This window comes from Pseudomonas sp. AC255 (assembly GCF_979258175.1).
Window position 1 is genome coordinate 2,278,193 of record NZ_OZ409841.1, and the last position, 228,947, is coordinate 2,507,139.

At 59.8% G+C, this 228,947-nt stretch carries 193 protein-coding genes, 1 tRNA gene and 10 pseudogenes (2 of these 204 running past the window's edge); 115 read left to right on the top strand and 89 right to left on the bottom strand.

The window, feature by feature from the left end:
- The 3 genes from ACZZ0K_RS10430 to ACZZ0K_RS10440 form a co-directional block, all read right to left on the bottom strand.
- Positions 1 to 82, bottom strand: partial view of an SDR family NAD(P)-dependent oxidoreductase gene (locus ACZZ0K_RS10430; RefSeq protein WP_258706679.1) — the 5' portion only. Its footprint begins 680 nt before the window's first position; only the first 82 of its 762 coding nucleotides appear in the window; the start codon lies at positions 80 to 82; its stop codon lies off the left edge, out of view.
- 18 nt (positions 83 to 100) lie between these two features.
- Positions 101 to 1,765, bottom strand: a complete 1,665-nt coding sequence (locus ACZZ0K_RS10435) for an AMP-binding protein (RefSeq protein WP_258706678.1) — start codon at positions 1,763 to 1,765, stop codon at positions 101 to 103.
- 291 nt (positions 1,766 to 2,056) lie between these two features.
- The gene (locus ACZZ0K_RS10440; protein WP_258706677.1) at positions 2,057 to 3,073 is read right to left on the bottom strand and encodes an AraC family transcriptional regulator; all 1,017 of its coding nucleotides are present in this window, start codon (positions 3,071 to 3,073) and stop codon (positions 2,057 to 2,059) included.
- A 273-nt stretch (positions 3,074 to 3,346) separates the two neighbouring features.
- Here ACZZ0K_RS10440 and efeU point away from each other — a divergent pair, with 273 nt between their 5' ends.
- The 4 genes from efeU to efeO (ACZZ0K_RS10460) are packed head-to-tail and all read left to right on the top strand — an operon-like array spanning position 3,347 to position 7,546.
- Positions 3,347 to 4,186, top strand: coding sequence for an iron uptake transporter permease EfeU (gene efeU, locus ACZZ0K_RS10445; RefSeq protein WP_150742123.1), 840 nt, complete (start codon positions 3,347 to 3,349; stop codon positions 4,184 to 4,186).
- A gap of 8 nt (positions 4,187 to 4,194) precedes the next feature.
- Entirely contained in the window at positions 4,195 to 5,379 is a 1,185-nt protein-coding gene (gene efeO / locus ACZZ0K_RS10450; protein WP_258706676.1) for an iron uptake system protein EfeO, read from the top strand.
- 17 nt (positions 5,380 to 5,396) lie between these two features.
- Positions 5,397 to 6,695 (top strand): iron uptake transporter deferrochelatase/peroxidase subunit, encoded by a 1,299-nt coding sequence (gene efeB, locus ACZZ0K_RS10455; protein WP_463559096.1) that lies wholly within the window; start codon positions 5,397 to 5,399, stop codon positions 6,693 to 6,695.
- Positions 6,696 to 6,721: 26 nt separating this feature from the next.
- On the top strand, positions 6,722 to 7,546 hold the full coding sequence (gene efeO / locus ACZZ0K_RS10460) for an iron uptake system protein EfeO (RefSeq protein WP_150742120.1): 825 nt from the start codon (positions 6,722 to 6,724) through the stop codon (positions 7,544 to 7,546).
- Positions 7,547 to 7,666: 120 nt separating this feature from the next.
- On the opposite strand, the gene pssA is transcribed toward efeO (ACZZ0K_RS10460), so the two are convergent.
- Entirely contained in the window at positions 7,667 to 9,010 is a 1,344-nt protein-coding gene (pssA, locus tag ACZZ0K_RS10465; RefSeq protein ID WP_056785963.1) for a CDP-diacylglycerol--serine O-phosphatidyltransferase, read from the bottom strand.
- A 215-nt stretch (positions 9,011 to 9,225) separates the two neighbouring features.
- Between pssA and ACZZ0K_RS10470 the strand changes: the two genes are divergently transcribed.
- The 3 genes from ACZZ0K_RS10470 (at position 9,226) to ACZZ0K_RS10480 (ending at position 11,355) form a co-directional block, all read left to right on the top strand.
- A complete protein-coding gene (locus ACZZ0K_RS10470; RefSeq protein ID WP_236168838.1) occupies positions 9,226 to 9,789 on the top strand; it encodes a TetR/AcrR family transcriptional regulator in 564 nt (187 codons plus the stop codon).
- Between the two features lie 54 nt (positions 9,790 to 9,843).
- On the top strand, positions 9,844 to 10,323 hold the full coding sequence (locus ACZZ0K_RS10475) for a nuclear transport factor 2 family protein (protein WP_258706675.1): 480 nt from the start codon (positions 9,844 to 9,846) through the stop codon (positions 10,321 to 10,323).
- A 252-nt stretch (positions 10,324 to 10,575) separates the two neighbouring features.
- On the top strand, positions 10,576 to 11,355 hold the full coding sequence (locus ACZZ0K_RS10480) for a TSUP family transporter (RefSeq protein ID WP_016774706.1): 780 nt from the start codon (positions 10,576 to 10,578) through the stop codon (positions 11,353 to 11,355).
- Here the strand turns inward: ACZZ0K_RS10480 and nudC are convergent.
- The 4 genes from nudC to ACZZ0K_RS10500 all read right to left on the bottom strand — a co-directional run bounded on the left by nudC (position 11,323) and on the right by ACZZ0K_RS10500 (position 14,679).
- Positions 11,323 to 12,153, bottom strand: coding sequence for an NAD(+) diphosphatase (nudC, locus tag ACZZ0K_RS10485; protein ID WP_095180000.1), 831 nt, complete (start codon positions 12,151 to 12,153; stop codon positions 11,323 to 11,325). The two genes, ACZZ0K_RS10480 and nudC, sit on opposite strands and share 33 nt — an antisense overlap.
- A 7-nt stretch (positions 12,154 to 12,160) precedes the next feature.
- Entirely contained in the window at positions 12,161 to 12,973 is an 813-nt protein-coding gene (locus ACZZ0K_RS10490) for a crotonase/enoyl-CoA hydratase family protein (RefSeq protein WP_258706674.1), read from the bottom strand.
- 187 nt (positions 12,974 to 13,160) lie between these two features.
- A complete protein-coding gene (locus tag ACZZ0K_RS10495) occupies positions 13,161 to 14,306 on the bottom strand; it encodes a PQQ-dependent sugar dehydrogenase (RefSeq protein WP_016774703.1) in 1,146 nt (381 codons plus the stop codon).
- 52 nt (positions 14,307 to 14,358) lie between these two features.
- Positions 14,359 to 14,679 carry a hypothetical protein gene (locus tag ACZZ0K_RS10500; protein WP_150635343.1) on the bottom strand — a complete coding sequence of 107 codons (321 nt, stop codon included), beginning with the start codon at positions 14,677 to 14,679 and terminating at the stop codon, positions 14,359 to 14,361.
- A gap of 188 nt (positions 14,680 to 14,867) precedes the next feature.
- Here ACZZ0K_RS10500 and ku point away from each other — a divergent pair, with 188 nt between their 5' ends.
- A complete protein-coding gene (gene ku / locus ACZZ0K_RS10505; RefSeq protein WP_252887934.1) occupies positions 14,868 to 15,734 on the top strand; it encodes a non-homologous end joining protein Ku in 867 nt (288 codons plus the stop codon).
- Between the two features lie 131 nt (positions 15,735 to 15,865).
- Here ku and lpxO read toward each other — a convergent pair whose 3' ends face one another.
- Positions 15,866 to 16,765: a lipid A hydroxylase LpxO gene (lpxO, locus tag ACZZ0K_RS10510; protein WP_041480397.1), complete on the bottom strand. Its 900-nt coding sequence runs from the start codon at positions 16,763 to 16,765 to the stop codon at positions 15,866 to 15,868.
- 309 nt (positions 16,766 to 17,074) lie between these two features.
- Between lpxO and ACZZ0K_RS10515 the strand changes: the two are divergent.
- Positions 17,075 to 17,332: pseudogene (locus ACZZ0K_RS10515) on the top strand (short chain dehydrogenase); the annotation flags it as partial.
- A gap of 209 nt (positions 17,333 to 17,541) precedes the next feature.
- On the opposite strand, the gene ACZZ0K_RS10520 reads toward ACZZ0K_RS10515, so the two are convergent.
- The 4 genes from ACZZ0K_RS10520 to ACZZ0K_RS10535 form a co-directional block, all read right to left on the bottom strand.
- Positions 17,542 to 18,486 carry a class I SAM-dependent methyltransferase gene (locus ACZZ0K_RS10520; protein ID WP_258706673.1) on the bottom strand — a complete coding sequence of 315 codons (945 nt, stop codon included), beginning with the start codon at positions 18,484 to 18,486 and terminating at the stop codon, positions 17,542 to 17,544.
- Positions 18,487 to 18,500: 14 nt separating this feature from the next.
- Positions 18,501 to 19,868, bottom strand: coding sequence for an iron-containing redox enzyme family protein (locus tag ACZZ0K_RS10525; RefSeq protein WP_258706672.1), 1,368 nt, complete (start codon positions 19,866 to 19,868; stop codon positions 18,501 to 18,503).
- Between the two features lie 108 nt (positions 19,869 to 19,976).
- Positions 19,977 to 20,906, bottom strand: a complete 930-nt coding sequence (locus tag ACZZ0K_RS10530) for a ZIP family metal transporter (protein WP_151552580.1) — start codon at positions 20,904 to 20,906, stop codon at positions 19,977 to 19,979.
- A gap of 15 nt (positions 20,907 to 20,921) precedes the next feature.
- Positions 20,922 to 22,148 (bottom strand): zinc-dependent alcohol dehydrogenase, encoded by a 1,227-nt coding sequence (locus tag ACZZ0K_RS10535; RefSeq protein WP_122611305.1) that lies wholly within the window; start codon positions 22,146 to 22,148, stop codon positions 20,922 to 20,924.
- Between the two features lie 374 nt (positions 22,149 to 22,522).
- Here ACZZ0K_RS10535 and ACZZ0K_RS10540 point away from each other — a divergent pair, with 374 nt between their 5' ends.
- A complete protein-coding gene (locus ACZZ0K_RS10540) occupies positions 22,523 to 24,109 on the top strand; it encodes an ABC-F family ATPase (RefSeq protein WP_016774693.1) in 1,587 nt (528 codons plus the stop codon).
- Between the two features lie 319 nt (positions 24,110 to 24,428).
- On the top strand, positions 24,429 to 25,616 hold the full coding sequence (locus ACZZ0K_RS10545; protein WP_095179994.1) for an MFS transporter: 1,188 nt from the start codon (positions 24,429 to 24,431) through the stop codon (positions 25,614 to 25,616).
- 57 nt (positions 25,617 to 25,673) lie between these two features.
- Here ACZZ0K_RS10545 and ACZZ0K_RS10550 read toward each other — a convergent pair whose 3' ends face one another.
- Positions 25,674 to 26,711 carry an alpha/beta hydrolase family protein gene (locus tag ACZZ0K_RS10550; RefSeq protein ID WP_150635350.1) on the bottom strand — a complete coding sequence of 346 codons (1,038 nt, stop codon included), beginning with the start codon at positions 26,709 to 26,711 and terminating at the stop codon, positions 25,674 to 25,676.
- 167 nt (positions 26,712 to 26,878) lie between these two features.
- Positions 26,879 to 27,490: an FMN-dependent NADH-azoreductase gene (locus ACZZ0K_RS10555; protein ID WP_016774691.1), complete on the bottom strand. Its 612-nt coding sequence runs from the start codon at positions 27,488 to 27,490 to the stop codon at positions 26,879 to 26,881.
- A gap of 126 nt (positions 27,491 to 27,616) precedes the next feature.
- Between ACZZ0K_RS10555 and ACZZ0K_RS10560 the strand changes: the two genes are divergently transcribed.
- Both ACZZ0K_RS10560 and ACZZ0K_RS10565 read left to right on the top strand, forming a co-directional pair.
- Positions 27,617 to 28,525 carry a LysR substrate-binding domain-containing protein gene (locus ACZZ0K_RS10560; RefSeq protein WP_122507325.1) on the top strand — a complete coding sequence of 303 codons (909 nt, stop codon included), beginning with the start codon at positions 27,617 to 27,619 and terminating at the stop codon, positions 28,523 to 28,525.
- Positions 28,522 to 28,881 (top strand): MmcQ/YjbR family DNA-binding protein, encoded by a 360-nt coding sequence (locus ACZZ0K_RS10565; RefSeq protein ID WP_110645259.1) that lies wholly within the window; start codon positions 28,522 to 28,524, stop codon positions 28,879 to 28,881. Before ACZZ0K_RS10560 ends, ACZZ0K_RS10565 begins: the two co-directional genes overlap by 4 nt.
- Before the next feature lie 138 nt (positions 28,882 to 29,019).
- Here the strand turns inward: ACZZ0K_RS10565 and ACZZ0K_RS10570 are convergent, their stop codons facing one another.
- Entirely contained in the window at positions 29,020 to 29,448 is a 429-nt protein-coding gene (locus tag ACZZ0K_RS10570; protein WP_258706670.1) for a DUF1294 domain-containing protein, read from the bottom strand.
- Complete coding sequence (locus tag ACZZ0K_RS10575) at positions 29,445 to 30,275, bottom strand: undecaprenyl-diphosphate phosphatase (protein ID WP_016774688.1); 831 nt, start codon at positions 30,273 to 30,275, stop codon at positions 29,445 to 29,447. The genes ACZZ0K_RS10570 and ACZZ0K_RS10575 overlap by 4 nt, the downstream gene beginning before the upstream one ends.
- 304 nt (positions 30,276 to 30,579) lie before the next feature.
- On the opposite strand from ACZZ0K_RS10575, the gene ACZZ0K_RS10580 reads away from it, so the two are divergent.
- The 9 genes from ACZZ0K_RS10580 to ACZZ0K_RS10620 all read left to right on the top strand — a co-directional run bounded on the left by ACZZ0K_RS10580 (position 30,580) and on the right by ACZZ0K_RS10620 (position 39,335).
- Complete coding sequence (locus tag ACZZ0K_RS10580) at positions 30,580 to 32,214, top strand: methyl-accepting chemotaxis protein (protein ID WP_095179989.1); 1,635 nt, start codon at positions 30,580 to 30,582, stop codon at positions 32,212 to 32,214.
- Positions 32,215 to 32,938: 724 nt separating this feature from the next.
- Positions 32,939 to 33,502 carry a nicotinamide riboside transporter PnuC gene (gene pnuC / locus ACZZ0K_RS10585; RefSeq protein WP_076563007.1) on the top strand — a complete coding sequence of 188 codons (564 nt, stop codon included), beginning with the start codon at positions 32,939 to 32,941 and terminating at the stop codon, positions 33,500 to 33,502.
- Entirely contained in the window at positions 33,499 to 34,023 is a 525-nt protein-coding gene (locus tag ACZZ0K_RS10590; protein ID WP_256809784.1) for an AAA family ATPase, read from the top strand. The genes pnuC and ACZZ0K_RS10590 overlap by 4 nt, the downstream gene beginning before the upstream one ends.
- A 331-nt stretch (positions 34,024 to 34,354) precedes the next feature.
- Positions 34,355 to 34,804 carry a hypothetical protein gene (locus ACZZ0K_RS10595; RefSeq protein WP_256809783.1) on the top strand — a complete coding sequence of 150 codons (450 nt, stop codon included), beginning with the start codon at positions 34,355 to 34,357 and terminating at the stop codon, positions 34,802 to 34,804.
- Between the two features lies 1 nt (position 34,805).
- On the top strand, positions 34,806 to 35,378 hold the full coding sequence (locus tag ACZZ0K_RS10600; protein ID WP_041479691.1) for a hypothetical protein: 573 nt from the start codon (positions 34,806 to 34,808) through the stop codon (positions 35,376 to 35,378).
- Positions 35,379 to 35,451: 73 nt separating this feature from the next.
- On the top strand, positions 35,452 to 36,438 hold the full coding sequence (locus ACZZ0K_RS10605) for a hypothetical protein (protein WP_041479692.1): 987 nt from the start codon (positions 35,452 to 35,454) through the stop codon (positions 36,436 to 36,438).
- 64 nt (positions 36,439 to 36,502) lie between these two features.
- Positions 36,503 to 37,183 carry a C39 family peptidase gene (locus ACZZ0K_RS10610; protein ID WP_236168849.1) on the top strand — a complete coding sequence of 227 codons (681 nt, stop codon included), beginning with the start codon at positions 36,503 to 36,505 and terminating at the stop codon, positions 37,181 to 37,183.
- 43 nt (positions 37,184 to 37,226) lie between these two features.
- A complete protein-coding gene (locus ACZZ0K_RS10615; RefSeq protein WP_041479693.1) occupies positions 37,227 to 37,973 on the top strand; it encodes a hypothetical protein in 747 nt (248 codons plus the stop codon).
- A 45-nt stretch (positions 37,974 to 38,018) separates the two neighbouring features.
- A complete protein-coding gene (locus ACZZ0K_RS10620) occupies positions 38,019 to 39,335 on the top strand; it encodes a hypothetical protein (RefSeq protein ID WP_041479694.1) in 1,317 nt (438 codons plus the stop codon).
- Positions 39,336 to 39,420: 85 nt separating this feature from the next.
- On the opposite strand, the gene ACZZ0K_RS10625 is transcribed toward ACZZ0K_RS10620, so the two are convergent.
- Positions 39,421 to 40,746: a sigma-54 dependent transcriptional regulator gene (locus ACZZ0K_RS10625; RefSeq protein WP_076563015.1), complete on the bottom strand. Its 1,326-nt coding sequence runs from the start codon at positions 40,744 to 40,746 to the stop codon at positions 39,421 to 39,423.
- Between the two features lie 520 nt (positions 40,747 to 41,266).
- Between ACZZ0K_RS10625 and ACZZ0K_RS10630 the strand changes: the two genes are divergently transcribed.
- The 4 genes from ACZZ0K_RS10630 (at position 41,267) to nhaB (ending at position 45,809) form a co-directional block, all read left to right on the top strand.
- A complete protein-coding gene (locus ACZZ0K_RS10630) occupies positions 41,267 to 41,533 on the top strand; it encodes a hypothetical protein (protein WP_095179983.1) in 267 nt (88 codons plus the stop codon).
- 264 nt (positions 41,534 to 41,797) lie between these two features.
- Positions 41,798 to 43,087, top strand: coding sequence for an NHL repeat-containing protein (locus tag ACZZ0K_RS10635; RefSeq protein ID WP_258708182.1), 1,290 nt, complete (start codon positions 41,798 to 41,800; stop codon positions 43,085 to 43,087).
- 132 nt (positions 43,088 to 43,219) lie between these two features.
- Complete coding sequence (locus tag ACZZ0K_RS10640) at positions 43,220 to 44,146, top strand: hypothetical protein (RefSeq protein ID WP_258708181.1); 927 nt, start codon at positions 43,220 to 43,222, stop codon at positions 44,144 to 44,146.
- 160 nt (positions 44,147 to 44,306) lie between these two features.
- Positions 44,307 to 45,809: a sodium/proton antiporter NhaB gene (nhaB, locus tag ACZZ0K_RS10645; protein WP_150742102.1), complete on the top strand. Its 1,503-nt coding sequence runs from the start codon at positions 44,307 to 44,309 to the stop codon at positions 45,807 to 45,809.
- 160 nt (positions 45,810 to 45,969) lie between these two features.
- Here the strand turns inward: nhaB and ACZZ0K_RS10650 are convergent, their stop codons facing one another.
- The 3 genes from ACZZ0K_RS10650 to gnd are packed head-to-tail and all read right to left on the bottom strand — an operon-like array spanning position 45,970 to position 49,288.
- Complete coding sequence (locus ACZZ0K_RS10650) at positions 45,970 to 46,791, bottom strand: HAD family hydrolase (RefSeq protein ID WP_252886012.1); 822 nt, start codon at positions 46,789 to 46,791, stop codon at positions 45,970 to 45,972.
- Positions 46,788 to 48,311 carry a glucose-6-phosphate dehydrogenase gene (gene zwf, locus ACZZ0K_RS10655; RefSeq protein ID WP_252886011.1) on the bottom strand — a complete coding sequence of 508 codons (1,524 nt, stop codon included), beginning with the start codon at positions 48,309 to 48,311 and terminating at the stop codon, positions 46,788 to 46,790. Before zwf ends, ACZZ0K_RS10650 begins: the two co-directional genes overlap by 4 nt.
- Entirely contained in the window at positions 48,308 to 49,288 is a 981-nt protein-coding gene (gene gnd / locus ACZZ0K_RS10660) for a phosphogluconate dehydrogenase (NAD(+)-dependent, decarboxylating) (protein WP_095179978.1), read from the bottom strand. Before gnd ends, zwf begins: the two co-directional genes overlap by 4 nt.
- Positions 49,289 to 49,562: 274 nt before the next feature.
- Between gnd and ACZZ0K_RS10665 the strand changes: the two genes are divergently transcribed.
- The 3 genes from ACZZ0K_RS10665 (at position 49,563) to ACZZ0K_RS10675 (ending at position 52,086) form a co-directional block, all read left to right on the top strand.
- Complete coding sequence (locus tag ACZZ0K_RS10665) at positions 49,563 to 49,745, top strand: DUF6026 family protein (protein ID WP_016774671.1); 183 nt, start codon at positions 49,563 to 49,565, stop codon at positions 49,743 to 49,745.
- A 211-nt stretch (positions 49,746 to 49,956) separates the two neighbouring features.
- On the top strand, positions 49,957 to 51,699 hold the full coding sequence (locus ACZZ0K_RS10670; protein WP_258708180.1) for a phosphoethanolamine transferase CptA: 1,743 nt from the start codon (positions 49,957 to 49,959) through the stop codon (positions 51,697 to 51,699).
- Positions 51,700 to 51,876: 177 nt separating this feature from the next.
- Positions 51,877 to 52,086, top strand: coding sequence for a hypothetical protein (locus tag ACZZ0K_RS10675; protein WP_041479703.1), 210 nt, complete (start codon positions 51,877 to 51,879; stop codon positions 52,084 to 52,086).
- Positions 52,087 to 52,202: 116 nt separating this feature from the next.
- On the opposite strand, the gene ACZZ0K_RS10680 is transcribed toward ACZZ0K_RS10675, so the two are convergent.
- The 3 genes from ACZZ0K_RS10680 to zapE form a co-directional block, all read right to left on the bottom strand.
- Positions 52,203 to 52,700: a GNAT family N-acetyltransferase gene (locus tag ACZZ0K_RS10680; RefSeq protein WP_252886009.1), complete on the bottom strand. Its 498-nt coding sequence runs from the start codon at positions 52,698 to 52,700 to the stop codon at positions 52,203 to 52,205.
- 198 nt (positions 52,701 to 52,898) lie between these two features.
- A complete protein-coding gene (locus tag ACZZ0K_RS10685; protein ID WP_258708179.1) occupies positions 52,899 to 53,480 on the bottom strand; it encodes a DinB family protein in 582 nt (193 codons plus the stop codon).
- A gap of 17 nt (positions 53,481 to 53,497) precedes the next feature.
- A complete protein-coding gene (zapE, locus tag ACZZ0K_RS10690) occupies positions 53,498 to 54,616 on the bottom strand; it encodes a cell division protein ZapE (RefSeq protein WP_258708178.1) in 1,119 nt (372 codons plus the stop codon).
- A gap of 263 nt (positions 54,617 to 54,879) precedes the next feature.
- Between zapE and ACZZ0K_RS10695 the strand changes: the two genes are divergently transcribed.
- Both ACZZ0K_RS10695 and ACZZ0K_RS10700 read left to right on the top strand, forming a co-directional pair.
- Positions 54,880 to 56,346 carry a nucleobase:cation symporter-2 family protein gene (locus tag ACZZ0K_RS10695; protein ID WP_258708177.1) on the top strand — a complete coding sequence of 489 codons (1,467 nt, stop codon included), beginning with the start codon at positions 54,880 to 54,882 and terminating at the stop codon, positions 56,344 to 56,346.
- Positions 56,347 to 56,411: 65 nt separating this feature from the next.
- The gene (locus ACZZ0K_RS10700; RefSeq protein WP_024012900.1) at positions 56,412 to 56,885 is read left to right on the top strand and encodes an LEA/WHy family protein; all 474 of its coding nucleotides are present in this window, start codon (positions 56,412 to 56,414) and stop codon (positions 56,883 to 56,885) included.
- Positions 56,886 to 57,021: 136 nt separating this feature from the next.
- On the opposite strand, the gene ACZZ0K_RS10705 is transcribed toward ACZZ0K_RS10700, so the two are convergent.
- Entirely contained in the window at positions 57,022 to 57,945 is a 924-nt protein-coding gene (locus ACZZ0K_RS10705; protein ID WP_258708176.1) for a carbon-nitrogen hydrolase family protein, read from the bottom strand.
- A gap of 84 nt (positions 57,946 to 58,029) precedes the next feature.
- Here ACZZ0K_RS10705 and ACZZ0K_RS10710 point away from each other — a divergent pair, with 84 nt between their 5' ends.
- Complete coding sequence (locus ACZZ0K_RS10710) at positions 58,030 to 58,944, top strand: LysR family transcriptional regulator (protein ID WP_258708175.1); 915 nt, start codon at positions 58,030 to 58,032, stop codon at positions 58,942 to 58,944.
- A gap of 6 nt (positions 58,945 to 58,950) precedes the next feature.
- Here ACZZ0K_RS10710 and ACZZ0K_RS10715 read toward each other — a convergent pair whose 3' ends face one another.
- The gene (locus ACZZ0K_RS10715) at positions 58,951 to 59,205 is read right to left on the bottom strand and encodes a hypothetical protein (protein WP_003224595.1); all 255 of its coding nucleotides are present in this window, start codon (positions 59,203 to 59,205) and stop codon (positions 58,951 to 58,953) included.
- Positions 59,206 to 59,359: 154 nt separating this feature from the next.
- Here ACZZ0K_RS10715 and ACZZ0K_RS10720 point away from each other — a divergent pair, with 154 nt between their 5' ends.
- Positions 59,360 to 59,677 (top strand): ElaB/YgaM/YqjD family protein, encoded by a 318-nt coding sequence (locus ACZZ0K_RS10720; protein WP_016774661.1) that lies wholly within the window; start codon positions 59,360 to 59,362, stop codon positions 59,675 to 59,677.
- Between the two features lie 204 nt (positions 59,678 to 59,881).
- Here the strand turns inward: ACZZ0K_RS10720 and ACZZ0K_RS10725 are convergent.
- A pseudogene (locus ACZZ0K_RS10725) lies at positions 59,882 to 60,904 on the bottom strand (Ldh family oxidoreductase); the annotation flags it as partial.
- A gap of 395 nt (positions 60,905 to 61,299) precedes the next feature.
- Here ACZZ0K_RS10725 and ACZZ0K_RS10730 point away from each other — a divergent pair.
- Both ACZZ0K_RS10730 and ACZZ0K_RS10735 read left to right on the top strand, forming a co-directional pair.
- Positions 61,300 to 65,052, top strand: a complete 3,753-nt coding sequence (locus ACZZ0K_RS10730) for a dermonecrotic toxin domain-containing protein (protein ID WP_463559097.1) — start codon at positions 61,300 to 61,302, stop codon at positions 65,050 to 65,052.
- A gap of 23 nt (positions 65,053 to 65,075) precedes the next feature.
- Positions 65,076 to 65,984: a M35 family metalloendopeptidase gene (locus tag ACZZ0K_RS10735; RefSeq protein ID WP_463559098.1), complete on the top strand. Its 909-nt coding sequence runs from the start codon at positions 65,076 to 65,078 to the stop codon at positions 65,982 to 65,984.
- A 70-nt stretch (positions 65,985 to 66,054) separates the two neighbouring features.
- Here ACZZ0K_RS10735 and ACZZ0K_RS10740 read toward each other — a convergent pair whose 3' ends face one another.
- Complete coding sequence (locus tag ACZZ0K_RS10740) at positions 66,055 to 66,324, bottom strand: PepSY domain-containing protein (RefSeq protein ID WP_041480965.1); 270 nt, start codon at positions 66,322 to 66,324, stop codon at positions 66,055 to 66,057.
- Between the two features lie 153 nt (positions 66,325 to 66,477).
- Here ACZZ0K_RS10740 and ACZZ0K_RS10745 point away from each other — a divergent pair, with 153 nt between their 5' ends.
- Positions 66,478 to 67,479 (top strand): FecR family protein, encoded by a 1,002-nt coding sequence (locus ACZZ0K_RS10745; protein ID WP_463559099.1) that lies wholly within the window; start codon positions 66,478 to 66,480, stop codon positions 67,477 to 67,479.
- Positions 67,480 to 67,532: 53 nt separating this feature from the next.
- Here the strand turns inward: ACZZ0K_RS10745 and pvdQ are convergent, their stop codons facing one another.
- Complete coding sequence (gene pvdQ, locus ACZZ0K_RS10750; protein WP_258708172.1) at positions 67,533 to 69,872, bottom strand: bifunctional acylase PvdQ; 2,340 nt, start codon at positions 69,870 to 69,872, stop codon at positions 67,533 to 67,535.
- Between the two features lie 243 nt (positions 69,873 to 70,115).
- On the opposite strand from pvdQ, the gene ACZZ0K_RS10755 reads away from it, so the two are divergent.
- Positions 70,116 to 70,493 carry a hypothetical protein gene (locus ACZZ0K_RS10755; RefSeq protein WP_056785857.1) on the top strand — a complete coding sequence of 126 codons (378 nt, stop codon included), beginning with the start codon at positions 70,116 to 70,118 and terminating at the stop codon, positions 70,491 to 70,493.
- A gap of 9 nt (positions 70,494 to 70,502) precedes the next feature.
- Here ACZZ0K_RS10755 and ACZZ0K_RS10760 read toward each other — a convergent pair whose 3' ends face one another.
- Complete coding sequence (locus tag ACZZ0K_RS10760) at positions 70,503 to 70,691, bottom strand: hypothetical protein (protein ID WP_041480969.1); 189 nt, start codon at positions 70,689 to 70,691, stop codon at positions 70,503 to 70,505.
- Between the two features lie 355 nt (positions 70,692 to 71,046).
- Between ACZZ0K_RS10760 and ACZZ0K_RS10765 the strand changes: the two are divergent.
- From ACZZ0K_RS10765 to ACZZ0K_RS10785, 5 genes and pseudogenes are all read left to right on the top strand, one after another.
- Positions 71,047 to 72,293: pseudogene (locus tag ACZZ0K_RS10765) on the top strand (MFS transporter).
- Between the two features lie 9 nt (positions 72,294 to 72,302).
- A complete protein-coding gene (locus tag ACZZ0K_RS10770; protein ID WP_258708170.1) occupies positions 72,303 to 73,433 on the top strand; it encodes a LuxE/PaaK family acyltransferase in 1,131 nt (376 codons plus the stop codon).
- 1 nt (position 73,434) lies between these two features.
- Positions 73,435 to 75,837, top strand: a complete 2,403-nt coding sequence (locus tag ACZZ0K_RS10775; RefSeq protein WP_258708169.1) for an aldehyde dehydrogenase family protein — start codon at positions 73,435 to 73,437, stop codon at positions 75,835 to 75,837.
- Positions 75,838 to 75,880: 43 nt separating this feature from the next.
- Positions 75,881 to 77,191, top strand: a complete 1,311-nt coding sequence (locus ACZZ0K_RS10780; RefSeq protein ID WP_252885997.1) for a phenylacetate--CoA ligase family protein — start codon at positions 75,881 to 75,883, stop codon at positions 77,189 to 77,191.
- Positions 77,160 to 78,095 carry a GNAT family N-acetyltransferase gene (locus ACZZ0K_RS10785; protein WP_258708168.1) on the top strand — a complete coding sequence of 312 codons (936 nt, stop codon included), beginning with the start codon at positions 77,160 to 77,162 and terminating at the stop codon, positions 78,093 to 78,095. The genes ACZZ0K_RS10780 and ACZZ0K_RS10785 overlap by 32 nt, the downstream gene beginning before the upstream one ends.
- Before the next feature lie 45 nt (positions 78,096 to 78,140).
- Here the strand turns inward: ACZZ0K_RS10785 and ACZZ0K_RS10790 are convergent, their stop codons facing one another.
- Complete coding sequence (locus ACZZ0K_RS10790) at positions 78,141 to 78,668, bottom strand: hypothetical protein (RefSeq protein ID WP_024012886.1); 528 nt, start codon at positions 78,666 to 78,668, stop codon at positions 78,141 to 78,143.
- A gap of 353 nt (positions 78,669 to 79,021) precedes the next feature.
- Between ACZZ0K_RS10790 and ACZZ0K_RS10795 the strand changes: the two are divergent.
- The 19 genes and pseudogenes from ACZZ0K_RS10795 to ACZZ0K_RS10885 form a co-directional block, all read left to right on the top strand.
- Positions 79,022 to 80,152, top strand: a pseudogene (locus ACZZ0K_RS10795) (HAMP domain-containing protein); the annotation flags it as partial.
- Between the two features lie 333 nt (positions 80,153 to 80,485).
- Positions 80,486 to 81,013: pseudogene (locus ACZZ0K_RS10800) on the top strand (methyl-accepting chemotaxis protein); the annotation flags it as partial.
- Between the two features lie 240 nt (positions 81,014 to 81,253).
- A complete protein-coding gene (locus ACZZ0K_RS10805) occupies positions 81,254 to 81,700 on the top strand; it encodes a DUF411 domain-containing protein (RefSeq protein ID WP_041480975.1) in 447 nt (148 codons plus the stop codon).
- Positions 81,700 to 82,134, top strand: coding sequence for a YqaA family protein (locus tag ACZZ0K_RS10810; RefSeq protein ID WP_150742084.1), 435 nt, complete (start codon positions 81,700 to 81,702; stop codon positions 82,132 to 82,134). Before ACZZ0K_RS10805 ends, ACZZ0K_RS10810 begins: the two co-directional genes overlap by 1 nt.
- Positions 82,135 to 82,220: 86 nt before the next feature.
- On the top strand, positions 82,221 to 83,267 hold the full coding sequence (locus ACZZ0K_RS10815; protein ID WP_150742083.1) for an alpha/beta fold hydrolase: 1,047 nt from the start codon (positions 82,221 to 82,223) through the stop codon (positions 83,265 to 83,267).
- Positions 83,268 to 83,279: 12 nt separating this feature from the next.
- Positions 83,280 to 84,233 (top strand): D-2-hydroxyacid dehydrogenase family protein, encoded by a 954-nt coding sequence (locus ACZZ0K_RS10820; protein WP_252880073.1) that lies wholly within the window; start codon positions 83,280 to 83,282, stop codon positions 84,231 to 84,233.
- 590 nt (positions 84,234 to 84,823) lie between these two features.
- On the top strand, positions 84,824 to 86,410 hold the full coding sequence (gene glgA / locus ACZZ0K_RS10825; RefSeq protein WP_016774645.1) for a glycogen synthase GlgA: 1,587 nt from the start codon (positions 84,824 to 84,826) through the stop codon (positions 86,408 to 86,410).
- A gap of 17 nt (positions 86,411 to 86,427) precedes the next feature.
- Positions 86,428 to 88,230, top strand: coding sequence for a malto-oligosyltrehalose trehalohydrolase (gene treZ, locus ACZZ0K_RS10830; RefSeq protein ID WP_258708167.1), 1,803 nt, complete (start codon positions 86,428 to 86,430; stop codon positions 88,228 to 88,230).
- Positions 88,227 to 90,305 carry a 4-alpha-glucanotransferase gene (malQ, locus tag ACZZ0K_RS10835; RefSeq protein WP_095179954.1) on the top strand — a complete coding sequence of 693 codons (2,079 nt, stop codon included), beginning with the start codon at positions 88,227 to 88,229 and terminating at the stop codon, positions 90,303 to 90,305. Before treZ ends, malQ begins: the two co-directional genes overlap by 4 nt.
- The gene (locus tag ACZZ0K_RS10840) at positions 90,302 to 93,076 is read left to right on the top strand and encodes a malto-oligosyltrehalose synthase (protein ID WP_258708166.1); all 2,775 of its coding nucleotides are present in this window, start codon (positions 90,302 to 90,304) and stop codon (positions 93,074 to 93,076) included. The genes malQ and ACZZ0K_RS10840 overlap by 4 nt, the downstream gene beginning before the upstream one ends.
- A gap of 21 nt (positions 93,077 to 93,097) precedes the next feature.
- On the top strand, positions 93,098 to 93,436 hold the full coding sequence (locus tag ACZZ0K_RS10845; RefSeq protein ID WP_095179950.1) for a DUF2934 domain-containing protein: 339 nt from the start codon (positions 93,098 to 93,100) through the stop codon (positions 93,434 to 93,436).
- Positions 93,437 to 93,675: 239 nt separating this feature from the next.
- Complete coding sequence (gene glgX, locus ACZZ0K_RS10850) at positions 93,676 to 95,835, top strand: glycogen debranching protein GlgX (protein WP_258708165.1); 2,160 nt, start codon at positions 93,676 to 93,678, stop codon at positions 95,833 to 95,835.
- Between the two features lies 1 nt (position 95,836).
- Positions 95,837 to 96,835, top strand: a complete 999-nt coding sequence (locus ACZZ0K_RS10855; protein WP_258708164.1) for an acyl-CoA dehydrogenase family protein — start codon at positions 95,837 to 95,839, stop codon at positions 96,833 to 96,835.
- Complete coding sequence (locus tag ACZZ0K_RS10860) at positions 96,832 to 97,590, top strand: PIG-L deacetylase family protein (protein WP_258708163.1); 759 nt, start codon at positions 96,832 to 96,834, stop codon at positions 97,588 to 97,590. The genes ACZZ0K_RS10855 and ACZZ0K_RS10860 overlap by 4 nt, the downstream gene beginning before the upstream one ends.
- On the top strand, positions 97,587 to 98,186 hold the full coding sequence (locus tag ACZZ0K_RS10865) for a nodulation S family protein (protein ID WP_258708162.1): 600 nt from the start codon (positions 97,587 to 97,589) through the stop codon (positions 98,184 to 98,186). The genes ACZZ0K_RS10860 and ACZZ0K_RS10865 overlap by 4 nt, the downstream gene beginning before the upstream one ends.
- Complete coding sequence (locus tag ACZZ0K_RS10870; protein ID WP_095179947.1) at positions 98,183 to 98,842, top strand: glycosyltransferase family 2 protein; 660 nt, start codon at positions 98,183 to 98,185, stop codon at positions 98,840 to 98,842. Before ACZZ0K_RS10865 ends, ACZZ0K_RS10870 begins: the two co-directional genes overlap by 4 nt.
- Before the next feature lie 178 nt (positions 98,843 to 99,020).
- Complete coding sequence (locus ACZZ0K_RS10875; RefSeq protein WP_258708161.1) at positions 99,021 to 99,779, top strand: PIG-L deacetylase family protein; 759 nt, start codon at positions 99,021 to 99,023, stop codon at positions 99,777 to 99,779.
- A 214-nt stretch (positions 99,780 to 99,993) separates the two neighbouring features.
- Complete coding sequence (locus ACZZ0K_RS10880; protein WP_258708160.1) at positions 99,994 to 100,776, top strand: endonuclease/exonuclease/phosphatase family protein; 783 nt, start codon at positions 99,994 to 99,996, stop codon at positions 100,774 to 100,776.
- Positions 100,777 to 101,155: 379 nt separating this feature from the next.
- Positions 101,156 to 102,208, top strand: a complete 1,053-nt coding sequence (locus ACZZ0K_RS10885; RefSeq protein WP_258708159.1) for an autotransporter outer membrane beta-barrel domain-containing protein — start codon at positions 101,156 to 101,158, stop codon at positions 102,206 to 102,208.
- 129 nt (positions 102,209 to 102,337) lie between these two features.
- Here the strand turns inward: ACZZ0K_RS10885 and glgB are convergent, their stop codons facing one another.
- The 3 genes from glgB to ACZZ0K_RS10900 form a co-directional block, all read right to left on the bottom strand.
- Entirely contained in the window at positions 102,338 to 104,569 is a 2,232-nt protein-coding gene (gene glgB / locus ACZZ0K_RS10890; RefSeq protein ID WP_258708158.1) for a 1,4-alpha-glucan branching protein GlgB, read from the bottom strand.
- Positions 104,570 to 104,571: 2 nt separating this feature from the next.
- Complete coding sequence (gene treS, locus ACZZ0K_RS10895) at positions 104,572 to 107,913, bottom strand: maltose alpha-D-glucosyltransferase (RefSeq protein WP_258708157.1); 3,342 nt, start codon at positions 107,911 to 107,913, stop codon at positions 104,572 to 104,574.
- 145 nt (positions 107,914 to 108,058) lie between these two features.
- The gene (locus tag ACZZ0K_RS10900; protein ID WP_258708156.1) at positions 108,059 to 110,056 is read right to left on the bottom strand and encodes an alpha-1,4-glucan--maltose-1-phosphate maltosyltransferase; all 1,998 of its coding nucleotides are present in this window, start codon (positions 110,054 to 110,056) and stop codon (positions 108,059 to 108,061) included.
- Between the two features lie 217 nt (positions 110,057 to 110,273).
- Here ACZZ0K_RS10900 and ACZZ0K_RS10905 point away from each other — a divergent pair, with 217 nt between their 5' ends.
- Positions 110,274 to 110,432 carry a hypothetical protein gene (locus ACZZ0K_RS10905; RefSeq protein ID WP_258708155.1) on the top strand — a complete coding sequence of 53 codons (159 nt, stop codon included), beginning with the start codon at positions 110,274 to 110,276 and terminating at the stop codon, positions 110,430 to 110,432.
- A 148-nt stretch (positions 110,433 to 110,580) separates the two neighbouring features.
- On the opposite strand, the gene ACZZ0K_RS10910 is transcribed toward ACZZ0K_RS10905, so the two are convergent.
- Positions 110,581 to 111,093, bottom strand: a complete 513-nt coding sequence (locus ACZZ0K_RS10910; protein ID WP_056785798.1) for an MgtC/SapB family protein — start codon at positions 111,091 to 111,093, stop codon at positions 110,581 to 110,583.
- 121 nt (positions 111,094 to 111,214) lie between these two features.
- Here ACZZ0K_RS10910 and ACZZ0K_RS10915 point away from each other — a divergent pair, with 121 nt between their 5' ends.
- The 5 genes from ACZZ0K_RS10915 to ACZZ0K_RS10935 all read left to right on the top strand — a co-directional run bounded on the left by ACZZ0K_RS10915 (position 111,215) and on the right by ACZZ0K_RS10935 (position 116,114).
- The gene (locus ACZZ0K_RS10915; RefSeq protein ID WP_056785796.1) at positions 111,215 to 111,463 is read left to right on the top strand and encodes a DUF3203 family protein; all 249 of its coding nucleotides are present in this window, start codon (positions 111,215 to 111,217) and stop codon (positions 111,461 to 111,463) included.
- 195 nt (positions 111,464 to 111,658) lie between these two features.
- Positions 111,659 to 113,089, top strand: a complete 1,431-nt coding sequence (ccoG, locus tag ACZZ0K_RS10920; protein WP_258708154.1) for a cytochrome c oxidase accessory protein CcoG — start codon at positions 111,659 to 111,661, stop codon at positions 113,087 to 113,089.
- A gap of 369 nt (positions 113,090 to 113,458) precedes the next feature.
- Positions 113,459 to 114,868 (top strand): GntR family transcriptional regulator MpaR, encoded by a 1,410-nt coding sequence (gene mapR, locus ACZZ0K_RS10925; protein WP_041480995.1) that lies wholly within the window; start codon positions 113,459 to 113,461, stop codon positions 114,866 to 114,868.
- Positions 114,869 to 114,979: 111 nt separating this feature from the next.
- Positions 114,980 to 115,288, top strand: a complete 309-nt coding sequence (locus ACZZ0K_RS10930) for a transposase (RefSeq protein WP_014340347.1) — start codon at positions 114,980 to 114,982, stop codon at positions 115,286 to 115,288.
- Positions 115,278 to 116,114 carry an IS3 family transposase gene (locus ACZZ0K_RS10935; RefSeq protein WP_258707633.1) on the top strand — a complete coding sequence of 279 codons (837 nt, stop codon included), beginning with the start codon at positions 115,278 to 115,280 and terminating at the stop codon, positions 116,112 to 116,114. Before ACZZ0K_RS10930 ends, ACZZ0K_RS10935 begins: the two co-directional genes overlap by 11 nt.
- 152 nt (positions 116,115 to 116,266) lie before the next feature.
- Here ACZZ0K_RS10935 and ACZZ0K_RS10940 read toward each other — a convergent pair whose 3' ends face one another.
- The 10 genes from ACZZ0K_RS10940 to ACZZ0K_RS10985 form a co-directional block, all read right to left on the bottom strand.
- Positions 116,267 to 117,013: an SDR family oxidoreductase gene (locus ACZZ0K_RS10940; RefSeq protein ID WP_041480996.1), complete on the bottom strand. Its 747-nt coding sequence runs from the start codon at positions 117,011 to 117,013 to the stop codon at positions 116,267 to 116,269.
- A gap of 177 nt (positions 117,014 to 117,190) precedes the next feature.
- Positions 117,191 to 119,272: a putative bifunctional diguanylate cyclase/phosphodiesterase gene (locus ACZZ0K_RS10945; RefSeq protein ID WP_252880063.1), complete on the bottom strand. Its 2,082-nt coding sequence runs from the start codon at positions 119,270 to 119,272 to the stop codon at positions 117,191 to 117,193.
- Positions 119,273 to 119,573: 301 nt separating this feature from the next.
- Positions 119,574 to 121,043 (bottom strand): efflux transporter outer membrane subunit, encoded by a 1,470-nt coding sequence (locus tag ACZZ0K_RS10950; RefSeq protein WP_258708153.1) that lies wholly within the window; start codon positions 121,041 to 121,043, stop codon positions 119,574 to 119,576.
- Complete coding sequence (locus tag ACZZ0K_RS10955; protein ID WP_041480999.1) at positions 121,040 to 124,147, bottom strand: efflux RND transporter permease subunit; 3,108 nt, start codon at positions 124,145 to 124,147, stop codon at positions 121,040 to 121,042. The genes ACZZ0K_RS10950 and ACZZ0K_RS10955 overlap by 4 nt, the downstream gene beginning before the upstream one ends.
- A gap of 136 nt (positions 124,148 to 124,283) precedes the next feature.
- Positions 124,284 to 127,385 (bottom strand): MdtB/MuxB family multidrug efflux RND transporter permease subunit, encoded by a 3,102-nt coding sequence (locus ACZZ0K_RS10960; RefSeq protein ID WP_258708152.1) that lies wholly within the window; start codon positions 127,383 to 127,385, stop codon positions 124,284 to 124,286.
- Positions 127,382 to 128,686 (bottom strand): MdtA/MuxA family multidrug efflux RND transporter periplasmic adaptor subunit, encoded by a 1,305-nt coding sequence (locus tag ACZZ0K_RS10965; protein ID WP_041481001.1) that lies wholly within the window; start codon positions 128,684 to 128,686, stop codon positions 127,382 to 127,384. Before ACZZ0K_RS10965 ends, ACZZ0K_RS10960 begins: the two co-directional genes overlap by 4 nt.
- 174 nt (positions 128,687 to 128,860) lie before the next feature.
- A complete protein-coding gene (tpx, locus tag ACZZ0K_RS10970; RefSeq protein ID WP_076563099.1) occupies positions 128,861 to 129,361 on the bottom strand; it encodes a thiol peroxidase in 501 nt (166 codons plus the stop codon).
- A gap of 288 nt (positions 129,362 to 129,649) precedes the next feature.
- Positions 129,650 to 130,327, bottom strand: coding sequence for a DUF3313 domain-containing protein (locus ACZZ0K_RS10975; protein WP_071172345.1), 678 nt, complete (start codon positions 130,325 to 130,327; stop codon positions 129,650 to 129,652).
- A gap of 129 nt (positions 130,328 to 130,456) precedes the next feature.
- The gene (locus ACZZ0K_RS10980) at positions 130,457 to 131,434 is read right to left on the bottom strand and encodes a hypothetical protein (RefSeq protein WP_463559763.1); all 978 of its coding nucleotides are present in this window, start codon (positions 131,432 to 131,434) and stop codon (positions 130,457 to 130,459) included.
- A 425-nt stretch (positions 131,435 to 131,859) separates the two neighbouring features.
- Positions 131,860 to 132,351, bottom strand: a complete 492-nt coding sequence (locus tag ACZZ0K_RS10985) for a hypothetical protein (protein WP_095179923.1) — start codon at positions 132,349 to 132,351, stop codon at positions 131,860 to 131,862.
- Positions 132,352 to 132,548: 197 nt separating this feature from the next.
- Here ACZZ0K_RS10985 and ACZZ0K_RS10990 point away from each other — a divergent pair, with 197 nt between their 5' ends.
- Positions 132,549 to 133,241 (top strand): aspartate/glutamate racemase family protein, encoded by a 693-nt coding sequence (locus ACZZ0K_RS10990; protein ID WP_258708151.1) that lies wholly within the window; start codon positions 132,549 to 132,551, stop codon positions 133,239 to 133,241.
- Between the two features lies 1 nt (position 133,242).
- Here ACZZ0K_RS10990 and ACZZ0K_RS10995 read toward each other — a convergent pair whose 3' ends face one another.
- Positions 133,243 to 133,761, bottom strand: a complete 519-nt coding sequence (locus tag ACZZ0K_RS10995; protein ID WP_056785767.1) for a GNAT family N-acetyltransferase — start codon at positions 133,759 to 133,761, stop codon at positions 133,243 to 133,245.
- A 623-nt stretch (positions 133,762 to 134,384) separates the two neighbouring features.
- On the opposite strand from ACZZ0K_RS10995, the pseudogene ACZZ0K_RS11000 reads away from it, so the two are divergent.
- Together ACZZ0K_RS11000 and ACZZ0K_RS11005 are read left to right on the top strand one after the other, a co-directional pair.
- Positions 134,385 to 134,743 (top strand): annotated as a pseudogene (locus ACZZ0K_RS11000) (DUF6124 family protein).
- A 213-nt stretch (positions 134,744 to 134,956) separates the two neighbouring features.
- Positions 134,957 to 135,904, top strand: a complete 948-nt coding sequence (locus ACZZ0K_RS11005; RefSeq protein ID WP_076563115.1) for a cytochrome D1 domain-containing protein — start codon at positions 134,957 to 134,959, stop codon at positions 135,902 to 135,904.
- A gap of 203 nt (positions 135,905 to 136,107) precedes the next feature.
- On the opposite strand, the gene ACZZ0K_RS11010 is transcribed toward ACZZ0K_RS11005, so the two are convergent.
- From ACZZ0K_RS11010 to ACZZ0K_RS11055, 10 genes are all read right to left on the bottom strand, one after another.
- The gene (locus ACZZ0K_RS11010) at positions 136,108 to 137,088 is read right to left on the bottom strand and encodes a substrate-binding domain-containing protein (protein ID WP_252885975.1); all 981 of its coding nucleotides are present in this window, start codon (positions 137,086 to 137,088) and stop codon (positions 136,108 to 136,110) included.
- Between the two features lie 145 nt (positions 137,089 to 137,233).
- A complete protein-coding gene (locus tag ACZZ0K_RS11015; RefSeq protein WP_252885974.1) occupies positions 137,234 to 138,175 on the bottom strand; it encodes a peptidylprolyl isomerase in 942 nt (313 codons plus the stop codon).
- Positions 138,172 to 138,642, bottom strand: a complete 471-nt coding sequence (locus ACZZ0K_RS11020) for a YbjN domain-containing protein (protein WP_095179909.1) — start codon at positions 138,640 to 138,642, stop codon at positions 138,172 to 138,174. The genes ACZZ0K_RS11015 and ACZZ0K_RS11020 overlap by 4 nt, the downstream gene beginning before the upstream one ends.
- Positions 138,643 to 138,659: 17 nt before the next feature.
- The gene (locus tag ACZZ0K_RS11025; protein ID WP_130899367.1) at positions 138,660 to 139,289 is read right to left on the bottom strand and encodes a DNA repair protein; all 630 of its coding nucleotides are present in this window, start codon (positions 139,287 to 139,289) and stop codon (positions 138,660 to 138,662) included.
- 17 nt (positions 139,290 to 139,306) lie between these two features.
- Positions 139,307 to 141,004, bottom strand: coding sequence for a putative porin (locus ACZZ0K_RS11030; RefSeq protein ID WP_258708150.1), 1,698 nt, complete (start codon positions 141,002 to 141,004; stop codon positions 139,307 to 139,309).
- A gap of 39 nt (positions 141,005 to 141,043) precedes the next feature.
- Complete coding sequence (locus ACZZ0K_RS11035; protein ID WP_024012851.1) at positions 141,044 to 141,748, bottom strand: energy transducer TonB family protein; 705 nt, start codon at positions 141,746 to 141,748, stop codon at positions 141,044 to 141,046.
- Between the two features lie 3 nt (positions 141,749 to 141,751).
- A complete protein-coding gene (locus ACZZ0K_RS11040; RefSeq protein WP_003201710.1) occupies positions 141,752 to 142,177 on the bottom strand; it encodes an ExbD/TolR family protein in 426 nt (141 codons plus the stop codon).
- An 11-nt stretch (positions 142,178 to 142,188) separates the two neighbouring features.
- Positions 142,189 to 143,988 (bottom strand): DUF2341 domain-containing protein, encoded by a 1,800-nt coding sequence (locus ACZZ0K_RS11045; RefSeq protein ID WP_258708149.1) that lies wholly within the window; start codon positions 143,986 to 143,988, stop codon positions 142,189 to 142,191.
- 12 nt (positions 143,989 to 144,000) lie between these two features.
- Entirely contained in the window at positions 144,001 to 145,599 is a 1,599-nt protein-coding gene (locus ACZZ0K_RS11050) for a ShlB/FhaC/HecB family hemolysin secretion/activation protein (RefSeq protein ID WP_095179900.1), read from the bottom strand.
- A gap of 54 nt (positions 145,600 to 145,653) precedes the next feature.
- Complete coding sequence (locus tag ACZZ0K_RS11055) at positions 145,654 to 146,265, bottom strand: transposase (protein WP_080902524.1); 612 nt, start codon at positions 146,263 to 146,265, stop codon at positions 145,654 to 145,656.
- Positions 146,266 to 146,771: 506 nt separating this feature from the next.
- Between ACZZ0K_RS11055 and ACZZ0K_RS11060 the strand changes: the two genes are divergently transcribed.
- The 4 genes from ACZZ0K_RS11060 (at position 146,772) to ACZZ0K_RS11075 (ending at position 150,915) form a co-directional block, all read left to right on the top strand.
- A complete protein-coding gene (locus tag ACZZ0K_RS11060; RefSeq protein WP_252869473.1) occupies positions 146,772 to 148,397 on the top strand; it encodes an NADP-dependent glyceraldehyde-3-phosphate dehydrogenase in 1,626 nt (541 codons plus the stop codon).
- Between the two features lie 101 nt (positions 148,398 to 148,498).
- Positions 148,499 to 148,855: a DUF3302 domain-containing protein gene (locus ACZZ0K_RS11065; RefSeq protein WP_016774599.1), complete on the top strand. Its 357-nt coding sequence runs from the start codon at positions 148,499 to 148,501 to the stop codon at positions 148,853 to 148,855.
- A gap of 2 nt (positions 148,856 to 148,857) precedes the next feature.
- A complete protein-coding gene (locus ACZZ0K_RS11070; protein ID WP_258708148.1) occupies positions 148,858 to 149,817 on the top strand; it encodes an HlyD family secretion protein in 960 nt (319 codons plus the stop codon).
- Between the two features lie 57 nt (positions 149,818 to 149,874).
- Positions 149,875 to 150,915, top strand: a complete 1,041-nt coding sequence (locus ACZZ0K_RS11075; protein ID WP_095179892.1) for an FUSC family protein — start codon at positions 149,875 to 149,877, stop codon at positions 150,913 to 150,915.
- A gap of 3 nt (positions 150,916 to 150,918) precedes the next feature.
- Here ACZZ0K_RS11075 and ACZZ0K_RS11080 read toward each other — a convergent pair whose 3' ends face one another.
- On the bottom strand, positions 150,919 to 151,812 hold the full coding sequence (locus tag ACZZ0K_RS11080) for a DMT family transporter (RefSeq protein ID WP_095179890.1): 894 nt from the start codon (positions 151,810 to 151,812) through the stop codon (positions 150,919 to 150,921).
- 148 nt (positions 151,813 to 151,960) lie between these two features.
- Between ACZZ0K_RS11080 and ACZZ0K_RS11085 the strand changes: the two genes are divergently transcribed.
- Both ACZZ0K_RS11085 and ACZZ0K_RS11090 read left to right on the top strand, forming a co-directional pair.
- Positions 151,961 to 152,398, top strand: a complete 438-nt coding sequence (locus ACZZ0K_RS11085) for an Lrp/AsnC family transcriptional regulator (RefSeq protein WP_041481020.1) — start codon at positions 151,961 to 151,963, stop codon at positions 152,396 to 152,398.
- A 58-nt stretch (positions 152,399 to 152,456) separates the two neighbouring features.
- Entirely contained in the window at positions 152,457 to 152,786 is a 330-nt protein-coding gene (locus tag ACZZ0K_RS11090; RefSeq protein ID WP_258708147.1) for a YceK/YidQ family lipoprotein, read from the top strand.
- A 65-nt stretch (positions 152,787 to 152,851) separates the two neighbouring features.
- Here the strand turns inward: ACZZ0K_RS11090 and ACZZ0K_RS11095 are convergent, their stop codons facing one another.
- Positions 152,852 to 153,523 (bottom strand): Bax inhibitor-1/YccA family protein, encoded by a 672-nt coding sequence (locus tag ACZZ0K_RS11095; RefSeq protein ID WP_008006561.1) that lies wholly within the window; start codon positions 153,521 to 153,523, stop codon positions 152,852 to 152,854.
- Between the two features lie 123 nt (positions 153,524 to 153,646).
- On the opposite strand from ACZZ0K_RS11095, the gene ACZZ0K_RS11100 reads away from it, so the two are divergent.
- From ACZZ0K_RS11100 to ACZZ0K_RS11110, 3 genes are all read left to right on the top strand, one after another.
- Positions 153,647 to 153,734 (top strand) — tRNA-Ser (locus tag ACZZ0K_RS11100).
- A 314-nt stretch (positions 153,735 to 154,048) separates the two neighbouring features.
- Complete coding sequence (gene arcD, locus ACZZ0K_RS11105) at positions 154,049 to 155,542, top strand: arginine-ornithine antiporter (protein WP_258708125.1); 1,494 nt, start codon at positions 154,049 to 154,051, stop codon at positions 155,540 to 155,542.
- Between the two features lie 75 nt (positions 155,543 to 155,617).
- The gene (locus ACZZ0K_RS11110) at positions 155,618 to 156,166 is read left to right on the top strand and encodes an Hsp20/alpha crystallin family protein (protein WP_463559100.1); all 549 of its coding nucleotides are present in this window, start codon (positions 155,618 to 155,620) and stop codon (positions 156,164 to 156,166) included.
- A 67-nt stretch (positions 156,167 to 156,233) separates the two neighbouring features.
- Here the strand turns inward: ACZZ0K_RS11110 and ACZZ0K_RS11115 are convergent, their stop codons facing one another.
- A complete protein-coding gene (locus ACZZ0K_RS11115) occupies positions 156,234 to 157,121 on the bottom strand; it encodes a universal stress protein (RefSeq protein WP_252883750.1) in 888 nt (295 codons plus the stop codon).
- A 434-nt stretch (positions 157,122 to 157,555) separates the two neighbouring features.
- On the opposite strand from ACZZ0K_RS11115, the gene ACZZ0K_RS11120 reads away from it, so the two are divergent.
- A complete protein-coding gene (locus ACZZ0K_RS11120) occupies positions 157,556 to 157,768 on the top strand; it encodes a hypothetical protein (protein ID WP_252883749.1) in 213 nt (70 codons plus the stop codon).
- On the opposite strand, the pseudogene ACZZ0K_RS11125 reads toward ACZZ0K_RS11120, so the two are convergent.
- From ACZZ0K_RS11125 to ACZZ0K_RS11135, 3 genes and pseudogenes are all read right to left on the bottom strand, one after another.
- A pseudogene (locus tag ACZZ0K_RS11125) lies at positions 157,762 to 159,134 on the bottom strand (MBL fold metallo-hydrolase RNA specificity domain-containing protein). The gene ACZZ0K_RS11120 and the pseudogene ACZZ0K_RS11125 overlap by 7 nt on opposite strands.
- A gap of 89 nt (positions 159,135 to 159,223) precedes the next feature.
- Entirely contained in the window at positions 159,224 to 160,144 is a 921-nt protein-coding gene (locus ACZZ0K_RS11130; RefSeq protein ID WP_258708123.1) for a universal stress protein, read from the bottom strand.
- A gap of 73 nt (positions 160,145 to 160,217) precedes the next feature.
- The gene (locus ACZZ0K_RS11135; RefSeq protein WP_252880047.1) at positions 160,218 to 160,457 is read right to left on the bottom strand and encodes an Lpp/OprI family alanine-zipper lipoprotein; all 240 of its coding nucleotides are present in this window, start codon (positions 160,455 to 160,457) and stop codon (positions 160,218 to 160,220) included.
- Between the two features lie 225 nt (positions 160,458 to 160,682).
- Between ACZZ0K_RS11135 and ACZZ0K_RS11140 the strand changes: the two genes are divergently transcribed.
- Positions 160,683 to 161,330, top strand: coding sequence for a BON domain-containing protein (locus ACZZ0K_RS11140; RefSeq protein WP_463559101.1), 648 nt, complete (start codon positions 160,683 to 160,685; stop codon positions 161,328 to 161,330).
- Between the two features lie 112 nt (positions 161,331 to 161,442).
- Here ACZZ0K_RS11140 and ACZZ0K_RS11145 read toward each other — a convergent pair whose 3' ends face one another.
- On the bottom strand, positions 161,443 to 163,812 hold the full coding sequence (locus ACZZ0K_RS11145) for a phosphoketolase family protein (RefSeq protein WP_463559102.1): 2,370 nt from the start codon (positions 163,810 to 163,812) through the stop codon (positions 161,443 to 161,445).
- 241 nt (positions 163,813 to 164,053) lie between these two features.
- Here ACZZ0K_RS11145 and fnr point away from each other — a divergent pair, with 241 nt between their 5' ends.
- The 4 genes and pseudogenes from fnr to ACZZ0K_RS11165 all read left to right on the top strand — a co-directional run bounded on the left by fnr (position 164,054) and on the right by ACZZ0K_RS11165 (position 168,572).
- Positions 164,054 to 164,794 (top strand): fumarate/nitrate reduction transcriptional regulator Fnr, encoded by a 741-nt coding sequence (gene fnr, locus ACZZ0K_RS11150; RefSeq protein WP_258708121.1) that lies wholly within the window; start codon positions 164,054 to 164,056, stop codon positions 164,792 to 164,794.
- Between the two features lie 70 nt (positions 164,795 to 164,864).
- A pseudogene (locus ACZZ0K_RS11155) lies at positions 164,865 to 166,054 on the top strand (cation:proton antiporter).
- Between the two features lie 223 nt (positions 166,055 to 166,277).
- Positions 166,278 to 167,617: pseudogene (gene potE / locus ACZZ0K_RS11160) on the top strand (putrescine-ornithine antiporter).
- A 49-nt stretch (positions 167,618 to 167,666) separates the two neighbouring features.
- Positions 167,667 to 168,572: an amino acid ABC transporter substrate-binding protein gene (locus tag ACZZ0K_RS11165; RefSeq protein ID WP_258708118.1), complete on the top strand. Its 906-nt coding sequence runs from the start codon at positions 167,667 to 167,669 to the stop codon at positions 168,570 to 168,572.
- A 41-nt stretch (positions 168,573 to 168,613) separates the two neighbouring features.
- Here ACZZ0K_RS11165 and ACZZ0K_RS11170 read toward each other — a convergent pair whose 3' ends face one another.
- Entirely contained in the window at positions 168,614 to 169,525 is a 912-nt protein-coding gene (locus tag ACZZ0K_RS11170) for a universal stress protein (RefSeq protein WP_150635443.1), read from the bottom strand.
- Positions 169,526 to 169,749: 224 nt separating this feature from the next.
- On the opposite strand from ACZZ0K_RS11170, the gene ACZZ0K_RS11175 reads away from it, so the two are divergent.
- Complete coding sequence (locus ACZZ0K_RS11175; protein ID WP_041478749.1) at positions 169,750 to 170,313, top strand: GNAT family N-acetyltransferase; 564 nt, start codon at positions 169,750 to 169,752, stop codon at positions 170,311 to 170,313.
- A gap of 53 nt (positions 170,314 to 170,366) precedes the next feature.
- Here ACZZ0K_RS11175 and ACZZ0K_RS11180 read toward each other — a convergent pair whose 3' ends face one another.
- From ACZZ0K_RS11180 to ACZZ0K_RS11195, 4 genes are all read right to left on the bottom strand, one after another.
- Positions 170,367 to 171,290, bottom strand: a complete 924-nt coding sequence (locus tag ACZZ0K_RS11180) for a universal stress protein (protein WP_252883741.1) — start codon at positions 171,288 to 171,290, stop codon at positions 170,367 to 170,369.
- A 100-nt stretch (positions 171,291 to 171,390) separates the two neighbouring features.
- Positions 171,391 to 172,632, bottom strand: a complete 1,242-nt coding sequence (locus tag ACZZ0K_RS11185) for an MgtC/SapB family protein (protein WP_258708116.1) — start codon at positions 172,630 to 172,632, stop codon at positions 171,391 to 171,393.
- A gap of 46 nt (positions 172,633 to 172,678) precedes the next feature.
- Positions 172,679 to 172,903 carry a hypothetical protein gene (locus ACZZ0K_RS11190; RefSeq protein ID WP_252880043.1) on the bottom strand — a complete coding sequence of 75 codons (225 nt, stop codon included), beginning with the start codon at positions 172,901 to 172,903 and terminating at the stop codon, positions 172,679 to 172,681.
- Between the two features lie 35 nt (positions 172,904 to 172,938).
- Positions 172,939 to 174,012, bottom strand: a complete 1,074-nt coding sequence (locus ACZZ0K_RS11195; RefSeq protein WP_041478745.1) for an NAD(P)-dependent alcohol dehydrogenase — start codon at positions 174,010 to 174,012, stop codon at positions 172,939 to 172,941.
- Between the two features lie 255 nt (positions 174,013 to 174,267).
- On the opposite strand from ACZZ0K_RS11195, the gene ACZZ0K_RS11200 reads away from it, so the two are divergent.
- The 3 genes from ACZZ0K_RS11200 to ACZZ0K_RS11210 all read left to right on the top strand — a co-directional run bounded on the left by ACZZ0K_RS11200 (position 174,268) and on the right by ACZZ0K_RS11210 (position 177,151).
- On the top strand, positions 174,268 to 175,203 hold the full coding sequence (locus tag ACZZ0K_RS11200; protein ID WP_150742044.1) for a universal stress protein: 936 nt from the start codon (positions 174,268 to 174,270) through the stop codon (positions 175,201 to 175,203).
- A 125-nt stretch (positions 175,204 to 175,328) separates the two neighbouring features.
- Positions 175,329 to 176,768 (top strand): ATPase domain-containing protein, encoded by a 1,440-nt coding sequence (locus ACZZ0K_RS11205; protein WP_041478782.1) that lies wholly within the window; start codon positions 175,329 to 175,331, stop codon positions 176,766 to 176,768.
- Positions 176,769 to 176,791: 23 nt separating this feature from the next.
- Entirely contained in the window at positions 176,792 to 177,151 is a 360-nt protein-coding gene (locus ACZZ0K_RS11210; RefSeq protein WP_016774585.1) for a response regulator, read from the top strand.
- Here the strand turns inward: ACZZ0K_RS11210 and ACZZ0K_RS11215 are convergent.
- Complete coding sequence (locus ACZZ0K_RS11215; RefSeq protein WP_095179880.1) at positions 177,146 to 178,102, bottom strand: fimbrial protein; 957 nt, start codon at positions 178,100 to 178,102, stop codon at positions 177,146 to 177,148. The genes ACZZ0K_RS11210 and ACZZ0K_RS11215 overlap by 6 nt on opposite strands.
- A 324-nt stretch (positions 178,103 to 178,426) precedes the next feature.
- Here ACZZ0K_RS11215 and ACZZ0K_RS11220 point away from each other — a divergent pair, with 324 nt between their 5' ends.
- Entirely contained in the window at positions 178,427 to 178,966 is a 540-nt protein-coding gene (locus ACZZ0K_RS11220; protein WP_095179878.1) for a hypothetical protein, read from the top strand.
- Between the two features lie 74 nt (positions 178,967 to 179,040).
- On the opposite strand, the gene ACZZ0K_RS11225 is transcribed toward ACZZ0K_RS11220, so the two are convergent.
- From ACZZ0K_RS11225 to ACZZ0K_RS11255, 7 genes are all read right to left on the bottom strand, one after another.
- Positions 179,041 to 180,669: a methyl-accepting chemotaxis protein gene (locus tag ACZZ0K_RS11225; protein ID WP_258708115.1), complete on the bottom strand. Its 1,629-nt coding sequence runs from the start codon at positions 180,667 to 180,669 to the stop codon at positions 179,041 to 179,043.
- A 114-nt stretch (positions 180,670 to 180,783) separates the two neighbouring features.
- The gene (locus tag ACZZ0K_RS11230; protein ID WP_252885945.1) at positions 180,784 to 181,245 is read right to left on the bottom strand and encodes a hypothetical protein; all 462 of its coding nucleotides are present in this window, start codon (positions 181,243 to 181,245) and stop codon (positions 180,784 to 180,786) included.
- Positions 181,246 to 181,553: 308 nt separating this feature from the next.
- Positions 181,554 to 181,931, bottom strand: coding sequence for a type 1 fimbrial protein (locus tag ACZZ0K_RS11235; protein ID WP_016774580.1), 378 nt, complete (start codon positions 181,929 to 181,931; stop codon positions 181,554 to 181,556).
- Positions 181,932 to 182,033: 102 nt separating this feature from the next.
- Positions 182,034 to 182,321, bottom strand: coding sequence for an Hpt domain-containing protein (locus ACZZ0K_RS11240; RefSeq protein ID WP_463559103.1), 288 nt, complete (start codon positions 182,319 to 182,321; stop codon positions 182,034 to 182,036).
- A complete protein-coding gene (locus tag ACZZ0K_RS11245; RefSeq protein WP_463559104.1) occupies positions 182,318 to 185,620 on the bottom strand; it encodes a transporter substrate-binding domain-containing protein in 3,303 nt (1,100 codons plus the stop codon). Before ACZZ0K_RS11245 ends, ACZZ0K_RS11240 begins: the two co-directional genes overlap by 4 nt.
- A gap of 52 nt (positions 185,621 to 185,672) precedes the next feature.
- Positions 185,673 to 186,380, bottom strand: coding sequence for a response regulator transcription factor (locus ACZZ0K_RS11250; RefSeq protein WP_258708205.1), 708 nt, complete (start codon positions 186,378 to 186,380; stop codon positions 185,673 to 185,675).
- Positions 186,381 to 186,553: 173 nt separating this feature from the next.
- The gene (locus ACZZ0K_RS11255; protein ID WP_095179872.1) at positions 186,554 to 187,774 is read right to left on the bottom strand and encodes an EAL domain-containing response regulator; all 1,221 of its coding nucleotides are present in this window, start codon (positions 187,772 to 187,774) and stop codon (positions 186,554 to 186,556) included.
- Positions 187,775 to 188,094: 320 nt separating this feature from the next.
- Here ACZZ0K_RS11255 and ACZZ0K_RS11260 point away from each other — a divergent pair, with 320 nt between their 5' ends.
- The 3 genes and pseudogenes from ACZZ0K_RS11260 (at position 188,095) to ACZZ0K_RS11270 (ending at position 192,174) form a co-directional block, all read left to right on the top strand.
- Positions 188,095 to 188,700, top strand: a complete 606-nt coding sequence (locus ACZZ0K_RS11260; RefSeq protein ID WP_258708113.1) for a fimbrial protein — start codon at positions 188,095 to 188,097, stop codon at positions 188,698 to 188,700.
- 68 nt (positions 188,701 to 188,768) lie between these two features.
- The gene (locus tag ACZZ0K_RS11265; RefSeq protein ID WP_041478776.1) at positions 188,769 to 189,518 is read left to right on the top strand and encodes a fimbrial biogenesis chaperone; all 750 of its coding nucleotides are present in this window, start codon (positions 188,769 to 188,771) and stop codon (positions 189,516 to 189,518) included.
- 197 nt (positions 189,519 to 189,715) lie between these two features.
- Positions 189,716 to 192,174, top strand: a pseudogene (locus tag ACZZ0K_RS11270) (fimbria/pilus outer membrane usher protein).
- A 121-nt stretch (positions 192,175 to 192,295) separates the two neighbouring features.
- Here the strand turns inward: ACZZ0K_RS11270 and ACZZ0K_RS11275 are convergent.
- The 9 genes from ACZZ0K_RS11275 to ACZZ0K_RS11315 form a co-directional block, all read right to left on the bottom strand.
- A complete protein-coding gene (locus ACZZ0K_RS11275) occupies positions 192,296 to 193,201 on the bottom strand; it encodes a LysR family transcriptional regulator (protein ID WP_463559105.1) in 906 nt (301 codons plus the stop codon).
- A gap of 87 nt (positions 193,202 to 193,288) precedes the next feature.
- Entirely contained in the window at positions 193,289 to 193,825 is a 537-nt protein-coding gene (locus ACZZ0K_RS11280) for a 2,4'-dihydroxyacetophenone dioxygenase family protein (RefSeq protein WP_024012829.1), read from the bottom strand.
- Positions 193,826 to 193,955: 130 nt separating this feature from the next.
- Positions 193,956 to 195,080, bottom strand: a complete 1,125-nt coding sequence (locus ACZZ0K_RS11285; RefSeq protein WP_258708111.1) for a glycerol dehydrogenase — start codon at positions 195,078 to 195,080, stop codon at positions 193,956 to 193,958.
- 24 nt (positions 195,081 to 195,104) lie between these two features.
- Positions 195,105 to 195,875 (bottom strand): SDR family oxidoreductase, encoded by a 771-nt coding sequence (locus ACZZ0K_RS11290; RefSeq protein ID WP_258708110.1) that lies wholly within the window; start codon positions 195,873 to 195,875, stop codon positions 195,105 to 195,107.
- 33 nt (positions 195,876 to 195,908) lie between these two features.
- Positions 195,909 to 196,613, bottom strand: a complete 705-nt coding sequence (locus ACZZ0K_RS11295) for an ABC transporter ATP-binding protein (RefSeq protein ID WP_258708109.1) — start codon at positions 196,611 to 196,613, stop codon at positions 195,909 to 195,911.
- Positions 196,606 to 198,387 (bottom strand): branched-chain amino acid ABC transporter ATP-binding protein/permease, encoded by a 1,782-nt coding sequence (locus tag ACZZ0K_RS11300; protein WP_258708108.1) that lies wholly within the window; start codon positions 198,385 to 198,387, stop codon positions 196,606 to 196,608. Before ACZZ0K_RS11300 ends, ACZZ0K_RS11295 begins: the two co-directional genes overlap by 8 nt.
- A gap of 11 nt (positions 198,388 to 198,398) precedes the next feature.
- Positions 198,399 to 199,274, bottom strand: a complete 876-nt coding sequence (locus ACZZ0K_RS11305; protein WP_258708107.1) for a branched-chain amino acid ABC transporter permease — start codon at positions 199,272 to 199,274, stop codon at positions 198,399 to 198,401.
- A gap of 77 nt (positions 199,275 to 199,351) precedes the next feature.
- Positions 199,352 to 200,599: an ABC transporter substrate-binding protein gene (locus ACZZ0K_RS11310; protein ID WP_258708106.1), complete on the bottom strand. Its 1,248-nt coding sequence runs from the start codon at positions 200,597 to 200,599 to the stop codon at positions 199,352 to 199,354.
- A gap of 202 nt (positions 200,600 to 200,801) precedes the next feature.
- Entirely contained in the window at positions 200,802 to 201,707 is a 906-nt protein-coding gene (locus ACZZ0K_RS11315) for a LysR family transcriptional regulator (protein WP_252885941.1), read from the bottom strand.
- A gap of 118 nt (positions 201,708 to 201,825) precedes the next feature.
- On the opposite strand from ACZZ0K_RS11315, the gene ACZZ0K_RS11320 reads away from it, so the two are divergent.
- Complete coding sequence (locus ACZZ0K_RS11320) at positions 201,826 to 202,752, top strand: alpha/beta hydrolase (protein WP_258708105.1); 927 nt, start codon at positions 201,826 to 201,828, stop codon at positions 202,750 to 202,752.
- A gap of 94 nt (positions 202,753 to 202,846) precedes the next feature.
- Positions 202,847 to 203,056, top strand: a complete 210-nt coding sequence (locus tag ACZZ0K_RS11325) for a hypothetical protein (RefSeq protein ID WP_150635422.1) — start codon at positions 202,847 to 202,849, stop codon at positions 203,054 to 203,056.
- Between the two features lies 1 nt (position 203,057).
- Here the strand turns inward: ACZZ0K_RS11325 and ACZZ0K_RS11330 are convergent, their stop codons facing one another.
- Complete coding sequence (locus ACZZ0K_RS11330; protein WP_258708104.1) at positions 203,058 to 204,032, bottom strand: NAD-dependent epimerase; 975 nt, start codon at positions 204,030 to 204,032, stop codon at positions 203,058 to 203,060.
- Between the two features lie 683 nt (positions 204,033 to 204,715).
- On the opposite strand from ACZZ0K_RS11330, the gene rfaH reads away from it, so the two are divergent.
- Positions 204,716 to 205,234, top strand: coding sequence for a transcription/translation regulatory transformer protein RfaH (gene rfaH, locus ACZZ0K_RS11335; RefSeq protein ID WP_258708103.1), 519 nt, complete (start codon positions 204,716 to 204,718; stop codon positions 205,232 to 205,234).
- Positions 205,235 to 205,315: 81 nt separating this feature from the next.
- Here the strand turns inward: rfaH and ACZZ0K_RS11340 are convergent, their stop codons facing one another.
- Complete coding sequence (locus ACZZ0K_RS11340; RefSeq protein ID WP_463559106.1) at positions 205,316 to 205,996, bottom strand: hypothetical protein; 681 nt, start codon at positions 205,994 to 205,996, stop codon at positions 205,316 to 205,318.
- Here ACZZ0K_RS11340 and ACZZ0K_RS11345 point away from each other — a divergent pair.
- From ACZZ0K_RS11345 to ACZZ0K_RS11420, 16 genes are all read left to right on the top strand, one after another.
- A complete protein-coding gene (locus ACZZ0K_RS11345; protein ID WP_463559107.1) occupies positions 205,995 to 206,447 on the top strand; it encodes an outer membrane beta-barrel protein in 453 nt (150 codons plus the stop codon). The two genes, ACZZ0K_RS11340 and ACZZ0K_RS11345, sit on opposite strands and share 2 nt — an antisense overlap.
- Positions 206,448 to 206,459: 12 nt before the next feature.
- On the top strand, positions 206,460 to 206,993 hold the full coding sequence (locus ACZZ0K_RS11350) for a polysaccharide biosynthesis/export family protein (RefSeq protein ID WP_258708101.1): 534 nt from the start codon (positions 206,460 to 206,462) through the stop codon (positions 206,991 to 206,993).
- Between the two features lie 2 nt (positions 206,994 to 206,995).
- Entirely contained in the window at positions 206,996 to 209,305 is a 2,310-nt protein-coding gene (locus ACZZ0K_RS11355; protein ID WP_258708100.1) for a GumC family protein, read from the top strand.
- Positions 209,306 to 209,371: 66 nt separating this feature from the next.
- Positions 209,372 to 210,763, top strand: coding sequence for an undecaprenyl-phosphate glucose phosphotransferase (locus ACZZ0K_RS11360; protein ID WP_258708099.1), 1,392 nt, complete (start codon positions 209,372 to 209,374; stop codon positions 210,761 to 210,763).
- A 46-nt stretch (positions 210,764 to 210,809) separates the two neighbouring features.
- The gene (locus tag ACZZ0K_RS11365; RefSeq protein WP_258708098.1) at positions 210,810 to 212,168 is read left to right on the top strand and encodes a UDP-glucose dehydrogenase family protein; all 1,359 of its coding nucleotides are present in this window, start codon (positions 210,810 to 210,812) and stop codon (positions 212,166 to 212,168) included.
- Positions 212,165 to 212,872: a WecB/TagA/CpsF family glycosyltransferase gene (locus ACZZ0K_RS11370; protein ID WP_258708097.1), complete on the top strand. Its 708-nt coding sequence runs from the start codon at positions 212,165 to 212,167 to the stop codon at positions 212,870 to 212,872. Before ACZZ0K_RS11365 ends, ACZZ0K_RS11370 begins: the two co-directional genes overlap by 4 nt.
- 11 nt (positions 212,873 to 212,883) lie before the next feature.
- Positions 212,884 to 213,963, top strand: a complete 1,080-nt coding sequence (locus ACZZ0K_RS11375; protein WP_258708096.1) for a glycosyltransferase — start codon at positions 212,884 to 212,886, stop codon at positions 213,961 to 213,963.
- On the top strand, positions 213,960 to 215,066 hold the full coding sequence (locus tag ACZZ0K_RS11380; protein ID WP_258708095.1) for a glycosyltransferase: 1,107 nt from the start codon (positions 213,960 to 213,962) through the stop codon (positions 215,064 to 215,066). Before ACZZ0K_RS11375 ends, ACZZ0K_RS11380 begins: the two co-directional genes overlap by 4 nt.
- A 1-nt stretch (position 215,067) precedes the next feature.
- Positions 215,068 to 216,375, top strand: a complete 1,308-nt coding sequence (locus ACZZ0K_RS11385) for an O-antigen ligase family protein (protein WP_095179847.1) — start codon at positions 215,068 to 215,070, stop codon at positions 216,373 to 216,375.
- A complete protein-coding gene (locus ACZZ0K_RS11390) occupies positions 216,369 to 217,298 on the top strand; it encodes a glycosyltransferase family 2 protein (protein ID WP_258708094.1) in 930 nt (309 codons plus the stop codon). The genes ACZZ0K_RS11385 and ACZZ0K_RS11390 overlap by 7 nt, the downstream gene beginning before the upstream one ends.
- Positions 217,299 to 217,315: 17 nt before the next feature.
- Positions 217,316 to 218,734: an oligosaccharide flippase family protein gene (locus tag ACZZ0K_RS11395; protein ID WP_258708093.1), complete on the top strand. Its 1,419-nt coding sequence runs from the start codon at positions 217,316 to 217,318 to the stop codon at positions 218,732 to 218,734.
- A 31-nt stretch (positions 218,735 to 218,765) separates the two neighbouring features.
- Positions 218,766 to 219,821 (top strand): UDP-glucose 4-epimerase GalE, encoded by a 1,056-nt coding sequence (gene galE, locus ACZZ0K_RS11400; RefSeq protein ID WP_258708092.1) that lies wholly within the window; start codon positions 218,766 to 218,768, stop codon positions 219,819 to 219,821.
- Between the two features lie 30 nt (positions 219,822 to 219,851).
- Positions 219,852 to 221,330 carry a family 16 glycosylhydrolase gene (locus ACZZ0K_RS11405; protein WP_463559108.1) on the top strand — a complete coding sequence of 493 codons (1,479 nt, stop codon included), beginning with the start codon at positions 219,852 to 219,854 and terminating at the stop codon, positions 221,328 to 221,330.
- 407 nt (positions 221,331 to 221,737) lie between these two features.
- Complete coding sequence (locus tag ACZZ0K_RS11410; protein ID WP_258708090.1) at positions 221,738 to 222,922, top strand: MFS transporter; 1,185 nt, start codon at positions 221,738 to 221,740, stop codon at positions 222,920 to 222,922.
- 27 nt (positions 222,923 to 222,949) lie between these two features.
- Entirely contained in the window at positions 222,950 to 223,624 is a 675-nt protein-coding gene (locus tag ACZZ0K_RS11415; RefSeq protein WP_258708089.1) for a polysaccharide lyase family 7 protein, read from the top strand.
- Positions 223,625 to 223,956: 332 nt separating this feature from the next.
- Entirely contained in the window at positions 223,957 to 225,249 is a 1,293-nt protein-coding gene (locus ACZZ0K_RS11420; protein ID WP_095179835.1) for an MFS transporter, read from the top strand.
- 7 nt (positions 225,250 to 225,256) lie between these two features.
- Here the strand turns inward: ACZZ0K_RS11420 and ACZZ0K_RS11425 are convergent, their stop codons facing one another.
- Positions 225,257 to 225,385, bottom strand: a complete 129-nt coding sequence (locus ACZZ0K_RS11425) for a hypothetical protein (RefSeq protein ID WP_095179833.1) — start codon at positions 225,383 to 225,385, stop codon at positions 225,257 to 225,259.
- A 132-nt stretch (positions 225,386 to 225,517) separates the two neighbouring features.
- Complete coding sequence (locus ACZZ0K_RS11430; RefSeq protein WP_258708087.1) at positions 225,518 to 226,069, bottom strand: cytochrome b; 552 nt, start codon at positions 226,067 to 226,069, stop codon at positions 225,518 to 225,520.
- A 206-nt stretch (positions 226,070 to 226,275) separates the two neighbouring features.
- Between ACZZ0K_RS11430 and ACZZ0K_RS11435 the strand changes: the two genes are divergently transcribed.
- The 3 genes in view from ACZZ0K_RS11435 to ACZZ0K_RS11445 are tightly spaced (at most 16 nt apart) and all read left to right on the top strand, a layout consistent with a single transcriptional unit that may run on beyond the window.
- The gene (locus ACZZ0K_RS11435; RefSeq protein ID WP_258708086.1) at positions 226,276 to 226,953 is read left to right on the top strand and encodes a thermostable hemolysin; all 678 of its coding nucleotides are present in this window, start codon (positions 226,276 to 226,278) and stop codon (positions 226,951 to 226,953) included.
- The gene (locus ACZZ0K_RS11440) at positions 226,943 to 228,421 is read left to right on the top strand and encodes an AMP-binding protein (protein ID WP_258708085.1); all 1,479 of its coding nucleotides are present in this window, start codon (positions 226,943 to 226,945) and stop codon (positions 228,419 to 228,421) included. The genes ACZZ0K_RS11435 and ACZZ0K_RS11440 overlap by 11 nt, the downstream gene beginning before the upstream one ends.
- 16 nt (positions 228,422 to 228,437) lie before the next feature.
- Positions 228,438 to 228,947: the 5' portion of a TenA family transcriptional regulator gene (locus ACZZ0K_RS11445; protein WP_463559767.1), read on the top strand. The gene runs 147 nt beyond the window's last position; the window shows 510 of its 657 coding nt (coding positions 1-510); it begins with the start codon at positions 228,438 to 228,440; the stop codon falls past the right edge of the window.

Consider the following 228,947-nt stretch of genomic DNA (forward strand, 5'->3'; position numbering starts at 1 on the left):
CACTGACCAGCAATTCAGCGCTGGCGGCACCGAGGCCTGACGCGCCGCCGGTGACGATAAAAACCTTGTTCTCGATCTGCATGACGGTGTTCCCTTGGATTCAAGCTGAAACTCTGTGCGCCGCGGCCTCTTGAGCCTTGGCGATTTCCTGGTTGCGCAAGATAAAGCGCTGCAATTTGCCACTCGGGGTTTTGGGCAATTCGCTGACAAATTCGATTTCACGCGGGTACGAATGCGCGGCCAGACGCTTGCGTACGTGTTGGCGCAGTTCTTCGGCCAACTCCGGCGCGGCGCGGTACTGCGCGCTCAGCACGACAAAGGCTTTGACCAGTTCGGTGCGTTCCGGGTCGGGTTTGCCGACGACCGCCGCCTCGACCACGGCCGGGTGTTCGATCAGGGCACTTTCCACGTCGAACGGGCCGACGCGGTAGCCCGAAGTGGTGATCACATCATCACTGCGGCCGACGAAGCTGATGCTGCCGTCCGGGTTCCACTCCACGGTGTCGCCGCTCAGGTAGTAGTCGCCGACGAAGGCCTTGGTCGGCGCGCCTTCGTAGCCACCGAACCAGCACATCGGCGACTGCGGGCGGTCGATGGCAAGAATGCCCGGCTGACCGACGCCGAGTTCGTTGTATTGCTCATCGAGCACGACGATGCGATGCCCCGGCGAAGCGAAACCAGCGGCGCCGACATGCACCGGGTGCTCGAGGCCGTGGTGGTTGCACAGCACCATGCCCAGTTCGGTCTGGCCGTAATGATCGTGAATGACCACGTCGAGGTTGTCGGCGAACCAGCGGATCACTTCCGGGTTCAGCGGCTCACCGGCGCTGCTGACGATGCGCAGTTTGCCCTTGATCGATCTGGCGAACTCCTCGCCACCGGCAATCAGCAAACGATAGGCAGTGGGCGAGCCGGTGAGATTGGTAATGCCGTATTTGTTGATCACCCGACAGGTGCTTTCGAGGGTGAACGGGCCATCATAGAAGGTAATCGGGTGCCCCAGCGCCAACGGCCCGGTGACGCCGAAATAGATGCCATAGGCCCAGCCCGGATCGGCGACGTTCCAGAACGCGTCTTCGGGGCGCAGGTCCACCGCATCGCGGGTGTAGCTCTGGAAAGCGACGATGGCTTTGAGCGGCACTGACAGCGCTTTCGCCGGCCCCGTGGTGCCCGAGGTGAACATCAGCAGGAACGGGTCTTCGCCGGTCAGCAATACCGGTTCGCAAACATTGGAGTGGTTGGCCAGCTCAGCCCAGAAACTGAAATCACCACGTACGATGCCCTGACCTTTGGCGCCGGCCACGGTGACGATGGTCGGGCATGCGCTGACTTCATTGAGCTTGGGCCGATTGACCGCGTCGGTGACCACGATTTTAGCCCCCGAGCTGTTCAGGCGGTGCTCTAGCGCTTTCGGCCCGAATGCGGTGAATAGCGGCTGATACACCGCGCCGATGCGCCAGGTGGCGAGCACGGTGATGAGCAATTCGACGTTGCGTGGCAGCAGGCCAGCGACTTTATCGCCCTTCTGCACGCCCTGGGCGAGGAGGAAATTGGCGAAACGCGCGGCTTTGTCTTGCAGATCAGTGAAGGTGTAAGTCGCACTAGAGCCGTCGCGACCTTCCCAGAACAACGCAATACGCCCGGGCAAGGCATGGCGGTCGCAACATTCGACGCAGGCGTTGAGCGCGGCGAGCGTGCCGCTGAGCGATGCATCGACGGTGTGCTGATAATCGAACTGTTCGGTGGCAGACAAGTAATCACGCATTGCCAGAATCCCTCGGTGTTTTTATTAGGCTGGGAACCGTAAACAACACAGGGATAGTCGCGCCGCGCGGGCCTTGGGGCAATGGTCAAAGCTATCAACGTGGTTGACTGGTTTGGCCAAGAGGTTGGGGCCGCATGCCCTGTAGGAGCTGACGAGTGCAACGAGGCTGCGATCTTTTGATCTTGATTTTTACCATCAAGTACAAGATCAAAAGATCGCAGCCTTCGGCAGCTCCTACAGGGGAACGCATTTCAAAAATGTGGGAGCGAGCCTGCTCGCGAAGGCGTCGGGTCAGACCACCTCATTGAGGATCAGTGTGCGGTAATGCCCCGGGTTCGACCCCGACCACTTGCGAAACGCTTTGTAGAACGAACTGGCATCAGCAAAACCCAGCCGTGCAGCAATCTCGACGAAACTGATCGAGGGCTCTGCCAGCCAAGTGATTGCCAGCTCCTTGCGCACACTGTCCTTGAGGCCCTGATAGGTCTGCCCTTCCTCGGCCAGACGCCGGCGTAATGTCGACGCGGACATACAAAATTGCTGAGCCAGCGCCTCGGTTTCCGGCCATTGCTCGGCGGGCAGCTGTCGCAGATCCTGTTTGATCCGGCTGGCCAGGCTGTCGGGGTCGCGGTACTTGACCAGAATGTTGGCCGGCGCCTGGGCGAGAAAGCGCTTGAGTTCTTCGGCGCTGCGCTTGACCGGCAGATCGAGGCAATCGGCGGAAAAGATCATCCGCGTACGTGGGCGTTCGAAGCGCAGGTTTTCCGAAAACATCACCCGATAATCGTCGATGAAGTCCGGTTCCGCGCAGCGCAGTTCAATCGCCAGAATCGGAATCCGCCGCCCGGCCAGCCAGCACGCGACGCCGTGCACGATCATCCAGTAAGTGAAATAGGTGAAGGCGCGGCGCGGTTCGGCGTCGTCTTCGAGCAGGACGATTTCCGCCAGGCTCTGCTGATGCACCAGTTGCGCCGGCAGTTTTTCGAGCATCAACGACAGGAACGTCAGACCGGTATCCAGCGCCGCCGCCAGCGTCGGTTGCGCCATGGCGCTGCGACACAAAAACGCCAGGCTGCCGGATTTGAGCGGGCGCGGGTCCATGCCGAAGAACTCGTCATCACCGCGTCGTGCCAGCAGGCGCCAGAGTCTGGCGTATTGCGAGGCCGGCACCCTGCCCTCATCGGCCGCTAACAAAGCCGGATCAATGCCGACCTTGCTCAACGCCTCATTCGTCGCCGCACCCGGGGCACAACTTTGCAGCAGCGCTTCGCGCACCAGTTGAATGGCAATGGTGTCTTTTTCTGCCATGGAGCGAGGTGAACCTTGTTGTTTTTTGGGTGGTGGGCATCTTAACCCAGCTGCTGAAGTCACCGCAGGGCCAATGTGGGAGCGAGCCTGCTCGCGAACGCGGTGTGTCAGATAAACAAATGTCACAGGCATACCGCATTCGCGAGCAGGCTCGCTCCCACAGGAATCACAGTCGTTCAGCTAAGGTTCAGCTAAATGTCAATGAATGCCATTTGGGAATGAGTGTCATTATGTTACAACTTAGCCTCCTATCTAAATCGCTGTGGCTCGCCAATGCTCGTTCCCTTTTTGATCATGTTGCGCGAAGGCATCGAGGCCGCGCTCATCGTCGGCATCATTGCCAGTTACCTGCAACAGACCGGCCGCGGTCAATGGATGCCGGCGGTGTGGATCGGCGTTTTCCTCGCTGCTGCCCTTGCCCTGCTGGTCGGCGGTGGCCTGGAGCTGGTGAGCGCTGAATTCCCACAGAAGCAGCAGGAGTTGTTCGAGGGCGTGGTCGGTCTGGTCGCCGTGGGTATTCTCAGTTCGATGGTGTTCTGGATGCGCAAGGTCGCGCGGTCGATCAAGCACTCGCTGCAAGCCTCGCTGGATCAAGCGCTGACGCAATCCAGGCATCAGGTGATTGCATTGATCGCCATGGTTTTCTTCGCCGTCGCTCGCGAAGGCCTGGAAACCGTATTCTTCCTGCTCGCCGTGTTCCAGCAAAGCGAAGGCCCGGGCGCGCCGATCGGTGCCCTGCTCGGCCTGATCCTGGCGGTGATCGTCGGTTTCCTGATCTACAGCGGCAGCATGCGTCTCAATCTCTCGGCGTTCTTCAAGTGGACCGGATTGTTCATCCTCGTGGTCGCCGCCGGAATACTCGCCAACTCGGTGCAGGCGCTGCATGAAGCCGGGCTGTGGAATCACCTGCAAACGGTGTTGTTCGACTTCAGCGCGACGCTGCCGATGGACGGCCCGCTGGGCTCGGTGCTGGCCGGCATGTTCGGCTATCAGGATGCGCCGACCGTCAGCACCCTGGGTGCGTATCTGATTTATCTGCTGCTGGCGCTGGTGATGTTCTTCATGCCCGCGCCGCGCCAGGCGCCGTCAACCACTTCCGTTTCCAGCCAATAAGGCCCTTCATGTCTACTACCCAAACCCCTCCGGCCCTGCGTTGGGCGCTGGCCGGCTCGGTGCTGCTGATGGTCGCCGCCGGCGGCCTGTTCTGGTACGCCTCGAACATGGCCGCCGCCAAGCGTCAGCACAACCACGACGAAATCGTCGTCAACATCCATCCGCACAGTTGCGAGCCGAACACACTGACGGTGCCCGCCGGCCGCGCCAGTTTTCGCATCGTCAACCGCTCCGAGCGGGCGGTCGAGTGGGAAATTCTCGACGGCGTGCTGGTGGTCGAAGAGCGGGAAAACATCGCGCCGGGCCTGAGCCAGGTGATCAATGCCAACCTGCAACCGGGCGACTATGCGATCACCTGCGGCTTGCTCAGCAACCCGCGCGGCACCTTGCACGTGACGCCGACGGCAGCCTCGGATGCCGCGGCCAAGGCCAAGCCGTCGATGGTGGCCTTCGTCGGGCCGTTGTCGGAGTTTCGCGTGTATCTGGCCGTTCAGGGCAGCGCGTTGATCAAAGCGGTGACGGCGCTGAACCAGGCGATCGCCAGTGGTGATCTGGCGCAGGCGCAAGCGTTGTACCTGCCGGCACGTGCCGCTTATCAGCGTCTGGCGCCGGCGGCGCAGCGCCTGGCCGAGCTGGACAATCAGATCAATGCCCGCGCCGATTATTTTGAAAAGCGCGAGCAGGATCCCGCCTTTGTCGGTTTCCATCGCCTCGAATACGCGCTGTTCCAGCAGCGCAATCTCGACGATGTCACGCCGATTGCCCAGCGCTTGCTCGCAGATGTCACCACTCTCAAGCAACAGTTGCTCGCGCAGTCGCTGCCGCCGGAGCAACTGGTGAGTATCGTCGTGCGCAACCTCAACAGCCTCGCCGATGTGCGCGCCGGCAGCGGCGAAGAAGAACGCTACAGCCAGAGCGACCTCAACGGTTTCGCCGCCAACGCGCAGACTGCGCGCAAGGTCGTCGACCTGTTGCGCCCGATGCTGAGCAAATCCGCTGCTGAGCTGTTGCCGAAGATCGACCAGGCGCTGGACGATTTCGACAGCCAGCTCAACGCCTTCAAATCCGCCGATGGCTACGTCAGTTACGACGCCGTGACCGCCGCGCAACGCCAGCAGATCGCCGCCAAAGCCAAGGCTCTGGCCACGGCACTGGATGGCATCGACCCCGCCCTCGGCCTTTCCGGCCTGTAAGCAGAAGACCACGACAGATGAACGATTCAGAACCTCTCAACCTGCAACGGCGCCGCGTGCTGATAGGCATGGGCGCCGCCGGTGTCGCCATTGCCGGATCGGCGCTGAGCTGCCCGGCCATGGCCGCGCTTCCTGCGCAAGTCACCGAAGCGCCGAGAAGCGACAAGACCGAAGACCGCCACGACTTCCACGGTGTGCACCAGGCCGGCATCGTCACCCCGCGCCCGGCCTCCGGGATGCTGGTGGCGTTCGATGTGCTGGCCAGCGATCGCGAAGACCTCGAGCGGCTGTTCCGCACCCTCAACGAACGCATCGCGTTTTTAATGAAGGGCGGCCCGGTCGCGCAGGTCGACCCGAAACTGCCGCCGCTGGACTCCGGCATCCTCGGCCCGGTGGTCACCCCGGACAACCTGACCATCACCGTTTCCGTCGGCGACTCGCTGTTCGACGAACGCTTCGGTCTCGCGGCGGCAAAGCCCAGGCGTCTGCAACGCATGGTTGGCTTCCCCAACGATGCCTTGGACGCCGATTGCTGCCATGGCGACCTGAGCCTGCAGTTCTGCGCCAACACCGCCGACACCAACATTCACGCCCTGCGCGACATCGTCAAGAACCTGCCCGACCTGCTGCTGGTGCGCTGGAAACAGGAAGGCAGCGTACCGCCGCAAGCGCCGGCCAAACCCGGTGTGCCGGCGCAGTCGGCGCGCAACTTTCTCGGTTTTCGCGACGGTTCGGCCAACCCCGATTCCAACGACGCCAAGGCCATGGACCGCATTGTCTGGGTGCAACCGGGCAGCGACGAGCCGGCCTGGGCTGCCCACGGCAGTTACCAAGCGGTACGCATCATCCGCAACTTCGTCGAGCGCTGGGATCGCACGCCGTTGCAGGAGCAGGAAAGCATTCTCGGCCGGGTCAAGAGCAGCGGCGCGCCCATCGGTGGCCACACTGAAAGCGAAGTGCCGGATTACAGCAAGGATTCGGCCGGCAAGCTGACTAGGCTCGATGCGCACATCCGTCTGGCCAACCCGCGCACCGCCGCGACCCAGGCCAATCTGATCCTGCGCCGGCCGTTCAACTACTCCAACGGCGTCAACAAGAACGGCCAGCTCGACATGGGCCTGCTGTTCATCTGTTACCAGGCTGACCTGGAACAAGGCTTCATCACCGTGCAGACCCGCCTCAACGGTGAACCGCTCGAGGAATACCTCAAACCGGTCGGCGGTGGGTACTTCTTCACCCTGCCCGGCGCTACCGGCGATGACGACTTCATCGGTCGCTCGTTACTCGCTGCCACCTCCCAAAACAAAACCGCATGACACCCAACCGACACTGGAGCCGCCCCATGAAAAAAACGCCACTCGCGTTATTGCTGACCCTTGGTTTGCTCAACACCCCGCTGGCGGCGTTCGCCGCGACCGCGCCGCTGGATCTGGTGGGGCCGGTGTCGGACTACAAGATTTACGTCACCGAGAAACTCGATGAGCTGGCCAGCCACACCCAGCAGTTCACCGACGCGGTGAAGAAAGGCGATCTCGCCACCGCGCAGAAGCTCTACGCGCCGACGCGGGTGTATTACGAGTCGATCGAGCCGATCGCCGAGCTGTTCAGCGATCTCGATGCGTCCATCGATTCTCGCGTCGACGACCATGAAAAAGGCGTAAAGGCTGAAGACTTCACCGGATTCCACCGCATTGAATATTCGTTGTTCGCGGAAAAAACCACCAAGGGTCTGGATGCATTGGCCGACGGTTTGAACAAAGACGTGCAGGACCTGCAAACCCGTGTGGCCGGTCTGACCTTCCCGCCGGAGAAAGTCGTCGGCGGCGCTGCTGCGCTGTTGGAAGAAGTGGCGGCGACGAAGATTTCCGGCGAGGAAGACCGCTACAGCCACACCGACCTGTACGACTTCCAAGGCAATATCGACGGCGCCAAGAAAATCGTCGACCTGTTCCGCCCGCAGATCGAACAGCAGGACAAGGCGTTTGTTGCCAAGGTCGACAAGAACTTCGCCACGGTCGACAAGATCCTCGCCAAGTACAAAACGGCGGATGGCGGCTTTGAGACCTACGACAAAGTGAAGGACAACGACCGCAAAGCGCTGGTCGGGCCGGTGAATACGCTGGCGGAGGATCTTTCGATGATGCGCGGGAAGTTGGGTCTGAATTAAATCTTCAGCGCCTCATCGCGGGCAAGCCCGCTCCCACAGGTTTCTAGGTGTGCACAGGCTTTGTGAACGACATCGAACACTGTGGGAGCGGGCTTGCCCGCGATAGCGATTTCAGCAGCGCTAGAGAATCCGGTAGAGCAACCGCTCAATCCTCACCCGACTCACCCGTTTGAGAAACTTCGCCACCCCTGCCGGGTAATCCGGCAGCGTTTCAAGCGACTGGAAGTTATCGATCCGCGTGGTATGGCGGAAGATGTTTTCCAGCTCTTTCGCCCGTGGCTCCAGCCACTCGCCTTTCGGGTCTTCGATCAGCAGCGCGTTTTCCAGATCGAGACGGAATGCGCGCGGGTTGAGGTTGTTGCCGGTCAGCAAGGTGTAACGCTGATCGATCCACATGCCTTTAAGGTGATAGGTGTTGTCACCGTCGCGCCACAAGTGCAGGTTCAACTGGCCACTGTCGATGCTGTGCTGATGGCGTTTGGCGAAGCGGCGCAGGCTGATTTCGTATAGATACGGCAGCGCAGCGATCACCTTGAACGGCTCGCTCGGCGGAATGTAGAAATCGTTGGCGGTCTTGTCGCCGACCACGATATCGATCTTCACACCCCGGGCCAGCGCTCGGTTGATCTCACGAATCACACCCAGCGGCAGGTTGAAGTACGGCGTGCAGATGGTCAGCTGCTTTTGTGCGCTGGCGATCAGTTCGAGAATCGCCCGGTTCAGCGGGTTGTTCTTGCCGACGCCGAGCAGTGGCGTGACCGATAGCCCTTCTTTACTTGTGCTGCCGGCCCCGGTGTCATAGGTCGCGTACTTGAGACGGCTGCGCAGGTCGCCGATGTCGTTGCGCAGGCTGCGGGTAGTCGGCAGGTTGGGCAGGTCGAGGCGGTGCACGGCTTTCGATTCGATCAGGCCGTGCTTGACCAGATGATGCATCGAATCCGCCAGCTCGCGACTGTGCAGCACGTGGTAGCGGTCGAAGCGGTACTTGTCGAGTTTGTGCAGGTAGACGTTGTTCAGGCTCGCGCCGCTGTAGACCACCTTGTCGTCGATCACGAAGCCTTTGAGGTGCAGCACGCCGAACAGCTCGCGGGTCTGCACCGGCACGCCGTAGATCGGCACTTCGCTCTGATGCGTGCGGGTCATGTCCTGATACCAGGCGGCGTTGCCCGGCTGCTTGCCCGCGCCGATCAGACCGCGCTGGGCACGCAACCAGTCGACCACCACGGCGATTTCCAGCTCGGGACGCTTGAGCTTGGCTGCGTGCAGGGCATCGAGGATTTCCTGACCGGCTTCGTCCTGCTGCAGATACAGCGCAACGATGTAGATGCGCTGGGTCGCTGCGGCGATTTGCTCGAGCAGGCAGCGTCGGAATTCGGCAGCACTGGACAGAATGCTCACCGCCTCGGCGGTCAGCGCGAAGCTGCGCAGTTTGGGCAGCAGAGAACGTTTGAAAAGCAACGGCATAAGGCTCGCAAGGTTCGATTCCGAAGAGTTTGAGAGCTTACACCATCGTCTGCGCCGGGTCTTGTCAGTGTCCGTAGTGGCCCCTTCGCGAGCAGGCTCGCTCCCACCGTTGAAATGCATTCCCCTGTGGGAGCGAGCCTGCTCGCGAAAGCGTTTTCACACACGCTGAAGAAATTCGCTTGACCAAGGAGAACGGACGTTCTACTGTTCACCACATGAACGAATCAATCAGCAATGACACACGCGACATCATTCTGGATGTCACCGAAAAGTTGATCTACAAAAGTGGCATCGCTGCCACCAGCATGGATCTTCTGGTGAAGACCGCCGGCGTCTCCAGAAAAAGCATTTATCGTTACTTTGCCGACAAGGACGCACTGGTTGTCGCGGCCCTTCAGCGACGCGATGTTCGCTGGATGCACTGGTTCACAAGTGCCGTCGATCAGGCCGAAACCCCGGCCGATCGCCTGCTCAACCTGTTTACCGTGCTCAAAGGCTGGTTCGACTCGGAAGGTTTTCGCGGCTGCGCCTTCATCAACACCAGCGGCGAAACCGGCGATCCACAGGATCCAGTGCGACTGGTGGCCAAAGAACACAAACAGAAGCTGCTCGACTACGTGTGCGAGCTATGTACCGAATATGGCGCCGAGGATCCGCAACTGCTGGCCAGACAGTTGCTGATCCTGATTGAAGGCGCCATTACCGTAGCGCTTGTGATGGGTGATCACAGTGCCGCCGATAATGCGCAATGCATGGCGCGAAAGTTATTGGGCCTGTAACTCTTAGCAAGCCGGACTTGTTGTTCAAACATTAAATGAATCAGGAGATTGAACATGTCGACTGCAGCCCAGATACGTCCGCCATTGCCGCCGTTCAACCATGCGTCAGCCATCGAGAAGGTGCGTCTGGCCGAGGATGGCTGGAACACCCGCGATCCAGAAAAGGTTTCGCTCGCTTACACCCTCGACACCAAATGGCGCAATCGCGCCGAGTTCGCCAACAACCGCGAAGAGGCCAAGGCATTTCTGACGCGCAAGTGGGCGAAGGAGCTGGATTATCGCTTGATCAAAGAACTCTGGGCCTACTCCGATACGCGTATCGCGGTGCGTTATGCCTATGAATGGCACGACGATTCGGGCAACTGGTTCCGCTCGTACGGCAACGAGAACTGGGAGTTCGATGACAACGGCCTGATGTTCCAGCGCTATGCCTGCATCAATGACATGCCGATCAAGGAAAGCGAGCGCAAATTCCATTGGCCGCTGGGCCGCCGGCCGGATGATCATCCGGGGCTGAGCGAACTCGGTCTCTAAAGCCAACCCACCCCTGTGTAGGAGCTGCCGAAGGCTGCGATCTTTTGATCTTGATTTGATCGTTCCCACGCGCAGCAGCCGGGGCGCTCCGCGCCCCAGAAGATCGCAGCCTTCGGCAGCTCCTACACAGGAATGTATTCCAGACTGTAATTGACGACGGCATGCTCTGGCTCGCCGCAACAGTTCGATACAGGTAACATAACCGCCCTCCCCGCAGCCCACGTTCTGCTCCTTGCCGAATAAGCCGACTCCATGCCTTTCGAACTCAGCGTTGACCTCACCACCCTGGCCATTCTGGCTGCTGTTGCTTTCCTTGCCGGTTTCATCGATGCCATCGCTGGCGGTGGCGGTCTGTTGACCACGCCGGCGCTGCTGACGGCGGGCCTGCCGCCGCATCTGGTGCTGGGCACCAACAAGCTGAGCTCGACCTTCGGTTCGGCGACCGCCAGCTTCACCTTCTACAAACGCAAACTGTTTCATCCACGCCAGTGGACCCACGCGATTGTCGGCACCCTGGTCGGCGCGCTCACTGGCGCGGTGGTTGCGCATTACCTGCCGGCCGAGTGGCTGAACAAGATGCTGCCGGTGATCGTTTTCGCCTGTGGCCTGTATTTGCTGTTTGGCGGCACGCCGAAAGCGCCGCTGGACAGCGACGCGCCGATCAAAAAGAAATGGCAATCGACCCAGGGCTTCAGCCTCGGCTTCTACGATGGTGTGGCCGGCCCCGGCACGGGCGCGTTCTGGACCGTGAGCAGTCTGCTGCTGTACCCGATCGACCTGGTCAAGGCCAGCGGCGTGGCGCGGAGCATGAACTTTGTCAGCAACATCGCAGCGCTGTCGGTGTTCATCTTCTCCGGACAGGTCGACTGGATCATTGGCCTGTGCATGGGCCTGTCGGTGATGGTCGGGGCTTTCTTTGGCGCGCGCACCGCAATCAGCGGCGGCGCCAAATTCATTCGTCCAGTGTTCATCACCGTAGTGCTTGGCCTGACTGTGCGCCTAGCCTGGCAGCACTGGTTCAGCGTGGCCTAAGCGACGCGCGACGTAGACGTCGATCAGGTAACGGGCAATCGAACGCGACGCCGGCAACGGCGGCAAGTCATGCACGTTGAACCACTGGGCATCCTCGATCTCGTCTTCCTGACAGACAATTTCGCCACCGGCATATTCGGCATGGAAGCCGAGCATCATCGAATGCGGGAACGGCCAGCACTGGCTGCCGATGTACTGAATGTTCTTCACTTCGATCTGCACTTCTTCACGCACTTCGCGAATCAGGCAATCCTCGGCCGATTCCCCCGGCTCGGCGAAACCGGCCAGTGTGCTGTAAACCCCGGTGACGAAACGCGGCGAGCGCGCCAGGAGGATTTCGTCGCCACGGGTGATCAGCACGATCATGCTTGGTGAAATGCGCGGATAACTGCGCAGATCGCACGGCTGGCAATACATCGCTCGTTCGCGCGGGACTTGCGTCATCGGCTGGCCGCAGTTGCCGCAGAAGCGATGCTCTCGTGCCCAAGTGCCAATCTGAGCGGCATAACCGAGCACTTTGTACAGCGTGTGATCGCCTTCGAGCATGAACGCTCGCAGGCCCTTCCAGCCGCAACCGGGCACATCGCTGACGCTGTGCAATTCAAGCAGATAGACCGGTTCGCCGTCGAGATGACCAATCCCGTGCTCAGCGAGGACCGACAGGTCCTGGCGCTTGAGCCACTCGCGCGGGAACAGTGCGCCGTTGTCATCGAACAGGAAGCCTTCGGGGCTGCGCGCTACGGCCCAGCCGCCGGGTTGATCGGTGTCGAGTACTGCAGTGGTCCAGCGAGAGATCATGGTTAACTCAATCCAGAAATTCGGGTTTCTGTTTGCTCATGTGGGCGGCCATGGCCACGCGCAGATCGGTGGATTGCAACATGGCGGCGTTCCAGGTGGCAACGTATTCAAGACCATCGTCGATGCGATGGTCGCGCATGTAGCTGATCATTTCCTTGGTACCGGTCACGGCGATCGGCGACTTCGCAGCGATGTCACGGGCGATGCCGAACACGCCTTCGAGCAGCGTGTCCTTATCGCCGTAGACGCGATTGACCAGGCCCATGCTGCGTGCTTCCTCGGCGCCAAAGGTGCGACCGGTGTAAGCCAGTTCACGCAGCATGCCGTCTCCGATGATTCGCGGCAACCGTTGCAACGTGCCGACATCAGCGGCCATGCCGATGTCAACTTCCTTGATGGAAAATTGCGCGTCCTCGGCGGCATAACGCATGTCACAGGCGGCGATCAGATCGATTGCCCCGCCCAGGCAATAGCCCTGAATGGCAGCAAGCACCGGTTTGCGGCAATTGTCGACGGCGTTGAACGAGGCTTGCAGATTGAGAATCTTGCGCCGCAGCAGGCGCGCATTGCGGCCCACGTCCTTGCCCAGTTCATTGGCGACACCGGCGAGCATCATCAGGTCGATGCCCGATGAAAAATGCTTGCCGTTACCACTGAGGACCACCACGCGGACTTCGTCGGTATCGTCGATCCACTGGAAGATTTCGACAATCTCGCTCCAGAACGCCGCATTCATTGCGTTGATCTTTTCCGGGCGATTGATCTGCACATGGGCGATGTTGTCGGCCAGTTCGACGCTGAAGGCGGAGTATTGAGTCATGGCAGTGATCCTTTACCGGGCTGGGAAATAAGCCTCGAACTATAACAAGGCAAGGGGGCGGCGGTTCGGCCAAATGCGGGACTGACTGGCGCGGCTCATTTGGGGAGCAGCCGAAGGCTGCGATCTTTTGGGACGCAGAGCGTCCCGGGCTGCATTCCCACGCAGAGCGTGGGAACGATCGATTGGCTTATTTCAGCCCCAGCCTGTAAAGCGAGCCATTCTCTTCATCTGTCAGCACATACAGATAGCCATCCGGCCCTTGACGCACGTCACGGATACGCTGATTCAACTCACCCAGCAAACGCTCCTCATGGACCACCTTGTCGCCATCGAACTGCAGGCGAATCAGCTCCTGGGTCACCAGTGCGCCGATAAACGCGTTGTGCTGCCACGGCGTGAAGCGATCCGCGTCATAGAAGGCCATGCCGGTAACCCCGGGGGATTTTTCCCAGACATGATGCGGCGCCACGGTGCCTTCAGCAGTTTTGCCCTTCGCCTCAGGAATCGGTTGCATCGAGTAGTTGATGCCATGGGTCGCCAACGGCCAGCCGTAGTTCTTGCCACGTTCGATGATGTTCACTTCGTCGCCGCCACGTGGCCCGTGCTCGTTCTCCCACAGCGTGCCGGTCCACGGATTGAGCGCCGCGCCTTGCGGGTTACGCAGGCCATAGGACCAGATTTCAGGCCGGACACCGGATTGGCCGACGAAAGGGTTATCGTCCGGCACCTTGCCATCCGGGAAGATGCGTACGACTTTGCCTTGCAACTTGTCGAGGTCCTGCGCAGTCGGCCGATCGTTGTTTTCGCCCAGGGTGATGAACAGATACCCGTCGCGATCGAACACCAGCCGTGAACCGAAGTGGTTGCTCACCGACAGCTTCGGTTCCTGACGGAAGATCACGTTGAAGTCCTTCAACGTCTTCAGGTCATCGGAAAGCCGTCCGCGCCCTACCGCCGTACCAGCCTTGCCGCCCTCACCACCGCCTTCGGCATACGACAGATAGACCATGCGGTCCTGCTTGAAGTCTGGCGACAGCGCCACATCAAGCAAACCGCCCTGCCCTTTGGCCCAGACTTGCGGCACGCCACTGATCGGCTCCGACAGTTTGCCGTCCTTGCTCACAACGCGCAGATGACCCGGACGTTCGGTCACCAGCATGCCCTTCTGATCAGGCAAAAACGCCAGTGCCCAGGGATGTTCCAGGCCTTGGGCAATGGTGGTGACTTCAAGAATGCCCTGCTCGCTTTTCAGCTCTTTGGGCGCGGCGGCGAACGCCGGGGCACTGATCAGCGCGGCGGCGCAGCAGGTGGCTAGTAGGGTTTTACGCAACATGCACGATTCCTTTTGTTCGTGTGAAAGGCTGACAGAACATCAGTCCTGCCGTTCAACGGTTGCTGCCGGTGCCCCGTGGGGGCGGGTTGGGAATGAAGGTTGGCGGATTGCTCGGCACCGAGCGAATCGGTTGACCATTGCCGATGCCGCGATTTTCAACGGTCGGCTGACGTGGCACGGGAACGGTGTTCGGCCCGCGAAGCGGCGGAGCGCTGGGCTGGGTGCCCTGCATGCTGTTGGGATTGGCCCGGCGGATCGGGCTGTTGTAGGGATTGTTGCTGTTCCCGGTGGGGCTTTGTGCGAGCACGACATCGGCATGAACCAGGCCACCACTTAAGACGAGGACGGCGATGCCAATCAGAAACCGGTTCATGGGAATACCTCTCGATGTGCTTGGACTAGAGCCTTGGAGCCCACGCTACGCCGTGGGTTCGCATTTGTTAACCCTCGTGCCTTAAACAACATGTAACACGGCTTGACCGTACCGCTGGAAGCCGCGCAATCACTGGAAACTTTCTCGCCGCGCCACGGGTCACCTGATCATCACTCGGAGGACAAGTCATGGCTCGGGCAATCTGGAAAGGCGCAATCAGTTTTGGACTGGTACACATCCCCGTGGCGCTGGTTTCAGCGACGTCGTCCCAAGGCGTGGACTTCGATTGGCTCGACAGCCGCAGCATGGACCCGGTGGGCTACAAACGCATCAACAAGGTCACCGGCAAGGAAGTCACCAAAGAGAACATCGTCAAAGGCGTGGCCTACGAAAAGGGCCGCTACGTGGTGCTCAGCGAGGAAGAAATCCGCTCGGCGCACCCCGTCTCGACACAGACCATCGACATTTTCTCTTTCGTCGACGCCGAGCAGATTCCGCTGCAGAACATCGACACGCCCTATTACCTGGCGCCAGACAAGCGCGGCGGCAAGGTCTACGCGTTGCTGCGCGAAACCCTGAGCAAAACCAACAAGGTCGCCCTCGCCCGCGTTGTCCTGCATACCCGTCAATACCTGGCCGCGTTGATGCCGCTGGAGTCGGCGCTGGTTCTGGTGAAACTGCGCTGGCCGCAGGAAGTGCGCAGTCTTGATGAACTGGCGCTGGGCAGTGAAGTGACCAAACCGCAATTGGCCAAGGGTGAGCTGGACATGGCCAAACGTCTGGTTGAAGACATGACCTCGGAGTGGTCGCCTGAGGACTACAAGGACGAGTTCGAAAACAAGATCATGGCGCTGGTCGAGAAAAAAGCCCACGAAGGCAAGATCGAGGACGTCGAGACCACCACTGGCGAGGAAGAACGCAAGACTGCCGATGTTATCGACTTGACCGAGCTGCTCAAACGCAGCCTCGGCGGCAAGGCACCGGCCAAGCCCAAGGCCAAATCAACCAGTAAGGCGGCGCCGGCGAAGAAGACCCGGAAGGCGTCCGGGGAGTAAGCGTTGGGCCAGCTAGAGGTATGTTTGAAGTGAGGCCGCCTTCGCGAGCAGGCTCGCTCCCACAGGGAAACGCATTTCAAAATGTGGGAGCGAGCCTGCTCGCGAAGAGGCCGGTACTGACACCGCAAGTCTCAGATCAGAATAAAGATCGCCAACAACGCCGCAAAAATCGCCCACTTCTCCAGGTAATACCGCGTACGGTTGCGCTTCTTCAGCTCTTTGCCGCGCAAACGGATCTTGTAGATCTTGGTAAACAAGCGGTTGATACCACCGGTCTTGTCCCCCGCATCATTCGGCGCACCTGCCGCTGACATCACGGTGCGGCTGAACCAGCGATTAAACGCGGCGGCCCAGCGGTATTTCAGCGGCCGCTCAATGTCACAGAACAGAATGATCCGGTTCTGATCCGTGGTGTTTTCGGCGTAATGAATAAACGTCTCGTCGAACATCACCGCTTCGCCATCGCGCCAGTGATAGTTCTCACCGTCGACGTTGATGTAGCAGCCGGGATCATTCGGCGTATCCAGACCCAGGTGATAACGATAGGAACCGGCGTACGGATCGCGGTGGCGCACCAGCTTCGAGCCCGGTGGCAGCTCGGCAAACATCGCCGCCTTGATTGAGCCGATGCTCTGCACCAATTCAGTGGTGCGCGGGCACAGCTTCATCGCCGATGGATGGCTGTCGCCGTACCACTTGAGGTAGAAGCGCTTCCAGCCAGTCTTGAAGAAAGAGTTGAAGCCGACATCGTCATACTGATTCGAGCGCTTGATCTCGCCGGCACGCAACAGATTCTGGCCCTCCTCGCGAATCTCTTGCCAGTGCGCCTGCAACGGGCTCAGATCCGGGAAATCCGCCGGATTCAGGTACGGCTTGTTGGGGATTTTCGAAAACAGATAGAGGAAGCAGTTGATGGGCGCGAGAAACGTCGAGTGGTCACTCAATTGCCGCCCCAGCTTGTGGCGCACGCGTCCACGCAAGTGAACGTAAGCAATGGAGATGACATAAACAGCGGCAATGATGAGTTTCACGGAAAAGGGTCACACGTCAAAAGTGAACAAACTGCGCGCGTGGCGACCTGAGGCCCAGCGTCTTATGCAGCGGTCTTGATGCACAGGGCGCGTCCATGGCCCGCGCCGTTTCCGGGCGCTCGGTGAAAGGGTGGCATTTTAGCCACAGTTCGTAACCGATAGTGAACCCTCAACTGTGAAAAACTGTCTTGCGCGTTTGCGTGTAAAGCTCCAGCACACTTGAATCCATACAAACGCCCGTTGCTCATTTGGATGGAACCACGCTTGGCACGCGCTCCTCTATCGCTTACCAATAACGGAGGAACCCCCATGATCGCCCCAGAAACCGGTATGAAACCAGGTCAGCGCTATCGAATTGAAAGCGTCGAGCGCGCGCCGCAATTCTCTGGCTTTTTCTCGATGGAAAGTATTACCTGGGACCTGAGTTGCAGACCGCCGTCGGCTGGCTTGAAGGGCAAATATTCTTCTACGACCAGCTCGACCCGACCGGTGAGCCGGTTTATCCGGGCAGGATTGCCGGCACGATCGAAGGGCTGACGCTGGTAATGCCGGACGGCTTACGGCTGGAGATTGAAGAAGCGCCTTATCTGGCGGAACCTGCTGCGCCAGTGCGCGCTTCCCTCGCCGGGCGCATCGAGCGTATCTCGCGGCAGCCGATTCGCCCTTCGCCGCTGTTGGTAGCCGGGGCCGCGATGCTGGTAGGGGTTTGTCTGCTGACGATCTCGCGCATCAGAAATCGCTGAAGGCCACCGCGCGAGCAGTGGCCCAACTATCGGTCACTGCTCGCGGGTTACCGTCAGTGCGACCACGGCGATGCGCTCGGCGCGCTCGTATTCAGGCTTGAGCAGTTCCTCGCTGAACACATCCGGATCGAGTTCGCGATAAGTCCAGCCAAAACGCTCGCCCTTGAGCAGAGGCGCCACGGCCTCGCGGAACGGGTCCTGCCCGGCGACGATCGCCACGCCGGTGTACACCAGCAACGTGCCGCCGACTTCCAGACGAGGCAACGCTTCACGCACGATACGCACCGACAAGCCTTCGCCCAGCGCCCCGCCGCCGTGGCGATAGGCGCGCTGTTGCTGGTCGTTCATATACGGCGGGTTGGCGATGATCAAGTCGAACTGACCTTCGACACTGGCGAGCAGATCGCTGTGGTACACCGACACGTTGTTGGCCCCGGCCAGCTCAGCGTTGACGGCACTCATGCGCAACGCCTGCGGATTGATATCCACCGCCAGCACTTGGGCATCCGGCCGTGCCTTGGCGATGAGCACCGCCCCGGCGCCGCTGCCGCAGCCGATGTCCACTGCGCGCCTGATCGGCGAAAAGCGCTGCTGCAACTGCGCTTCGATGGCCTGAGCGAAACGGTAGGTATCCGGACCGAAGAACACCGCATCGCTCGCGGTTGTCGGGAAGGCGGAATGAGCGAACAACCGCTCATTGAGCGTCGACCAGCGCACTTGACTGCGCCACACCGCGCCATCGCGTTCGACTACGCCGGCCTGCTCAAGCGTGGCCAGTTCTTCTGCGCGAAACAGCTCTGAAGGAAACGGCATCGACCAGCCAAACACATCACGCAGATCTTTCGCCAACGGCGTGGCAAAGCGCTGCAGAAAACGTTCGTGGGTCAACGGCGTTGGGGTAATGAAGTGATAACCGCTGTCGAGCAGGCGCTTGCCCAACTCGAACAGCGCTCTGTCCGATGTTTCTTGTGCCGACATGAAGCCTCCTTGTTTCAACGCAAGCGGGCGCGCAGTTGCATGAAGCGACGCGTCGCGAAAAGTCCGGCCGGACGCCAGTGCCGCTGGGGTTGCAGCCATGGCATCAACAATGACATCTGTTCGGCGGCAGGCTTGTCGGCCAGTGCCGCTTCCAGGTTGAGCAGATCGGCGTCATCGTCAAAGGTTTCTTCGACGGCAGCTTCGCGGCGTACGTAAGGCCGAGGCCGGGAGGCCGGGCAATCCTGAGTGATCCAGTCGCGCAACAGCTGTTTCTCATAGCCATTGAACACCCCGAACATCGCCGCATCGCTGCCGTCGATCAAACGCCAGAAACGACTTTCTTCCACCGCCTCACCGCGTTTGATCCAGCTTTTGCGCTCCAGCGCCGAAAGAAACTCGCCCATCTGTCCCGGCGTGGCCAGCCACTGATTGATGGTGCGGTTTTCGATGCGGCAGTAGTCGGAATGCATGTGCCGGCCAAAGACAGCTTTACGCTCAAGCATGGCGATGACTTCGTGGTCCAGATCGAACTCTGTGATCACCGCGGTTGTGCCTTTGCCGACATCATTGAGGCGATAACCGACAGCCATGCGCCGGTAGAACTCATCGCGTTCATCGCCAAGTGGCAACAGCTCGAGCATTGATTGCACTGCCTTGCGCGCATGGCCGGTGCTGGCGTTGTCGATGGTCACGTGCAGGCGGAAATAGTGCGGATCGATCCCCAGCTCCGCTAGCTCATAAGCACTGATCAACAAGTGCAGCGGCAGTTGCTCGTAGCCGAGGTTGAAGCCGATGACTTCTGGCAGAAACTGCCCGCCGAAACGTCCCAGTGCCAGCTGCACCGCGCCTTGCAGAAAATACTCGTCGGCAAGACCGCTCAGATCAGAGCATTCATGCTCGGCGAGCAGCTTGCGATAGATCACCACATGATTCTGCCGTGGCACGCCCTCGCCCAACTCTTCCAGATAGGTATCGAGCAAATCGTCGAAACGCGGGTCCTGCCACTGCGGCAACAGCCCGGCCAGCCAGGCGCCATCGACCTCTTTGGTCGGTGCCACATGCAGAATGAAATACAACGCGTGGGATTTGTTGCGGAAATAGCGGCGCGGCGCGCCCTGCTGACGTTGCTCGAGGTAATCGGCGTACTCGGCCGCCACGCTGGCGCAGCGGGTTTCCGACCATTGCAGCAGCTCTTCGGCGCTGCCCGGCAAATCGTCGGACAGCGCAGCCGCCTTGCTCAGCTGCCGGCGCAGGAAGTCCAGTGCCGCACGATCAACCGTGGATTCTTCCGCCAGCAATCGGTCATAGAGCCGTCGCTCGGTATCCGCCGGCGTGGATGTTTTACCCGAAGACTTCCTGGTCGGGATTTCGATCAGCGACATGACTCATTCCCCTGCGTTATTGGCATTGCCTATAAACGAAAGAGTTATTGGCGCTGAAAAAATTCCTTTTTGTGCGAGAAGATACGCTCAGTGGTGCACGTCGGTTTTTTAACCCAAAGCGGTATCGAGAAACATCATCACGCCGAACCCAAGCATCAGCCCGAGCGTGGCAGGCGTCTCGTGGCCGTTGCGGTGAGTTTCCGGAATCACTTCATGCGACACCACAAAGATCATCGCGCCCGCCGCCAGGCCCATCGCCACCGGAAAACCCAACGCAAAACTATTGGTGATGCCCAAACCGATGATCGCGCCCAACGGTTCCATCAATCCTGAAGCGGCGGCAATCAACGCTGCACGCCCTGCGGAAATGCCGGTCACGCGCAATGCCAACGCGACCGCTAGTCCTTCTGGAATGTCCTGAATGGCAATGGCCGTCGTCAGCGGCAGGCCGATTTTCATGTCACCAGTGGCGAAGCTGACGCCGATCGCCATGCCTTCCGGAAGGTTGTGCAGGGTGATCGCCAGCACGAACAGCCAGACCCGATTGAAGCGCTTGGCTTCCGGGCCGCGCCGGCCGCTCTTTTCGTGTTCGTGGGGGACGAAGCGGTCGAGGCCGACCATCAACGCTACGCCCAAAGCCATGCCGGCAACTACGACGGCAGCGGCGAGCATGGGGCTGCTCACCGCTTCCTTCGCCGCCGCAATCCCCGGCAGGATCAGTGAAAAGGAACTGGCAGCCAACATCATCCCTGCCGCAAACCCGAGCATGGTGTCTTGAGTTCGCGAAGTAATCGCCCGCAACGCCAGGGCCAGCAACGCACCGATTGCCGTGGCGGCAAAACCCGACAGACCGCCTAGAGTGGCGAGGCGTAGCGTGTCGCGGCCGGTACTGACCAAACCGGTGTAGCCACTGATCAGCAACAACACGGTTACACCGACCAGGGTCAGCCAGAAAATGCGCCCTCCCCAGCCCGTGCGCGACAGGTTCACAAACCATGCTCGCACGGGAGCTGCGAACGAAGATGACGGTAGCGCCATGAAAAGTCCTCGGTTTCAGGTGGCCGGTACGAACGGCGTGGTTTCATCCAGCTGCGCCAGCGGAACATCGCTGCCACCCGGGGTCAGAATCACCTTGCGGCATTCTTCCTGCTTCTTATTGAAGATCTTGTAGCCCTCGGCCGCCTGCTCCAGAGACAGCCTGTGGGTGATGATCGCTTCGGGCTGCAACTTGCCGGTTTCGATGTAGCCAAGCAGCTCCGGCAGAAAACGCTGTACGTGAGTCTGGCCCATTTTGAAGGTCAGGCCCTTGTCGAAAGCATCGCCGAACATGAAGCCATGGATAAACCCGGCATACACCCCCGGAACGCTGACCACGCCGCCGCGCCGGACGGCGGCGATGCACTGGCGCAAGGCCTTGCCGCTGCTGCCTTCAAGTTTGAGTGTAGCCATGACCGTTTCGGTGGTGCTGCCCTTGGCTTCAAGACCGACGGCATCGACCACGGCATCGACGCCGCGATGGCCGGGAGTCTGGCTGGTAATGGTGTCGGCCGGGTCATCGTCCTTATCGAAGTTGATCGGAATCACCCCGTAGGTGCGCTGGGCATAATCGAGACGGTACTGGTGGTGATCGACCATGAAGATCAGCTCGGCACCGAGCATCCTGGCGCAGGCTGCGGTGAGCAAACCGACCGGCCCGGCGCCGTAGATCGCCAGACTCGAACCCTGTTTAACGCCGGCGTTGATCACCGCTTGCCAGGCAGTCGGCAGGATGTCAGAGAGAAACAGCACTTTCTCGTCCGACAGCGTGCCCGGTACCTTGAACGGGCCGGTATTGGCTTTCGGCACGCGCACCAGTTCCGCCTGGCCACCGGGAATTCCGCCATACATACGGCTGTAGCCGAACAGCGCTGCTGGCGGCGGAATCATTTTCTTGTTCAGCGCCGCGCCGGGGCCTTCGTTGGTGGTCTCGCAAGCGGCGTAAAGCTCTTGCTGGCAGAAGAAGCAATCGCCACAGGCGATCACGAACGGAATCACCACACGGTCGCCGCGCTGCACCGCCGTGACGGCTGGCCCGGTTTCTTCGACGATGCCCATGAACTCATGGCCAAAGATATCGCCGTGCTCGACGGTGGGTATTTTGCCTCGGTACAGGTGCAGGTCCGACCCGCAGATGGCGGTAGCGGTGACGCGCAGGATGATGTCGTCGGCGGCTTCAAGTTTCGGGTCCGGTACGGTTTCGACGCGCACGTCATGGGCGCCGTGATAGGTCATTGCTCGCATGGCTTGGTCCTCACTCGTTTGAACGAAAATGGCTGCTGCTCCACTTTCCGAAGTGAAAATGGCCGAGTGAGTTCATTCGGGTTTTCGAGATTTTGATCAGCGGATATCGGGGACTTCTCGGACGAGCCGATGCGTACGCCCGTTTGCCTGCCATATAACTGCCGTCTGAGTTATGCGACAATGCGCGCCAATGTCCAACAAGAACCCCGTACTCGTCGCTCAGCAGCTTGCCTTCAACGGCCCCAGTTGCGGACGGCTTATGCGCGTTGGCTCAACTCAAGCACAGACTGGGGGAGCTGGAAAAGCTCCAGATTGGTACTCAGGTTTGTACCAGGCACCACAGACCAGCTCTAACCCATTGATAGGTAAGGTAATTGATCTCCACAGCTAACATCACGATGCAGTTTGGCGCCAAGCCGCTGTTCGAAAACGTTTCGGTCAAATTCGGCGCAGGCAATCGCTACGGTCTGATCGGTGCCAACGGTTGCGGCAAGTCGACCTTCATGAAAATCCTCGGCGGCGATCTCGATCCGTCCGGCGGTCAGGTCATGCTCGAGCCGAACGTGCGTCTGGGTAAGCTGCGCCAGGATCAGTTCGCCTACGAAGAATTCACCGTGATCGACACCGTGATCATGGGTCACGAAGAGCTGTGGAAGGTCAAGGCCGAGCGCGATCGCATCTACTCGCTGGCTGAAATGTCCGAAGAAGACGGCATGGCCGTTGCCGAGCTGGAAACCGAATTCGCCGAGATGGACGGCTACACCGCCGAATCCCGCGCCGGCGAATTGTTGCTGGGTCTGGGTATCCCGCTGGAACAGCATTTCGGCCCGATGAGCGAAGTCTCGCCAGGCTGGAAACTGCGCGTGTTGCTGGCGCAGGCACTGTTCTCCGATCCGGAAGTGCTGTTGCTCGACGAACCGACCAACCACCTGGACATCAACACCATTCGCTGGCTGGAAAACATCCTCACCCAGCGCAACAGCCTGATGATCATCATCTCCCACGACCGTCACTTCCTGAACAGCGTGTGCACGCACATGGCTGACCTGGATTACGGCGAGCTGCGTCTGTTCCCGGGCAACTACGACGAATACATGACCGTGGCGACCCAGTCCCGCGAGCAACTGCTGTCGGACAACGCCAAGAAGAAAGCGCAGATCTCCGAGCTGCAATCGTTCGTCAGCCGCTTCTCGGCCAACGCCTCGAAAGCCAAGCAGGCCACCTCCCGTGCCAAGGCGATCGACAAGATCCAGCTGGCCGAGGTCAAGCCTTCCAGCCGCGTCAGCCCGTTCATTCGTTTCGAGCAGAACAAGAAGCTGCACCGTCAGGCGGTCATGGTCGAGAAAATGGCCAAGGGTTTCGATGGCAAGCCATTGTTCAAGGACTTCAGCTTCCAGGTTGAAGCCGGCGAGCGCGTTGCGATCATCGGCCCGAACGGTATCGGCAAGACCACCCTGCTGCGCACCCTGGTCAACGAACTGACCCCGGATGCCGGTAGCGTGAAATGGACTGACGCCGCTGAACTGGGCTACTACGCTCAGGACCACGCTCACGACTTCGAAGACGACGTCACCCTGTTCGACTGGATGGGTCAGTGGACCCAGGGCGAACAGATGATTCGTGGCACCTTGGGCCGGATGCTGTTCTCCAACGACGAGATCCTCAAGTCGGTCAAGGTCATCTCCGGTGGTGAGCAAGGTCGCATGCTGTTCGGCAAGCTGATCCTGCAAAAGCCCAACGTGCTGATCATGGACGAACCGACCAACCACTTGGACATGGAATCGATCGAAGCACTGAACCTGGCGCTGGAAAACTACCCGGGCACGTTGATCTTCGTCAGTCACGACCGTGAGTTCGTATCGTCCCTGGCCACGCGCATCATCGAGCTGAGCCCGAACGGCGTGACCGACTTCAGCGGCACTTATGACGACTACCTGCGTAGCCAGGGCGTCGTTTTTTAAGAGCAGCTTTTAGTTTCAAGCTGCAAGTTAAAAGCCCTGTCCGTGTGACGGGGCTTTTTGCATTCGGCGTTTGGGAATTGTGGGTGCGCAGATATTCGCGAGCAGGCTCGCTCCCACATTGATCGTTCCCATGCTCCGCGTGGGAATGCAGCCCGGGACGCTCCGCGTCCCAACAGCGGACGCAGAGCGTCCATGGCGGCGTTACCACGCAGAGCGTGGGAACGATCATTAAGGCGAAGTAGTTAGCCTGCTTTCTTTTATCCCAGCCCCGCGCCATGATGGCGGCAACTCTCCCACCGCCGCCCGCGAACGAGTGCTCATGTCTGCGCAGCCACTGCCACCGCAAAGCTCCCTGGCGATCACCCTGCAGATCGTCTCCATCGTTTTCTATACCTTCATTGCCTTTCTCTGTATCGGGTTGCCGATTGCGGTACTGCCCGGTTACGTCCATGAGCAACTGGGTTTCAGCGCGATCATTGCCGGTCTGGTGATCGGCTCGCAGTATCTGGCCACCCTGCTCAGCCGGCCAATGGCCGGGCGCATGTCGGACACCCTGGGCACCAAGCGGGCGATCATTTATGGCTTGTGGGGGATTGTTCTCAGCGGCGCGCTGACGTTGCTGTCGACCTTGCTGCAAAGTTTCCCGCTGACCAGCCTGTTGATTCTGATTGCCGGGCGCCTGCTGCTTGGCATTGCCCAAGGCCTGATCGGTGTCGGCACCATCAGTTGGTGCATGGGCCAGGTCGGTGTCGAGCACACGGCAAAATCCATCGGCTGGAACGGCATCGCTTCTTACGGCGCGATTGCCATTGGCGCGCCGTTGGGCGTGGTGATGGTCGCTGAATATGGCTTTGTCAGCCTTGGCATCGCGCTGTCGGCGTTGGCGGCAGGCGCGCTGTGGTTGATCCGCAACAAACCTTCGGTGCCGGTGATTCGTGGCGAGCGCCTGTCGTTCTGGGCGGTGTTCGGCAAGATTGCGCCGTACGGCACCAGCCTGACGCTGGCTTCTATCGGCTACGGCACACTGACGACTTTCATCACCCTTTATTACCTCAATCGAGGCTGGACCGGCGCGGCTTACTGCCTGACCGTGTTTGGCGTGTGTTTCATTCTGTCGCGGCTGTTGTTCATCTCGGCGATTGCCCGGTTTGGCGGGTTTGCCTCGGCCATCGTTTGCATGTCGGTTGAAACTGTCGGGCTGGTGCTGTTGTGGCTGGCGCCCTCCACTGCGTATGCGTTGATTGGCGCAGGGCTGGCGGGGTTTGGGCTGTCTCTGGTGTACCCGGCGCTGGGCGTTGAAGCGATCAAACAGGTGCCGAGTTCCAGTCGTGGTTCAGGGTTGGGGGCTTATGCAGTGTTCTTCGATCTGGCGCTGGCGATCGCGGGACCGTTGATGGGCGCGGTGGCGTTGAATCTGGGCTATTCGTGGATTTTCTTCAGCGCGGCGTTGTTGTCGGTGACCGGGTTGGGCCTGACCTTGTTGCTCAAGCGTCGCGCGACCTCCTGAAACCACCGATCCCCTTGTAGGAGCTGACGAGTGCAGGAATTGGTGGCGGCGATGAAGTTATTGATCCGCCGTCTGCATCCCCGCCCTGCTCGATTTACCCAGTGCCTGGGCAAAAAACCGTCCGGCCTCGGAGATCAGGTTGCGATGAATATCCTCGCGATCCACCCCGTCGGCATCGGTGCACAATGCCGGCATGGCGCGGATCTGCTCTTCAGTGCACGGCGCCATGAACACGAAGTGCCCTGCCCCGGCCAGCAATTTGAAGTCCGGCGCGGTGGGCAGTTTGCGCGCCAGGGCCGCAGCGTTTTTATCGAAGGCCACCAGTTTGTCGCCGTCGCCGCTGTAGAGCAGCACCGGTACGTGCACATCGGCAAGGGTGTGGCGGCCGAACTTCAGGCTCAGCGGCGCCATCAGCAATAACGCGTGAACCCGTGGATCGGCCACTGGCTGCAAATCGTCGCGATCGACAATCAGCTCGCCTTGGGTGTTGCAGGCGTCGTGATCGTCCGGGCGTTCCTGGCAATAGCGGCGCAGACGATCCAGATCCGGTTGCGCCCCGGAAAGAATCAGCGCGGTCTCGCCACCGGCCGAATAACCGATCACACCGACCTGGTCAGCATTGACGAACGGGGCCAGCATGTTGTCGGCGAGGGTGGCGGTGATCGCTTGGGAAATCTGGATTGGCCGGCCGTAGAGATTGCTCAACGTGCCAAGTCGGCTGTGGTCGCGCCAGTTGTCGCCGGGATGAATCACCGCAACCACGACAAACCCCTTGCGCGCCAGCGACGTCGCCAGATCATGCAAGGCCAGCGGCGTGCCGGTATTGCCGTGGGACAGCATCAACATGGGAAAGCGGCCGATCGCGACCTTGGTGTCTTCTCCAGCCTCGACCGAGTAACCCTCAAGCAAACTCATGTGCTCGCGGTCACTGGACGGGTAAAAAGCGATGGCGCGCATCGGTTGCAAATCGAGCGGGTCGAGAAAGGTCATCTCGTGATAACCGACGCTCCAGACAGGGTGCCGCCCCGGCGCGGCCTGCACTGAATTCAGGCTGCCCAGCAGGCAAATCAGCAACATTGCACAAAGATGCCTCATGAATGCCCCACCCTGTCGGACCACATCGTCGGATGTGCTGAAACTGCATAACCCGGGCCAGATTATGTTACAGACAGAAACAAAAAACTCCGTATTCGGCCCTTGCGGAACCAGAATACAGAGTTTTTTGGGGATTGCCTGAACAGTCGCTGTTCTTTACGCAAGCCTTACGCGGCGGCGAACAGTTGCTCGCTGATCTTTGCTTGTGCAGCGCTCATGGCGTTGTTGCGCACTTCTTCGCCATAGGCCAGACCTTCCGCGCGAACGATCTCGATATCGGTAATGCCAAGGAAGCCCAGTACCAGCTTCAGATACTCTTCATGAGCGATGCCGCTGGCCTGACCGGCATGGATGCCACCAGAGGTCGACACAATCACCACTTTCTTGCCGCCGCACAGGCCTTCAGGGCCGGCTTCGGTGTAGCGGAACGTCTGGCCGGCGACGGCGACGCGGTCGATCCACGCTTTCAGTTGGGTTGGAACGGTGAAGTTGTACATCGGCGCGGCAATCACCACGGCGTCGGCGGCGATGAATTCGGCCAGGGTCGAAGCGCTCAGCTCGGCTTCGTGCTGTTGCGCAGCGTCGCGCAGTTCGGCGGTGGTGCCGGCGGCAACCAGCGTGGTCGACGAGAAGTGGCTGATCGCATCGGCGGCCAGGTCGCGGTAGGTAACCACGGCGCTCGGCTCGGCGGCTTGCCAGGCGTCGACGACTTGACGGCTCAACTGACGGGAAGCCGAGTTGTCGCCGAGAATGCTCGAATCGATGTGCAACAGTTTCATGTGGGTTCTCCTGAAAGAATCGCCGGCGGCGACGGAATGGAGACAATCCTACGCAACAAACCAATAGCTGATTAGTCGCCGACAATGCGATAGTTCGTCCCATTGATAGAACGACTGGAAACGCGCATGCAGGACCTCAACGATCTCTACTATTTCGCCAAAGTGGTCGAAGCCGGCGGATTTGCCGCCGCCGGGCGCCTGCTCGGTATTCCCAAGTCACGGCTTTCGAGAAGAATTGCCGAGTTGGAAGAGCGCCTCGGTGCACGTCTGCTGCAACGCACCACCCGCCAACTGAATCTCACTGCCGTCGGTGAACGCTATTTGCGCCACTGTCAGGCGATGCTGCTGGAAGCAGAGATGGCTGACGAGGCCGTGGCGAGCATGTCCAGCGAGCCTCGCGGACGCTTGCGGGTGTCGTGCCCTACCGGTCTGGCCCATGAAATGCTGCCGACGGTGATCAGCGATTTTCTCGGCAAGTTTCCTCAGGTGCAGCTGGAGGTCGTCCTGCTCAACCGCCGGGTCGATCTGGTCACCGAAGGCATCGATGTCGCCTTGCGTGTGCGCGATCATGGTGATGAAGATCCTTTGCTGGTCACCCGCCGCTTGCGTCAGGCGCAAGCAGTGGTGATCGCCAGCCCGGCGTTCATGCAAGGCAAGACCATCAATCATCCGCAGGACCTGAAAACCCTGCCGGTACTCGGCGCGCTGGAAGCCGATCGCATGGTTCATGTGCGTCTGCTCGATCAACAAGGCAAGAGCGTCGATCTGAGTATGGAAGCGCGGCTGGGCATTGATGATTTCGTGGTGCGCAAGGCCTGCGTGCTCGCCGGTCAGGGCTTTACTGTGCTGCCGATGATGTTCTGCGAAACCGAATTGCGTAACGGCACGCTGGTGCAGGTGCTACCGCAATGGTCATTGCCTGGCGGCTGGCTGCAAGCGGTGTATCCGCACCGGCGCGGGGTAATGCCGGCGGTGCGCGCATGGATCGATCACCTGGTCGAATCGTTCAATGCCTGCGGGGATCGATTTCTATGAAACAGGGAAGAATGAGCGAAGCCGAAGTTGCCGAGTTTTGTCTGGCCCTGCCCGGCGCGCGGGAAGATTACAAATGGGGCGGCGTGCGGGTGTTCTCGATTGCCGGCAACAAGATGTTTGCCTTGCAGGGATTACGTGGGGATTCGCTGGCGTTCAAGGTCGACAAGGATCTGTTTCTCGGCCATTGCGACCGCCCGGGGATTCATCCGGCGCCGTATCTGGCGCGGGCGCAGTGGATCATCATGCACCCGCCCTACCCGCTGGGTGCCGAGGAATTACAGGGTTTGTTGCAGCGATCGCATCAACTGGTGGTGGGCAAGTTGCCCAAGAAGACTCAAATCGGTCTGCTTTTGTAAGCACGCAAATCCTGTGGGAGCGAGCCTGCTCGCGAAGGCGGTTTGTCAGGCGACTCATCAGCGAGGATGAGATTGCGTTCGCGCTCTGCGTCCCAAAAGATCGCAGCCTTCGGCAGCTCCTACAGGGGTAAGTGTTTTTTAGATCAAAGACAGCAGGTTTGAACCGAGGAAAATCTGGTCAATCCAGAACACTTGGTGCAGCAACACGATCACCCAGAACAGAATCTGAAACGACACCTTGCGCGTTTTGTGCCGGAACACCTGCTGCGCGATCAAAGCACCCGGCCAGCCACCCGCCAGTTCAACCGCATGCAGGATGTTTTCCGGCGTGCGCCAGGCGTCGGCGCGGGCTTTGCGTTTGTCGGCCCAGTACAGAAAGAACGCCAGCACACTGACAATCCCGTACGCCGACAGCGGCACCCGCGAGATGCCGCTGAGCCACATCGACAGCGAGCCGAACAGCGGCAGCGCGCAGACGATCAGCAACACCACAAGCTTCAATTTCAGATGCTGAACGCGGCCGCCTGTAGGTCGTCGCTCAGGGCGGCGCGTGCGCGGATCATTCATGCCTTCGCTGCCGACCAATCCACCCAGCCGAACTGCCAGGTCGCCAGAATGAACAGGCCGAACGCAATCCGGTACCAGGCAAACGCTGCGTAGCTGTGGCTGCCAATGAACTTGAGCAGGCCGCGTACAGCGATCATGGCGAAGATGAACGCCGTGACAAAACCAATGGCGAACACCGGGAAATCCGCCGGCACGAACAGGTCGCGGTATTTGTAACCTGAATACACCGCCGCACCGACCATGGTTGGCATGGCGAGGAAGAAAGAAAACTCGGTGGCCGTCTTGCGTGACAGGCCGAAAAGCAAGCCACCAATGATCGTCGAGCCGGAACGCGAGGTGCCTGGAATCATCGCCAGGCATTGCGCGAAGCCGATTTTCAACGCGTCGGTCCAGCGAATCTCGTCGACGGTTTCGGCATGCACTTCATGCTGGCGCTGTTCGGCCCACAACATGATGATTCCGCCGATGACCAGCGCCGCCGCCACGGTGATCGGGTTGAACAGATATTCGTGGATCAGATCGGCAAAAATTACGCCGAGCACTACGGCCGGCAGGAAGGCGATCAGCAGGTTGGCGGTGAAACGCCGGGCGCTCGGCTGGGTCGGCAGGCCGATCACCACGTCGAGGATCTTGCGCCGAAATTCCCAGACCACCGCGAGGATCGCGCCGAGCTGGATGATGATGTTGAACGCCATGGCCCGTTCGCCGCCGAAGTTCAGCAAGTCGGCGACGATGATCTGGTGTCCGGTACTTGAAATGGGCAAAAACTCCGTGAGCCCTTCTACAACGCCTAATATCAGTGCCTGCAAGGCAGTCCAAAGATCCATCAATCCCCCAAAGAGCGATGCGCGCGGCATGCCCCGATAGTATTTTTAGCGTTCACTGCGTTCAGCGTAGCGGGTTAAAGCTGTATCGATTCCGCGCGCACAGGATCTACACGAAACGGTAAAAACTCCGTGAAATTTCGAAACCGGATTCAGGTTTTCGCGTGCGGGGCCGAAATCTTAACAGACAAGCCTTAATAGCGCTCCCCGCGTTAGGCGGCTCAAGTTGCGCAATCGCGAGCCCACAGCTGTGGCTGGATGCTGGCGATCGTTTATTACAAGAACAAGAATCCGGAGTGACAGCGTTATGAACAGCTTGCGCAGTGTGTCGATCAGCCGACGCTTGTGGCTCATCTTGATCGTGGCGGTGGTCATGTTGCTGACCTTGGGCGTGCTGATGCTCAAGCAGATCCATGACGACCTCTACCACGCCAAGGCGCAGAAAACCCAGCACGTGGTGCAGACCGCCAGTGGCCTGCTCACCTATTACCAAGGTCTTGAGACCGCTGGCACCCTGACCAGGGATGCCGCGCAAAAGCAGGCACTGACCGCGATCCGTGGCCTGCGCTACGACCAGAGCGACTACTTCTGGATCAACGACCTCACGCCCGTGATGGTCATGCACCCGACCAACCCCAAACTTGAAGGCCAGAACCTCTCGGCGATCCGCGACCCGGACGGCTTTGCGGTGTTCAACGAAATGGTCGCCATCGCCAAGGCCAAAGGCGCGGGCATGGTCAATTATCGCTGGCCGAAGCCGGGAGCGACTGATCCCGTTGCCAAGACCTCTTATGTGAAGCTGTTTGAGCCGTGGGGCTGGGTGATCGGCTCCGGCGTGTATGTCGACGATGTGCAAGCCGAATTCCAGGGGCAGATGATCAAGGCGTCGGCCATCGGCCTGGCGATTGCGCTGATCATGGCGCTGCTGGTGATTCTGATCGCACGCAGCATCGTCCGTCCGTTGCAGGAAACCGTGAATGCGATGGCCAACATCGCCAGTGGCGAAAGCGACCTGACCCGCAGCCTCGATACCCATGGCAAGGATGAAGTCACCGAACTGGCCCATCACTTCAATGCCTTTACGGCCAAGCTGCGCCGGGTGATCGGTGATCTGCAGGTATCGGCCAGCGCTCTGGGGCAGTCTTCCAGCGAGCTGGGTAACGATGCCTCGCAGGCGCAGCAGCGCAGCCAGCAGCAGTCGCAGCAGATGGAACTGGTAGCCACGGCGATCAATGAAGTTACCTACGGCGTGCAGGACGTGGCGAAAAACGCCGAACACGCCGCCGCAGAAATGCGCGATGCCGAAGCGCAGGCGCAACAGGGGCAGATCAATATTGACGGCAGCCTGCAACAGATCGACAAGCTCTCGGGCACGATTGATCAAGCGGTGGAAGTGATCCGCACCCTGGCGGCGGAGAGTACGCAGATTGGCAGCGTGCTGGAGGTGATTCGTTCGATTGCCGAACAGACCAACCTGTTGGCCTTGAACGCGGCGATTGAAGCGGCGCGCGCGGGAGAACAGGGTCGCGGGTTTGCCGTGGTGGCCGATGAGGTGCGCTTGCTGGCCCAGCGTACGCAGAAATCGACGGCGGAGATTCAGTCGATGATCGAGCGTTTGCAGAATCATTCGGAGGCTGCGGTGAAGGTGATCGGCGACAGCAGCAAGGCCTCGCAACTGACCATTGAACAGGCGGGACTGGCCGGGGCGAGCCTTAATGCGATTGGCCAGGCGTTGCGTAATCTCAACGGTCTCAATGCGTCGATTGCCAGCGCTACGCTGCAACAGGCGCAGGTGGTTGAGGACATCAACCAGAACGTCACCCAGGCGGCCGGGCTTTCCCATAGCACCGCGTTGGCGGCTGAGCAATCCAGTGCAGCCAGCCTGCGGCTTGGGCAACTGAGCGAACAGCTCAACGGGCTGCTGCGCCAGTTCCGGGTCTGACCGGTCACCGAGGTGAGCCCACCCTCACCCCAGCCCTCTCCCCGAGGAGAGGGAGCAGATCACTGCGCTTTTCATGATCTGCGTTCGACGCGTTATTCCAGGTCGGCGTACCTCGACCAAACAACGCGATCAGTTCCCTCTCCCTCCGGGAGAGGGTTAGGGTGAAGGGCTTTTGATCGCAGATCACTGGGCTTTTCATGATCTGCGTTCGACGCGTTATTCCAGGTCGGCGTACCTCGACCAAACAACGCGATCAGTTCCTCTCCCTCCGGGAGAGGGTTAGGGTGAGGGGCTTTTGATCGCAGATCACTGGGCTTTTCATGATCTGCGTTCGACGCGATATTCCAGGTCGGCGTACCTCGACCAAACAACGCGGTCAGTTACCTCTCCCTCCGGGCGAGGGTTAGGGTGAGGGGCTTTTGATCGCAGATCACTGGGCTTTTCATGATCTGCGTTCGACGCGTTATTCCAGGTCGGCGTACCTCGACCAAACAACGCGGTCAGTTCCCTCTCCCTCCGGGAGAGGGTTAGGGTGAGGGGCTTTTGATCGCAGATCACTGGGCTTTTCATGATCTGCGTTCGACGCGTTATTCCAGGTCGGCGTACCTCGACCAAACAACGCGGTCAGTTCCCTCTCCCTCCGGGAGAGGGTTAGGGTGAGGGGCTTTTGACCTGACTAATGCAGTACAATCCGCCCCCTTCTCAACTCCCCCAAGGATCACTCATGTCCGGGCTTGAACTGTTTGCCGCTGCCCTCGGTGTCATCGCCGTGTGGCTGACGGTCAAGCAGAATCCGTGGTGCTGGCCGATCGGGCTGGTCATGGTGTTGCTCTACAGCTGGATCTTCTTTGAGGTGAAGCTGTATTCGGACATGTTGCTGCAAGTGATCTACGCCGCGCTGCAGATCTACGGCTGGTGGCAGTGGACCCGCGCCGGGACGATGCATGACGGTCGCCAGGTTACCCGCCTCGATGCACGCTCGATGGTGCTCGGCCTCGGCGTTGGGGCGATCGGCAGTGTGTTGCTGGGCGCGGCGATGGCGCACTGGACCGACGCCGCACAGCCGTGGCTCGATGCCGCGCTCACCGGTTTCAGTCTGGTCGCGCAACTGTGGATGGCGCAAAAACGTCTGCAATGCTGGGCGCTGTGGTTCGTCCTCGATGTGATCTTTGTCGGCCTGTTCATCTATAAAGGCCTGTACCTGACCGCCGCGCTCTACGCGCTGTTTACCTTGCTCGCCGTGCAAGGCTGGCGGGAATGGCGCGCCGATCCGGCGTTGCGCACATGAAAGTCGTTGTTCTCACCGGCCCGGAATCCACCGGCAAGAGCTGGCTGGCGGCAGGGTTGGAGCAGCGTTTCGGCGGCGTGCGCGTTGATGAATATGTTCGTCGGTTCATCGAAGACAACCCACGCGACACTTGCCTTGCGGATATCCCTGATATCGCCCGGGGCCAGTTGCAATGGGAAGATCAGGCGCGCGCGAAACAGCCCCCACTGCTGATTCTCGACACCCACCTGCTGAGCAATATCCTTTGGAGCCAGACTCTGTTTGGCGACTGCCCGGCCTGGCTGGAAACCGAGTTACTGGCGCGCCATTACGACCTGCACCTGCTGTTGTCCCCGCAACAGATCGACTGGACCGAAGACGGCCAGCGCTGCCAACCGGATCTTGCGGATCGAGTGACCTTCTTCAAGGCCACCCGCGCTTGGCTAATCCAGCATCAACAGCCGATACAAATCATCAAAGGCAATTGGGCCGAACGCCAGACACAAGCCTTTGCGGCGGTCGAGCGTTTGCTGTCCAGATGAGCCGCCCGGCAGCTTTTAACGCAAAACTGTCCGTTTTTGAAACACTCCCGACCGCGCAAAGGCCCCGCCCAAGCGTCATTCATCCTTGCGTCACGTGATCTGTTACGCCGATGAAACACCTCGGCGCAAACCCCTGTTCCAGAGCTTTCCGGCGCCCATTGCCCCTCAAGCGATCCGCCCTTTGTCTCAGCGCTGAAACAGTGCCCGCAACAGGGAATTTCCCAAAGCATGTAAGCCGTTGAAATAAAAAGATAATTCAAAACCGGCACAGCTTTCGCTCTCTCCTTCACAACGCTGAATAACCCAGCCCACTGAAGAAGGAATTGCAGCCGTGGGGAAATTCAATAAAGGCCTGACCTGCCTCCTGCTGATCGGATCAGCCGCCAGCGCTTTGATCAGCGTCAGCGCCCAGGCTGAAGGCAACGGCGTGATCGTCCTTAACCGCGACGTTCAACCCATCGCGATCGGGCGCAATGGCGGCAAAGACCCCTATCCGACCACGGTCAACGCCAACCCTTCGGTGCGGATCAACCAGACCCTCAGCAGTACCGAACTCACTGACGGTGATTTCGCCAGTGTCGCCAGCGGCTCATCGATTCGCGGCAACATGACCACGCCCAGTTCCAACCTGCCCGGCATGAACACCCTGACCAATCAGAACGGCCTGCCCGGCATGCGTACTGGCAGCGGCGGTGGTTCTGGCGCCTCGATCTCCAATACCGTCAACCGGGCAATGAGCACCGGGCTGGCGCCTCTGACTCGTATGGCCGGAGGCCAATGACATGAATCGCACCCTGCTGCTTCTCGCCCTGCTCGGCTGCACCAGCGCCATGGCCGATTCGGCTTCAGTCAACAAGGCAAACATTCAGGATTCCGGCGCTCAGTATCGCGGCAACTTCAATGTCAACCAGGCTGCCGGTGACCAGATGCAACAAGCCAACACCAAGGCGATTGCCATCGGCACCGAAGCCCATGCCACCACCAGCGTCAGGCAGACCATCGACACGCCCGCCAGCCGCGCCATCGACGCGAGCGCCAACATCGGCGGCAACTCTTTCAGCAATGGCAACGGCATCCTCGGTGTTAACCAGGGCGCCGGTGCCAACAATCAAATGGCCAACGTGACGCGCGTCAGCATCAGTGCCGGCCCGCAGAGCGTTGACGACAGCGCCCTTTCGCAACAGAACGTGGCGTTTTTACCGAGCTCAGGAGCAACTGGTACCTCAATCGGCAGTCGCCAGGTCACGACCAGTGATCAGGCCTTCACCGGCAGCCGCGGGGTAATCCAGGTGAACCAGAGTGCCGGGGTGGGGAACCGCATGGCTAACACCCTGAGCATCCGGGTCGCAGACTGACCCAAACAAAAAGCAGTGCAATTAGAAAAGTCCCAACACTTAACCAACTAATAAGCACGACGGAGAAACAACCATGAAACCTACAATGGCTCTCAAACCACTGGTTTTCGCACTCGCAGCAGTGATGGCAATGGCAGCACAGGCCGACGGTCGTGGTAACGGGCATGGCAATGGACACGGCAATGGTCACGGCCAGCCACAAGGTCCGAATCTTGAACAACTGCTGCAGATCACCGCAGGCGCCGGCGCCGCTGTACTTGACGCACAAAACAGCGACGGCAACGTGGTGAAAAACCAGGGCACCCTGAACAACGCCAATGCCAGCGACTCGCTCAACGGCTCCAACGGCAACATGGGTGCCAACGTGGCGGGCGGCGACGGCAACCAGCAGGACAACGCTGCTGCGCTGGCTACCGCTGACGAAAGCTTCATCTTCGGCAATGCTGTTGCCGCCTCGAGCGCGACTCAGGTGAACAACAACAACTACGTGAAAAACTCTTCCACCTTCAACAACGCCAACCTCACCAATACTGGCAACAACGGTTCCGGCAACATCGGCATCAACGTGACCGCCGGCAACTTCAACCAACAGAAAAACAATCTCGCCATCGCCGTTTCCGGTGGTCGTGTAGCGCAGGCTGCCGCCTCTGCCAACCAGTCCTCGACTGGCCTGGTCGTGGAAAACAAAGGCGTGCAGGCTTACAAAACCGACACCCTTACCGGTACTTATGCAGCCGCTGGCGTGTTCAAAGCCAAAGGCACTGCGACCATCGAAGACGACAACGACCATGGTGGTTGGGGTAACCGTGGCGGCGGCCATGGCGGCAACGATGATCAGAAAGCCAAGTTCGAAGCCGTGGGTACTTTTGGCCTCGCTGGCGTCACCACCCAACAAGTGTTGACCAAAGATGGCTGGAAAACTCCTGTCGTCAACAACGCCAACATGACCAACTCGATGAACAACTTCTCCGGCAACGGCGGAGCCAACGTCTCGGCGGGTGTGGGCAACCAACAAAGCAACTCGCTGTCCATCGCCGCAGGTTGCAAAGCCTGCATGTAATCGCGATCGAAACGAAAGCCCCGGCAACGGGGCTTTTCCTCGGTTCCACAAGGCGTATTCGATCATGCGGACTCCTGCCCTCCTCGCTCTGCTTTGTCTGTGCGGCCTGACTCAGGCGGCCCAGATGCCCGTCGCTGCCCTGCCGGGTGGCGTGCTGGTCTACAAGGATGTGCAAAGCATTCGTGAGCGCAAGTTTGCCGACATCGTCGAACAGAAAACCGACTTCAGCTGCGGCGCTGCTGCACTGGCGACGGTCCTGCGCCAGGCCTATTGGCTCGACGTCGATGAGGAGCACATCATCAAAGGCATGCTGGTCAACGCTGATCAGGACCTGGTGCGAACCCAAGGTTTCTCCATGCTCGACATGAAGCGCTACGTAGAAAGCATCGGCATGCGCGCCCGTGGCTACCGGATCCCGCCCGAGAAACTCGAAGCGGTGACCATTCCGGTGGTGGTTCTGATGGACATTCGTGGTTACAAGCATTTCGTCGTCCTGCAGCGCTCGGACAAGGATTGGGTCTACATCGGTGACCCGGTTCTCGGCCACAAGCGCTACAAACAAGACGACTTTGTCAAAGGTTGGAACGGCATTGTCTTTGCCATCGTCGGCCCCGGTTACGACAAGGCCAACGCCTTGCGCAGCCCTCCCGTGCCGCTGACGGCGAAGAACTCGCTGGATAGTTTCAACCCGGTCAAAGATGCGGAATTGATGGATTTCGGGTTCATTCAGAGCGACTTCTTTTAATCGCCGAGTTAGAGAATGGGACTGGATGTCCCGGGAGCAGCAGATGAAAAGCTCATACTGGCTGGCCGCCGCCTGCCTGGCAGCGAGTGCGTCAGGTTTAGCCCATGCCGGATTCAAACCCATCGAAATCAAGGACCAGGAGCTCGCCGAGCTGCGCGGTCGTTACGTCATGCCGGGGCGGATCATCAGCTTCGGCATTGTCATGAGCAGCACCTGGCGCAACGCCAGCGGCGACTTGATCGGGGCCGCGACCTCGATGCAGATCCAGGCCGCAACCGTCAAACCGGAATTCTACGTCTCGACCATCAAGGAGTCGGGCAACGGCAGCGCCCTCACCGCAGGCACCGGCAGCGTAATCGGTGGCGCCGGCCTCAACAGCAGCCAGGGTGTGACGCAAAGCGTACGCGCCGCCGGCGATGGCAACACCGCCAACAACAACGTCGCGATCAACGTCAGCGAAGCCAGTCAGGCGCCGGCACTGGTGCCATCGCAAGGCCAGGCCCTTATCGCCGGACAAACCATTACTGGCAGCAACGGCGCCGGCAGTGTCGCGGTTTCAGCCAATGGCGGTGGCGTGCAAATGGCCATTCAGGCCAGCGGCAATCAAGGCACGGCACTGCAACAGGTCGCCCAGGGCGGGCTGCTGCAGAACACCCGATTGCTGGGCAGCGCCAACGTGGTCAACAACCTTACGCAACTCAACGTCGTACTTAACAATAACGGCAGAAGCGCCGGTGCACTGGATTGCAACCTGACCCAACTCGGGGCCCTACGCAATATCGGATATTGAACTACGCTGAGTCTCGATCATTGGGCTTAAAGGGACGGCTTATTCATGTATCGATCAGTATCACTGCGTGCTGCAGTGTGTTTGAGTACCCTTCTCCCGGCGGCAATGCTGCAAGCAGCACCCGACGCCGATGTAGAAGCCCTGAAACGGGAACTTCTGGAACTGAGACAACGATACGAACAACAACAACAAGCGCTGGCGGTACTTGAACAACGGGTCCGCCAGGTAGAAGAAACACCCGCCGCCCCACCGCCAAAACGGCTGGCAAAATCGCCGTCCGACATGAAAGGCAATCGCGTCGCCGCCGGAGCCGCCACAGGCACCGGTGCGGCCGCTGCATCGGGAGGCGCCGCCGGGGGCAGCGGCGCTTCCTACGGTCAATCGCTGGCCGATGATTCACAACCGGCGCAAAGCGTTTCCAACCTGTATGACGAAGCCAGCGGTTTCTTTGGCGGCGGCAAGTTCAGCGTGGAAACCGGCCTGACCTATTCGCGCTATGACACCCGCCAGTTGATCCTGAACGGGTTCCTTGCGCTGGATTCGATCTTTTTGGGCAACATCAACCTCGACCGGATCAAGGCCGACACCTGGACCCTGGACCTCACCGGCCGCTACAACTTCGATAACCGCTGGCAGTTCGACCTGAACGTGCCGGTGATCTATCGCGAGTCGACGTATCAATCCGGCGGCGGCAACGAGGGCGCGGCTGGCGTAACAACAGAAGAAACCGTCACCAAGGATCCAACCATCGGCGACGTCAACTTCGGTATTGCCTACAAGTTTCTCGACGAATCGGTCAACACCCCGGACGCCGTCGTCACCTTGCGCGTCAAGGCGCCGACCGGCAAAGACCCGTTCGGCATCAAACTGCGCCAGACCGACGCCAACTCCAACCTGTTCGTCCCCGACACCCTGCCCACCGGCAACGGAGTCTGGTCGATTACGCCGGGTATCTCGCTGGTCAAGACGTTTGACCCGGCGGTGCTGTTCGGCAGCCTTTCCTACACCCACAACCTCGAGGAGTCGTTCGACGACATCAGCTCTACGGTCAATCAGAAAAACCCGGGCAAGGTTAAGATTGGCGACAGCTTCCAGATCGGCGCCGGTATCGCCTTCGCGCTTAACGAGAAGATGAGTATGTCGTTCTCGGTCTCCGACCTGGTGCAACGCAAAAGCAAGCTGAAACAGGACGGCGGCGATTGGGAATCGGTGGTGTCCAGTGATGCCAACGCCGGTTACTTCAACGTCGGCATGACCATCGCAGCCACCGACAACCTGACGATCGTGCCGAACTTGTCGATCGGTATGACCGATGATGCGCCGGACTTTTCGTTCAGCCTGAAATTCCCGTATTACTTCTAAAAGCAAAAGATCGCAGCCTTCGGCAGCTCCTACATTGTTCCGTGTAGGCGCTGCCGAAGGTTGCGATCCTTTGATGTTCAGCTGTTTAACGAATCTGATGCTTATGCAACAACCGATAAAAAGTAGGCCGCGAAACCCCTAAAACTTTTGCGGCCACACTCAAATTATCACTGTGTCGATTCAACACATCACACAACGCCTGCCGTTCCGCCCGGGTCTTGTAGTCTTCCAGCGTGCCCATCGGCGTGGCGATGGAATGCTGACTGATCAACCCTAAATCCCGCGCCTCGATCTGGCGGCCCTCCGCCAACACCAACCCACGCCTGACCCGGTTAGCCAGCTCGCGCACATTGCCCGGCCAGTCGTGCTTGCCCATGGCAATCAGCGCGTCTTCGCTGAAGCTTCTTGGTCGACGCCCGGTTTCATGGCTGTAGAAGTGCGAAAAGTGGTTGGCCAGCATCGACAGATCGCCATGACGTTCACGCAACGGCGCTGTGACCACTTGCAGGACGTTGAGCCGGTAATAAAGGTCTTCACGAAAGCGCTTCTTCTCGATTGCTGCTTCCAGGTCAACGTGGGTTGCGGCCAGCACGCGCACATCGACCGGTATCGGCTGACTGCCCCCTACCCGTTCAATATGCTTTTCCTGCAGAAAGCGCAGGAGATTGGCCTGCAATTCCAGCGGCAGGTCGCCGATTTCGTCGAGGAACAACGTGCCGCCATTGGCCGCTTCGATGCGTCCGACCTTGCGCTGGTGCGCGCCGGTGAACGCGCCTTTTTCGTGGCCGAACAATTCTGACTGAATCAAATGCTCGGGAATCGCCCCGCAGTTGATCGCTACAAAAGGTTTGTTGTGGCGCTGGGATTGTCGGTGCAGGGTGCGCGCGACGAGTTCCTTGCCGGTGCCGCTTTCGCCGCGAATCAGCACGGGCGATTCGGTGGGGGCCAGTTTGCTAAGGAGTTTGCGCAGTTCGCGGATCGGTTTGCTGTCGCCGAGCAGTTCGTGCTCCGGCTGATCGACATGAATCGTGCCCTGCCCGCGCAGGCGTGCCATGCCGAAGGCGCGGCCGAGGGTGACCTGTACGCGGGAAACGTCGAAGGGCAAGGTGTGGAAATCGAAAAACCATTCACAAACGAAATCGCCAACGTTCTGCAAGCGCAGGACTTCCTGATTGAGCACAGCGATCCATTCGGTGCCGCTGCGGCTGATCAGTTCTTTGACGGCTTCGGGTCGTTCCAGGTGAAACGGCTGCAAACGCAGCAGGCCGACATCGCAGGCCCGGGATGCGGCGTTTTCCAGATTACAACTGTCGACATCCCAGCCTACGGCGCGCAATCCGGGCAACAGGCGATAACAGTCGTCGCAGGGATCGACCACCAGTAAACGTCTCGATGCAGGCGCTTCGCTCATGACTGTTCCTTGGCGCCAAATTTGATAAATGATCGTAAAAACAGTCATTTGGCAGACCCGGTTGTAACACTAGCAAGATTTTGACGGGGGCTTGTACCGATTGCTTATAGGCCGGGTATTAAAAGAGTTATAAGAAAGTTGGTTGTTAGTTAGCTATCGACTATTTGCGGTGAATCCAAGAGCGGCCCCTCACCCTAGCCCTCTCCCGAGGGAGAGGGCTAGGGTGAGGTATACGCGAGGTCAGCCGATCTGAAAGACCGAGCCGAACTCCAGTTTGAAAAGCCCACAACTCGGCTCCCTCTCCTCGGGGAGAGGGCTGGGGTGAGGGGTGAATTCAGCGCGGTGTTCGGACATGTGCAGGTTTAACGAAACGAACTTACGTTATGTAAAGAATCTGAAATTTCTTTGTTTCACTTGTGACCCGCCCCCCGGTTGCGTGCATCAGTACAAGTAACCAGCCGCACGGTATGCCCAACCGACGGCACATCATTTGATTGGGCGCCAATAGAGAGAAGAACCCATGACTGCCCCGCTGCGTATCAACGAAGCTCTTTTGATTGCCAACCACGCGTTCAAGCCTTTTCAATGCGTGGCCTGGGCGCCACAAGACGGCAATGGCGAACTGAGCCTGACCGTCGTCGACCGCACCAACTCCCACATCGGTCGCAAACAGATCCCGAGCAGCGCCTACTCTGACCCGGCGCAACTCGAACAACTGCTGCAGCAGGCCCGCGCTGAGCTCAGCGAAGACGGCCACACACTGCAATCGTGGTCGATGCCACACTGATTACCGAACAAGGGCGGATGACGTTAAAGTCATCCGCCCTTGTTGTATGCGTAGTCGAACAATCAACGTAGTTGCAGTGCCGTTTCATCGAAAGTACTTGGCTCGCTTGCGAGTGGTTCAACAAGACACTGTTCTGGCACAGTGCGACCGTCCTTCTGTTAGTTCCCCCAGTTGTACTTCTCGCGGTTCAGGGATTGAATGTTTCGCTCGTGCAGTCAGCCTCCCAACCACTGGGTATCGGCTCAGGCACAAGGAGACGCGTGCATGTCCACCCTGAGCCCTTACGCGCTGCCTACTGCATGGACCGCCCCCGGTTCGCTCGACCCGACATTCGCCATTGGCGGTGTTGCGCAGGTGTACTTTGCCGGCAGTTTGTCCAGCCAGACCCAACATGTCACGCTCGATGCACAGGGTCGGATTCTGGTCGCCGCCAAGGTCGGTACATCCAAGGGAAGTCGTTTTGGCCTGGCGCGGCTGCTGGCCGATGGTTCGGCGGATTTGTCGTTCGGCTTTCAGGGCAGCGTGATCGGCAGTTTCGTCGAGGGTTTCGAAGCCAAGGCCGGCAAGGTTCAGGTGTTAGCCGACGGCAAGATTCTGCTGGCCGGCCTGCATTATGAAGACACCCAACGCACCCTGCCCGCCCTCGCCCTGTTCGATGCCAACGGCCAGCCAGACCGATTCTTCGGCGATGACGGTTTCCAGGTGGTGCGACTGCCCGGCGAGCTGTCCATGGGCACCCGCGACAACTGGTTGCCGCCGGGCGTGCCGGGCGTCGAAGCCTGTGACTTTGTGGTGCAGGAAGACGGCCGTATTCTACTGATCGCCAACCATCATTTCAGCCTTGCCGACCACGCCGGCATATTGATCCGCCTGCAACCCGATGGATTTCTCGACGAATCATTCAACGGACGCGGATTTGTAGTAGTCCGCCACCTGCTGCTCAATACCTGGCTGAGCACGCTGTTGTTGAAGGAGGATGGGCGCATCGTCGTCGCAGGTTCCATCGACTTTCCTCAGCAAGGCCTGTTGGCGGTGTATCGGCCCGATGGCAGCCTGGATGAGCGCTTCGCCGTCGATGGCTTCATGGCCTTCAAGGCCCACGGCAATAGCGCTCAGGTCAGCCAGATCATTGAGTCCGACGACAGGCTTTATTGCTTCGGCAGCAGCCGCGATCCAATCCGCTGTTTGACGATTGTTTTGCACGCCAACGGTCGACCGGACCTGCACTGTCATCAGGGCCAACCACAGGTGTTGGACATCGGCCCCAGCGGATGCCAATGGAACGCCGCCCAGCTAATGAGCGACGGCCGCATCGTCGCCGTGGGCGCGACCATTGGCGGGGTTCAAGCGGACTTCATGGTCGCGCGCTATCAACTCGATGGCAGCCTCGATCCGGCGTTCGGTGAGGGCCATGGCTGGTTGCGCACGCGACTGGGACGCAGCATGGATTCGGCCAGTTCGGTGACCGTGCAGCACGACGGCGGGATTCTGCTGGGCGGGTTTTCGCTGGATGGGAATTATCGGGCGGTGGTAGTGCGGTATCTCGATCGGTAATCGGAGGAGCCTTACCTTTGGTCGGAAATACCCATGGACCTGTAATTTCTGACAGTAGACGGCGAGTTTTACTAGGCATCAGATAGCCGGACGCGCAGATCGCTGCGCGCTATCCCGAAAAAGGAATTTGATATGAACGATTTGGTAACACCGTCCAAACATCGGACAAACATTCAACTTGCGCCGGAGAACATTGAGCTTGATGCACCCCGCATTCATTCAGTTACCAACGGCGACGGGGAATTCATTCCATCCGAGGGCACTACCACCAACGGTGATTTGTCTTTCATCGGTTCGGCGCAGCCGAATCAATTCGCGGAGATACTGGACGATGGGATTCCGGTGCACCCTCCCGTTAATGTAGATGTAAACGGGCATTTCAGCGCCCTGCTGGTTAACCAGAAACGAGGTCTTCATTTTTATAGTGTTGAAACGACCGATGGCCAGCAGTCCGCGATGTGGATCATCGATGTGGATGTGAAAGAAACGCTTTCAATCGAATCTGTGTACGCCCCTGATGGCAGGCTCATTGGTAACGGTGAAACCACATTTCATACTGAACTGAGTTTCACCGGCGTCGCCACGCCAGGCAAAGTCGTGGAGCTGGTAAATAACGGTATAGTTGTGAAACTCCTTAATGTCGCTTCAGACGGACATTGGAGCGCCAATCTCAAAGACCTCGACACAGGCACCCAGAACTTCATCGCACGGGAGCCAAACGGGCAGCAATCATCCCCTTGGCAGGTGCATATAAAGGAACCCGCGTCGATTAGCATCCAGTTCGTCGTGGGGAATGAAAACTTCCAATTGATCGGGAATCACAAGTCTACGACCGACAGAACGGTAACATTGGTCGGCACAGCGAACCCAGGTGAAACCGGCTGGATTGTCGATTATCACCGTGACCTCGTGCCGTTCGCCGCTAACGATAACGGTGTCTACTTCGCTACGATCGAGGGTCTGGAGGAAAACCTCATTCATACCTTCCGGCTGCGATCCGACCTAGGCCGACTCTCCTCGCCTTGGGCAATCAGGGTAATTTCTTCGAAACTGGGATAAACGCATGAGGGCCGGCCGGATAATGACCCGGTCGGCCTCCGTTTTTCCCGCTTTTCCCGGCGCGGTCACTCAACGATGAACAGCTATAAAACCCAGTTACACCTTGAACTTCCTCGAAACATCCGGCAACTTTCGCGCTTCTAAATAAAAGGAGCAGCCGATGTCCGGTTCAATCGCCCAGGCGTTCGCGCACAACTTCCTCGGGCAATCGCCACGCTGGTACAAGGCGACCATCGTCGGTTTTCTCATTCTCAACGCCGTGGTGCTGTTCACCGTCGGGCCGGTCGCCGCAGGCTGGTTGCTGGTGATCGAATTCATTTTCACCCTGGCCATGGCGCTCAAGTGTTATCCGTTGATGCCCGGCGGCTTGTTGTTGATTGAAGCGTTGCTGTTGAAGATGACCACGCCACAAGCGCTTTACGATGAGTTGCTGCACAACTTTCCGGTGATCCTGCTGCTGATGTTCATGGTCGCTGGCATCTACTTCATGAAAGATCTGCTGCTATTTCTCTTCTCGCGGCTGCTGCTGGGCGTGCGCTCGAAAGCAATTCTGGCGCTGATGTTCTGCTTCTTGTCGGCATTTCTTTCGGCATTTCTTGATGCGTTGACCGTGACGGCGGTGATCATCAGTGCGGCTGTCGGCTTCTACTCGGTGTATCACCGGGTCGCGTCGGGCAATGATCCGCGCAAGGACAGTGAATTCGCTGACGATGAGCATTTACCGTCGCGACACCATGAGGACTTGAATCAATTCCGCGCTTTCCTGCGCAGCCTGTTGATGCATGGCGCAGTGGGAACAGCGCTCGGCGGGGTTTGCACGTTGGTGGGTGAGCCACAGAACCTGTTGATCGGCCATGAAATGGGCTGGCATTTCGGCGAGTTCTTCCAGAAGGTAGCCCCGGTGTCGCTGCCGGTACTGGTGGCGGGTCTGGTTACTTGCGTGCTGCTGGAGAAGCTGCGCTGGTTCGGATACGGCACGCTGCTGCCGGACAACGTCCGCACTGTGTTGGCCAACTACGCTGCCGAGGACAACGCCAAACGCACGCCTCGTCAGACGGCGGCGCTGCTGGTGCAAGGGGCGGCGGCACTGATTCTGATTGGTTGCCTGGCGTTTCACCTGGCTGAAGTTGGCCTGATCGGGTTGATGGTAATAGTGTTGATCACCGCGTTTACCGGGATCACCGACGAGCATCGCCTGGGCAGCGCGTTCAAGGACGCCATGCCGTTTACTGCACTGCTGGTGGTGTTTTTTGCCGTGGTGGCGGTCATTCACGATCAGCATCTGTTCGTCCCACTGATCGAGTGGGTCTTGGCGCTGCCGATGGATCAACAGCCGGGCATGTTGTTCATCGCCAACGGCTTGCTCTCGGCGATCAGCGACAACGTATTCGTTGCGACCATTTACATTACCGAAGTGAAACAGGCTTTTCTCGCCGGGCACATGACTCGCGAGCACTTCGAGACATTGGCGATTGCGATCAATACCGGCACCAACCTGCCGAGCGTGGCGACCCCTAATGGTCAGGCAGCGTTTCTGTTCCTGCTGACCTCGGCGATTGCACCGCTGGTGCGTTTGTCGTACGGGCGCATGGTGTGGATGGCGGTGCCGTATACCGTGGTGATGGGACTGCTGGGCTGGTATGCGGTGAGCTATTGGCTCTAAGCAACACTGAATAAACCTGTGGGTTACCGGGGTTTGCACGCGCCGCGCAAACCTTTGGGAGCGAGCCTGCTCGCGAAAAGGTCGTGTCAGGCAACGAATCTGTTGAATGACACACCGCCTTCGCGAGCAGGCTCGCTCCCACATTGGTTTTGGTGTTGGGTCAGTGCGGGAGGATGTATTTCTCGATCGCCAGGACCACGCCGTCTTCAGTGTTTGGCGCTGTAACGACATCAGCCTGGTGCTTCACCGCCGCTTCCGCCTGGCCCATGGCAATCGACAAGCCAGCGCATTTGAACATCGCCGGGTCGTTGCCGCCGTCGCCGATGACAGCGGTTTGCTCCAGCGCCACACCGAGGTATTCGGCGATGGTCGTCAATGCCGTGCCTTTGTTGGCCTCAAGCGCCGTAACGTCGAGATACACCGGCTGCGAGCGCGACACTTGCGCCATGCCGTTGACCTTGGGCAACAACTGCGCCTCCAGCTCAATCAGCAACTCAGTGTTGTTGCTGGTAGCGACGATCTTGTCGATGCGCTCCAGATACGGTTCAAAACTCTCGACCACCACCGGCGGATAGCCGAGGCCACTCTGTTCACGTGGGACCATCGGCCCGTGCGGGTCCTTGAGCAGCCAGTCGCCACCGCTGAACACCCAGATTTCCACCTCCGGTTGATCGGCAAACAGTGCCAGTGCGATCAGCGCTGTGGTCGCCGGCAAATAATGCGCGGCCAGCAGCGTGCCGTCCGCTTTGACGATGGTGCCGCCATTGAACGCCGCCGTCGGCAGATCAACGCCTAGCGCCTCGATCTGCTGCAACATGGCTTTCGGCGGACGGCCGCTGGCGAGGCTGAACAGCACGCCGGCATCGCGCAGCGAGCGCACGGCTTCGATGGTGCGTTGGTTCAGCGTGTGATCCGGCAGCAACAGTGTGCCGTCCAGGTCGCTGAGCAGAAAACGTATGGGTTGTTTCGGCAAATCACTCATCCCAGGCCGTGCCAGACGCGACCATCGCGAGTCAGGAGATCTTCGGCTGCTTGCGGGCCATCTTCGCCGGCCGCGTAGGTCTCGACGCTGGCGTCCTGCTGCCAGGCATCAAGGAAAGGCTGCACGGCTCGCCAACCGTTCTCGATGTTGTCGGCACGCTGGAACAGCGTCTGATCACCGGTCAGGCAGTCGTAGATCAAGGTTTCGTAGCCGGTGGAAGGCTGCATCTCGAAGAAATCCTTATACGCAAAACCCAGTTCGATATTGGCCATGTTCAGCGCCGGCCCCGGCCGCTTGGCCAAGAGATCAAACCACATGCCTTCGTTTGGCTGGATCTGGATGCGCAGGTAAGTCGGTTGCAACTCGTCGACTTCGGTGTCGCGGAACTGCGCATAAGGCGCTGGTTTGAAGCAGATGACGATTTCGGTGTCGCGCACGCTCATTCGCTTGCCGGTGCGCAGATAGAACGGCACGCCGACCCAGCGCCAGTTGTCGATCATCACCTTGAGCGCCACGTAGGTTTCCGTGGTGCTGTCGGGCGACACGTTGGCTTCTTCGCGATAACCCTTCAATGGCTGGCCATCGCGCTCGCCGGCGCTGTACTGGCCGCGCACCGAGTTGGCCCGGGCCTCCTCTGTCGACCAGGGACGAATCGCCCCGACCACTTTGGCCTTCTCGCCACGCACCGCGTCAGCGCCGAAAGCAGCCGGCGGTTCCATGGCCACCATGGCCAACAGCTGGAACAGGTGATTGGGCACCATGTCACGCAATGCGCCGGTGTGTTCGTAAAAGCTGCCACGGGTTTCCACACCGACGGTTTCCGCCGCGGTGATCTGCACGTGGTCGATGTAATGATTGTTCCAGAACGCTTCGAACAGGCTGTTGGAGAACCGGCTGACCAGAATGTTCTGCACGGTTTCCTTGCCCAGGTAATGGTCGATGCGGTAGATCTGCTTCTCGCTCATGACCTTGAGCAGGCACGCGTTCAAGGCTTCGGCGGTGTGCAGATCGGAGCCGAACGGCTTCTCGATCACCACTCTTCTGAACGCTTCGGGGGTTTCTTCCAGCAAACCGGCGCTGCCGAGGCGGCGCACCACTTCACTGAAAAAACGTGGCGCGGTGGCCAGGTAGAACACCGCATTGCCGGTGCCGCTGTCGGCGATTTTCGCCGCCAGGGCTGAATAGGTGCTGTCGTCGAGGAAGTCGCCCTGGACGTAGCTGATGCCTTTGGCGAGCTTGGCCCACAAGACCGGATCAAGCATCTGATCGCCCTTGCCGACCTTCGCCGCCACTTCGGTACGGATGAAGTCTTCGAGCTTCTGCGCAAAGGCTTCATCGGTAATGGCGTTGTGATCAACGCCGACGATCCGCAGGTTTTCGTCGAGCAGACCGTCGCGACTGAGGTTGTACAGCGCCGGCATGAGCAGGCGCTTGACCAGGTCGCCGTGGGCACCGAACAGGAATAGCGTGGTCGGTGGTGCGGGTTCTGCCTTGGATTTTCTGCGGATCGTATGGGTCATTTTTTCGCGGTCTCCACGTGGCCGCCGAAGCCGAAGCGTTGTGCCGACAGGATCTTGTCACCGAAGGTGCCCTGCCCGCGCGAGCGGTAACGGGAGAACAGCGAGTTGGAAAGCACCGGTACTGGCACTGCTTGCTCCATGGCCGCTTCGATGGTCCATTGGCCTTCGCCGCTGTCAGCCACGGAACCGGAGAAACCGTCGAGCTTCGGATCGCTGGCCAGTGCGTCGGCAGTCAGGTCCAGCAGCCAGGACGAAACCACGCTGCCACGACGCCAGACTTCAGCGATATCGGCCACGTTCAGATCAAATCGCTGATCTTCCGGCAGGCGTTCGCTGGATTTGGTCTTGAGGATGTCGAAGCCCTCGGCGAACGCGGCCATCATGCCGTACTCGATGCCGTTGTGAATCATCTTCACGAAGTGCCCGGCGCCGGCGGGACCGGCGTGGATGTAACCGTGCTCGGCACGGTGGTCATCGGACTTGCGATCCTTGGTGCGCGGAATGTCGCCCATGCCCGGCGCCAGTGCGGCGAACAGCGGATCGAGACGCTGCACGGTTTCGGCATCGCCACCGATCATCATGCAATAACCGCGTTCCAGGCCCCAGACGCCGCCGGAGGTGCCGACGTCGATGTAGTGCAGGCCCTTGTCGTTCAGCGTTTTGGCCCGGCGAATGTCGTCCTTATAGTTGGTGTTGCCGCCGTCGATGATGGTATCGCCGGGTTCGAGCAGTTCGCTCAGGGTGTTGATGGTGTCTTCGGTCGGTGCGCCCGCCGGCAGCATGACCCAGACAGCACGCGGCTTGTCGAGGCCGGCAACCAGTGCTGGCAAGTCGGCGACGCCGGTGGAGCCCTCGGCGACCAGGTTATCGATGAAAGCGGTATTGCGGTCGTAAACAACGGTGGTGTGCCCGTTGAGCATCAGACGTCGCGCAATATTGCCGCCCATGCGGCCCAGTCCAATAATCCCGAGTTGCATGTGCTGATGCTCCTTACTACAAATAAATGTGTGTCATTGGTTATAGCCCAACGCGACTGATGGAGGTTAGTCCAGAGCGTTGCGATGAAGTTTCCGGGCATTGTGCCCGATCCAGAGTGATAACGCCCCGAATCCTGCCGAAGACACACCGACCATGAAAAATAAAAAGTTCCCTTCCAGGGCAAAAGAAATCAAAATTGGCGCCGATAGTAAGTCAAGCGCCTCAAAACGAGGAGTGACTTACAGTTGATGCACGCCATTTGCGAGGTGAGCAATGGGCACAGTACATACAGCAATGCCGCCACAAACCCTCTACGTTACGATCCGTCGCGATGAATTGCGCCAGTTGAAAGACGAGCGCGACCAGTTGAAGCACGAATTGGCGCAATTGCGCGCACTGACCCAGGGCTCGCAGCCGCAACCGCGTCCGGTTGTGCAGCGCGCACCCCACGCCTGATCCCCGCCTGCTTCGGGAACGGCCCTCGTCGTTCCCGACACGTTGCACCCCTGACCGCTTGATACACACCAACAGCGGCGCTTAACAAATCTTTCACAAGCCCTTGGGGATACTTCGCCCCATTCTGGCCGTGCCTGCGTGTACGGCCTCTGTTCGTCGGTGTCATGGAAGCGTTTCCGGCGTGGGTCTGATGATTGAGCTGGAGCGCTGAATGGCATTGTTCAAACGCAGCAAAACGACTGCGACCGGTTTCGACTGGGCCGGATTCATCTGGTTGTTCGTCTTCTTCTGGTACTTCTCGGGCATCACTCAACTGCTGATCCAGCTGACCGGCACGTCTGGTTTCACGGGATTCCGTCAGGCATTCGTGATGAGCGCGCTGTGGCTGGCGCCGATGCTGCTGTTCCCCAAACAGACGCGTCTGCTTGCGTCAATCATCGGTGTGGTGCTGTGGGCTTGCTCGATGGCCAGCCTGGGTTACTTCTTCATTTATCAGCAGGAATTCTCGCAGAGCGTCATCTTCATCATGTTCGAGTCGAACGTGTCGGAAGCGGGCGAGTACATGACGCAGTATTTCGCCTGGTGGATGATCCCGGCGTTCCTCGCCCATACCGCGTTCGCCTACTTTCTGTGGACGCGCCTGCGCCCGGTGTATATGCCCCGTGGTCGCGCACTGGTTGCAGCCACCGCAATCGTGATCGCCGTCGCCGGCTATCCGCTGATCAAACAAACCATGCGCATGGGCAATTTCGCCGAAGGCTTCGAGAAATTCGAAACCCGCATCGAGCCCGCCGTGCCGTGGCAGATGGCCGTGGCGTATCACCGCTATCTGGAAACGCTGGGGGACATGCAAGGCATGCTCGACAGTGCCAGCAAGATCCCGCCGCTGAAAAACCTCAAGGACGCCTCGGCCGGGCAACCGGCGACTTTGGTACTGGTGATCGGCGAATCGACCAACCGTCAGCGCATGAGCCTCTACGGTTATCCGCGCAGCACCACGCCGGAACTGGACAAACTCAAGGATCAACTGGCGATCTTCGACAACGTCATCACCCCGCGCCCGTACACCATAGAAGCGCTGCAGCAAGTGTTGACCTTCGCCGACGAGCAGAACCCCGACCTGTACCTGTCGACGCCATCGCTGGTCAGCGTGATGAAACAGGCCGGTTACAAGACTTTCTGGATCACCAACCAGCAGACCATGACCAAGCGCAACACCATGCTCACGACCTTCTCCGAACAGGCCGACGAGCAGGTGTACCTGAACAACAACCGCAACCAGAACTCGGCGCAGTACGATGGCGACGTCATCGAGCCGTTCAACAAGGCGCTGGCCGATGCGGCGCCGCGCAAGCTGATCGTCGTGCACCTGCTCGGCACGCACATGAGCTACCAGTACCGATATCCGCCGACGTTCGACAAGTTCAAGGATCGCCAGGGCGTTCCGGCTGGCGTGCGTGACGATCAGGTGCCGACCTACAACAGCTACGACAACGCCGTGCTGTACAACGACTTCGTGGTCTCAAGCCTGATCAAGGACTACGCCAAGACCGACCCGAATGGCTTCCTGCTGTACCTCTCCGACCACGGTGAAGATGTCTTCGACTCCGCCGGTCACGGCACGCTGGGGCGCAACGAAAACAAACCGACCGCGCCGATGTACACCATCCCGTTCATGGCCTGGGCCTCGCCGAAGTGGAAGGAAAACCACGACTGGAACTTCGCCGGCGACCTCAGCCGCCCGTACAGCAGCTCGCAACTCATTCACACCTGGGCGGATCTGGCCGGGTTGAGTTCCGATGAACTGGATCGCAGCAAGAGCCTGGTCAGCGACAGCTTTGTACCGCGCAAGCTGTTGATTGGCGACCCGTACCAGGCGCCGAGGCGAGCGTTGATTGACTTCAGTTTGATGAAGCCCAAACACCCTGATCCGGCGGAAGTCGCGCAGAAGTAAAACGACAAAGGGCCGAGAAGGCCCTTTTTTGTGCCTATCGACCGCGTTGTTTCTGTAATACGCCGCAATATTTGCGCTGAACCAGCGTTAACCCATTGTTAATGGCCGCGCCGCAGACTTTCTTTCGCGGTCTGCTTCACGGACGAACCGACTCCCACTTGTTCAGTAGGAGGCACCATGAAAACCACTACCTTCATTCTCACCACCCTGCTCGCCCTCGGCTCCACCAGCGCCTTCGCTGAAGGCGGTGCCGAACGCATGCGTTATTACTACGACAATTTCCCGGTCCAGCACGCGCAAAGCGAGCAGAAGGCCGACGCCAGTGCGAAAGAAATTCGCGTCCCTGCTGACCAGACGGCGCAGGTGACCGAGTCTTATCGCGACTGAGCATTACCGAGCAACCGATGGACCTTCCGTGGCTCCGCTCTGGCCCGGGAGATGACAGTTCAGGCGCCCTGATCGGGGCGCCTTTTTTTATGTTGGTGATTGGCGGTGAGGAGCCTTCAGGCCTGCAAATCCTTTATCCAGAACAGCATCCGCCCGTGATCTGGATTGAACATCCCCGGTGCAAAGCCGAATTTGCGATATGAAGCCTGCGCCACCGCATTGCCTTCCAGCACTTCCAGGGTGATCTTGCAGCAGCCACGCTGACGAGCGATTTCTTCAACTTTCTGCAGCATTTTCTGACTGAGCCCCAGGCCGCGAAATTTGCCGACCACGGCGACGTCGTGAACGTTGACCAGCGGTTTGCAGGCGAAAGTGGAGAACCCTTCAAAACAGTTGACCAGCCCGGCCGGTTCGCCGCCGACGAAGGCCAGCACACTGAAGGCATGCGGGCGGCGGGCGAGTTCTTCGGGCAGGCGTTGCAGCAGTTCGGGCGCGATCGGATGACCGCCGCCCATGGGATCTTCGGCGTAGTGGTTGAGCACGATGCCGATGGCTTCGGCGTGCACCGGGTTGCTGTAGCTGGCCTGAAGTACGAGTATTTCTGCGGAATCCATTTCCATCCCCGATAAGCAAAAAGCCCCGGCGCGCAAGGTGCTAGCTGAAAGGCCTGGGGGGACCTTAGCTTGGGTGCGCCGGAGAGGGCAACTTGAAAAGCTGAAGATCAAAGATCGCAGCCTCGTTGCACTCGTCAGCTCCTACGGTCCGATATGTGTAGGAGTTGACGAGTGCAACGAGGCTGCGATCTTTCGTGGTCAGTGGCCCCAGATGAGCTCTTCGGTCCAGCCCAGTTCTGCGAAGTCTTCGGCGCGCAATGCGCTTTCGCCGACACAGAAAAATTCATCCAGTTGCGGTGGCTTGACCGCCGTGCCGCTGAGCATGGCGTGCACCTGGCCACGATGATGGAGCTGGTGCTCGAACAGGTGCGAGAGCATGCGCAGGCGGCTGTCATGTTGCGGCATGTCACGGGCGATGGTGACGATTCTCGACAGGTCGGCATCGCGCAGTTGCTCGCAATAGGCGATCAGGCGGCGATCAACGCGGGCCTGTTCTGCACGCAGCGCCGCAGCCTCGGTAAACGGCTCGTCTGCATTGAAGAACACGTAGCAATCAGGGTGTGGCTCGTCCCCGCGCAATTCCCGCTCCAGCGCATCAACGTAGAACCAGTCGCAGGTGAGGATGTGATTGAGCGTGAGGCGGATGCTGGGGAAGAAGCTCACCTGTGGCGCCGCCAGTTCAGTGGTGTCGAGCTGGCTCCAGGCCTTTGCCAGGCGGTGATTGGCCCAGGCATTCTGATAGGCCATGGTCAGCAAATGATGGGACAGCGGTTGACTCATGTCGGCGCCCTCTTCTTTCAGGCTTCAGCGAAGCGCTGCAATTGCATCTCCTGCAAACGGCTGAGGGTGCGGCGGAACGGGAATTCCAGGTAGCCCTCGGTGTACAGCGCGTCCATCGGTACGCTTGCCTCGACGTACAGCGGCACCTTGCGGTCGTAGCATTCGTCGACCAGCGCGATAAAGCGGCGAACGCCATCGTCATGCACCGACAACTGCGGCAATTCCCGGTCGCCGGCGACCACTCGCTCAGCGCCGTCTTCGGTGCCGCGCGCGATACGTCCTTCGCGTTTTTGTGCGCTGAGGTTCGGTACTTCGCTCAACAGAATAGCCCGGTAGCGATCACACAGGGCAATGAAGTCCATGGCGGCGAAAGGTTGTTCGCACAGACCGCTGTAGCGGCACCACAGCACCGATTCGCTGGCTTGCACGACGTTGAGCGTGCGATGGCCCACGGCGACTGGCTCATCGCTGACAGTCTCATCTGCAGCCAGCGACTTGAACACGGCACCCAGTGCGCTCGGCGAATCGGCTTCATTGACAAAATAGCGCTGCTCAATCGCTCCGGGATGCAAGCGATGATCCTCGGCGCCATTCACCGCGACCACTGTCATGTGTGCCTTGATCGCCGCAATCGCCGGCGTGAAACGGTCGCGATTGAAGCCGTCCGCGTACAGATCATCAGGCGGCAGGTTGGACGTGCAGACCACCACTACGCCTTCCTCGAACATTACCTGAAACAGCCGGCCGAGAATGATCGCGTCGCCGATGTCATTGACGAACAGTTCATCGAAACACAGCACCCGCACTTCGCAGGCCAGCTCTTTGGCCAAAGCGCGCAACGGATCGGCGATGCCACTGAGTTGAAACGATCGCTGATGAACCCAGCCCATGAAGTGATGAAAGTGTTGACGCCGCGCCGGCACGCGCAGGCTCTGGTAGAACTGATCCATCAACCAGGTCTTGCCACGCCCGACCGGCCCCCACAGGTACACGCCGTCGACCGAGCGGGCGCCGGCGTGCAAGGCTTCATGGCATTTTTGCAAGGCCCAGACCGCGTGTTCCTGGGCTTCATCCTGAATGAAACCCTTGTGGTCGACCGCGTATTGCCAGGCACTGAGGGGAGAGTCGAAAGTCATGCGCGGGAGTATGCCACGGGCGATTGGCCATTGCTGATTAACGGGCGTGGACGATCATTGTGGGAGCGAGCCTGCTCGCGAAGGCGGCTCGTCAGTCACCGAGATGCAGACTGAGCCACCGCTTTCGCGAGCAGGCTCGCTCCCACATAGGCAGTAAAACCTGACCTTTCAGGCAGTTATTGCTCGTTGCCCTCGCCGCCCTCTTCCGGCATTCTGCGCACCCATTTTCTGACCCGGCCCCGCCTTGCGGCGCGCACATCACCATGACCGCCTCTGACAAAACCCCGCGCAACAACGACCTGATCTACGGCCTCAACGACCGTCCGCACCTGACCGCCACGGTGTTCGCCGCGTTGCAGCACGTGCTGGCGAGTTTCGTCGGCATCATCACCCCGACCCTGATCATGGGTGGCGCCCTCGGTCTGCACAGTGAAATCCCCTACCTGATCAGCATGGCGCTGTTCGTCTCCGGCCTTGGCACCTTTGTCCAGGCCAAGCGCTTCGGCCCGGTGGGTTCCGGTCTGCTGTGTCTGCAAGGCACCAGTTTTTCCTTTATCAGTGTGATTCTCAGCGCCGGTTTCATGGTCAAGGCGCGCGGCGGTGGCACTGACGAAATCCTCTCGACGATCTTCGGCGTGTGCTTCTTCGCTGCCTTCATCGAAGTGGTGCTCAGCCAGTTTATCGGCAAGCTGCGCATGCTGATCACCCCGGTAGTCACCGGCACGATCATCACGCTGATGGGCCTGTCGCTGATCAAAGTGGCGATGACCGACATCGCCGGCGGCTTCGGTGCGCCTGATCTCGGCGCGGCCAGCCATGTGTTTCTGGCGGCGCTGGTGATCGGCACCATCGTTGTGTTGAACCGAGTCGACGTGCCGTTTCTGCGCCTGGGCGCGATCGTCATCGGCCTGACGCTGGGCTACGTGGTGGCATGGCTGATGGGCACGGTGGATTTCGCTTCGATGCCCGAGGTGCCGCTGGTCAGCGTGCCGGTGCCGTTCAAGTACGGCTTCAACTTCGATTGGGTGGCGTTCGTGCCGGTGGCGGTGATTTTCCTCGTGTCGCCGCTGGAAGCGGCCGGTGACCTGACCGCCAACTCGATGATCTCCCGGCAACCGGTGAAAGGCCCGTTGTACATCCGCCGGATCAAATCCGGCCTGCTCGCCGATGGTCTCAACTCGGCCATGGCGGCAGTGTTCAACAGCATGCCGATGGTGACCTTTGCGCAGAACAACGGCGTGATCCAGTTGACTGGCGTGGCCAGCCGCTACGTGGCGTTTTTCATCGCCGGGCTGCTGGTGTTGCTCGGTTTGTTCCCGATGATCGGCGCGGTGCTGCAACTGATGCCGAAACCGGTGCTGGGCGGCGCTGAGCTGGTGATGTTCGGCACCGTCGCCGTGGCCGGGATCAAGATCCTCGCCGAGGCCGGCCTGCATCGACGCAACATGCTGATCGTGGCGATCTCGCTGGGCATGGGCCTGGGCATCGCGGCGGTGCCGGAAGTCCTGCGCGAACTGCCGCAAGCGCTGCGCAACATCTTCGAATCGCCAATCACTGTCGGTGCGTTGTGCGCTATCGTGCTGAACATCTTCCTGCCGGAAGAATTCATCGAGCTGGAAGAAGATGATTTCGACCCGGAAGCTTCGATTCTGCAGGTCATGGAAAACCCCGACGTCGCCGCCAAAGGTGAACCCGACCAAGCGGCGGCTGTCGCACAGTTGAACCGCTGACGTCACGCCTCAAAAAAAGGGCTGCACCGGCGACGGTTCAGCCCTTTTTTTGTCGAGAGATTTTTATGCGCCGCGTCCACGCCGTCATCCTGTCGCTTCTGCTGTTGTCGCTCAGCGCCTGCGCGCTGTTTCCCAACCGCGATCCGGTGAACATCAACGTGGTCGGCCTCGAACCGTTACCCAGCCAGGAACTGGAGGTACGCTTCGCGATCAAGCTGCGCGTACAGAACCCCAATGAAACGGCGATCGATTACAACGGCATCGCCCTGGATCTTGAGGTCAATGGTCATTCGCTGGCTTCGGGTGTGAGCGATCAGAGCGGCTCGATCCCGCGTTTCTCTGAAGCCATTGTCACGGTGCCGGTCAGCGTCTCGGCGTTCTCGGTGCTGCGCCAGACGTTGGGCCTGAGCCAGACGCAAAGCCTCGATAATCTGCCCTACGTGCTGCGCGGCAAACTGGCGGGCGGGTTGTTTGGCACGATGCGCTTTACCGACAGCGGCAAGTTGAGCCTGCCCAAGGCGAGTGCGGCGACCTGGTAAAAGTTTTCTGATCGCGCACCGATCCCTGTGGGAGCTGGCTTGCCAGCGATAGCGGTGCATCTGCCAAAAAGATGTCGACTGACATGGCCCCATCGCTGGCAAGCCAGCTCCCACAGGTTCAAAACAAGTATCAAGGTCAGGAGTTGAACCGCACCCCCGGCTTCGCACGCTCATCAACGGTCAACTCGAAGACATCCGGCCGCGCGTAGTGGCCGACCACATCGTAGTCATACCGCGCGCGGATCAGTTCATCAGTGTCGATCTGCGCCGTGAGCAAGCCCGCTTCCCCGCGCAACGGCCCCGCCAGCACATCGCCCATCGGACCGACGATCACGCTGCCACCGGCAATCAACGGGCGATCACCCGGCCAATTGGCAATCTCCACACCCAAATCATCCGGCGAGGCCTGCACCTGACAGGCGCTGACCACGAAACAGCGGCCTTCGTGGGCGATGTGGCGCATGCTGACCTGCCACATCTCGCGCTCGTCCACGGTCGGCGCGCACCAGACCTCAACGCCCTTGGCATACATCGCCGTGCGCAGCAGCGGCATCATGTTTTCCCAGCAGACCACGGCGCCAAGCTTGCCGACCTGGGTGTCGAACACCGGCAGCGTCGAGCCGTCACCCTTGCCCCAGATCAGTCGCTCGGTGCCGGTGGGCATGAGCTTGCGGTGTTTGCCGAGCAGCCCGGCCTGCGGATCGAAATACAGCACCGTGCAATACAACGTGCTGCCAGCGCGCTCGATCACGCCGATCACCAGATTGGCTCCGGTGCGCGCTGACAATCCGGCCAGCGCTTCGGTTTCGGCGCCCGGTACATCGATGGCGTTGGCAAAATAACGTGCGAACGCCTCACGCCCCTCGGGCAGTCGGTAGCCCAATTGTGTGCCGAAGCCCTCGCCCTTCGGGTAGCCGCCGAGCAAGGCTTCCGGCATCACCACCAACGCGGCGCCGGATTCGCGGATTGCGTCTTCCCAAGCAAGGATCTGTTCAAGGGTTTCGCCTTTGCCGCCGGGCAATGCGCCGATCTGCAACGCCGCCACTATGGATCTGGCCATCGTATTTACTCCATCAGTTTCAGGTGTTGCCGATTCTCCAGCGTCACGCGATCATGAATAAAGCCCTGCCGACTGCTGAATGATATGAGCCAAATGAATATCGCCGACATTGACCTCAACCTGCTGAAAGTCTTCGAAGCACTGCACGATGAATCCAGTGCCAGTCGCGCCGCCCTGCGCCTAGGCGTAACGCAATCGGCAGTCAGCGCGGCATTGCGCCGCTTGCGTGAGGTGTATGGCGATCAGTTGTTCGTGCGCACCGGGCGCGGACTGGCGCCGACCCTGCAAGCCAATCAGCTGAAACCGGTGATCAGCGATGCGCTCAACAAATGCCGGCAAAGTCTGGCCATGCTCGATCCGGCGGCCAATCAATACGAAGGACGTTCGGTGGCGATCGGTCTGTCAGATGATTTTGAAATTGCATACGGACGCCACTTGATCGAGGAAATCGCCCGCCGTGCGCCGAAGCTGCGGTTGATATTTCGCCAGACCCACAGCCAGATCGTTGCCCGCGCGCTGATGGAACGCAGCATCGACCTGGCGATCACTGCCGGCGGCTTTTCCGAGCGCCTGCTCAGTCGTCAGGTGTTGGGGGAAGGCGGCTATGCGTGTCTGGTCGACCCGGCCAGTCTCGCGCCAGGCCAACAGCAGATCGCGTTGCAAGAGTTCGTTGAACGCGAGCACATTCTGGTGTCGTCGGGCGGCTTTATCGGCATTACCGATGAGGGATTGGCGGCAGTGGGTTTGAGCCGGCGAGTCTGCGCGTCGACCACGCATTTCGCCGCGCTGCCCTTTCTGCTCAAGGGCAGTCAGGCGGTGGCGACCATCCCGGCCCATGCCGCCGCAAGCATCGCGACGCTGAGCGGGCTGGCGTTGCTGCCCTGCCCTCTGGCTTTACCGCGCTATCCGGTGGAACTGGGCTGGCGCACCAGCACGCAGATCGATCCGGTGCTGGTCAAGGTTCGCGAGGCGATTGCCGCCACGTTCAGCCAGGCGTGAAGCGGATTATTTGTTCGCCGCCATCAGGCGATTGACTTCACTGCGCACCATGTTGGCGAACTCCGGCGGCGACATGCCGTCCAGTTCGGCGCGGACCCACTCGGCCCATTTGCCCTTGCGCTTGGAGCGCTCCCCGAACAAGCGCGCGGCTTCGCCTTTGGCTTTGCCCAGATTGTTCTGCCAGAGTTCGAACAGACGGGATTTCTCATCTTCCAGCGCTGCGCGCTCTGCGAGGGATTTGTCGGCCAGATTGAAACTCATGGGGATTTATCCTGCTGCGTAAAATGGCGACATCTTACACGCTCGATGGAAATCTCCGGTGCAGGTTTTTCCCTTCTCCGCGAATGACATGCAACTTTTCGCCTGCCGCTACACTCCATTGGTCACTGTCCATTCACCTGCAAGGAGTCACCCAATGGCCCGTAAAACCGCCTCGCAAGCTGCCGAAGAGCAAATCAAGGATCAAGCTTTCAGCGAGCTTCAGGCTCTGATCGAAGAATCGGACAAACTGCTCAAGAGCAGCGCTTCACTGGTCGGCGAAGAAGCAGAAACGCTGCGTGCACAAATCGCCCAGAAACTGCAGCTGGCACTGGATTCGGTGTCCAGCGTGCGCGATCGCACCAAACCCGCCGTCGAAGCCACCGAAAACTACATCGGTGGTCACCCTTGGCAAACCGTGGCGATTTCCGCCGGTTTCGGCCTGGTGGTGGGCCTGCTGCTCGGCCGTCGCTGAGTCAGGCGCACAGAAAAAGGCGAACCTCAGGGTTCGCTTTTTTATGCCCACCGCTTTGCTTTTCGATTACTGAATTCAACTCGGTATCCCAAGTCGGCGTACCTCGCTCAAACCACGCGGTCAGTCCCCTCTCCCCGGGAGAGGGCTAGGGTGAGGGGCTTTTGACCTTGTCACTGCAATCGTCAGAACAACAAAAGACTCACTCCCCGCCAACTCCCGCAACTGCCCCAGCGTCTGCTCATCCAGTACGATCCCTTGCGCCATTGAACGACTGCGCTGCAAATGCCGTCGATCCCCCGGCAGGCGCTTGAGCCCGACTCCGTGCATCTGCCGCACCAGCTCTTCACTGCGCTGGGCAAAGCTCTGCCCCGCCGCTTTGCTCGGGTCGATCACAATCAACAGCTGACCTGTCCACGGCGTTTTCGCGCCGGGATGGTTGGACCAGTCAAACTCGAATGAGAAATTGCCGCCGGTCAATGCCGCCGCCAGCAACTCGACCATCATCGACAGCGCCGAGCCTTTGTGCCCGCCGAACGGCAACAAGGCGCCGCCTTCGAGAACCGCTTTGGGGTCCTGGGTCGGCTGGCCGAGGCTGTCGACACCCATGCCGGCCGGGAGTTTTTCACCTTTACGGGCTGCAATTTGCACATCGCCATGGGCGATGGCGCTGGTGGCAAGGTCGAACACAATCGGCGCGGCGTTGGCCCTTGGCGCGGCGAACGCAATCGGATTGGTACCGAACAATGGCCGATCAGCGCCATGGGGCACCACGCAGGTCATGCTGTTGACCACGCTCAGCGCCACCAGACCTTCGTCGGCGAAGGGCTCGACATCCGGCCACAAAGCGGCGAAATGATGCGAGTTGCGAATTGCCAGGACTGCGATGCCGGCATGACGCGCCTTCTCGATCAGCAGTGGTCGGGCCGCTGCCAACGCTGGCTGGGCAAAACCGTTGCCAGCGTCAACCCGGACAAACCCCGGCGCGACATCTTCAACCTGTGGCACGGCATGGCCATTGACCCAGCCGCTTTTCAGCGTCGAGACATAACCGGGGATGCGAAACACGCCATGACTGTGAGCGCCGTCGCGTTCGGCGTTGGCGCAGTTGACGGCGAGTACCCGTGCGACTTCGCTGGAGGTGCCGTGGCGCAGAAAAATCGTTTCAAGCAGTTGCGTCAGTGCTTCGAGGGACACTGTGGACGAGCCATGATCGTGTGGCGCAGACATCTGAAGCTCCAGAATGATTATTGGAGGGAACAACAGCGTACGGTCGATTTTGCCCACCGATTAACCCTGTCCGAGCTGCCAGCTGTCAACCCTTCGATTCATTGCCATCGGTTGGCGCGCCCTGATGCACATTTTGATCTCGGCACGTGCGGTAACTGTCTACCGCAAGTGCTCCACTCTGCGCATTTACTGTTGAGTTCCAGCCCAATGGCGCCCTGTTCAGAGTTGCAATGATGTCCACCCCGACTGCCCCGCTGTTGTTTCCAGTGATATTCGATTCACCCGGCCTGCACGCTGACCTCGGTCCGGCACACGGTCTCAACAGCAAAGACTTCGACTGGCTTGCACATGCGCAACTCGCTACGCAATCACTGCGCAACAAGCAAACCCCGCCAATGCTGGCCGAACGCATCCTGCTCAACGCCGACAAGCAACTGGCCGTGCCGCTGGCAGGCAGCTTCATACTCAGCGCAGGGCCGGATGACAACGGCGTGTTCCTCTATACGCCCTACGATGGCCTGAAAAAATTCGCAGACCGGCAAGCCCTGACTGATGCCCTGCAGAAACGCCTCGACAACGCCAGGGAAAACGATGATCTGCTGGCTTTCCTCTCGGTTTCATTGCGCAAGGAACTGGTGGAAAAACGGGGTATCACTCTGACTTGCGAAACCATCGAAGGTGATGTGTTCGAGGACCAGCAATTGGCAATCGGCGACTCTCTGGAGAGGTGCGCCCGTGACCTGCTGGACGAGCTTAAACGCCTGCCATCCCTTGCAACGCTGCTGGAAAAGATTCTCGACGAACTGCTCGAAGCGCATTTTGGCGCGGTGCAACAATCGCTTACCCGGGTCGGTTTCTATTCGGTGACTTCTTCGGATGGGAAACAGTGGGTCGACTCGCTGTCGCTGACTGAGGCGCTGTTGGTGCACTTTCACCGTCAGGGCTGGCCCCACGGTCAGCTCGTAGAGTTTACCCATCCCGCCCGTTCGGTACGCGAAGACGATCAGTCGGCCTGGACCAATGCGATCAAGTCGGCATCGGGAAAACTGACCATGCTCTTGTTTCGACAGCTTGAGGTGTTTTGGAACGGCGCCTCATTCGAAGGCTCGCCCAGACGTACTTTCTTCAGCCAGACGGTGCAGGATCAGGCGCGCGCGGATCTGATGATCAAGCGCGAAACGCAGATCCTCACCGCCAGCGAGTTCTACGCCCTGCACAGCCTGGTACGTGAGCCAACCGTTGCGGTACGGCGGCCAACGTTCGAAACCGTGTGCCTGAGCGAAGAAACAGCCTGTGTCGAGCTGGCCGGTTCGCTGATGATCAATCACGACAAGGCTTATCTCTATACGCCCAGCCAGGGCCTGCAGGTACTCGCGGACTACGCGGATCTCAAACAGACACTGACCGCGAAAATGCGGGCTGCCGGACACGAAGACGAACTCTACGGGCTGATGAATCTGCAAGAGCGCAATCGTTACCTTGGCTTCGCTAACGCGCAGGTATCCGGGGAAAACATTGGCGGTGAGATCATGACCACGCTGTTCGAGGCCATCATCACCAAGCAACGTCAGAACGTTGAATTCGTTCTGCAGCGTTTTCGTCAGAGCGAGCGCACCACTGACATCCATGCGCTCTTCGACAAGGCGCTGGATATCCGCTCAATGATTCATGAACGGCTGCTCAAGCTCGACGTCAATCAGCGCTGGAGTACCCGGCCGTTGTTTACCAGTACACCGCCATCGTCACTCGTGCAGGCAGACAAGGCTGCGCAGCAGGCGACACTTCTGGGACGGACGCTGGATAATCTGACCAGCCACTTCAAAGACCAGCCGACCGCGCACGGCGCAGAACAGCGCGTCTTTTTGGAAGGCATTCTGTGGAAACTGGCCCAGGCATTCGAAGACGGCCTGCGTGGTGAGGCGTACCTGCGCAGCCTCAGCGGGTCATGGCTGGAGGCGGAACGAAAGATCGTCGACACCGTGTTCGATTCCAGGCACCCGACACGCAGGGACCGCCAGTCACTCAATGGTTTTCGCCCCGATGCCTGGTCACTGACCCTCATCGGAACCGAGCCCAACGCTGCGCTGCCGCTCGCTCACTGTGTGCTGCTGACCGAGCGCGGCGGCATGGACGTGAAACATTCCGGGCGCGCCATCCTCTGGACACCGGCCCTGGGCCTGGAGCTGTTTGACGACATCGCCAATGCGCAAAAGCAATTGCAACAACGACTGGACGACAATAACCAGAGCCACACGCTGCTGGAAAATCTGCCAAAGGCGCAGCACAAACTGGACCAGCAATACACACTGGGCGAGTTTCAATTGATTAATGGCAGTGTCTCCCGAGACCGCATGCAATCTGCCATTGAACAGTTCCTGGCGGAATGTGAACTGCTGCGAGTTTGCATCAAGGAGCCAAAGACATTGGCGAGCTTCCTTGATGAAATGAAGAATGCTGTCATCGATACCAACCTGCGACGCGCGATCGATCTTGCACGAACCCTTTCGTGTCATCTGGATTACCCCGACTGGTTGCGCATGGCCTCGGCGACGGAGCAACGCACGCAACTCGCGCTGCTGGATGAACTGCGGCATGCGTTCATCGATGGCAAGGATTTCCTCGATGAGGTCCCGGCGCTGGCCACTCATATCGAGCAGACCCTCAAAACCCTGCTCGATGCCCGCTTTCCAGGCAACGGGCTCAAGCCACAGGACATCCGGATCACCCCCAATCTGATATTGGCCGGCCCTGCCTGCGACTTGCTGGAATTTGCCTTGCATCACTACAACGTCGTGCAGGGCAGCGGTTTCAAAGTCGCCTCGACAACGGCCACAGCCTTACCAAAAGAGTTTGCCCAGGCCGCGGTACGGCAATTACTGCAATCTCTTGATGTTGCTACCACCTACACCGCGAAAGTCACCGAAGCGCTGTCAGCCGACAGCCCGTCTGCTCGCACCAGCAAAGAACGGTTTTTGCGCCAGTTGCCTTGGCAATTGATGCAACACGCCCACTCGATGAAATTGCAGCAACAACTCTCGGATACCGGCTATGACTACATTTGCCAGGTCCTCGACATGCCGGACGCGATAGCGCGCGCTGCGGTCGAGGGCGCTCATGCCATCGCTTGTCCCCTATCGCTGATCAAGACCCCAGGCGCTGATTGCGTCGACACACTCGGTTTGTATGTCTTCGGTCCGGGCGCAGGGCAAACAGGCCCCCGGATCCTCTATGCGCCTTACTCCAGGTATGTGTTTCGCGAATTCGAAAACGAAGCGCAGTTGATCGAAGCACTGAATACCCCCGGGCACTTCCAGGATTTGATTATCCGGCGTCTGCCTGAAGCTCAGCAGGCGATATTCAAGAGTCTGTTGAAAACAACGATCGGCAAAGACAGTGAAGTCACTCTTCATGGCGCGCCCATCAATGGCAACGTGCTCGAGCGGTTTCACCAGGACACTTTGAGCCTTCTGCCGCAACTGTTGCGCAGCCAGCCACAGGTCAATGGCCAAGCGGATTGGGAAGCGGTGAAGTTTCTCTTCAGTCACGGCGTGCGCCTGGTGCCACATTTGCTACCGGGCAAACTCGCGTCCGGTTTTTTTCTGTGGCGAAGCTACCAGGACTTCAAGGCGTCCGCCGAAGGCCTTCAGGATCACCACTGGGCAAATGCCCTGAAAAGCTTCATCGCAGGGGCGATTACCCTCTTCAGCCTGGGACGTCTGTCATGGGAATGCGAGGCAGAAACGGCCGGTTCAGAATTCGCCGCAGAGGCGCAAGCACCTGCGGGTACAGCCACAACGGTGCAAGTCTCCTCTCGCTGGGCAAAGGTGTCGCCCGTCACGCCCGCTCGGATTGATTTGCAGCCCTTTGAAAGCAGTACGGCGCTGGAATCCCTCAAGCTTGATGCCAATAAGCTGGTCTATGGGGATTCGTCAACGACGCAAAAATACGCCGCCATTGCCGGCAAGGTGTATCCGGCAGTCCAGCTCGAAAAAACTGGTATTTGCGCAAAAAAGACGGCAGTCAGGGGCCGGCACTCGAAGAGAAAAATGCCCGTCTGGTTGTTGCAAGCGCCAGCCAGCCGGTTCATCGCTGCCGATCAAAACGTCGTGACCCTGCTCAACATGAAGTCGAGGAGAACCGCTCAATAGAAATGTATATCCAGGCCAGAGGCATGGCCCAGATCCACCGTCGCTATCCGGCCAGGGCGTTCGTGATACAGCAAGCCGTAAACCGTGCAAGAGAATACGCAGTCAACTGCCTGCATAACTACGTTACACAGCGCAGCCACCCAGCGGGCACACGGCTGGAGAGGGTTTTGAAGGAGTTCTTCGAGGTGCATGAGGTAACGCCCTTGCTGCTCACAAAACTCGAGAAAGTGATCATTCCTGTCTGCCAGGAATTGACGAACCCAAAAGATGACTTGCTCTACACCGAGCGCTTCTTCACTGGTCTGAATGGGCCTGGCAGCGCCAATACCGTTGCCTTCGTTTTCAAACAGGACAAACAAAAAATAATTCATCTCACCGAGGTTTTTTTCAATCCCAGAATGGACAAATACACCGCCCATCTGCCTCCTCGATTCAATGTTGATTCACACGCACGCGCGGTAACGATTATCCATGAACTCTCGCATCTGGTTTGCGACAGCGAAGATCTGGTGACGATCCAGGCCATGGGGCCTTATCTCGACCTTATCGACACGACGACGGCAGAGGGGCAAGCGGCCAAGGACTCGCTTGAACGTTATCGCAGGTTATTGTCGCGCTACGGCAATCTCTCGCACCTTTTTGCGGTGAAATCCGATAACCACGTCTGGACCGATCTGGACAAAATGCCGACGCATGCCGCGGATTACCTGAAAGTCCTCAGCCTTACCAAAACCACAAACCTTGCAGACGCGCGCCGAGCGTTTCGCAGTCCTGTTTCAGCAGATGCGCGGGTCGACGTGATGCTCGCCAACGCCGACTCGATCGCCCTGCTCATCAGCGAACTGGGCCGCCAGCTCGACCCGCTTCCCGCGCCCATGCCGCTACCGGCGCCGGTTGCAGATCAGGCGGGATCCTCGCAAGCGCTGGCGTGAAGACAAAAAAATGCGCCGGCGTAACGCCAGCGCATTGCTCATGCCAAGAATCAACGAGTGAGACGGTGCGTTAATCCTTCTGATCGCGCAGTACATTGCCCGAGGCGCCGTCGATGCGGAACTCGTAGACAATGCCGTCAGCCTTGCGCCCTTCGCCTTCCCAGTAGCCGTCATTGTCGGCGCCGATCTCGTAGACTTCGACATAGCCGGCTTTGGTCTTGGCGACCTCGATGGCTTTTTCGATGGTGATCCAGCCTGCGCCCGGCTTGTCCGCCAAGGCGGCACCGGCGCTGAGCAGACCGGCAGTGGCAATCAGGGCTGCGAATGTCTTTTTGATCATTTTTTCACTCCATTTATGGATAGTAGGCAGTTGCTTCCTGTTTTTTTGGGCGCCACAGGGAAAAATAAGTTCCACGTTGATGGGTAAATGCCATGACGGATGTTCTCGGCAGCCTGCCGGCGAGGTTAGAATGAGCGAAATCAGGACGAGTCAATGACCCAAGACACTCTCTCGGAAGCCGAATACGATGCGATCACCGATGCCGCCGCGCACTGGTGCATGCGTCTGCACGCCGCTGACTGCACGGACGAGGAGCGTCGCGCATTTGAGACCTGGCACGCTGCACATCCTTTGCATGCCTTCGAATACGAAGCCATGCAAGAGATCTGGGAAGTCGCCGGAGATCTGCCTCGAACCGAGCCCGAGGCACTCGCCGCGCAGCGCAAGCCTTCGCGTTCGTGGCGCAAGTTCGCGGTCATTGCTGGCGCCTGCGCCCTCGCCTTGCCACTCGCGGCCTACAGCGGCTGGAGTCTGGGCTGGGTGCCCAACAGTTATCAGCATTACGCCGCCACCGACAGTGTGCGTCAGATCACGCTGAGTGACCGCAGCCAGCTCGAACTCAACCTGCACACCGACCTGAGCTTCAGCAATTACAAACATGAACGTCGCGTCACCCTGAACAAGGGCGAGGCGTTTTTTCATGTCAGCCATGACGCGTCTCATCCGTTCGTGGTTCGCGCCGGCGACGGCAAGATCCGCGTGACCGGTACGCGGTTCAATGTGTGGATGTACGAAGATCAGGTACGAGTCAATCTGATCGAAGGTTCGGTGCTGGTCAGCAGCAATCGCGACTTGCCTGGCGACGGTCTGCGCCTCAGTCCCTCGATGCAGGCGCGCTACCGGCATGGCGATTACGCGCCGCAAATCAGTCAGACCTACCCTGGCGATACTTCGCTGGCGTGGCGCAGCGGCCGATTGGTGCTCGACAACCTTGCACTGCACGACGCCCTGCCGCTGATCAACCGTTACCTCGACAAGCCGTTGATGCTGGCCGACACCAATACCGGCGCGATCCGCGTGGGCGGCGTCTACAACATCAGAGAGATGAACCACCTCGCCAACAGCCTGCCGAAAGTGCTGCCGGTCTATTTGACGCGCAACAAGGAAGGCAACCCGGTAATCAATTCGATGCCGCAACGCCCGCCGAAAAGCTGAAGGCCGCGTCCCTTGCGGGAGGCGGCCTTCGTTTGTTTCGAGCTGTGACTGTTTTACTGCGCTGCCACCTTCCCTGCCTGATCCTGCTTGATCGTCTGCACCTGATATTGCGGATCCGCCTGGATCTGCTGTTCGGTGAACGGCAGAACACTCCACTGCTTCTTCGAAAATGCAGCAGTCTGATCCCGCGAGTATTTCGACATCGGATCACTGGATAACGAGAACGCCAGCAGCCCTTGGGCGTGCGGGCCTTTTTCATCGAAGCTCACAACTTGCAGATAGCTGGTGCCGCTGACCACTTCAAGTTTGCCGTCTTCGCGGGGCACGCTTTGCATCGCGTTGTAGATGCCCAGCGTCCCCGGCCCGCCATGAATCGGCGTTTGCTGCCCGCCGCTGCTGACCACCTGGACATCACCCCAGCGCGTGTCGGGTTTCAGGCCCATTTTTGCGACCCGCTCAACCGACGCGAGCATCGCTTCACGCAGTGCTTTGGCGACGGCAGGTTGTTCGACTGCCAGGCCGCGAGGAGTGTGTTGCGCATCTGCCGGATTGAATGCAACACGCCAGATATCCGCTGATTCAAGCAGCGCCTGCATGATGTTCTGAAAATGCACCAGACCGAGCCCGGAATCCAGATTTGCGCGGCCGTCCCAGGCTTTGAGGCTGGCGCACGCAGACTTGAGTGTCGCGGCATCGCTGCCCAGATCGGCGCCGCAGAACTTCCGCAGATCGGGCATGACCTGCGCGGCCAGATAGACCTGATCGTCCATGACCATGTGCTGCAGATCCTTGACTGCCAGCGGGCCTTTCTTGCTCAGTTCACCCAAACGATCAAGCGCGAATCGTGAGCGCAGGCCCAGCGGTTGTCCTTCCTGACTGATCAGCGGTGAATAGCCGGTGAGCGGTTGAGCCGGGTTGGCCAGCCATGCCGAATCATTGGAGTGCTGAACGAAATCCCTGCGCAGCAATTGCGGCAACTGGCTGGAAGCGAAGATGCCCTTCTGCGCCGCGTGCGGATCGACATCCCAGGCACAGCCGCTGTTGGAACCGTCCAGCACGATCATGCGCAGACCGAGGCGTGGGTCGCTGCACTTGGCAAGTTTTTCCGCGCTGACGTTCGGTACCACCGACAGGTTCATGTACAGCGTCTGGCCCTTGTCATCCACTGCCAGGGTGTTGACCCACGGAATGCCCTGGATCTTGTGCACCGCGTCTTGCAGATCCTTGAGATTGCTGGCCTGGTTCATCGCATACCACTGTTCGAGCACGCGGTCGTTGTCGAGGTTGGCATCGCGCAAGCTGTAGGCATATTGCCTGTCCCAGTCGAGCTTGCCCGGCCATTGCACGATCGGGCCGAACTGCGAGCTGTAGATGTCGCGCGCAACCGCTACGACCTGTCCGTCAGCCTGCTTGACCTGCACGGTAACCGTCTGTTTGTTCAGTGGCAGCGACTTGCCATCGAGCAAATATCGAGTCGGATCCTTTGGATCAAGTTGCAGGCGATACAAGGTGAAGTGTTTCGACGAATCGACGGTGTGGGTCCAGGCCAGATGCTGGTTGAAACCGATATTGATCATCGGCAATCCCGGCAAAGCGGCGCCCATCACATCAAGCTTGCCGGGGATGGTCAGGTGCATCTGATAAAAGCGCATCCCCCCGACCCATGGGAAATGCGGGTTGGCCAGCAACATGCCACGGCCATTGAACGAGCGCTCGCTGCCGACCGCCACGGCGTTGCTGCCGCGATCCAGAGCAAAACGTTGCTGACGCGCGTCGGCCAACTGGAACGCCTCGGTGTCGCGCTTCACCTGCGCGGTCGCTTGCGGCGGCGTCGCGCCAGCAAGGGCTTCGGCGAACTGCCCCACCCCGCCTTCAACCAGCAGGCGCCGCGTCAGTTTGACCAGATCCTCGGCGCTGATGTCACGTACCCACTCGCCCTGGCATTGCTGCGGCAACCCTTGCTGACGGCGTTCAGCCAGATAGCGGTTGTAACCGGCGGCATAGCCTTCAACCAGATCATGCACCTGCGCCGGTTGTGCCTGCCAAAAGGCTCCGACCGCTTCAGGAGTATTGAGCCAGGTGAAGAACACATCACTGACGCGGTTTTGCCGTTGTTCAACAGTCAACTGCTCCGGGCCGAAATATTGGGAGCGCTGACCATTGACCGTGACGATCTCGTTGGCCAGCAGGCACAGATTGTCCTGGGCGTAGGCGTAACCGATGCCGAAACCCAGACCGCGTTCGTTTTCGGCGCGAATGTGCGGCACGCCGAAACTGGTGCGGCGAATATCGGCGCTGGTTTGTGCAGCCGGGCTCAGTGCATGGGCCGACAGGCTCAGCCCGAACAAGGTGCTGGCGAGGGCCAGCCCGGTAAGTTGCCTGGAAATAATCACGCTCGCTCCTGATCGAAAGGTCGATTGCCCCTGCGTCCACGCGCAATGAGCCTGTCGAAGAAACGAAGCTGAGGGAAAAAATTTAGCGGGTAGCCCATTGGGGCAATGCCGTCATCACAAGGCTGAGACGAATTAGCGACGAAATTTCTACATCTTTTCTTTCATGATTTGTCGTGCTGAAACGTCTTGTTTAGAGAGCGCAACAAAACCTTTCCCGATCTGGCTCTGAAAAGGAGTAATCGCATGTACAACTCGCAACTACCATCGGACGGTAGCCAGACGCCACAGGGCGTTTCCATGGGTTCGCACACCGGCAATTTCAGCCAGCGCGGCGAGCGTCCGGGCAATGAGCGTATTCGCGTGCTACTGAAGAGCTTCGGCCTGCGCACCAGCCTGATTCGCCTGAAAGTCATCGACGCGCTGCTCGTGGCGGCACAGAGCAATCGTCGCCTTGGCGTACGTGGCGTACATAGCCAGTTGCTCGATCTGGACGTGCCGCTGTCGTTTCTCAGCGTGCGAGAAGTGCTTAAACGCTTGTGCGCCGAAGGCGTGATCACCTTCAACGCCGACAAGAGTTACAGCCTGCACCCGCAGGCTGCAGCGGTCCTCAACCACGAATGAGGCTCGCCTTCAGGGCTTGACCTTGCGGCGCATCACGCCGTTGATGATGACCACCACGACCGCCACGCCGATTGCCACGTACTGGAAAGTCTTCTCGGTGATCATGCCGGCATTCTGCAGCCAGGACAGGCCCAGCATGATCGCCAGTACCGACAGAGCGATCAGAATCGAATAAATCAAGCGTTGCTTCTGGGTCATTGCGGTTTCCTGAAACATTGAAATGTAGCCGGTTGCGCGCCGAGCGTTTCCCGGATGAGGGGGATGCGCCGGGGCAAACGGGTGCTCATGTTACCGCCCCTGAAGACTTTTGGCTGCAAGGTAACCCGACCTTAAGGCATGGCCCTCCCTGCTCTGGCGCAATCAATGCCCGCACTGACGCGGGCATCGTTGTTTGCGCCGCAATGGCAACCAGGTAAACAGCTTTCGCGCCTCGCCAATCCTTTAAACATGTCGTAAGTTTTTGAAATCTGCTGACGCAGCAAACGGCTAGGTCGGCTGTGCGTCTGCGCCTAGGCTCTGCGAACTTCCTATAACTCATAAAACAGGGATGTTCATGCAGAGAACACTTATCAATATCGGCCCCAGACAGGTTGCGGGTTTCTGTCTGGCGCTGACCGCTTTCGAACTGCTCACTTACATGGCCAGCGATGTGATCATGCCAGCGATGCTGGATGTCACCACCGAACTCGACGCGGACGTACGGCATGTTCCCCATGCCTTCAACCTGTATCTGTTGGGTGGCGTGTGCCTGCAATGGTTGCTCGGCCCGTTGTCCGATCAATACGGCCGACGACCACTGTTGTTGTCGGGCAGCGCGCTGTTCGGATTGTCGTGCGCGGCAGCTTTTTCACCGACAGTATTGGGGCGTTCAACCTGTTGCGGCTGTTGCAAGGAATGGGTCTGGGGTTTGTCGTCGCAGTCAGCTATCCGGCGCTACAGGAGGTGTTCTGTGAAGCGGACGCCGTCAGGCTGATGGCGTTGCTCGGCAATGTTGCGTTGTTATCGCCGCTGCTCGGGCCGCTACTGGGGATCCTGTTGCTGGAATGGCTGAGCTGGCGGGAAATCTTTCTGCTGCTGGGATTCACGGCAGCGCTGGTCTGGCTCGGTCTGTTGCTGTGGATGCCGGAAACCGTAGGCGTCGAGCGCCGCGATGGTCATCGAACACCCCGTGTGCCCTTCTCCTGGCGTTGCACTTCACGGCGCTATGGCGCGTTGTTAGGCAACCCGCGTTTTCTCTGCGCCAGTCTGGCGCTGGGCCTGATGAGTCTGCCCCTGATCACATGGATAGGCCTGGCACCGTTGCTGCTCGTGCGGGTGCTGGAACTGCCGCCGCTGGAATATGGCCTGTGGCAGATTCCGGTTTTCTCAGCGGTGATAGCCGGCAATCTGATTCTCGACCGCTTGCTGCAGACTCATTCGCTGACGCAATTGATTCAACTGGCGCTCTGGCCGTTCTGTCTGGGGCTGCTATCGCTGGCGACATGCGCGCTGCTCAGCGCAGGGCTTGGACCAGTGGTGGCGAGTCTGTCGCTGTACGCCGTCGGGCTGGGCATGAGCAACGCGGCGGTGTATCGCCTGGCACTGTTTGCCAGTGACGACAGCAAAGGCCTGGTGTCGGCGCTGACCGGCATGATCTCGATCGCCGTCATGGGCCTTGGCGGTTCGCTGATTGCGGCCATCGGTGGCGGCGACCGTCTTGAATACTTCGCCCTCTGGGCCGCATTCGGCGGGCTGATGTGCCTGCCCATGGTGTACCGGCTTCTGCAAACTACCACAGCTGATGTGGCCTCGCCTCAGTAAGGAACACTGATGACTCACCTACCCTATGCCGACGCGCTGTGCGCGTTGAAGCAACCCTATTGCGCGGATTCAGCCGCGACCGGTCTGTTTGATCGGGCGATGACTGAAATCAGCCGCTTTCACTGCGATCACACCCCGGGTTACGCCCATTGGCTCAACGCCCATGGGCTGGCACCGCAAGACCTCGACAGTCTTGATGACTGGTCACGTCTGCCGCCGATCTTTGCCAGTTTCTTCAAGCAACACTTGCTGCTCAGCAGCACTGGGGCGGACGCGCTGGAACTGACCTCGTCGGGCACCAGCGGACAGAAAAGCCGGATGCGTTACGACGAACGCAGCCTGGCGCGGGCGCAGTTCATGGTTGCGCAGATCTTTCTCCATTACGGTTGGGATACTCCGGATACGCCGTGCAATTACCTGCTGCTGAGCTACGAACCCGAGGGTCACATTACGCTAGGCACTTCGTTTACCGACCAGTTTCTCTGTCGGTTTGCCCCGGTCAATCGCGTGGTTTACGCCTTGCGCAACACCGGTAGCGGCCATCAGTTCGACGTATTCGGTGTCATCGCCGCATTGCAGTCATTCGCTGAAGAAGGTTTGCCGGTACGGATTTTCGGCTTCCCGGCGTTTCTCTGGCAGACCCTGCAACGCATGCAGGCTAGCGCTGTGCAGGATGTGCAATTGCCCGCCGGTTCGCTGGCCTTTTTTGGCGGCGGCTGGAAAAACCAGGCCGCGCAGGAAATTCCCAAACAGCAGCTCTACGCCCATATCCATCGGCAATTGGGCATCGAACCCGCCCGCTGCCGCGACGGTTACGGCGCTGTCGAGCATGCGGTGCCTTACATCGAATGCGCCCGTCACCGCTTTCATGTGCCGGTGTATTCGCGGGTGCTGATTCGCGATCCGGCAAATTTTTCCCTGCTGCCCTATGGCCAACAAGGCCTGCTCGGCTTCGTCTCACCTTACATCTCATCAAGCCCGGCCCACGCCGTGGTGATGAGCGACCTTGCCACGCTGCACCCGGGCGCAAGTTGCGGCTGTGGATTGACCAGCGACTGGTTCGAACTGCACGGCCGCGCCGGCACCACGGCCGGCAGAAGCTGCGCGATGGCCGCCGCCGAATTACTGGGAAGTCACTGAAATGTATTTGATAAATGGACAACTGCACGACATTTACAGCCTCGACCAAGCGCTGCAAGACCTGCAACACAAGTTGCCCCAGCGTTTGGCGACGTCGCTAGACAGCAGCACGGTCATCACGGCGATAACCGTTTTTGCCCAGCTGCTGCGTGACTCGCGCACGAACCTGCCCCTCGACGGCGAACAACGGCAGGCCTTGATCGATTTCTGCCAACCTGAAGCCTTGACGATCAAACGCCAGCGCGAACTCGGCGTCGCTGCCGACTCCCTGCGCCGTATCGATTATCGCCTGCCGCGCTTCGAAGCCTGGCGCCCGCTCGGGCTGGTCGTGCACATCACCCCGGCCAACGCGCCGCTGCTGGCCTTTTGCGCGGTGGTGGAAAGTCTGCTCGCCGGCAACGTCAACTGGTTGCGCCCCAGCCGCAGCGATCAAGGCCTGACGGCGCGACTGTTGCGCGCGTTGGTGAACTGCGATGCGAGCGGACAACTGGCCGGTCACGTGGCGGTGATTCCAGCGAGCACCGAGCAGATCGGCCAATTATGCAAATCTGCCAATGGCGTCGCGGCGTGGGGTGGCGAAGCGGCCTTGCAAGCCATTCGGCAACAGCTCGCGCCGGGTTGTCGCTGGATCGACTGGGGGCATCGCATCAGCTTCGTCTATCTCACTCCTGCATCGGCTACGCCAGAGGCGCTTGATGCCGTCGCCGACGAAGTTTGCCGACTGGATCAGCAGGCGTGCTCCAGCCCGCAATGGCTGTTGGTGGACAGCGACGACACGCAAGTCTTGCGCGATATCGGTGAACGCCTGGCGCAGGCCCTGCAACGACGCGCCGCACAGTGGCCGGCACTGGTGCCGACACGCCAGGAAGCTTCGCAAATTACCACGCACACGCAGATGGCCCGCCTCGGCCAGAGTTTTGCCGGTCACACCGGGCAAGTATGGAATGGCCCGGGCTGGCGGGTGATCTGGAGCCATGATCGGCAACTCGCACCTTCGCCGCTGTTTCGCAGCGTATTGCTGCACCCGGTGCCGCAGGCGCTGCTGCCCGCCACTCTGCTGCCGTGGCGCAACGTCCTGCAAAGCTGTGCGCTGGTATGCGCACAACCGCAAATTGTCGAGCTTACCCATGCGTTGATCGCTGCCGGAGTCACGCGGATCGCACCGATCGGCAACATTCACGACGGGTACGAGGGCGAACCCCATGATGGCGTCTATGCGCTGCAACGTTTGAGTCGACGGGTATCGGTGAGTCTGGCGGCCACGCAACTGCCGAATCAGGCCAGTCTCGATCCAGCGCCATCAGCGGCGACGCCGTGCGCTGCGATCATGGACAAAGAAGCCTTCGTTGCCCAGCCCATCAACGATCAGGCGCAGTTGTATTTCCGCTCCGGAGGCAGCAGCGGCACCCCTGCTCTGGCCGGCTACAGCTATCGCGACTTTGATCGGCAGATGCGCGCGACCGCTGATGGCCTGTTCGCCGCCGGTCTGGATCCAGCACAAGACCGAGTCATGAACCTGTTCTTCTGTGGCGGGCTGTACGGCGGCTTTCTCAGCTTCAGCAAAGCGCTGGAACTGCTTGAGGTGACGCACCTGCCCATGGCCGCGCCTACCGATGACGACTACCGGGAGATTGCCCAACTGATCATCGATCAACGGGTCAACGTGCTGGTCGGTATGCCCGGCACCCTGCATCGTCTGTTTCTCAATGAACAGGAGCGTCTGCGTGCTTATGCCGGAGTCGAAAAGGTCTTTCTCGGTGGCGAGCACCTGAGCGAGCAGAACCGTGAATTGCTGCGCAGTTGTGGCGTCTCGACCATTCGCTCGGCGATTTACGGCAGCGTCGACGCCGGTCCGCTTGGGCATGCCTGCGAGGATTCGGCGGATGGGGTTTTCCATCTGATGAGCGAAATCCAGCAGTTGGAGATTGTCGCGTTCGATGAGGATGTGCCGGTGATCGACGATCAGGTGGGCCGGCTGCTGGTGACCTCGCTCGCCCGCGAGGGTGGTCAGCGCGTGCAGCGTTATGAGATTGGCGACAGCGGACGCTGGCTCCCGGGCGTCTGCGCCTGCGGGCTGAAGTCGCCCCGCTTTGAACTGTTGCAACGCCACGGCAAGTTGTTGCGTATCGGCACTGACTTTATCTCCCTGAGCGAATTGGCGTCACGGCTGCAAGTGCCGTTTCAGTTGCATCTGGACCACAGCGCCGAGGGCGTCGAGCGCATGCAACTGCATTGCGAACTTACAGCCGCCACCGTTGAAACACGTCTCGCCGATTACCTGACCCTGACGACCATCATCGACAGCGGATTGCTGGTGCTGCAGATCGAGCAATGCTCGCCCGAACACTTCGTTCGAAACAAACACAGTGGCAAGACGCCGCTGGTCATTGACTCCCGCCGCTGACGCTTGCCGTGAGCTGGCTCATTCGAATCAAGAAGAACACACCGTGAAAACAACCGACTCGATTAGCGAATTAACGGGTTTCGCCCGTGAGCATTCGCCCTACTACAAGAACAGTCTCGCCAACATCCCCGAGGCGATAAGTTCACCGTGCGAACTGCCACTGCTTGATCCGGCAGACTTCTGGAAAGACAGCGCGGATCTCGCGCAATGGCCGGTCCTGACGGCCCCCATTGGGCACGCCTTGGTGTTCAAGACCGGTGGATCAACCGGCGGTGGCAGGCTGTCCGTGTATGCCCGCACGGAATGGCAGCGCACGGTGGAAGATTTCGGCCGCAGTCTGAGCGAGCAATTCAGCCCCGGGGACCGTGTCGCCAATCTGTTCTTCGCTGGCGACCTCTACGCCAGTTTTCTGTTTATTCATGACTCACTCGCCCATGTTCAAACAGCTGTCAGCGAGTTTCCGTTTACCGGCGAGGTTGATCCACCGAAGTTGGCCGATGCCATCAACCAGCATCGGATCAATGTACTGGCTGGCGTGCCCGCGCAATTACTGACCTTCGCCAGTTGGCTCAAACAACGCGGCCTTACGTTGCCCCTGGTTGATAGCGTGCTTTACGGCGGGGAGAGCCTGTTTGCCTCACAACGCCAGCTCCTTGAGCAAGTGCTGCCCAACGCGCGCATTGCCTCGATCGGCTACGCCAGCGTCGATGGCGGATTCATTGGCGCCAGTCATCCTGACTGCGTGGAAGGAGAACATCGCACACCCGACGGCCACGTCCTGTTGGAGATTATCGATCAGCACAGCGGCGCAACGATCGAGGCCTGCAATCAAACCGGTCTGCTCGTATTGACCAATCTGCATCGCCGCTTGATGCCGCTGATCCGCTATCCCGTCGGAGATCTTGCGTGCTGGCGCGAACCGCCGGGCACTGCACAACGCAAATTCGCCCTGAGGGGACGCAGCGGCAATAGCCAGCGGGTGCGGGTCGGCATTCTGTCGCTGATGACCGATGAAATCAGCAAAAGCGTACGGAGCATCACTGGCAGCGACGATTGGCAATTGCTGATCGAACAAGCCAACAGCGCAGATGTGTTGACGTTGAAATATGCAGTCATCGAACGATCGGCTCGCATCGACGAGAAACTTGAGGCCCGCTTGATCGAACTGTACCCGCCGATCGCGCAACTGCGGGCTGAGCGGTTATTGGAGCTGCGCATCCAGAGTTGCCGGCTCGAGGATTTGGCGCGCCATCCTCGCGCAGGGAAAAGCCTGCGGATCGTCGACTTGCGCTGCTATGGCCCGGACGAGAGGGAGGTGCGTGATGGAGTCGTTGATTCTGCGCAATTACCGTGACACCGACGCCAAGGCCGTCAGCCAGCTGTTTCGCGAGGTCTACGGTGATCATTACGTGCAAAGCGACGTTTACATGCCCTGCCTGATCAATCAGAACCACGCCGACAAACGCTGGCATTCACTGGTTGCAGTGGAGGGTGAGCGGGTTCTTGGCCATGCCACTTTGTATCGGCAGAGCGAAAGCTCGCACGATGCCGAACTGGCGTTGAGCGTCGTACATCCCGATACCCGTGGAAAGAACATTGCCACGCGGCTGGGCGGACAACTGCTGACTCATGCGCAGGCGTTGGGTTGTCGCAGCGTCTCGATCAAACAGGTCACCCATCACCCTTACACCCAACGCATGGCTATCAGCCTGGGTTTTCACAACACTGGATGGTTGCCGGACTATGTCCGCTCACCCTTTGGTTGTAAAAAACCCGAGTCGATCGTGTTGGGTGTACGTGCTATCGATGGCTATCAACGGCCATTGCCAGAACAGGCATGGCCAGCCAGTTGCCGCCCCTTGATGGAGCGTCTGAGCGCTGTGTTCGGCGTCGGAGCTGATGCAGGACGCTGGCGCGGAGCTTCGGTTCAGGTCCAGCAGCACGGCAGCCGCCATGAAATGTGGCTGGAAAAACTCAATCCGGAACTGCTCGACCAGTTGCGATCACTGCCCAGGCATTGGCTGATTTCGATTCGTCTACAGCTGTCACGACAGTTTGCCGTGGATCTGCACAGCCTGAATGACATCGGTTTTGCTTTCACCGGTCTGGCGCCTGCACAGGACAATCGAGGGGGATGGCTGGCGTTGTTTCATCGTGGCTACCGCGCCCGCCGGCTTGCGCTGCATTGCCCGCATATGCAGCAGTTGCATGACCAGGCACAACGTCACATCACTCGGCAAGCCGTGCCGGCGGCGTAAACAGCATGAGCCCGCACACGGATGAGCGGGCATCATCAGCAGACGTTACGCCTTTGCCTTCAGGCCTTTGTCGGACGGAACTGCCGCATTGCCTTCGCCGTAGGTCTTTAGATTCTGCAGGACGTAAATGGCTTTCTTGAATTCGGGAATCAGGCTCTTGCCGTAGTAATTGCCGTTGAGGCTGTTGGTCTGGATGGCATCGAGCTGAGTGGCGAAATATTCCAGCGCGTTGAACTTGGCCTCCGGGTCTTTCTGCACGCCGAACCGGTCGAATTTGTCGCCGGCATTGAGCAAAGTGATCGAGGTGATCTCGGAAATCAGGCCGCGCCCGCGCAGGAATTCGCTGAGGTTGCCCAACTGCTTGACGGAAACGTTGGCCGGGTCGAAGCCCTTGATCTGCTTGCGCAAACCCTGCTTATCCATCTCCGCCACATTCAGCGCATTCGGATCGTTGCCGACCAGCGTCAGCATCTGCTGCACTTTGACGCTCTGCGAAACCTGCTTTTTCGCGCCGGTATCACGGACCATTACGCCTGCCTTGCTTTCCCAGGCGCCGGTATAGCCGATCGTCATGCGAGGATTCCTTGTGCGATGAGCATGAAATGTCCTTGTTCCAACCAATTGAATGGGCGCGAGTATCGGCCGATGCGCCTGATCGCACCAAGTCTTTTGTGCGCTTTTTTACAAATCTCGTACATTCGTGACACAAGCCTGCATCCCGTAAACATTGGTTCAGAGCCGTCATCTTGATGTAACAAACGTGGCGATCCGGGGATTTGTACCCATCCCGATACCAACCGGTCATCGCCCAGCGTTGTTTCGGCGCGCGAGCACCTAAAGCTTCGGCCCGCAACGACGATACGCTGTGATACCCGCCCTGTTTTATTCCTGCCCTCCAACAAAAAAGCCGCTCAAGGATCAGTTCCATGCCCGCACTGCGCACTATTCAGGCTCGCTACACGCTGTTTCTGATTCTGTTCATCCTGCTGTTGTCCGTGCTGACCGTGGTCGGCATCAGCCAACTGGTGGCACCGACCCTGCGCGATACCGAAGAGAAGGTCGTGCTCAACCGCATCGCCGAAGTCGCCGTGCAGATTCAGGGCGAACTGAACAAGGTCCAGGCGCAGCAACGCAGCATCACCCAGACCATCCCACTGCTCGACAGCGCCGCCATCGACGTGGTGCTGCCAGGGCTGGTGGATCAGTATGGCGAACTGAAAGTCTTCGGCGGCGGCATCTGGCCGTTACCGGGCCAGCGTGAAGCCGGGCGCAACAAATTCAGCACCTTCTGGCACCGCGATGCCTCGGGCCAACTCAAGGTCAACACGTTCTGGAACAGCGATGCGGCGCCCAACTATTACGACCAGAGCTGGCACAAGGGCGGCATGGCCACTCCGCGCGGCCAGTGCGCGTGGGCCGCTGCCTATAAAGACGACGCCAGCGCCGAGCCGCGCACCAACTGCGCCATGGCGATCTACAAGAACGGCAGCGCCTGGGGCGTTTCGACCATCGACGTGACCCTGGGCTTCTTCAACGACCTGGTGGCGCGCAAGGAAAAAGACCTCAACGCCGAAATGCTCATCGTCGAGGCTGACGGTAAGATCATCAGCAACAGCTCGCGCATCAGCGGCCCGATCGTGCTGAAGAACATCAGCGAACTGGCAGCCAGCTCGACCTTCGTCAATCAGATCAAGACCGGCCTGCAGAATCGCGATACAGCACAACGCGTCGAGTTCGATAACAACGGTGAAGACGCCACCTTCTTCATGCGCCCTATCGAGGGCACACCGTGGTTCCTCGCCACCGCCCTGCCGACCAAGATGCTCACTGCCCAGCGCGACGACGTGCTCCATAGCCTCAGCCTGATCCAGATTCCGCTGGTGATCCTGCTGGTGCTGTTGCAGGTTTACGCGATTCGTAAACTGGTGCTACGCATGAAAGCGCTGAAGGCCAACATTGATTCGCTGTCCAGCGGTGACGCCGACCTGACCCGCCGCATCACCATTCGCGCCGAAGACGAACTGGGCGCCATCGGTCACTCGGTCAACACCTTCATCGCCTATCTGCAGAACATGATCGGCGAAGTCACCCAGGCCACCGGCGCCATGGCTTCCAGCCTCGACAACCTGCAGCGCACCTCGGCACATACCGGCCAGATTCTGCTGCGTCACGCTTCGGAAACCGATCAGACCGTCACCGCCATCAACGAAATGAGCTCGACTGCTGAAAGCGTCGCGCAAAACGCCGCTGAAACCGCTGCATTCACCCAGCGTGCCAATGAGAACGCAGACCGCTCGCGCGTTGTGGTCGGGGAAGCGACCAACAGCGTGGTCGCGCTGATCGACGAAGTGGCCAGCGCTACACACAAAGTTGAAAACATGCAGCAGGACGCCCAGCGCATCACCGAAATCCTCGGCGTCATCGGCGCGATTGCCGGGCAGACCAACCTGCTCGCCCTCAACGCGGCGATTGAGGCGGCACGTGCCGGTGAACAGGGTCGCGGCTTTGCGGTGGTGGCGGATGAAGTCCGCGCCCTCGCCGCCCGCACTCAGGCCAGTACCTCGGAAATCAACGAAATGTTGACCCGTCTGACTCAAGGCGTGAGTTCCTCGGTCAGCGCCATGGAAAACACCCAGGCCAGTTGCCAGTCCGCTGCTGACGCCACCGCCCGAGTCAACTCGGGGCTGGACGAAATGGCCGGTTCGGTCAGCCACATCAACAGCCTCAGCACGCAGATCGCCACCGCCGCCGAACAGCAAAGCGCAGTGACCGAAGAGATCAACCGCAGCATGGTGCAGATTCGCCACATGGTCGATGAACTGGTGCAGAGCGGCCAGGCCAGCGAGCTGAATACCCGCCAATTGCTCGAAGCCAATAGCCGCGTGAGCGCGATCATGGGGCGGTTCAAGGTCAGTTAAGCCAACCGCGACCACGGGGATTTTGGCCTTTACACCAATCCCCTGTGGGAGCGAGCCTGCTCGCGAAAGCGATTTTTCAGTCACTGTATCTGCGGCTGGTCAACCGCATTCGCGAGCAGGCTCACTCCTACACTGGTCCGGGTGTTTTGTAGCAACTGGAAACACTCAGTTGATGCCGGGATGGAAAAACCGGTCAAAATGCGTTCTTGCTGACCTTCACCGAGTCGAGAGCCCATTCCCATGCGAAGCCAACTGCGTCTGCTCGCCCTGAGCGCCCTGTTCATCTCCTCCCTGGCGCAAGCCGCCGAACTGATCCCGATCGAAGTGCACCGCGATGCCAATTGCGGCTGCTGCAAAAAGTGGATCAGCCATCTCGAAGCCAATGGCTTCAAAGTCGAAGATCACGTCGAAAGCGACATGAGCAGCTTTAAACAGCAGCACGGCGTACCACCGCGTCTGGCGTCCTGCCACACCGCGATCATCAATGGCAAATTCGTCGAAGGCCATGTGCCGGCCGATCAGGTGCTTGCGTTGAGCAAGCGCGACGATCTGCTGGGTGTGGCAGCGCCAGGCATGCCGATGGGCTCGCCGGGCATGGAAATGGACGGCATGAGCGATGCGTACCAAGTGATCGGTCTGAAGAAGGACGGCGCCGACGTGGTGGTGGCGGACTACCCGGCCCGTTGATGGGTGCGGCTTACTTCGGCCTGTTCTTTGCTGCGTTTGGTGCGGCGACGTTGTTGCCATTGCAATCCGAGGCGCTGCTGGTCGGCCTGATCGTCAGCGAGCGTTACTGGCTGTGGGGTTTGCTCGCGGTAGCGACGCTGGGCAACGTACTCGGCTCGCTGGTCAACTGGTGGCTGGGCCGTGGCATCGAGCGGTTTCAGGATCGACGCTGGTTTCCGGTCAGCCCTGGGCATATGGCCAAGGCACGCAAGCACTATGAGCGCTATGGGCATTGGTCGCTGCTGCTCAGTTGGCTGCCGGTGATCGGCGATCCGCTGACCTTGATTGCCGGCGTCATGCGCGAACCGCTCGGGCGCTTTCTGTTGATCGTCACACTGGCCAAAGGCGCGCGCTATGGCGTGCTGGCCTTGCTGACACTTGGCTGGCTAGGTTGAACCAACCCTCAGTGTGATTGCCTTTGTTTAACGTCGGCGTAATCCCGACCTTCCAGAGTCGGCCAATTTTCAAGGAGTTTGTGCTTATGTCCGTCACGCTTTCCCGCTGGCTGCCCGGCCTGGTCCTCAGCGCTGCCTTGCCGTTAATGGCGCACGCAGCCACTGAAACCGTTGCCGCCGAAGGGCCTGCCTATGGCCCGGAGCTGCAAGGTTTCCAATACCCCTACACGCTTAAACATTTCGCCTTCGAATCCCAAGGCCAGAAGCTGCAAATGGGCTACATGGACGTCGCCGCCAATGGCAAGGCCAACGGCCGCACCGTGGTGCTGATGCACGGCAAGAATTTCTGCGCAGCGACCTGGGACAGTTCGATCAAAGCCCTGAGCGACGCCGGCTACCGCGTGATTGCGCCGGATCAGATCGGTTTCTGTACATCCAGCAAACCTGAGCATTATCAGTACAGCTTCCAGCAACTGGCCACCAACACCCAGCAATTGCTCAAGGCTTTGGGCATTCAGAAAGCCACTGTGCTCGGCCACTCCACCGGCGGCATGCTCGCCACCCGTTATGCGCTGCTGTTCCCTGAGCAGGTCGATCAACTGGCAATGGTCAACCCGATCGGTCTGGAAGACTGGAAAGCCCTCGGCGTTCCGTATCGCACCGTCGATCAGTGGTATCAGCGTGAATTGAAGGTCACGGCCAAGGGCATTCGCGACTATGAGCGCACCACTTATTACGACGGCCGCTGGAAGCCGGAATTCGATCGCTGGGTCGACATGCTCGCCGGCCTGAGCAACGGTCCGGGCAAGACCCAGGTCGCGTGGAACTCGGCGCTGATCTACGACATGATCTTCACGCAGCCGGTGTACTACGAGTTCAAGGATCTGAAGATGCCGACCCTGTTGCTGATCGGCACCTCCGACACCACCGCCATCGGCAAGGACCTCGCGCCGCCAGAAGTGAAAGCGAAAATCGGTCATTACGAGGTGCTTGGCAAGCAGGTCGCCAAGCTGATTCCGCAGTCAACGCTGATTGAATTCCCGGGCATGGGTCATGCGCCGCAAATGGAAGAACCGGAGAAATTCCATCAGGCGCTGCTCGGCTGGCTGGGCAAGACTCCTTCCGCTCCTTGATGAGGCAAGCCGATGACGGTGCAGATTGCAGTGATCGATGACTGGCAAGACGTGGCCCGCGACGTGGTCGACTGGTCCGTGCTGGAGAGCATCGGTGAAGTGACCTTTGTGCATGATTACCCGGCCGACAACGCCACACTGGCCGAGCGCCTTGGCAAGTACGAGGTGATCTGCGTCATGCGCGAACGCACGCGCTTCGACGCCGACTTGCTCGGGCGCTTGCCCAATCTGAAGTTGCTGGCCACCGGCGGCATGCGCAATGCCGCGCTGGACATGTCGGCCGCAGCAGCGCTGGGCATCAAGGTCTGCGGCACCGATAGCTACAAACACGCCGCGCCGGAACTCACCTGGGCGCTGATCATGGCGGCCACCCGTGATCTGGTGAAGGAAGCCAATGCCCTGCGGGCCGGCCAGTGGCAGCAGGGCCTCGGCGGCGATCTGCACGGCAAGACGCTGGGTATTCTCGGTTTGGGCAGCATCGGCCAGCGGGTCGCGCAGTTCGGTCAGGTGTTCGGCATGCGGGTGATCGCCTGGAGCGAAAACCTCACCGCCGAACGCGCTGAACAGGCCGGCGTGACGTACGTCAGCAAGCAGCAACTGTTCGAGCAGGCCGACGTGCTGTCCGTGCATCTGGTGCTCAGTGAACGCAGTCGCGGTCTGGTCGATGCCCAGGCGCTGGACTGGATGAAACCGACCGCATTGCTGGTCAACACCGCACGCGGGCCGATCGTCGATGAAACCGCGTTGATCAAGGCGCTACAGAAACGGCGCATTGCCGGAGCAGCGCTGGACGTATTCGAGCAAGAGCCGTTGCCGGCCCTGCACCCGTTTCGCACGCTGGACAATGTCCTCGCCACGCCGCATGTGGGGTATGTCAGTCGGCAGAATTACGAGCAGTTCTTCCGGCAGATGATCGAGGATATTCAGGGTTGGGCAGCTGGGGAGCCGATGCGTCTGTTGAACTGAGTCCATCACTTTAAAGTTGAGTTGCTTCAACCGCCCTCTTCGCGAGCAGGCTCGCTCCCACAGGTTGTACGCGGTCCAATGTGGGAGCGAGCCTGCTCGCGAAGAGGTCATCTCAGATACCACTCTGCAATACGCTCGCACCACAACGGTGCAACTCGCCCATCCCCTAGCACAAAACCGTGACTGCCCAGTCACTGTTTTGGCCCACTCCGACCGAAAAACATGCCCTTCGTCGGAGCGTTTTCCCTCCTGAACCCTCGCTTACATCCCGACACAACCGATTGTCGAACAATTTACCCATTTGCCCCGACCCGCTCTAGGATCTGGCCTAGACTGATTTTTCAGTGGCCAAACCACTCGGTCATACCGACGAAAAAAAGTCGAAACTTTTGCTTCACGCCACAGGTCATCAGAACAACTGGGCGAAAGCGACTGGTGTAATCCTTGCAACGGCCTCACCACCCATTCTGCTTGCGCGTGTTGGGTCAGCATTTGCTCACCGATGCGTGGCGCCTTTGCGCCCGGCCACAGGACTTGGCCACGAAACAGCTTGTTCGAGACAAGAATCAGATCACACACGGGAGATACATATGATCAGTGCGGCATTGGATATTCAGGGAGAGCGTGCTCACCAGTCGCTTGGAGAATCGAGCACCATCAGTGTTCCCGGCAGCCGACAGATCAACGTACCCGGCACCAAGACGCTTGCTCCGGTAGCAAGCCAGAATCCCAACAAGAAAAAAGTGTTGTTCGTGACCTCTGAGATCGCCGATCTGGTCAAGACCGGCGGCCTCGGTGACGTGTCCGCCGCCCTGCCCCGGGCGATGGCCCACCTGCATGACGTGCGGGTGTTGATTCCCGGGTATCCGCAAGTGGTGCACAGCGAAAACCCGATTCACATCATCGGCGAGCTGGGTGGCCACGCCGCGCTGCCACCTTGCAAGATCGGGCGTATGGACATGCCCGATGGTCTGGTGATCTACGTACTGATCTGCCCTGAACTCTATGAGCGTGAGGGTGGCCCTTACGGCGCCAACAACGGTCGCGACTGGCCGGACAACCATATCCGCTTCGCCCGTCTCGGCCTGGCCGCTGCCGACATCGCCGCCAATCTTGCGCAAATCCACTGGCGCCCGGATCTGGTGCACGCCCATGACTGGCCGGCTGGCCTCGCGCCCGCTTACATGCACTGGCGCGGGCAGCGCACGCCAACGCTGTTCACCATTCACAACCTTGCCTACCAGGGCGTGACCAGCCTTGGTTCCTGCCCGGAGCTGGGGATTCCCACCCATGCCCTGCAACAGGAAGGCATGGAGTTCTACGGCAAGATGTCGTTCCTCAAGGCCGGCATGGCCTATTCGAGCCATATCACCACGGTCAGCGCGACGTATGCGCAGGAAATCACCACGCCTGATTTCGGTTGCGGCCTCGACGGTTTCCTTGCCGCCAAGACCCAGCAAGGCCTGCTCAGCGGCATCCCGAACGGCATCGACGAGAGCTGGGATTCGGCGACCGACCCGCACCTGTTCGCCCCGTTCGCCATCGGCGACTGGGAAGGCAAAGCGGTCAACGCCGCCCATGTCCGTGAGCTGTTCGGCTTGAATGACTCCACCGGTCCGCTGTTCGCCGTGGTATCGCGCCTGGTCTATCAGAAAGGCCTCGACCTCACCGAAGCGGTGTCCGAGTTCATCGTGCAGAACGGTGGTCAGATCGCGATCATCGGTCGCGGCGAGCCGGAAGAAGAGCAAGCCATGCGTGAACTGGCCCTGCGCTTTCCTGGCCAGATCGGCGTGCGGATCGGCTTCAACGAAACCGATGCCCGACGTATGTTCGCCGGCAGCGATTTCCTGTTGATGCCGTCGCGCTACGAGCCTTGCGGCCTGAGCCAGATGTACGCCCAGCGTTTCGGCTCGCTGCCGGTCGCGCGCAACACCGGCGGCCTGGCCGACACCATTGAAAACGGCGTCACCGGTTTCCTCTTCGATGAGTCCACCGTTGATAGCTACAAGGAAGCCCTGAGCCGCGCGTTCAAGGTTTTCGCCTTTCCGGAACTGCTCAACGCCATGCGCTGCCGTGCCATGGCTGCACCGTTCAACTGGAGCAAAGCGGTTGAACCGTACGCCGAACTTTACGAACAACTGGTCGCCAAGGCGTTGGGTAAAGCCAGCCACAAATAACCAGGGAGTTGCAGACAATGCCGTCAAGGACCCAAGAAACCTGGCCCCACGGCGCGATCATGCTGGATGCCGAGCACACGCAATTTGCGTTGTGGGCGCCTGACGCGTTCTACGTCAGTGTGGAACTGGAAGATGGAAAATCGTTGCCCATGCTGCCTCAGGGTGACGGTTGGTTTGTAATCAAGGCCAATTGCCCGGCGGGCAGTCGCTACCGTTACTGCATCGATGGCGAACTGGAGGTGCCGGACCCGGCCTCCAGGGCGCAGGATGGTGACCTCGACCGCCACAGCGTAGTGGTCGACCCCCATGCCTATCAATGGCGGCACACGACCTGGAATGGTCGGCCGTGGAGTGAAGCGGTAATTTATGAGTTGCACGTCGGTGCGCTCGGTGGATTTGCCGAAGTCGAACAGCATCTGGCGCGCTTGGTGGCGCTGGGCATTACCGCGATCGAACTGATGCCGCTGGCGCAATTTCCCGGTGATCGCAACTGGGGCTACGACGGGGTGCTGCCCTACGCGCCTCAAGCCTCCTACGGCACACCGGAACAACTCAAACACCTGATCGACAGCGCCCACGGCCATGGCCTGGCGGTGATTCTCGACGTCGTCTACAACCACTTCGGCCCCGACGGCAACTATCTGCATCGTTACGCCAGGGGCTTTTTCCGCGAGGACAAGCACACGCCTTGGGGCGCGGCGATCGATTTCCGCCGCCCGGAAGTGCGCGAGTTCTTCATTGAGAATGCACTGATGTGGCTGCTCGAATACCGTTTCGACGGCCTGCGTCTGGATGCGGTGCACGCGATTGAAGACCCGGATTTCCTCAGCGATCTGGCCCGGCGCATTCGCCAGCAGATCGACCCGACCCGGCACGTCTGGCTGACCGTCGAAAACGAGCTGAACCAGTCGAGCCTGCTGGAAAACGATTACGACGCGCAATGGAACGATGACGGTCATAACGCGTTGCACGTGCTGCTGACAGGCGAAACCGACGCCTATTACGCTGACTATGCCGCGCAGCCCACCGAGCAACTGGTGCGCTGCCTGAGTCAGGGCTTCGTATTCCAGGGCCACATCACTCGCCATGGCGAACCTCGCGGCGAGCCAAGCGAACATCTGCCCTCCACCGCTTTCGTGTTGTTCCTGCAGAACCATGACCAGATCGGCAACCGCGCGTTTGGCGAACGTCTGCATCAGCTTGCCGACCCGCGTGCGGTGCAGGCGGCTACGGTGTTGTTGCTGCTGTCGCCGATGATTCCGCTGATGTTCATGGGCGACGAGTTTGCCGCCGAGCAACCGTTCCTGTTTTTCACCAGCCACCACGGTGAACTGGCGGAACTGGTGCGTGAAGGTCGGCGCAACGAGTTCGCCGCATTCAGTGCCTTTACCGATCCGCACAAGCGCGAACAGATCCCTGATCCAAATGCCGAAAGCACTTTCCACGCTTCGCAGCCGCGACTGTCCGGGAGCGGCACGCCATTGCAACAGCAGACCCAAGAGCTCTACCGGCAACTGCTGAAATTGCGCCATCAGTACATCATTCCCCATCTCTCCGGGACCCAGGCTCTGGGCGCGCAAATGCTCGGCTATGGAGCGGTCAGTGCGCGCTGGCGGCTGGGCAACGGCAGTGAGCTGCGAATTGACCTGAACCTCAGTGACACGCCAGTGGTCAACCCTGCACAGACCGATACCGAGTGGCTGTTTCAACAGCCAGCGGCGATCGAACTGTCGGACCCGAACCAACTGCCGGCGTACACCGCGCTCGTCAGCCTCACGGCCGCACCCCTTTTGCACCCCCTGGATGGAGAGCGCCTATGAGCGATGCGCAACTGGAAATACTCGCCAGTCGAGCCGGCCTTGCCGTCGACTGGATCGACGCCAACGGGCGTCAGCAAAAAGTCGCTCCCGCTGTGTTGCGCAATGTCCTGATCGGACTCGGCCACCCCGCCAGCACCGCGCAAGAAATCGATGCCAGCCTGTTGCAACTGCAAGAAGTCCAGCAAGACCGCCATCTGCCGCCCCTGCTGACCTGCGACGTTGGTGTTGCCCTCGACCTGAGTCGCTACTTCACACCGGAGACGCCCTGCGAGATTCATCTTGAAGACGGCTCGCAGATGAACCTCAAGCTGGACAACGAAGCCATGTTGCCCGGCTTGATTCCTGTCGGTTACCAGCAAGTGCACATCGGCGATCAGTATTTCACTCTCGCTGTGGCGCCTGAGCGTTGTTTCAGCGTTGGCGATGCGGTCGATAGCCCGATCCCGCGCGCCTGGGGTCTGAGCGCCCAGCTGTATTCGCTGCGCCGTCCGGGTGACGGTGGTTTCGGCGACACCCAGGCGCTGGAGGAATTGGTTCGTGTAGCGGGTGAACGCGGCGCCGATGCGCTGGCGATCAGTCCGATGCACGCGATGTTCAGCTCAGACAATGGCCGCTACAGCCCTTATTCGCCGTCCAGCCGCTTGTTTCTCAATTCACTGTACGCAGCGCCGGGCAGCATTCTCGGCGAGCGCGCATTGCGTGACGCAATCGATGCCAGTGGCCTGGCCGCGCAGTTCGACCAGTTGGAAAATCTCAAGCTGATCGACTGGCCTGCCGCCGCCCAAGCCAAGCAGAAACTGCTGCAAGCCTTATATGATGGTTTCGTCGCTGGCGAGCATCCGCTGCACGCCGACTTCGCCAGTTTCCGTCATGCCGGTGGCGAAGCGCTGGAGAATCATTGTCGCTTCGAAGCCATTCAGGAAATGCGCGCGGCCCGTGGCGAAAGCCTCGACTGGCGCGAATGGCCGGAGCACTGGCACGACCCGCGCGGCGCGGCGCTGGGCGCTTTTGCCGAAGAATATGCCGAGCGCATCGGTTATTTCGCCTTCTGCCAATGGCTGATCCATCGCTGCCTCGAGCGCGTTCAATCTGCCGCGCGCAGCGCCGGCATGGGCATTGGCCTGATCGCCGACCTCGCCGTCGGTGCTGACGGTGCCGGCAGTCAGGCCTGGAGTTTCCAGGATGAATTGCTCGCTTCGCTGACCGTAGGCGCTCCGCCGGACATCCTGAATCGCAGCGGCCAGGGTTGGGGCATTTCCGCGTTCTCGCCGGAAGGGCTGATCCGCAACGGTTTCCGTGCCTTCATCGAGATGCTGCGCGCCAACTTCGCCCACGCCGGAGGCCTGCGCATCGACCATGTCATGGGCCTGCAACGCCTGTGGGTGATTCCCAACGGCGCCGCCCCGGCCGATGGCGCCTATCTGTATTACCCGTTCGACGACATGCTGCGTCTGCTGGCCCTCGAGTCGCATCGGCATCAAGCCATCGTACTCGGCGAAGACCTCGGCACCGTGCCGGAAGGCCTGCGGGAAAAACTTGCCGCGCGGTCAATCCTGGGCATGCGCGTGCTGTTGTTCGAACAGGACAATACCCGCTTCAAACCGATTCTCGACTGGCCGGATGATGCCCTGGCCACCACCAGCACCCATGACCTGCCGACACTCAATGGCTGGTGGCATGGCCGCGATATCGACTGGAACGCGCGCCTCGGTCTGGTCGATGCCAACGGCGAAATCGACTGGCGCCGGCATCGCGAGCGTGAACGTGAGGGCCTGCGCGATGCGCTGCGTCAGGATCCACAGAACTTCCGCGAAGAGTCCCACGAAGCCGATCAAGTGGTCGATGCCAGTGTGCGTTTCCTCGGGCACACCCGCGCGCCGCTGGTGCTGCTGCCGCTGGAAGATGCCCTGGGTATCGATGAACAGCCGAATCTGCCTGGCACCACCGATTCACATCCGAACTGGTCGCGACGTTTGCCCGGTCCCAGCGAAGCGTTGCTGGACGGCCCCGATGCCGCCCGCCGCCTGGAACTGCTGGCCTGCGCGCGCCTTCAAGCCTCTGAGCGTGACCAATGAATCAACAGCAAATCCAGCCACTGCGCGCCACGTTGCGCCTGCAATTTCATAAAGGTTTTACCCTCGAACAAGCGGTGCCACTGGTGCCGTACTTTGCCCGACTCGGCATCAGCCATATCTACGCCTCGCCACTGCTGGCGGCGCGCGCCGGTTCCATGCATGGCTACGACGTGGTCGACCCGACCCAGGTCAATCCGGAACTGGGCGGCGAGCCGGCATTGCGCCAACTGGTCAGCACCCTGCGTGAACACAACATGGGGCTGATTCTCGACATCGTTTCCAACCACATGGCCGTGGGCGGCAATGACAACCCGTGGTGGCTCGACCTGCTGGAATGGGGACGCCTGAGTCCGTATGGCGAATTCTTCGACATTCAGTGGCACTCGCCGGACCCGTTGATGGAAGGCCAATTGCTGCTGCCGTTTCTTGGCAGTGACTACGGCGTGGCGTTGCAGGAAGGCACACTCAAGCTCAAATTCAACGCGCAGACCGGGACTTTTTACGTCGAGCATTACGACCACCACTTCCCGATCTGCCCGAACAACTATGGCGAGCTGCTCAAGTCCGACGACACGCTGAAGTCCCTGGCAGATCGCTTCAGCACACTCAGCTATCAGACCGACGCACATTCGCTGGCGATGCCGCTCAAGCAAGAGTTGCGCGAGCTGGCGAGCGATCCGCGTGTTCTGGCGACTATCGAAGGCAACCTCGCACAGTACGATTCCACCACCGAGGAAGGCTTTCACAAGCTTCACGAACTGCTGGAACGGCAAAGCTATCGCCTGGCCAGTTGGCGCACGGCGGCGGACGACATCAACTGGCGGCGCTTCTTCGACATCAACGAGCTTGGCGGTCTGCGCGTGGAGCGCCCGGCAGTGTTCGAAGCAACCCACGGCAAGATCTTCCAATTGGTTGAAGAAGGTCTGGTCGACGGCCTGCGCATCGACCACATCGACGGCCTCGCCGACCCGCGTGGCTACTGCCGCAAGTTGCGTCGGCGTCTGGATCACTTGGCACCGGGACGTCATCTGCCGATCTATGTCGAGAAGATCCTCGGCGAGGGCGAAACCCTGCGCCGCGACTGGAGCGTCGACGGCACCACCGGTTACGAGTTCATGAATCAGCTGTCGCTGCTGCAACACGACCCGGACGGCGAACATGTCCTCGGTGAACTCTGGCAGCGCCGCACCGAGCGCCCGGCAGCGTTCATGGAAGAAGCGCAACTGGCCCGTCAGCAGATTCTTAACGGTTCGCTGGCCAGCGATTTCGAAAGTGTTGCCCAGGCGCTGCATCAAGTCGCGCGGGATGACTTGATGACCCGCGACCTGACCCTGGGCGCGATTCGCCGCGTGCTGCATGCGTTGATCGTGCACTTCCCGGTTTATCGCACTTACATCAGCGCCATGGGCCGTTCCGAGCAGGACGAAGCGATTTTCCTGCACGCCATGGACGGTGCCCGGCAGACCCTCAGCGAAGCTGACTGGCCAGTGCTCGACTCGGTCGCCAGTTGGCTTGGCGGCACGCCATGGCGCCGCAAGCCACGGGGGCGCTCGCGCAAGATTCTCAAACATGCCTGCGTGCGTTTCCAGCAGTTGACCTCGCCGGCAGCCGCCAAAGCCGTGGAAGACACCGCGCTGTATCGCTCGGCGGTGCTGCTGTCGCGCAATGATGTCGGTTACAACACCGAGCAGTTCAGCGCGCCGGTCAGCGAGTTCCACGAAGTCAATCAACAGCGCATGACGGAGTTTCCCGACAACCTTCTGGCGACTGCCACCCACGATCACAAGCGCGGTGAAGACACCCGCGCCCGGCTGGCCGTACTCAGCGAGCGCAGCCATTGGTACGCCGATCAGGTTGAACTGTGGCGCGCCCTCGCCCGCCCGGTGCGCATCGAAGATGACGTGCCGTCTGCCGGCGACGAACTGATCCTGTATCAGGCGTTGCTCGGCAGTTGGCCGCTGGACCTGCAGGACGATGACCAGGCCGGTTTCGCCGATTACGCCAAGCGCATCTGGCAGTGGCAACAGAAAGCCCTGCGCGAAGCCAAGCTGCAAAGCAGCTGGAGCGCGCCGAATGAAGCCTATGAAAACGCAGCACAGGCGTTCACGGAAAAACTGCTGACCGGCGAAGAAGGCGAATTGCTGCGTGCCGCGCTGAGCAAGACCGTCAACAGCATCGCCGCTGCCGGCGCGCTCAACGGGCTGGCGCAAACCTTGCTGCGCATGACTGTGCCGGGTGTGCCGGATCTGTACCAAGGCAACGAGTACTGGGACTTCAGTCTGGTAGACCCGGACAACCGCCGCCCGGTGGATTACGCCGCACGCGAGCAAGCGTTGCAGGCATCCGTGCCGGGTACCGAGCTGCTTAAGTACTGGCGTGACGGGCGCATCAAACAGGCGCTGATCAGTGAGGTGTTGAACCTGCGCAAGGAACACGGCGAGCTGTTCCGCCGTGGCGATTACCAGCCATTGGAAGTGCTGGGCAGTCAGGCGCACAACGTCTTGGCATTCGCGCGTGAACACGAAGGCGTGCGGGCCATTGTCGTAGTGCCGGTGCGTTGCGCGACGTTGCTGGAAAACAGTGCCATCCCGCAGGTCGATGCGCTGCGCTGGGGCGATACGCGGGTCGTTTTACCGTCTGCCGCTTCGGATGCAAACCTGAAGGGACTTTTTGCAAGCAGCGTAGTCACACAAAACAGGGAGCTGAATGTCAGCGAAGCGCTGGGGGATGTCCCGGTCAATCTCTTTATCCAACACTTAACACAAGCATGAGTTCAGTTCAGGAGCATTGCGATGAGCACCGACGATAAACGCATTCGCGAATTCGCCTATCAGATCTGGGAGTCGGAAGGGAAACCTGAAGGCCACGAAGAACGTCATTGGGAAATGGCGCGCAAGCTGGCCGAGGCCGAAGCGCTGGCACCCAAGAAGCCACCCAAGGCGGCTGGCAGCAAAGTGGCTGGCAAGACTACAGCGGCAACAGCGAAAAGCACCGACGGCAAGACACCGGCAGCCGCCAAAGCCAAACCAGCGGCGAAAGCCAAGCCTGCGGCCACGGCCAAAGTAGTCCCGCCGGGCGAAAAGGCTGCCGAGAAAAAGCCGCGAGCCGCGAAGAAGCCTCCGGCGAACTGACCCGATCCATTTTTGAACTGAATGACTGTGTGGCGAGCGTGCTCGCCACAAGGGGTTCTTGCGCCCCGAAGAAAGCCCTTCTTGGGGCAAAACACACCACCCTGTGGGAGCGAGCCTGCTCGCGAAAGCGCTAGGTCAGTTGGTGAAAACGTCGAATGTACCGACGCTTTCGCGAGCAGGCTCGCTCCCACAAGGAAATCTCATTGCCTGAACTGTCCCGTTTTTTTGCAGGAGCAATCATGAACCGTCCAAAGAAAGCCGAACCCGCTGCGCACGCCGAGCCGTCGAGAATCCGTGAAGGCCTGCCCTTCCCGCTCGGTGCGACCTGGGATGGTCTGGGGGTGAACTTTGCTCTGTTTTCCGCCAACGCCACCAAGGTTGAGCTGTGCATTTTCGACGATGCCGGCGAAGTCGAACTCGAACGCATCGAGCTGCCGGAATACACCGATGAGATCTACCACGGCTACCTGCCGGATGCGCATCCTGGCTTGATCTACGGCTACCGCGTTTATGGTCCTTATGACCCGGCCAATGGTCACCGTTTCAACCACAACAAACTGCTGATCGACCCTTACGCCAAACAATTAGTTGGTGAGCTGAAATGGTCGGAAGCGCTGTTCGGCTACACCATCGGCCACCCCGACGCCGACCTCAGTTTCGACGAGCGTGACAGTGCGCCGTTCGTGCCCAAGTGCAAGGTCATTGACCCGGCCCACACCTGGGGCAACGACCATCGTGTCAGCGTGCCGTGGGACAAGACCATCATTTACGAAACCCACGTGCGCGGCATCAGCATGCGTCATCCTTCGGTGCCGGAAAACCTGCGCGGCACCTTTGGCGGCTTGATGGTCGACGACGTGCTCGAGCACATTCGTAAACTCGGCGTGTCCTCCGTCGAACTGCTGCCGATTCACGCCTTCGTCAACGATCAGCATCTGCTGCAAAAAGGCATGACCAACTATTGGGGCTATAACAGCATCGCGTTCTTCGCCCCGGACCCGCGTTATCTGGCCAGCGGCAAGATTGCCGAATTCAAGGAAATGGTCGCGCACCTGCACGATGCCAATCTCGAAGTCATTCTCGACGTGGTCTACAACCACACCGCCGAAGGCAACGAGCAAGGCCCGACCCTGTCGATGCGCGGTATCGACAACGCCTCCTACTACCGCTTGATGCCCGACGACAAGCGCTACTACATCAACGACTCCGGCACCGGTAACACCCTGGACCTGAGTCACCCGTGCGTGCTGCAAATGGTCACTGACTCCCTGCGCTACTGGGCCAGTGAGATGCACGTCGACGGTTTCCGTTTCGACCTGGCAACCATTCTTGGCCGTTACCACGATGGTTTCGACGAGCGCCACAGCTTCCTCGTCGCCTGCCGTCAGGACCCGGTGCTGCGTCAGGTGAAGATGATCGCCGAACCCTGGGACTGCGGTCCCGGCGGTTATCAGGTCGGCAACTTTCCGCCGGGCTGGGTTGAGTGGAACGACAAGTTCCGCGACACCGTGCGTGCGTTCTGGAAAGGTGACGACGCCCAGCTCGCCGATTTCGCCAGCCGCATGACCGCTTCCGGGGAGATGTTCAACCAGCGTGGGCGCCGGCCGTATTCGTCGGTGAACTTCATCACCGCCCACGACGGTTTCACCCTCAACGATCTGGTGTCGTACAACGACAAGCACAACGAAGCCAACGACGAGAACAATCAGGACGGCAGCAACAACAACCTGTCGTGGAACCACGGCGTCGAAGGCCCGACCGACGATCCGGAAATCAACGCTCTGCGCCACCGGCAGATGCGCAATTTCTTCGCCACTCTGCTGCTGGCCCAAGGTACGCCGATGATCGTCGCCGGTGACGAGTTCGCGCGCACGCAGGACGGCAACAACAATGCCTATTGCCAGGACAGCGAGATTGGCTGGGTCAACTGGGACCTGAGCGAGGACGGCAATGCCCTGCTCAAGTTCGTCAAACGCCTGATCAAGCTGCGCCTGACTTATCCGATCCTGCGTCGTGGACGCTTCCTGGTCGGCGAGTACAACGAAGATATCGGCGTCAAGGACGTGACCTGGCTGGCACCGGACGCCACCGAAATGACCACCGAGCACTGGCACGATGCGCACAATCGCTGCCTCGGCATGCTGCTCGACGGTCGCGCGCAGGAAACCGGCATCCGTCGCAAAGGCGCCGACGCGACGCTGCTGCTGGTGGTCAACGCCCACCACGACATCGTCAACTTCACCCTGCCGGAAGTACCGGATGGTGGCTTCTGGACGTGCATGATCGATACCAATCAGCCGTCGATTCGCGGCCAGGAACGCTTCGAATTCGGTCACGAGTATTCGGTGACCGGGCGTTCGTTGCTGTTGTTCGAACTGCAACGCGACGAAGAAGATTGATATGGACTTTCAACATTATCTGGCTCGCCGTCCGCCAGATTACGCCGACACCAATGCCCTCGGCCGTTGCCTGCGAGCAATGGTCGAGGCCGGCCTCGACCGCTTGCCGTTGCCCGGCAGCGGTCACACGCTGGAGCGCTTCCAGCGTCTATCGGAGGTGGGCGGACACGATCTTGGGCTGTGCAAACTCTATGAAGGCCACACCGACGCTCTGGCGATCATCGAGCAATTGGGCGGTACGCCAACCCCGGGCAGCACGTGGGGCATGTGGGCCGCCGAACCGCCGCAGGCACGGGTGAAAGTCACGCCGTCCGGGCATATGGTGATGCTGAACGGGCGCAAGGCCTGGTGCTCTGGCGCTTCGGTGCTCAGCCACGCCTTGCTCACTGCGTGGGACGCTGATGATCAGCAGCAATTGGTTGCAGTCGCACTCGATCAACCTGGCGTGACCATCACCGATCAGGGCTGGCAAGCCGTGGGCATGGCGGCCACCGGCAGCGTCGAAGTGCTGTTTGAAAACGCCGAAGCGCAGGCCATTGGCAACCCCGGTGATTACCTGCAACGGCCGGGGTTCTGGCAGGGCGGGATCGGTATCGCGGCTTGCTGGTACGGCGCTTCACGGCGGATTGCCGAAGGGCTGCGTCAGCATTGCGCGCAACGCGATGAACCGCACGCCCTCGCCCATCTCGGTGCGACTGACACAGCACTGCAAGCAGCGGCCGACGTGTTGCGCTTCAGCGCGTTGCAAATCGATGCGCAGCCTGAGGCTGACGCTGAACTGCTGGCCCGTCGCGCCCGCGCGGTGGTCGAACAGTCTGCCGAACAGGTCATGCGTGAAGTCGGGCGGGCGCTGGGTGCCGGGCCGTTTTGTCAGGATCGGCATTTTGCGCGACTGAGTGCCGACTTGCCGGTGTTTCTGCGCCAGAGTCACGCCGAGCGCGACCTTGCTGCGCTGGGCCAGCGGATTGCCGGTCAATCCTGCGAGGTCTGGGCGTTATGAAGGACAACCCGATCGTCGGCCAGGGCACTTCACTGCAGCAATGGCAGGGTTCGCGGCGTCTGGCCGAACTGCCCGCCATCGACGTTCTTGACCTGGTACCGCTGGGTTCGCGGGCGGTGATCATCGCGCCGCATCCGGATGACGAAGTGCTCGGTTGCGGCGGCATCATGCAGTTGCTGGCGGCAGCCGGACGGCCGTTGCAATTGATCTCGGTTACCGATGGCAGCGCCAGTCACCCCGGCTCGCAACGCTGGACGGTCGAACGCTTGAGCGTGGTGCGACCGCAGGAATCCGCCGAAGCTCTGCGCCGCCTCGGCTTGCCGATGCACAGCCTGAAATGGCTGCGCGGCGGGTTTACCGACACCCAAGTGGCGGCTCAGGAAACCGGGTTGAGCGAATTCATCGCCGGTTATCTGCACGCCAGTGATGTGGTTTTCACTACCTGGCGCCAGGACGGTCACAGCGATCACGAGGCCGTCGGCCGCGCCAGTGTCGAAGCGGCGCGACGCGTTGGTGCGACCTGCCATGAACTTCCGGTCTGGACCTGGCACTGGGCAACCCCGGAAGACGTCTCGGTGCCATGGGAACGCGCGCGCAAGATTCTTCTGTCACCCACGCACATCGCGCGCAAACGCCACGCGGCCCACGCGTTCGCCAGCCAGTTGGAAGGCGACCGCGACGTCGGGCTCGGGCCGGTGCTTGCGCCCTATGTGCTTGATCGTTTGCTGCAACCTTTTGAAGTGGTGTTCCTGTGAGCGTCGATGACCGCTATTTCGACGGCCTGTTCGCTGGCAACGACGATCCATGGGCGTTCCGCCAGCGCTGGTACGAGCAGCGCAAACGCGCGATCACCCTCGCCGCCCTGCCGCGTCCGCGCTACAGGTCGGTGTTCGAACCGGGTTGCGCCAACGGCGAACTGAGTGCAGAACTGGCTCCGCGCTGCGATCGCCTGTTGTGCTGCGACACGGCGAGCGCGGCAGTGAAGCTGGCGCGTACTCGCTTGAGTGTGTTTGAGCATGCCGAAGTCCGTCAGGGCCGCCTTCCGGCTGACTGGCCGGAGGAAAAATTCGACCTGATTGTATTCAGCGAAATCGGCTACTACCTCGACGAAAAAGATCTGACAGAAATGATCCGCCGGATCAGTGAGTCATTGACGGCCGAAGGACAATTGCTGGCCTGCCACTGGCGCCCGCCGATCGAGGGCTGCCCGTTGAATGCACGTCAGGTCCACGATCAGATCCACGATCAATTGGCTTTGCCGCGTCTGGTGCTGCATCAGGAAGCGGATTTCATTCTCGAACTGTGGAGCCGCGAGCCACGCTCGGTGGCGGCACTGGAGGGCTTGCGTTGATCGGTATCGTGATTCCTGCACACAACGAAGAAGCGCTGCTCGATGAATGCCTGCGCGCCGCCCTGCGGGCCAGCCAGCATGGGCAACTGGCCGGCGAGCCGGTGGAAATCCTGGTGGTGCTCGACAGTTGCAGCGACGCCTCGGCGCAGATTGTCAGCGCTTATCCGGTGCTGAGCCTGCAGATCGACGCACGCAACGTCGGCGAAGCCCGAGCCGCCGGTGCGCGACTGCTGCTCGAGCGCGGTGCCCGCTGGATCGCCTGCACCGACGCCGACAGCCGCGTCGCCGATGACTGGCTGGCGGCGCAACTGGGACTGGAGGCGGACGCAGTGTGCGGCACGGTGACCGTCGAGCACTGGCACGAATCGATCGATGAAGCGGCGCAGATTCGCTATCACCGCCATTATCAGGCCCGCGATGGCCATCGACACATTCACGGCGCCAACCTCGGTGTCAGCGCCGAGGCTTATCGCCTGGCCGGCGGTTTCAAACCGCTGACCTGTGACGAGGACGTGCAACTGGTGCGTGCGCTGGAGCGCAGCGGTGCGAATATCGCCTGGAGTCATCGCCCGCAAGTGCACACCAGCGCCCGTCTCGACAGTCGGGCCAAGGGCGGATTCGGTGACTTTCTGCGCAATCTGGCACAGCTGGAATAAAAAAATACGGATCAGATTGATCTGTGACGCGACGAATCGGCTGTCTTGAGCAATACTCTGCTTCGCAGTAATCCAAGGGTTGGAGCACTGCACCGTTGCTATTCATTTGCCTTCACGGGCCGCGATCAGCGTTGGCTGTTCACGACTGAGGGCGAGATACCACAAGGACGTCGCACTCATGAAATCGTCATTGATCAACGAACACGGCCTGCCAGCACAGATCTGGAACAGCGCGCCGCAACTCGACAATATTCCCGTCATCAACACCCACAGCCTGGTTCCCGCCGGCGCCCGCGCCGTGGTCATCGCCCCGCATCCGGGCGATGAAGTGGTCACTTGCGGCGGTTTGCTGCAATTGCTCTCCAGCCTTGGCCATCCCCTGCAATTGCTCTCGATTACCGACGGCAGCGCCAGCCACCCCGGCTCGCGGCAATGGTCGGAACAACGCCTGAGTGTATTCCGCCCGCAGGAAAGCGTCGAAGCCCTGCGCCGCCTCGGCCTGCCCATGCACAGCCTGAAGTGGGTGCGCGGCGGCTTTACCGACAACGCACTGGGTGATCAGCAAAGCCAGCTCACCGAGTTCATCGGCCGCTACCTGCGACCGGGCGACGTAGTGTTCAGTACCTGGCGCAAGGATGGCCCGCCGGATCATGAAGTGGTCGGCCGCGCCAGTTTCGACGCGGCGCAAAAGGCCGGGGCGACCTATCACGATGTGCCGGTGTGGGCCTGGCACTGGCCGGAGCGCGAGCAGCGCATGATTCCCTGGGAACGCGCGCGCAAGCTGCGTCTCGACACCTGGACGGTAGCGCGCAAGAGCCACGCGACCCACGCTTACGCCAGCCAGCTCAAGGGCGAACCGGCCATCGGCATCGCCCCGCTGCTGCCCCCGGTGCTGCTGGAGCGGATGCGCTTGCCGTATGAAATCGTCTTTGTCTAAGCACCACAGATCCCTCTGACACCGTGAAATCCTGTGGGAGCTGGCTTGCCAGCGATAGCGGTGTATCAGGCAATAGAGATACTGCTGATTTGGCCCCATCGCTGGCAAGCCAGCTCCCACAGAGTCCTGTGTACGATCAAACATTTCTGTAAGGAACTGCCACCCCCTCAAACCAGTCGCATGAACAGGCATGGCCCAAATCAGAGGAGTGAACGTGTCCAGCGATTCCAAGCGTCAAGTGGTCGACGCGCCAGTCATTCATCGCCTGCGGGTACTCACGGTCAACACCCACAAGGGCTTCACCGCGCTGAATCGGCGGTTCGTTCTCCCGGAGCTGCGCGAAGCGATGCGCAGTACCTCGGCCGATCTGGTGTTTCTGCAGGAAGTGGTGGGTGAACACGAACGCCATTCGAGTCGCTACAACGACTGGCCGCAGACCTCGCAATACGAATTCCTCGCCGACAGTATGTGGAGCGATTTTGCCTATGGCCGCAACGCCGTTTACCCCGACGGCCACCACGGCAACGCGCTGCTGTCGAAATACCCGATCCGCGAATACCGCAACCTCGACGTGTCGATCACCGGGCCTGAACGGCGCGGGCTGTTGCACTGCATTCTTGATGTGCCCGGGCATGCCGAGGTGCACGCGATCTGTGTGCATTTGAGTCTGCTGGAGAGCCATCGGCAATTGCAGTTGCAGCTGCTTTGCCAGTTGCTTGAATCACTGCCCGACGATGCGCCGGTGATCATTGCCGGTGATTTCAATGACTGGCAGTTGCAGGGCAACGCCGCCCTCGCCCGTCGCGACTATTTGCACGAAGCTTTTGAACGTCATCATGGGCGCCCGGCGAAAACCTATCCGGCGCGGTTTCCCTTGCTGAGGCTTGACCGGATTTATCTGCGCAATGCCAGCAGCCACGATCCAAGGATTCTCGGCAACAAGCCGTGGACGCATTTGTCGGATCATCTTCCCTTGGCGGTTGAGGTGCACCTCTAGCTGCATTTTTGACAGCCATCTAATGACAGGTCGTTCCGGCAATTACCGCTCGGAAGGACCTTTCGTCGGCGGCAAAAAACCGTCAAATGCACCCTTCGCAAGCGTTTTTCCATGCAAACAAGCACTTAGTTATGTGCAGAAAAACAAACGCTTGCAGTTGCTGATTTAAGCGCGCCATTCATCGTGCATTTTCTTGACGCGCAGGCGTCGCTCTTCTTATCTCTACCTTACTACCCCCGGAATCACTACTGGGGCTGACCTTCCGGCACTCGCGAAATCGAGCAGCCGCGGTTCGCCCCGCTCTATTCGGTCGCCCCTCGTTCGGGGTAGGAGAGACGCCAAACTCGAGATGACGCATGCGCTTGCAAGGTAGACCTCCATGAAAACTTCACTGACCCCACATGAATTGAAAATCACCTTTTGCACAGTGTCAGGTTCGCTGTTGCTGTGCTCGTCCATGGAGGCGCATGCGGAATTTTCGGCGGATGAACGCGCGTGGTATCGCGCCGATGTCCCTGTGATGACCTTGCCAGTGACCGTGATAACGCCCGGACCGCTGCCATTGAGTCAGCAGAGTTCGCGCCTGATCACCGAAGATCTTGCCCCGTCTGCCTGGGACGAGCTGTACGGCAAAAGCGCTCGACAAGCACAGACCGACGCACTGTCTTCCGGCTATGCGATGGCCGGTGGCGAGTTCAAAGGTCCGGCCGTGGTCACGTTGAAAAGCGCTAACGGGACTACCCAGACCCTTGGTCTCATAGGTGGCGACAATCAGGTCCAGCTGAATGCCGATGGTTCGCTGACCCGACGTGCCCTCGCCGACCGCAACACTGACAGCCTCAACCTGCAAGGCCAGAGCCTTGGCGCCTATTACAGCCTGGTCGGCGCGCAGGGCTGGCACGTCGACCTGTCGGCCAGTGGCGGTCGGGTCAGCGGTTTCAGTCGGACCCCGCAAGGCAATCGGCAAGCCACCGAAGGCAACGCGATGACCTTTTCCGTTGAAGGCGGTTATCCGATCGGCTTGAGTGACAACTGGGTGGTCGAACCACAGGCGCAACTGATCAACCAGCGCATCAGCCTCGACGCGCCTTATGCAGGCTCGGGCAACGCCTCGTCGACCGACCTGACCGCGTGGAGTGGCCGTGTCGGTGCGCGATTGAAAGGCAGTTATGACTTGAACGGGTTGCCTGTTGAACCCTACGTGCGCACCAACCTTTGGCACACGGTGTACACCGGCAGCACGGTGACCCTCGATCAGGTCGACAAGATCAGCAGCAGCCGCAAGTCTTCAACAGTGGAATTGGGCTTGGGACTGGTGGCGCGGGTCACACCGGCAGTAAGCCTGTACATGAGCGCCGATTACAGCAGCGATGTGGATGACAATGACCTGAACGGCATTATCGGCAGCCTTGGAGTGCGGATGCGTTGGTGATCTGCTGATCAGTGAAAAACCCTGTGGGAGCTGGCTTGCCAGCGATGGCGGAGTGTCAGTCAACAAAGATGCTGAATGTGACGGCCTCATCGCGGGCAAGCCCGCTCCCACAGTTTTACTGTACCTGGATCAGCCCTGCGGCTTGAGAATCAACACCGCCAATGGTGGCAGGTTCAGTTCCAGCGACAACGACTGACCATGGCTTGGCACTTCTTCGGTCAACGCTCCGCCGCCATTGCCATAGTTGGAGCCGGCATAAATGTCGGCGTCACTGTTGAACAGCTCGGTCCAGCGCCCGGCAAACGGCACGCCGACCCGATACGCCTGGCGCGGTACCGGGGTGAAGTTGGCAACCACCAGCACTGGCGAGCCATCCTTGCTCCAGCGCAACCACGCGTAAACGCTGTTGATCGCATCATCGCCAATCAACCACTGGAAGCCTTGCGGTGCGTCGTCCTGGTCGTGCAGCGCCGGCTCTTCGCGATACAGCCGGTTGAGATCGCCAACCAGTTTCTGCACGCCTTTGTGCTCGGAGTACTGCAGCAGGTACCAGTCCAGTTGCTGATCGTGGTTCCACTCGCGCCATTGGCCAAACTCGCAGCCCATGAACAACAGCTTCTTGCCCGGATGCGTCCACATGAAGCTCAGATAGGCGCGCAAGTTGGCAAACTTCTGCCAGCGATCGCCAGGCATCTTGTCGATCAAAGAGTGCTTGCCGTGCACCACTTCGTCGTGGGAAATCGGCAGGATGAAGCGTTCCGACCAGGCGTAGACCAGACCAAAGCTCAACTCGTTGTGGTGATGGGCGCGGTACACCGGATCTTGCTGGATGTAGTGCAGCGAATCGTGCATCCAGCCCATGTTCCATTTGTAGGCAAACCCGAGACCGCCCTGCTGGGTGCTCTGGCTGACGCCCGGCCATGCGGTGGACTCTTCGGCAATCACCAGCGCACCCGGCGCTTCCAGCTCAACCACGTCGTTCAAATGCCGCAGGAAGTCGATGGCCTCCAGGTTCTCCCGACCGCCGTGGCGGTTCGGCACCCATTCGCCCGCCTTGCGCGAATAGTCGCGGTACAGCATCGAAGCCACCGCATCGACACGCAGGCCGTCGATATGGAAGTGTTTCAGCCAGTGCAGCGCCGAGGCCAGCATGTAACCGTGCACTTCGGTGCGACCAAGGTTGTAGATCAGCGTGTCCCAATCCTGATGGAAGCCTTCCAGCGGGTTGCCGTATTCGTAGAGCGCGGTGCCGTCGAACTGCGCCAGACCATGGGTATCGGTGGGGAAATGCGCCGGTACCCAGTCGAGAATCACCCCGATGTCGGCCTGGTGACAGGCGTTGACGAACTCGGCGAACTGATCCGGCGTGCCATAACGCGCACTCGGGGCGAATTGCGAAAGCAGCTGATAGCCCCAGGAACCGCCGAAGGGGTGCTCCATGATCGGCATCAGTTCGATGTGGGTGAATCCCAGCTCTTTGACATAAGGAATCAGGCGCTCGGCCAGTTCCGGCCAGGTGTACTGGCGCGCGACCTCGCCGAGATCATCCAGCTCGCACTGCCAGGAACCGGCGTGCAACTCGTAGATCGACAGAGGTTTGGAGCGCTGCTGGCGATCCTGACGGGAATTCATCCAGTCGTGATCCTGCCAGTCGATCTGCAGGGGCGAGGCAACTTTCGAAGCGGTGTCCGGCGGCAGGCTGGTGGCCAGTGCCATCGGGTCGGCCTTGAGCGGCAGAATGCCGTGGGCGCCGAGGATTTCGTACTTATACAACTCCCCCGCTTGCAGACGCGGGATGAACAGTTCCCAGACACCGGACGGATGACGCAGCCGCATCGGGTGGCGACGGCCGTCCCAGACGTTGAAATCGCCGACCACCGATACACGGCGGGCATTCGGTGCCCACACGGCAAAGCGCACACCGTCCACGCCATCAACGGTCTTCAGCTGCGCACCGAGGCAGGCGCTGAGGTCGCGGTGGTTACCCTCGGCGAACAGATACAAATCCATCTCGCCGAGCAACTGGCCGAAGCTGTACGGGTCTTCGGCAACCTGCTCGCCACCGGCCCAACGTGTGCGCAACAGGTACGGTCGCGCCTGATCGAAATGGCCGACAAACAGCCCCGGCGTCTCGGTCATCTCCAGCGGGCCAAGGTCTTCGCCGCTGTCCTTGTCCAGCACCGCAACACTCAGCGCACCGGGCAGATAGGCGCGGATGAACTGCCCGCCGGCGCCATCGCCGTGCGGGCCGAGAATGGAAAACGGATCCTGATGTTCGGCGCGCACCAAAGCATCGATGTCGCGCGCCGAGGGTAACAATGCTTCCTTTACCACACCCTGTTCCTTGTTCGAGAAACTCATGACTACTCTCCACCAAGATCGGAAAAGGGTTTAAGCCCTGTCAATAATCCATACAAGCCGTGCAATGGCACGGGCAGCCACGTTGGGCGGTTTTCCGCCTCGTAGGCCACTTCATAAGCGGCTTTTTCCAGGCCGAACAACGCCAGCGCGGCGTCGGCACCCTCGGGATCCTGCCAGGCATGCTCAAGACTAGCTGCTGCCTCGCGGTATGCCTGGACAAATGCCTCGCGTGCCTCACGCAGATAACGCTCGGCGACCCGTTTGCGCGCCGCTTCGGCTTCGACGCTGTTATCAACGTTATGCACATTGATGGTCATCGCCGCTGCGTAATCGAACGAACGCAGTACGCCGCTGACGTCCTTGTACGGGCTGTGTTTACCGCGACGCTCGCTCAATGGCCGCGCCGGTTCGCCCTCGAAGTCGATCAAGTAGGCGTCGCCCTTGATCACCAGCACCTGGCCCAAATGCAAGTCGCCATGCACCCGAATGCGCAAGCCGCCGGTGGCTTTCTTCGCCAGATCCTGCACATGGGCAAGAATGGTTTTCTTCTCGTCGAGCAGACGCTTGACCAGTTTCTGATCCGTCGCATTCAACTCGCCTTGATGCTGTTTGAGCAGTTTCAAGGCGTGTTCGACCTGGGCGGTGACATCCTTGCCCGTCGCGGCCATGTCCTTGCTCGACGACACTTGCGGCGCGAAGTCGGCATTGTCGGTTGGCGCAGCGAGCACCTGATGCATCTCGCCCAGACGCTGGCCGAGCATGCCGGCGAAGTCTCTCAGCTCGCCGAGGGCGTTGTAATGCTGCTCCTGCTCGGACATGGCGTCGGCCAGTTCATCGCGCAGCGCCCGTTCCAGGTTGTTCTGCGTCCATTCCCATGCGTCGCCCTGATTGCTCAGATAGCCTTGGGCGATCATCAGCAAGTTGTCTTCGCCTTGCGCGTCGCGGCGAATCACCGAACCGAGCAGTGGAGAGATATTGGCAAACCCGGCCTCGGTCAGGTAAGCGCTCATCTCCAGTTCCGGGTGTACGCCAGAAGCGACTTTGCGTATCAGCTTAAGCACCAGACTGTTGCCGATTACCACTGAACTGTTCGATTGCTCGGCCGACAGGTAGCGCACATCCGACTCGGCGCCGAGGCCGAGTTTTTCCAGATGATCTGTCTGCTCGAAGCGGATTTCGCCTTCGATCGACTCCAGTACGGTGTTGTTCTGCATGCCTTGCAGAACGGCGCGGACGAAGGTTTCCAGGGTGAACGCATCGGTGATCAGGCCAACCTGACGCACACGGCGTACACGCGACAGCGCCAATTGCTGAGGCAACGGCGGGCCGACATGGTCTTCGCCAATGAAGCCGAACGGCAGCTGATAACGGTTGGTCTGGCCGCTACTGGTGACTTCGATTTCGCTGAGCAGCACTGGGTGCTGGGCATCGCCGAAACGCACGCCGTAAGCCAGATTGACCTTCTCGATCGCCGCATCCTTGCCGGCAAACCAGCGACGATTCTGCAGCCAGCTCGGCAGGATGCTTTGCTCCAGCGTCGTACGTGACGGCGCTTCGAGCAGTTCTTCCATGCGCTTTTTCAGCACCAGCGTGGTGAAGTCCGGCAGGCTCTGCGCCGGCTCGACGTGCCAGCTCGGCATCTGGTTTTCTGCCGCCAGTGCAAACCAATAGAAACCGTACGGCGCCAGGGTCAGGAGGAAATTCAACTGACCGATCGGCGGGAACGCGTTACCACCGAGCATTTCCACCGGCACCATGCCGACATACGCCGACAGGTCCAGCTCGACCGCTTGCGCACTGCGCGAGACGTTGGCCACGCACAGAATGATTTCGTGCTTGCCGTCGGCATCGGTGTATTCGCGGGTGTAAGCCAGCACACGACGGTTGCTCGGCGAGAGCATTTTCAAGGTGCCACGGCCGAAGGCTTTCGATTGCTTGCGCACTGCCAGCAGACGGCGCGTCCAGTTCAACAACGAGTGCGGATCGCCGGACTGGGTTTCGACGTTGACCGACTGATAGCCATACTGCGGGTCCATGATCGGCGGCAGTACCAGACTGGCCGGATCGGCGCGGGAGAAACCGCCGTTGCGGTCGATCGACCACTGCATCGGTGTACGCACGCCATCGCGGTCGCCGAGGTAGATGTTGTCGCCCATGCCGATTTCGTCGCCGTAATACAACGTCGGCGTGCCGGGCATCGACAGCAGCAGGCTGTTGAGCAGTTCGATGCGGCGACGGTCGCGTTCCATCAACGGTGCGAGACGACGGCGAATACCGAGGTTGATCCGCGCGCGACGGTCAGCGGCGTAGTAGTTCCACAGGTAATCGCGCTCGCGGTCGGTGACCATTTCCAGGGTCAGTTCATCGTGGTTGCGCAGGAAAATTGCCCACTGGCAATTCGCCGGAATTTCCGGGGTCTGGCGGAGAATGTCGGTGATCGGGAAGCGATCTTCCTGCGCCAGCGCCATGTACATGCGCGGCATCAGCGGGAAGTGGAAGGCCATGTGACATTCGTCACCATTGACGCCAGCAGCGTCGGTGTCACCGAAATACAGCTGGGTGTCTTCCGGCCACTGATTGGCCTCGGCCAGCAGCATGCGATCGGGGTAGTTGGCGTCGATCTCGGCACGGATCTGCTTGAGGACGTCGTGGGTCTCGGGCAGGTTTTCGTTGTTGGTGCCGTCGCGCTCGATCAGGTACGGAATCGCGTCGAGGCGCAGGCCGTCGATGCCCATGTCGAGCCAGTAACGCATCACCGACAACACGGCTTTCATCACTTGCGGGTTGTCGAAGTTCAGATCCGGCTGGTGCGAGTAGAAGCGGTGCCAGAAGTATTGGCCAGCGACCGGATCCCAGGTCCAGTTGGACTTTTCGGTGTCGAGAAAGATGATTCGCGTGCCGTCGTATTTCTGATCGTCATCGGACCACACGTAGAAATCCCGCGCCGCTGAACCCGGCTTGGCTTTACGCGCACGCTGGAACCACGGGTGCTGGTCGGAGGTGTGGTTGATGACCAGCTCGGTGATCACCCGCAGCCCGCGCTTGTGCGCTTCGGCAATGAAGCGCTTGGCGTCGGCCATGGTCCCGTAGTCGCTGTGCACGCCACGGTATTCGGCGATGTCATAGCCGTCGTCGCGGCGTGGCGAGGGATAGAACGGCAGCAGCCAGATGGTGTTGACGCCGAGGTCGGCAATGTAATCGAGTTTGGTGATAAGCCCGGGAAAGTCACCGATCCCGTCATTGTTGGAGTCGAAAAACGATTTGACGTGAACCTGATAGATCACCGCATCCTTGTACCAGAGCGGGTCTTTGATGAAGGCGGCTGCCTTGGGTTTCTTCGCCATGTGGAACTCCTGTTGAATACTTTATGGGCGTCCCACGACGATCGTTCCCACGCTCTGCGTGGGAATGCCGCCATGGACGCTCTGCGTCCGCTTTGGGACGCGGAGCGTCCCGGATGCATTCCCACGCAGAGCGTGGGAACGATCATTACGTGGCGCTGATCCGCCAAATCCCGAACGGCTGATACGCCGGATCGATGCGCATGAACTGATATTTGCCGTGCCAGTCCCAGCGATGGCCGTTCATCAAATCTTCGCCATGGGTGGTGGCATCGTCCGGCAGGCCCATTTCCCACAGCGGCAGTTCGAAATTCGCTTCCTGCACGTTATGCGGATCGAGGCTGACTGCGACCAGAATGAAATTGCTGCCATCGGCGCTGCGCTTGCCGAAGAACAGAATATTGTCGTTCCAGGCGTTATAGATTTTCAGGCCCAGATGCGTGTGCAGCGCCGGGTTCTGCCGGCGGATGCGGTTGAGCTGGGCGATTTCGGCAATGATGTTGCCCGGCGCGGTGAAGTCGCGGACGCGGATTTCGTATTTCTCCGAATCCAGGTATTCCTCTTTTCCCGGCACCGGTGCCGATTCGCATAACTCGAAGCCGGAATACATACCCCACAGACCCGAGCCCATCGTTGCCAAGGCAGCGCGGATGAGGAAACCGGGACGCCCCGACTCATGCAAAAACGCCGGGTTGATGTCCGGGGTATTGACGAAGAAATTCGGCCGGTAGCATTCGCGCCACGGTGACTGATTCAGTTCCGTGAAATATTCCGCCAGCTCGGCCTTGGTATTGCGCCAGGTGAAATAGGTGTAGCTCTGCGAGTAACCGACCTTGCCCAGACGCGCCATCATCGCCGGCGTGGTGAAAGCCTCGGCGAGGAAGATCACTTCCGGATACAGGGTGCGAACGTCGGCGATCAACCATTGCCAGAACGGCAGAGGTTTGGTGTGCGGGTTGTCGACGCGGAAGATCTTCACACCTTCCTTGACCCAGCCGACGACGATGTCGCGCAACTCGACCCACAGACTCGGAATTGCATCCGGCGCATAGAAGTCGACGTTGACGATGTCCTGGTATTTCTTCGGCGGGTTTTCGGCGTATTTGATCGTGCCGTCCGGGCGCCAGTTGAACCAGCCCGGATGCTCTTTGAGCCATGGGTGGTCCTGGGAACACTGGATGGCGAAGTCGAGAGCGATTTCCAGGCCATGATCGGCGGCGGCAGCCACCAGGCGGCGGAAATCTTCACGGGTGCCGAGTTGCGAGTGAATCGCTTCGTGGCCACCCTCCTCGCTGCCGATCGCGTACGGGCTGCCGGGATCATCCGGGCCGGCAGTCAGGGAGTTGTTGCGGCCCTTGCGGTGGGCGCGGCCAATCGGGTGAATCGGCGTGAAGTACAACACGTCGAAGCCCATGTCCTGAATCATCGGCAGACGCGAGTGCACGTCGTTGAACGTGCCGTGACGCTGGGGATCGTCAGTGATCGAGCGCGGAAACAGCTCATACCAACTGGCGAACTCGGCGAGTTCGCGCTCGACGTCCATGGGGAATTCGGCGCTGATGCTGAGATAGGCGCGGTGATCAGCCTGGGCCATCAGCTCTGCACTGCGCGAGTGCAGAAACAGCGCAACCTGCTCGGTTTCGAGCAGGCCGGACAATTCATGGTGCAGCGCGGCAAGCTGCTCGCTGAGCTGACCTTCGCTGCGTTCTGCGGCCTGTTGCACCATAGTCCGGCCTTCCTGCAGCTCCAGGGAAACCGGCACAGCAGCGTTGTGCTTCTTTTCCAGTTCGTACTGGAAGCTGGCGAAATGGTCGATCCACGCTTCGATGCAATACAGATAGCGGCCCTGCTCTTCGGGGCGGAACTGGCCTTGCCAGGTGTTGTTGCCCTGATCGGACATGACCTCGGTCTGCCAGGTTTCCTGGCCTTCTTCGCGCCAGCGGATGCGTACGGCGAGCTTGTCATGGCCGTCGGCAAACACTTTGCTGGTCACCACCACTTCGCGTCCGGCAACCGACTTGACGGCAAACTGGCCGCCGTCGAGGGTCGGCATGGTGTTTTCGATGACGATTCGAGGCAGCAGCAACGCCTGCGACAATGGCATGTGCGGGTTGTAACTCAGCTCTGAAGGTCTTTCAGCAGTCATTGAGCATCTCTCCTTAACGCCCCAAGGACGCTCTTGTGCCGGAACAGTATTCGCGACAAAGCGCCGGCCCTGTCATGAACTCACTTAGGTTCCGAGCAACCGGCGCGGGGAAAAGTTCAGATGAAATTAACAAGACAAACCGGCGGATCGAATTTGCCGTGGCCGGGTCAACTCACTTAAGCACGTCCCACGCCATGTGCCATACGGAGGTCATCAGATGAACATCCCGATCCCGGCGGAAACGCCTGATCCGAACATCGACAAACCCACCCTGCCGAATACCGAGCCGCCACCGGTGCCCGAGCAAGAGCCACCCGGCACCACGCCACCGCCGAAAGAAGAGCCACCGAGTACGATGCCGCCAGTGATCGTCTGACCCTGCCCCCTGATCGTTCCCACGCTCCGCGTGGGGATGCCTCAACGGACGCTCCGCGTTCGGCTCCAGAAGGGACGCGGAGCGTCCGGGCTGCATTCCCACGCGGAGCGTGGGAACGATCAGGCAACGATCATCAGCCGGCGGGAAGTCAGAGGTGGTCATTCTTGTCGACATCCTTCTCGAACACTCTCACCACGTACGGCATCACGCTGAAGATCGCCAGTGCCAGAATGGTACTGAGCAATGCCGTCGCTTCCTTGCCCAGCCCCGCCGCCACGCCGATCGCCGCCGTCATCCATAAGCCCGCCGCCGTGGTCAGGCCTTTGACATGGGCCTCGTCGCCCTGCTGATTTTTCAGAATGGTGCCGGCGCCGAGAAAGCCGATCCCGGCAATCACACCCTGCAAGACCCGACTCATGGCATCGGATTCTGCGCCCGAGGTCTGCGGCACCAACACGAATAGCGCAGCGCCCAACGCCACCAGCATGTGCGTGCGCACGCCCGCTGCCTTGCCTTTATGCTCGCGCTCAAATCCGAGTATCCCGCCGAGAATCGCCGCCATCAGCAGGCGTACGGTGATCCGGGTCATTTGCGAGGCGTCGCCGATATCGGCAAATTCGGCTTGCATCGTGGCCCACACTTCATCCCACCAGTCTTCCATCGTGCTTCCCTTGTTATTGGCTTGATAAGCGATGGACAACAGCGACCATTAATCGGTTGCGCAGAACGAACTGCGCGCTGCGTTTCCTAACGTGCAGACCTCACTTGAAAGGACTGCCGCCATGACCGTTCGAATCGATGAATCCAACCCTGAGCAGAAAGTGTGTTTTTTCACCGTCGAGCATGGTGAGGAAATCCGTATCTGCGACACGTTGACAGTCGAGACCGATAGCGAAAAAGCCATGTCGTTCGTGGAAATCGAAGGCAAACGCGCCTACATCACCGAAGCAGAAGCCGATGTCTTGACCGTCGCCGGGGCCAAGGACGGGCGCAAACATCTGAAGGCCGATGACAGTGATTCGGTGGTTTGATTGATCTCGATCAACACCCGGCGCAGGCGCCTGCAATAGGCGTTTGCGCCTTGCCTGGCAGGTTGCTTCAAGTTGTCGCAGGCATTGCGTCAAATCTCATCTGATCCGCTTTTTATTGCCAAACCTGAGTCTGTTCTGCAAACAGATCGGCGCTCATAGTGCATCGGCCTGATGGAGGCTGATGAGCGAACGAGCATGAGCGAGCAAATCCCCGTCCGAACCGTAGAAGCAGCGCCGACGATTAGAAGCGTACCCGCGCGCCCACTGAAGGCGACTGCCGGATCCACCGACAAGCAAATCCACACCCGCAGTTTCACCGGCCTGTTCCGCAATCTGCGTTTAAGCGGTGCCGGGTTTCTGTTCCTGCTATTCTTCGGCACCGTGTGGCTGAACTGGGGCGGTCGGCAGGCGGTGCTGTGGGATCTGGCGGAGAGCAAATTCCACATCTTCGGCGCGACGTTCTGGCCGCAGGATTTCATTCTGCTCTCAGCATTGTTGATCATCGCTGCGTTCGGACTCTTCGCGATTACCGTGTTCGCCGGTCGCGTCTGGTGCGGTTACACCTGCCCGCAGAGTTCGTGGACGTGGATCTTCATGTGGTGCGAGAAGATCACCGAAGGCGAACGCAACCAGCGGATCAAACTGCAAGCGGCGCCGTGGAGCCTGAACAAACTGGCGCGGCGCGCCGCCAAGCACACGTTGTGGCTGGCGATCAGCGTGATGACCGGCCTGACCTTCGTCGGTTACTTCACCCCGATCCGGCCGCTGGCTGAAGATTTGCTGACCCTGCAGATCGGTGGCATCAGTCTGTTCTGGGTGCTGTTCTTCGCCGCCGCCACCTACATCAACGCCGGTTGGCTGCGTGAAGCCGTGTGCATGCACATGTGCCCGTATGCGCGGTTCCAGAGTGTGATGTTCGACAAGGACACGCTGACCATTGCGTATGATGCCGCCCGTGGCGAAAACCGTGGTCCACGCAAGCGTGATGTGCGCCCGGTCGAAGCCGGCCTGGGTGATTGCATCGACTGCCAGTTGTGCGTGCAGGTCTGCCCGACCGGCATCGACATCCGCGATGGCTTGCAAATGGAATGTATTGGCTGCGCAGCGTGCATCGACGCCTGCGATTCGATCATGGACAAAATGCATTACCCGCGCGGCCTGATCCGCTACAGTTCCGAGCGCGAATTGCAGGGCGGCAAAACCCATCTGCTGCGTCCGCGTTTGATTGGCTATACGGCGGTGTTGTTGGTGATGATCGGAGCGTTGGCGCTGGCACTGATCGAGCGGCCGATGGTGTCGCTGGACGTGACCAAGGATCGCGGGTTGTTCCGCGAGAACGCTCAGGGGCAGATCGAGAATATTTATTCGCTGAAAGTGATCAACAAGACTCAGCAGCGACAGGAATACCGGTTGAATCTGGTTGATGGCGACGGGTTTGAGTTGCAGGGCAAAACGGCATTGAGCCTGGCGCCGGGAGAGATTGTCGATGTGCCGGTGTCGGTGGCGATGACCACCGAGCGGCCGGCGAGCAGTTCGCAGACGTTGAGTTTCAGGATTGAAGACAGTGACGAGCCGCAGGTATACAGCGTGGCGAAGAGCCGGTTTGTGGCGCCGATAAATCGTTGAGAATTTGGCATTGCTGCCCTCACCCCAGCCCTCTCCCGGAGGGAGAGTGAGCCGACCGAGGTGTCTGTCGCTATGCATCGACCTGAAAGACCGAGTCGATTATGGATTCGGCAAAGCACTGTCAGGCCGGCATATTTCATCAGCATCCCCCAATCAGTCCCCTCTCCCGGAGGGAGAGGGAGCCAACCGAGGTGTCTGTCGCTATGCATCGACCTGAAAGACCGAGTCGATTATGGATTCGGCAAAGCACTGTCAGGTCGGCATATTTCATCAGCATCCCCCAATCAGTCCCCTCTCCCTCTGGGAGAGGGCTAGGGTGAGGGCTCCTTCCCTGACACCCCACAAAATCATGTCCACCAAGGCCCACCGATGAAACGCTACGAAAAATTCGCCGACGACATCGCTGAACTGATCCGCTCCGGCGTCCTCGGCCCCGGCCAGCGGGTGCCGTCGGTGCGCTACGCCAGCCAGACCTACGGCGTCAGCCCGTCCACGGTGTTCCAGGCCTATTACCTGCTCGAACGCCGCGGCCTGATCCGCGCCCGGCCGCGCTCCGGTTACTTCGTCAACGCCCATACGCCGAGCACATTCTCCGAGCCGGTGATCAGCAGCCAGGTCAATGAATCCACCGAGGTTGACGTCAGCGAACTGGTGTTCTCGGTACTCGATTCGATCAAAGATCCCAACACCGTGCCATTCGGCTCGGCCTTCCCCAGCCCGACGCTGTTCCCGCTGCAACGCCTGTCGCGCTCCCTGGCCAGCGCCGCGCGGGAGATGGACCCGCGCATGGTCGTCACCGATATGTCCCCGGGCAACCCGCAACTGCGCCGGCAGATTGCCCTGCGCTACATGGTCGGCGGGCTGATGTTGCCGATGGAAGAATTGCTCATCACCAACGGCGCGCTCGAAGCGCTGAACCTGTGCCTGCAAGCGGTGACCGAGCCCGGGGATCTGGTGGCCATCGAGGCCCCGGCGTTCTACGCCAGCCTGCAGGTGCTCGAGCGTCTGAAACTCAAAGCTGTGGAGATCCCCGTGCACCCGCGCGATGGCATCGACCTCGGTGTGCTCGCGCAGACTTTGGAACGCCATCCGATCAAGGCCTGCTGGTGCATGACCAGTTTCCAGAATCCGATGGGCGCGACTGTGCCCGAGGCGAAGAAACAGGAACTGGTCGAACTGCTGCGTCAGCATCAGGTGCCGTTGATCGAAGACGACGTCTACGCCGAGCTTTATTACGGGCAACAGGCGCCAAAACCGGCCAAGGCTTTTGATACCGAAGGATTGGTCATGCATTGCGGCTCGTTCGCCAAAAGTCTCGCGCCCGGTTATCGCATCGGCTGGGTGGCAGCCGGACGTTTCGCGCAGAAAATCGAACGGCTGAAGCTGATGACCTCGCTGTGCGCTTCGATGCCGGCGCAAGCGGCTATCGCCGATTATCTGCAACACGGCGGCTACGATCGGCATCTGCGCAAACTGCGTTATGCCCTGGAAGAACAACAGAGCGCGATGCTCGCGGCGATTGCTCGGTACTTTCCGGCGCAGACCCGGGTCAGCCAACCGGCGGGCGGCTACTTTCTATGGCTGGAATTGCCGGAGCAGATGGATTCGCTGAAGCTGTTTCAGATGGCACTGGCACAAGGCATCAGCATCGCGCCGGGGCCGATCTTCTCGCCGACCCAGCGCTTTAGGAACTGTATTCGCTTGAACTACGGCAGCCCGTGGACCGAGGAATCGGAAAAGGCCATGGAGACGTTGGGGCGGATTGTGCGGTCGTTCTGATGATTCTGTGCTGTTTGCACCGGCCTCATCGCTGGCAAGCTGAACTGGCCTAATGATTTTGGACACTTCAATCAGGCGCTATGATGGCGTCCAAATCTGAGGTGTTCGGATATGCGTAACTCTTATTCAACTGAATTCAAACTCAAGGCTGTCGGCATGGTATTGGACGAGGGGATATCGGTTCCCGAAGTCTGTGCCAGTCTAGACATCGGCCCTACCGCGTTGCGTCGCTGGGTCGCCCAGGTTCGCAAAGAGCGCCTGGGTACAACGCCGGTGGGGGCCAAAGCGATTACGGCTGACCACCGAGAGATTCAAGAACTCAAAGCCTTGCTCAGGCAAAAAGACCGGGATATTGAAATCCTAAAAAAGCCAGTGCTCTGCTGCTATTGGACGCCAAAGATCATTCTCATTGATCAATGAGCTGGCAGAGCTATACGGCGTTAACGACTGTTGCCGTGTGTTTGATGTTTGCCGCAGCAGCTTTTATGCCTGGCGTCAGCGCCAAGGCAAGGTGAGTCCTGAGCGGGAGAAACTCAAAGCCATGCTGGTTGAGCATCATAAGGAATCGAGAGCATCGGCCGGGGCACGCACCCTTTCCCGGGAACTACAGGCCAAAGGACATCGAGTCGGGCGGTACATGGCTCGTAGTTTGATGCGTGAAGCCGGAGTGACTAGCCGTCAGCGCCGGCGCCATAAATACAAATCATCAGGCGTAGAGGCTTTGGTCGCACCGCACGTGCTCAAGCGCCAGTTCGATGTCACATCAATCAATGAGGTGTGGTGCGCCGATGTCACGTATATCAAGGTCGGCACCCGGTGGATGTATTTCGCTGCGGTTTTGGATCTCTTCGCCCGCCGACTGGTGGGTTGGGCGTTTTCAATGATCTCGGATGCGGAACTGACCTGTGAGGCCTTACGAATGGCCGTTGAGTTGCGAGGCAGACCTAAAGACGTGCTGTTTCACTCCGATCAAGGCTGCCAGTACACCAGCCATAAATTCAGGAATGAGCTGCTAGCGCACGGGCTGAGGCAGAGCATGAGTCGCAAGGGAGAGTGTTGGGACAACGCACCGATGGAGCGTTTCTTTGGAAGTCTGAAATCGGAGTGGGTACCTGAAGCGGGGTACCGCTGCGAGTACGAAGCCCGGGTTGATTTGCAGCGCTACCTAATGCGCTACAACAACACCAGACTCCATAGCTACAACAACTACCGGTCACCGGTCGCCATGGAGAAAATGGCGGCCTGAAAAACCCTAACGGGTGTCCAATATTACTTGACCAGTTCAAGCCAGCTCCCACATGTATCTTCGACATATACAGAATCTGATGAGGCCGCAAAACCTGTGGGAGCTGGCTTGCCAGCGATGAGGGCCGCACTTTTAGCGAAAATCTTTCGGCCTTACCGCCCGCCCCCCAAATCAACAAACGTCCCGGTCGCATACGATGCCTTGTCCGACAGCAACCAGACAATCGCCTCCGCAACTTCATCCGGCCGCCCGCCCCGGGCCATGGGAATCGCCGATTCGAGCTTGCTGACCCGATCCGGGTCGCCGCTCAGCGCATGGAAGTCGGTATAGATGTAACCCGGACGCACGGCATTGACGCGAATGCCCTCACCCGCGACTTCTTTCGACAGACCGATAGTGAAGGTGTCGAGCGCACCCTTGGATGCGGCGTAATCAACGTACTCGTTCGGCGAACCGAGGCGTGCCGCGACCGAGGAGACGTTGACGATGCTGCCGCCCTGCCCGCCATGTTTGGGCGACATGCGCAGGATCGCGTGCTTGGCGCAGAGGATCGGCGCCAGCACATTGGTTTTCATGATTTTGAGGATGCGGAATTCGGACATCTCATCGACCCGCGATTTCTGTCCGACGGTGCCGGCGTTATTGACCAGCGCGGTGACACGGCCCAGTTCGGTGTCGACGCGATGAAACATCGCGATCACTTCGTCTTCGATGCTGACATCGGCGCGAACCGCGATGGCCTGCGCGCCCAAGGCGCGAACCTGCTCGAGCACGCTGTGTGCGGCCTGTTCATCCGACTGATAGTTGATGCAGATCCGGTAGCCCTGTTCGGCTGCCAGCAATGCCGTAGCCGCGCCGATTCCGCGCCCGCCCCCGGTGATGACAATGACTTTATCCATGCTGGCCTTCCCCCACGTGCACACGTAACAGTCGGGGGAAGAATAACTGCCATTCATGGCTTTTGCATGAGTTCTATGGTGTTTGCACAAGCGCCTTCGCGAGCAGGCTCGCTCCCACAAGGGAATGCGATCACCTGTGGGAGCGAGCCTGCTCGCGAAGAACGATGACTCGGTATCTCAGACCACCGCCAGCCGTTGCCCACGCACGATGTCCTGCATGAAGCGCTCCGCCGGCATCGGATGGCCGAGCAGATAGCCCTGCAGCGAATCACAGCCCAGTTTGGTCAGGAAATCCTGTTGCGCGCCGGTCTCGACACCTTCGGCGACAATCCGCAGATCCAGGGCCTGCCCCAGCGCAACAATCGCCGAGACGATTGCAGCATCATCGCTGTCGTGTTCCAGATCGCGGACAAAACCGCGGTCGATCTTCAGCTCATTGGCCGGCAGGCGCTTGAGGTACATCAGGCTGGAATAACCGGTGCCGAAATCGTCGATCGACAGGTCGACACCCATGTCCGACAGCTCTTGCAGCACGGTCATGCTCGCATCGGCGTCGCTCATCGCTGTGGTTTCGGTGATTTCCAGAGTCAGGCTGTTGGCCGGCAAGTGGTGGGTCGCCAGCGCCTTGGCCACGCTTTGCACCAGCCCGGCATGGCAGAACTGCAAGGCCGAGAGGTTCACGGCAATGCGCCAGTCGGTGTAACCGAGCACGTACCATTCGCGCATCTGCCGGCAGGCTTCGTTGAGCACCCATTCGCCCATCGGAATGATCAGCCCGGTTTTCTCCGCCAGATCAATGAACTTGTCCGGCATCAACATGCCGTGCAGCGGATGCTTCCAGCGCAGCAGCGCTTCGGCACCAACCGGGCGGCCATTGGCGGCGTCGAATTTGGGCTGGTAATGCAGGCAGAACTGCTTGTGCTCGATGGCCGCGCGCAGGTCCTGTAACAGTTGCAACTGTTTGCGCGCGTTGGTGTTCATCGACGCATCGAAGAAGCTGTAGCCATTCTTGCCGCCGCCCTTGGCGTGGTACATCGCGGCGTCGGCGTTCATCAGCAGTTCCTGGGCGTTGTCACCGTTGCCCGGGTAGAGGGCAATGCCGACGCTGGCGGAAATCTGCAGATCATGTTCAGCGACGCGGAACGTGCGACCGATGAGGCTGACCTGACGCGCAGCCAGGCTCAAGGCGTCATTGGGCTCGCTCAAACGCACCAGCAGAACGAACTCATCGCCGCCGATCCGCGCAAGAGTGTCCTGGCTGCGCAAGTCTTCACGCAGACGCGCGCCGACCTCGCGCAGCAATTGGTCGCCCATGTGATGGCCGAATGCGTCGTTGACCGGTTTGAAGCCGTCGAGGTCGATGAACATCAAGGCGAAGCAGCCACCCTGCTCTTGCACCTTTTTGATCGCCTGATTGATGCGGTCGTCGAGCAGCATGCGGTTGGGCAGACTGGTCAGCGGATCGTGCAGGGCCAGTTGGGTGAGTTCGCGGTTGGCCACCGTCAGCGAGTGCGCCAGATCAGCCGTGCGCGCTTCGAGGCGGGCGTCGAGAATCGAGGTCAACAGGGCAATCGACAACACCGCCAGCGTAGTGACCACGACCAGGCTATCGAGGCCGTTGCCTTTCAAGCCATTGAGCGTCGCGCCGCAGAAACTGCCGTCAGGAAATTGCGCAGCAGCCATGCCGGTGTAGTGCATGCCGACAATCGCCACCCCCATGATCACCGCCGCGCCGGCACGAATCAGCCGCACATAGGGCGATTGCTGACGCAGGCGAAAGGCAATCCACAATGCCGCTGCCGAGGCGCCGACGGCGATCAGCAGGGAGGCACTGAACAGGGTCGGGTCGTAATCGATGCCCGGTGTCATGCGCAGCGCGGCCATGCCGGTGTAGTGCATGGCGCTGATGCCCGAACCCATGATCAGCGCACCGAAAGCCAATTGCGCCAGTGGCAGTTTCGGTTGGCTGACCAGCCACAAGGCGAAACCGCAGGACAGCACCGCGATCAGCAGCGACAGCGCAGTGAGGGCGAAGTCGTAGCCCAGGTCGATCGGCAATTTGAAGGCGAGCATGCCGATGAAATGCATCGACCAGACGCCAACGCCCATCGCCAACGCCCCGCCCGCCGTCCAGAAATGCACGGCCCGGCCTTTTGCCGTGGCAATGCGCCCGGTGAGATCGAGCGCCGTGTAGGAAGCCAGAATGGCCACGCACAACGAAATGAAAACCAGGGTGAAGGAGTAGCTGCCGATGAGCATGGACGTTCTCGTGACAAGCCGAAACCGTACTGCTTCCATTCTCGGTCGGGCAAATGCGGCGATTGTACTGATTGCGCGGAAGAACGCACTGACAAAGTAACCAAATTGCCATCAAGCCGATGAAACGCTTGTTCGATCGTCCTACAAGGCTCTGTGGCGGGCTTTAAGCACACCTTGTGAAAGCGATCTCACGCCAGACACAAATCCCTGTGGGAGCGAGCCCGCTCGCGAAGGCGTCGGCACAGCCACCATCGTAGTTGCCTGACCCACCACTTTCGCGAGCAGGCTCGCTCCCACAGGTTCAGCGGTTGTCGCTGACGTCGAGTTGGCCGTCCCAGCCGCCGCCCAGCGCGGCGATCAGTTGCACGCTGGCGATCAGTCGGTTCTGCAGAATATTCAGCACACTGCGTTCGTTGCTCAGCGCCGTGGCTTGCACCACGACCACGTCGATATAGGCAATCAGCCCGGCCTTGTACTGGTTTTCCGTCAGGCGCAGAGAATCGCGGGCAGCATCCAGCGCTTCCTGGCGCACTGCCGCTTCGTCCTCATACACCTTGAGCTGGACCAGGTAGTTTTCCACTTCGCGGAAACCGTCGAGCACGGTCTGGCGGTAGCGCGCGACGGTTTCGTCATAGGCCGCCTCGCTGCGGTCAACCTCGGCCGAACGAATGCCGCCGTCGAACAGCGGCAGAGAAAGCTGCGGGCCGACCGACCAGAAACGGTTCGGCAGGCTGATCAGGTTTTTCGAGGTACTGCTGCTGTAGCCGCCGCTCAGGCTCAGGGTCAGGTCCGGGTAATACGCGGCTTTCGCCACGCCGACATTGGCGTTGGCGGCGATCACAGAGCGCTCTGCCGAAGCGATGTCAGGACGGCGTTCGAGCAATTGCGAAGGCAGGCTCAACGGCACTTGCGGCAGATTCGGGATGTTCTGGCTTTCGGCAATGCTGAAGTTGGCCGGGGCTTCGCCAGTGAGCACGGCAATGGCGTTTTCAAACTGTGCGCGCTGCCAGATCAGGTCGACCAGATCGGCCTGGGTGCTTTTCAACTGGGTTTGCGCCTGCGCCACCGCATCGCGCCCGGAAACCCCGGCGCGGTACTGGTTCTGCGTCATCTTCAGTGATCGCTCGTAAGCGGCAACCGTGGCTTCAAGCAAACGCTTCTGCTGATCGATGACGCGCAGTTGCAGGTAGTTCTGCACCAGCTCCGACTGCTGACTCAGACGCATCGCCGCCAGATCGGCAAAACTCGCCTGGGCGTTGGCCTCATCCGCCTCCAGCCCACGGCGCAGCTTGCCCCAGACATCGGCTTCCCAACTGACGCCCAGTTGCGCGGTGTAGGTATCACGAATACCGCTTGAGGAACTGCTCAGGCTCGAACTGCTGCTGCCGGTGCCCTGACTCGAGCGGTTCTTGCCCAGACTCAGGTCGACACTGGGGTAAAACGCCCCGCGTGCACTGCGCACCAAAGCCTGCGCCTGACGAAACTGCGCTTCGGACTGGGCGACGGTCTGGTTGGAGCTGTTGAGTTTTTCCACCAAGGCGTTGAGCTGCCGATCGCCGTACAACTCCCACCAGGCGCCCCGGGCCAGCGAGTCGCTGGGATTGGCCTGACGCCAGCCTTCGGCTTCCTTGAACTGAGCGATTTCGGCAGTTTGCGGGCGCTGGTAGTCCGGGCCGACTGCGCAAGCGCTGAGCAGCGCCACGCACAGCGACAGGCTCAACAGGCGCGAGCCGCGGACGGTGGCCAATTGGAGAAGCGAACGGTCAGTCATAGCGGAGTTTCCAGAGCGGCATCAGTGCGCACGCCACGCCATTTGTTGAAGCGATGGCGCAGCTTGTCGAGATAAAGGTAAACCACCGGGGTGGTGTAAAGGGTCAGGACCTGGCTGAACACCAGACCGCCAATGATGGTCAGGCCCAGCGGCTGGCGCATTTCCGCACCCTCGGCACGGCCGAGCAGCAATGGCAAGGCGCCGAGGATCGCCGCCAGCGTGGTCATCAGAATCGGTCGCAGGCGTTGCAGGCAGGCGCTGCGGATCGACTCCAGCGGCGACAGGCCCTCATGCCGCTCCAATTGCAGCGCAAGGTCGATCATCAGGATGGCGTTTTTCTTAACAACGCCGATCAGCAGGAATATCCCCAGCAGGGAAATCAGGCTGAACTCGCCGCCCAGCGCATAGATCGACAGCAACGCGCCAACCCCGGCCGAGGGCAAAGTCGAGAGAATGGTCAGCGGGTGAATGTAGCTTTCATACAGCACACCGAGCACCAGATACACCGCCAGCAACGCACCGAGGATCATGAACGGCTGGCTCTTCTGCGTCGCGGCGAAGGCGTCAGCGGTGCCGGCCATTTTCGCAATCACATCCTCCGGCAAACCGACCTTGGCGATCGCTCGTTCGATGGCGGCACTCCCCTGCTCCACGGTCACGCCTTCGGCCATATCAAATGAAATGCTTTCGGACGCAAACTGGCCTTCATGGCTGACGCGGTCGTTTTCCAGGCTGTTTTCGTAATGGGCGAACGTCGACAGCGGCACGCGCGCACCGTCAGCGGTAATCACCTCGACCTGCTTGAGCGTCACCGGATCCTGGGCGTATTTCGGATTGACCTCCATCACCACCTGATACTGATTGAGGCTGTCGTAGATCGTCGAAATCTGCCGCTGGCTGTAAGCGTTGTTGAGCACGGCGGTGACCATGTTCATGTCGACCCCCAGGCGCTTGGCCTGATCCCGGTCGACAATCAGTGTCACCTGCTGCGCCCCGGCACCTTCGCGGGCATCGATGGCGGTCAGCTCGGGCAAGGCGCGCAACGCGGTGACCACTTTCGGGAACCACTTGCGCAATTCGGCGAGGTCGCCGCTTTGCAGGATGTAGGTGTATTGCGAACTGGTCTGCTCGCGGCCGCCGCCAAATTGCAGGTCCTGGTCGGCCATCAGCATCAACTGCGCCCCGGGCACCTTGGGCATTTCCTTGCGCAGACGCTCGATGACTTTCTGTGCCGACAGCTGGCGCTCCTTGATCGGTTTCAGGCGCACGATCATGAAGGCGTTGTTGGTGCCGTTGTTACCACCAATGAAGCCGGCCACGCTTTCCACCGCTTCATCCTTGAGCACGGCGCGGCGGAAGGTTTCCATTTTCGGCTGCATGACGTTGAAGGACAGACCGTCGTCGCCACGCACGAAACCGATCAACTGGCCGGTGTCCTGCTGCGGCAGGAAGGTTTTCGGCACTACCACATACAGCGCAATGTTGACGCCAACGGTGAGCAGCAGACTGAATAAGGTCAGACGCCGATGACGCAATACCCAGTCGAGGCTGGTGGCGTATTTGCCGACCATCCAGTCGTTGGTCTTGTGGCTCCAGCGTTGCAGGCGGTTTTCCTGGCCCGGCGTGTGCGGCTTGAGCCAGCGCGCGCAGAGCATTGGTGTCAGCGTCAGGGACACCACCAGCGACACCACGATTGCCGCCGCCAGGGTGATGGAAAACTCGCGAAACAGGCTTTCGACCAGCCCGCCCATGAACAGGATCGACAGGAACACCGCCACCAGCGAGACGTTCATCGACAGCAGGGTAAAACCGACTTCCTTGGCGCCGAGGTACGCGGCCTGCATCGGCTTGACGCCTTCGTCGATATGCCGGGAAATGTTCTCCAACACCACGATGGCGTCGTCCACCACCAGTCCGGTGGCGAGAATCAGCGCCATCAGCGACAGGTTGTTCAGCGAGAACCCGTACAGGTACATCACCGCAAAGGTACCGACCAGCGACACCGGCACCGCCAGGGTCGGGATCAGCGAGGCGCGGAAGTTACCCAGAAACAGGTACACCACCAGCACCACCAGGGCGACGGCGATCAGCAAGGTCATCTCGGCTTCATGCAGCGTCGCCTTGATCACTGGCGAGCGATCCATGGCCAGATTGAGTTTGACGCTGGCCGGCAGCACCGCTTGCAGCGCGGGCAACTGCGCTTTGATCTCGTTGACCGTCTCGATGATGTTGGCGCCGGCCTGACGGTTGATCACCAGCAATACCGCCGCGTCGTCGTTGAAGAAACCGCTGTTGTAACGGTCTTCGACGCCATCGCTGACTTTCGCCACGTCCTTGAGACGCAAGGCGGCGCCGTCAGCGTAGTGAATGATCAGCGACTCATAATCCTTGGCTTTCTCCAACTGGTCGTTGGCCTGGATTTGCCACAAGCGCTCGCCGTCCTCGACCGAACCCTTGGGCCGGCGTACGTTAGCGTCGGCAATGGTCTTGCGCACATCGTCGAGGGCCACGCCGTACTGGTTCAGCGCCTGCGGTTCGAGCTCGATGCGCACCGCCGGCAGCGAACTGCCACCGATCTGTACTTCACCAACGCCCTGCACCTGCGACAGGCTTTGCGAGAGGATGGTCGAGGCCAGGTCGTAGAGCTGGCCTTTCTCCAGCACATCCGAAGTAAGCGACAGCACCATGATCGGCGCCTGCGACGGGTTGACCTTTTTATAGGTCGGCATGCTGCGCATCCCGCTCGGCAGCAGATTGCGCGAGGCGTTGATCGCCGCCTGCACTTCCCGCGCCGCGCCGTTGATGTCGCGGTCGAGGTCAAACTGCAGAATCACCCGCGTCGAACCCTGACTGGAACGGCTGCTCATGGTATTGACGCCGGCAATCGCACCGAACGACCGCTCCAGCGGCGTCGCCACCGTCGAAGCCATCACCTCGGGACTGGCGCCCGGCAGACTGGCCTGAACCACGATCACCGGGAAATCCATCTGCGGCAATGGCGATACCGGCAACAGACCGAAGCTGACCCCACCGAGCAACATGATTGCCAGGGATAGCAGCATGGTTGCCACGGGGCGTTTGATGAAAGGGCCGGAGAGGTTCATCGACTCTTGTTCTCCCCGCATACCTCTGTGGGAGCGAGCCTGCTCGCGAATGCGCCCTTACCTTCAACTTTGGCAGTGACTGACTTCCCGCTTTCGCGAGCAGGCTCGCTCCCACAGGGGAGATATATTCCGACAGTCATACCGCGACCTCTTCACCTTCGGCTTTGGCCTTGCCAAAGCGCCTTCCGAGGCGGTCGAAGTACAGGTAAATCACCGGCGTGGTGAACAGCGTCAACACCTGGCTCACCAACAAGCCGCCGACCATCACCAGACCCAACGGCTGTCGCAATTCAGCACCAGACCCAGTGGCCAGCATCAGCGGCACTGCGCCGAACAACGCCGCCAGCGTGGTCATCAGAATCGGCCGGAAGCGCAGCAGCGCCGCTTGATAGATCGCCTCTGCCGGGGCCATGCCCTGGGTGCGTTCGGCGTCGAGGGCGAAGTCGATCATCATGATCGCGTTCTTCTTGACGATACCGATCAACAGAATGATGCCGATGATCGCGATCATGCCCAGGTCGTTGCCGCTGAGCAGCAACGCCAGCAAGGCACCGACTGCGGCGGACGGCAAGGTCGAAAGAATGGTGATCGGGTGGATGTAGCTCTCGTAGAGCACGCCGAGGACGATGTACATGGTCACCACGGCCGCCAGAATCAGCAGCAAGGTGCTCGACAGCGAAGCCTGGAACGCCTGCGCCGCGCCCTGGAACTGAGTCTGCACGCCGACCGGCATGCCGATGTCCTGCTGCACCTGCTCGATGATGTCCACGGCGTGCCCCAACGCCACGCCCGGCGCGAGGTTGAACGACATCATCACCGCCGGGAACTGGCCGATGTGGGTGATCGCCAGTTGCGCCTGACGCTCTTCGACATGCGCCAGACTCGACAGGCGTACCTGCGCGCCGTCGGTGGTCTTGACGTGAATCTGATCCAGCGCCTGCGGGCCGATCTTCTCCCCGGCCTGGGCTTGCAGCACCACGCGGTACTGGCTGGCCTGGGTGTAAATGGTCGAAATCTGCCGCTGGCCGAAGGCGTCGTACAGCGCATCGGTGATATTCGCCACCGACACGCCAAGGCGCGATGCGGCGTCGCGGTCGATCACCAGATAGACCTGCAAGCCTTTGTCCTGCAGATCACTGGCCACGTCGGTCAACTCCGGACGCTGGGCCAGGGCTTCGACCAGACGGCCACTCCACTGGCTGAGCAATTCCGAGTCCGGCGAGGACATGCTGAACTGGTACTGGGTGCGGCTGACCCGATCCTCGATGGTCAGGTCCTGCACCGGCTGCATGAACAGCCGAATGCCGACCAGTTTGTCCAGTTGTGGTTGCAGGCGTGCAATCACTTCGCTGGCCGTCAGATCGCGCTCGCCATGAGGCTTGAGGTTGATCAGCAAGCGGCCGCTGTTGAGCGTGGCGTTGTCGCCGTCGACGCCAATGTAGGACGACAGGCTCTGCACCGCCGGATCTTCAAGAATGATCTTCGCCAGTTGCTGCTGCCGCTCGCCCATCGCCGCGAAGGAGATCGACTGCGGCGCTTCGGAAATGCCCTGAATCACCCCGGTGTCCTGCACCGGAAAGAAACCCTTCGGCACGATCACGTAAAGGAATACGGTCAACGCCAGCGTGCCGATGGCGACCAGCAAGGTCAGCGGCTGATGCTTGAGCACCCAGCGCAGCATCCGCCCGTATTCCTTGATCATCCAGTCGATGAACGCACCGCTGGCGCGGTAGAAACGGCCTTGCTCGTGTTCCTGCGGTTCACGCTTGAGCAGGCGGGCGCACATCATCGGCGTCAGGGTCAGCGACACCACCAGGGAAATCAGGATCGCCACCGCCAGGGTGATGGCGAATTCGCGGAACAGGCGCCCCACCACGTCGGCCATGAACAGCAGCGGAATCAGGACGGCGATCAGCGACAGGGTCAGGGAAATCAGGGTGAAGCCGATCTGTTTCGCGCCCTTGAGCGCGGCCTGCATCGGGTTGTCACCCTCTTCGATGAAGCGCGAAATGTTCTCGAGCATGACGATGGCGTCGTCGACGACGAAACCGGTGGCAATGGTCAGTGCCATCAACGTCAGGTTGTTCACCGAGAAACCGGCGAGGTACATCACGCCGAAGGTGCCGATCAGCGACAGCGGCACGGCGACCGAGGGAATGATCGTCGCACTGGCGCGGCGCAGAAACAGGAACGTGACCATGACCACCAGCGCGATAGCGATCAGCAGTTCGTGTTGCACGTCGGTGACCGAGGCACGGATGGTCTGGGTGCGATCCGTCAGCACCGTGACGTCGAGGCCGGCCGGCAGGTTGTCGGTGATGCTTGGCAGCAAGGCCTTGATGCGGTCGACCACTTCGATAACGTTGGCGCCGGGCTGTCGCTGGATGTTCAGCAACACCGCCTGATTCTGGTTGGCCCACGCGGCCAGACGCTCGTTCTCGGCGCCATCGACGATTTCCGCGACGTCCTTGAGCCGCAACGGTGCGCCGTTCTTGTAGGTCAGGATGAGGTTGGCGTAGTCCTCGGGCGAGGTCAGTTGGTCGTTGGCATCGAGCATCGACACCCGGGTCGGGCCGTCGAAGTTGCCTTTCGGCTGGTTGACGTTGGAGGCGCCGATCAGCGTGCGTACGTCCGACAGGTTGAGGCTGTTGGCCGCCAGCGCTTCGGGGTTGACCTTGATCCGCACGGCCTGACGCTGGCCACCAGCGATGCTGACCATACCGACGCCGCTGATCTGGGCGATTTTCTGCGCCATGCGCGTATCGACCAGATCATTGAGCTTGGGCAGCAGCATGGTTTTCGAGGTGATGGCCAAGGTCAGAACAGGCGTGTCCGCCGGGTTGACCTTGTTGTACACCGGCGGTGCCGGCAGGTCGGTCGGCAGCAGGTTGGTCGCGGCGTTGATCGCGGCTTGCACCTGCTGTTCGGCGACGTCCATGTTGATGTCGAGGCTGAAACGCAGGGTCAGCACCGAAGCGCCGCCGGAGCTGGTCGAGGCCATTTGTGTGAGGCCCGGCATCTGCCCGAACTGGCGTTCAAGCGGCGCGGTGACGGCGCTGGTCATCACGTCCGGACTGGCGCCGGGGTACAGGGTCATGACGCGGATGGTCGGATAATCGACCTGCGGCAAGGCCGAAACCGGCAGCAGGCGATAAGCGATCAGGCCGGCCAGAACAATGGCCAGCATGCTCAGGGTGGTGGCTACCGGACGGAGGATGAACAGCCGCGAAATGTTCATGCGCCCTTCTTGGCCTTATCGGCTGTGGTCGCATCGGGATTGGCGGCAGATTTGCCTTGCAGGTGTTCGGTCGGCGAGGTCGGCACTTCGCTGCTGTCATTGACCACTTCGACTTCGCTGCCCTCCTTCAGGCGATCGGTGCCTTCAAGCACAACGCGATCACCTGCGGCGAGGCCTTCGGTGACCACGGTGTTGTCACCGTCGCTGGCACCGATTTTCAGTTGGCGAATGGTGACTTTCTTGTCGCCGTCCAGCGCATAGACAAAGGTGCCATTGGTGCCGAACTGAATCGCTGCCGACGGTGCCAGCACTACACCTTTGAGCGTGTCGGCCAGCAAATGAACGTTGACGAACTGATTGGGAAACAGCGACTGGTCGCGGTTATCGTAACGGGCCTTGAACTTGAGGGTGCCGGTAGCGACGTCGATCTGGTTGTCGAGGCTTTGCAGCACACCGGTAGCCTGCAGCTTGGTGTCGCCCCGATCCCACGCTTCGGCAGGCAGTTTAGCTCCGCTGCGGTAACGGGCGAGCACGGTGTCGAGGCTGTTCTCCGGCAAGGTGAAGGCAACGCTGATCGGTTGCGTCTGGGTGATCACTGCGAGGAACGTCGTGTCATTAGCGGCGACGAGGTTGCCGACGTCGACCTGACGCAGACCGACGCGACCGGCAATCGGCGCGCGGATCTTGGTGAATTCGAGATTGAGCTTGGCGTCGTTGACCGCCGCCTGATTGGTCTTGACCGTGCCCAGGTACTGGCCAACCAGCGCTTCGGCGGTGTCGAGGGTCTGTTTGGCGATGCTGTCTTCTTTATACAGACCGCGGTAACGCTCGACGTCGACCTGGGCGTTTTTCAGTTGCGCCTGATTCTGCAGCAACGTGCCTTCGGCCTGGAGCAAAGCGTTCTGGTAAGGACGCGGATCGATCTCGGCCAGCAGGTCGCCCGCCTTGACCATCTGCCCTTCTTCGAAATGAATCTTTACCAGTTCGCCGCCCACGCGGCTGCGAACATTGATGGTGTTCAGCGCGGTGACCGTGCCCAGTGCCTTGTAATACAGCGGGAAGTCGCCCTTCACCGCCGGCGCCACACGCACCGGAATCGGCCCGGTACCGCCGCCGAAGCCAGGCCGCATCATTCCCGAGCGCCCGGTATGCCCAGCGGCCGCTTTGTCGCCTCCCGCCTTGTCAGCAGAGCCGGCGGGCCAGAATTTCCAGCACAGGACAGCGATGACCAACAGGACGAGCAGGCTGATCAGCCAGCGACGGGATTTGCGGGGGGACGATTGCATGGAGTTATTGACCATTGGGCGCGTGGGCTTCTATTACGGGAGGCTGAACGATAAGCACTGAGTGGATTGAAGCAAAGCAGCTTTACCGGCAATTTACCTTCCACTTACGTTTCAAGGTGTGAGGCAAAACCCTGATACACAAATGAAAACGGCCTGGACAGGGCCAGGCCGTTAACAATTGTAAAAGCCTTACTTGAGAACGGACAGTGCCGCTTCGTAGTTAGGCTCTTCGGCGATTTCCTTGACCAGTTCGCTGTGCAGAACGGTGTCGTTTTCATCCAGCACCACAACCGCGCGAGCGGTCAGGCCTTTCAGCGGGCCGTCAGCGATGGCCACGCCATAGTTTTCGATGAACTCGCTGCCGCGCAGAGTCGACAGGTTCTGTACGTTTTCCAGACCTTCAGCACCGCAAAAGCGTGCTTGGGCGAATGGCAGGTCAGCGGAGATGCACAGCACCACGGTGTTGCTGATGTCGTTGGCCTGGGCGTTGAACTTGCGCACGGAGGTGGCGCAGGTCGGGGTGTCGACGCTTGGGAAAATGTTCAGGACTTTGCGCTTGCCGGCGAAGTCTTGCAGGGTGACGTCGGACAGATTGCCGGCTACCAGGGAAAAGGCTGGCGCCTTGGAACCGGCTTGTGGCAACTGGCCGTTGACTTGAACCGGATTGCCTTTGAGGGTGACTTGAGCCATGACTTGAGTCCTTCTGTTTTTTGATTGGAAAGCATGCAAGAGGCGGAAGTTAACCACGAAATCGGCTGGCGACCTATGCCCTGTTTGAAATTGTTGGGTGCTGAACGGTGACATTGTATACAACCCACCGCAGCTTCCCTGTAGGGGTGAGCCTGCTAGCGAAAGGGTTGTGTCAGGCCGCATATTCGAAACTGATACACCGAAATGCGAGCAGGCTCACTCCCACACTGAATACGTGTCCAGTGTGGGAGCGAGCCTGCTCGCGAAAAGGCAACCAGCCTTACTGCATCATTTGGCTTCAGATTTGAGTTTCAGATACGACTGATGCAGATCGCTTGCCCAGCCATCGATCACCGCTTTCATGTCGTCGGCTTTCATCACCTGGGAAGAGTTTTCCAGCGGTTTGCCGGTACCTTTGCGCACCACCTGCGCGATGACATGATTGGTCGCGCCGTCCATGAATACCGCTTCGGTGGCCAGCGTGGTTTCCTGGTCGCGGATGCCAGAGGCCGTACTTACCGCTGCGGCGACCAGTGCGATCGGGATCACTTCATAGACTTGCAGGCCTTCGGTCTTGCTGCTGACTGCGGTAATCGCCGGACGCACCACAATTACGCCCGGCCCGGGACCTGCGGCCAACGGCAGCGATTTGCCGAGTTCGCGCTTGAGCGCCTGATCGTAATAGCTGGTGATGCCATTGAGAGTCTGCTGGGGGATTTTCTCGGTGGCTTGCGGCTTCGGGTAGAGCTGGCTTGGCTCTACGTAAACGCTGGTGAATTTATTGATGTCGAGTTTCGGGTCCATCCAGCGCATCACCTCGGCACCAGAGGGTGACTTGGCCTCCTTCAGCTGGCTGTAATCCTTGAGAAAGCCGGAATACTGGTCAGGCTCGACGGTTTTGCTGGAACAACCCACCACGCCAAGGGTGGCAATGCACAGCGTGCCCATCACGACGGCTAGCTTCATGCTGTAATTCCTTTGAGAAGGCCAAGACATTTTGCATAGGGGAGATACAGGTATAGCCAAAACCCCGGCAAATGCGATGGCCAATTGCAAAGTTCACATCCGACAGCGCGTGTGCCTCGCCAACCGGTATTACCAGGAGGATGTTTCGCCACTGCGCAAAGCCATTTCCCGCCGGCTATTGGCGCGCATCGCCTTGATCAGCGATACCGTTCCCACCAGCAGAATCGCCGCACCAAACAAGAAGTCGATGTTGTATAGCTGGAAATCTTCCACTGGCCCGATCAGCAATGTGCGCACCACTGCAATCCCCACCAGCGTCGCGAGGAAGTCGATCCCCGGTTCATCGCGGTAAAACACCAGCATCAGCGGCAGGCACAGCACCAGCAAGAGCAGCAACACCACGACCTTGAACGAGCCTTTGCGCTCGACGCTGAACGCGCACTCATGCGCCCCGTACGGCTTGTAGTCCTCATCGCGGATCATCGAGTTTTTCTCGTTGATGTAGTCGGCGCGGTTGTACTTCTGGATCGGCGTGAAGGTGTTGGACATCTCCATCAGCGTGGTGATGTTCTTGAAGCGCAAGTCGATGCGCTCGCTGCCCTTGAGGTAATACAGCACCGGTTTATAGCCGTAGCGATAGGTATCGAAGGGGAACGCGGCAGTCTGAGCGTGCACGCCGATTGCGCGAGGCTCAAGTTCGGCGAAGGCGCTTTTGTTGGTCGACGAGAGGTTGCGGCTCAGCGGCTGCACCTTGACCTGCTCGAGGAAGATCGGCGTCACGCCGAACGACCACTGCAGCGGTTCCAGACGCAGGCGCAGTTCGTTGCGGCCCAGGTCGTAGCGGTTGAAGGTTCGTTCGGAAACCACCAGCGAGCCGCCAACCATGAATTCGCCACGCAGGTTGTTGGTGACGCGCAAGGTCAGTTGATCCTTGCCCAGCAACGCCGCTTCACTGGTCGGTGGCGTGCCGCACCACGCGGTGCTTTCGCCGACACCGCCAAGCTGGCCGTCGCGGTTTTCCTTGAATACATAAAAGTAACTGGCCCACAGCGTCAGCAACAAAAGCGACGCCGTGAGACCGAGGATTTTTTGCCCGGACTCACTGATCAGACTCCCTTCTTCGGTTCCATCGTCCAGCCGAAAACCCGCTGGCGACGGCGACTCTACCAAAAGGCCATCAGTGACCCAAGGGAAAATGCCGGATTGGCACCGAACCTAAGGGTTTCCCCGGTCTACGCCTCACTCCTCCTGCGGATGTGGCGCTGGCCCAGCGTCATGCTCAGATTGCTTGAGGGCTCAGGTGATGGAGATGCTTTTTGATGCGCTGGGCGTGATGTTTTTGTGGCTGGCGGCGGGCTGCCCTCACCCTAGCCCTCTCCCAGAGGGAGAGGGGACTGACCGAAGTGTTTGTAGGACTCACGTCGACCTGAAATATCGCGTCGAGCTCAAGTTTTGAACATCACTCGGTCTGCCCCCTTTCCCCCTCGCCCCCTTGGGGGAGAGGGCTGGGGTGAGGGGGTAAGCTTTTGATCTTAACCGCGATCGCGAGGTATCAGGCTCTGCAATTGCTGAGCAAGGAAATCGGCGTCGAAGGCAAACGTATCCGGATCCTTCAAGCCATTGGTCTTGCGCCACTGCCACGCACCATCCGCCAGGCCAACCAGCGAAATGCTCCCATACCGGGCCGCCGTCAGCCCCATCACTGCCAGGGAAATCTGCCCGCCGCTGCCCATCACATCCGGCACAAACTCCACCGGTTTGCCGGCAATCACAATGCTCAATTTTTCCGTCTTGAACGTCGAGGTTTCCACCGGCACGCTCGGCCCGGATGCGACATACGCCTCGCGACTGACCTCCAGCAGATTGGGCGCCTTGACCGGTTCAAGCCATTGTTCGATCTGGTCGAACAGCGCGCCAATCCGAGCCGCCCAAGCAGCCGATTGCGTGGTGAACAGTTGCTTCTTGTGCGCTTCGCTTTCGGCATATTGGCGCAGCATCTCGCCCAGTTGCTGTACGTCGTTCATTGCGGTGTTCCTCGGAAAGGACCTGCGAAGGGTGATAGTGGCAGATCCCCGGCGCGGCGTACGTTTAGTTCTTGCAGATGCACAGTTGCGGGAAAGATCGGCGGTACAGTCAGTCGGTACTGGCGTCGAGTCTGGAACAGAAGGTAACTTCGGGCAGCCCTGAATGCTCGACACTGACATTTGCTTGAGGAAATCCAATGCGCACCATCGGCCTTATCGGCGGCATGAGCTGGGAGTCCAGCGCCGAATACTATCGCCTGATCAACCAACAGGTTCGCGAGCGCCTCGGCCCGTTGCGCTCGGCGCAGTTGCTGATGTACAGCGTCGATTTCGGTCCGGTCGAACAGGCCCAGCACGCCGGGCGCTGGGACGATGCAGCGGCGATTCTTGTGGATGCCGCACGCCGGCTTGAGGCTGGTGGCGCAGAATGCGTGGTGCTGTGTACCAACACCATGCACAAGGTCGCCGAGCAGATTCAGGCCGCGATCAGCATTCCGTTTTTGCACATTGCCGAACCCGCCGCGCAGGCTGCACTGGAAAGCGACGCGCGCACTGTCGGGTTGCTCGGCACCGCGTTCACCATGGAGCAGGACTTTCTCAAGCAGCGTCTGATCGCCCAAGGCCTGACCGTACTGGTGCCGGATGAAGCCGAGCGCAAAGAGGTGCACCGGATCATCTACGACGAACTCTGCGTGGGTGTGATCAGCGAACAATCGCGAGAAATCTATCAAGGCGTCATCCAGTCCCTGACCGCCCGTGGCGCCCAGGCAATCATCCTCGGCTGCACCGAAATCGGTCTGCTGATCAAACCCGAACACAGCGCCCTGCCCCTGCTCGACACCACCGAGTTGCATGCGCAGTCAGCAGTGGCGTTCGCACTGGGCGACTGACTCAGGCTTTCAGGCTATTGCGTAGACGGGCCATGCTCAGGGTGTCGACCCACTGCCCGTCGCGCACCGCATAATCACGCAATAGCCCTTCGGCCTCGAAACCGAACTTGCGATAAAGCCCGATCGCCGCCTCGTTATCGGCGTAGACCGTGAGTTCGACGCGGTGCAGATTCATCCAGTTATCGGCGACCTCCAGCGCCGCCGCCAACAACATCGAACCGACGCCCTTGCCCTGCCAAGCCGCCCCGACTGCCATGCCGAAGCTGCCGGCGTGGGCGCGGCGCATGCGGGAATAAGCTTCCAGGCCCAGATTGCCGATCACCACGCCTTGGTCCAGGGCAACCAGTTTCAGCGCACGTTCGTTATCAGCCTGAAGTCGCTGGCGCCAGACCTCGGTGGATTGAAACGGCATTTGCAGCACTTGCCGTGCAACGACGGGGTCGTTGTAAAGCGCAGTGATACCTTCGAGGTGGGATTCGTTGGAGCGTTCGAGATGGATCGTGGAGGTTGGGTCTGACATGGGATCGGTCCTTGATCAGCGTGTGGCTGGTCACTCTAAACCGCTGATCTGGAATCTGGCGAGATGAAATTGTGGGAGCGAGCCTGCTCGCGAAGGCGGTTGGCCAGTCACTGAAGCTTCGACTGGCAGATTGCATTCGCGAGCAGGCTCGCTCCCACATTCTAATCCGGCCCTGACATAAAACCCGTGAGCACTGGAGATTACTGTGGGAGCGAGCCTGCTCGCGAAGGCGGCCTTGCAGCCAACGCCTGTTTCACGGCAAAAACGTCTACCGTGCTGTCGCCAATTTTTTGCCTTTTTAAACGCCGCTGTTTAAAAGACACCTTCAGACACGGTCTCAAGGCTACAAATCCTTGCGCCATTGCCTACAGCCAAGCCAGAATCCGCCGGCTTGTGCGCTTTGGGGGCGGGTTCTATTGTGGTGCGGTCGCTGAATGTTCAGTGATCGGGTTTAGCAGCCCGGGTTATCTCTAGACGCACAAGGTGTTGCCATTATGGCGGCTTTGCGTGGGGCACTTCGGTGCGCCGGGTTCTAGAGTCCTGGTCTGCTAACCCGCGTACAGCCGCCACCTCCTTCGTTAGCAGCGAACGGTGGCAGCTTCACCACTCTAGAGGCTTCACCCATGATCAAACCAACACCCAACCCACCCGAATCCGACCCTACCTCACCTTACGAATCCCTCGACTCAAAAAACTTCACCAAGCCGCCGACCGTGCCCTCGACCACTACCTCTGCCCACCCGGCTCCACCCCACCGCCCTTCAGCCCCCGCTCCATGTACGCCGTCACCGCCGACACCAAAAACGAAGACCTGCTGGCCAACGCCTGCGAAACCCTCGCCTCGGCCAAAACCATCGCCCAGGAATTCGCCGGGCTGGTGAAACCATCGCAGCGCCGAACGCTAATGGGGATCGCTCAGTTGATCATGCTCGGGGAATTGGCGGTGAATCGGGTACTGGATAATCTGGAGTTGCCGCAGTGAGGCAGGAAAGCTGAGCTGTTGGCTGTCCATTCTGGACCCTTCGCGAGCAGGCTCGCTCCCACAGTTTGACCGCATTCCAAGCGTGGGAGCGGGTCGGTTGGCGACGACAACCACTCGTCGGATACCACTGCGCACCTGTCAACTTTGACAGGTGCGCAATTTCGCAAACGCGCGTTAACTCATTCCGTCACTTCACAGAACGGAGTCAGCGCCATGTCCAGTCCCAAAGATACCCTCGTTCAAGAACTCGATATTACCGGTAGCAGTCCTGTATCAGCTAACTCGGTTGAGCCCACGCCAATCGCCGAAATCAAGGTCGGATACGAACCGAGGTACATCACCATCAGCCCGGACGGTACCCGGGCTTATGTCGCCCATTTTGAAGAAGAATCAGTATGGGTGATTGACACCGCAACAAATAAGGTCAGCGCCAAAATCCCGTACATAGCCAGGCATATCGCCTTTAGGCCGGATGGTAAGCGCGCTTACATGGGCAGTACTGGAGACACGGTTTTGGTGATTGACACGGCGAGCAGTACCGTCGTGAAGAGAGTTCAAGTCGGACTTGCCGCGTCCGGGATCGCCGTCAATCCGGACGGTACCCGTGCATATGTTTGTAATGCCAGTGATAAAAGCATCTCTGTCATTGATACGTCGACGAATGAAGTCCTGACCACCTTCTCGGTCGACGGCCATCCGTATCATATTGCTTTCAGTCCGGACGGTACCCGCGCGTATTTCACTTGTCCCGACAGGCTGGCGGTTCGGTTGATTGACACTAAAACAAATCAAACCTCGACTGGGGTCGCGTTTGATCTTAGAGGCTTTTACGTCGCTGTCAGCCCGGACGGTACCCGCGTTTATGTCAGTCAGGACCAAAGCACCAAGGTCTGGGTGTTTGACCAGGATTTAAAGCAAGTGTTGGCGAAAATCGAAGTCCCACACGGTCCACAAAACCTCGTTTTCAGTCAGGACGGTAGCCTTCTGTACGCCTCCTGCAGAGATGGCATGATCGCGGTAATTGATACGGCAACGCTTCAAGTACGCAGGAACATCGATGTAGGCCGCTTCCCTACCGAAATGGCCTTTAGTAAGGATGGTAAACACGCTTATGTTTGCAAGTTCCAGGACAACGCAGTGTGGGTGATCGAGGTAGCTTAATCACATTCATCCGCAGCAAACAACGCCACCAAGACGCTCTGGATCCCTTCCCGAACCGCACGCTATGCGTGCGTTAGTGCAAGGGTTTCGCAGGCGTCGGCCGCAGGTTTGCGCTTTGGCGTCTGCGGTCGTTTAAGTCGAAGAATACGCGCCCGGATCGAGATCGCCTTCGCGAGCAGGCTTACTTCGACAGGAGGACCGCATCAGGGCTGGAACCATTCGTGGCGTTCATTGAAGGTTTGCTGGATGAGGTCGATGAGCGCCTGGATTTCGGGGGAGTTTTGCGAGTCGGTGTTGACGGCGAGCCACGCGTGTAGCTGCATCGGTTCGGCGAATAATCCGGGCAGTGCGATGAGGCCACGGTCGAAGCGGCTCATGTATGCCGGCAGCAAGCCAATGCAGGCGCCACAGCGGATCATCTCGAGCATCAATTCATAAGACTGCATCTGTACCACCCCGGCAAGGCGCTGTTCGACCAGTTCATTCCACAGGCGAAAGCTTTCGATCTGCCGGTCATGCTGCCACTGCACCAGCATGAAGTCCGCCAGATCTTCCGGCGTTTCCGGTCGCGCTGTCACCCGTGAATAGCGCTTGGCAATGTGCGGCAGATACGCAATCCGCGCGAGGTGTTGCGGTTCGCTGGTGGAAAAGGTCGGGCCGGGATTTGGGCATTCGCCAGGAGCAAGCCACAGGACAATGTCGGCGCTGACCGCACGCAATGCCAGTTCGCTATCCAGCGCGATAATTTCCAGGCGCAGGCTGGCGTTGCGCCGCAGCAGTGCGATGAGGTCGCGGCCGAGGATGTCGTGCAGGATCGATTCGGCGATGGCCAGACGAATCAGCGGTTGTTCGATGACCGGGAGTTTGCGTTCGTGGGCCAGGGTGATGAGTCGGGCCTGCAACTGTTGGCCTTCGCGGGTCAGGCTGAGGGCGCTGCCCTGGAAGCTGAACAGGCTGCGTTGCAGTTGCTGTTCGAGTTGCGCGAGTTGTTTGCGCAATAAAGTTGAGCGCACGTTGAGGCTGCGCGCGGCTTGCATGAAGCAGCCGCAGCGGGCACTGACCAGGAAGTATTGGGCGGCTTCGCTGTCGATGGTCGCGGCCTGGTTTAGCCAGGGCTCGGAGCGGGATTGCGGCGATTGATAATCAACGGTGCCCGGGCGTCCTGCGGGTTCGGTGAATGACATTGATGACTCCCTGTCGATCTAATGTGGTGTCGTTAGGCAAATCTTTGTAGGAGCTGCGGCACGCTGCGATCTTTTGATCTTTAAAAGCAAAATCAACAGATCGCAGCCTCGTTTCACTCGACAGCTCCTACAGAAACACCGTGTGTCAGTTACCTATCACTTTGTTCAGTTCGGCACCGTCAATGCTCAGCGTCGCGGTGTTGAGCATGCCGTCCAGGTAAGCCTGGGCGATCTGTTCCTGGCGTTGTGCGCGCAGGGCCTGGGTCAGTTGGTCGCGCAGTTCCTCCAGCGTCGCGGTGCGTGCCGGTTGTTGTTCGGTGAGCTTGATCACGTGGAAACCGGCGGCGCTTTGCACCGGATCAGACACGGCGCCCACCTTGAGCCGCGCCACAGCGCCACGTACTTCCGGCACCAGTTGCTGCAACGGTTGCAGGCCGGTATCACCGCCCCGCTCTGCCGTGACGCGATCCTGCGAATATTGCGTAGCGAGCGCCGCAAAATCAGCCAGTGCTGATTGCGCCTTCTTGCTCAATTCAGCGGCTTGTTTGCGCACGGTTTCCACATTCGCTGCGTCACTGACGCCAAGGAAAATCTGACTGACCCGGTACATCGGCGGCGTCTGCCAATTGGCCTTGCCGGCGTCGTACGCCTGCTGCAATTCAGCTGCGCTCGGATACTCCGCCGGCACCTGACTCACCGAGCGCAAATAATCCCGAAACACGATTTGCTCAGTCGCTGCGCGAGTCTGCCGGGCGACGTCCGGACGCTGCGCCCAACCCTGCGCATCGGCCTGTTCCAGCACCGCTTTCTCGGCCAGCCGCGCACGAATCCAGCGCTCCAGCGCCTCACGGTTACCGCGCAATTGCTCGCGGGTTTGCGCCGGGACGGTGGCCAGCAGCGCCTGCAATTCCTCTGGCGAAACCTGCTGATTGCCCAACCGCGCGACCGCTGGCCCGGCTGCAACCGCCGGCAACGGCGACGGCTGCTGGGCGGCGACCGGATCACTGCCCGGTCGCAGCACCAGCGCCACGGCCACCACCAACAACGCCAGCGCTCCGGCGCCGATCACCATGGCAGGCTTCTTCACAGCGCGACTTCCTCTGCTTCGGCGACAGCGGACTTGGCGGCTTGCACAGCAGCGGTCTGGCTGAAATCGCGCAGGTAAACGATGAATTCCTGCAACAGGCGATCCCACAACTCCAGATTGCCGCGCAGGTGCTCGTTGCTCACCCCTGCGGCCACGACCACGTCCATTTCCATCAGCAGAAACTCGCCCTGCAACGACAACCGTGCAAACCGCCGCGTCGCGTTCCACTGCTCGGCCACGCCCTGGGGCAAATCACCCTGCACGCGCAGCGCACAGCTGAAAGTGAAATCAACAAAGCTGCCCTGCTCCACCGCCGGGTTGCCGAAGCGCACGGCGTAGCCGATGCCCTGACTGGCGCTGAGCAACTGGACGATGCCGTTCTGTTCACTCTGGTTGACGCGATAACCTGCGGCTTGCAGAACGTCGGTCAGCGATTGCGGGGAAACGTGGGTGATCAATTGAGTCATGGCTTTCTTCCTTGTTATCAGTGAGCGATCGCGGCTTGCGGCGCGTCGAATTGGGTTTTGTACAGCTCGTCGCCGAAGCCCTGGGCCAGTTCATCGAACTTGACCCGGGCGCTGCCGGCGAAGGGCTGGCGGATCTTCATCACTTCGGCGACGTCGATGTTTTCGTAGGCCGTGAGGATCTGTTTGGCGACGCCGTACATTTGCTGATTCTTGGCTGAACATTGCTGCACTTGTGTGTCACGTTCCGCCAGTTGCGCTTGCAGCTTCGAGCGTTCGGCTTCCTTGCCGCGAGCGAGGACCAGCAACTCGTCGTAGGCTTTTTTGAACTTGCCGGTCTGCTCGGCACTGGCCGCGACTTGCGCCTGCGCCTGGCTGTGCAGGCTCTGCTGCTGCCCGGCCAGTTGCTCGGCGAGGCCTTTGGCTTTGGCCAGTTCGGCGGTCAGCTGCTTGATCTGCGCTTGCGCTGCCTTGGCTTCGTTCTGCGCCGCCAGTTGCGCAGCGCTGGCCTGGGCCTGTTGGCTTTGCAGGGCCTGCAATTGTTGGGTGGTGCTGCGCAGTTGCGTGCGCAAGCGTTCTTCCATGCCTTCGCCGTTCGCCCCGGTGGCAATCAACAAACCCAGGCCCAGCGCGAGAAAACGCGTGTTCATAAAGCTCTCCCGGCGCCTTAGAAGCGCGTGTTGATCTCAAGCTGCAAGACGTCGATGTCGAACGGCGCGCCGTACACCGCTTCGGTGCTCATCCAGCGACCCGTGGCGGAAACGTTCTTCGCCAGGCCATAGTTGCCGCCCATGAAATAGCCCTTGGCGTTGGTGCCGCCGAGGTGGAACGACGAGTCGTTGAAGCCGTCCGGCAAGGCGTCCGGCTGGATGTACTTGTAGCCGGCGAACAGGTTCCAGTCTCCCTTGCGTTTGAGGTCCAGTGCGTTGCCGAGGGTGAACTGCACCATCCATGCATTGGCGCCGCTTTCGATCTCGCCGTTGCTGTCGAGGTTGTTGACGATCTGCCCGGCGGAACGCTTGCGCATGTCGCCTTCGTCGTAGCTGAGGTTGTGGATGTAGTTGCCCTGGCTGCGCAGTTTGAAGTCCTGCGGCAGGTCGGCGTCCCACACGACGTTGAGATCGAGCAGGTTGAATTCGGACGCAAGCCCGACGAATTGCGGCTGCGGCGTAGCGCTCGGATTGAGCGGGTTCGGCGTGATGTCACGCAGCAGGAACACGCTGTTGCCCTTCTGCATGAACGCTGCGCGAGTGCCGTCGCTGTCGCAACCCGGTGCGCCGGCCCACGGTTCGCAGGGGCTGGAGCGCTGGCCCTGAATGTCGTCGAAACGGTAATAGGCCAGCGCGCCTTTGAGGCGGTTGTTGCTATTGATCGCCCACTTCGCGCCGAGCTGCGCGCCGTACAGCCACTTGTTGTCGCTCTCTTCCTTGTCGAAACCGTTGCTGCTGGAAGTGTCGTTGGTGTAGTCCACCGGGAACGCGCCGACCGTGCCGAACACGCCCCAATCGCGGTTGAGCTTGTGATCGAAAATCGCCGCCACACCGTCGAAATTCAGGTCATTGGAATAGAGCATGTCAGTGGACATGAACGGATTGGCGAAGCGCCCGCCGGTCAGGGTCAATTCGTCCATTGGCTTCCAGGTCAGATAGCCCTGATCGAGCCAGATGTCTTTCTTGGCGAAGCCGCCGCCGAGGTTCTGCGTGGTCGATACCGGGTTGTTGTCCGAACCGGTGCCGATGCGAATGCCGGCGGTCCATTCCTCCGAAATCACCGCTTTCATGCCCAGGCGAGCGCGCAGGCGAAAGAGGTTTTCCCGGTCTTCACGGGTGTTGAGCAACGGCGGCAGGCTGGTGCTGCTGTTGGGATTCACGTCGTACGGGCCATTGTTGTTGAGCTTGGCGAAGTCGACGATTTCGTTGCTGTTGTTGCCCGAGTAGTAACGCGATTCGTCTCGCAGGCGAATGTCACCGTCGAAGCTGATGCGCGAGGCCCAGTCCGGGAAGGTATTCGGTGCTGCCCAGTTTTCCTGTTTGGCGGTGGCCATGACCTCGGCTTTGACCTGATCGCGGATCTGGTCGCGCACCGCTGCCGGCACGTATTGCACGCGCACATCCCCCGGCGCGGCGACCGTCCCGGCCGCTACGGCAGTGGACGCGGCAGCCTGCTTGGCCTGCGCCGCTTCGTTCTGGGCCTGGGCGATCAGCGCGTCGGCCTTGTCCTGTTTGAGAATGCCCTGCTCGACCAGCAAGCGGATCAGATTGATCGTGGCGTTCTCCGAAGGCGCAGGCGCTGCCACGGCCTGACCGACCAGGGTCGCGACGACCATGCCGACCGCCAGGGACAATCGATTCACGTTGGAAATCATCTGCACACAACTCCTTTTGCCAAAGCTTGAATAAGTGAATTAACCCGGACGCCGCCCTTGCAGGGACAGGCGCACGGGCAAAGTGATAGAGGCCGGAGGCCGTTCGCTGAGCGCTGGCGCACCGCGTAAAGCGGCCAGCACCTGGGTATCGATTTGCGGGTTGCCGCTGGACTTGATCAGCTCGACACGGGTGATCTCGCCGACGCTGCTCAGCCAGACATCGGCCTGCAGCGAGAATGCGAGGTTGCGCAGCTCGGGGTTCTCGCGCAGCAAACGCTGGAAGGTGAACGCGAGAAACTGGCTGTACGTGCCCGTACCCAAACGCCCGCCGCCGGCTCCGGCCATGCCGCCGCCCTTGCCCGCGCCAATGTTGAAAGCGTCGCTGCCGGCCTGCGCGTCGCCGTCCATTTGCATCGGGTTGGCCAGGTCGTCCGCCGGCGATGGCGGTGCTTCTTCTTCAGGCTTGACCTCCTCCGGCTCCGGCGTTGGCTCAGGCTCGACGACTTTTTCTTCCACCGGCGTTTCCGGCTCTGGCGGTTTCTCCGGCGGCGGTGGTGGCGGTGGCGGCAACGGAATGATCGTCGGCACCTTCGGCGCTTCGCGACGCACGCCGGCCATGTCGTTGGCCCACTGCCAGAGGAACCACGCGGCGAGCGCGGCGACCAGCAATCCGGCGCCCCACTTCACATAACGCAACGGCGACTTTTTCACGGGCGGCGGTTCGATCGGGAGTTGTGCGGTCATGACTCAGCCCTGACTCGGTTTGCCGGTGACGAGACCGACCTGGGACAGTTCGAGCCGGCGCAGCAGGTCGAGCACTTCGATGACTTTCTGGTACTGCACCGTCGCATCGCCACGCACGATCACCGGGAAATCCGGACTCTGCGCTTTCTCGATGCGCAGGCGTTCTTCCAGCTCCGCCAACGTTACGGGATAGGCATCGAGAAACACCTGGCCGCCGTCGTTGACCGAGATCGCCTTGGTCTTGGCCTCCGACAGCGACACCGAAGCGCTAGCCTTGGGCAGGTTGATCTGGATCCCGGAGACCTGCGCGGTGGCGGTGAGGATGAACATCACCAGCACCACCATCAGCACATCGACCAGTGGGGTGATGTTGATGCTGTCGACTGCGGCATCGTCATCATCGTCGTGGGAGGCATTTACGGACGCCATGGCAGTGCTCCTCAGGCCGGGACGGAGTGGTTGGCGTGATGGCCCCGCTGGTGCGACGCCTCACTGAACTGGCTCTCGCCGTGCATCTCCGCCAGACGAGTGATGAACTCGTCGACGAACACGCGCATGTCGGCGCTGACTTCCTTGTTGCGAGTGATCAGGCGGTTGTAGCCAAACAGCGCCGGGATCGCGACGAACAGGCCCATCGCTGTGGCGAGCAGTGCTGCGGCCATGCCCGGCGCGATGGCGTTGATGTTGACGTCGCCGGCCATTGCCGTGCCGAGGAACACCACCATGATCCCCAGCACCGTGCCTAGCAGGCCGATATACGGACCGCCGGCGATGGCGTTGGACAGGGTCGAGAGTTTCGAACTCAGTTGCTGGTTCTCGCGGGTGCGCACACCGTCCATCGAGCAGCGAATGGCTTCGATGGTCGCGGCGGAAACCGACGAGGTATCGGCGCCCTGCTCGCGGCGGGTGCGGATCTCTTTGACCGCCACCAGATAGAGGCGCCACAGCGACGAATGCTGCAGACGCTGAGCCAGTTGCGCGTCGTCGGCGAACATCTCCAGACGCGTGCCGACCTTGGCGAATTGCACGCGAAAGTCTTCGTTCGCCGCAGTCACGCGGCTGAGGCTGCGGTTCTTGCGCAGCATGATGATCCACGACTGGAACATCATCAGCACCAGCACGGCGATGATCACCCAAGCGTCGATCGGCACCGCGTTGAGGAGGAAGCCGAGGCTGCCGAAACCGAAGCCGGATTGTTCTTCATCGACGCCGTAAGCCACCAGTTTCGACTCGGCGCCTTGCGAGGTGGCATCGGCCAGCAACAGCGCAGCAGGACGGGCGACCTTCGACAGGCGCAGTTCGTCGATGGCGCCAGTGAATGGCTGGAACGCGCCTTCCTGCAGATCAGCGCCGATGGCCATGACCGAGTTGAATGCCGGCATCGCCTGAGCCAACGCAGCACCCTCGCGACCGTTGATGTACAGGGTGACTTTCGAGCCCTCGGCGGTTAGTGCGAAGTGTTGCCATTGCCCCGGCGCCAGCGCTTGGGTGGCAGCGGCGCGCTGGCCGTCGATTTCCACGAACGGCAGGCCTTGGCTGACGCCGATCAGCAGGCTCTGCGAGCCTTCGCGCCGAGCCAGGATCAGTTGCTCGCCAGTGGCCTGATCCAGACGCAGCCAGGCACTGAAGGTGAACGCGCTGCCGGCGTTGTGTTGCAGTGACGGACTGGCCGGCAGCAGCAACGGTTGACCGCTGAACTGCAACGCACGGCCGACGACGCCATCGATCGCTGTGCCGGTCGCGCTTTGCGCGGTGTTGCCGTACGCCGTGGTGTCTTTCGCCGGGGTGCCGGTGGCGCCGTCGAAGTGATACAGCGCGGTGTAATTCGGATCGAAAGTGAGTTGCCCGTTGCCGGTAGCCGGGGCTTTCTGGTTGCCGTAATACATCCAGATGTCCTGACGCTGACCGCCCTCGACATTCGGCACATCGACCCAGATCAGCGCCATGCCCATCAGCGCATCGAAACTCTCGATCTGGTGGTTGAGCACGGTTTTGTCATCGGCAGCGACAAAGCGCAGATCGGAGCCGTCCTCTTTCACACCGTCGAAGGTGAAGTTGCCGGTGTGCAGGCGCACCAGCAGCGCGGTGCGGCCAAGGGCCTGATTGATCGCCGCGCCTTGCGGTGTGGTGTCGACGGCAATCTGTTTGCGGTAATGCCAGTCGTCCTGCCACCAGGCCTGAGCCGTGGCCGGGAGCACGAAGCCCAGGCAGATCAACAACGAAAGGAAAAGGCGTTGCATGGACGTGCTCCGTTAGAAAGTGGCTTGAAGGTTGAAGTGCAGGCGCGATTCCTGCTTTGAGGTGTTCGGCCCTTCGAGTAGCGGGTAGCCCCAGTCGAGGCTGCCGGACAGCCATTTACTGAGGCTGGCGCGGGTGCCGAGGCCGACGCTGGCCAGGGCGTAATTGGCGTCCTGATCCGGCAGTTCGTCGCGCAGGTACAGTTGCGCCCCCTCGGCGAAGGCATAGAAGCGCCAGTCCTGCATCCACGTGCCGGCGAATTTCGCCAGCGACGGTGTGCGCAATTCCTGGCTGAGCAGGTAGCCGTCATCGGCGGTGCGCTCGGCAGCGAGATAGCCGCGCACCGAAGTGGCACCGCCGGCGGAGAATTGTTCGTTGGAAACCAGCGGCCCCGAGGCGAGTTGGAATGCGGCTTTGCTTGCGCTCTGCCAGTCGCTGTCGAAGGTCCAGGTGTAGTTGGTGTCGCCCTTGAGCACGGCGAAACCCGGTTTGGCGCGATAGCGTTTGTAGTCGAAGTCTTCGTCGTCGCTGCCGTAGCCGAACACGCTGCGCGTGGCGGCAACCAGACTCAGACCGAGACCGAGCTGGCTCTTTTCGCTGTAGCGATAGCCGTTGTAGGCGAAGGTGAACGGCGCGTATTTGAGCGGCACCTTGTCGCTTTCGCCGGACAGGCTCAGGCGCTCGTCGAAGTCCTTGAAGTCGATCCCGGCCGACAACGAGTTCGACCAGTTGCCGCTCGAGGGCAATGTGTAAATCGCCGCGACGCCGTAGCTGTGACCCTTGCCGAGCACGTTGCTGCCACCGATGGTGGCGACGTTGCTGTCGGACTGGTAACCGGAGAATTGCACGCTCCAGCGCTCGCTCAGCGGCGCGGTGTAGGACCCGGACCAGACCTTGGCGTTGTCGGTTTCCTGCGGCGCGGTGAAGAACGTCAGGTTGACGCTGTGGCCGAGCTGCCAGAGGTTGTTGTAACCGAGGCTGGTGACGCTGCGCAGCTTTTCGGTGTCGGCGCTGTAGTCGTTATTGAGGCCGACGCTGGCCGTCCATGGGTTCTGGTCTTCGACCTGCAAGTCGACATCCATGGTGCCGGGGCGCTGACCTTCGCGCACCAGCGGCATGACCTGGCGACCGGGGGTCTTGTTGAGCTGCGCGAGTTCGCCCTGGACCTTGGCGAAGTCCGGCACCTCGCCTTCTTTCAGCGCCGGGACGTTGTCGCGAATGTCCAGCGGCGAATAGTGTTTGGCGCCGACCACGCGCACCCGGCCGACCTTGGTTTCGCTGACTTGCAGATAGACGATGCCATCGGCCACGGCCTGCTCGGGCAGCTCGACAAACACCGATTGATAGCCGCGTTCCTGGTAGGCCTTCTGCAACGCATCGCGGGCGCCTTCGATGTCGCTCAAGGCTTTCTGCGGGCCGAGAAACGGGTACACCGCTTCTTCGATCGCCCGGGCATCGAGCACGGTATTGCCGCGCACGAAGTATTCGTTGACGTCGACCAGTCGCTGCGCGGCGGGCGCTTCTGTGCCCTCCTCGGCCAGCGCCGGCTGCGCGCCCGCCGTCACCAGCAGCCAGCCCCACAGCGCCAGCCGTGACGTGAAAATCCGTTCCACATTACCCCCTGAAATTCGCGATGACCTGTGGGCGTTAGCGCCCGGTGTGCTGCGTCAATTGCTGATCGTTGTGGCGCAGGCGTGCTTGCCCAGCCAGGTGTGCAACAGCGCAAAGTTCAGCGAGAACTCGGGCATTTGCAGCAAGGCACCGCAGAACACTTCGCCGATGATTTTCTGAATCAGCAGCACCGCACGCGGCTCGTTGAGCAGCGTGGCGATGTCACGGCTGAGGGCGGTGAAACTCCAGACCTTCTGGTTCAGGCCAAGGCCGACGAACCAGCGGAACAGCAGGTTGTAATTGAGCTGTTCATAGAGCTGCTGCTCGCTGGGCACCGAATACAGCAATTGCAGGAGCAGGATGTGCATCACCGTCTGCGCGGGAATGAGCATGCCGGGTGCGGCATTGAGGTCGCGCAGCAGGTCCTGGTGGGCGTCGAGCAGATCGTCGATCTGCGGGCGCAGCAGCACCAGCGAATGGCCCGGCGGAATGTAGCTGGACACTTCTTTCAAAGCACCCTGCCAGTCCTCCTGCGAGACGATCCAGACCCACGGCGCGCCGTAGCGATACACCGAAACCGGCTTCTTGCGCGCGGCTTCGACGATCTTCGACAGGCGTTGATCGAGCTCCTGCATGCCCACTTTCGAATAGCGTTCCATAGTCCCCATTGCCTCACTCCCGGCGTCCCGCCCCGACTCGCAAAGTGCGCCCCGAAAGGCCCCTCAAGCGCGTTACACAGGCATGACCGGACTGGCAAAGGGCTACCGAACTTTTGTCATAAAAGCTTCATTACCGAAGATGGCATCGGTGGCGCCGATGCCCTGTAGGAGTGAGCCTGCTCGCGATGGCGTCAGGTCAGCCAACTTCTCTGTGACTGATACACCGCGATCGCGAGCAGGCTCACTCCTACACGGGAATTGTGTGTGGCAGGCCCTCCTGGTTGTGCACATGAACCTGTGGGAGCGAGCCTGCTCGCGAAAGCGCTGTGTCAGGCAATGAGGATGTTGGATGTGCCGCCGCCTTCGCGAGCAGGCTCGCTCCCACAGGGTGGACTGTGGTTGCACCGTTGCGTGACATTCGCGTGACATTCACGGGGTTAAATCCCGGCGCGTTCAGGCGTATAACCTTCACAAGACTTTCAATCGGCACGCCGACTTCAACACAGGGTAGTGACATGACCACAGCAAACATCCTTGGCAACCTGTTCCCTTCGGTCAGCGACATCCCGGAAAAATATCGCCTCGACGCTCAGGTCGAGCAGCGTGAATATCTGGTCGATGGCCAGTTGCGCCGCTGGGACGGCCCGCTCGCGCAGGTGCGCAGCCCGGTTTATCTGAAAAGCGCAAACGGTGAAGAACAGGTGATCCTCGGCAGCACGCCGCTGCTGGATGCCGACACCGCCCTTACCGCCCTAGACGCTGCCGTTCGCGCTTACGATCGCGGCCAAGGCCTGTGGCCGACCATGCGCGTGGCCGAGCGTATCCAGCACGTCGAAGCATTCCTCGGCCGCATGCGCGAGCAGCGCGAGGCGGTGGTCAAGCTGCTGATGTGGGAGATCGGCAAGAACCTCAAGGACTCGGAAAAAGAGTTCGATCGCACCTGCGATTACATCGTTGACACCATCAACGCATTGAAAGAACTCGACCGCCGCTCCAGCCGCTTCGAGCTGGAGCAGGACACCCTCGGCCAGATCCGCCGCGTGCCGCTCGGCGTCGCCTTGTGCATGGGGCCTTACAACTACCCGCTGAACGAAACCTTCACCACGCTGATTCCGGCACTGATCATGGGTAACACCGTGGTGTTCAAACCGGCCAAGCTCGGCGTGCTGCTGATTCGCCCGTTGCTCGAAGCCTTCCGCGACAGCTTCCCGAGCGGCGTGATCAACGTCATCTACGGCAGCGGCCGCGAGACTGTCAGTGCTTTGATGGCCAGCGGCAAGATCGACATCTTCGCCTTCATCGGCACCAACAAGGCTGCCAGTGACCTGAAGAAGCTGCACCCGAAACCACACCGTTTGCGCGCGGCTCTGGGTCTGGACGCCAAGAACCCGGGCATCGTTTTGCCCGAAGTCGATCTCGACAATGCAGTCAGCGAGGCCGTCACTGGTTCGCTGTCGTTCAACGGCCAGCGCTGCACCGCACTGAAAATCCTTTTCGTGCATGAAGACGTGGTCGACAGCTTCATCGAGAAATTCAACGCCAGACTGGCCACGCTGAAACCAGGCATGCCGTGGGACAGCGGCGTGGCGCTGACGCCGCTGCCGGAGGCGGGCAAGGTCGATTATCTGCACGGTCTGGTCGCGGATGCGCAAAGCAAAGGCGCCCAGGTAGTCAACCCGAATGGCGGTGAATCCCACGCCTCGTTCTTCTACCCGGCAGTGCTGTATCCGGTGAATCCGCAAATGCGCGTCTATCAGGAAGAACAGTTCGGTCCGGTCGTGCCCATCGTGCCGTACCGCCACCTCGATACCGTGATCGACTATGTGCTGGAATCCGATTTCGGCCAGCAGTTGAGCATCTTCGGCACCAACCCGGTGGCGGTCGGCCGGCTGGTCGACACTTTCGCCAACCAGGTCGGGCGTATCAACCTCAACGCCCAGTGCCAGCGCGGCCCGGACACTTACCCGTTCAACGGTCGCAAAAACTCCGCCGAAGGCACGCTGTCGGTTCACGATGCATTGCGAGTGTTTTCGATCCGCACCCTGGTGGCGACCAAGTTCCAGGAGAGCAACAAGGATCTGATCAGCGAGATCATTCGCGGGCGTGATTCGAGCTTCCTGACCACCGATTACATCTTTTGACGGGTGATCGGCAGGATTGAATGATCCTGCCGATCCGTCAGCCCCCGGCGATTCAGTGACTACACTCAGCCCAGCATTGCTGGATGCCCGGGAGGCTGACCATGCTCGATTACTTCGCATTGGGTCTGTTGGTTTTTGTCGGTCTCGTGCTGTTTTACGGGATCATCGTGCTGCATGACATCCCGTACGAGATCGCCGTCCACCGCAACCACCCGCACCAGGACGCGATCCATGCCACGGGCTGGGTCAGTCTGTTCACCTTGCATGCACTCTGGCCGTTTCTGTGGATCTGGGCGATGGCTTATCGCGAGGACCGCGGTTGGGGGTTCGGCGATGGCAAACCCATTCAGAATCACGTCAATCAACTGGAGCAGCAGGTCGTCGAGCTGCAAGCCAGGATCGAGCGGCTCGAAGCGCAGTCGCCGGTTGCGCCGCAATCTGACAGCCGGGGGATCTGAGCATGGATCTGTTGCTCATCCTCACGTATGCCGCGCTCTGCGTCGCCATCTTCAAGATCTTCCGCATTCCGCTGAACAAATGGACGGTGCCCACCGCTGTGCTGGGTGGCGTGCTGATCATCGGCGCGCTGATTTTCACCATGAACTACAACCATCCCTATTCTGAGGTGGCGCGCTCCTACTTCGTCTCGGTGCCGGTTATTCCGATCATCAGTGGCCAGGTGATCGACGTACCGGTAAAGGGCAACGAACCCCTGGAAAAAGGCGACGTGCTGTTTCGCATCGATCCCACGCCTTTCCAGAACCGCCTGAAATCGCTCAAGGCGCAACTGGTTGCAGCCAAAGGCGACCGCTACCGCATCACCGAACTGATCCGCCGCAACTTCGGCACCCAGCGTGAACTGGACGCGGCCATTGCCCGCACCGACGATCTGCAGGCGCAACTGGACAACGCTCAGTTCGAGCTGGACAACACTGTGGTTCGAGCGCCGAGCAAAGGCTTCGTCACCCACGTTTCGCTGCGACCGGGGATGATGGCGAGCAAGCTGCCGCTGCGCCCGTCGATGGTGTTTATTCCGCAGGAAGGTCAGTACTTCGCCGCTTGGATGCGTCAGAACAGCCTGCTGCGTCTGACCGTGGGCGACGAGGCCGAAGTCGCCTTCGACGGCATTCCCGGCAAGGTCTTCGCCGGTCGGGTGAAAAGTGTGATCGGGGTGATCGCCGAGGGCCAGGTGCAACCTTCCGGTACCCTGATCAGCTACACCGGCTCGCCACCGGCCGGACGGGTGCCGGTGATCATTGAAATCATTGACCCAGCGTTTGCCGAATACAGCGCGCTCATGCCGGGCGGCGCCTACGGGCAAGCGGCGCTTTACAGTCAGCACTTTCACCACATCGGCGCGATGCGCAAAATCCTGCTGCGCATGTCCGCCTGGATGAATTACATTTTCCCCTTCCATTGATTTGATTGACGTACGAGGTTCGCACTGACTACTTACAGCACCCACCGCCTGCCACCGCTGTTGCGCCGTATCCTGCGTCCGTTACTGGACCCGTATCGGCGCTACCGTCACGCCCGCCTGATCCATTCCGTGCGGGTGGCGTTGGGGTTGCTGGCGACGATTCTGCTGACCACTGGCATCAACCTGCCCCACGGCGAATGGGCGTCAGTGACCATGCTGGTGGTGATCGGCGGTTTGCAGCACCACGGCAACATCGGCAAAAAAGCCGCCGAGCGCGCCATCGGTACCTTGATCGGTGCAGGAGTCGGGTTGGCACTGGTGGCGCAACATGCGTGGCTGGGCATGCCGTGGCTGACCTACTTTTCCATGGCCGTGGTCTGTGGTTTTTTCTCCTATCACGCGATTGGCAAGGGCGGCTACACCGCCCTGCTCTCGGCCATCACCGTGTTCATCGTCGCCGGGCATGGCGACAACCCGATCACCGATGGACTGTGGCGCGGCGTCGACATCCTGATCGGCATCGCCCTCGCCCTGGCGTTTTCCTTCGCTCTGCCGCTGTACGCGGTCTACTCGTGGCGCTACAACCTCGCCGATGCCTTGCGCGATTGCGCCACGGTGTACGGGCGCATCATCAACGGTGAAGCGGTCAGCGCCGACGAACACGTGCGGCTGATGAGCAAGCTCGGCGCGGTGATGGTGCAATTACGTTCGCTGATGCCGTCGGTGTCCAAGGAAGTGAAAATCTCCATGACCGAGCTGGACGCGATTCAGCGCAACCTGCGCATGTGCATCAGCACGCTGGAGATCCTCGGCAATATCCGCCCCAACGCAAGTGACCCGCAGGCCACGGCACATCTGCAAACGGCGCTGAAGGCCGAACACCGGCAGATTCGCGTGCAACTGATCGGGATGGCTCGCGCCTTGAAGACCGGTGCCTCGCAACGGCTGGAGCGGCCGATGGAACTCCCGCAAGCGAACCTCGACGCGCCAGTTGCCAATACACTCGACGGCTACCGTATGCTGACCCGACAACTCGCTGCCAATATCAGCGAGATGCGCCAACGCTTGGCAGCCACCGCACCGCGCTGGAACATCTGATCCTTACTGCGCCGCCAGCCGCCGGGCTTTCCAGCCCCAACCTTGTTGCATGCCGGCGGCGGCCAGCAGGATCGCTGCGACGCCTATCCATTGCAGCAATTCGAGGCGATGGCCGAAGGCGAACCAGTCAACGAAAATCGCCGCGATCGGATATATAAAGGACAGCGCGCCGGTCAATGCCGTCGGCAATTTTTGAATCGCGCCGTACAGCAAAACGTACATCAGACCGGTGTGCACGATCCCGAGAGTCAGCAGACTGGCCCAGGCATCGACGCCTTGCGGCAACGCATCGAAATGCGCAAAAGGCGCGAGCAACAACACCCCGGTGCAGACTTGAATCAGCGCGATCAGATGTGGCGGCGTGCCGGTCAGGCGCTTGATGATCAGGGCGGCAATCGCGTAGAGAAACGCCGCGCCCAACGCCAGGGCAATTCCCATCAAGTAATCGTTACCCTCCTCGCCTTGCGTGCCATGGGCGCTGACGATCGCCAGCATGCCCATGAACGAAATCGCCAGCCAGAACAGCTTCTGCAGGGTAATTTTCTCGCCGAGGAACAACGCCGCCAGGCCGACCAGCATGAACGGCTGCACGTTATAGACCGCCGTACCAATGGCAATCGAGGCGCGGGAATAGGATGCGAACAGCAGCACCCAGTTGCCGACAATCGCCATTCCACTGAGCACCGCCAGCAGAAACGTTGTGCGGGTCAGAATCCCCGGACGCAGGAATCCGAACGCGGCGCAGACCAACAGCAAGGTGCCAGCGCCGAACACGCAGCGCCAGAACACCACGTCGAGCACCGGTTGCCCGGACACCAGCACAAACCAGCCGATCGTTCCGGATATGAGCATGGCGGCGGTCATTTCCAGCGAACCGCGGCGGATTGCGTTGTCCATTATTGTTCTCCTGAGGCTGTGAGCGAAGCATGGCAAAAGTATGCCAAGCGCACCTCGGGCTGCTCCAGCGCATAAAGCAGGCTAAACTTGGTTTTCGCCTTTTTTATCGAGGGTGATTTGCGCCCTTCGCCTAATCAGGAGTTTGAATGTGACTGACGATATCGATCAGATCCTTATCAGCGCGCTGATGGAAGACTCGCGGCGCTCGCTAAAAGCGCTGGCGCAGATCAGCGGCCTGTCATCGCCCAGCGTGGCCGAGCGGTTGCGGCGTCTGGAAGAACGTGGCGTGCTCAAGGGCTACACGGTGGAGATCGATCCGAAATGCTTCGGCTATCAGTTGCAGGCGATCGTTCGGGTGCGGCCGCTGCCAGGGCAATTGCACGAGGTTGAGCGGCAGATCATGTCGATTCCGGAGTTCACCGAGTGCGACAAAGTCACCGGCGACGACTGCTTTATCGCCCGCCTGCACGTGCGCTCGATGGAGCAGCTCGATACCCTGCTCGACCGACTGAATACGTTGGCCGAAACCAACACCGCGATCGTCAAGAAGACCCCGGTCAAGCGACGCCTGCCACCGATGGCGTAGGTGTCTTTTACCAATGATCAGGGTAGATTGGGGTTTTTCGCGGCTAAGGAATGGCGCTATGAAAATTCAGGCAATACTGCTGGCCGGCATGCTGCTCGGCGGTTGTGGCACGATTCAAACGGTGGCGCGCAACGATCAGGCTGCCATTGACGGGCTCAAGCAGCAGAAAAGTTATTGCGGCGCGGTACCGAGAATCTACAGCGGCCTCGCTTATGACTTCTGCACGCTGAACGCTCCGCTGGCCTCAGGCATCGATCCCGATGATCACCGCAACGCGGCGATTCCGGTGGTGCTGGTAGACGCCGTGGTCTCCGGCGCGCTCGACACCTTGCTGCTGCCCTACACGATCTACCGTCAGCAAGTGGACGGCAGCATCGTCATCAACTGAGCAGACACCTTTGTCCAGACGATAAAAAACCCGCCGAAGCGGGTTTTTTATTGCAGCCATTACGATCAGTCGTCGCGGCTCATGATGCCGAACAGTTGCAGCAGGCTGACGAACAGGTTGTAGATCGATACATACAGGCTGATGGTCGCCATGATGTAGTTGCGCTCGCCGCCGTGGATGATCGCGCTGGTCTGGAACAGAATGCAGACCGACGAGAACAGCACGAAGCCGGCGCTGATCGCCAGTTGCAGGCCGCTGATCTGGAAGAAGAAGCTCGCCAGTGTAGCGCCCAGCAGGACGAAGAAACCGGCGGTGATGAAACCACCGAGGAAGCTCATGTCCTTGCGGGTGATCAGCACGTAGGCCGACAGACCACCGAACACCAGTGCGGTCATGGCGAAAGCCGAGCTGACCACTTCAGCGCCGCCCTGCATGCCCAGGTAACGGTTGAGGATCGGGCCGAGCAGGAAACCCATGAAACCGGTCAACGCAAAGGCGGATACCAGGCCCCACGCGGAATCACGGAGTTTGTTGGTGAGGAAGAACAGCCCGTAGAAGCCGATCAGCACCACGAAAATGTTCGGGTAGCCGACACGCATCTGCTGGGCTACGAAGGCCATCACACCGCTGAATGCGAGGGTCAGAGCCAAGAGACCATAAGTGTTGCGCAGGACGCGGCTAACCTCTAGCTGCTCAGCCTGCACGCTGTTATTAACTGCGTAATCCTGTTCGCGCATGGCGACACTCCTGTTGGTTTGAAACGTTCAGTCGCAAAGATCATAACAGACGCTCTGTAACAAGCCATGCAGAGAGTTTGACAGTGTGTTTCATTCAGGTATTATGGCGCCCGCAACGCAAACGGAGGTGTGGCCGAGTGGTTTAAGGCAACGGTCTTGAAAACCGTCGACTGTAACAGGTCCATGAGTTCGAATCCCATCGCCTCCGCCATCTTTATACGACAAAGCCCTGATTATTCAGGGCTTTGTCGTTTCTGGGATAGACGAATAAAAGGCACGTTAAAGCGATCTCTTCCGCACTTTCCCATATCTTTGCGCAATTTTTATCGCCCCTTCCGCAATGGCTAGATCGTTGAAAAACGTCTGATCAGATTGAGCACTTGGTTGGTTTGGGGCGGTGGTGTTCTCCCCCAAAGCTGACTTTTATCAAACACAGCCATGAGCTTCTAGCCGAGAGTGAACCTCGACATCTGCAAAACCGCGTCTGCGGCCAATGCAGACAATCCGGTCTCGTGGAGGCATGTCATGGCTACCCATCTGCAAGATGTTCAATCGGTCGTCCCTCCTTCCAGCCCCCAGCCCTTGTCGATTGGCCTGCGCAAGGCTGAACCGAGGCGCTTGTCGTTGAGCCTGTTGATCGCGCTGGTGGTCGGTTCGATGATTGGTAGCGGCATCTTCAGCCTGCCTCAGAACATGGCCGCCAGCGCTGGCGCCGGAGCGATTTTGATTGGCTGGCTGATAACCGGTGTCGGCATGCTGTCGCTGGCTTTGGTTTACCAGACGCTGTCCAACCGCCTGCCTGCCATGGACAACGGTGTGTTTGCCTATGCCAGAGCATTGGGTGGTGATTTTCTCGGATTCAATTCAGCCTGGGGTTACTGGATCAGCGCCTGGATCGGCAACGTCAGTTATCTGGTCATTCTGTTTGCTGCGCTGAGTTACTTCTTTCCGCTGTTTGGCGAAGGCAACAACAAAGCTGCAATCGCCGGGGCGTCCGTGGTGTTGTGGTCACTGCACTGGATGATCCTGCGGGGCATGCGCACCGCGGCGCAGGCCAACGCCCTGACGACCGTCGCCAAAGTCGTGCCGTTGCTGCTTTTTATTGGTGTGCTGATTGCGTCATTTCAACGCGAAACCTTCATGGTCGATTTCTGGGGCACGCCCGCGCTGGGCAGCACCCTCGATCAAGTCAAAAGCACGATGCTGGTCACTGTCTGGGTCTTCATCGGCATTGAAGGTGCCAGTGTGTTTTCCGCCCGCGCCGCAGAACGCGCCAACGTCGGTCGGGCTACGGTCATAGGCTTTGTGATCACGCTGATCCTTCTGATCGCCGTCTCGCTGCTCTCGTTGGGCATCCTCAGACAACCCGAGCTCGCCGCCCTGAAAAACCCCTCCATGGCAGGCGTTCTGGAAGCGGCCGTCGGGCCATGGGGCGCAGTGCTGATCAGCATTGGCCTGATCATCTCGGTCGGCGGTGCCCTGCTCGCGTGGACGTTGCTAGCTGCCGAATCAGTGTTCACACCGGCAAAGGAAAAGGTCATGCCGATTACGCTCGCAGAGGAATCCACCCGCAGCGTGCCGGCCAATGCGCTGTGGCTGACCAATGGCTGCATCCAACTGTTTCTGCTGCTGACGCTGTACTCAAGCGCGAGCTATCTGGCTCTGATTTCACTCGCCACATCGATGATTCTGCTGCCTTATCTGTTCAGCAGTGTGTATGCGCTGAAACTCACCTGGCAGGGCGAAACCTACGCCGGCCATCGCGCGCTTCAAGTCCGTGATATGGCCATCGCCACTGTCGCCGCGCTCTATTGTGGCTGGCTGCTGTATGCCGCCGGCCCCAAATACCTGCTGCTCAGCGCTCTGCTCTACGCGCCCGGCTCTTTGATTTACCTGGGCACGTTGAAAACGCGCCAGGGTCAGCCGCTCAGCGGTCCGGAAACGGGTGTGTTGATCATCATCTGGGCCGCCGCGATTTACGCTGGCCGGATGTTGTGGTCCGGAACGCTGACGTTGTAAGCAAGATTCCTCAGTCCTGGCGGCTCGCATAGAGGATGTTTTTCGGCCGCCTTTCGTTCGAACAGGAGTACCGAAATGAGCAATTCCGTGAAGAAGATGCCAGTCGCTACCGATACCGCCAACAAACCTGCCGAGCATACGATTGCCGCAGACATCTGGCGTCCTTTGGAGAAGCTGCGTCAGCAAGTCGATCATCTTTTCGAAGACTTCAACCGTGGTTCAGGGCTTTCACCCTTTGGTCGTGGGCTGTTTGACGTCGAACCTTTGTGGCGTCGCGAGCTGCATGGCCAAAGCATGCCGGCGGTCGACATCAGCGAGAAAGACAAAAGCTACGAAATCACCGCCGAGCTGCCTGGCATGGACCAAAAGAACATCGAGATCAAACTGTCGAATGGCAGCCTGATCATCAAAGGCGGGAAAAAAGACAACAAGGAGGAAAAGCGCAAGGGGTATCACCTCAGCGAGCGTTACTACGGCTCGTTCGAGCGCGTGTTCACGCTGCCCAAGGGCGTCGATGCGGAAAAGATCGACGCGAGTTTCAGCAAAGGTGTGCTGAGTATCAGCTTGCCGAAAAAACCTGAAGCCATGAAAGCGGATAAGGTTGTGCCCATCAAAGGCGAGTAAGTTGAGCAACTGCCCCTTGTCGACAAGTCGGCAAGGGGCAGTTCGGCGAGGTGCACCGTTGTTCGTTCTAGACCGCCAGTACGCTGCAGGGAACCTGGTACAGAATATGTTCGGTGGTACTTCCCAGCAGTTTTTCCAGCCCGTGACGTTGAACCCTGCCCATCACAATCACGTCCACATCGTGCTCTTCGGCAAACTCACTGATCGCCGCCACGGGATGTCCCTCCCTGCTATGCCTGTGCTCGGCCATCACACCGAATCTCCTCGCCAAAGCGCTGTAATGCGCTTGCAGTTCCTTGCGCCGAGCATTCATCAGTTCCGAAACCGTCCAGTTGTTCACCACTTCATCCAGATAGTTTTGCGAGACGTCATAGGCATATAACAGGTGCAACTCTGCACCGAACTGAGTGGCGAAGGATGTGGCCTGTTCGACGATCCGGTCATTGAGAGCGCCCCCATCATCTTCGCTTGCAGCTACATCCACTGCCGCTACGACCTTGCGCGGCAGACCCGGGCCAGCAGCGCCCAACAAGTAGACCGGCACCGGACAATCACGCAGCAGCTGCCAATCCAATGGGGTAAACAAAGCGCGTTTGAGTAAGGATTCGTGCTGCACTTCCTTGATCAGCAAATCGGGCTGGTTCACGGTGACGTGATCGAGGATCTCCCGTTTCATGTCTTCGGACCAGCCAACCTCCGTCGTCACCCGCAAACCTTCGGCTCGCAGGCTGGCAGCCTGGCTTGCCAGCCACTCGTGATGGTCCTGTAAATAGGCCGCACGGGCCCTTGCCCGATCCCCTTCCTCCAGCAGCGACAGGAAATCCCACCATTTGATCAAGGCTGCGATATGCAGCGACGCGCCGCTGGCTTTAGCCAGGGCGGCGGCCTGGCTTATCGCCGGAGAATGGCGCAGGGCCGGGTTGATGATCAGCAACAAGTGTTGATATTGACTCATGATTGCCTCCAGAGAGCTTGGAGCCTGCGGTCATGCGATGGCGGCTGACCCAGACCGGGTAAAGCAGACAACGACGCCAATCAAGGTTGCGCCACAGATGAGTGGCGTCCTTGATAAAAGTCATACGCAGTGCGCCTGGCTCTCGTCGTACTCACGAAATGCGGAACGCCACGACCGTGCTGACCAAGGCGTTTGGAAAACCGACTCAACGGTTGCCGAACTCGCAAGCGACCTTGATCTGGATCAATCAGTGCGAGGAAGAACGGGTTCGAAATAGAGTCATGACTCGGCTGCGCCCGCATCTCGGGTAAGGGACAGTCACAAGCTGATCGAACGCGTGAAAGTTACAGATGCGGCCACAGGGTGATACTTCCACAACCCACCCTCTGATTTTGCTTTGCGAGGTTCACAATATGGTCATCAATGATCCAACCATGACAACTGCCTGCGTCCGCGACTCAAGCGGAGACAGTTGCGCTCTGTTTCACGAAGCGGATCGACTCAGCGAACAGGCCTATGCCGTCCTTGAAGAGCCATTTTCCACAGAGACCATGCACAAGTTCACCGAAGCCAGGAAACGCGCCGATGAGAAGTATCGGCAAGCCTGGCAGCAATGGCAGTATGCGCAGGGCGGGCGCAGTCACTGAGCGGTGCCTGGGCCTAGCTCGACACAATCGCGATACTCCGGCACCGACACTGACCATCCCAGCTCCAGGCTGATGCGTCGGCGCAGGACATCTGAGGCATTGGGTTCGCCGTGCACGACATAAGTATGTCTGGGGGCCGTTTGAAGCCGCGCAGCCACTGGATGATTTCATCGGCATCGGCGTGCGCAGACAGGGTCTGCATCGCCACGACTTCGGCGCGAATCGGTATGTCCTGGCCATGGATCCGCACCGATTCCGCACCAGCGACTATTTGCGCACCGCGCGTGCCACCGGCCTGGAATCCTGGCATCAGGAGTGAGTTCAAGGGATTGGGCGCCAGCGCTTTGAGGTGATGCAGCACTCGCCCGCCGGTGGCCATGCCGCTGGCAGCAATAATCACGGCCGGGGTGCGTTGCTGATCCAGATCGATGGATTCCCGGGTCGAGCGCACGAATTGCGTGCCCCGGCACATGCCGTCGCATTCCTGCGGTGACAAGCGATGCTCACCGCGAAAGCGCTGATACAGGTGTGTAACGTCAGTGGCCATGGGGCTGTTGAGGTAAACGGGCAAGTCCGGGATCGCCCGCTGCTGCTTGAGGCGGTAGAGGTGATACATCAGCAATTGTGCGCGTCCAACCGCGAACGAAGGTACGAGGGTGATGCCATGGCGCAGCGCCGTACGATTGATCACCTCAGCCATTTGCTTCTCTGGAGCGTCTTGTGGATGTCGACGATCACCGTAGGTCGACTCCACCAGCAAATAGTCGGCCTGCTCAATGGTTTCCGGGGCGTACATCAGTGGATCATTCGGCCGCCCGAGGTCACCCGAACAGACCAGCGTGATGCCATCGGCGACGACTTCAACGGTGGCCGCGCCCAGAATATGCCCCGCGCCGCGCAGCAGGATGCTCAACCCCGGAATAATGTCGATGCGGTGATGCAATTCGATCGGGTGCAGCAGTGCCAGCGCCCGCATGGCGTCCTGCTCGGTGTACAGGGGTAACGCTGGCGAGTGTTTGGAGAAGCCGTGCTTGTTGGCAAATGCCGCCTCCTCTTCCTGCAGACGGCCGCTGTCGAGCAGCAGGATTTTTACCAGTTCACAGGTTGCCGCGGTTGCATACACCGGGCCGCAATAGCCATTGCGCACCAGCACCGGCAGGTATCCGCTGTGATCGAGGTGGGCATGAGTCAGTACGACCGCATCAAGGTCGCTCACGGGAATCTGGAACGGGTCGCGGTTATGCAGGCGCAATTGCTTGTAACCCTGGAACAGGCCGCAATCGATCAGGACATGCCGGCCATGATGCTCCAGCAGGTATTTGCTGCCGGTGACCGTGCCGGCAGCGCCCAAAAATGTCATTTGCATGGCCGTCTCCTCGAACCATCGTGTAAGCGCTATTGATCGCTCTTTCGGGTCCGGGGCAGTTGATTTTTATCAACTGCTGCTATGACCCGTCACACGGGAGAAGGCATCGTTTTCACCATCATCAAACTGCACGGAGCCCGGTTCATCAGGCATTCGGCCGTGCCGCCGATGAAGCCGTCCAGCGCTTGATGGTGACAGATGCCGAGCACCAGCAGGTCGAACGCGTTCTGCCGGGCGAAGTCTTCGATCACCCGGTACGGGACACCCGAGAGCAAGTGGCTATGCTGTTCATCGAGACCATAGCGCTCGGCCAGCGTATCGAAGGCTTCCTGCTGAGTGTCGTTGATCGCATCGCGCAAACTGTGATCCAGACTCAAGTTCGGCACACTCATCGCCGCATCACCCACCACTGACCAATTGGCGACGTTCAACAAGTGCAACGATGCATCGCATTTCGACGCCAATGTCGATGCAACGCCGAGTATCCGGTCGTTGAGGCCTTGGGTCAGATCCTCGAGATGCGACAGGTCAATGGCCGCCAGTATCTTCAAGGGTTTCGGATGTGCGGCCTCGGTGACCAGATGCACGCAGGCGGGACAATCTCGTACCAATAGCCAGTCCAATGGCGGATGAAACGTTTGATTGAGCGCTGAAACATGGTGAGCATCCTTGATCACCAGATCGACATGAAAGTCATTGATGTACTCAAGTACATGCGCCGGCGTGGCCTTGGCCCAGACCACTTCGGTGCTGACTTGCACGCCGGCGCCACGTTGAAACCGGGCCTGCTGCTCCAGCCACTGGCGATGCATCTGCAAATAGCCTTCACGCGCTTGCGCCATGGCGTCGTGGTCGAACAGACCGGCCAACGCCAGGGACTGGACATGATCGAACGCCACGATGTGCAGCAACGCGCCACTGGCCCGAGCAAGTGCCTGGGCGCGATCAAACGCCGGGGTGCGGGTCATTTCGGCAGGTGCGATCAACAGAATTCGTTTGAGCCTGAACATCACGTGTTTTCCTGGCAATGCTTGCCGGCCGGGGGCCAGCTCGACGTCCGTGTCCGGTTTGATAGATCGCCGACTACTTGCCTGTTGCCTTTTCGACCATTTGCCTGGCGCGCTCATTGGCTTCATCGGCAGCACGCTGCGCCTGTTCGGCTTTCAACATCGCTTCGTCAGCCCGCAAACGCGCCGTTGCCGCGTTGTCTTCGGCAGACTCAAGTCGCGCATCCATCTCCTGGGCATGGCGATGGTGGTGGCTGCAACCGGAGGTTGTAGCCAACAGGATACTCAGCAGGATGATGGACAAACGCGTGTTCATGGTTTTCCCCTTGGTTGATCGCAGCGTTGCTGAATCGATGATCCGAGTATCAGGCGCTGCCCGCTGCCCACTCTGATATTTGTCAACCAATGACGGCATTGAACAAAGGGTTGAGCAAACGGAAGCAGTTGATCTATCGCAATGTATCTACGCCATTCAGGCGTAGAAAAAACAGTGCGCGGCATTCGCCGGCGTGGACCGTCACCCAAAAGAGAGAACGCCGTCATGAGCGATTTGGACTTGCGTAAAACCATCCTGGAGGAACTCGAATTCCAGCCAGACATCAATGCCGCCAACATTGGTGTCAGCGTGGACAACGGTGTGGTCACCCTCTCCGGACACGTCAATACCCTTGCACAGAAAGTCAGTGCAGAGCGGGTAGTAAAAAGCGTCAAGGGTGTGCGCGCGCTGGCACAGGAAATCGAGGTCAAACTCAAGAACAACGGAGGAACCGCGGACGACACCATCGCCGAACGTGCCTTGAGAATCATCCAGTGGAGCTCTGACGTTCCCGAAGGCGATCTGAAAATTACTGTGCAACACGGGCGCGTCACGCTGGAAGGTGAAGTGGACTGGCAATACCAGAAGGAAACCGTGGAACGTTCGGTCCGCAAGCTGTCGGGAGTCACTGGCGTGAACAATCGTCTGGTGCTGCGCCCTCGGGTTGACGTCTTCGATATTCAGGAGCGTATCGAGGCGGCGCTCAAACGCAACGCCGAATTACACGCGCACAAGATTCGGGTCAAAGTCGACGGCGATGTCGTAACGCTCGAAGGCCGCGTTCATCTGTGGCGAGAGCGCCCGATTGCAGAACGGGCGGCGTGGTCGGTTCCTGGCGTGACGAAAGTGGAAGATCATTTGTTGCTGGCGTGACTGAAGCTTTGATTTGCTCCGGCTTTCATCCCCGCCTGGCACTGGAGAATCACGACCACCGTCGTGATTTTGTTCCGCGAAATGCAGACATGCTGGAAGAGCAAGTCATCACTCAGTGGACAACGGCGGGTGTCCACTGCCAGTTCCGCACTTCGGGCAGATCTTCGCCATGCTCGATGAGGTACAGCTTGTGTTTTTCCATCATTGACCAATAACGCGCCCTAGCGGTCTCCACCAGCTCATGGAACCTGGGAACGCGCTCGATCACATCCAGTGCCAATTGGTAGCGGTCCAGGTTATTGATGACCGCCATGTCGAACGGGGTGGTGGTGGCGCCCTCCTCCATGAAGCCACGCACATGAAAATTGTCGTGATTGGTGCGTTTGTACAGCAGTCGATGAATCAACGCCGGATATCCGTGGAAGGCGAAGATCACCGGCCGGTCGATGGTAAACAGTTCATCGAACGCGCTGTCAGACAGGCCGTGCGGGTGTTGCAATCCAGGCTGCAGCACCATCAGATCCACCACATTGACCACTCTCACCCGCAAGTCCGGGACATGGCTGCGCAACAGCGTCACGGCCGCCAGGGTTTCCAGGGTCGGCACGTCGCCGGCGCAGGCCATGACCACGTCAGGTTGCTCATCGTCGTGGCTGGCCCATTCCCAACGGCCAACCCCGGCATGGCAATGACGCACCGCCGCATCGATGTCCAGCCATTGCCATTCCGGTTGTTTGCCAGCGACAACGACATTGATGTAGTTACGGCTGTTCAGGCAGTGGTCAACCACGGACAGCAAACAGTTGGCATCCGGCGGCAGGTAAATGCGCACGATGGCGGACTTCTTGTTCGCCAGCAGATCGATAAAGCCCGGATCCTGATGAGAAAAACCGTTGTGATCCTGGCGCCAGACGTGTGATGTGAGCAGAAAATTCAACGATGCAATGGGTTCGCGCCAAGGTACCTCGGCGGCCGTCTTCAGCCATTTGGCATGCTGACTGACCATGGAATCGACAATATGGATAAAGGCCTCATAGCACGACAGCAAGCCATGGCGCCCGGTCAACAGATAGCCCTCAAGCCAACCCTCACACACTTGCTCACTGAGAATCTCCATCACTCGGCCGCCAGGGGCCAGGTTGATATCCTCCTCTTGCAAAGGCTCCATCCAGGCCTTGGCGGTGACCTCGTACACCGCGTCAAGTCGGTTGGAGGCGGTTTCGTCAGGGCCGAACAAGCGAAAGTTGCCCGACTGCAGGTTGCCCTTCATTACGTCGCGCAAGTACGTACCGAGCACTCGGGTTGCTTCGGCGCGCAAGGCACCCGGCGCCGGCAGATTCACGCCATGACCGGTAAAGCGTGGCAGATCGAGCGGCTGCAACAGCAGGCCGCCATTGCCGTGGGGGTTGGCACTCATGCGGCGCCGGCCGGTGGGAGCCAGCGCGGCCAGTTCCGGGAGCAAGACGCCGCTGTCGTCAAACAGTTCGGCTGGACGGTAGCTGTGCATCCAGTCCTCCAACTGCCGCACGTGCAGCGCGTTGCGGAAATCCGCCAAGGGCACTTGGTGGGCGCGCCATGTACCCTCGACGCGATGACCGTCGACAAATTTGGGGCCGGTCCAGCCTTTGGGGGTGCGCAATATGAGCATTGGCCATAACGGCCGTTCAACAGGGGCCGAAGCCTGACGCGCCTGATACTGGATGTCGCGGATCTTGCCGATGATGGTGTCCAGGGTACGGGCCAGGTCTTGATGCACCCGCTGCGGATCGTCGCCTTCGACAAAGTAAGGATCGTAGCCATAGCCATACATCAAGGCCGACAGTTCATCCTCGCTGATGCAGGACAGAATGGTCGGATTGGCGATCTTGTAGCCGTTCAGATGCAGGATCGGCAGTACCGCGCCGTCACGCGCTGGATCGAGAAACTTGTTGGAATGCCAGCTGGCGGCCAGTGTGCCGGTCTCGGCCTCGCCGTCACCAATCACGCAGGCCACGATCAGATCTGGATTATCGAATGCCGCCCCGTAGGCATGGGCCAGGCTATACCCCAATTCGCCACCTTCGTGGATCGACCCCGGCACCTGCGCCGACACATGGCTGGAGATCCCGTACGGCCAGGAAAACTGCCGAAACAGGCGTTGCAGGCCGTTGATATTGCGCTCCACCGCGGGGTAGCACTCGGTGTAAGTCCCTTCCAGCCAGGTTTGTGCCACCACCGCAGGCCCGCGTTGCCCGGGTCCGGCGACGAACAACACGTTCAGATCGTAGTGCTTGATCACCCGATTGAGATGGGTATAGATCAGATTCAGCCCCGGCGTGGTCCCCCAATGGCCCAGCAATCGCGGCTTGATATGGTCCAGCGTCAATGGCTTGCGCAACAGCGGGTTGTCTTTCAGGTAGATCTGTCCCACGGCGAGGTAGTTCGAGGCCCGCCAATAAGCGTCCAGCCCTTGCAGTTGCTCAGCATCGAGATAATCACCCATGACACGCTCCGCGAAAGTCTGATGAATGTTGTCATCCGCCGATTCTGGGAGCCTGCAAATGCGAAAGACTTGACTTACATCAGATTTGAACACCGTCCTTGGAGCTCAATAGAGCCGAAGTTGCCCATCTCTCGGCAATCCGGGTACTCCGTCCGTCCGTTATCACGCGGGAAGGCCGAATGAAAAGCATGTGCGCCGCCACGACATCTATGCTTATGACACCCCCAGAGGTGCCCTTCCCATGCTTGAAGCTCTTTCTTCCCCGCCGATTCTCAAAACTGCCTGTTCCAACTGCAGTGTGGTCGAGCTATGCCTGCCGCTCGGTCTGACTGGCCCGGAGGTCGAGCGGCTCGACACACTGATCGTGCAGCGATACAAGGTGAAGAAAGGCGCTGCTCTCTACCGGACGGGGGACCCGCTACGCTCGCTGTACGCCGTGCGAATAGGCTCGTTCAAGACCAGCGTGGTCTCCGTCGACGGCCGCGAGCAAGTGACCGGTTTTCATATTCCCGGCGAAATGCTCGGGCTCGACGCCATCAGTATCGATCAACACGCGTGTACTGCGTATGCGCTGGAGGACAGCGAGGTCTGTCCGATCCACTTCGCACAGCTGGAAAAACTCGCGCAAAGCCTTCCCTCCCTGCAGCACAACCTCAACAAGTTGCTGAGCCGGGAAATCGTGCGCGATCACAGCATGTTGATGCTCATGGGCAATATGAACTCCGATGAGCGCCTCGCGGCTTTCCTGCTCAACCTTTCACAACGCCTCAGCTCCCGTGGCTATTCCTCGAAAGAGTTCGTGCTGAAAATGCGCCGCGAAGAAATCGGCTCCTACCTTGGGCTGCGTCTGGAAACCATTTGCCGCGGCATTGCCCACTTGCGCGATCAGGGTTTGGTGGAAATCACCGCACGCGACGTAAAAATCCGCAACATGGACGGCCTCAAGCAGATGGTGTCGGGCTGCAACCGCCAGAGTCATTGAGCCCGTCCATGCCGCCTGAGAAGGCCCGTAATGCCATTGCTGTGGCAGCCATCAGAACAGGCAAGCGGTCATGTATCAGAACCTCGCCCTGCTTGCCGCTTTCCTTCTGACCTACAGCATATTTGCCGGGCGCTTCGAGTCACGTCTGCTCAATGGACCACTGATGTTCATGCTGGCGGGGCTGATTCTCGGCCCGGCGTTTCTGGGTATTCTGCAACCCCGGATCGATAGTCATGGGCTCAGGATTCTTGCAGAACTGACATTGGCGATCGTCCTGTTCAGTGATGCAGCCAATGCCGATCTCAAGGTGCTCAAGGCGCACGAAGGATTACCGCTGCGCTTGCTGTTGATCGGTCTGCCGCTGACCATGCTGAGTGGCTGGCTGCTGGGCATCTGGCTGTTCCCGCAGGCGCCCTTGATCGAGTTGGCATTACTGGCAATCCTTCTGGCCCCCACAGACGCAGCGCTGGGCAAGGCTGTCGTGAGCAATCCCAAGGTTGCGGCGCCCGTGCGCGAGGGATTGAACGTGGAAAGCGGGCTCAACGACGGCATTTGTGTTCCGGTGTTGTTGATGTTCCTGGCCTTGTTGATCGAAGAGCACACGCAGTCCCCCTCTCGCTGGCGATAGAGCTGTTTTTCGAGGAGCTTGGTATCGGCGCGCTCATCGGCGGCACCCTGACTTTCATGGCCTGGCTGATGCAGCGCTACTCTGGAAAACATCACTGGCAGACACCGATGTGGTCGCAGCTGACGCTGCCCGGATTGGCGGTGCTTTGCTTTGCCACCGCCCAAACACTGGGTGGTAGCGGGTTTATCGCCGCATTCGTCGGCGGGCTGCTCGCCAGCTATCTGTTTGCTGAACAAAAACATGACCTGCTCAAGGCCAGTGAAGAGTTCGCCAGCCTGCTGTCGATCATCACCTGGGTCGTGTTCGGCGCACTGGTGATCCCCTCGGTCTGGAGCAGTTTCACTGTCGATATCTGGCTGTATGCGTTGCTCAGTCTGACCGTGATTCGCATCGTGCCGGTACTTGTCAGCCTGACGGGAACCGGCTTCGATTTCGAAACCCGCCTGTTCATCGGCTGGTTCGGCCCGCGAGGTTTGGCCAGCATCGTCTTCGCCATAATGATTTTGGACTACCCTCTGCAAACCGGTCGGACGTTGGTAGCCGTGGCGGCCTGTACCGTTTTACTCAGCGTGCTGCTCCATGGCTTGAGTGCCAATCCATGGGTGGCACGGCTGGCAAATCGGATTAATTGATAATTGTCAGAAATGCCACCGTCTGCCGCGACTAGGGTTGTGACGGGACGTGATCAAGCGTCTGCCCGAACACCCCTCACAGCGCAAGGAATGGGCAGGCGCATGAGCCTTTTCCGGCAGTTGCTCAGATAGCCCGTCGCCATTTTCGTCGGCGGTCTGAGCCTGTCTCCCAGTGCGTTCGATGGCTGAGCGGTGATGCGTTGCGCAAATCGAGGGAACTCCGATGGCCGACTCAAGCAAGAAAATGAGCCTCATGGGGCTCACCACACTGGTGACGGTGAACATGATGGGCTCAGGCATCATCATGTTGCCGACGAGCATGGCCCAACTCGGGGCCGTTTCATTGCTGTCATGGATCGTCACCGCTGTCGGCTCGATGGCCATCGCGTATTGCTTTTCCCAGTGCGGCATCTTCTGCCTGCGCTCTGGCGGGCTATCCGCCTACACCGAAGAGGCGCATGCAAAGTCAGGCTTTTTCTGTGCTCTTACCTGTACTTCCTGTCGCTGGCCATTGCCAACGTGGCGGTGGCGATCTCTGCGGTGGGATACATGACATCGTTCATGCCCTGGCTGGGAAGCGGCGCCATTCCTTTATTCGTTGGGACAGTCGGCCTGCTCTGGCTGACCACCGTGGCGAATTTCGGCGGCCCAGGCATCACCGGCAGGATTGGTGCGGTTACGGTGTGGGGGGTGATCATTCCTGTAGCGGGCTTGAGCATCATCGGTTGGTTCTGGTTCAAGCCCGACCTGATCATCGCCGCCTGGAACCCGAATCAACTGCCGATATCCGAGGCCATCAGCAAAGCGATTCCCCTCACGCTCTGGGCGTTTCTCGGCATGGAGTCGGCAGCCCAGGCCTCAGATGCGGTGGAAAACCCCAAGCGCACCGTACCGCTGGCCTGTCTGTTCGGGACATTGGGCGCAGCGGTGGTCTATGTGCTATCGACGACGGTCATTCAGGGCATTATTCCCAACGCCGAACTGGCCAACTCATCTGCTCCTTTCGCGCTCGTTTATGCACACATGTTCAATCCCCTGGTCGGCAACATCATCATGGCGCTCGCGGTAATGGCCTGTGTTGGCTCGCTGCTGGGCTGGCAGTTCACGTTGGCGCAAACGGCCAAGGTGACCGCTGATCAGGGGATGTTTCCAAAACTGTTCTGCAAGGTCAGCGCACGCAACGCCCCCATCGTCGGGATGCTGGTCTGCGGCGTACTGCAGACCTTGATGGCGCTGTCGACCATTTCGCCGAACGCAAGCGCGCAGTTTGGAAAACTCGTCAGCCTCGCGGCGGTGACCAACCTGATTCCCTACGTTACGGCAGCCACCGGGCTGCTGGTCATGATGTACAAAGCCAGAGTCAGCGCCGCCGTATACACGCGCAATACCCTGCTGTTAGTGGTTGCCGTGGCCTATTCGTTGTATGCGCTGTATGCCTGCGGCAAGGACGCGGTATTCGGCGGCATCCTGGTCCTGGTGTTCGGCTACCTGCTTTACGGTTTCCTCGCCAAACGTTTTGTCGCTGCCCCTGCGCCTGTCGGCCCCCGGCCTGATACCCCTTGATCGAAGTCTTCGGTACAGCACAGAAATCTGAATTCGAGGAACCGCGCGCATGAACGTGAAACTGACCAGAGCCCACCACCTGCTGCTCGTCTGCGTCCTTGCGCTGCTACCGGTAGTGACCCATGGCAATACGCTGGAGCGCATCCGTGCCAGTCAAGCGATCACCCTTGGCTACGTGCCTGACTTCATGCCTTTCAGTGATCAGGCCGCCGATAAAGCCAGCGGCTATGCCATCGATCTCTGCCTGAAAATAGCCGAGAAGGTCAGGATCGATCTGAATGTGCCGGCGTTGAAAATCAATTACCAACCGGTCTCGCTCAACGACGAGATGAGCGCTGTCAGTTCCGGCAAGATCGACATTCTTTGTACGCCGACCCCACCCACGCTGGCGCGGCGCAGGGTCGTCAGCTACTCGGTGCCGATTTACACCGCCGGGCTCTCGGCCGTGGTGCGCCAGGATGCTTCCGAAACCTTGCTCAATGTGCTGAATGGCAAAGTGGCCCATACCGGGCCAACGTGGCGAGCCACGGTGAACCGTGGTCTGGCCAATCAGACGTATGCCGCCATCGCCGGCGGGGTCACCGAAACGTGGATACAACAGCAGATGCGATTGCTGGGTGTGGTCGCCACGCTGGTCACCGTAGAGAACGCAGAAGCCGGTCTGAATCTGGTTGCCAATGGCAAAGCCGATGCGTTTTTCGCTGAACGCATGCTGCTCAAGCATCTGCTGACCAGAAATTATCCATCGGGCAACCTGGTGCTGGTGGAGCGGATTTTCGAGTACGCACCGACGGCGATGGCAGTGGATCGAGAGGATGAGGATTTCCGTCTGCTGGTCGACACGGCGCTGAGTGAAATGTACCGATCCGGCGAAATTGAACAGGCATTCGACAAACATCTGGGCGGCGCCGGCGATGCGGCCAGGAAGCTGTTCAAGATCTATGCAATCCCCTAGCGGGCCAGCGAACAGGCTGGCTCGCTACGCTGCGATCATGCTCACCGCACAGGCTCTTTCCTCACCGCCAGAATGCTCCCCGGCACCGAATACAATGCCCGCTCGGTGGTGCTGCCGATCACGCGTTCGATGCCCACGCGATGAACCGTGCCCATCACCACCACGTCGGCCAGGTACTGCTCGACGAACTCATTGATGACCTGCACTGGATGGCCCATGACGAAGTGTCGACGCTCAGGTGGCACACCGTGACGATCGGCAAGGGCGACAAAAGCCTGATGCAGTGTCTGACGCAGCTCGTTCGCCAGATCTTCGTTCCAGCCACCGTTGATCATTGGTGCATCGCCGTTGAAAGCGGCGGACAAATCGTAGGCGCAGAGCAGGTGCAACGGCACGTCGCATTGCAACGCCAAAGCGTTCGCCGATCGTATGATGACGTCGTTCAAGCCATTGATTTGGGTATCTGGATCAAACGGGTCAACGGCCGCGACGACACGATGCGGCAACGCATAGCGAATCTGATTGACCAGATGCACGGGGATCGGACACTCACGCAGCAGGTGACAATCGAGCGGCGTGATGAACACGCGCTTGAGCGCCGGTTCCAGTCGCACATCCTTGATCAACAGGTCGGGTTTGAGCACATGGACGGTCTTGAGGATGTCCAGCAGCGGATGGCTGGAGAAGACCACATCAACGGTGCCGTCCAGCCCCTGGTTGCTGAGCTGCTCGAGCTCATCGGCCACCCAGCGACGGTAGCGCCGCTGATAGCGCTGAGCATCCACGTCATCGATTTTTTCCTCCCACAGATGGGTGATCGGCACCGGCTCGACGAAGGCCCTCACATCCAGCGCCGCCCCGCTCGCCTTGGCCAGTGCGATGGCACGCAGCATCGCCGCCGATTGATGCAGCGTCTGGTCAGCGACCAGCAACAGACGTTCATATTGGCCCATCACACACCTCCGCTCGGCACCGGCGCGGTGGGCCGGCAGGCTTCAAGACTGCGCCCGCTCGCCCTGGCCGGGCGTTGATTTACATCAAACCCGGGTCAATCAACGAGGCGCATGGCAGCTGTCTGATGTAGATCAGATGTCGCCGTGGGCAACCGCGTAGAAGGGAGGCAAGCGGACGGTTTTCCAACCGCCCGCCAGCCTTTCGAACCGGATGGAGAATGACCATGCTCACCGTCAAAGACCACAACGATCAGGCCGTGGCCGCTTACGCGGCGGTTTCCGGTCAATACTGGATTGAGGCGCTCAAGGACGGTCGCCATGTATTGATCCGGCCGCTCACGGAGAAGGATCGCCTGCGCGAATACGACTTCATCAAGCGCCTGTCCCCCGAATCCAGGCACATGCGTTTTCTCGCCCAGATCGGCGAACCCGGCACCGCTCTGCTCGACCAGTTGATGGACACCGATAACAAACAGCGCACCGCCTTCATTGCACTGGTTCACGAGAACGGCAAGTTGATCGAAATCGGCATCAGCCGCTATGCCGGCACAGGCGGACATCAATGCGAGTGCGCGGTGACGGTCGCCGATGAATGGCAGCACTTGGGCTTGGGCACGTTGCTGATGGAACACTTGATCAAGGCAGCCCGCCACAACGGATTTCGCCAGATGTACTCGGTCGATGCCGCCAGTAACGCGGCGATGCGCGATCTGGCCAAAAGCCTGGGCTTCGAGACCCACAATGATCCGGACGACGCACGCCAGGTCATTCATCGTCTTGACCTGTAAATGAATCGCCCCGAGGTGAGTCGGCCAACGATTCACCTCGGGGCGATCGTGTTTCAGGATTGCAGTGTGGGTTGCGGCTTGATCGCCAGCACACTGCAAGGTGCCCGATGCAGCAGCTGTTCGGCGGTGCTGCCTAACAACTTGCTCAAGCCGTGGTGCTGCACTGTGCCCATGACAATGACGTCGATCTGCTTGTTGATGGCGAACTCGCAGATACTGCGCACCGGCGCGCCCTCGATGAAGTGCCGGCATGAGGCCGGCACGCCGTGGCGCTCGGCCAGGGCCGTAAATGCCTCATGCTGCGCAGTGCCCAGCGTTTCATGGATCCCGGTGGCCAATGGCAGTGCGCCGAACCCCATGTCCGTGGCGTAAGCCGCCGTCCAGTCGTAAACATGCACCACATCAAGACTGGCATCGCACTGCGCGGCCAGTTGGGTGGCGGCATCGATGATTTGATCGTTGAACAGGCAGTCCTGCTCTTCGCTGCGCAAGACATCGACGATGGCCAGCACACGGCGTGGGCGCGGATGAGTGTCGTCGGTCACCAAATGCACCGGCACCGGGCAATCGCGTAACAGTTGCCAGTCCAGCGGGGTGTAGAAAATACGCTCCAGCACGGACTCGTGCTGCACATCCTTGATGATCAATAGCAACGGCATCTCGTTGATGAACTGCAGGATCTCGGCGAAGGGATCCTGAACCCACATCACCTCGCTGGTGACCATGATCTGATGCCTCGCCAGCAATGAAGCCTGCTCTGCGAGCCACTGCCGGTGTGTGCGCAGATAACCATCGCGGGCGAGGCGGATCTGCTCGGGGGCAAACAGCCCTGCCACTGCCAGCGCCTGCAAGTAGTCGAAGGCCACGATGTGCAACGGCAACTGCATGGCCTGGGCCAGCGCAGCCGCGCGCTCGAACGCAGGCGTGTGCTCCATGGCGCAGGGAGCGATCAACAGTAAACGCGGAATCTGTGACATGGGATACCTCGGCATGCGGCCAGCCAGGAGAAACAGTCTTCAGGGTGAATGCTGTGGCCACTGGCAGCTTGATCTTTGTCAGCAAGAGCACCGATTGCGCTCAAAACAGCACAGTGCCCGCCCACATGGCCAAGGTCAGCAATACCTGGCCCGGGATCACGCAGGCAGCGAAACGCCTGCCGCCGCTGACCCACGCCACCACGCATTTGCTCAACGAGTTACTGCTGACGGCAATCAGCGCTGGCACGACTATCGAGTCATAAGGCACCTGGCCCGCCTTGGCCAGGCTGGCGATGGACGCTGTGGCAGAGTGCGCATCGGCAAAGCCCGAAAGCATTGCGGTAAGCCACAGACCCGCCTGACCAAAGTGGCTGAGCATGGCCGAGGAGACGAATGTGATGCCGGTAAGAGTCAGTGTCACGATGACCGCGAGTTTCAGATTGAACGCCCCTGCCGTGTCGACCGGTTTGCTGCGGCTCCCTCGCGTGGGGTCGGGAAACATCAGGCAGGCGCCGTACAACAACGTAGCGATCAAGCCGAAAAGCAGTGGCGTCCATACACTGTTCAGCAGATTCGGATCAACCATCATGAGGATCAGTCCGACCTGTATCACCGTTGCCAGATTGGAGAAAATCGCAGCGGCGCTGAGGATGCGGATGTTGCCCGGCTCATGGGCAAGGCGTTGGCCCATGGTCGCGATCGTCACGGTACTGGAGGCGAAGCCGGATGCAATCGCGCTGATGACGTAGCCATAGCGCGAGCCCAAAGCGCGCACGGCAATGTGGCCGAACGCGCCGACCAGCATCAGCAACACCGTCACGGTACAAATGGTGCGCAGATTGATCGCGGCGTACGGGCCGATATATCGGTCCGGTGCCAATGGCAGTATTACCAGCGCTGCGATCAGCAAGATCAGGCCATCACGCATTTCCGCGTCGGACAACTGGCTGTTGGCAAAGTGATGCAGCGTCTGGCGATACGCCAAAAGGCCCGCAATCACTACGCCAAGGGCAATGGCCAGCGCCGGCGCGGTTGCGCACAACGCGCCCAGGATCAGCACCGCGATCAACGCCACCTCGCTGGTCAGCCCAGGGTCGTCGCTTTGACTACGCCAGTACGCAACGCTGGTCAGCAACGTGACACAGCCGGCGACAATCCCCAGCAGCAGGCCACCGCCGACCTGTAGCGCGACATACCCCAACAGCGCGGTAATGGCGAACGTGCGCAAACCGGCGCAGTGTCGCGCATCGCCGGTGCCCTTGTGCCGTTCACGCTCAAGACCGATGAGCATGCCGATCCCCAACGCCGCAGCGGCGCCGGACAGATCAAAAACCTCATTCATGATGGGTAGCGTCCCACAGGGTCTGCGACCCTGCTCTGCATTCGGCTTACGGCGAGCATTCAACGCTCACGGCCATTCGGCGCGCCGTTGCCGGCCGCGCTGGCAACGGCTGGGCAAACGCATTCGGCCACTCGTGAGGGGCGTTGATACGGGCCTCAAGCACCTCGACAAATTCCTGCGCAGCCTTAAGGCTCCTGAAGCCCACATCCCAGTCATCCATGTGCACGACCCAGCCATGGGGAGCGTGTTTTTCAGTGATCTTGATGTTCATGGAAACCCCGGTTTCAGCGGCACGCCAAGGTGCTTTCAAGGAGTGATTGCGACTTTCATGACCCCGTCGCGTTGATGAGCGAACAACTCATACGCCTGCTCGATGTCGTCCAGTCTGAAACGGTGAGTCACCAGCGGTGACAGATCGACGGCGCCGCTCTGCACCACCGCCATCAGGCGCCGCATGCGCTCCTTGCCGCCGGGGCACAGGGTGGAAACGATGCTGTAATCGCCCAGTCCGGCGGCAAACGCGCCGAGCGGGATGTGCAGATCGCTGGAATACACCCCGAGGCTGGACAAGCGCCCACCCGGGCGCAGCACCCGCAATGCCGACTCGAACGTGCCTTGGGTGCCCAGCGCTTCGATGGACACATCCACGCCACGGCCATCGGTCAACGCCATGATCTGCTCCACCACATTGCCGTCCTTGAAATTGACGGTATGGGTCGCGCCCAGCTGGCGCGCCATGGCCATGCGTTCGGGCACCGCGTCGACACCGATGATCGTGGTGGCGCCCTTCAGGCGCGCTCCGGCCACGGCGCAGAGGCCGATGGGACCCAATGCAAATACTGCGACAGCGTCGCCGATGGCGATCTCGCCCCGCTCGGCCCCCGAGAACCCGGTGGACATGATGTCCGGGCACATCAGCACCTGTTCATCGCTCAACTCATCGGGGATCGGGCACAGGTTGGCCTGTGCATCCGGCACCAATACGTACTCGGCCTGGCAACCGTCGATCGTGTTGCCAAACTTCCAGCCGCCAATGGCCTTGAAGCCGTGCCGGGTGTCCGGGCCGTCCTGCGAGCCGCAGCCACACAGGCACGCGTAACTGTGCCCGCTGGGGGTGATGGCACCGGCGATCACTCGCTGCCCTTCGATAAAACCGCGTACTTGCGAGCCCAATCGCTCAATGATGCCGACCGGTTCGTGGCCGATGATCAGTCCTCTTGCCACAGGGTATTCGCCGCGCAGGATATGTACGTCGGTGCCGCAAATGGTGGTGGTGGTCACGCGGATCAACGCATCCAGCGGCCCGACCTCGGGAATCGGCTTGTCATCGAGCACGATGCGGTTTTTTTCAATGAATATTGCCGCTTTCATGGTGGCCATGATGACTTTCCCTCCGCCGACAGGTGAGTGCAGAGCAGAGCTTGAGCCGCGGCGACAGGGTCGTAGTTGATAATGGTCAACTATCCGAGGATCAGTGGTCTTGCTCGACCGTACATCCGCTCACGACCACGCGCTGATGTCTGGTTGATAAATATCAACCCCGGCCTGCTGGCTAACTCCAGGATAAGCGCATGCGCCACTACTCACTCCAGGCATGCAGCGCAATGCTTGGGTGACTACCTCGGGAGTTCTGTCATGTCTGAGCAATCGCGTTTCATGCTGGTCGTGTCGCCGCTGATGAAAAACAGTCCCGCATTCGACCGCGCCGCCGCACTGGCCAAAGCGTCGGATGCCGCACTGCATATTGTCGCGTTTGATTATCTGGAGGGCCTGGCGACCGCAGGAATGGTCAACGAGCAAGCCTTGGAGCAGATGCGTCTGGGCTATGTCGAACGCCATCATCAATGGCTCGAAGACCAGGCCCGGCCGCTGCGCAAGATCGGAGTGACCGTCACCACCGAGGTCGTCTGGGTGGACAATCCTTTGAAGGAGATCCTTATCCATTTGAAGGAACAGCCGATGGCCGCCCTTATAAAGGCTCTGGAGCACGAATCACTTCTGTCGCGGCTGATGTTCACGCCGCTGGACATCCACCTGTTGCGCGAATGCCCAGTGCCGCTGCATTTTGTCAGCCACGCGCCGCATGCCTTACCGCGCCGCATCGTTGCAGCGGTTGACCCGTTCCACCGTGACGGCCAGTACGAGGGGCTCAATGACCGGATCCTGCGCGAGGCGGCAAGGCTGGCGAGCACCTGCCAGGCAGAACTGGACGTCATCTACGCCCACGACCTGTCATCGCTAGGCGCCGCCGAATTCGGTTTCGACAACGCGTCGGCGTTCTTCTCCTCCAGTGCTGCGCGCAAGCTGTTCGACGCTCAGGGCGAAGCGTTCCAGGCCTTGGCGCAACGCAACAATATCCCGGCGCAGAACCAGCACATGATCCTGGGCGATCCCGCCAAAGTGCTATCGAGCTATGCGGATGCTTACGAGGTCGATGTGATCGTGATGGGTCGCGTAGCTCGTCGGGGAATCGGCAGACTGGTCGGCAGCACCGTTGAGCATCTGCTGTACAAAATGCCGTGCAGCGTTTGGGTGGTAGCGCCCGAAACGCTGGCGCCCGGAACAGCTTGAATGGCAAAGGTCATCAGTAGCCCGACTGCTTTTTTCCGCAACCGCAATGGCCCCGGACTGGAAATGGCGTTAGCATTTCACTCATTCGGCTGAACAAGCCTGTTTATTCAGATCAGGGTTGCATTGTGGAAAAGCTAAAACGCCTTCAAAGCGGGATCGAAGGGCTCGACGCGCTGCTTCAGGGGGGCTTTGTCGCGGGCGCCTCGTACATCATTCAAGGGCGTCCGGGCTCCGGCAAGACCATCCTTGCCAATCAGCTCGGATTTCACCACGCCCGAAACGGCGGCCGTGTGCTGGTCGCCACGTTGCTGGCCGAGTCCCACGACCGTCTGTTCCAGTTTCTGTCGACCATGAGTTTCTTCGACGCCTCGCGAGTCGGCGCCGAAATTCAGTTTGTCAGCGCCTTCGATACGCTGGAAAACGAAGGCCTCGATGAGGTAGTGAAGCTGCTTCGGCGCGAAATCACCCGGCAGAAGGCGACCGTCATGGTCGTCGACGGCCTGCTCAACGCACGTTCCAAAGCCGACTCGCCGATCGATACGAAAAAATTCATCTCTGAACTGCAAGGCCATGCCGCATTTGCCGGTTGCACCGTGCTGTTCCTGACCAGCTCGCGCCTGGACGACGGCAGCCCCGAGCACACGATGGTCGACGGCGTCATCGAAATGGGCGAAGAGCTGTTCGGTACCCGTTCCGTACGGCGCATTCATTTGCGCAAGACTCGCGGCAGCGGCGCGTTGACCGGTCTTCACGAGTGCGAGATCACCGATAACGGCCTGGTCGTCTACCCGCGCCTCGAAAGCCTGTACAAGCGCCCTTCCGCCCCTGACAGCGCGGACATGACGCGCATCCCAAGCGGCATTGCTTCACTGGATGACATCCTCGGTGGTGGCTTGCACAGCTCCAGCGTGACGCTGGTCATGGGGCCTTCCGGGATCGGCAAGACCACGCTGGGTCTGAAGTTCATCGCACAGTCGACGGCCGAAGCGCCGGGCCTGCACTTCGGCTTCTATGAAAGCCCGCAGCGGCTGCGGCTGAAAGGCCGTTCGCTGGGCATTGATATCGAACACATGGAACACAGCGGTGCGCTGAGCATTGCCTGGCAGCCAACTACCGAAGGCTTGCTGGACGGCCTCGGCGCACGCCTGCTGAGCCTGGTCGATGAAAAAGGCATCAAGCGCCTGTTCATCGATAGCCTCAGCGGCATGACTCGGGTTTCAACCACACCGGAACGCATCACCGACTTTTTCAGCGCGCTGATGAATGAGCTGCGATCCAGAGGCGTTACGGTGTTCGCCTCATGGGAAATGCGCGATTTGTTCGGCTCCGAGGTCAGCGCACCGAACTCCGACCTGTCCAGTATTGTCGACAACCTGATGCTCATGCGTTTCTTTGAGAATCACGCTGAACTTCACAGGACGCTTTCCATTCTCAAGATACGTGATAGCTCCTACAACCCGTCGCGGTTCGAGGTGGTTATCCGTGATCAAGATGTGTTCCTGGAAAAGGCTTTGAAAAATGAACCTTCAGTCACAGCTGAGTCATTGCCTGGTTCAATTTCGTAAGTCTGCAAGCGGGTTGAAATAACATGACCACCATCCTGGTAGTCGACGACGAGTATCTGATTGCTGACATTCTTGGCTTTGCGCTTGAGGATGAGGGCTTCATGACTGTGACCGCGAGCAATGGCAAGAAGGCTCTCGAAGTGCTGGAAAGAGAACGTCCAGCCTTGGTCATCACTGACTTCATGATGCCGGTCATGGACGGCCTCGAATTCGCCGAAGCCGTACGTGCCCAGCCGTCCGTCAAACACTTGCCGATCATTCTCATGAGTGGCGCGCAAGCGCACATCGGCATGCAGCGTTCGGATCTGTTTGATGTGGTGGTGCCCAAGCCGTTTGATATTGCGGTGATTGTGGCTGAGGTAAAGAGGCTGTTGGGCTCATAGATACTCGACGACAAAGGCAATTTCGGCATTGGCATCGCCCGCTCGCATTTGCGCATTGGAAGGCTCGATGCGCACGAAGCGGGCTTGCAAGGAAACATATGCATTGCCGCCTTGCGATGTGGGCGCTTTCATTATGTAGTTCTGATTCAGCTTGAGTGTCGACTTGTCACTGAAGCGCATCTGCAATGCCAGACCTTTGGCAGTGGAATTACTGTTCAGATTTACCATGCCAGTACCAGCGTCCCACACAGGGCTGCCCGCAGTGGGTGAGAAGGAAAACCGGAAGTTGTTAATTCCTGTGGGACAGTTTTTCATATTGAGAGAAAAGTATTGCTCCTTGGCAGATGCGCCGTTCTCGGGGAAATCGCTCAAGTTATAGCTGCCCATATCAACTTTCACATCGGGTGTTTCGCAAGACTGTGAGACCACCCGCGTGCCGCTGGTATTCATTGCCAAAGGCTCGATTTCAGCAGCGACAAATGTCCCCAGTTGGCCTGAAGGTATCGTCGCACTGCCGGAAATAGTGCCCGTCTTTACAAAACGCAAGATGTGCTCCGAACCATTCCAACCCCAACCGCCAGCAGTGTCGGTAGTTCCTGGAAAGCCCTTCCACGCTTTCCCCGATGGCGGTCGGACCCATTGCCAGCCGATTCCGGTATTCCCAATAGGAAAAATCTCCACGCCCGGCTGAGTAACGCCGACATTATTGCGCACACCTTCATTGTGCACTGCAGAGCACCTGAACGAACTGGGAATGGAACCCAGCGTCACGATCGGACTTTCATAGATAACCGTGCCATTCGGCGCGTCACGTGGTACCGAGAGAGTGGCCGGCAGTATAACCCGCATATTGCCCATGGAATTGTCCGGATAAAATTCGCATACCGCCGCCATTGCGTTTGACGACAGCATATACAAGAGCCCGACAATTAATACACGGCACAACTTCATAACACTCTCTCTGACTCTACCTAGCGTGTAAACAACTGAATGGCTGACGTAGCCACACCTATTTAATTGGCAGCAAAATCACCACGACCGGAACGAGAAGATAATAAAAAAAGAACACTTGAGCAAAAATTTATTTATTCAATAACAAGACAATTCTCATAGATTTATAACCAGCCAGTCAGACCTGAAAAATCTACAAACAGACACGCTATTTAGCATCACACTTACTCAGCGCAAATAACTAAAGCCAATTTAAGACTCGTCTTAAAGGCACAGTGGAACTCGGCCAGTACCCTGACTGTTCTTGATAGGAGAACAGATTCCGTGAGAGCCCTCGATACCCTCAATAGCGCAAAACCCCACAGCAACGCCGCCCTCTACTGCCTGACGATTCTGGCACTGGCGCTGATCGCCATGACTGTCGTCGCCGGTTATGAGCTCAACAATCTCTTTCCACTGAAGGCCGTGGTGCAACAGCAGGAGATCCAGCTCAAGCAGCGCTCCGATACCATCCAGTCAATGACCGCTGAACTCAAGCGTCTGGCGGAACAAAAGCAGGCCCTGGAAACCGACCTGCTTACCGCGAAGGAACAGGCGAAGGCCGCCGAGGCGGCAAAGACCGAACTCGAAAACACTCAACGCGCAGCACAAACCAGCGCGGCGTTAGAGGATGAAGACTCACTCTGCGCGATCATCGAGCAAAATATCCGACTCGTAGCGGACCAACTCAGTCGCGACGACTTCTTTCGTCTGCGTGATGAGCGCGAAGCTGAAGCCGAAGCCGTGCTTGAAAGCTATGAAAAACAACTCGCCACCTGCATTGAACAACTGACGGCACACACCGAATCGCCAACACAGAGTTGAGTCAGCACTCGTTGCGCGCTGCGCTTGATCGCGGATCAAAAAAGCCCTGGCAATCAGGGCTTCCCGTTAACGTCTTAAAGCTTGAATTCCTTGGTCAATTTATTCAGCGATGCCGCCAGTTGCGACAGCTCCGCCGATGCAACTGCCGTCTGTTTCGACCCCTCTGCGGTTTCACATGACAGGTCACGAATGCTGATCAGGCTGCGGTCGACTTCCCGCGCAACCTGAGCCTGCTCCTCGGCAGCGGTTGCCATCAGCAGGTTTCGCTCGTTGATGAGATTCAGCGAGCCAGTGATGTCGGTCAGCACTTCGCCGGCGATATTGGCCATTTCGAGCGTTCTCTCGGCCTGAGCGCGGGTGTGGCTCATGGAGGAAACTGCGCGGCTGGTGCCCGACTGAATGGAGCTGACCATGGACTCGATGTCCTCGGTCGACTTCTGAGTACGCTGCGCCAGCCCTCTCACCTCATCGGCAACCACGGCAAAACCGCGACCCGCCTCCCCCGCCCGCGCTGCTTCGATCGCTGCGTTCAAGGCAAGCAGATTGGTTTGTTCGGCAACCTCTCGGATAACGTCCAGCACGCTGCTGATATCGCTCGCCATGGTCGATAGCGCCTGCACCTCAGCCGAGGTGCTGTGCACGCTGGACACCATCAGATTGATTGCGGCTACCGTGTCGCTAACCTGGCTTCGACCGGCGACGGCTGCCGCACTTGATTCCGACGTCAGCTGCGAGGTCGATGCGGCGTTGTCTGCAACCTGCTCCACCGCTGCACTCATTTCAGTGACGGCGGTGGCGGCCATTTCGATTTCATGGCTCTGACGTTGAGTGATACGCGAGATATCTTCAGTGACGCCGTGCATGACCTCCGAGGTCTCGGCCAACTGCGTGGACGAATCACGGATCATGATCAGGGCATCTCGCAGGCTGGTTTGCATCGCCGCCAATGACGACAGCATTTGCGCCGCCTCATCAGAGCCATCCAGCGCAATGGTTTCGCTCAGATCATTGGCGGCGATGCATTCCGCTACCCTCAGCGAGCCTGCAATCGGCACGGTCAGACTGCGGGTATACAACACGGCCAGGGCCAACGAAGCACCGATCGCGATGAGAATGAACACACTGACGATCAACAGCGTGTGCTCATAGACATTGTCGGCCTGCTTGCCCGCCTCATAAGCTTCTATCTCGTTGAGAGCAATCAACTTTTTGAGCGCGACCTGTACGCCATCCGACGCCGCACGCATCTGATTCCTGGACAGCGCAATGGCCGCTTCAAGCTGCCCGTTCGCCACTGTTTCAAGGTATTGGTCCTGCGCCTGATCGTTGACCTTCTGTGCTTTGGCAAACTCCTCGAACGCCTCGCGCCCGGCGTCAGTCGCCAGCAGGTCAATGAGCGCACGCTGATGATTTTTGATCATCTGACGCGACTGCTGGATGTCAATCAGGGCCTGCGCTTTGCGCTCACTCGTTTCAATGGGATTGCGCAAACGAGCGTTGTTGCCCTTGATTTCGACGAACTCTCGATCGAGTTGGCCGAGCAGCTTGATACTCGGCACGATCGTCGTCTCGACGTACGTTTCTGCCTTGTTGAGCAAGTCGACTTGCTGCAGGGCGATCAATCCGATCGCGATAATCATGAGACAGAACAAGCCGAAACACAGCGCCGAACGCGGCGCGAGATTGAGTTTACGAAGCAGCATGATGCCTTACCTTAGAGTGTATTCAAGACAATGGGGTAAACGAGTGGGCAGCAGAGCGGCGCTGCGGTATAGCGCCTCGGCGCATACCTGGATCAACGCGGGAAGGTGCGGTAGCTAGCGGTTGGCGCACGGAGAGAGTGTGGAGTTGGTCGAGGCCGGCTCCGCAATTTCCTTGAGCGCCGGGTCGGCCAGCATCAGAAAATCTGCCAGTCGCGGCAGATTGATTTTCGAGACCAGGCGCATCCAGCGTTGCGGATGCGGGTTGAAGAAGGTCTTCGACCACTGGTGATCATCGTTGGGATTGAAAATCAGCAAATGACGAATCAGCGGGTTTTCCCCGAAAAAGTCGAGCGGATCCATCGCCATCTCGCTGAGCAGCTCAGCATTGACGACGACCAGGCTCAACCGTTGAGGGCAGTAATACGTCAGTATTTTCAGGTCACGATAAGTGCAAACGTTCAAGACGCTGAGACAGCCCAGCTTGTTGAACTGCTGTTCGATTGACAGACCTCTGCGCACATCGCTATCGGCGATCAGGATCCGCAAGGATCGACTGCGGTTATTTTCAAGAAACATCGGGCACCTTTGGCAGCTCCATTCTTCCTTTCAAGAAAATAACCAAGGGCCAACCTGTCTGATATGAGACTTGTCTCAAAAATGAACGCAGGGATAGATGATAAAAAGCCACACCTTGACGACAGCCCACGCGATCGGCGCATGGTCTGGCTCAGAAAGTGTTGAAGGAGGGATTTTGCAACGCAGGGGAGTGGCGACAAGCCAGAAGCGCGGGACGGTTCTGTGCGAACCAGACAATTCTCATTATTAACGCCCCTTTTTGTCAGTAACCTTGAAACAAGGGGCGCAGACTCATTCTTTCCAAGCCATCAAGGCAGCGTCATCGTCACTACGTAATTACCGCTCGTTATCTGGTGACCCTTGTTGTCCGTGAGCAGCAAGCGCTGGTCGTAATAATCGTCCTGCTCATGAGTATCGGCAATCACCTTCACAAACACCTGCTGGCGCGACTCACCTCGCCCTGCCGCACTGACGTTGTTCACGGTAAAAATCTGCCCGGTGCTTGCCTGGGGGCAATCAAGCAACTCGACAGAAGAATGGCTGGCGCCACTGGCAATGCAACTTGCCTCGACAATTCGACCGCTGAAGCGAATCACTCCGCTGACCGGCGCAGACTGGGCTGCGCTGACGGTGTCAAAACCGAGCAGGCAAAGGCAGGCAATCAATAAAGGACGTCGAATGATCATCGCGAAACTCCATGGTTATTAACCAAGGTATCGCCCGCTGCAAAATGATCTTTAACGTCAGCTTCAATGCAAGGCCAGTCGGATGGTCATGAGCCGATACGTTTACAGCTCGATCCGTTTGATTTTCTTGATCAGATCAGCCTGTGCATGCTCCAGCTTCAATGCACTGCGATTGAGGTCCAGCGGATCGATAACAGGCGCCTCGCACTCGGCTTCAAGCTCGTTACACGCCTCAATGACCTGATGCTCGGCAACAATGCGCGCCGCCCCCTTGATGCGGTGCGCCAGGTCAGCCAACAGCCCGGGATCGCTTTCGGGTATTAGCGAATGCAACTCCTCCAGATCCTTTTCGCAACTCGACAGCGCCTCGCGCAGAAGTTCTTTCATCATGTCGAGATCGCCTCCGGTGAGCTCGTCAAGACGCTCGCGAATCGAACCCAGCTCCTTGATAGTCGCCGCAGGCGGGCTTTCAAATGGCTGGGTTTCAACATTTTTTCCCAGCCTGCAAGCATGATCGACAAGGTGCCGAGACTGATCGGTTTGAACAGACAATCATCCATCCCGGCCTCCCGGCATTTCACTTTTTCTTCCGGCTGCGCGTTGGCCGTGAAGCCCAGTACGATGCACGGCGATCCACCACTTTCGCGTTCGTCCTGGCGAATGGTGCGGGCCAGCTCATAGCCGTTCATGACCGGCATGTTGCAGTCCGTGATCACAATGTCGAACGGCTCCGAGCGCCACAGCGCCAATGCCTGGGCACCGTCGGCGGCATCACGCACCGCCTGGCCAAGGAAACTCAGCTGCTGCGTCAACAGCAGGCGGTTGGCGCTCTGGTCATCGACTACGAGAATCCTGAGTGTCGGTACCGGTTTGTCCTGAACAACCGAAACAGGCAGCACTTTGCCGCCAAGCGGGCTGAGAATATTGAAGAACAGCGACACTTCCAGGCAGGTGCCTTTGCCAAGCGTACTGGTAATGTTCAGCCGCCCGCCCATCAATTCGCACAATGAACGGGAGATCGCCAGTCCCAGACCGGTGCCGCCTCTGCTGGAGGGGCCATGATTGGCTTGGGAAAACGGCTGGAACAGATTCTGCAGATCGGCGCTGGAAATGCCGATGCCGGTGTCCTCGACCTTGAGGTCGACCTGTAAGCGTTCGTCAGCGAGACGTTGGCCGCGAATCGAGACGGTGACATGACCGGTGTCGGTAAACTTGATCGCGTTGCCCACCAGGTTCGAGAGCACCTGCTGGAAGCGCATCGGATCAACCAATACGTCACAGCCGACAGTGGCGTCGATGTCGAGCTTAAGCACCAGACTCTTCTGCCTGGCCAAGCCGTCGAACACCCGCGCCACGGATTCGACCAATTCGCGCAGGTTGGCACGTTTCGGCGAAAGGCTGACATGGCCCGATTCGATGCGTACCACATCGAGGATATCGCCGATCAGTTCCAGCAGACCTTTTGCCGAGTCGTATGCCACTTCAATCGCCGGCCGATCGAAGTGACCTTGCTCGGCACGCTTGAGGGTAAGTTCGAGCATGCCGATCACGGCGCTCATCGGCGTACGAATTTCGTGGCTCATGGTCGCCAGGAACGTGGTTTTGGCGCGGCTCGACTCGTCAGCCAGCTCTTTCGCCGAACGCAACTCCTCGATCAGTTCACGGCGTTCGCTGATATCGATCCAGCCGCAGATCACGCCTCTGACTTCACCCGCCGTGTCGTGATACGGCTGGATCCAGTGGTAAATGATCAGCCGCGTATCACCCACATGCAGCGTGCGATCCACCTCGTAAGGTTCGTCCTGCTCGATGACGCGCAGGTAGTCGTCGTGAAATTGCAACGCCTCCTGACGATTGCGCTTGCCGCTTTCGAGCACGGTCTTGCCGATCACGTCCTTTTCTGACAGGCCAAATGTTTGCAGATAATTATTATTGCAGGTCACCAGCCGACCTTCCCGGTCACGTACGTAAATGGGATGCGGCGTGCCGTTGATCAGCGCCCCCATGAACTTCAGCTGATCGCCGAGCAAGCGCTCTGCACGACTGCGTTCGCGAATCTGCCGACGGATGTAGAAATTCCACGCCAGCGATCCCAGGATAATCAGGAACGCGCCAGCGCTGATCTGGTAGATCAGCGCCTTGTAATCGCGCCACGACAACCCCGAAAACGCTGCAATGGGACGCCACCTGTTGAGGATTACGTCCAGCTCATCCGGCGGAATGCTCAGCAGCGCCTTGTTCAGAATGCTGACCAGTTCGGTATCGGCACGCCGCGCGGCGAAAGCGAGGAAGCCTTTGTTCATGCCGACGATGTTGGAGATACGCAAGCTGTCGCTGTAGATGTGGGCGATGTAGTAGCGCGCACTGTGCAACGTGGTAATCATCGCGTCCGCTCGACCGTCCTTCACGTCAGCCAAGGCGCCCAGAACTGTTTCGTTATCAACGATCTCGATGTCGGGGTAGTCCTTGAGCAGCTCACGCTCAGCCGAACTTTCGGGCACTGCGACGCGCTTGCCGCGCAGCTCCTGCAGGCTTGAAGGCGCGCCTGCGTCCTTGGTGGTGACGATCACAAAGGGGCTGGCAAGGAACGGATGAGTGAAACGCATGCCGACTTCCCGCGAGACCGTTGGTGTCAGCAGAGAAATATCCGCGCTGCCATCCAGCAGACGCGTGCTCAGACTGGAAAAGCTGTCGGTGCGCTCGACATTGATCTGCAAGCCGGTACGCCGCTGGATGAGCTCGAGCAGATCAGCGCCGATCCCGCCAAAGTTGCCGTCACCATCAAAGAATGCAAACGGTGCCTGATCGTCATTGATCACGAACCGCGCGACCGGATGCAGCTCAAGCCAACGTGCTTCGCCGGGTGTCAGGTCAATGCGTTTGGGCGTCAGCGCCCCGCCGCCGCCCGACCAGCGCTTGGTAATTTCGGCAATCTTCGCATCACCCAGCGACTCGAGGGTCGAATCGATCAGACGCAGCAATTGGTCGTTGCCCCGGCGCAAGGCAAAGCTGAAACCGCTGGTTTGGGTTTTGACGAAAGAGTGCAGCCGCACATAGTTGAAGTAGTTGAGGTTGATCAGGTAATTGCTCGACACCGTATCGCCGAGAAACAGGTCGACCTTGCCAAAAGCCAGCGCAGCCAGTGCCAACTCGTTCGATGGAAAAAGCACGAATTCGGCGTTGGGGTATAACGCGTGTAATTGACTGGAAGGCAGGTAATCGTCGGCAACCGCAATACGCAAACCGGCCAGATTGGCCGGCATCGGGCGCCGATCATCACCGCGCATGAACATTGCCGGCACGTCTTCGACATAAGGCTTACTGAGCGTGACGAGGCCGTCGATCAACTCGAAACTGTTGGAACTGCCCAGCATGTCGATGTCGCCACGCTCGAGCGCCGCCATGGCGTCGCGACGGTCGGGATAAGCCTTGACGGTAACTTCGACATGCAAGGCCTGACCGATAATGCAGGCGATGTCGGCGGCTATTCCCTCGTACCGCGTACCGCTGGCGGTCATGACATAAGGCGGGAAATCCGGAAGCGCCGAGCCCAGCACCAGACTGCGCTTCTGCCGCAGCCAACTCCAGTCTTCATTGGCCAGATCGACCTGTAGCTCCTTGCAGTCAGACCGACCGAACACCTGCAGAGTGCGCGGCTCTGCTGCCCACAACGACCCGCTACCGAACATGACAAGCACACTGACTAGCAAAACACCGCGCAACAGATGAAACATAAGCGAGTTATCCCTGGTTGTCCGCCGTCAGGCTGTGCTGCAACTTGAACAGCTCCGCATCACCACGAATGCCAAGCTTTTTGAAAGCGGCCTGTTTTTGCCCGCTGATGGTTTTGCGACTGCGCGAGAACTTCAAAGCGATCTGCGTCACTCCCATCCCCTCGAGGCAGCAGCGCAATACTTCTTTTTCTTTCGGTGACAGCAGAGGATTACTGAGGAAGTCGTCGCCGTGCGCCGCGCCATCATCATTGGCACCAGCAGGTTCGTCGACCGACGCAGGCAGCACATCGAGTTCGAAGGCCATTTCCGGCGACAGATACAACTGGCCGGACGCAGCACTGCGGATGGCGGTGATCAGGTCATCGACCGACTGCGACTTGCCGAAGAATCCGCTGACGCCCGCCCCGATCGCCATATTCACTACCGCCGGGCGCTCTTCGGAAGATGAGACAAGGATGCGCATGCCCGGATATTGCTTGCGCAGCAGGCGGATCAGATTAAGCCCGTCCAGCTCCCCATCGTGCAGTTTGTAATCGAGTATCAGCAGGTCGATGTCGATTTCGCGCAATCCGGCGAGCAACTGCGCGCTGCTGCCATACACACCTACGACACTGAACTCGGCTTCGCGCGTCAGCCGCGACTTCATCGCCAGACGTATGAGCGAGTGATCATCAAGGATGGCAACGCGTAACGGATTCACGACTGACCAATGCATGAACAGCTCCATGATGAAGAGTGTTGGAGGACCATCAGCACTTGGCAACCGCAGCAAATCCCGGGCATTACCGAAGCATTCAGGTGCATCTGATTGATTTCTCGGCACATGATGAGTGTTTTGAAGGCGTGACGAAATAGGGCTTTGTCCCAAAAGTCAGAATGCCGCTTGCATCAACGATCGGATGTGCCTATTGCGCGGCGCCAGGACGACTTCTGGCCTTCGAAACGCCAGTCGACCAAATGCGCCCAATTCATCGGGCGAGCATAGAAGAAGCCCTGCCCCCACTGACAACCAAGCCGCGCCAGATGCTGAACCTGATCTGCGGTTTCAATACCTTCTGCCACCACGCGCATGTCCAATTCCCGGGCCAGGGCCAACGCCCCGTGGATGACCGCGCTGTAGCGCGCCTGATGGAAATTCTGCACGAAGCCGGCGTCGAGTTTGATTTCGTTGAACGGCATCTGGCACAGCCGCTCAAGTGAAGAATAGCCGACACCGAAATCATCGATTGCCAGACTGAAGCCGAGCATGCGCAGACGCACCATGTTTTCCATGCTGATCTCGGGCATCTGCAGCAGGCCGGTTTCCGTGAGCTCGAAAATGAGCCCAGCTGGCGAGGCGCCATGGATGCGCAACAGCGCCTTGATCCGGTCGACAAGATTCGGATTGGCCATCTGCGTCACGTCGAGATTGAACGCCAGCTTGAACGGCTTGCCGTGAGACTGGACGAAGCGCTGCAGACTCAAGCCTTGCGTGAGCAGGCTGAAAAACATCTCATCGAGCAGCCCGCAGCGCTCGATCGTCGGCAAGAACATGCCCGGCGAAAGCAATCCACGACTGGGGCTCTGCCATCGCACCAGCACCTCGGCGCCATCCACTTCACCACTGCGCAGATGAAATTTGGGCTGGAAGTAGGCGCGAAACTCCTGCCGACGAATGGCTTCGAGTACCTCACCCTCTGTGGGCTGATCAAGCTGACTTTCTGCCACTTTGGCATCGATCTGATTGTGCGGCCGGTAGCGAGCCAACAACGGCGCCAGCACATCGACCATCAACGGTTTTCCGACACTGCCAAGCAACTCAAGCCCCTGCAACGTGACGATTCGATCAACCGTGCGCAACAAGTCTTCAGGCAGTGAACTGCAGATGATCACTGCACGAATCAAACCGGCCTCTCTCGCCAGGCGCAAGAACGTCAAACCATCCATCCCGGCCATGCTCAAGTCACACAATGCAACGTCCACGCCTCCAGCCTGGGATATCACAGCCAGCGCATCCTTGCCGTCAGCCGCCTGAAAGATATTTTTGTACCCCAGACTATTAAGCGCACTGACTGCCGCCGTGCGCTGAAAGGCGTGATCTTCCAAGACCAATATACGAAGCGTGTTCACAAACCTGGAACCTCTTTCTATCAGTCGTTAATAGCGAAAGTCTGAATAATCTTTCAAGCAGGACGCCCGCTCACAAACTTTGCGTTGACTGAGAATTTCTGCATCCGCGAATACTAGCCAGACAAAGACCGCACGACTTTGAGAATTGTCTTATTTGGTTCGCTGCACCATTACCGCAAATATGAATACGCCACTGCCATATTACTGACTGGCTCGCACCTTTATCGCTTTAAGACAAATCCCAAAGACCCGCCACCACCGCACACCTAATATGGCCTGGCATTTCAATGCAGCACTTCACAATAACTTCGGATATAAACATGAAAAAGTTCGCTTTCGCAGTACTCACTCTTTCCGTACTGGCTGCCTCCACTGGTGCAGTGGCTGAAGAAGAAGCCGCTAAAGCTGTCAAGGGCGGCAGCGGTCAAATCAGCTTCACCGGCGTTATCAACAACGACGCCTGCTCGGTAGACGGCGCTTCGGGTAACGACAAGATGATTGCCGTGGACATGGGCAGCGTGTCGATCAAAGACATGGGCACCGACTCTGCTCCGGGCGCCGGTCGTGTGGCCGCCAACGATTTCAACCTGAAAGTGAACTGCAACGCTGGCACCAAGGTTTCGATGCTGTTCAAACCAACCGTAAACGGCGGTTCGGGCCTGGTTGATGGCAAGAAAGTTCTCAAGCTGCAAGGTACCGATGCGGCCAAAGGCGTAGGTATCGCGCTGCTGGACAGCAATGGCCAATTGATCGACCTGAGCTCCGAAGCCACCGCCAAAGTGCAGACCAGCCTGACTGGCGACGGCACCACTGGCGGCGACGGCACCCTGTCGTTCGCAGCCGCTTACGTCACCACCGGCGACAAGACCACCGCTACTGCCGGTACCGGTAACGCCACTCTGCCGTTCGTTCTCGAATACGAATAAGCAGCCCGCAATACCTGGACGGGGCCGCTGTGCCTCGTCCTTCCCGACCAGATTAATCGGTGAAATCTATGTTAAGTCGCTACTTTCCGCTTTGCCTGGGGCTTGCCGGGGTGTTGATGACGCACTCGGCATTCGCCAGCATCTCCTTGAGCTCCACCCGGATTATCTTCGATGGCGCGCACAAAGAGGCGAACGTCACCGTGCGCAACGGCGGACAAACCATCCTCGCACAATCGTGGCTCGATGCCGGCGACACGGCTGGCAGCGCACCGCCTTTCGCTGTTACTCCACCACTGGCCAAACTTGAGCCCAATCAACAGCAATTACTGAGGATTCTTTATGAAGGCCGCGGCATGCCTGCGGACAAGGAGTCGGTGGTATGGCTGAACGTGCAGGAAATCCCCCAGGCCAGTGCTGCCGATGTCAACACGCTGCAATTGGCGGTACGTCAGCGCATCAAGGTCTTCTTCCGCCCGGACGGACTCACCGGTGATGCCGCAAAGGCACCGGAGCAACTTGCATGGCAATTGGTCACTCAGGCTGGCAAGTCGGTGCTGAAAGTAAAAAACCAAAGCAACTACCACGTGTCGCTGGCGGATCTGAAAGTCGTTGCAGGGAAAAAAGCGGAATTGGTAATTGATTCGACAATGATCGTTCCAGGGGAAGTTCGCTCATTCAATCTGAAAGATCTGCCAGCTGGTACTTCGCATTTGAGTTTTTCAGCAATTAACGATTACGGCGCACAACAACGATTCGATGCACCACTAAGCGTTGCCGAAAGCCATGCCGAGCGCGTGAAAGATGCCTCCGCCCAGTAAATCCCCCACCCCACCCTGCCAACTTACAAGCTATTCACAAGTTCCGGACTCCGGTTGAAGCAACACGGACTGATAAGGCAAATTGCATGTTTTCCTCCCAACACCACACATCTACAAGTTGTGTAGAGCATCACGTTGCGCGCCATAAAAACAAAACGGCGTTGGGCTGCCTGCATCCATTGTGCTTTGCAATCAACATGGCCATCTGTGGATTTGCCATAGGTGCCGACGCGCCGGCCGCGGTAGCGGGTGAAGCTTTCAATACATTGTTTCTTGAAGGTTCATCAGCGGTCGATCTGCAACCCTTGTTGAATGCCAACAGCGTACTGCCGGGCCAATACCGCGTTGACGTTTTCAGCAACGGCACGCTGGTCGGTCGACGCGACGTCGATTTCGCGGCCAACCCGGTCAACGGCAAAGTCGAGCCACGCATCACTCTGGAACTGTTGCAGCAGCTGGGTGTGGACATGCGCAAACTTCGTGAGCAGGGTCTGGTTGACGAGCAACACCCTGCCGATCACTACGACCTGCCTGCAATGATCGAGCAAGCCAGTCTCAATTTCGATGCCAACCGCCTGCGCCTCAATATCAGTGTGCCGCAGGTCGCCATGGCGCGTGGCATGCGCGGCTATGTAGATCCAGAGCTTTGGGACCAAGGTGTGGCCGCCGGTTTCATCAACTACCAGCTGAGCAGCACCCGCAGCAAAACCGATTACTCGACGCAAATTTCCAACAACCTCGGGCTTCGCAACGGCCTGAACCTGGGCGCCTGGCGGCTGCGCAACGAGTCCAACCTGAGCAGCTCCACCGGCCGGCCCAATCGGTTCGTCAGCAACCGCACCTTCATCCAGCGCGACCTCACGGCGATCAAGGGGCAACTGAGTGCGGGGGAAATCTTTTCCGATTCGGATCTGTTCGACAGCGTGCGCTATCAAGGCGTCAAGGTGGCCTCTGATGAGGGCATGCGCGCAGACAGCGAGCGGGGCTATGCGCCGATCATACGTGGCGTTGCTGAAACCAACGCCACGATCGAGGTCCGCCAGGATAACTACATTCTCTACACCACCAACGTGCCGCCGGGTCCGTTCGAGATCAGTGACATCTATCCATCGGGCTCCAACGGCGATCTGGAGATCACCATTGTTGAAGCAGATGGACGGCGCAAGGTCACCCGACAGGCATTCTCCGCCCTGCCGACGATGGTGCGTGAGGGGCAACTGAAATACAGCCTGTCGAGCGGCAAATTCAACAACAACAGCGAGGGCTATGACAAGCCCGCCTTCCTCAGCGGCACGTTCGCCTACGGCTTGACCAGCAACCTGACAGGCATTGCCGGCCTTCAGGCCAGCAATGGTTTCAAGGCGATTTCAGTCGGTGCGGCGAAGAACACCTCGATTGGCGCAATGTCCCTGGACGTGACGCAATCGTCCAGCAAGGCATTCGGCAAAACCACCCAAGGCAGCAGCATACGCGCGCTCTATGCAAAGACCTTCACCGGCACCGATACCAGCTTCACCCTCGCCGCTTATCGTTATTCGACCGAGGGTTATCGCACGCTGACCGACCATGTCCAGGACACCAGCTCCGGGGCCACCCGGCGCCTGGGTAATTCCAAAACCCGCACCGACCTCACGGTCAACCAGACTTTGGGCGAAGCACGCCAGTTCGGCTCGCTGTACCTGAACGCCAGTGACCAGCGCTATTGGGATCGCGGTGGCTCGCGGAGCTTTTCCGCCGGCTACAACAACAATTGGCGCGACCTGAACTACAACATCAGCCTGAGCAAAACCCAGGAGTTCGGCGCGCGCGGTGACACCAGCAACGACACACAACTGAGCGTCTCGATTTCGTTTCCGCTCGGTTCGACACCCGCGCACCGCGCGCCTACATTTCCAGTAACCATCAGAACACCGGTACCAGCACCCAAGCCGGGATCAACGGTTATCTGACCGAGGACAGCGACACCTACTATTCCGTGCAGACCGGGCGCAGTGTCCAAGGCGATCGATCTGGCTCGCTGAGCCTGAGTACCCGCACATCGATGGGCGACCTGAGCTTTGGCTACAACCGAGGCAACGGTTATGAATCACAGAACCTGAGTGCCGCCGGATCGCTGGTGGCCCATGCAGGCGGCATCAATATGGGCCAGACCGTCGGTGAAACGTTCGGTCTGGTGGAAGTGCCCGGCATGTCGGGCGTCGAAGTCAGCAGCTATTCGGGTGTGAAAACCGGCCTGAACGGCTATGCGGTTCTGCCTAACGCGCAACCGTACCGCGTGAACTGGGTAACGCTGGACACGCGTAACCTGGGCGGTGAGATCGAGCTGGACAATGCCACCCAGCAACTGGTGCCAAGACGAGGTTCGATAGTTCTTGCACGCTTCGAAGGCAGCAAAGGCAGGCGCGTCCAGTTTGAACTGTACGATGCCAACGGCCAGCCGATTCCATTCGGCGCGGTGCTGTTGGATAGCGACGGCAAACAACTGGCATTGTCAGATCCGACGGGCAAGGCCCTGGCGCTGGTGACCAAAGATCACGGTGTCATCACCATCAAGTGGCAGGGCAAAAGCTGCCCCGTGCCGTACAAGCTGCCGGAAAAGGTCGAAGGCTTGAACTATGAACAATACCGGTTGGCCTGCTCTTCGAGCGCGAAGTAGACCGACCGCGAGCTTGTCACTCTACGCCCCCTCAACCAAAACTCAGCCCTGATGATTCAGGGCTTTTTAATGCGCAGTTTGAGCATCGCGTTGATCAATACGCTGCCCCCAGAGCTGAACGTCAGGAGACCTTCCACGGATGCTCACGCCACTTGTTCTGAAAAAACTCGATGAACACTCGTATCCGTGGACTCAAATGCTTGCGATCCGAATAAAGCAGGTAGATCGGCTCAACCACACCCGTTTTGAAATCCTCAAGCAACGGCACCAGCGTTCCCGCTTTTACATCAAGCCCGATATGAAAGTCCGCAAGCTTCACCACGCCAGCGCCTGACAGCGCCATGTCGCGCAACGGATCGCCTTGAGTAAAAGACGCGCTGGCGGTCACCGGTACCGAGACGCCGTCTCCATCCTGCAAAAATGACCATTTGTTCCACGGGCTGACGAAGCTGAAATTGAAGCAACGATGATTCAGCAAATCTGCGGGTGTGGTTGGTGTGCCGTGTTCAGCCAGGTACTGCGGCGAGGCACAGATCAGCCATTCACATTCGCCGATGCGTCTGGCAATGCGTGATGAGCTGGGCAATACGCCGCTGTGGATGGCGATATCGAGCCCTTGCTCGAAGTGATCGACGAATTGCGCGCCGAGTTGAATCTCAACGTCCAGTGAGGGATACAAATCCAGAAATTCCGGTAGCCACGGTACGATCTGGTGTTTGGCGAAAGAGGTCATGGTGTGGATGCGCAGGGTGCCACTGACCCTGGAGGGCAACGCCTCGGCCAGCGAGTCCGCCTCGTTCATGGCTTCAACGACGGCTTTGGCGCTGCGCAGGTAAGCGGCGCCCTCCTCGGTCAGCGTCAGCACGCGTGAGCCGCGCTGGAACAGCCGGACCTGCAAGCGATCTTCCAGGCGAGTGATCAGTTTGCTGACCGCTGATGGCGTCAGGTGATGGGCGCGCGCGGCAGCAGAAAAACTTCCACATTCGGTAGACCATATAAAAGCGAGCAGCTGCGAATAATTGTCCATGGCCGGTCCTGGCGAAAAGCTTGAAGGCATGTTGTCTCAACGCTTATGAAAAAGCGCGCCGAAGCGCGCTTTTTCCTGGGGTCCGGGTCAGCGAATGAACTGTTCGATGTAGTCGTCCGGCAAGCCCAGCGTCTTGTAATGCGCTCGGGCGGCTTCAAGCTTGGTGAACACATCTTCGTAACCCACGGCAACGCCCTGCGGATCGACATAAGTGTAGCCACCCTGCACGTGGAACCAGGTGATCATTTCACTCACATCCTCGGGGACGAACAGGGTATGCGTTTCACCGGGCGGCTCATAGGCAAAAGACCCCTCCTCCGCGACCCAGTCATGCTCCAGGTAGTACCAGCGACCCTTGAGCACGATCGCATGCACGCCGCCGGTATGGCGGTGACGCGACAGCACGCCGGCCTGACGCACCCGCAACAGGTTGATGTAATAGCCGCCGCTGGTGTTGAGCAGCAATGGCTTGAAGGAGACAGATTTTGTTACCGGCACCCACAGCGCATCGTCTTCGAGCCACTGCGTCATGACGCCCGGGTGCACCATGTCGGGCGTCATGAAGGGAACTTGCGGCAACTGATACGCAATGGCGAGTTCATCAGGTTTAACAGGAGTATTCATAGTCAGGCCTCTCGGTTTTTTTGACGAATTCACAGCACTTGATTGCGCCAGGATTTCGCTTGAGGGAAAGGTTATGGCGTCGCTGTACGGGAGAAAACAGCTACTTGGTCACACCTGTTGTGACGCAGGATCACAGCGTCGCGGGCGGGTTCGCGCAGACTCTGACCAGCCGTGAACCAAGGCTGTCAGCCGCCGCCAATCCTTCCACCAGGCGCTGGTAGTTCAAGGGCGGTTGCATGTTTCTGGCGTAAGCCGCCGATAAGGTTGCGTCCACGAGAATATTGATCTGCGCCGTCGTCAACGGCGTGCGCTGACCCAGTTCAGCGAACGTCACGGGCAGCTTCACCGCGTGCAGCAGACGCGCGACCTGTTCAATCTCTTCGGCCGGTCGCGCCTCCACCGCCATCTGCACCAGCGTGCCGAACGCCACCAGTTCGCCATGCAGCATCGACGCCATCGCCGGTATCGCGGTCAGCCCCCGAACCAAGGCATGGGACAGTGACAAACCACCGCTCTCGAAACCGACACCGCTAATCAGCACGGTGCCTTCGATGACCCGCTCGACATCATCGGTGAGTTCATGTCGACACACCGCCTGATAAGCCGGGACGCCGTACTGCATCAGCGTGTCGAAAACCAGGTTGGTGAGCATCAATGCCGTGTGCAGCGGCGGTGTACCGAAAGAGTTGTGGCCGCCGGCGGCGTAGCACTGTCGGGCTTCGAATTTCTTGCTGATGGCATCGCCAATCCCGGCCGCGAAGAACCGTGCCGGCGCCTGAACGATGACCTCTGTATCGACAATCACCGCAGCGGGATTCATCTTCAGGAACTCCACGCCCACCACTTTGTGCTCTTCGTCGTAAAGCACGATCAGCCGACTCGTTGGCGCGTCACTTGAAGCGATCGTGGGGCAGACAATGATCGGTACGTCGAGATTGGCCGCCAGCCCCTTCGCCGTATCGATGGTCTTGCCACCGCCCAGCGCAATGATCGTGTCGGGGGCGTGCAGCAATGCCTGCTCGGATAACTGCGCAATCGCAGCGCGCGTGCACTCGCCGGGAAACTCGATGTGCAATGGCTCCAATCCCTGGTCCTGCAACGCGGCGCCAACCTGCGGCCATAGATGCCGGGCGACAAACTCATCGCAAAGCACCAGCGGCCGTGATCGGCCCATGTCGTTCAGCACTCTGCCCAATTGGTGCAATGCATTCGGACCCTGCTCGTAGCGCCCGGGAAATCCCATCGTTTTAACCATGACAAACGTCCTCGCAAGAAGTCATCAGCGCATCAACCAGCCGCCCGCGACATCAACCACCTGGCCGGTAATGAAGTCGCTTTCGCTTGACGTGAGAAAACACGCCGCCCTCGCCACCTCAAGCGGTGTGCCCAGCCTGCGCAGCGGTGTCTCGTCGACCACGGTTTGATTGGCCTGGGCCGATACGGTCTTGAGCAATGGCGTTTCGATTCGTCCAGGTGCCAGCGCATTGGCGGTGACACCGAACGGCCCGAGTTCGCCGGCCAGGTGGCGGGTAAAGCCGATGATTGCGGCTTTGGTCGCACTGTAGTGCGCTGCGACAATCGGCAAGAACGCGCTGCCCGCCACCGAAGACATATTGACGATGCGCCCGAACCGGCGCTCGACCATGCCGGGCACGAGCACTCGCACCAGGTTGAAGGAGCCATTGAGGTTGATATCGACAACCCGCTGCCACTCATCCGGTGCCATGGTCCAGATCGGCGCGGGTGCGCCGTGGTGTTTGGGCGAAATGCCGGCGTTGTTGATCAGCGTATCGATGGGGCCGAGCTCACCTTGCACGCGCTCGCATGCAGCAGCGCAGTCTTGAAAACTCGCGACATCAGCCTGCGCCCACGCGACCGCAAAACCCGCATCACGCAACGCCCCGGCCTGCTGTTGCACCTTGTCGACATCAGCGTCGAGCAGCGCCACGGCTGCACCTTCTTCGCAATACAACCGCGCGATCGCCGCACCGATGCCACCACCGGCACCGGTGACCAATACGGTGCGCCCGGCGTGTCTGGAATGAGTCATGACCTTCTCTCGCTTGCAGATAAATGGACTGGGTCAGAGCCCCAGATAAGCACGCTTGACGTGCGGGTTCTCCAGCAGTTCCTGGCCAGTGCCGCTGAGCACCACTTCGCCGTTCTCCAGCACGTAACCTCGATGAGCAATGCGCAGCGTATGAACGATGTTCTGCTCGACGATCAACACGGTGGTGCCCAACTGGAGAATCCTGTTGATGATCTCGAAGACCTGCGACACCAGCAGCGGCGACAGGCCCAGCGAGGGTTCATCAAACATCAACAATTTCGGCTCGGCCATCAGCCCCCGGGCGATGGCGACCATTTGTTGTTCGCCGCCCGACAGTGTCCCGGCGTTCTGATCAAGACGTTCGCGCACCCTCGGAAACAGATCGAGAATATTGTCCAGACGCTGCCTGTAGCCCGCTCGTGCACTGCGTTTGTAGGCGCCCATCAAGAGGTTGTCGCGCACGCTGATGAAGGGAAACAACTGGCGCCCCTCCGGTATCAGCGTCAGGCCCGCGTCGACAATCTGATCGGGGCGATTGCCATCGATGCGCTGGCCTTCGAATTCGATCGTGCCTTGGGACGGTGTGACGATGCCGCACAAGCTGCGCAGGGTCGTGGTTTTGCCGGCGCCGTTGGCGCCGACGATAGTCACCACCTCACCGGCCTTGACCTCGAACGACACGCCACGAAGGATCTCCGTACCGCCATAGCCGCTGTGGACGTTGTCGAGTTTAAGCATGGCTGTACTCCTTACCGAGGTAGGCTTCGATAACCTGAGGATCGTTGATCACATCATGAGGCGCGCCCTGCATCAGCAGCGTGCCGGAACTGATCACGACGATGCGGTCAGAAAGGCTCATGGTGGCTTGCATCAGGTGCTCGATCATCAACACGCTGACGCCCGAATCACGCACCCGACGAATCACTGCGATGGCCTTGGCAACATCCGTCGGGTTGAGGCCGGCCATGACTTCGTCGAGCAACAGAATGCGCGGGCGCGTCGCCAGAGCGCGGGCCATTTCCAGGCGCTTCATGCCGCCGACCGTCAAGTTGCGCGCCCGGGTGTCGAGCAGCGCGGTGAGTTCGGTCAGCTCGGCGACTTGCTCGGCGATCGCCCTCGCCTCCTTCGCGTCGGCGGTGTGCATGAATGCACCGAGCATGATGTTCTCGCAGACACTCAAATCAGCGAATGGCTGCACGATCTGAAAGGTCCGGCCAATGCCTGCCCGGGCGAACTCGGCCGGGCTGTTCGGGGTGACCCAGTCGCCATTGAGCAGGCGCACTTTCACTTGGCCTTTGGATGGCAGAAGAAACCCGGAGAGCTGGTTGAACACCGTAGTTTTGCCGGCGCCGTTCGGGCCGATCACACCCACGATTTCGCCTTCGGCCAAGCTCAGCGAAACATCGTTGGTGGCGTGCAGTCCGCCAAAGAACTTGTGCAGGTTTTCTGCGACCAGAACCGGCTCACCGTGCGTGGCCGAGTGGGGTTGCGCCAAGGTCGGCCCGATCGGTGCTTTTGTATTTGCCATCGAACGACGGCCGCCGGGCAATGAGTCGATCCAGGCAAATATCCTGGCCCCAAAACGCCCCACCACGCCTTGCGGAATAGTCAGCACCACCACGACCAGCACGATGCCATAGACCAGACCGTGCACCCCGCTGCCCAGATCGCCAAGCCAGCCGCGTGCCAGTTCAGCCAGCGGCAGCACCAGCAAAGTGCCGATCAGCGGTCCCGATACCGTGCCCAGTCCACCAATCAACGCGAACATGGCGATCTGAATCGACATCTCGAGAGAAAACATCGAGCCGGGTTCGATGAAGGTCAGGTACATCGCGTGAAAGCTGCCGACCAGGCTGGTGATAAATGCGGACAACACCACGGCGATCAGCTTGACCTTGACCGAGTTCACGCCCACCGCATGGGCGGCGTCTTCACGCTCACGCACGGCGATCAGGTAATAACCCAGTCGGGAATTCTTGATCTTCCACGACACCGCCAATGTGATGAGCAGAAAGGCGAAGGCGATCAGCAGGTACGGCCAGCGCGGGCGGAACAACATCCACTCGAAACCGAGCTTCAGCGGTACGCCCAGCCCTGCCGCACCACCGGTCACGTCATGCTGATTGATCGCCACCAGACGCACGACCTCCAGCACCGCAATGGTCGCCAAGGCAAAAAACGGCCCGCGCAATCTGAAGCACGGCCAACTGATCAGCACCGCGATAATCGACGACAGGATTGCGCCAGCGAACATGCCGATCCATGGACTGATGCCCAGTTTCATCATCAACAGCGTCGTCGTGTAAGCGCCCACTCCATAGAACACGGCATGCCCCAACGACAGCTGGCCGGCAAACCCGCCGACGATGTTCCAGGCACTGGCCAGTGCCGCATAACTGCATATGAGGATGAACAGGTGATAAACGAACGGCGAGCCAACGCTCAATGGAATGATCAGTAACAGCGCCAGGGCCAGTGCACTGACATAGACACGCGGGTGCAAAATATTCATGACCATTTTCCTCACTCAGACCCGCGACCGGCGCCGAAAAGACCTGTCGGACGAAACACCAGGATGCCCAGGAAAATCGTGAAGTAGACGACCTCCTTGAGGTCCGGCGCGATGTAGTAACCGGCGAGACTGTCGACGATGCCGATCAGCATTGAACCGATCAGTGCGCCGGACAGGCTGCCCAGGCCGCCCAGCACCACAATCACAAACGCCGTCAGCACGAAGAAAGTGCCAACGGTTGGAAAGACCGGATATTGCGGAGCGATCAGTCCCGAGGCGACGCCCAGGCAGGCGCAACCCAGGCCGAAGGCAAACACATAGATATTTTTGACGTTGACACCCATCAGTTGCGCCGCGTTGCGATGCTGTGCAGTAGCGCGGACAGCCCGGCCGAGAAAGGTGTTCTGCAAAAACCAGTGCAGCCCCGCGACCAGTGCGAGCGACGCGACAAACGTGATCAACTGACCGCTGCTGACGCGAAAGGCGCCGAAGCTGACGGTCGTGGTACCGACGCTGATGTTCTTCACCGTCATGACGTCGGCACCGAAGATCAGCAACGCGCCGTTCATCAGGGCAATCGAGACGCCCACGGTGGCGAAAATCTGGATATGTCCCTCGGCGCCAAGCAACGGCTGAATGATGAAACGCTGCATTGCCGCACCAGCGGCAAACAACAGGATCGTGGCAGGAATGATCGCCATATACGGGTGGATGCCGAGGTGCGAATTCAGCAAGTACACGGCATACAGGCCGATCATCAGAAACTCGCCATGGGCGAAGTTGACCACACGCACGATGCCGAAAATCAGAGTCAGGCCGATGCTGATGATGGCCAACGTGCCACCGAGCAATAAGCCGTTTAACAGGAGCTGGATGAAAATTTCCACGGTTGGCGCCCTCTTTGCGAGCGAACGAACCCGTGAAGCTCAATGATCAAGCTTCAGCAGATTGCGGGGTTCAGGTATCAGGGTTGGTCGGAAAAACGCGCTTGGGCAACGGCGGCTGCCTGGGGGTAAACGGTTTTCAGCAGTCCGTTCTGCCACTGCATGATTGCCGTATTGGCGCGCTGGTTCTGGCCGTTCTTGCCAAACCTGGCACCGATGCCGGCAGCCGTGCCGCCGAGAGGAATATCGATGGTTGCCACCGAGGCACGGATCGCATCGGCGTCCAGCGAAGTACTGTTTTCCATGGCATCGAGGAATATCTTCGCCCCGACATAGTTGATCAGGCTGTGGCCCGAGCGCGGTTCGATGCCGTAGCGATCCTTGTATGCCTTGGCGAACGCACCGATACCGGGAGCGCCGTTTTCATTGGTTTGGAACTGTGGGAAATCGACATCGAGCACGCCCTCCATATTGGCTGCGCCGACGACCTTGACCGTGTCCTGCATGGAATAGCCGCCGCCGGCGCCGATAACGGCTTTGGGCCTGAAACCGGCTTCGCGGATCTGGCGGAAAAACAGCGTCGTGTCGTTCTGATAACTGGTCTGCAATACCACATCCGCCTGGGCGCCTTTCAAACGCAGGATCAGCGATGAGAGATCGACCGCTTTGGCCGAATACGGTAGTACCTCGACCACGTTCAGACCTTGCTCCTGAGCGATTTTTTTCTGAAACCCGGCGATGGTCGTACCGTACAGCGCATCCTCGTGGATGATCGCGACCTTCAATTGTTTCGGATCGACCTTGAGCGATGGGCTGACAATGTCCGTGATGGCGGTGATGGTGCCTTCGGCGAAATTCCTGGCGGTCGGGTTGCTGCGCATCACGTAGCTCAGATCACGCTCAGTGATGTGGTCGGACACCGCACCCAACTCGAAAAATGGCACCCCCGCCATCTCCGTCACCTGCGTGGCCGCAAATGACAGCGCCGAGGAATAGCTGCCAAATACAGCAGTGACGTTCTCAACAGAGGTGAGCCGGCGCGCGGCACCGACCGCTTGTCCCGCATCGACTGCGTCGGCCTTGAGCAATTTGATCGGCTCGCCCTTCAAACCGCCCGAGGCATTTCGTTCGGCGACGGCCAGTTCGAGGCCACGGAAGCTCTCGTCGCCCAGCAACGCCAGGGATCCACTCAGGGGATAAAGCGCACCGATCCTGATGTCCGCGAGCGCGGCAACCGGAGTGGACAGGCAAAGCAGGATGCCGGCAGCTTTCAGCCAGCTTTTCGCGGTAGCCGCCACGGCCACGGCTTCCTCTTGAGCGAGTCTCATTGGATTCATCTCCCGCAGATATTGTTTTTATTGTTCCTTCAAATGATCCGTGCCGAGCACAGACATCGTCGGATTACAGTGGCGATGACACGCAAGTTTCTGCGCCACTGTTTGCAAGAGTACGGCTCGCCAAGATTGGCTGGATATAGCTGAAAAAGCACACCTGCTGTGAATTTTCGGCACAGCTTCTATCGCCGATTGATCAGTCCCAAGGCGCCGGCGACCACGCTTCCACCAGCCTGTCGATGAACAGCCGAATCTTCGGCGACAGGTGTCGCTTGCTCGGATAAATCACCCGGATCGGCTCGGCAGCCTCGGCGTAATCTGCGAGCAACTGCACGAGCTTGCCACTGCGCAAGTCATCGTTGACTACATAGGATGGCAACGTCGCGATACCGAGGCCGGCGGCAGTCGCCTGATGCAAGGCTTCAGCGCTGTCCATCTGCAGCCGCCCGGCATGAATGACCGACACAGGCTGACCATTGACGCGAAAATTCCACGGCAGCAATCGGCCACCGCTGACGAAGTGCAGGCACGCATGCCCGGCGAGATCTTCAGGTGTCTGCGGTGCCGGATGTTCATTCAGGTAATTGGGCGAGGCACAGGTGATCATTTGCTGGTAAGCCACCGTGCGCGTGAGTAGCCCGGAGTCTTCCTTGGGCGGACCGATGCGAATCGCCAGATCGAAACCCTCGTCGATCAGGTCGACCAGCCGATCGGAAAACGTCGCGTCGATGGCGAGCGACGGCCAGTCTCTCAGGCAGCGCTCGATGTGCTGCACAACGTGCAGCCGGCCCAGTGCTACCGGCAGGCTCATGCGCAAGCGGCCGCTGGGCGTCGAACGGCGGAACGCCAAAGCCTCTTCGACCTCGTCCAGATCCTGCAGGATGCCCACGCATCGCTCATACAGCACCCGACCATCGTCGGTCAGGCTCAGGCTGCGGGTGGTGCGGTTGAGCAGACGGACCTGCAGACGCGATTCGAGCCGCACGATCGATTTACCGACGGCCGAGCGAGTCAGCCCGAGTTGCCTGGCCGCCGCCGTAAAACTTCCGGCATCCACCGAGGCGACGAAGGCGGCGATGTCGTTCAGGTTATGCAGTTCCATGTGGCCTCCGGATTTGGCATTCAGGCGGCTTGGCACCGGTTATGGGGAACCCTATTCCCCAATCATGAGCATAACATCTCGATTAGTTAATCCATCACCAACGCCTGATTGAGGTCATATGAACACTGAAGTAAAAGCAGCCGTGCAAACCTGGGCCAACAGCCTCAGCGATCTGGTACCCGTGCTCAAGGGCACCGATACCACCACAAAGATGAGCGACATCCGCGATGCCTACGCAAAAATGCTCGGGCAGAATCAGCCGCCGGCTGGCGTGAGGTTTGAAACAGTCGACATGGGCGGCGTGCCCGCTACGCTGGTGACTCCGGATGAGCTCAAGACCGACGCGGTGCTGATGTACATCCACGGCGGCGCCTACATCGTCGGTCGACCTGACGGCTACCACGGCATCGGCGGCAACTACGCAAAAATGCTCGGCGCGCGGGTGTATATGCCGGATTACCGCCTTGCACCCGAGCATCAGTTCCCCGCCCCCATCGATGACACTTTGCGCGCCTATGAGTGGTTGCTTGAGCAGAACATCGCCGCCAGCAAGATTGCCTTCGCTGGCGAGTCGGCGGGTGGCGCGATGGTGGTCAGCGTGATGGTCGCGGCAAAATCCAAAGGCTTGCCCTTGCCTGCGGTGGGCTCGTCAATCTCGCCTTGGGCCAACCTTGAACACACCGGCACCTCCATGAGCAATCGTGAAGGCCTTGACCCGCTAAACTCCAAGCCAGTGCTGGACATCCTCGCGCGAGCCTTTCTCGGCTGCACCCTGGCCAACCATCCGCTAGCCTCGCCGGTGTTCGCCGACGTCACCGGACTGCCACCGATTCTGGTGCAGATCGGCGAAAACGAACTGATGCTCAGTGACGCGATGCGTCTGGCCAATCACCTGGCGGACAACCGCGTCCGGGTCAATCTTGAAGTGTGGCCCGGCATGTTTCACGCCTGGCATTTCTACGCGGGCATATTGGCCGAGGGGCAGCAGGCGCTGGAGAGTTCGGTGCGGTTTATCGAGGCGGGATTGACTGAGGCTAATCGCTGACCAGACAGCATTAGCTGCTGATCGGGGACACTTGTCGCTGTATTGCTCGGCGCCTTGGCGGTATGGTGATTTGCCGACCGCCGAGGAACCCTGAATGCCGAAAAAACCACCAGCCCCTGAGAACAGCGCCAGTGCAGCCGACATCGAACGCGCCATTCTAGCCTTGAACAAAATGGCCGAGCGTCTGTGGGGTGACGGGCGTGAAGCCGAGGCCAAAGCGTTGCTCGATGCACTGGATGCGCTGAATCGCGCCCTCGACCGGATCCGCATCGGGGAAAGTCGCAGGGCCGTCACCCTGCACTGAATCAGACCTGATAGAACTCGCGATACCACTGCACGAATGCTTGCACGCCCTGCTCGATCGGCACCTGCGGGCTGAAGTCGATGCAGCGTGCCAGCGCCGACACGTCGGCCCAGGTCTTCAATACATCGCCCTCCTGCATCGGTAGATAACGGCGCTGGGCCTTCATGCCCAATGCCTGCTCCAGGCATTCGACGAAGATCAATAGCGCTACTGGACTGCCGCGACCGATATTGAACAGCCGGTTAGTACCACGCTCGGCGCTGAGTGCGGGCGGTTTGTCGAGCAGTCGGAAAATCCCTTCGACGATGTCATCGATGTAGGTGAAATCCCGCGCCATTTCGCCTTGGTTGTAGAGGTCGATGGCGCGCCCGTGCAGCATGGCTTCGGTGAATTTGAACAGCGCCATGTCCGGCCGCCCCCACGGGCCGTACACGGTAAAGAAGCGCAGGCCGGTGGCTTGCAAACCGTAGAGATGGCAGTAACTGTGCGCGAGCAATTCGTTGGCACGCTTGGTCGCGGCGTACAACGAAACCGGTTGGTCGACCGGGTCGTCTTCTGCAAACGGCATCTTGGTATTGGCGCCATACACCGAGCTGCTCGAGGCGTAGATCAAGTGCTCCGGCGGATGGCGACGGCAAGCTTCCAATACGTTGAGAAACCCGACCAGATTCGATTGCGCATATGCATCAGGATTGTCCAGCGAGTAGCGCACACCGGCCTGGGCGGCCAAGTGAATGACCTGTTTGAAGTGTCCGTGCTGTAACAGCGCGTTCAACGCCGCCTGATCAACAATGTCCAGTCGATGGAAAGTGAAATTGGCCAGCGTCTGCAATCTGTGCAAACGCGCCTCTTTGAGTTTGACGTCGTAATAAGGATTGAGATTGTCGATACCCACAACCTCGAGCCCCTCGCGACACAAACGCATGACCGTGTGATAACCGATAAAACCTGCGGCACCTGTTACCAGAACACTCATGATCACCTCGGCTCACCGGTTGGACTTTAAGGAGATACACAGCACCGAACATTTACCGGCCAACAACGGCAACTATTGATAGACGACCCTAGTTACCCTGGCCAGCAGCATCCGACGCGAGGTATTTAAAAGTCGAACTGCCGACGAATCGAAAGATGTAAGATTGAAACTAATTTGCTATCACGGACGCCATCTAACACCCGCGACTTCAATAACTTCGAAAAGTTTAAAAAATCCGACGAATAAATTTCACCATTCACAAACAATGACTTACGCAACACGGCCATTATCAGCGGATGAAAGGCAGTCTTTTTGACTGTTATTAATTGACAGCTTGCAAAGACTGGCCGATAACTTAGCACTGCCCGAAGAGCTCGCGCCGCCGCGCACTTTTCTGCTCTCCGGCTACTTATGTAATTGGATCCTGAAGGTCGCAACTGCGAACCGTGCGGTAGCTTTGCCTGAATGAAAGCGCGCCGATTCGTTATAGCCAAGACGGCCACGGATATAACAATAACCAACCGTTGATTCATTTTTGAAACACTTCTTCTGCCAATAAACATTGATGCATCTGGCTCGGCACTTTGCCTTGATCAGCCTACTACCTACTAGCAAGCTTGGCGGCTAGTCCCACGTTGTCGGCCGCCCTGCTTACACGATCGCTATGTATGGAGTACTCCAGCATGCTAACGGTTTGCCGCAACGGCTCTAACTGGTATTTATTGCAGTGCAAGCCCCGCCAGGATGAACGGGCACAACTCAATCTGCAGCAACAGAATTATTCAACTTTTCGGCCGCAGTTGATGAGCGAGCGAAGTGTTCGTGGCAAACGCCAACGAACACTGGAATCGCTGTTTCCCGGCTACGTGTTCATTGAACTGAGCCGCGACGACAACTGGGCACCGATTCGCTCGACCCGTGGTGTCAGCCGCATCGTCGAATTCAACCATGTGCCCGCCCGGGTCGATGAAGACGTGATCGCGCAATTGCGTGAGCGCAGTCAGGAGTCGATCGGCTTTCCTGCGGAACCGACACTCAAGCCCGGCGAACCTCTGCAAATCGTCCAGGGTCCACTGTCCCCGCTCGAAGGCGTGTTCCTGTCCATGCAGGGCGATGAGCGGGTAATGATCCTGCTCAATTTCCTCAACCGCCAACAGCACGTCAGCGTCCCGCTGAGTTACCTCGAACGCCAGCGACAATAGTCCGGATCCGCTTCGCCCTGACCCCGACCCCCTTAATCAGGAGCGTGATCCATGGCTCTGAAGCCTCGCTGTTCCTTGGTTTTAGTCGTCGCCTGCTGTGCCCCCGAAGCTGCCTGGAGCGTTGAGCCGCAAGCGATCAATGTGTACGGCTTCGATTTCACCCCGACCTTTGCCTTGTCGGAAAGCTACGACGACAACTTTCGTGAAGTCGAACACGATGTCGAATCGACCATGGTCACCCGCCTGGCGCCGGCCTTCGAGCTCAAGGCTGAAGATCGCAACAGCGCCACGCGGGTGATCTGGGAGCCGACCCGCTACATCTATCACAGCGCCTCGGACGCTTCGAACACCGCCCAGCGGCTGCGCGCCGACAGCATCATGGAATTCACCGATCGGCATCGGCTGAAACTCGAAGCCGAGGCGCGCAAATACGAGCGCACCACCTCGACCGCCGTCGACGGTATCAACGACAAGATCGAGAGCCAGCGCGTCGGCGGCGTCTACACCTTCGGCGCGCGCAGTGCGCTGAACCAGATCGACCTCGGCGCCAGTTACGCACAGCTTCGCTATGACAACGCCGACGGCATCAACGATGACAAGGAGCGCAACACCAGCAACCTGACCAGCACCTGGTATCACCGCCTCGGCAGCAAAACCCGTGGTTTGCTCGAATACGACCACACCCGCTTTGACTACCTGCAATCGAACAGCCCGCGCAGCAGATCGCTCCGATGCAGTGCTGGCCGGAGCCGAATGGGACATGACAGCGAAAACCACCGGCAAGCTGCGCGTCGGTTACGAGCGAAAGAATTTCGACCAGAGCGGTTCCGACGATCTGAGCAACCCGACCTGGCAAGTGGATCTGGCGTGGAAACCGCGCACCTACTCGACCTTCACCTTTCTCGCGCGCCAGGCCATGGCCGAAGGCGATGACGGCTCCGACGCGGTGAAAGCCACCTTCACCCAGATCGGTTGGCGTCACGGCTGGACCGAGCGCATCACCACGATTGCTGAAGCCGGCATGGGTCATTACGTCTACGAAGGCCAGGACCGCAGCGACGATTTGCAGGACTACAAACTCGGCGTGAATTACGCAATGCGCCGCTGGCTGGACGTCGAAGTCGCCTACCGCCACCGCGACAACGACTCCGATGCCGACAACGAAAGCTTCACCCGCAATGTTTTCCAGATCACGTTCGACGTCAGTCTTTAGGAGGGTTGGGCCATGCACACGCGCCTGATTTTACTGTTGTTGCTGCTCTGGACAGTGCCCACGGTCGAGGCGGCGGACACCGACCCCCATTACCGCCTGGCCGCCGGCGATGTCTTGCGCATCATCGTGTTCGGCGAGCCGGAACTGAGCTTCAAGAAGATTCGCCTCAATGATGCCGGCACGTTCTCCTACCCGTTTCTCGGCGAAATCGTCGCCAAGGGCCTGACGCCGAATCAGGTCGAACAAAAGCTCGTCGACGGCCTCAAGCAAGGCTACCTGGTCGATCCGAAAGTCAGCCTCAGCCAGATCGAATACCGCCCGTTTTACATCAACGGCGAGGTGCAGAAGCCCGGCAGCTATCCGTTTCAGCCCGGCCTGACCCTGGAAAAAGCCATCGCCCTGGGTGGCGGCCTGACCGAACGCGCCTCGATGAAACGCGTGACGATCCTGCGCGGCAGTGGCGGCCCGCCGGTCACTGAAAACGTCTCGCGCACCACCGTCATCGCCCCCGGCGACACCATTTCCATTGCACAAGGCTTTTTCTGATCATGGACAACAGCCCAAGCACCTACCTCCAACGTCCGCTCCAGGGCCACTTGCCAACGCAAGCGGCCGACGAGTCGGACACCCTTGATCTGCTGCACCTGTGGCGCGTGGTCTGGTCGGCGAAGTGCAACATCGCCTGGCTTGTGCTGCTCAGTTGCGCGCTGGCCGTGGTGGCGCTGTCGTTCATCACGCCGCAATACGTCGGCAGTGCGACGTTGCTGATCAAGGACAAGACGCCGCCCGTGATGAGTTTTCAGCAAGCCGCCGAAGCCGGTGGCGCGACCACCACCGATTACTTGCAGACCCAGCAAGCGCTGCTGCAATCGCGGGAGCTGGCCGAGCGCGCCGTACGCAAACTGGGCCTCACCACCCACCCGGTCACCGATCCACGCCAGCAGGCGCAGAGCTGGTTCACCCCGCGCCACTGGCTGGCGGAGCTCAATCGCGACCAGTGGCTGCCATGGCTGGACCTGTTGCCGCCGCCGAAGCCGCCAGCGACTGAAGAACAGGTGTTCAACGACGTCACGCAAAACCTGATGCTGCACACCAGCGTCAAATTCGTCGGCAAGAGCCAGTTGCTGGAGATCGACGTCGAACTGCCCGACCCGGCACTCGCTGCGGCGGTGGCCAACGCCCTCGCGCAAGGCTTCATCGACAGCCAGCAGGACACCAGCCTGAAGTCTTCGCAAAACAACACCAGCTGGATGAACACCCGCCTGGTCGAACTGCGTGACAACCTGCGCGTGGCCGAAAACAAGTTGCAGGCCTATCGCGAGGAACAGGGTCTGGTCGATGTCGACGGCGTCGCCACCATCAGTGCCAACGAGCTGCAAATGACCGGCAACCGCATGATCGATGCGCGCCGCGACCGTGCTGAAGCGGAGAGCCAGTTCCGTCAGGCGCAAGCCTTGAGCAACGGCGACATCAGCCGTTTGTCCAGCGTGCCGGCAGTGCTGAGCAATCCGCTGATTCAGCAGTTCCAGGCCGACCTGGCCAAGGCTCAGGCCAAAGTCGAAGAGTTGTCGGGCCGCTACGGGCCGAAACACCCGGCGCTGATATCCGCCCGTTCCGAACAGCGCACCGCCGCCAACAGTCTGCGCCTGCAAGTGCAGCAAGTGGTCGCCGGCATCGAGCGTCAATACCAATTGGCGGTGGCCAGCGAAGACGCCCTGCGCAAATCCTTCAACAGCAACAAAGCGCAGATTCAGGACATTTCGCGCAAGGAATTCCAGCTGCGCGAATTCCAGCGTGAAGTCGACAGCACCCGCGCGCTGTATGAAACCTTCGTCACCCGCCTCAAGGAAACCGCCGCCACTTCGGACATGGATTCCGCCAAGGCGCGCATCGTCGACCCGGCGATCGCACCGCTGGAAGCGAGCAAACCGCGCAAGAACCTGATTCTCGCGATTGTTGCGCTGGTCGCTGCGGTGGTTGGCGTCGCCCTCGCCTTCCTCTTCGATACGCTGAGCAACACCTTCAAGACCGACGACACCGTCGAGAGTCTGCTCAATGTGCCGTTGCTCAGCGTCGTGCCGCTGGTGATGAAGAAGAGCCGGCGGCAGTTGGCGCGGTTGTTCGAAGACAACGACCACCCGCGCTTCTGCGAAACCATCCGTAATCTGCGCACCTGGCTGATGCTGCAGAACAACGAACGCCCGGCGCAGGTGGTGCTCGTCACGTCCTCGGTGTCCGGCGAAGGCAAAAGTACCATCGCCAACAACCTTGCCTCGTCACTGGCGCCACTGGAACGGGTGCTGCTGATCGATGCCGACATGCGTCAGCCGACGCTGTCGCTGAACTTCGATTTCCCGCCGCAGAGCCCCGGCCTCGCCAACCTCATGGCCGGCAGCGCACGGCTGGAAGACTGCATCCGCAGCGTCGGTAATCTGGACATGCTCCCGGCCGGCTGTCTTACGCCATCGGCGCTGGACCCGTTCGATGCACCACGGCTGAAAGCCTCGAGCAGTTCGAGCAACGCCGTGGCCCCTGCGCAGGACTTGCTCAGTTCACCGCGCCTCGGTCGGCTGTTGCAGATTCTCAAGTCGCGCTACCGGCACATCATCATCGATTCGCCGCCAGCGGAAATCGTCAGTGACGCGCTGTTGCTGGCCCAGCATTCCGATGCGGTGATCTACGTGGTCAAGGCGCAGAGCACGCCGGTCGGCCAGGTGCGCAAAAGCATCGCCGTATTGCAGCAGAGCCAGGCGCCGGTGTTCGGCGTGGTGCTCAATCAGGTCGATCTGCGCAAGGCGCGCAAGTACGGCCATGGCCATTCCCGTTCCTTCTACGACTACGACTTCGCCCCGCGCTGATCCTTCGGGCCGTGCCGCCCGGCCGCAGCCTGTCCTTCCCTGTTCGACGAATCGGAGATCGCGCCGATGACCTCGCAATATTCCGCGCAAATGGCACACCGTCGCGGCCTCACCTTCTGGGGGCAATGGTTGTGCGCAATGACCCTGGTCAATCTGTTGCTGATTGTTCTGGTGCACTGGCGCATCGGCGCCTTGCCCAGTGAATACCGGCTACTGATCATCCTCACGGTGCTTGGCTCGATGCCGGTCTACGGCCTGGTGCAGGTCTACCACAAGCGCCATGGTCTGCTGGTCGGGCTCGGACGTTTGCTGGCCGGCTGGCTGATTCTGCTCGGACTGCTGATGAGCATCGCCTTCGTCACCCAGACCAGCGCGTTGTTCTCCCGGCAGGTGGTGATTGTCTGGGCGGTGGTCGGTTTTCTCGCCCAGGCGGCGACGTTTCTGCCGCTGCATCTGTTCGTGCGCATGTACACCAAAATGATTTGCAACGAGCGCCGCGCGGTAATCATCGGCACCTGCCCGACCGCCCATGAACTGGCGCGCAAACTCCTCGACCCGGATCGCGCGTTACTGCTCGGGTTTGTCGCGGCGAAAGCCGACAGCGGCCCGGCGCCGAGCATTCTGCCGCTGCTCGGTGAAGTCGAGGACATCCGCGAAATCATCACGCGCTTGCAGGCGCGGCGGGTGTACATCGTGCTGCCGATGGCCGAGGCGGCGACGATCGAAGCGTTGTACATCAATCTGCTCGACATGAACGTCGACGTGGTGTGGATTCCGGATCTGGGCAGCATGGTCTTGCTCAATCATTCGATCTCCGAGATCGAGCGGATGCCGGCGATCTATCTCAACGAAAGCCTGCTCACCTCGCACCCCGGCAGCCTGTTCTGCAAGGACCTGTTTGAACGCAGCGTCGCTGCGGTGGCGCTGATTCTGCTCAGCCCGCTGCTGCTCGGCGTCGCCATCGCGGTCAAGCTGAGCTCGCCGGGGCCGGTGCTGTTCAAGCAGAACCGCCATGGCTGCGACGGCGAAGTGATCCGCGTGTGGAAGTTTCGTTCGATGCGCGTGCACAACGATCAGCAAGTGCGTCAGGCCACCCGCGACGACGACCGCGTCACACCGCTAGGACGCTTTCTGCGACGCAGCTCCATCGACGAATTGCCGCAACTGTTCAACGTGCTGTTCGGCCACATGGCGCTGGTCGGGCCGCGTCCGCACGCGGTCACCCACAACATCTATTACACCGGCAAGGTGCGCGCCTACATGGCGCGGCATCGGCTCAAGCCTGGGATCACCGGGCTGGCGCAGATCACCGGGCACCGCGGCGAAACCGAGACCGTGGAAAAGATGCAGCGCCGGGTCGCCCAGGACCTCAATTACATCAATCAATGGTCGCTGTGGCTGGACATCAAGATCCTGCTGAAAACGCCCTTCACCCTGTTCTCGAAAAACATCTACTGACAGCGGCCAGCGCTCTGGCCCACCCCGCCACGCATGAGGTTTTCCCATGAATGTGAGTGTATTCGGTATCGGTTATGTCGGACTGGTCCAGGGCGCCGCGCTGGCCGAGGTCGGCCACAACGTGCTGTGTGTGGATGTCGACGCGGCCAAGGTGCAGGCCTTGAACGACGGCAGCCTGCCCATCTACGAGCCGGGTCTGAAAAGCCTGGTGCGGGACAATCATCACAGCGGCCGTCTGCAATTCGGCAGTGATCTGGTCGCTGCGGTAAAGCACGGCGATGTGTTGCTGATCGCGGTCGGCACGCCGCCGGACGAGGACGGCTCGGCGGATCTCAAACATGTCCTCAGCGTCGCCCGTACCATCGGCGAACACCTGCGCGGCGAGCAGATCATCGTCGACAAATCCACGGTGCCGGTGGGCACGGCGGACCGGGTACGCGAATGCATCAGTGCAATCCTCGCCGAGAGCGGCCGCGCTGCGCTGACCTTCGATGTGGTTTCCAACCCGGAATTTCTCAAGGAAGGTTGCGCGGTCGACGACTGCATGCGCCCCGACCGGATCATCATCGGCACCGACAGCCCGCGCGCCGAAGCGCTGATGCGCGAGCTCTACGAACCGTTCAATCGCAACCGCGAAAAAATCATCGTCATGGATGTGCGCAGCGCCGAACTGACCAAGTACGCCGCCAACTGCATGCTGGCAACCAAGATCAGCTTCATGAACGAGATGGCCGGGCTTGCCGAAAAGCTTGGCGCCGACATCGAAATGGTTCGCCATGGCATCGGCTCGGATCCGCGCATCGGCTACCAGTTCATTTATCCCGGCATCGGTTACGGCGGTTCGTGTTTTCCCAAGGATGTGCGTGCACTGATCCATGCTGCACACGGCGTCGATGTCGATGCACGCCTGCTGCGGGCGGTGGAGTCGCGCAACAACGAGCAGAAAAGCACGCTGTTCCACAAGATCGCCGAGCACTTCAACGGTGCGCTGGAAGGCAAGACCTTCGCGCTGTGGGGCCTCAGTTTCAAGCCCAACACCGATGACATGCGCGAAGCGCCCAGCCGCGTGTTGATGGAGGCGTTGTGGCGAGCCGGCGCCAATGTGCAGGCATTCGACCCGAAAGCCATGGAACAGGCGCAGCAGCTTTACGGCCCGCGCGATGACCTGACGCTGGCCGGCACCAAAGAGGCGGCGCTGAAAAATGCCGACGCGCTGGTGATCGTCACCGAGTGGCAAGCGTTTCGCGCGCCGGACTTCGAACTGCTCGCCCGCCAGCTTAAAAATCCGCTGATCTTCGATGGCCGCAATTTGTTCGATCCGCAACGCCTCAGCGCACGCGGTTTCACCTACATCAGCGTCGGCCGGCCAACCTGCGCCGCCCAAGCACAGGATCTCGCGTCATGATCCGCCTGGAATTGCTCGACCGTTATTCGCCGGCCCTGCTGGAATCCAACCGGGCCTTCTCCTTTCTCAACTTCGCCTCGATCGGCAGTTTCATCCGCCAGCCGCCGTCGTCGCTGGCGTATTTTTGCGACGGCATGCTGATGTCCGGGTTCATGTCGCGCATCACCGGGCGCGCGGTGCAGCGGGTCAGTTTCGATTTCACCTCGATTGCCGATCCGGTGTTGCGTGAATCCGAGCAGCGCGGCAAACGCGTCTACGTGGTCGGTGCGCGGCAGGCCGAGCTTGATCGTTTCGTGGAAAAGCTCGGCACGCAGTACCCGCGCCTGCAACTGGTCGGCGCGCACAACGGTTTCTTCGATGCCGAGCAAGGCGCCGCGCTTCAGGCTGATATCCGTCGGCAGCGGACCAACCTGTTGCTGGTCGGCCTCGGCGCCGGTCTGCAGGAGCGCTTTGTCCTCGATGCGCTGCGTGGTGGCTTCAGCGGCGTGGCGTTCACCTGCGGCGGTTTCATTCGTCAGGAAGCCGATGCCGGCGAGCGTTACTACCCCGACGCCATCAACCGCCTGCACCTGCGCGCCTTCTACCGCATGTACCGCGAGCCGCACACGATCAAGCGCTACCTGCTCGACTACCCGAGCAATGCCCTGCGCCTGACCGAACTGATTCTGCGCCAGCAAGTGGCAATCAATGTCACTGCCCCATGAGGATTGTGCCGATGCATATTCTGTTCACGCTCAAGGATTACCAGACTGGCGGCGGCGTCGAGTGCGTGCAGCAACGCCTCGCCGAGCAGTTTCTGGCGGACGGCCGGCGGGTGAGTTTTTTCGTCATGAACGGCGACTCGCCTAACGTCGACGGCGCGCCGAGCATGGCCGGTGGCGGCAGTGGGCTCGCGGGCTGGCTGAAATCGATCGTGCTGCTGCGCCGGCTGATCCGCCGTGAGGGCGTGACGCATCTGATTGGCGCCAAGGAGCAGGCCAACCTCTGCACTTGGTTCGCCACCCTGGGCAGTGCCTGCAAAGTCATCTACACCCGCCACGCCGCGCTGGATTGCGCCGAGCAGAACACCGGGCGCGCCAGCCTGCGCCTGTTGTACGCGCTGTACCTGTGCGGCAGCGGCAAGGTAGTCGCGGTGTCCCACGGTCTGCGCCAGTCGCTTGCCGGGTTGATGCCGTGGGGCCAGCCGCGCATCCGTTATTGCCCGAACGCGGTGATCAGCGAGCAACTGTTGCGTGCGGCTCAGGCGCCGTTGCCCGGTGGCGTGCCCCATCATTATTGGCTGGGTGTCGGCCGGCTAGTGGAAACCAAGGGCTTCGCGCTGCTACTCGACGCCTACGCGCTGGCGGCGCAACAACGCCCGCTGCCCTATCTGGTAATTGCCGGCGACGGGCCGTTACGCGCAGAGCTTGAGGCGCAGGCGCAACGGCTGGGCATCGAACGCTTGGTGCATTTCACCGGGCATCTGCGTAATCCCTATCCGCTGATCCGCCATGCGCAACTGTTGGTGCTCAGTTCTTTGCACGAAGGTTTGCCGACGGTACTGGTCGAGGCGCTGGCGTTGGGTACGGCGGTAATATCCACCGACTGCGGCAGCGGGCCGCGCGAGTTGCTCGACGATGGACGCCTCGGGCGTTTGGTCGTCGTCAACGATGTGCCAGCCCTGGCCGAGGCGCTGCTCGACAGTCTGGCCAGCCGCGAACCGGAGCCGCCGCCCCGACGCTCAGTCAGCGACGCGATCCTGCCCTATACCAGCCAGTACGCCGCGCAGGCTTATTACCAGGTGTGGAACCGATGAAAAAGCTGCTGATCATTCTCCAGGACCTCGGCGCCGGCGGCGCGGAGAAAATGATGGTGCGCCTCGCCGGTGCCTTGGTTGAGGCCGGCAACGAAGTCACGCTGCTGATGCTCACCGGTGCCGGCATCAATCAGCCGGCGCTCGACCCACGAGTCAGACAAGTGCTGCTCGACAGTCCGCGCAGCGCGGCGGCTGTGCCGGCACTGACACGGTTTTTACGCAGCAATCAGTACGACGCGCAACTGGCCGCCCTCACCCACGTCAACGTCGTGGCGATTGCCGCCGCCGCGCTGTCCGGGACGCTGGCGCGGCTGCATGTCAGCGAGCGCAATGCCTTTTCGCGGGACAAACACGTCAACCCGGCATTGTCGGTCAAGCTCGCCTACTGGCTGGCGCCGTGGTTGTACAGGCTGATTCCCAACCCGGTGATCTGCGTGTCACAAGGCGTCGCCGAGGATCTGGTCGACACCACCATCGCCCGCCCGCGCGATGTGACCACCGCTGACAACCCGGTGCTCGACAACGATTTTCGTGACAAACCCGCCGCCGCGCCCAGCCACCCCTGGTTGAAGGACAAAACCACCCCGGTGATCGTCGCTGTAGGACGCCTGGCGCAGCAAAAAGGCTTCGACACCCTGATCGACGCCTTCGCCCGCCTGCCGCAAGGCGATGCGCGGCTGATCATTTTCGGCGAAGGCGCCTTGCGCGGCGAACTGCTGGCCCAGGCGACAGCGCTCGGCGTCGCGGAGCGTTGCGATCTGCCGGGTTACGCCAATGACCCTATCGCCGAGATTGCCCGAGCGGACTGTTTCGTCCTGTCGTCGCGTTTCGAGGGCAGCCCCAACGCGTTGGTCGAAGCCCTGTCGACCGGCACGCCGGTCGTGGCGACCCGCTGCCCGTACGGCCCGCAGGAAATCCTCGGCGATGGCGCCGTCGCCCCCTTGGTCGAGGTGGACGATCCGGCCGCCCTCGCCAGCGCAATCAGCGCACAAATGGCCGCACCACGAGCCCTGCATCGCCAGCGGCGGATTGATGCCGCCGCGCGCTTCGTCAGCGGCCGCGCGGTGCAGACCTACCTCAAGGCGTTACTCGGGAGGCGCTGAGATGAACCGCCTGCAAGTGCGTTATTCGACACTGGCCGACGCCTTCACCTTGTTTGGCGTGCTGTTCTATACGCAAGTGATCGGCTTCTTTCTGCGCCTGGGGAATGTGAGCACGCTGGACGATGCCCAGCAGGATCTGGAAGGCAATCTCGCCAATCAGGTCTGCGGCTTGCTGACGTTGCTGGTGCCGCTGTTTTTCTTCATTCGCCACAAAGTGTTCCTCAGCAAGAGTTTCTACCGGCAGAACCTGTTTTTGCTGTTGTTTCTCGGCTGCGTGGCCGCGTCGATCAGTTGGTCGAGCGAGCCAATGCTCAGTTTCAAGCGTTTCGTTGCGCTGCTCAGCGTGGTGTTTTTTGCCGGTTTTATCGCTTGGCGCTACAGCATCGAGCGGATCGCTTTTCTGTTCGGCTGCGTGATCGGTGCAGCGGCGCTGGTCGGGTTGATCTTCGCCGTGATTCGCCCGGACATCGCCTTTATTTCCGGCGGCATCCGTGACGGGGCCTTTCGCGGGGTGTTCGCGGAAAAGAACGCTGGCGCACGCCTGAACGCGATTGCGATCCTGTTGCTGCTGCCGATGATCCGCCAGCGCAACCCGCTGGCCATGCTGTATGGGCTGTTCGCGCTGATCGCCATCGGTCTGGCGCAGTCAGCCACGGCGATTGCGCTGATCGTCGCCGGCACCGCCAGTTACGCCTACTTCATCACGCTGATCCGGCTGCGCATCAACCGCTCACTGCTGGCCTTCACCGCCGCCACGCTGGTGTTCTTCCTCTTGTGTGGGGTGCTTTACGCCAACTACGCCATGCTGCTGGAACTGGTCGGCCGCGACCCGTCACTCACTGACCGCACGTTGATCTGGGAGCTGTTGCAGCCGCTGATCGATGCGCAATTTCTCAAGGGCTACGGCTTCGGCGCGTTCTGGGCCAGTGCCGATGCCGATGCGTTTATCACGCGCTGGGGCTACATCGGCAATGCCCACAGCGGCTACGTTGAAACCCTGCTCAACGGCGGTTTGATCCAGTTGATCGCCCTGCTGCTGATGTTTGCCCAGACCCTGAGCAAGCGCTATCGGGCAATCACGGCGGATCAGTCGGCGCGCTATCAGGCCTGTGCGCTGGTGATCATCGGCCTGTTCGTCGTTACCAATTACGTCGCCTATGTGATTCCCAACTACCGCTCGGGCGAGTTCCTGATTTTCTGCGTGCTCAGCCTGACCTTCCGCCACCACCTCGTCGCTCGTCCGCAGCCGCTGCCAGCGGCGAATGCTCGGCCAATGCGCGGCACTTTCCGGGAGCAACGCCCATGCTGAATGATCCCTCGGCCGTCACCGTGTGCGTGGTGATTCCGCTGTACAACGCCGCCGCCAGCATTCAACGCACACTGGACTCGGTGTGCGCACAGACCCGCCCGCCGGACAAAGTCATTGTCGTTGATGACGGTTCCAGCGATGCCGGGCCAGAGATCGTCAGGCAGTACGCCGCGCCCTTCCCCATCGTGCTGTTGCAGCAGCCCAACCAAGGCCCGGCCAGTGCACGCAATCGCGGCGTGTTCAGCGCCGAAGAAACCTTTATCGCTTTCCTTGATGCCGACGACCGCTGGCACCCGGAAAAACTGCAAAAACAACTGGCACTGCACGCGGAATTGACCCGACAGGGACGCAAAGTCGGTTTGATCGATTGCTTTCAGATGAGCGAATTCAGTGATGGCAAACGCCAATTAGAGGATCGCTGTAAACACGGCGAGCACTTTGCCGACTTCATGCGCGAGAACATCATCAACGGCACCTCCGGCGTACTCGCCCTGCGCCAGATCATCGTCGCCATTGGCGGCTTCGATCAGAGCCTGCGTTTTGCCGAGGACCGCCTGTTGTGGACGCGCATCGCGGAAATCAGCGAGATCCACAGCGTGCCGCAGATTCTGCACTGGCGCGCCGTCAATGCCGCCAACATCACCGCGCAACCGCACAAGTATTACCCGCACAAGCTGCGCTTCATCCAGCTGTACCTGGCGCGTTACGGCACCCGGCTGAACCAGCAGCAGCGGATCTATTTCGTCCTCGCCAATCACGCGGAATTTCTCAATGCCTTTTCCCGGCGCGGCGATCATCGCCGGGTCATCGAGGTGTTCCGACAGATGCTCGGGCATTCGTGGCAGACGCTGTTGTTCTCCCGGGGCAAACCGACCCTGCGCTACCTCTACGCCTGCTTGAAAAGTCTGGGCAACAGCCGCTGAATTTCAGGGATCGCGCCATGGCCAACCGTCGCCTGATGACCCTCGCATGGATTTTCACCGAGAAGTTCGGCCTGATTTTCCTGTCGATGATCACCTTTGTCGTGTACGCGCATTTGTTGACGCCGACGGAGTTGGGCATCGGCACGCTGATCATCGCCGTGGTCGAAGTGGTCGGCATTCTGTTCTCGTCGATGCTGGAAGACCCGCTGGTGCGCCTGCAGCGGATGGAACACAAACACATCAGCAGCGTGTTCTGGTTTGCGGTGCTGGTCAGCCTGCTATCGATTGCGTTGATTTCGCTGGCGATGGTGCTCTATACGCCGTCCACCGCGCTGCGCTGGATGACCGCTGTGGCCTCGGTGAAAATCCTTTTCACTCTGATGGCGCGGGTATATGTGGCGCAGCTGCGCCGCAGCGGCAATTTCAGGCTGCTGGCCTCGCGCACCTTGCTCGGCAAAGTGGCTGGCGGGGTTGGCGGCGTGGCTGTTGCGCTGCTGGGTTTCGGCCCGTGGGCGGTGGTTGCCCAAGCGCTGATCATGGACGGCGTTTCCACACTGGTACTGATGCGCAGCGAACGTCGGCGCATTCCCTTGCTGATCGACCGCCAGGTGCTGAGCGAACTGCTGCGCGCCGGTCTCCCGGTCTGTGTCAACGTGATGAGTTCGCAAACCCTGCAACGCGGCGTCAACCTGATTCTCGGTCTCACCGCTGGCGCCCATGCGGTGGGCATGTTCAATCTGGCCATGCGCATCATCGATCTGCCGCGCTCGGCGATCTACAACGGCTTGATGAGTTACGCCCTGCCGGTGTTCGCCCGGCGCAGTGCCGAACCGGCGCGGCTGATCGGGGTGATTGGCGATTCCACGGCGATCAGCGGCTTCGTGCTAACGCCGCTGTTCTTCGGCATCGCCCTGACCGCCGAAGACATCATCCTGCTGATCTTCGGCGCGAAATGGGCCGACGCGATTCCCTTGCTGCAAGTGCTCGCCTGCACGGCGGCGCTGGGCAATCTGGCGCTGTATGCAACCACTGCGCTGGTGGCGGTCAATCGCACGCACCTGACGCTCAAGGCCGAAGTTGCCACCACCCTGCTCGCGCTGGCGCTGGTCTATCTGCTCGGCGCGACCTACGGCGGCATGGCGGCGGCGCTGGCATTGCTGCTGCGCATGCTGCTGATCACGCCGCTGCAGGTACGCGGCCTGCACGCCGCGATCGGTTACGACTGGCGCAGCTTCTTTCAGTCCAGTTACCGCAGCCTGCTTGCCTCTTTCGTGATGGTCGTCGTGGTGATGTGGCTGTCGCGGCAGACCGGCCTGTCCGGTTATGCGCACCTGGCCGGCGACATTGCCATCGGCACGCTGACCTATGCCTTGGCCTACAGCCTGCTGCACCCGCGCTGGCCGCAAGAATTCAAGTTGGTGTTCACCGCCCGCTGAGCCGGATTTCCTCGCAATGGAGTACGTCGTCATGCGCAAAACCACGTTGATCACGGGCGGTGCCGGCTACCTCGGTTCGCACACGGCATTGCAACTGATCGAAGCCGGACACTCGGTGCTGATCCTCGACAATCTGTGCAACAGCAGCCGCGAAGCAGTCGCACGGCTGGAGCTGTTGAGTCATTCGCACGTCGATTTCATCGAGGGCGATATCCGCGACGCCGCGCTGCTGGACGAGATTTTCAGCACCTATGCGATCGACGCCGTGCTGCATTTCGCCGGGCTCAAAGCCGTTGCGCAAAGCGTGCGCCGGCCGATGGATTACTACGCCAACAATGTGTTCGGCACGCTGAACCTGTGTCAGGCGATGGCCCGCGCCCACGTGTTCAATCTGGTGTTCAGTTCCTCGGCGACGGTGTACGGCGAGCCGGCCCGCATGCCCATCGTCGAAGAGCACGGCACCGGCAAACCGGCCAATCCCTACGGGCGCTCGAAGTTGATGATCGAAGAATTGCTCAGCGACCTTGCCCTCGCCGATTCACGCTGGAACATCGCTGTGCTGCGTTACTTCAACCCGATCGGCGCGCACCAGAGCGGGCTGATCGGCGAAGCACCCAACGGTCGGCCGAACAATCTGCTGCCGTGCCTGACCGAGGTTGCCAGCGGCCAGCGACATGCGCTGACCGTTTATGGCAATGACTATCCAACCGTTGACGGCACCTGTATTCGCGATTACATCCATGTGCTGGATCTGGCCGAAGGTCATCTCAAGGCGCTACAGGTTTTGCAGGACGACGAGCATGGCCTGCACGTGTGGAATCTCGGCAGCGGCACCGGCTACAGCGTATTGCAGATCATCAGCGCCTTCGAAGACGTCACCGGCCTGCGCATTCCCTACCGCTTCGCCCCACGCCGCGCCGGAGATATCGCCGAGTGCCGCGCCGACGCGAGCAAGGCCGGGCGCGAGCTGGGCTGGCGGGCACAACGCGAGCTGACGCAAATGCTCATCGACAGCTGGCGCTGGCAGACCAGCAACCCATGGGGCTACCGCCCGAAACCGGCGCCGCTGCTGGCGGTGGGTAGCTGAACCGGCGCACATCCATGTTAGGGACGACTCATGAACAGATCGCCATGCTTGCTGTTGGTTTTGCTGCTGCTGAGTGCTGGCGTCAGCGCCAATATTCCACGACCGGTCACTGAAGGCCTGGTGTTGTGGCTGGACGGCAATGACCCGGCCGCGATGACACTGGAGGGGCAAAACCAGGTCGTACGCTGGCTGGATAAATCCGGCAAGGGCAATGACGTCACTGTCGACAACCGCGCGGCGACGACATTGCCCACGCGCGTCGACAACGCCCTCAACGGCCACGGTGTGGTGCGTTTCAGCGGCACGGCAGCGTTCATGGGCCAGGCGATCCGCACAAGCAAAGGCCCGGTGACGGTCTTCGTCGTCTCGCGACGTCTGCCCGAGCAGGCCGGCGGCAAGGCCTGGCAGCGACTGTTCAGCTCCCGCCCGCAACTGGCGGACAACGACAACGTCGCGCCGAATTTCGGCATCAGCGTGCAGCAGACCAGCGCCTACGAGCCGGCGCTGGCGTTGCTGGAAACCAGTGACGTGCCGATCGGCCCGTTCGCGGTGGCGCGCAACGTGGTTGGCACCTCGGAAATCCTCCGTGGCGACATCGCCGAAGTACTGGTGTATGACCGTCCATTCAGCAGCCAGGAAGAACGCCGCACCGTGTTCGAGTATCTGGCGCAAAAGTGGGCGGTCGCCATGCCGCAACAGGTCGACGCGTGGACTCGCGTCGGCCCGTTAGGGCCGGCTCCGACGCCGGTTACGCCCGATCTGCCGCTGTCGGATCAGGCCAACGCCGGCGGCTGGAAGCTGGATACGCGCCTGTCAGACGAATTCAACGGCAGCGCCCTCGATGCCGAACGCTGGCACGTCAACAACGCCACCGGCACCGATTCCCTCGGGCGCAAACCGGCGCTGTTTTTGCCGGAGAACGCCAAGGTCGGCAGCGGTAATCTGAACATCACCTTCCGCAAACAGACCCTCCCCGAGAAATACGTCGCCTTGGGCTACAAGGACTACAGTTCGGCGATGGTGCGTACCCATGAACGGGGGATGTACGGCTATTACGAAGCCCGGGCGAAGCCGATGAACTCTGCCGGCTCCAGTGCGTTCTGGCTGGCGTGGACCGGGCTGCCGGACAACGCCACGGAAATCGACATCTTCGAAATCGGCGGCAAAACCCGCAACGAAGCGTTCGACCGCCGGTACAACATGAACGCCCATGTCTGGGCCAGACCGCAGAATGATCAACACCTGAGTTCCGGCAGCACGTGGAATGCCCCTTGGCGGCTGGCCAGTACCTTTCATGTCTACGGTTTCGACTGGCAACCCGAGACCTTGCGCTGGTACGTCGACGGCGTATTGGTCCGGGAGGCGAAGAACAGCTACTGGCATTTCCCGATGCAAATCGTCTTCGACAGTGAAGCGATGTGGGACTGGTTCGGCGTGGTCGACGATGCTGACCTGCCGTCGGTGTTTCGCATCGATTACGTGCGGGTCTGGACGCGCTCAGCGCAGTAGTGCTGTGTTCAACGGTTTTGTACCCTCGCTTGCATCCGCCACCGCGCGCGGAAAACTCCCTGACCCACGCGCAATTCTTTCGGCGTGCCGTTCGGCACGATCTCGCCCCCTCCAAGCGCCATCCCCCGCCCCTCGATACCCGCAAAAACCCCTCGATCCTGCTCGCAAAGGTTGACGTGCGCCAAGCCAACCGAGAGCTGCCCTCGCCCTTTGCTCTACCATCCATCGGCTGTGTTGGAAAATCATCAAACCCAAGTGCAAGTCCGTTATCAGAATCGGTAACCACTCCAGCAACAGACATCCTCAGGGACACTCATGGCTAATGATCCCTCCAACTCCGATCGCACCTGGTTCAGGCCGGAGCATGCGGTCGAGACAACCTTTCCTGCCAGCGATCCGATTTCCCCGTGAGTCTTGACCGGCGCAGCCTCAATCTTGTCGCGGCCGCGTTCGCGCTGACGGCGTTGTCCTATGGCCTCGCGCGCTTCGCCTATGGACTGCTGCTGCCGCAGATTCGTCAGGATCTGACGCTCAGCGTGTCTGCTGCCGGTTGGATCGGTGGCAGTGCGTTCGCCGCTTACTGTGTGGGCATCGTTGCGACGTTTGTCTGCAATGGCAAAATCAGTCCGCGCGGGTTGACGGTGATGGCCGGCGCCGCCGCGACGCTGGGCATGGGGCTGGTGGTGATGGCTTGGTCGGGCTTGGCGTTGGGCTGCGGGGTCGCGCTGGCGGGATTGAGCACGGGTCTGACTTCGCCGCCATTGGCCAGTGCGGTGGCGGCGCGTCTTGTTGATGCGGAACGTCCGCGGGCCAATGGTTTTATCAATGCCGGGACAGCGGCGGGAATCGTTTTTTCCGGTTTTGCGGCGATATTGGCGGCCGGGCAATGGCGCCAGCTGTATGCCCTGTTTGCCTTGATCGGCATCGGCGTCACGATCTGGCTCTGGTTTGCGGTACCGCGCCGGGTCGAGCGTGACGTCGCGCAGAACTTCTCGCTGGCAATGCTGCGTCGACCCGGCGTACTGCCTTTGTGCGCCAGTGCTTTCCTGATGGGGTTGGCGAGCACGGCGATCTGGACATTCGGCGCCGATATTTTGCGCAGTGAGGCTGGTTTCTCCGATCAGGCCATTGCGTGGGCGTGGATGGTATTGGGCGCAGCGGGAATCAGCGGCTGCATGACCGGCGTGCTCACTGGCCGCTTCGGTGTCGCACGCATGCAGCACCTAGCGCTTGCCGGAATCGCCCTCGGGACATTGGGCCTTTCTGCCGCATCAGTTTCCGCCGGATCGGGCCTCGCCGCGATGTGCCTGTTTGGCGCGGCCTACATCGTTTCTTCAGGCGTTTATCTGCTGCAAGGCATTCGTTTGTTGCCGGACCGCCCGGACCTGGGACTGGGCATTCCGTTTCTGCTTCTGGCGCTCGGTCAGACCGCTGGCACGCCGGTTTTCGGCGCGGTGCTGGAGGCTGCCGGCGTAATCGTTGCCCTTTGTGTTTTCGCGGCGGCCGCTTGCGTCGCCATGGTGCTATGCCCAAGAGATGGTGAAAGTCCGCGCAGACAGATGTGCCAATCCACCGAAGGCTTGGGTCGCTAATGATTTTTATCGTCAGGAGTACAAACCATGGCCGTAAACATCAGCAATCTCACCCTCTCCACCCCGGTACCCGTCTCGGCAACCAATCCGGTGGCACTGGAACTCAACGGCGCCGAGGCCATTGCGCAGTTCCCGAGCATCGTCACGGTGCTGCCCGACGGATCCCTGCAACTGTCCGCGCCGACCAAAGGCGCCTCGAGCAAAAGCACTCACCGCACCCGCTGCGAATGGAAAGAATCCTTTTATTGGTCGCTGGGCAGCGCCGCTGACCACCTCAACTATCAGGAAATGACCGTGACCAAGGTCAACTCTGCGCAGAAAGTCGTTATCTCGCAGATGCATGTGAAAAACGACGACGGCCCGGTCATTAAAGTGTTCTGGCAGAAAGGCAACATCACCATGGGCTTCCGCCAGAGTTTCAACCAGCCCACCCCGGTCAACACCACGGTGCTCAAGGGCGTACCGCTGGGCGCGAAATTCAAGGTGACCATTCGCGCCAACTCTGCCGGCGTAGCTCGAGTCACCGTCGACTACAACGGCGTTGTCGGTACATCAGGTGATTTGCAGCTCGACTCAACCTGGAATTCGCAGGTGTTCAATTTCCACGGCGGGGTCTACAACCAGATCGACTACACCGACGCCACCCCGCCAGAGGATGGCTCGATCTGCATCATCAGTGACTTGTTGATTTCGCATACTTAGGCGCTGAAACGAGCAAGGGCCTGTGTAGTTTTTGCATGCAGGCCCTTGTCGGAGCTCAGCCCGATGATTGGTTTTCAGCCTCCTCTCGAACCTCAAAACAGCCTGCGTCCTAACGTCGCAGCCGTCAGCTATTGGCAAATCCTGCGTAAGCCGTAGAATCCCGCGCTCTCGCATCGCGCGTCTGGTCACAGACGCGAACTTGCAGGGCTGGCCATGTCGTCCGACGTCACCACCCTGCCCGATCGGCAGACCCCCTGCACAACACCTGTTCCAGCCTGGCAACCGCACGCGCAGTGGCGCACGTTGCGCTGTTCGATTTCTTGAGGTTTTTTATGTCTCCGCGTTTGCTGGCCATGGCGCTGGCGCCCCTGCTCGGGCTGTTCATTATTGCTCTGGGCAATGGTTTTCTGTCTTCCCTGACCACCCTTCGCCTGGACGCCGCCGGTGCCTCGGCGACGATGATCGGAGTTGTTTCGTCGGCCTACTTCATCGGCCTGACGCTGGGCGCGGTGTTCAACGACCGGCTGATTCTGCGCATCGGCCATATTCGTGCCTACGGCAGCTTCGCCTCGCTGATCGCCGTGACGATCCTGTTGCAGGGGCTGTTCTATGACACCTGGGGCTGGCTCGTCCTGCGCCTGATCAACGGCTGGGCCACGGTGGGTGTGTTTCTGGTGATCGAGAGCTGGCTGCTGCTGGCCGGGGACGAGAAGATTCGCGGGCGCTTGCTCGCGCTGTACATGATCGTCCTTTACGGCGCTGGCGTTCTGGGCCAAGCGACGCTGGGAACCATCACTGGCATGAGCGACAGCGCGCCGTTCATGGTCGCCGGCATGCTTGCTGCGCTGTCGGTGCTGCCGATCGTGATCCTGCCGCGCGTGTCGCCGCTGCTCGATCAGGTCGAGCCGCTCAAGCCCCGGCAACTGCTGGGCGTGACGCCGACCGGGCTGGTCGGCTGTTTCGGCTCGGGGGTGACCATCGCGGCGATTTACACCTTGTTGCCGCTGTATCTGCAACGCAGAGGTCTGGACGTCGGTGAAGTCGGCAGCATGATGGCGTGGACGATTCTCGGCGCGATGTTGCTGCAGTATCCGGTCGGACGCTGGTCCGACCGCACCGATCGCTTGCAGGTGCTGACGCTGCTGACGGTGGCATGCACGGCATTATCGCTGGTGATTGTGCTGCTGCCGCTGTCTTCGACAATGCTCGCGGCGATGCTGTTTCTGCTCGGTGGCGGTGTCTTCGCGCTGTACCCGGTGGCCGTCAGCCACGCGGCCGACCGCGCCCCGGCCGAAGCGCTGGTGCCGATGATTCAGGGTTTGCTGCTGATCAACTCGCTGGGCTCGGCCATCAGTCCGATGATGATCTCGCCGGTGATGAACTCGTTCGGCGCCAACGGCCTGTTCTGGGTCTTCGCTGTGGTCAATCTGAGCATGGTCAGCTTTTTCTTCTGGCGCCGCGGCAAACGCCCGGTGCCGGCCAACCCCGCACCGTTCACGGCAGCAGCCACCTATTCACCGACGGGCGCGGAGTTGCGGGTCACCGAGGATTTGCGCGTGGCCGCTGAAGAGCACCCGGCGATGATGGATGCGATCAGCGGGGAACTGGTGACGCAGCCACGGTGACCGCTGATCAGCAACTGCCCGGCGGGATGCCGTCCTTGTTGAAGTCCTTCAAGCGCTCGCGCTCTTCTTCGGTGGAATGCGCCGGGGTGGTTTGATCCGGTACTTCTTGCGGCACTTCGGTATTTTCTTCAGTCATGGCTTTGCCCTCGTTGTCGATGCTATTTCGGCATCGGCGAGGGCTGGCAGTTCCGGATTTTCAACTCCACCGCAGCCATGCGCTTCAGTTACGGCGAGCATTACCTTCAGCGAACAGCGCAAGATGCTTGCCTCAAGAGCGGGTACGCTCAATCAGCATCCTCTGCAACGTGTTGTCCTTCACCCAGTAATGGTGGAACAGCCCCGCCAGCGCGTGCAGGCCGATCAGCCAGTAGCCGGCACTGCCAATCCATTCGTGCCAGTACTTGAGTTGTTTGGCCAGGTCCGGATCAATAGCCACCGGCGCCGGCACATGGAAACCAAAGTACGGAAACGGTTTATCGCCCGCCGCGAGCATCAGCCAGGCGAGTAGCGGTGTGACAATCATCAATCCATACAGCGCCAGGTGCGTCAGGTGCGCAACTGCGGTCTGCCACGCCGGCGGTTTGGGGGTGATCGGTGGACGCGGGGTCAATCGGCCGATCAGACGGATCCACACCAACGTGAAGATGCTTGCGCCAAACAGCCCATGCATACCCATCAGCAGGCCGCGTGCTTCGCTGCCTTTGGGCAGATAGCCTTTGATTTCGACGCACGCATACACACCAACGAACAACGCCAGCATCAGCCAATGCAGGATGATTGAGAGTTTTCCATAACGGGTTACAGCGATGTCGCGAATCATAGGAAACGCCTCGTGATTGTTGTGGAGCGACGATCATCTCGCTCGAAATTATCGATCCGGTTGCCCTGAATCAAGGCTAACCATGCTTGCCCAGCCTTAAGGGAGTCTGAAGATCGGCGCTGCGGTTAACGGTTTTTCATCTTCAGACTTCGTTAAGAAATGGCTTGGATACTGCGCCCAAACCCATTGAGGGAGGCGCTCTGCCCATGCCCGAATTCGACTGGAACATCCCGCTGCCCCTGCACTTCGGCCAGGCCGAGTCGTTGCCGATGACGCTGAGAAACGCGTTGCCGGAGGACGAGCTGCGCGCGCCCTTCGAAGCCTTTATCCAGCAGCGTTTTCGTACGGCTCACGGTGCCGAAATCCGCCATTTCATGCCCGAGTTGTTCGGCATGCACAACAGCGATGGCCAGTTGTGCGCAGTGGCCGGGGTCCGTCGAGCGCATCTGCAGGCACTGTTTCTCGAGCGCTATCTGGATGAACCGATCGAGCCGTTGATCAGCACCGCCGCCGGTCGTGCAGTGGATCGCAAGGTCATCGTCGAAGTCGGCAACCTCGCCGCCAGCGATACCGGCAGTGCGCGCCTGAGCATCATCGCCATCACCTATCTGCTGGCCATGGGTGGCCTGGAATGGGTGACCTTCACCGGCAACATCGGACTGGTCAACAGCTTCCATCGCCTCGGTTTGAAGCCCGTGACATTGTGCGCCGCTGATCCACAGCGACTGGGTGACGAGCGTCAACACTGGGGCAGTTATTACGAAAGCAAACCCTGGGTGCACGTCGGCAACATTCGCGCGGGATTTGTTCATCTGCGCAATATTGGCCTGTTCACTCGCCTGGGTTTGCCGACTTCCGTTGAAGGAGCCTGCCATGTCGCTTGAATTGCAGCGCTTCCAGGAAACCCTGCGCGACCATGCCCGGCGCAATGACAACGCCTCAGCCCTGTGGGGCGACACGCTGAGAATAGATTACGCCACGCTGTATGCCGAGGTGTTGTATCGCCAGGAGCGCCTGCGCGATGAGCAGGTGCAGGTGATCGCGCTGGCGCTGGACAACGGCGTCGACGCGATGCTTTGGGATCTGGCGGTGTTGTTCGAAGGCTTGACCTGCGTAACGCTGCCGCCGTTTTTCAGTGCCGCGCAGCGCGCCCATTGTCTGGAGCAGAGCCAGGCCGAACGGGTGATCGCCGAGCCGCAACTGCAAGCCGAGCTGCTGGCGGCGGGCTATGAATTACGAGGTGAATTCTGGTGTCGCTCGTTCAATGGCCCGAGTCGCATGCCGGCGGGCACCGCGAAACTCACGTTTACCTCCGGGACCACCGGCACGCCGAAAGGGGTGTGCCTGAGCGCCGACAGCTTCCTGCGCGTTGCCCGGGAGCTTGATCAGGCAAGCGCAACCGCTGGACCGGAGCACCATCTGGCGCTGTTGCCTTTGGCGATCCTGCTGGAGAACCTGGGCTGTTATGCCGCGCTATACGCCGGTGCGGTGTTGAGCCTGCCAAGCCAGACAACCCTCGGCATTCAAGGTGCCAGCGGCATCGATGTTGCGCGCCTGCTCGGTTATCTGGGCAAGCGTGCGCCGGAGAGCCTGATACTCGTGCCACAGCTGCTGCAAGTTCTGGTCAGCGCCGCTGAACAGAAGGCTTTCGATCCGCAAACCTTGCTCTTCGCCGCGGTCGGTGGCGCGCGGGTGTCAGCGGATCTGCTGCACCGCGCGCAACAGGTCGGGTTAGCGGTTTACGAGGGATACGGCTTGTCCGAGTGCGCCTCGGTCGTATGCCTCAATCGCCCCGGCGCGCGCCGTCCGGGCAGCGTCGGGCGCCCTCTGCCTCATATAGAGGTGCGGTTGGCCGAGGACGGGGAAGTGCTGATCAAGGGTTCGGTGTTGCTCGGTTATCTGGGGGAGCCGGCGTATACCGATCAATGGTGGCCGAGTGGCGATCTGGGCGAGTTCGATCCGGAAGGTTTTCTCTATCTCAAGGGCCGCAAAAAACACCAATTCGTCACCAGCTACGGGCGAAACGTCAACCCGGAATGGGTCGAGTCGGAACTGACCCAGCGCCGCCACATCGCTCAAGCGTTCGTCTATGGCGAGGCGATGCCGCACAACCACGCCCTGCTCTGGCCGCATCGTCCGGACTGCACCGATGCCGAGCTGGCCGCTGCCGTCGCCGAAGCGAACGAGGCGTTGCCCGATTACGCCCAGGTGCATCAGTGGACGCGCCTGGCGCAGCCCTTCACCGCCGCCAACGGCCTGCTCACCGCCAATGGCCGGCCGCGCCGCGACGCCATCATCGCGCAGTACCGCACGCAACTGACCGAATCCGCCACTTCCGAGGAATCCGCATAATGAGTTTTTCGACACCCTGCAAGAAGCCACGCAACGCGAACGCCACGAGCTGTTCAATCTGCCGATTATCGTCGACGCGTTGCAAGGCAAGGTCAGCCTCGACAGCTATCGGGCCTTTCTTGCCCAGGCTTACTACCACGTGCGCCACACCGTACCGCTGATGATGGCCTGCGGTGCACGCCTGCCGACGCGCCTGGAATGGCTGCGCAAAGCGGTGTGCGAATACATTGAAGATGAATACGGCCACGAACAATGGGTGCTCAACGACATTGCCGCCTGTGGTGGTGATCGCGACGCCGTGCGCGATGGCCAGCCGTCATTGTCAATCGAGCTGATGGTCAGTTTTCTCTACGACCTGATCGCCCGGGGCAATCCGGTGGGTCTGTTCGGCATGGTGAACGTGCTCGAAGGCACCAGCATTGCCCTGGCGACCCACGCGGCGGGGAGCATTCGCGATCGCCTGGCGCTGCCGGAAACGGCATTCAGCTATCTGAGCTCCCACGGCGCGCTCGACATCGAGCACATG

Excerpts from the sequence above, each read along its gene's own strand:
- ACZZ0K_RS11365 (WP_258708098.1), top strand. The coding sequence starts at position 210,810 with ATGAATGTGAGTGTATTCGGTATCGGTTATGTCGGACTGGTCCAGGGC.
- ACZZ0K_RS10610 (WP_236168849.1), top strand. The coding sequence starts at position 36,503 with ATGCGGACTCCTGCCCTCCTCGCTCTGCTTTGTCTGTGCGGCCTGACT.
- ACZZ0K_RS11090 (WP_258708147.1), top strand. The coding sequence starts at position 152,457 with ATGAAAATTCAGGCAATACTGCTGGCCGGCATGCTGCTCGGCGGTTGT.
- ACZZ0K_RS10630 (WP_095179983.1), top strand. The coding sequence starts at position 41,267 with ATGACTGCCCCGCTGCGTATCAACGAAGCTCTTTTGATTGCCAACCAC.
- ACZZ0K_RS11035 (WP_024012851.1), bottom strand. The coding sequence starts at position 141,748 with ATGACCGCACAACTCCCGATCGAACCGCCGCCCGTGAAAAAGTCGCCG.
- ACZZ0K_RS10985 (WP_095179923.1), bottom strand. The coding sequence starts at position 132,351 with ATGAACGACGTACAGCAACTGGGCGAGATGCTGCGCCAATATGCCGAA.
- ACZZ0K_RS11265 (WP_041478776.1), top strand. The coding sequence starts at position 188,769 with ATGTTAAGTCGCTACTTTCCGCTTTGCCTGGGGCTTGCCGGGGTGTTG.
- ACZZ0K_RS11215 (WP_095179880.1), bottom strand. The coding sequence starts at position 178,102 with ATGAAGTTGTGCCGTGTATTAATTGTCGGGCTCTTGTATATGCTGTCG.
- ACZZ0K_RS11325 (WP_150635422.1), top strand. The coding sequence starts at position 202,847 with ATGCCGAAAAAACCACCAGCCCCTGAGAACAGCGCCAGTGCAGCCGAC.
- nudC (WP_095180000.1), bottom strand. The coding sequence starts at position 12,153 with ATGATCTCTCGCTGGACCACTGCAGTACTCGACACCGATCAACCCGGC.
- ACZZ0K_RS10975 (WP_071172345.1), bottom strand. The coding sequence starts at position 130,327 with ATGAAGCTAGCCGTCGTGATGGGCACGCTGTGCATTGCCACCCTTGGC.
- ACZZ0K_RS11395 (WP_258708093.1), top strand. The coding sequence starts at position 217,316 with ATGGCCAACCGTCGCCTGATGACCCTCGCATGGATTTTCACCGAGAAG.
- ACZZ0K_RS10755 (WP_056785857.1), top strand. The coding sequence starts at position 70,116 with ATGTACAACTCGCAACTACCATCGGACGGTAGCCAGACGCCACAGGGC.
- ACZZ0K_RS10760 (WP_041480969.1), bottom strand. The coding sequence starts at position 70,691 with ATGACCCAGAAGCAACGCTTGATTTATTCGATTCTGATCGCTCTGTCG.
- ACZZ0K_RS10960 (WP_258708152.1), bottom strand. The coding sequence starts at position 127,385 with ATGAACATTTCGCGGCTGTTCATCCTCCGTCCGGTAGCCACCACCCTG.
- ACZZ0K_RS10490 (WP_258706674.1), bottom strand. The coding sequence starts at position 12,973 with ATGACTCAATACTCCGCCTTCAGCGTCGAACTGGCCGACAACATCGCC.
- ACZZ0K_RS10940 (WP_041480996.1), bottom strand. The coding sequence starts at position 117,013 with ATGGATAAAGTCATTGTCATCACCGGGGGCGGGCGCGGAATCGGCGCG.
- ACZZ0K_RS11030 (WP_258708150.1), bottom strand. The coding sequence starts at position 141,004 with ATGATTTCCAACGTGAATCGATTGTCCCTGGCGGTCGGCATGGTCGTC.
- ACZZ0K_RS11295 (WP_258708109.1), bottom strand. The coding sequence starts at position 196,613 with ATGCTTAAACTCGACAACGTCCACAGCGGCTATGGCGGTACGGAGATC.
- treZ (WP_258708167.1), top strand. The coding sequence starts at position 86,428 with ATGCCGTCAAGGACCCAAGAAACCTGGCCCCACGGCGCGATCATGCTG.
- galE (WP_258708092.1), top strand. The coding sequence starts at position 218,766 with ATGCGCAAAACCACGTTGATCACGGGCGGTGCCGGCTACCTCGGTTCG.
- ACZZ0K_RS10805 (WP_041480975.1), top strand. The coding sequence starts at position 81,254 with ATGCGAAGCCAACTGCGTCTGCTCGCCCTGAGCGCCCTGTTCATCTCC.
- ACZZ0K_RS10965 (WP_041481001.1), bottom strand. The coding sequence starts at position 128,686 with ATGGTCAATAACTCCATGCAATCGTCCCCCCGCAAATCCCGTCGCTGG.
- rfaH (WP_258708103.1), top strand. The coding sequence starts at position 204,716 with ATGCTAACGGTTTGCCGCAACGGCTCTAACTGGTATTTATTGCAGTGC.
- ACZZ0K_RS11235 (WP_016774580.1), bottom strand. The coding sequence starts at position 181,931 with ATGATCATTCGACGTCCTTTATTGATTGCCTGCCTTTGCCTGCTCGGT.
- ACZZ0K_RS11310 (WP_258708106.1), bottom strand. The coding sequence starts at position 200,599 with ATGAGACTCGCTCAAGAGGAAGCCGTGGCCGTGGCGGCTACCGCGAAA.
- ACZZ0K_RS10615 (WP_041479693.1), top strand. The coding sequence starts at position 37,227 with ATGAAAAGCTCATACTGGCTGGCCGCCGCCTGCCTGGCAGCGAGTGCG.
- ACZZ0K_RS11350 (WP_258708101.1), top strand. The coding sequence starts at position 206,460 with ATGCACACGCGCCTGATTTTACTGTTGTTGCTGCTCTGGACAGTGCCC.
- ACZZ0K_RS11065 (WP_016774599.1), top strand. The coding sequence starts at position 148,499 with ATGCTCGATTACTTCGCATTGGGTCTGTTGGTTTTTGTCGGTCTCGTG.
- ACZZ0K_RS10990 (WP_258708151.1), top strand. The coding sequence starts at position 132,549 with ATGCGCACCATCGGCCTTATCGGCGGCATGAGCTGGGAGTCCAGCGCC.
- ACZZ0K_RS10875 (WP_258708161.1), top strand. The coding sequence starts at position 99,021 with ATGAAATCGTCATTGATCAACGAACACGGCCTGCCAGCACAGATCTGG.
- ACZZ0K_RS11070 (WP_258708148.1), top strand. The coding sequence starts at position 148,858 with ATGGATCTGTTGCTCATCCTCACGTATGCCGCGCTCTGCGTCGCCATC.
- ACZZ0K_RS10495 (WP_016774703.1), bottom strand. The coding sequence starts at position 14,306 with ATGTTGCGTAAAACCCTACTAGCCACCTGCTGCGCCGCCGCGCTGATC.
- efeO (WP_150742120.1), top strand. The coding sequence starts at position 6,722 with ATGAAAAAAACGCCACTCGCGTTATTGCTGACCCTTGGTTTGCTCAAC.
- ACZZ0K_RS10620 (WP_041479694.1), top strand. The coding sequence starts at position 38,019 with ATGTATCGATCAGTATCACTGCGTGCTGCAGTGTGTTTGAGTACCCTT.
- ACZZ0K_RS11360 (WP_258708099.1), top strand. The coding sequence starts at position 209,372 with ATGACCTCGCAATATTCCGCGCAAATGGCACACCGTCGCGGCCTCACC.
- ACZZ0K_RS11095 (WP_008006561.1), bottom strand. The coding sequence starts at position 153,523 with ATGCGCGAACAGGATTACGCAGTTAATAACAGCGTGCAGGCTGAGCAG.
- ACZZ0K_RS10790 (WP_024012886.1), bottom strand. The coding sequence starts at position 78,668 with ATGACGATCGGCTATACCGGCGCCTGGGAAAGCAAGGCAGGCGTAATG.
- ACZZ0K_RS10735 (WP_463559098.1), top strand. The coding sequence starts at position 65,076 with ATGGCCCAGATCCACCGTCGCTATCCGGCCAGGGCGTTCGTGATACAG.
- ACZZ0K_RS10650 (WP_252886012.1), bottom strand. The coding sequence starts at position 46,791 with ATGAGTGATTTGCCGAAACAACCCATACGTTTTCTGCTCAGCGACCTG.
- ACZZ0K_RS10770 (WP_258708170.1), top strand. The coding sequence starts at position 72,303 with ATGACTCACCTACCCTATGCCGACGCGCTGTGCGCGTTGAAGCAACCC.
- ACZZ0K_RS10545 (WP_095179994.1), top strand. The coding sequence starts at position 24,429 with ATGTCTGCGCAGCCACTGCCACCGCAAAGCTCCCTGGCGATCACCCTG.
- ACZZ0K_RS11055 (WP_080902524.1), bottom strand. The coding sequence starts at position 146,265 with ATGGGGACTATGGAACGCTATTCGAAAGTGGGCATGCAGGAGCTCGAT.
- ACZZ0K_RS10535 (WP_122611305.1), bottom strand. The coding sequence starts at position 22,148 with ATGCGAGCAATGACCTATCACGGCGCCCATGACGTGCGCGTCGAAACC.
- ACZZ0K_RS11120 (WP_252883749.1), top strand. The coding sequence starts at position 157,556 with ATGACAACTGCCTGCGTCCGCGACTCAAGCGGAGACAGTTGCGCTCTG.
- ACZZ0K_RS11240 (WP_463559103.1), bottom strand. The coding sequence starts at position 182,321 with ATGATGAAAGAACTTCTGCGCGAGGCGCTGTCGAGTTGCGAAAAGGAT.
- ACZZ0K_RS10600 (WP_041479691.1), top strand. The coding sequence starts at position 34,806 with ATGAATCGCACCCTGCTGCTTCTCGCCCTGCTCGGCTGCACCAGCGCC.
- ACZZ0K_RS10550 (WP_150635350.1), bottom strand. The coding sequence starts at position 26,711 with ATGAGGCATCTTTGTGCAATGTTGCTGATTTGCCTGCTGGGCAGCCTG.
- ACZZ0K_RS10560 (WP_122507325.1), top strand. The coding sequence starts at position 27,617 with ATGCAGGACCTCAACGATCTCTACTATTTCGCCAAAGTGGTCGAAGCC.
- ACZZ0K_RS10435 (WP_258706678.1), bottom strand. The coding sequence starts at position 1,765 with ATGCGTGATTACTTGTCTGCCACCGAACAGTTCGATTATCAGCACACC.
- ACZZ0K_RS11135 (WP_252880047.1), bottom strand. The coding sequence starts at position 160,457 with ATGAACACGCGTTTGTCCATCATCCTGCTGAGTATCCTGTTGGCTACA.
- ACZZ0K_RS11425 (WP_095179833.1), bottom strand. The coding sequence starts at position 225,385 with ATGACTGAAGAAAATACCGAAGTGCCGCAAGAAGTACCGGATCAAACC.
- ACZZ0K_RS10640 (WP_258708181.1), top strand. The coding sequence starts at position 43,220 with ATGAACGATTTGGTAACACCGTCCAAACATCGGACAAACATTCAACTT.
- glgB (WP_258708158.1), bottom strand. The coding sequence starts at position 104,569 with ATGAGTTTCTCGAACAAGGAACAGGGTGTGGTAAAGGAAGCATTGTTA.
- ACZZ0K_RS11320 (WP_258708105.1), top strand. The coding sequence starts at position 201,826 with ATGAACACTGAAGTAAAAGCAGCCGTGCAAACCTGGGCCAACAGCCTC.
- tpx (WP_076563099.1), bottom strand. The coding sequence starts at position 129,361 with ATGGCTCAAGTCACCCTCAAAGGCAATCCGGTTCAAGTCAACGGCCAG.
- arcD (WP_258708125.1), top strand. The coding sequence starts at position 154,049 with ATGGCTACCCATCTGCAAGATGTTCAATCGGTCGTCCCTCCTTCCAGC.
- ACZZ0K_RS10530 (WP_151552580.1), bottom strand. The coding sequence starts at position 20,906 with ATGGCGCTACCGTCATCTTCGTTCGCAGCTCCCGTGCGAGCATGGTTT.
- ACZZ0K_RS10785 (WP_258708168.1), top strand. The coding sequence starts at position 77,160 with ATGGAGTCGTTGATTCTGCGCAATTACCGTGACACCGACGCCAAGGCC.
- ACZZ0K_RS11385 (WP_095179847.1), top strand. The coding sequence starts at position 215,068 with ATGAACCGCCTGCAAGTGCGTTATTCGACACTGGCCGACGCCTTCACC.
- ACZZ0K_RS10665 (WP_016774671.1), top strand. The coding sequence starts at position 49,563 with ATGGGCACAGTACATACAGCAATGCCGCCACAAACCCTCTACGTTACG.
- efeB (WP_463559096.1), top strand. The coding sequence starts at position 5,397 with ATGAACGATTCAGAACCTCTCAACCTGCAACGGCGCCGCGTGCTGATA.
- ACZZ0K_RS11110 (WP_463559100.1), top strand. The coding sequence starts at position 155,618 with ATGAGCAATTCCGTGAAGAAGATGCCAGTCGCTACCGATACCGCCAAC.
- ACZZ0K_RS11115 (WP_252883750.1), bottom strand. The coding sequence starts at position 157,121 with ATGAGTCAATATCAACACTTGTTGCTGATCATCAACCCGGCCCTGCGC.
- ACZZ0K_RS10855 (WP_258708164.1), top strand. The coding sequence starts at position 95,837 with ATGGACTTTCAACATTATCTGGCTCGCCGTCCGCCAGATTACGCCGAC.
- ACZZ0K_RS10480 (WP_016774706.1), top strand. The coding sequence starts at position 10,576 with ATGCCTTTCGAACTCAGCGTTGACCTCACCACCCTGGCCATTCTGGCT.
- ACZZ0K_RS10525 (WP_258706672.1), bottom strand. The coding sequence starts at position 19,868 with ATGTCGCTGATCGAAATCCCGACCAGGAAGTCTTCGGGTAAAACATCC.
- glgA (WP_016774645.1), top strand. The coding sequence starts at position 84,824 with ATGATCAGTGCGGCATTGGATATTCAGGGAGAGCGTGCTCACCAGTCG.
- ACZZ0K_RS10840 (WP_258708166.1), top strand. The coding sequence starts at position 90,302 with ATGAATCAACAGCAAATCCAGCCACTGCGCGCCACGTTGCGCCTGCAA.
- ACZZ0K_RS10440 (WP_258706677.1), bottom strand. The coding sequence starts at position 3,073 with ATGGCAGAAAAAGACACCATTGCCATTCAACTGGTGCGCGAAGCGCTG.
- ACZZ0K_RS11005 (WP_076563115.1), top strand. The coding sequence starts at position 134,957 with ATGTCCAGTCCCAAAGATACCCTCGTTCAAGAACTCGATATTACCGGT.
- ACZZ0K_RS10705 (WP_258708176.1), bottom strand. The coding sequence starts at position 57,945 with ATGGCCAGATCCATAGTGGCGGCGTTGCAGATCGGCGCATTGCCCGGC.
- ACZZ0K_RS10815 (WP_150742083.1), top strand. The coding sequence starts at position 82,221 with ATGTCCGTCACGCTTTCCCGCTGGCTGCCCGGCCTGGTCCTCAGCGCT.
- ACZZ0K_RS11430 (WP_258708087.1), bottom strand. The coding sequence starts at position 226,069 with ATGATTCGCGACATCGCTGTAACCCGTTATGGAAAACTCTCAATCATC.
- ACZZ0K_RS11290 (WP_258708110.1), bottom strand. The coding sequence starts at position 195,875 with ATGACTCATTCCAGACACGCCGGGCGCACCGTATTGGTCACCGGTGCC.
- ACZZ0K_RS10670 (WP_258708180.1), top strand. The coding sequence starts at position 49,957 with ATGGCATTGTTCAAACGCAGCAAAACGACTGCGACCGGTTTCGACTGG.
- ACZZ0K_RS10775 (WP_258708169.1), top strand. The coding sequence starts at position 73,435 with ATGTATTTGATAAATGGACAACTGCACGACATTTACAGCCTCGACCAA.
- ACZZ0K_RS10700 (WP_024012900.1), top strand. The coding sequence starts at position 56,412 with ATGCGCCGCGTCCACGCCGTCATCCTGTCGCTTCTGCTGTTGTCGCTC.
- ACZZ0K_RS11345 (WP_463559107.1), top strand. The coding sequence starts at position 205,995 with ATGACAGCGAAAACCACCGGCAAGCTGCGCGTCGGTTACGAGCGAAAG.
- ACZZ0K_RS11185 (WP_258708116.1), bottom strand. The coding sequence starts at position 172,632 with ATGAATGAGGTTTTTGATCTGTCCGGCGCCGCTGCGGCGTTGGGGATC.
- zwf (WP_252886011.1), bottom strand. The coding sequence starts at position 48,311 with ATGACCCATACGATCCGCAGAAAATCCAAGGCAGAACCCGCACCACCG.
- ACZZ0K_RS10930 (WP_014340347.1), top strand. The coding sequence starts at position 114,980 with ATGCGTAACTCTTATTCAACTGAATTCAAACTCAAGGCTGTCGGCATG.
- ACZZ0K_RS10740 (WP_041480965.1), bottom strand. The coding sequence starts at position 66,324 with ATGATCAAAAAGACATTCGCAGCCCTGATTGCCACTGCCGGTCTGCTC.
- glgX (WP_258708165.1), top strand. The coding sequence starts at position 93,676 with ATGAACCGTCCAAAGAAAGCCGAACCCGCTGCGCACGCCGAGCCGTCG.
- ACZZ0K_RS11165 (WP_258708118.1), top strand. The coding sequence starts at position 167,667 with ATGAACGTGAAACTGACCAGAGCCCACCACCTGCTGCTCGTCTGCGTC.
- ACZZ0K_RS11315 (WP_252885941.1), bottom strand. The coding sequence starts at position 201,707 with ATGGAACTGCATAACCTGAACGACATCGCCGCCTTCGTCGCCTCGGTG.
- ACZZ0K_RS11340 (WP_463559106.1), bottom strand. The coding sequence starts at position 205,996 with ATGTCCCATTCGGCTCCGGCCAGCACTGCATCGGAGCGATCTGCTGCG.
- ACZZ0K_RS11230 (WP_252885945.1), bottom strand. The coding sequence starts at position 181,245 with ATGTTTCTTGAAAATAACCGCAGTCGATCCTTGCGGATCCTGATCGCC.
- ku (WP_252887934.1), top strand. The coding sequence starts at position 14,868 with ATGGCTCGGGCAATCTGGAAAGGCGCAATCAGTTTTGGACTGGTACAC.
- ACZZ0K_RS11415 (WP_258708089.1), top strand. The coding sequence starts at position 222,950 with ATGGCCGTAAACATCAGCAATCTCACCCTCTCCACCCCGGTACCCGTC.
- ACZZ0K_RS11355 (WP_258708100.1), top strand. The coding sequence starts at position 206,996 with ATGGACAACAGCCCAAGCACCTACCTCCAACGTCCGCTCCAGGGCCAC.
- ACZZ0K_RS10915 (WP_056785796.1), top strand. The coding sequence starts at position 111,215 with ATGACCGTTCGAATCGATGAATCCAACCCTGAGCAGAAAGTGTGTTTT.
- ACZZ0K_RS11300 (WP_258708108.1), bottom strand. The coding sequence starts at position 198,387 with ATGAATATTTTGCACCCGCGTGTCTATGTCAGTGCACTGGCCCTGGCG.
- ACZZ0K_RS10995 (WP_056785767.1), bottom strand. The coding sequence starts at position 133,761 with ATGTCAGACCCAACCTCCACGATCCATCTCGAACGCTCCAACGAATCC.
- ACZZ0K_RS10745 (WP_463559099.1), top strand. The coding sequence starts at position 66,478 with ATGACCCAAGACACTCTCTCGGAAGCCGAATACGATGCGATCACCGAT.
- ACZZ0K_RS11245 (WP_463559104.1), bottom strand. The coding sequence starts at position 185,620 with ATGTTCGGTAGCGGGTCGTTGTGGGCAGCAGAGCCGCGCACTCTGCAG.
- gnd (WP_095179978.1), bottom strand. The coding sequence starts at position 49,288 with ATGCAACTCGGGATTATTGGACTGGGCCGCATGGGCGGCAATATTGCG.
- efeU (WP_150742123.1), top strand. The coding sequence starts at position 3,347 with ATGCTCGTTCCCTTTTTGATCATGTTGCGCGAAGGCATCGAGGCCGCG.
- ACZZ0K_RS10590 (WP_256809784.1), top strand. The coding sequence starts at position 33,499 with ATGAAAGTCGTTGTTCTCACCGGCCCGGAATCCACCGGCAAGAGCTGG.
- ACZZ0K_RS11260 (WP_258708113.1), top strand. The coding sequence starts at position 188,095 with ATGAAAAAGTTCGCTTTCGCAGTACTCACTCTTTCCGTACTGGCTGCC.
- ACZZ0K_RS11435 (WP_258708086.1), top strand. The coding sequence starts at position 226,276 with ATGCCCGAATTCGACTGGAACATCCCGCTGCCCCTGCACTTCGGCCAG.
- ACZZ0K_RS10570 (WP_258706670.1), bottom strand. The coding sequence starts at position 29,448 with ATGAATGATCCGCGCACGCGCCGCCCTGAGCGACGACCTACAGGCGGC.
- ACZZ0K_RS11060 (WP_252869473.1), top strand. The coding sequence starts at position 146,772 with ATGACCACAGCAAACATCCTTGGCAACCTGTTCCCTTCGGTCAGCGAC.
- ACZZ0K_RS11380 (WP_258708095.1), top strand. The coding sequence starts at position 213,960 with ATGAAAAAGCTGCTGATCATTCTCCAGGACCTCGGCGCCGGCGGCGCG.
- ACZZ0K_RS10710 (WP_258708175.1), top strand. The coding sequence starts at position 58,030 with ATGAGCCAAATGAATATCGCCGACATTGACCTCAACCTGCTGAAAGTC.
- ACZZ0K_RS10470 (WP_236168838.1), top strand. The coding sequence starts at position 9,226 with ATGAACGAATCAATCAGCAATGACACACGCGACATCATTCTGGATGTC.
- ACZZ0K_RS10720 (WP_016774661.1), top strand. The coding sequence starts at position 59,360 with ATGGCCCGTAAAACCGCCTCGCAAGCTGCCGAAGAGCAAATCAAGGAT.
- ACZZ0K_RS10625 (WP_076563015.1), bottom strand. The coding sequence starts at position 40,746 with ATGAGCGAAGCGCCTGCATCGAGACGTTTACTGGTGGTCGATCCCTGC.
- ACZZ0K_RS11405 (WP_463559108.1), top strand. The coding sequence starts at position 219,852 with ATGAACAGATCGCCATGCTTGCTGTTGGTTTTGCTGCTGCTGAGTGCT.
- ACZZ0K_RS11285 (WP_258708111.1), bottom strand. The coding sequence starts at position 195,080 with ATGGTTAAAACGATGGGATTTCCCGGGCGCTACGAGCAGGGTCCGAAT.
- ACZZ0K_RS10520 (WP_258706673.1), bottom strand. The coding sequence starts at position 18,486 with ATGTCGGCACAAGAAACATCGGACAGAGCGCTGTTCGAGTTGGGCAAG.
- ACZZ0K_RS11040 (WP_003201710.1), bottom strand. The coding sequence starts at position 142,177 with ATGGCGTCCGTAAATGCCTCCCACGACGATGATGACGATGCCGCAGTC.
- ACZZ0K_RS10900 (WP_258708156.1), bottom strand. The coding sequence starts at position 110,056 with ATGACTGCTGAAAGACCTTCAGAGCTGAGTTACAACCCGCACATGCCA.
- ACZZ0K_RS11195 (WP_041478745.1), bottom strand. The coding sequence starts at position 174,012 with ATGGCCACCATGAAAGCGGCAATATTCATTGAAAAAAACCGCATCGTG.
- ACZZ0K_RS10565 (WP_110645259.1), top strand. The coding sequence starts at position 28,522 with ATGAAACAGGGAAGAATGAGCGAAGCCGAAGTTGCCGAGTTTTGTCTG.
- treS (WP_258708157.1), bottom strand. The coding sequence starts at position 107,913 with ATGGCGAAGAAACCCAAGGCAGCCGCCTTCATCAAAGACCCGCTCTGG.
- ACZZ0K_RS11045 (WP_258708149.1), bottom strand. The coding sequence starts at position 143,988 with ATGCAACGCCTTTTCCTTTCGTTGTTGATCTGCCTGGGCTTCGTGCTC.
- ACZZ0K_RS11170 (WP_150635443.1), bottom strand. The coding sequence starts at position 169,525 with ATGGGCCAATATGAACGTCTGTTGCTGGTCGCTGACCAGACGCTGCAT.
- ACZZ0K_RS10860 (WP_258708163.1), top strand. The coding sequence starts at position 96,832 with ATGAAGGACAACCCGATCGTCGGCCAGGGCACTTCACTGCAGCAATGG.
- efeO (WP_258706676.1), top strand. The coding sequence starts at position 4,195 with ATGTCTACTACCCAAACCCCTCCGGCCCTGCGTTGGGCGCTGGCCGGC.
- ACZZ0K_RS11140 (WP_463559101.1), top strand. The coding sequence starts at position 160,683 with ATGAGCGATTTGGACTTGCGTAAAACCATCCTGGAGGAACTCGAATTC.
- mapR (WP_041480995.1), top strand. The coding sequence starts at position 113,459 with ATGAAACGCTACGAAAAATTCGCCGACGACATCGCTGAACTGATCCGC.
- ACZZ0K_RS11275 (WP_463559105.1), bottom strand. The coding sequence starts at position 193,201 with ATGGACAATTATTCGCAGCTGCTCGCTTTTATATGGTCTACCGAATGT.
- ACZZ0K_RS10910 (WP_056785798.1), bottom strand. The coding sequence starts at position 111,093 with ATGGAAGACTGGTGGGATGAAGTGTGGGCCACGATGCAAGCCGAATTT.
- ACZZ0K_RS11250 (WP_258708205.1), bottom strand. The coding sequence starts at position 186,380 with ATGCATTGGTCAGTCGTGAATCCGTTACGCGTTGCCATCCTTGATGAT.
- ACZZ0K_RS10680 (WP_252886009.1), bottom strand. The coding sequence starts at position 52,700 with ATGGATTCCGCAGAAATACTCGTACTTCAGGCCAGCTACAGCAACCCG.
- ACZZ0K_RS10885 (WP_258708159.1), top strand. The coding sequence starts at position 101,156 with ATGAAAACTTCACTGACCCCACATGAATTGAAAATCACCTTTTGCACA.
- ACZZ0K_RS11010 (WP_252885975.1), bottom strand. The coding sequence starts at position 137,088 with ATGTCATTCACCGAACCCGCAGGACGCCCGGGCACCGTTGATTATCAA.
- ACZZ0K_RS10555 (WP_016774691.1), bottom strand. The coding sequence starts at position 27,490 with ATGAAACTGTTGCACATCGATTCGAGCATTCTCGGCGACAACTCGGCT.
- ACZZ0K_RS11175 (WP_041478749.1), top strand. The coding sequence starts at position 169,750 with ATGCTCACCGTCAAAGACCACAACGATCAGGCCGTGGCCGCTTACGCG.
- ACZZ0K_RS10820 (WP_252880073.1), top strand. The coding sequence starts at position 83,280 with ATGACGGTGCAGATTGCAGTGATCGATGACTGGCAAGACGTGGCCCGC.
- ACZZ0K_RS11025 (WP_130899367.1), bottom strand. The coding sequence starts at position 139,289 with ATGAACACGCGTTTTCTCGCGCTGGGCCTGGGTTTGTTGATTGCCACC.
- ACZZ0K_RS10575 (WP_016774688.1), bottom strand. The coding sequence starts at position 30,275 with ATGGATCTTTGGACTGCCTTGCAGGCACTGATATTAGGCGTTGTAGAA.
- ACZZ0K_RS11020 (WP_095179909.1), bottom strand. The coding sequence starts at position 138,642 with ATGACTCAATTGATCACCCACGTTTCCCCGCAATCGCTGACCGACGTT.
- ACZZ0K_RS10695 (WP_258708177.1), top strand. The coding sequence starts at position 54,880 with ATGACCGCCTCTGACAAAACCCCGCGCAACAACGACCTGATCTACGGC.
- ACZZ0K_RS11280 (WP_024012829.1), bottom strand. The coding sequence starts at position 193,825 with ATGAATACTCCTGTTAAACCTGATGAACTCGCCATTGCGTATCAGTTG.
- ACZZ0K_RS10605 (WP_041479692.1), top strand. The coding sequence starts at position 35,452 with ATGAAACCTACAATGGCTCTCAAACCACTGGTTTTCGCACTCGCAGCA.
- ACZZ0K_RS11190 (WP_252880043.1), bottom strand. The coding sequence starts at position 172,903 with ATGAACATCAAGATCACTGAAAAACACGCTCCCCATGGCTGGGTCGTG.
- ACZZ0K_RS10905 (WP_258708155.1), top strand. The coding sequence starts at position 110,274 with ATGAACATCCCGATCCCGGCGGAAACGCCTGATCCGAACATCGACAAA.
- ACZZ0K_RS11200 (WP_150742044.1), top strand. The coding sequence starts at position 174,268 with ATGTCTGAGCAATCGCGTTTCATGCTGGTCGTGTCGCCGCTGATGAAA.
- ACZZ0K_RS10715 (WP_003224595.1), bottom strand. The coding sequence starts at position 59,205 with ATGAGTTTCAATCTGGCCGACAAATCCCTCGCAGAGCGCGCAGCGCTG.
- ACZZ0K_RS11390 (WP_258708094.1), top strand. The coding sequence starts at position 216,369 with ATGCTGAATGATCCCTCGGCCGTCACCGTGTGCGTGGTGATTCCGCTG.
- ACZZ0K_RS10685 (WP_258708179.1), bottom strand. The coding sequence starts at position 53,480 with ATGAGTCAACCGCTGTCCCATCATTTGCTGACCATGGCCTATCAGAAT.
- ACZZ0K_RS10950 (WP_258708153.1), bottom strand. The coding sequence starts at position 121,043 with ATGACTGACCGTTCGCTTCTCCAATTGGCCACCGTCCGCGGCTCGCGC.
- ACZZ0K_RS11440 (WP_258708085.1), top strand. The coding sequence starts at position 226,943 with ATGTCGCTTGAATTGCAGCGCTTCCAGGAAACCCTGCGCGACCATGCC.
- ACZZ0K_RS11420 (WP_095179835.1), top strand. The coding sequence starts at position 223,957 with ATGTCTCCGCGTTTGCTGGCCATGGCGCTGGCGCCCCTGCTCGGGCTG.
- ACZZ0K_RS10635 (WP_258708182.1), top strand. The coding sequence starts at position 41,798 with ATGTCCACCCTGAGCCCTTACGCGCTGCCTACTGCATGGACCGCCCCC.
- fnr (WP_258708121.1), top strand. The coding sequence starts at position 164,054 with ATGCTTGAAGCTCTTTCTTCCCCGCCGATTCTCAAAACTGCCTGTTCC.
- ACZZ0K_RS10580 (WP_095179989.1), top strand. The coding sequence starts at position 30,580 with ATGAACAGCTTGCGCAGTGTGTCGATCAGCCGACGCTTGTGGCTCATC.
- ACZZ0K_RS10500 (WP_150635343.1), bottom strand. The coding sequence starts at position 14,679 with ATGAACCGGTTTCTGATTGGCATCGCCGTCCTCGTCTTAAGTGGTGGC.
- ACZZ0K_RS11370 (WP_258708097.1), top strand. The coding sequence starts at position 212,165 with ATGATCCGCCTGGAATTGCTCGACCGTTATTCGCCGGCCCTGCTGGAA.
- ACZZ0K_RS11130 (WP_258708123.1), bottom strand. The coding sequence starts at position 160,144 with ATGTTCAGGCTCAAACGAATTCTGTTGATCGCACCTGCCGAAATGACC.
- malQ (WP_095179954.1), top strand. The coding sequence starts at position 88,227 with ATGAGCGATGCGCAACTGGAAATACTCGCCAGTCGAGCCGGCCTTGCC.
- ACZZ0K_RS11080 (WP_095179890.1), bottom strand. The coding sequence starts at position 151,812 with ATGGACAACGCAATCCGCCGCGGTTCGCTGGAAATGACCGCCGCCATG.
- ACZZ0K_RS10945 (WP_252880063.1), bottom strand. The coding sequence starts at position 119,272 with ATGCTCATCGGCAGCTACTCCTTCACCCTGGTTTTCATTTCGTTGTGC.
- ACZZ0K_RS11210 (WP_016774585.1), top strand. The coding sequence starts at position 176,792 with ATGACCACCATCCTGGTAGTCGACGACGAGTATCTGATTGCTGACATT.
- ACZZ0K_RS10810 (WP_150742084.1), top strand. The coding sequence starts at position 81,700 with ATGGGTGCGGCTTACTTCGGCCTGTTCTTTGCTGCGTTTGGTGCGGCG.
- ACZZ0K_RS11225 (WP_258708115.1), bottom strand. The coding sequence starts at position 180,669 with ATGCTGCTTCGTAAACTCAATCTCGCGCCGCGTTCGGCGCTGTGTTTC.
- pssA (WP_056785963.1), bottom strand. The coding sequence starts at position 9,010 with ATGCCGTTGCTTTTCAAACGTTCTCTGCTGCCCAAACTGCGCAGCTTC.
- pnuC (WP_076563007.1), top strand. The coding sequence starts at position 32,939 with ATGTCCGGGCTTGAACTGTTTGCCGCTGCCCTCGGTGTCATCGCCGTG.
- ACZZ0K_RS11330 (WP_258708104.1), bottom strand. The coding sequence starts at position 204,032 with ATGAGTGTTCTGGTAACAGGTGCCGCAGGTTTTATCGGTTATCACACG.
- ACZZ0K_RS10675 (WP_041479703.1), top strand. The coding sequence starts at position 51,877 with ATGAAAACCACTACCTTCATTCTCACCACCCTGCTCGCCCTCGGCTCC.
- ccoG (WP_258708154.1), top strand. The coding sequence starts at position 111,659 with ATGAGCGAGCAAATCCCCGTCCGAACCGTAGAAGCAGCGCCGACGATT.
- ACZZ0K_RS11145 (WP_463559102.1), bottom strand. The coding sequence starts at position 163,812 with ATGGGTGATTATCTCGATGCTGAGCAACTGCAAGGGCTGGACGCTTAT.
- ACZZ0K_RS10955 (WP_041480999.1), bottom strand. The coding sequence starts at position 124,147 with ATGAACCTCTCCGGCCCTTTCATCAAACGCCCCGTGGCAACCATGCTG.
- zapE (WP_258708178.1), bottom strand. The coding sequence starts at position 54,616 with ATGACTTTCGACTCTCCCCTCAGTGCCTGGCAATACGCGGTCGACCAC.
- ACZZ0K_RS10730 (WP_463559097.1), top strand. The coding sequence starts at position 61,300 with ATGCTGGCCGAACGCATCCTGCTCAACGCCGACAAGCAACTGGCCGTG.
- nhaB (WP_150742102.1), top strand. The coding sequence starts at position 44,307 with ATGTCCGGTTCAATCGCCCAGGCGTTCGCGCACAACTTCCTCGGGCAA.
- ACZZ0K_RS10475 (WP_258706675.1), top strand. The coding sequence starts at position 9,844 with ATGTCGACTGCAGCCCAGATACGTCCGCCATTGCCGCCGTTCAACCAT.
- ACZZ0K_RS11375 (WP_258708096.1), top strand. The coding sequence starts at position 212,884 with ATGCATATTCTGTTCACGCTCAAGGATTACCAGACTGGCGGCGGCGTC.
- ACZZ0K_RS10845 (WP_095179950.1), top strand. The coding sequence starts at position 93,098 with ATGAGCACCGACGATAAACGCATTCGCGAATTCGCCTATCAGATCTGG.
- ACZZ0K_RS11180 (WP_252883741.1), bottom strand. The coding sequence starts at position 171,290 with ATGTCACAGATTCCGCGTTTACTGTTGATCGCTCCCTGCGCCATGGAG.